This is a genomic window from Enterococcus sp. DIV0691, from assembly GCF_051711145.1.
Taxonomy (GTDB): domain Bacteria; phylum Bacillota; class Bacilli; order Lactobacillales; family Enterococcaceae; genus Enterococcus_B; species Enterococcus_B hirae.
In genome coordinates, this window is the sequence record NZ_JBIOLY010000001.1 from 2,692,501 (window position 1) to 2,865,000 (window position 172,500).

A 172,500-nucleotide genomic window follows, 5' to 3' on the forward strand; every position below is an offset into this window, starting at 1 on the left:
AATCGAATTTTCTTTCTCTTCCTGCAGGTACTTAGATGTTTCAGTTCTCTGCGTCTACCTCGAATGCGCTATGTATTCACGCAAACGTAACATCCTATAAAAGATGCTGGGTTCCCCCATTCGGAAATCTCTGGATCATAGCTTACGTACAGCTCCCCAAAGCATATCGGTGTTAGTCCCGTCCTTCATCGGCTCCTAGTGCCAAGGCATCCACCGTGCGCCCTTATTCACTTAACCTTATCAACCTTGCGGTTGGGTTTTGATCTTTCTTCTAGCGATAGAAGTCCGATCAAGAAAATAAGCAATTGAACTTATTAAAAAACTCATTCAACGCGGTGTTCTCGGTTTGTATTACTAATTTACTTCAAATATCCAGTTTTCAATGAACAAAATGTTTTAACAACTAATGTTGTTAATGGAGCCTAGCGGGATCGAACCGCTGACCTCCTGCGTGCAAAGCAGGCGCTCTCCCAGCTGAGCTAAGGCCCCGATTAAATTTTGAGAGTAGACCTCTCAAAACTGAACAAAGTGAAAAACAAACAGTGTAGTCTCCGTAATATTCCTTAGAAAGGAGGTGATCCAGCCGCACCTTCCGATACGGCTACCTTGTTACGACTTCACCCCAATCATCTATCCCACCTTAGGCGGCTGGCTCCAAAAGGTTACCTCACCGACTTCGGGTGTTACAAACTCTCGTGGTGTGACGGGCGGTGTGTACAAGGCCCGGGAACGTATTCACCGCGGCGTGCTGATCCGCGATTACTAGCGATTCCGGCTTCATGTAGGCGAGTTGCAGCCTACAATCCGAACTGAGAGAAGCTTTAAGAGATTAGCTTAGCCTCGCGACTTTGCGACTCGTTGTACTTCCCATTGTAGCACGTGTGTAGCCCAGGTCATAAGGGGCATGATGATTTGACGTCATCCCCACCTTCCTCCGGTTTGTCACCGGCAGTCTTGCTAGAGTGCCCAACTAAATGATGGCAACTAACAATAAGGGTTGCGCTCGTTGCGGGACTTAACCCAACATCTCACGACACGAGCTGACGACAACCATGCACCACCTGTCACTTTGCCCCCGAAGGGGAAGCTCTATCTCTAGAGTGGTCAAAGGATGTCAAGACCTGGTAAGGTTCTTCGCGTTGCTTCGAATTAAACCACATGCTCCACCGCTTGTGCGGGCCCCCGTCAATTCCTTTGAGTTTCAACCTTGCGGTCGTACTCCCCAGGCGGAGTGCTTAATGCGTTAGCTGCAGCACTGAAGGGCGGAAACCCTCCAACACTTAGCACTCATCGTTTACGGCGTGGACTACCAGGGTATCTAATCCTGTTTGCTCCCCACGCTTTCGAGCCTCAGCGTCAGTTACAGACCAGAGAGCCGCCTTCGCCACTGGTGTTCCTCCATATATCTACGCATTTCACCGCTACACATGGAATTCCACTCTCCTCTTCTGCACTCAAGTCTCCCAGTTTCCAATGACCCTCCCCGGTTGAGCCGGGGGCTTTCACATCAGACTTAAGAAACCGCCTGCGCTCGCTTTACGCCCAATAAATCCGGACAACGCTTGCCACCTACGTATTACCGCGGCTGCTGGCACGTAGTTAGCCGTGGCTTTCTGGTTAGATACCGTCAAGGGATGAACAGTTACTCTCATCCTTGTTCTTCTCTAACAACAGAGTTTTACGATCCGAAAACCTTCTTCACTCACGCGGCGTTGCTCGGTCAGACTTTCGTCCATTGCCGAAGATTCCCTACTGCTGCCTCCCGTAGGAGTTTGGGCCGTGTCTCAGTCCCAATGTGGCCGATCACCCTCTCAGGTCGGCTATGCATCGTCGCCTTGGTGAGCCGTTACCTCACCAACTAGCTAATGCACCGCGGGTCCATCCATCAGCGACACCCGAAAGCGCCTTTCAAATCAAAACCATGCGGTTTCGATTGTTATACGGTATTAGCACCTGTTTCCAAGTGTTATCCCCTTCTGATGGGCAGGTTACCCACGTGTTACTCACCCGTTCGCCACTCCTCTTTTTCCGGTGGAGCAAGCTCCGGTGGAAAAAGAAGCGTTCGACTTGCATGTATTAGGCACGCCGCCAGCGTTCGTCCTGAGCCAGGATCAAACTCTCATAAAAAGTTCGAACAATCTTGCGATTGTTAAGCTCAATTGTTTGCTAGCATATTGCTTGCTTGTTAAAAATGTTTGTTGTCTTGAATCAATCAAGACGCCCTACACATTTGGTTTGTCTTTGCTTTGTTCAGTTTTCAAAGGTCTACTTGATTAAATGCTAATCAGTTGAGATTGCCGTAGCAACTTTTATATCATATCAGAGTGACGTTTGTTTGTCAACTCTTTTTTAAAAGTTTTTTAACTTCATTTTTCAGAAGTGTTTCAGCAACTCATTTATCATAACTCATCGTTTGTTATTTGTCAACAACTTTTTTGAAGTTTTTTTCGATAGAATCAAGCTTCGTAAGCTATTGTTTTTTAACGACTCAGTTATCTTATCATGTGATCTCTCACACGTCAAGAACTTTTTGAAGTTATTTTTTATTTTTGTCAGAAGTTATTTAGTGATAACTTTTGAACAAATAATAATATACCAACTAAACCTTTAACGGTCAACGAATTTTTTGTATTTTTTCAAGTTTTTTTCATTAGACGATCATTTCTGTAACTTTAAAAATAATCATTCGTATTTTTATAGTTTTCCTGCGATATTACTCATCCCTTATTCTTTAATTTTCGTTATAAATGAGAAGATAGTTTAATCAATCTACTCAAACACAAGCAAGCAATTCCTTTATCTATGCCTCCACATAATAAATTTCTCGATTATCCTCGCCTTGCATTTTTTTACCGTACCTCATTATTTCAAAAAAGAAACTGACAAAAAGTGGTGTAAGTTTTACGCTATCTACTAGAAATAGAGTGATCCTTTGACTTCTCTCTTTTACTAGATTATAAAAAAAGAAGCCAACAGTTCTTGGCTTCTTTTTTATTCATATTCACCATATCTAACGCATCGTTGGGAATAGTAAAACATCACGGATCGACTGTGCATCCGTCAATAACATAACTAAACGGTCAATTCCGATACCTAGACCGCCAGTTGGTGGCATACCATATTCTAAAGCTTCCAAGAAGTCTTCATCGACACCGTGTGCTTCATCGTTTCCTAGCTCACGTTCTTTTTCTTGGGCTTCAAAACGTTCTCTTTGATCAATTGGATCATTTAATTCGGTAAAGGCATTCGCAAATTCCCGACCAACGATAAACAATTCAAAACGATCGGTAAAGCGTGGATCTTCTGGATTCTTTTTCGCCAATGGAGATACTTCTACTGGATGTCCGTAAACAAAAGTTGGTTGTGTCAATGTTTCTTCCACAAAAGTTTCAAAGAACTCATTGATGACATGTCCTACGCCCATTGCTTCGGTCACTTCTACGTGATGCTCTTCAGCAAGTGCTAATGCTTCTTCTAATGTCATTTCTTTCCAGAAATCGACACCTGTTTGCTCTTTGATCGCATCTACCATATGGATACGTTTAAAGTCACTTTCCAAATCAACTGCTTGGCCATCATAAGTGATTTCTGCTGTACCAAGAACTTTTTGGGCTGCATTACGAATGATTCCTTCAGTCAAGTTCATGACATCCTGGAAATCTGTATAAGCGGTGTAAGCTTCTAACATCGTAAATTCTGGATTATGAGTTGTATCGATTCCTTCATTACGGAAAACGCGACCGATTTCGTAAACTTTTTCCATTCCACCCACAATTAGGCGTTTTAAATGAAGTTCTAACGCAATACGTAAGTATAAATCAATATCTAGTGCGTTATGGTGTGTAATAAATGGACGAGCTGCAGCACCACCGGCTTCATTGTGTAAGACTGGTGTTTCTACTTCAATATAGCCATTACCATCTAAGTAACGACGGATTTCGCTAATAATTTGGCTACGTTTCATGAAGCGATCAAAACTTTCACGGTTACTGATCAAATCAAGATAACGTTGACGATAACGTTGTTCGATATTAGTCAATCCATGGTATTTATCTGGTAGCGGACGTAAAGCTTTTGATAAAATAGTGATTTCTGATGCCTTGATTGAAACTTCGCCAGTATCAGTCTTCATGATTTCACCTGTTACGCCAAAGAAGTCTCCTAAATCAGCATGTTTGAATACATCATAGGCTTCATCACCTACTTGATCTTTACGTACATAAATTTGGATTTGGCCTTCACGATCTTGTAAGTGAGCAAATCCAGCTTTTCCTTTACCACGACGAGTGATCATTCGACCGGCTACACTTGCAGTTAGCCCCATCTCTGCTAATTCTTCTTTTGTTCTTGGATCAAACAATTCATGTAATTCTTCTGAATTGTGCGTACGTTCAAATCGTTTACCAAAAGGATCAATCCCATTTTCTCTTAATTGCTCCATTTTTTGACGGCGAACAAGCATTTGATCGTTTAAATCTTCTACTTGATGTTGTTGTTCCTGTGTCACAAAAGTTCCTCCATTCTCATGTTATTCTCTTTCCTATAATGCCAATGAAACACAAAAAAAGCAAGCCGAACTTAAAGTTCGACTTGAAAATTCACGAAAAACTTAGAAAATCACTGGATTATTTCACAGATACTTTTTCTGTTTTCTCTAAAAAGCGGTCAAGCAGTTCATTGATTTCTACTTGTTTTTCTGCTTGATTGATTGCAACTTTTACTTTTGCTGCTCGAGAGATTCCTTTTAAATAATAGGAAGCATGTGTCCGAAATTCTCGGCACGCAACAACCTCTCCTTTTAAATCGACTAAACGTTTCAAATGTAATTTAGCGGTCTCGATTTTTTCTCTTGGTGTTGGTTCAGGGATTAACTCCCCGGTTTCTAAGTAATGCTGGGTGCGATGGATCATCCAAGGATTGCCTAACGCTGCACGCCCGATCATTACACCATCCGCTCCTACGTATTCTAACATTCTTTTAGCATCTTCCGGAGTTTTGACATCTCCATTGCCCATAAATGGGATCTTGAGCTGACTTTTAACTTCTTTCAATACTTCCCAGTTTGCTTTACCTTCATACATTTGTACTCTCGTACGTCCGTGCATGGCGATTGCACTGGCGCCAGCTGCTTCAGCCGCTAAAGCATTTTGCACAGCAAAGACATGTTGTTCATCCCAACCGATTCTCATTTTCACAGTAACTGGTACATCAACAGCAGAAGAGACAGCTTGTACCATCTCATAAACTTTATCTGGATCCAATAACCATTTAGCGCCTGCTTCTGCTTTGATGATTTTGTTCACTGGGCAACCCATATTGATATCAATGATGTCAGCCGCTGTATTTTCTTGAACGAATTGGGCAGCCTCGACCAAAGTCTCTTTGTTTCCACCAAAAATTTGCAAACTTAGTGGATGTTCTGTTTCTTCGATATGCAGCATCTCTAATGTTTTCTTGTTTCTAAAATGGATTCCTTGGTCACTGATCATCTCACAGACGACTAATCCAGCACCGAACTCTTTGACGGTCACACGAAAAGCTGAATTAGTGATTCCAGCCATCGGTGCGACAACTACTCGATTGGGAATTTCAACATGTCCGATTTTCCATGTATGTTCCACTTATTTTCCTCCCAGCGCTTCTGCTTTTAGCTTGGATAATTCTGCTTCACTGTATTCATACTTGTTGTTGCAGAATGAACAAACGGCTTCTGCTCCGTGATCTTCATCAATCATCGCTTGGATTTCTTCTGCCCCTAAAGCAATAATTGCTTCCCCAAATTTTTCTTTTGAGCAATCACATTTGAATTGTACCGGCATTTTCTCTAAAATATTCAACTCACTAGTTCCTAGTAAACCTTCAAGAATTTTTTCAGGTGTTAATCCTTCGTCTAATAAAGTAGAAATACGTGGTGTCGTTTTTAATTGTTCTTCAATTTTACTGATAGTTTCTTCATCTGCACCAGGCATGATTTGGATCATAAATCCACCAGCTGTTTTGATACTGTCATCCGTGTTAACTAATACGCTCAATCCAACTGCTGAAGGAATCTGTTCTGAGATTGCAAGATAATAGGTAAAGTCTTCCGCAATTTCTCCAGAAACAATAGGTGTTTGTCCCGAAAATGGTTCTTTCAAACCGAGGTCTTTAGTAACACTGAACATCCCTTGCGTTCCCACAGCACCACGCACATCAATTTTTCCTGCTTCATTCAAAGGTAGGCTCAAATGAGGGTTTTGGATATAGCCTTTGACTTCTCCTTTACCATTCGCATCTACCACAATCCCATTAGCCGGACCATTCCCTTGAATCCGCACAGTTAACTTGTCTTCGCCTTTTAGCGTCGAACCTAGTAAAAGTCCGCCAACAAGCGTACGACCTAATGCAGCCGATGATGTATGCCAAGTGTCGTGTCGTTTTTGGGCTTCTGCAACAGTATTTGTTGCTTGAACTGCATAAGCACGTACATAGCCATCATAGGCCAGTGCCTTGATCAAATAATCTTCCATTTATTTATGTACCTCTTTTCCGATTTTTAAATTCATAGTGAATCATACTAGTTACGCTGATAATTTTCAACTTATGAATGTTATCTTTTCTTTTATTTGCCTATTCTATAATAAAAAATAAAACAACTACTAAAATGAGAGCCACGACTTTTGTCGTAGCTCTCATTTTTTTAGCGATTATTTCGGTTGATCATCCGAATCATCTGTTGAAGAAGTTTGATGTTCTTCTTCATTTAATTCTTTTTTCTCTTCTTCAAATTCTTTCTTATCGTGCTCAAAATCTTGCTTTTCTTCCGCTTGTTTTTCTGCGTCTTTTTCTTCCAAAGCACGTTTTGCTTCTTCAAAAGTTTGCGCTTCTTTTTCACTAGGATAGTTAGCAGATTCTGAACCTTCAGGCATAACACCTTTTTCAAATAAAGATTTGATTGCTTTCGCATCGAGTGTTTCAAATTCTAACAGTTTTTCAGCGATCAATTTATGTTGTGCTCGATGTGCTTCGATGATCTCATGCGCTTTTTGATGAGCTTCCATCAAAATCTTACGCACTTCTTGGTCAATTTCAAAGGCCACTTGTTCAGAGTAAGCTTTCGTTTGACCATAGTCACGACCAACGAATACTTGATGATTTCCTTCATATTGAACTGGACCTAAACGATCACTCATTCCATATTCAGTTACCATGCTTCGTGCTAAAGCTGTTGCTTGTTCAAAGTCATTAGAAGCCCCAGTTGATTGAACGTTGAAGATGATTTCTTCTGCTGTTCGACCACCAAGCAAACCAACGATTTGTTCAAACATATCTTCTTTTGTCATCAAGAATTGATCTTCTTTTGGTAAGGCGATCATATAACCACCTGCACGTCCACGTGGAATAATGGTTACTTTATGAACCACACGTGCCCGACTCAAGACTAAACCAACGATCGTATGACCTGCTTCGTGATAAGCCACCATTTCTCGTTCTTTTTTGCTGATTACGCGATCTTTCTTAGCTGGACCTGCAATCACGCGATCTTCTGCTTCATCAATATCTGAAGCATCGATTTTCTTCTTGTTACGACGAGCCGCAACTAAAGCTGCTTCGTTTAAGACATTTTCTAAATCTGCACCAGCAAAACCTGGTGTTTGTTGTGCCACGACTTTCAAATCAACGTCATCTGCCATCGGTTTGTTTCGTGCGTGAACACGTAAGATTGCTTCACGGCCTTTCACATCTGGACGACCAACTAAAATTTGACGGTCAAAACGTCCTGGACGTAAAAGTGCAGGGTCAAGTACATCTGAACGGTTTGTTGCAGCAATGACGATGACACCTTCATTCCCATCAAATCCGTCCATTTCAACTAGCAATTGGTTCAGTGTTTGTTCACGTTCATCATGTCCACCGCCCATGCCTGCGCCACGTTGACGACCAACAGCATCAATTTCATCGATGAAGATGATTGCTGGAGCATTTTTCTTCGCTGTTTCAAATAAGTCACGAACACGACTTGCCCCAACACCCACAAACATTTCTACAAAGTCAGAACCTGAAATAGAGTAAAACGGTACACCCGCTTCTCCAGCTACAGCTTTTGCTAACAATGTTTTACCAGTTCCTGGAGGTCCTTCTAAAAGAACACCAGCTGGGATACGTGCGCCTAACTCAACAAAACGTCGCGGATCTCTTAAGAATTCAACAACTTCAACCAACTCTTGTTTCTCTTCTTCTGCACCAGCGACATCCGAGAAGCGTACACGGTTAGCTTTTTTGTCTGCTTCTTTGGCTTTTGATTTACCAAAGTTCATGACACGGCCACCGCCGCCTCCGCCACCACCTTGTTGCCCCATCATCATATAGAAGAAGAACACAAGGATGATAATTGGTAAGAAGCTTAGCAATAAGGATACCCATACGCCACTGCTTGATTCTTCTTTGACTGTTGTAGCTACGTTATGTTCTTTCGCTAAATCAGTCACTTGGCTAAGTGTGGTATCGTTTGGCAAAATAATCGTTGTAAAGTGTGTCGTTTTTGTATCTGTCGATCCTAAGATAGCAAGTCCACCACTGTTAGAGACGGTTTGCTGTTCTTTATACTCTCCAGAAATTTTATATACACCATTTGCAGGTTGCACTTCAAATTCTTTGATTTTCCCTGCTTGTAATTGTTCTGTAAATTTTGTGTACTCGATATCTGACGATCGTTGGCCGTTATTACCAAAGATAAAATATACGACCATAACCATCGCTAAGATTACGAGGACATAATACAAGGCATTTTTCATCATGCCATTGTTTTTTTTGTTCATAGTTGCCCTCCCTATGCGTTATTTTAATTTAGCATTTTTTTTATCAATCCTGACCATTCTATTGTAACACAATTTATAGTAGATACAGCACTAATTTGATTGATAAACGCTAGGCTTCAATACACCGATGTATGGTAAATTACGGTAAGCTTCTGCATAATCTAATCCGTAACCCACTACAAATTCATTAGGAACATTGAATCCAACATAGTCTGCTTCAATATCAACTACTCTACCTTCTGGTTTATCAAGCAATGTGACAATTTTCACTGATTTTGCTTTACGGTATTTAAATAGATCAACCAAATAAGCGAGTGTTCTTCCACTATCGATGATATCTTCAACGATCAGTAAGTCACGGCCTTCAACATTGGTATCTAAATCTTTGACGATTTTGACTTCTCCTGATGAAACCGTTGCATTTCCATAACTTGAAACATCCATAAAGTCTATTTCCAAGTGAGCATCAATCGAACGTATGATATCTGCCATGAATGGAACAGCGCCTTTTAGAACACCAACAACGAGTGGATTATTATGCTTATAAGTTTCTGCCAATTCTTTGCCTAGTTCTTCACAACGAACTTGTATTTCTTCTCTTGTAATCAAAACTTTTTCAATATCCTTTTCTAACATCAGGTTCTCCTTCCAATTGCTTCTTTGTGATATTTGTAAAGAAGTATGTAGTGTATTTTATCAGTTTCTACACCAATACTCAAATAGGAATAGGTAAATGGGACCAAACTATAAATATTTTCATTTTGATCCCTCACGACCCATGCCTCTTTTCTTTGTGAATCAGGTACTTTGTTATCAATCAAATATCTGGATATTTTCTTTTTTAGTTTGCTATTTAGCTGGATACGCTCTCCTGCTTGTCTCTTTCCTACAAACAGTTCTTGATGTGAAGATAGCCAAAGATCATGAGAAAACTCGTCCCAATCATCTGCTTTTCTAGCTTCTTCGGCTGCTTCAGGTGTAAACAAGCCGATCCAGCAGCTTTCATCTAACCTGATGCGTTGATTCAACTCCAACTTATACGCCTCTGTTCGTTCTTGTATTGTTTTTGAGGGATCAGCTTTCTCTTGGATAAGATAGATTTTTTCATAGCTACGTTGCAGAACCCACCCTCGTTCAAGAGTAATTTTCCATTGGCCTTTTTTCTGTTGACACTGTTGTAAAATCAGTTGGATTTGTTTTTCTTTGATCACGATCGCTGTTTTTTCAAAAAAATGATCAAAGAATGCGTATAAGAAATAATAGCTTTCTTCTTCTGGCATCTCCGCTAATAGTTTCCAAGGAAAATGCACCCATTCGTTTTCTTCTACGACATTTTCCATCAAGACTTTCTTCATGTGTGTTTGAATCAATCGATCTGCCCATTGGATCTGCTGCGAAAAACGTTGAAAATGAACCATTGCTTGTGGATTTTCTTGTTTTAGTTGAGGCAGAACCAAATGACGAAGGCGATTACGTTGAACATCCAACTCTTGATTCGTATGGTCTTCAAAATAAACCAGCTCTCGCTCTGAAGCATATTGATATAATTGCGCCTTACTAAATCCTAGTAACGGACGAATCAATCGACCATTGGAGAAGGGTTGGGCTTCTTTGATCCCAGCATAGGTACTAAGTTGCCCCCCACGCAACAACTTCATTAAAACCGTTTCCATTTGGTCATCCCCATGATGTGCCGTCATTAGGCAGTCATAGCTGCCGCTTTGCATCTGCTTCGCAAACACTTGATAACGAAACTCTCGAGCCGCTGTTTCAATGCCCTTTTTTGTTGGCTTTTCCCAAACTTCCACTTGTAATGGGAGTTGATGTTGTTGACAATACTTCTTTAAATACGCAACTTCATGAACAGATTCTTCTCTTAATTGATGATTGATATGGGTCACTGCCAAAAAGAAACCCCATTTTTTTTGCGCTTCCATCATTAAATCCAGAAGAACCATAGAATCTACTCCCCCAGAAACCGCCAGTAGCGCTCTTGTTTTTTCATTCAAATAACCATTGATTTCACAATTTGTCAAAAAACGTTGTCTGATCTTCCTTGCGTCTTGTTCTTCTTCCATCGAATCACTTCCTTGTTCCTTCTCGGCTTCGATCAACCTACCATCAAAGATTCCAATGAAAAAAAGAGCGGACAAAAGTCTGCGACAATTGCCTGCTCTTAAGTTTTTGGTTAGCTGCGACGTCCGCCGCGTCCGCCACGTTTACCTTCTGTATTGCGCTTCAAGGAAGTCAATCGATCATCACTATCCTTTAAAAATGAACTCATTAATGAATCGAAGTCTTCTTTATGGTTATTAGAAGATTGACTGCGAGAAAAAGGTTTTTTCTGTGTTGAACGACCTCGATTATCGCGAGGATCTCTTTGTTGGTATTTTTTTGGACGCTTATCATCATCTGATTCTGTTGATTCCGCTGGTCTTGGTTGTGTTTGACGGATTGATAATCCAATTTTACCATCATCATTAACTGAGATAACTTTAACAGTTACTTCATCACTGACACTTAAAACATCATGAATATCTTTGATATAGCCATTTGAGACTTCACTGATATGAACTAGACCAGTTTTTCCAGCTCCTAAATCAATAAACGCGCCAAAATTTGTAATTCCTGATACTTTTCCTTGCAGTTTTGCTCCTACCTCGATTGACATAAAAAAAATGTTCCTCCTAATTATTAACCTATTTATAATACTGCTTATTTTGCAGTTGTTGAACTAGTTGTTTGGTCTGTGTCATCCGTATTTGATTCTAATACTGGATAAACCTGCTCGCCTTCTTTTGAATAAAAGTATTTGCTTCTCGCAAGTTTCGCCACATAGTCATCATCTTTCAATAATGAGACATCCTGTGTTAGCTGATCCACATCAGCATTGACTTGGCTTAATTCCGTATTTGCTTCAACTTTCAATTCGTTTAATTGATTCATTCTTTGCATATCACGAAAAATTTGAAAACCTAAAATTGCGAAAATGACCAAAGCACCTATAAAAATAACTGCTAATCGACGTCTACGAAAAATCAACTGGCGTTGTTGTTCTTGAAATTCGACATATTTTTTCTTTGCATACTCTGTATCTAAAGCAGCAATTTTGTTGCTTTTTTTTGTCACTTCTCTTCGCTCCAATCTTTTTTGATTGTCGTTTTCATTATACCAATATCATTGAGGGTTGTCTAATCTATTTCGTCAGTGTTTTGCTTGCGAATCTCCGAAATGATCTCATACATTTTTTGAGCATCTTCTTTTTTCGTTGACTCATGTAATTCATTGACTTTTACTTCCATTGTTTTGTTTCCAAATTGGATCTTCAATTGATCGCCTACCTTGACATCACTAGAAGATTTAGCCAATTTTCCGTTGATTTGAATTCTTCCTTTATCTGCCACTTCTTTTGCTACAGAGCGGCGTTTGATAATTCGGGAAATTTTAAGAAATTTATCTAATCGCATTAGGATTCCTCACTTTTATTTTTTATAAGTTTATTAAATCGTAAAATCTTTTTTCCAAACGGTAACATCAACCATTCTCTAACCGTAAATAATTTTGTCCAGATCACTGCATTCACAAAGACGAACGCCCCGATTCCTACACCTGCTAAACTGGCAAAGAACGCAGAAGACCGATGAGCAACCGGTCCAAAAATCATCGTCAGTCCGCCATAATAAATCAGTAAGGCTAAGATCATCCATCCCAAACATTGAAGCAATTTACTTCCAAAGCGACGTTCTTTCCAGAACTGATTGATTTCACTAGTCTCCGTGTGGACAAAATACCATAGAGTGACAGCCAATCCTAGCAAGGTCGACAAACTAGCACCTACTGTCCCTAGATAACCAGTTAGAAACGGGGTTGCCAAAGCTTTGGCTAACAGCCCCCAGCCTGCACCTTTCAAAGAGGGACGAAAAGAATTTTTACTTTGGGCAATACTTTGATAGGTTTGGATGATTGCTGTTAAAGCAATTGCAAAGACGAATAGCACCAACGCTGCATTCCCAGCGTAATCTTTAAATAGCGCATAGTTGATATACGGTAAAAGCATAGCTAGACCTACAGAAGCAGCTAATGCTAAAGTCGTTGTTAACCGTAAATAGATTTTGGCAGTCTTTAGAAATTGACTATGCACAGCCGTTATCAAGTATTTCGTCAATGCAGGTAAGAAAGTCGCACTTAATGCAGTTGCAATCACTAGTCCTAATTGAACTAACGGTTGCCCACGATCATAGACCCCTTTTGCAATTTTTGCACTTTGTTCAGATAGTCCATAAACTTGAAGCGCATTTTTTACAAAAAATGAGTCGATCAGCTGAAAGAAAATCAGCAGACCACTATAGATTGACACTAAGCCCCCTTCAACTAAAAAACGCCGGATCAATCGTTTGTCAGGTCGTTTCGTGACCGAAAAATGTCGAAAACTTAACGCCCCACCATGGATCTTTTGTTCATAATAGCGCAACACACCATAGGCACAAAGTCCCCCGATGACTGCACCACTCATAGCAGCAGTTCCTGTTTGGTAAACTGACCAGCCAAATAGTCGAAAAGCAAAGGCACTGAAAACGATGATCGCCACTCTCACAAATTGTTCAACGACTTGTGAAACAGCTGTCGGTTCCATCAAAAATCTGCCTTGGAAATTCCCTCGATAAAAAGATAGTCCTGGCATCAGTAAGAAAGTAAATGAAACGATTTGGATCAGCGGTCGTAATTGCTGATCCCCCATCATCCAAGCAATCCAACGGCTAAAGAGAAAAGTAAACAGCCACAGAACAATCCCTGTCCAAAAAACTAATGGATAAAGCCGTTGCAGTGCTTCTTTTCGCTGAATTGGATCTTTTCGTTCAGCGACATATTTTGAAATGAATTGCGGTAAACCAGACAACGCTAAAGTCATGGCAATCCCATAGATTGGGTATACTTGTTGGTATACATAAAATCCTTCATCACCAACTAAGTTTTGGAGCGGAATGCGGTACAGCGCACTTAGGACTTTTGCTATGAAAGAAGCAATCGTCAATATAAATGCGCCATGCATCACGCGACGCATCTCTTTATGGTCCAAAGTATTCGCTCCTTCCTAAGCAGACAGATATTTTTGTTCACGTAAAGCTTTGACAAAACGTTGGATTTCTTGCAACCAAACTGCTTCATCGGTCTTGTTAGGAACCGTTAGTCGAATCACCATTTTTTCTTTTTCTACACCTAAACTTGCTTTTAGTTTTGTTGCAGTCAAAGCTTCAAATAACTGTTCTACAGTGTAGCGTTTTGTTCCTGCTTTACTTAGATTAAAGACGATAGTCTGCTGTTGCTTGCGAATTGTTTCAATCAAGGCGCGATCGCCATCCATTTTGATTTGGCCAATCGTTAAGAGATGTGCCACCTCTTCAGGGTATTCCCCAAAACGGTCTAAAAGATCATCTTCTAATTCATCAAGCATTTCTTGTGAATCAAGTTCCCTGATCCGTTTATAAATTTCAATTTTCTGTCTTTGGTCCGAAACATATTCTTCTGGCAAGTAAGCATCGACCCCAAGATCGATTTCAACTGCTGTTTTTTCCACTTGGTTGTTCTTTCCTTGTTTACGTAAAACAGCATCACTTAACATTTGCGAATACATGTCGAATCCGACAGCATCAATAAAGCCGTGCTGCTGCGCACCTAGCAGATTTCCTGCTCCTCGGATCGATAAATCCCGCATAGCGATTTTAAAACCAGAGCCTAGTTCGGTGAAATCTTTAATGGCTTGAAGACGTTTTTCGCTGACTTCATTCAAGATTTTTTGTTGTTCATACATGAAGTAGGCGTACGCCACTCGGTTGCTTCGTCCCACACGACCTCGTAATTGATAAAGAGTCGATAGCCCCATGTAATCAGCATTTTCAACAAAGAGCGTATTCGCATTTGGAATATCGACACCCGTTTCAATGATCGTCGTTGTGACTAACACATCATATTGTCCTTCAATAAAATCAAACAATGTATTTTCTAATTGTGCTTCAGTCATTTGACCATGCGCATAACCGATTCGTGCTTCTGGTACAAGTTCTTGGATTTCTTCCACTTTTTGTTCGATCGTCTCTACTCGATTATAGAGATAGAACACTTGACCGCCACGCCCCATTTCTCGATGGATAGCTTCACGAATCGCTCCAGGATTTTTTTCCATCACGTAAGTTTGAATCGGATAACGATTGGCAGGCGGTGTTTCGATCACTGATAAATCACGAACCCCGAGCATTGACATGTGGAGTGTCCGTGGGATCGGTGTCGCTGTCAACGTCAAGACATCCACTTGGGCACGTAGTTGTTTCAAACGTTCTTTATGTTTTACACCAAAACGCTGTTCTTCGTCAACGATCAATAACCCTAAGTCACTAAATTCAATGTCTTTAGATAAGATACGATGCGTTCCGACTACGATATCGATTTGTCCAGTACGTAATTGTTCAATCGTTTCTTTTTGTTGTTTTTTCGTTCGGAAACGACTCAATAGACCTACATTTACTGGAAATCCTTCAAAACGTTCCAACATCGTTTCATAATGTTGTTGGGCGAGAATGGTCGTAGGAACTAAAAAGGCAACTTGTTTACTTTCCTTGACGGCTTTAAAAGCAGCTCGTAAAGCCACTTCCGTTTTACCGTAGCCAACATCACCAACGAGCAAACGATCCATCGGTTTTTCTTTTTCCATATCTCGTTTGATCTCTGCGGCACTCCGTAATTGGTCATCCGTTTCAGAGTATGGGAAGGCATTTTCAAATTCTTTTTGATACCCATCATCCGGTCCAAACGCATACCCTTTTTCTGATTCTCTGGCAGCATATAGTTTGATCAGATCATCTGCGATATCTTCAATTTTAGACGAAACCTTTCTTTTGGTTTTCGTCCATTCACTACTGCCTAATTTATTGATACGAGGTGCTTTTGATTCAGAAGCAACATATTTTTGGATCAAATTCAGCTGGGTAACCGGAATAAATAATTTATCGTCATTTTGATAAAGGATCGTCATATAGTCTTGATGGACACCATCCACTTCTAACGTTTCCATCCCAATATATTTACCGATCCCGTGATTTGCGTGAACGACATAGTCGCCTGCTTTTAGTTCATTATAGCTTTTTAAACGTTCCGCATTCGTTACGGTTTGTCGCCGTGTTTGTTTCTTCGTCGTTTTTTGGAAAATTTCTTTTTCCGTAATTGCGACTATTTTCTCTTGAGGAAGTTCGAACCCTGTTTGCAGCGCCCCTTCCACTAGTTGCACTTGTCCTCTGATCAGTTTTTCTTTTTCGGTTTCCACGACTAGGATCTCTTCATCACGTAACATCTGCTCCGCTTTTCTAATCCGTTCTTTCGTAGGAATAAAGATGACTACTGTTTGTTCTTGCTTACGCCATCGGTCCATTTCTGTTTTCAATAATGGCATTTGACCGAAAAATTGTTGCATCGTACGATATTGAAAATTGTGAATCGCTTGAAAACGTAAATTCCCCATACCCTTTTGAAAAAGCGCAAAAAAAGTCGTCACAAATTTTTCTTTTTGAACTAATTTATGCACATCATTGACAAAGACTTGCTCTGAGAAGACACGTAATTCACTAATTTTTTGTGTTTGCCATTCAGCTGCTTCTCTTTCGATCTCCCGATTTGTTTCCATGATTCGTTGATAATCATCCACAATGAATAAACTACTTGTTGGAAAATAATCAAGGATCGTCGTTTCTTCTTGATAAAGAAGATCAGCATAAAGTTTCGCGTCTTCTGTCGGATTTCCTGCTTGCCATTGCGCGATCACTTGTCCAAAATAATCCTGCACGAATTGGCGGTCTGTTTCTTCTGAAATCGTCGCTAGTTTCTTTTCTAACAACTTTTCCAGTCGGTCGATCCCATGAAGTAAATCAGCTTGGTCGTAGACCTGTTCACTTGTTGGTGCGATCCAAATTTCTGTTACTTTTTCGATCGAGCGTTGAGTTTCTACTTCAAAATATCGCATGGAGTCAATCTCTACATCAAATAATTCGATACGTACGGGATGTTCGAGATTGATCGGATAGATATCAATGATGCTGCCACGAATACTATACTCTCCTGTTTTTGCCACCATCTCAACTCGTTCGTAGCCTAATAAAGTCAATAGACGAGGCAGATCGTCAACGGCTATTTCCTCTCCCGTTCGCCAAGTCAATTGGGCTTGTTTCCAAACTTTTGGACTGGGTAATCGTTTATGCAATGCTGCTACTGGTAATAAATAGACCCCTGGTTGTTTTTGTTGCAGGGCATTTAGTGTAGCAACTCGTTCTCTTCTTGCTTCTGGAGAAGAAAAAGCCATTTCCGCAGAAAGAACTTCATCTACTGGAAAAGAATGTATTTGTTCTGCTGGCAAAACATGTTGCAAATCTTCTGCTAGTTGATTCGCATAATACAGATTAGGCATTAATACGACTAAGTTTTTCTTTGTTTTTTTGAACGCTCGAGCAAAGAGAAGAGTTTTGGCTGAACCAGCTAAACCAGTGATCAATTGTCTTGGTGATTTTTCTTCTATCTGGTTGAGCCATTCCTTTACCTGTGGATCTTTACCAATTAATTGAACGATATCCATTTTTTTCCTCCTTCGCTAATTGAATTTGTTCATCGTATCGATAAACGAATGACCATCCAGCATAAACTCGAGTGCTGCCACTGACTGATCGATACTTGCTTCAATCAATGGTTGAACTTCTTTACTAAATGGGCTTAGCACGTGTTGAACAACAGTTTTGTTTCCTTCTGGTCGACCAATGCCTACTTTGATACGGTCAAATACATTTGTATTCAAGTGAGAAATGATACTTTTTATTCCATTATGCCCTCCAGCACTCCCTTTTTGGCGCAAGCGGATCTTGCCAGTTACAAGATCTAAATCATCATAAACAACAACTAATTCTTCCGGATAAATACCGAAATAAGTCATTAATGGTCCTACAGCACGACCAGATTCGTTCATAAAAGTTTGCGGCTTCACTAATAAGATTTTTTCTCCTTGATAGAAAAACTCTGCAACTTCCGCTTCAAATGTATTTTTTTTAAACACAGCTTGTTGCTTTTCAGCCATGCGATCAACGACCATAAAGCCGATATTATGTTTGGTTTGTGCATATTTGGTTCCTGGGTTTCCAAGCCCTACGATCATTTTCATTTGTTCTACCACCTAATTGAAAAAAGCAGCACAAAAGGCTGGAGCGCCCTAAAGCAATCCAGTCTTTGACTCATTTTTTCATTTTTTTACTTTCTACTATATAAGTATAACACACAAGTACCTGTTTCAACAAAAAGAGAATGTTTAACAAATGATAAAGAAATTAAAATTTTCTTCAAAGTCTAATAAATTAATAACCTTTTAAAAATAGTGAAATCACGCACATGTAAGCTTTTACATATAATACAACCTTGTTATCTGTTATATTTTATAGCCAAATAGCGTGACAGCGGGCTTGATAAATGTTAGCATAGGCATGGGAAAAAACAAAATCAATGGAAGGATTGATATATAATGACTGCAGCTGCAGAAAAAAAAGATCATCAAAAAGTAATTCTTGTTGGAGATGGCGCCGTAGGTTCTAGCTATGCCTTTGCTCTAGTTACTCAAAACATTGCACAAGAAGTAGGTATCGTAGATATCAACACAGCAAAAACTGAAGGAGATGCTATTGATTTATCACATGCTCTAGCATTTACTTCACCTAAAAAAATCTACTCTGCTACTTATGCAGATGCACATGATGCTGACTTAGTAGTTATCACTGCTGGTGCACCACAAAAACCAGGTGAAACTCGTTTAGACTTAGTAAATAAAAACTTAAAAATCAACCGCGATGTAGTAACACAAATTGTTGAATCAGGATTCAATGGTATTTTCTTAGTTGCTGCTAACCCAGTAGATATTTTAACTTACTCAACTTGGAAATTCTCAGGCTTCCCTAAAGAACGCGTAATCGGTTCAGGTACTTCACTTGACTCAGCTCGCTTCCGTCAAGCACTTGCAGAATTAGTTGATGTTGATGCACGTAACGTCCATGCTTATATCTTAGGTGAACACGGTGACTCAGAATTTCCTGTTTGGTCACATGCTAACGTTGCTGGTTTACAAATTTATGAATGGGTTAAAAACAATCCAGACGTTGATGAAGAAGCAATGGTTAACTTATTCTTTGGTGTACGTGATGCTGCTTACACAATCATTGAAAAGAAAGGCGCTACTTTCTATGGTATCGCTGTAGCCTTAGCACGTATCACTCGTGCCATCTTAGATGATGAAAATGCTGTACTTCCACTATCTGTATTTATGAATGGTGAATACGGCTTGAACGATATCTACATTGGTGCCCCTGCAGTAATCAACCGTCAAGGTATCCAAAAAGTTATCGAAATCCCTCTAAGTGACAGCGAACAAGATCGTATGGCTGCTTCAGCTAAACAATTAAAAGAAATCTTAGATGAAGCTTTTTCTAAATTAGACGCTGAATAATTAGAACAAATTTAACCACTTAATCAAGCAGAATGTCAGCATTCTGCTTGTTTTTTTTACTTAACGATCGTTAAATTTTTGCTAAATCATTTGTCCCTTTCGTCTTTTTTCTCAAAATATGCTATGATTAGTTCGTTATACGCTAAACTATCAAATAAGGAGCTGCCCGCATGACAAGATCTTCTCATCATAAAAAATCGAAATCGCTACACATTGGTCTATTAACTACGCTAGGCGTATTCCTCGCATTAATCGGCTTTTACGCTTACCGCAGTACATATTACACCAATCATTTTTTACCTAACACGGAAATTAATTCCATCAATGTAAGTAACCTGACCGTGCAACAGGCAAATGACAAATTAAAAGACACCTTTTCCAATAAAAAGCTGACGATTGAAGAAAATGGGAAAGTTTGGGAAGAGATCGCAAAATCTGAGCTTGGTTATAAAGATGACTTTTCAGCAGATTTATCTCGATTGTTAAACCAACAAAATGCTTGGTCATGGGGCATGAACTATGTTTCCGCTAGTGAAAAACAAGAAATTGATCCACAAGATACTGATCATCAAAAACTAGATGAAACGCTGGCTTCCACGACGAATAAGCTAACCGAATTAAATAAAGATCGGACACAGACACAAGATGCGACGATTGAAAAATCTGGTGACTCTTTCAAAATAAAACCAGAAGTAACTGGCGATACGATTGATGTGACAGCAGCTATCAACGCGCTGAAAACCAGTGTGAAGGATGGCAAAAACAAAATTGATTTAACTAAATTTCAAACAAAACCAAAAGTGACAGCGACCGATAAAAATTTAACAAAACAAGTCGATGAAATGAATGCCATTGCTAATATCAAAGGAACCTATAGTATCAACGGCAATACTTTCCAGATACCTCGTTCTGAAATTGCTAACTGGCTAACTTACACAGATGGTAAAGTTGATTTAGATACAACACAAGTTAAAAACTATGTAACAGGTTTAGGAGAAAAATATAACACGAGTACGAATGACACGAAATTTAAAAGTACAAAACGTGGTGAAGTAACGGTTCCTGTGGGTACCTATAGTTGGTCAATCAAAACTGATGCAGAAACAGAAGCTTTAAAGTCAGCCATTTTGGCAGGTAAAGACTTTACCCGATCACCAATTGTTCAAGGTGCCACAACAGCTGATCATCCTTTAATAGAAGATACCTATATCGAAGTTGATTTAAAAAACCAGCATATGTGGTATTACAAAGATGGTAAAGTTGCGCTAGAAACTGACATCGTGTCTGGAAAACCTAAAACCCCTACTCCAGCTGGTGTTTTCTATGTTTGGAACAAAGAGGAAAATGCTACATTAAAAGGAACGAATGATGATGGAACCCCTTATGCAAGTCCTGTAAACTACTGGATGCCAGTTGACTGGACCGGTGTTGGTATCCATGATTCCGACTGGCAACCTGAATATGGTGGCGATCTTTGGAAAACTCGTGGATCTCATGGATGTGTCAATACGCCGCCAAGTGTCATGAAAGAATTGTTTGGCATGGTAGAAAAAGGTACACCAGTAATCATTTTCTGATAGCTTCAATAAAAAATGAATTCGTAAAAAAACTGGTTTCTCAACAAAGTTTATCTTCAACTTTAGAGAGACCAGTTTTTTTACGTCTATCACTATCAAAGGGGGAATAAAATGGACGATAAGTTACAAGCTAAAAAAACTTATTATCAACAGTTTCTTGATTACACTGAGCAACAGATCTTAGAATTATCCGCCAGTATCGCAGACTAGCAAAAACTACTCGTCAAACCAGAGAATAATGAATTTGAACAAAAGATTTTAGTCAAAAAACTAGCTAGTGACAAGAGAAAAATGCAATCATTTTTAAATGGTAAGGGCCTCCTCTGTTCAATCCTTCAGCAACTGGATAATATTCATACTACGATCGCGAATCAAGATCAAAATAATTCGCTATGGAATAGGTTTTTTCGCTCATCATCAAATGAGTTGGCTAATCACCAGAAATTATTACATACATATGAACTTCTGTTTGAAGAAATAATGAAAGGATTATACAGCGATACACAAAAGGCGTCACCGTATAAAAAACTAGTGCCCAAAGAGAGGTACAGATAATGATTCAAGGATAAAATCAACTACTCCTAAAATAAATTCCAATCCAATCTATCAATAAATAAACAACAGCTGGCTTTGAACCACAAGTTCTATTTTATAAAAATGAATCACAAGTATACTACGAAATGAAGGGACTGGGACAAAAGTTGTCTCAGTTTCTTCTAGTATCTCAAAAAACGAATAAACGGTGAGACAAAAGTAGCATCTTCGGAAATAAGCCGAAATTTACCAAAAATTTGAGAAGCAATTTTCGGAAATTCCTTCTTATTTCTTGATGCTGAACACTTTTGTCTCAACCTCTTCATACTCAATTTTAATTACTTCTATAACTCATTTTTTCATGTACACTAATTGATACTTCTACCTAAAATTTTTTTCTCACAAAACCAACGATCAAGCATAAGACAATCGCTGTCAATGCCCCCATTGAATCGAGCATGACATCTTGGAAAGACGGTGTTCGATCCCCTGTAAGCATCTGATGAAATTCATCTAACCCAGCATAACCGGTCGCCGATAACCAAGCTAAGACACTTGTTAACCACCAGATTTTCATTTTAGGAAAGACCCCTAAAAACAAACTACCACCTAAAATAAAATAAGACCCAAAATGAGCACCTTTTCGTAAGAAAAATTCAACGAATTTACCATAACCTAAATGATCTACACTCACTACACCATCGCCATAAGTAAAACGAATATTATCAAATACTTGTTTAAACGGATGATTGGGAAACCACTCTTCGATCCTGGAGACTTGGGATTGTTGTCCGTAAGTTTGCGATGAACTGTAAAATAAGAGAGCCATGATGAGTACTGCAATAACTAAATAAAAGTTGCCATTTTTCATTTGTTTTTTTATTGAATTCATAAGTCACCTCTGCCATTTATAATAGCTCTTTTTTTGCGAAACAACAAACTTTTCTTAGAGACTTAAATAAGAAAATAATGCTATACTAATTGTATTATAAATTGAAGGGAGCTTTTTCATGACATATTCACTAAATTGGGATCTTGATTCAATTTTTTCAGGTGGAAGTGATTCCCCAGCCTTAAATGAACGCTTAGAACAATTAGAAAAACAAATCAATACCTATTATCAATCCGTTAATCAATGGGATCATTCAATCAGTACAAATGATGAACTTACGACACTGATCAAACAACAAGAAACAATTACAGAAGGTTTTTCTCAATGTAATAGTTATATTACGGCTTTGTTATCTGCGAATGTCAAAGATACCCAAGCAAAGCTTTTATCAGGAAAATTATATGCATTATTACCACGTTGGCAATCAGCCGATACGATTTTATCGAAAAAATTTGCAGAAATATCTGACAATAATTGGCAAACATTGCTCCAAACAGATGAATTTTCTTTGATTGCTTTTCGTATGAATGAGATTCGCAGAGACGGTCATCGTTTATTGTCCGAAGCAGAAGAAAACATCATCAATACACTCTCATTAGACGGGCTGAATGCGTGGAGCAGTCATTACGACACAATTGTGGGAACAATCGTGATTCCATTTGAAGAAAATGGCAAGGTAACTGACTTGTCAGCAGGTCAAGCCTTCAATAAAATGATGGGTGATCCAGATCCACTCGTACGTGAAAAGTTATTTATTGCCTGGGAAAAAGCTTGGCAAGAAAAAACGTCTTTACTATCGGACACATTAAATCACTTAGATGGTTTCCGTTTATCAACCTATAAACTACATGGTATGAACGACTATTTACAAAAACCATTAGAATACAATCGTTTGAAAAAAGAAACACTTGATGTGATGTGGGCAACTATCCAAAAAAATAAACAACCGTTAGTTGATTACTTAACAAGAAAAGCCAATCTTTTCGGTAAAGAAAAAATGGAGTGGCAAGATCAAGATGCACCAATTATTTTAGGAGATCTAAAGGAAAAGACGTTTACCTTTGACGAAGCTGCCTCTTTTATCATTGAGAATTTCCAAAAATTCAGTCCCAAAATGGCAACCTTTGCACAATCTGCATTTGAAAAAAGTTGGATTGAAGCAGAGGATCGTCCGGGAAAACGACCTGGCGGGTATTGTACTGAGCTGCCAGAAACCCAAGAATCCAGAATTTTTATGACCTATAGTAACTCAGTCAATGAAGTAGCTACGCTAGCCCACGAATTAGGTCATGCCTTTCATAGTAGTGTCATGTGGGATCTGCCAGCATTGAACCGTGATTACGCAATGAATGTTGCAGAAACTGCTAGCACGTTTGCTGAATTGATTGTCGCTGATGCTACCTTAAAAGCAGCCAAAACGAAAGAAGAAAAAATCAATTTATTAGATACTAAATTACAAAATGCTTTGGCCATGTTTATGAATATCCATTCTCGTTTCATTTTCGAAAATCGTTTCTATTCTGCGCGACAAGAAGGACTTGTTTCAGAAGAAGAAATCACTCAAATGATGGTTGAAGCTCAAAAAGAAGGTTATCATGATGCCTTAGCTACTTACCACCCACACTTCTGGGCAGCTAAATTACATTTCTTTATTGATGATGTTCCTTTTTATAACTTCCCTTACACGTTTGGCTATTTGTTTAGTTTAGGTATTTATGCTTATGCAAACAAAAAAGGGACAAGTTTTGAGCAAGAATACATTGAGTTATTAAGAGATACAGCTTCAATGACGACCGAAGAACTTGCTCAAAAACATTTAGGTGTTGACTTAACGAAACCAGATTTCTGGCAAGCTGGCATCGATATGGTTTTAGAGGATATCAATAGTTTCATGACACTTTCTGAAGAATATGTACATTAATTGATCAAGCTAAATCATTACTAGATAAAATGATCGATTCATAAACAGTAAAAATAGCAGTTTTTTCATTCATTGGAAATCCTATTTTGACTAATAAGTCCAAATGAGCTAGAAAGAATAGCGGTTGGTTTACACCAACCTCCTTCACTCTAGCTCATTTATTTTGGTTGCTTCGTCTCTCATTCCAAACATCCATGATCATTTTTTGTGAAAATCACCAATGTCTTCTATTATTTTATAGCTACATATAAACTTCATTCTTTACTCACTGATTGCATTACAGACTAAAAAAAGACACGTTGTCAAAGGATATTGGTAAAAAGAAATCTTAGAATCATAGGATGTCATTTTTATACTTTTTAAACCATAAAAAAGATGTTGGTGAATTTCACCAACATCAAAAAGAATAGAGCCACAAAAAAATGAACAGGAAGATTTCTCCTCCTGTTCATTCTATTTATTATTACATACTTACTGCAAAATCAGGTGTGTACCATTGAACTGAACCAACTTTAACATTTTCACCTGGTTGAGGTGCATGGATATATTGTCCGCCACCTAATGAAATAGCTACGTGATAAGTTCCGCCAGCAGAACCCCAGAATAACAAGTCTCCAGCTTTTGCTTGAGAAACTGGAATTTTTGTTCCAGCTGATTCTTGAGGTACTGTCCAACCACCGATGTCACGGCCAGTTACTTGTAAATATACATAGCGTGTAAATCCAGAACAGTCAAAGCCACTTGGATCTTTACCACCCCATACATATGGAGTACCAATATATTTGTAAGCTTCTGCTACAATCGCAGCGCCGTTCACACTACCAGAAGGATTTGGTGCTGGTGTTGGAGCAGGCGTTGGTGTAGGTGTTGGAGCTGGTGTTACAGTATTATTGTTATTGTTGTTATTTGTTGTACTGTTATTAGTGCTATTATTAGTGCTGTTATTAGTACTATTGTTTGTATTATTATTTACATTTGTATTAGAGCTGCTTGAACTGCTTTCTGTATTCGCAGGTGTTGACTCTTGTGTAGAAGATTCAGGAACTGTTGATTCTTCTGTTGAAGATGATTCAGTAGAAGAAGAGCCAGTTGATGAATTTTCTGTTGTTGTAGAAGATTCAGTAGATGTTGATTCTTCTGTTGTTGAAGACTCAGGAGCTTTTGATTCTTCACTTGAAGATTGTGCAGCTGATGAGCTTTCTGTTGTAGTTGATGCTGATGATGAAGCTTGTGTTTGTGCAGCTTGTGCAGCAGCTTGTTCACGTGCTTCTTTTTCAGCTTTTTCTTGAGCTGCTTGTTGACGAGCTTGTTCTGCTAAGCGAGCTTGTTCACGGATACGTGCTTGCTCTGCTTCAGCTTCAGCTTTCTTACGGTTCAAGTCAGCTTTCTTATCTTCTGCTGTTGCTTGTTCAGCAGCCAATGAAGTTTTCAAGACATTTAAGTCAGCTTGTTTTGCTAATAAATCGCCTTTTTGTGACTCTAAAGCAGCTTGGTTGTCAGCAAGTTCTTTTTGTTTTGCTTCATTTTCAGCTTTTTTCGCTTCTACTGCTTGTTTGTCTTCTTTTTGTTGTTGTACTAAGTCTTGGTTTGCTTTAACGATTGTAGACATTGCTTGGATACGACCAACAGCATCTGCTAATGAATCTGCATTTAACACAGCGTCAATATAGTTTGAACTAGTATTTTTTACTTGTGTTTCACGTGCTTGTTTTTGGATTGTTGCTTCACGTTTTTCAATACGTTCTTGTAAATCTTTGATTTCTTGTTTTAATTGAGCAGATTCTTTACGCAATGTATCTTGTTTAGTTAATAAATCTTGCGCTTTTGTGTTAATAGCAGAAACTTGACCTTCTAATGCTTCAATTTGTGATTGTGCACTTGCTTGTTGGTTTTGTAAGTCTGCAATTTTTTTGTCTTGTTGTTGTATCTGAGAATCAAAATCGTCCGCCGCGGCAGCGATCGGTGATCCTACGGCAGTTAAAGCGATTGAACTTAGCATTACCGCTGATAATAAACTCTTTTTCACTCTTCATTCCTCCGACTGGCTTAATTTAATAAATATCTAAATATATTTAAGTCTTTCTTAACGATATAAAAATTGTACCATAGCAGTATGTCAACGATATAATAGTTATGTTACAAAAACATTTCAAAATAAAATCTTAAAATGACAAACATGTAAGTTTCAATGATTATTCACAAAATATGACATTTATTTCAGAAATCAGTACAAAAAAAAGAAATTATTCATCACTGAATAATTTCTTGAATGGAAAAACAAAAACTGCGAATAGAATCATCGTTAATAATAAAGTTGGCCCAAGATATCTAGTAATAAAGTAAGTGTTATTTACAGATACTAATTTGAAAATCAATTGTACAGCTAAAGTGAACAACTCATACCCCGTAACAAAAATAATCATACTAAAAAATTCTGTAAAGATATTAAAGTGGATATAAGAACTCATCGAATACATAATAAAGACCATCAGTGGTAATGCCACCGCATAGATCCCGATTACACCGATATAGTAGGTATCAAAGATTGCTCCAAGGACGACCGTTGTAATCAATAAATACCTTTTAGGAAATTTCATACTGCAAAACAGCAAAGCCAAAATGAGAAAATGGGCACTAGCCATGTATTGCCCATTTGACCACTCGACAAACATTCTAGTCAAATGCCCATCGATCAACATCAATAAGAACAATACAACTGGCAAGTAATATTTCATTGTATCTTTTTTCAGCATAGGTTAATCCTCCACCAGTCGTTGCACGATCGTCACAACTGGCAGATCATACATTCCAGCGTAAGGCTTCACATATACTTCACGATCCAAGCCATAACTATCTGGTTTGGTCTTGATGACTGTTCCGATCGGCAGATCTGCTGGTGAGTTCCCACCTAAGCCAGAAGTTTGAACGACGTCGCCTTCTTTGATATTCGTATCTCCAGTTAATTGTGTCACGACTAACGCTTGCAGTTTTTCGTCATAGTTTTTCAATAATCCAAACGCTTCTCCACTAGAAGAAGATACCCGAACTGGGAAATGATTCGAACTTTCATTTGACGAAGTCAGCAGCTCGATCTTAGAAGAAGTGCGATTGACTTCAACTACTCGACCAATTAATCCTTTTTGTGCCATTACCGCCATGTTCACTTCAATGCCATCTTTTGATCCTTTATCAACGATCAACATATCTTGCCAAGTATCTGGTGAGCGTGTAATCACATTCGCCGTTACTTTTTCATAGTTAGTCAATGTTTGATTTAAGTTAAGTTCTTTCTTTAATGCTTCGATTTCTTTTTGGTCATTTTTATTTTTTAATGCTAATTCATCATAACTATCGATTTTCTCTTTTAATCGCTCATTTTCAGAATAAGTCGTGAAAAGATTATGGACTGAATCCACTCCATTTTCGACCCATCTTACGGGCGCAGAGATTGCACGGTCAACAAATGAAACACTGTCATTGACAAAAGACTGGAAGAAATTAGGTTTTCCTTCATTCGCTCGTTGCGCGGCAGTCACACTTAAGATTGTCACCACAATGATAACAATGATTAAGGTAATAATAATATTTTTATTAGGATTGAACTTCTTCACAAAGACACCTCGAATTAATTAGACTCTTATGGTCAATTTTATCACTAATTGAGGCGAAACAAAAGGTATGACACCTCTCTTAAGCTTTTTTTTAGTAAATAATTTGACTTGTCATTTTTAACTATTTCTGTTGTATTTACTCGGTTAGAGCAAACTTAATCTTTACTTTGAATCACTGCGACCATCCCAGTTGAAAAGGAAAAATCAGCCGTATCTGAAACAAATTCATTGCTTGCATAAGAAGTTGCTTGGCTCACATCAGTTGTTTCCAGTTCATACTTGCTCTTTTGGATGGACAGCTCTGTTACAGGCGTCAAACAACAATAGGCCAAATAACGCATTTTATCTATTTTGGTAATCACATGTTTGCCAGGTAAATAGTAGGTGACATGATTTTGACGATCCCAAATAATGATCTTTTGAGCATGTGGTTTAAATCTTGGTTCTAACGGTAGCCAAAGGTTAGCAAGCAGGTGATCCAATCGACCACCAGTTGCGCCAATGATCGTGATTGTTGCTTCTGGATATCGTTCAATGGCTTGACACAACCCCAACTGCGTATCTGTATCATCTTTTTCTGCTGGTGCTTGGATCAGTTCATTCGTTGCTTGTTCAACTTGTTTTTTTTCATCTACCGATAACGAATCAAAGTCACCGATTGCTAAATCCAAGGGGAAATTGTTTTGAAGAAGATACCATGCACCACGATCAATGCCTACATAACAGTCATAACTGTTTTGTAGTTCTGGCCAATTTTCAGGAGAACCTCCTGCCACTAATAAAACCTGCATTTATTTCAATGCCTCTTTTAACTGGTTGATTTGACCCACTGGATCTTCTGAGTTATAGATATAAGAACCGGCAACGAAAACATCTGCTCCAGCTTTTTGACAAATTTGTGCGGTTTCAGGAACGATACCGCCATCTACTTCAATGGAATAATGCCAATTATTTTGCTCGCGTAATTCTGATAATTCAGCAATTTTCTCTACCGTTTCTTCAATGAAACTTTGTCCGCCAAATCCTGGGTTAACAGTCATCACTAAGACCTGATCTGCTATCGGTAAAACATGTTTGATCATCGTTATAGGTGTTCCTGGATTAATCACGACTCCTGATTTCACGCCTAGATCTTTCATCATTTGCAATGCTCGATGAATGTGTGGAGTGGCTTCCACATGCACCGTGATGATATCTGCTCCAGCCTTCGCAAACGCCGGAATATATTTTTCCGGGTCAACAATCATCAAATGCACGTCTAGTGGTAACTTAGTAATTGGTCGAATAGCTTGTACGATATTGGGACCAAATGTAATATTTGGAACAAATTGTCCATCCATTACATCTACATGGATGTAATCTGCCCCTCCTTTTTCTACTAGTTCGATGTCTCTTTGTAAATTAGAAAAATCTGCGCTTAAGATAGATGGTGCTATTTTCATTAATGCTTCCTCCTATTTTCGTTTACCTTCTTTTTTAGAATAGATTGGTTTTCGATTTTCGACTTCCTGTAAAAATTGCAAATAGTTCTCATAACGTGTTTGGGCAATCTTACCTGTTTCGACCTGGCGTTTCACCTCGCACCCAGGCTCTTTAGCATGCATGCATTCTCTAAAACGGCAATGGTTCGATGCACTGACAAATTCAGGAAATTGTTTTGGTAATTCAGTCGTTTCGATCGTCAAAAAATCGATCGAGCTGAATCCTGGTGTATCTGCTACTAAACCATCATACAATGGGAGTAATTCCACATGTCTAGTTGTATGTCTCCCACGTCCTAAAGAATCAGAGATTTCCCCCGTTTCTAAGTTTAGATCAGGCGAAATTTGGTTTAAGAGTGTAGATTTTCCAGCACCAGATTGGCCCATAAAAACGGTCAATCGTTCTGGGAAGTAACGAATTAATTCTGCAGTATCTCCAGGATATTTCGGAACAATCACTGGATAACCGATCGTTTCATACGTTTGCTTGATCTCATCGATTTGCTGTTCGTTTGAAGCAAGATCTGTTTTTGTCAAAAATATGACAGGTTCAATGGATTCATATTCTAAAGTCACTAGAAAGCGATCCAATAAATTATAAGAAAAATTTGGTTCTACCAAGCTTGTAACTACGACACCTAAATCGACATTTGCTACCGGTGGACGCACCAGTTGATTTTTACGAGGCATCACTTCTAACAAATAACCGTCCGTCTTGTTTTCGCTTTCAAATAGTACTTGGTCACCCACTAACGGAGTGATTTTTCGATTACGAAAGTTTCCTCGTCCTCTCGTTTGATAGGTCTCACCGTCTGAGTGTACATAATAAAACCCACTAATTGCTTTTCTGATTTGTCCTTTGATGTATGCCACCTCCAGTTTTCCTTATTTTACCACAGGAAAGAAAAATCATGTGGCGTTCCTGACAAGAAACTTAGCGAAACTCAATAAAAAATAGCAGAGCACGTTTAGAAACGCTCTGCTATTTTTTATTGTTATTACTATTTGGATGAAGACGACGTGCTTTCTTCTTTAGACGTAGTAGTACTTGAACTTTCTTTGCTGCTTGACGATTCTTTGGTTGAACTTGATGATTCTTCTGATTCTTTGGTTGGTTCTGGTCCTTTTGAATAAATGACATTGACGATCGTTCCTGGAGTGATCGATGCCCCCACGCCAGGAGCTGTTCGGATCACTTTATCTTTTTCTACGGTATCAGAATATTCATAAGACTCATGTCCGATGTATTCTGCGCCAATACTTGATAAATAACTTTGTGCATCACTTTTCGTATAGCCTGAAATATCATTTAATGTTTTCGCATTTGGTCCTTGACTAACGACAAAACTGATATAGCTATTTTCAGTCAATGGTTCACCGTAACTAGGTAATTGGCTAATGATTGAACCAGCTGGAACCGTATCGCTGTAATCATACGTCTCACTGATCCTTTTATAACCATTTGAGCTCAATATCCCACGAACGGTGTCATAATTTTGACCAGTATAATCCCCCATCGTTGGTTGCGCACCTTGGCTCACAACAAATGTGATCTTATCTGTCGTTGGATCGACTTCCGTTCCTTCTTCATCCGACTGGGAAATGATTCGTCCATTTTCTACTTCATCACTGAACTCGTCTTTTTTCTCGATACTATCAGCTGGAAAACCAAGCTTCTTCAATCGGCTACTTACTTCGTCAAAATTCATCCCAGTATAATCATCTAACTTGACTTTTTTCTTACCTGTGCTGACGTAAAGGGTAACTTCACGGTTTTGTTTCACTGTAGTTCCCGCTGCTGGGTCCGTTTTGACAACGTCTCCTTCTTCGATTTGTTCATCAGGGATCTCTTCGGTTTTTGTTGCTACTTCTAATTTAGCTTTTGCTAAAGTATCTCTGGCAGACGCTTCTGATAATCCCGAAACGTCAGGAATTTCGACTTCTCCACGACCTCCAGAAGCAAAAAAGACGGCTGTTCCGATTCCTAATAAGGCTAAGATCACCAATAAAATAATCCACCATTTTTTATGCTTTTTACTCTTTGGATCAGGAACTGTCTCTTCTGCCATCACAGGAGTTTCTTCTGATTTTTCTTTAGGTAATGGCATGGATTTAAATGACTCTGGCATTGGTGTATCTTCTTCTAATGGTGTGATCACTTGAGTTTCTTTGGTCATTGCTTGTGGCACCCATTTGGCTTCATTTGCCCGAGCAGGAGACAGCGCTGTTGCTAAGTCTTCTGACATTTCTTCTGCTGTTTTATATCGATCTGCCGGTTCTTTTGCAGTAGCTTTCAATACCACATTTTCTAAAGCTTGCGGCGTTGTTGGGTCTAGATCCTTGATTGAAGGTAACTCATCTTGGAAATGCTTCAAGGCAATCGTTACTGCAGACTCACCATCAAAAGGAACACTGCCAGTTAATAATTCGTAAAGAATGATCCCTAAGGCATAGATATCTGATTGTTTCGTAGCCATACTTCCTCTAGCTTGTTCAGGAGATAAGTAATGGACAGAGCCTAACATCGTATTCGTTTGTGTGATCGATGTTTCAGATAATGCGATTGCTATACCAAAATCAGTGATTTTGACCACGCCCTCATTATCGATCAAGACATTTTGTGGTTTCAAATCACGATGAATGATTTGGTGCGTATGTGCTAAAGAAATAGCTGATAAAATTTGTTGCATAATATTGACTGCTGTATCATAAGGAACAGGATAATGGGTTTGAATATAGCGTTTCAGGTCCATTCCTTTTACATATTCCATCACGAGATACTGCATGTTGTCTTCTTCTCCAACATCATACACACTAACAATATTAGGATGAACTAGTTCAGTCGCAGCTAGTGCTTCTCGTTGGAATCGTCTAATTGCCGTTTGATCATTTTGGAAATCGAATCGTAACACTTTGACTGCGACATCACGATCTAAAATAAGGTCATGGGCTAGAAAAACATTTGCCATGCCCCCACTACCAATATTTCCAGTGATTTGATAACGACCATTCAACTTTTTGCCTAACTCAATCATGCTACGTCCTCCTTGTATTCGATCAGAAGAACGGTAATATTATCTGCTCCGCCTGCTTCATTTGCACGTTCGATTAATTCTGTTACCTTGTCGAACAAAGCCCCTTCTTGATTGATAATCGTTCCAATCGTTTCTTCAGATAACATGTTCGTTAACCCATCCGAACACAACAACAAACGATCTTTTAATTGCCAAATATAAGTCGATACATCGACTTCTACAGATCCTGGCATTCCTACAGAACGAGTTAAAATATTTTTTCGTGGGTGGTTCGCTGCCATTTCTTCACTGATTTCTCCAGATTTTACTAGTTCATTCACTAAAGAATGATCTTCTGTCAGTTGAATGATTTTATCTTCACGGATCAAGTAGGCACGGCTATCCCCCACATGAGCAATAGTAAACTGATCTTCTGATAAAGCTGCTGCTACGATCGTCGTTCCCATCCCATTGTATTCTGGTTGCTCTTGGCCACGTTGATAAATACGAGTATTTTCTTCTTGGATCGTTTGGATGAACCATTGCGCTACTTTTTCGTCATCACTTAAACTTAGATTTTCCCAAGCAGTTCCTAAGTTTGTCACTGCCATCTGGCTCGCGATATCACCTGCACGATGACCGCCCATTCCATCTGCCAATACTGCTAGTTTAATTCCAGCTTGATTCGTAAAAACACTCGCATAGTCTTGATTTGTATTACGTCGTCTTCCTACATCTGATTGATATTCAATCTGCATTCTTTCACCTCATTACTTTTTACGCAAACAACAAATGAAAAACCCATCTGTATAGAACTGATGTGGGTATAAAGTCAACATTTTATCTTCGATTGATGATTGTAGCACAGGATCAACTAAAACATCAATCCTTTCAAAATCAGTATGTCGCTGTAAAAATGTTTCAATGACTTCTTGGTTTTCCTCTTTAAGAATCGTACAAGTACTATAAGTTAATATTCCAGAAGATTTTAACACAGATGCACAACTTTCCAAAATCGCCAATTGGATCGCTGGTAAATTAGCTAACTCGCTGGCATTTTTTTTATAACGAATATCCGGTTTTCTTCTCAATAGTCCTAATCCTGAGCAAGGGGCATCAACTAAGATACGATCAAATGTTTCAGCTGAAAATTCCTCTTTCACTTCACGTGCATCCATTTTTTGTGCATAAACAGTTGTAAAAACACCTAAGCGTTCCGCATTTTCTTCGATGAGTTTTACTTTATGTTCATGAACATCCAGTGCTGTAACTTCGCCACCACATGTTGGATCTAAAAACGTGGCAATATGCGTTGTTTTTCCTCCTGGTGCCGCACAAGCATCTAAAACATGATGTTCTGGCTCGATTTGCATAGCGGGTGCGACCAGCATCGAACTTTCATCTTGGATCGTCATGACCCCGTCATGGAATAAGGAACTAGATGCTAAATGTCCTTTTTCAGCAATTACCCCATAAGGACTAAGTTTACTTGCTGTCGCTGAAATTTCTTCTGCTTGGAGTGTCTCGATTGCTTGTTCTCTGGAGTATTTTCTGATATCTACTCGACCACTGACGTGACTTGGCTGGTAGAGGGAAAGTCCTAATTTTTCCGTTTCTTCATAACCGATTTGATCAGTCAATCGCTTGGTTAACCAGATCGGTAAACTGATTTTTACGGATAAGCGTTCAATCGGATCACTGATTTGTTCAACATCTGGTTTACCTTGTCGTTGATAATTTCTTAAAACACCATTTACAAATTTCCCAGTACCAGGATTTCCCTTGATCTTAGCAATTTCGACCGCTTCATTTAAAATCGCATGAGCTGGAACTTTATCTAGAAATTCCAACTGATAAACTGACAAATAAAGTAATGTTTTAACCCAATCATCCACTTTTTTTGCTTTTGCTATCAATGGAGCGACATAAAATTCCAGTAAAAGTTGACGACTGATCGTTCCATAGACCAATTCAGTAAACAAGCCAACATCTTTTTGATTTAAATCCCCTTGATTGATCATTTCGTTCAATAATAAATTAGAATAAGCACCGCCCTTGTTTACTCTTTCAAGGGTGATCAGTGCCATATAACGAACAGATTTTTTCATTTTTTTTGGTATTTTTGCCATTATTTCACCTGCTGCCCAATCATTACCTGTTGTCCACTACCATTCAAAAACTCATTGATCGCTTGTTTTCCTTTACCTGCTGGCTGTAGTTCTTTGATTGCCAACACCGTTTGTTTACCACAAGCAATCCACAGATTTTTCTTATCTTTTTTGATGATGGTCCCTGGCTCAGCCGTAGTTTTCTCAGCTAACGCTTCTACATTTAAAAGTTTCCAACGGGTTTGTTCGTATGTCGTAAATGCAATCGGCCATGGTCGCATCCCACGGACTTGGTTGTCGATCTCTTCTGCTGTCTTGTTCCAATCAATTGCTTCTTGCTCCCGTGTGATATTTGGCGAAAAAGTTACCTTTGATTCATCTTGTGGACGTGGACTCAAATTTCCATTCAAAATATCAGGTAATGTTTTAAGTAATAGTTGTTTCCCTAATGCACTTAACTTTTCAAACATGGTTCCCACATCGTCTTGTTTAGTGATTGGTAAACTTTCTTGAGCATAAATGCCCCCTGCATCCATCTTTTTGATCATTTCCATGATCGTTACACCGGTTTCTTTTTCCCCGTTGATAATCGAGTAATGAACTGGCGCCCCTCCTCGATATTTTGGCAATAAAGATGCATGTACATTTATAGCTCCGTGAACAGGTGCCTGTAATAATTTTTCTGGTAAAAATTGACCAAATGCAGCTGTGATAATCACATCTGGTTGTAGGGCAATGATTTTTTCCATTTCTTCTGAACCAGAGATTTTTTCAGGTTGTAAAACCAATAAACCGTGTTTCACGGCTGCTTCTTTTACTGGGGTAGGGGTGATGATTTTTTTACGTCCCACAGGGCGATCAGGTTGTGTCACGACTGCGACTACTTCATACCCTTCTTCTAACAAGCCTTCAAGGATCGGTACTGAAAAAGCTGGCGTTCCCATAAATACTAATTTAGTCATCAAGATGTTCCTCCATATACTCTTCTAATTCGGCTTCTGGAATTTGCTCAATCATTTTTTCAACGAATAATATACCGTCTAAATGGTCGATCTCATGCTGAAAGGCACGAGCTAAGTAACCAAAGGCTACTACTTCGATTTCTTCACCTTCACGATCATAATAGCGAACCGTTACTTCGTCAAACCGTTTGACGGTCCCATAAACATGAGGGATGCTTAAGCAACCTTCTACATCAATGCTTTCTCCCTTTGCATCAATAATTTCTGGATTGATTAATTCAAACTTTTCACCTTCATCTACTTCTACGATTGCAACTCGCTTGTTTTGACCAACTTGTGGAGCGGCAATGCCAATACCGTCGTTAGCAACCATCGTTTCATATAGGTTATCTAGTAAAGTAATTGTTTCATCTGTGATCACATCGATTGGTTGTGCGACACGTTTCAATTTATCATTGGGGTGGATCAATATAGGATAGCGCATGTAAATTCCCTTCTTAAATAAAGTGTAATGGTTCATTATCAATCGCGACAAATAATCCTTGTCGTTGTTCTTTTTGGCTCTGGTCTAAAATATTTTTTAAGATATTCGCTAAATTAGGCTCCTGTTTATATTTAATGATCAACTGGTAATAGTACCGATTTTTCACCCGATTCACTGTACTAGGGGTCGGTCCTAATAACAAGCTTTGATTTCCTAACACTTGCCGTAACTGATTCGCAACCTCAAAAATCTTCTTAGCAGCAACCTGTTCTTCCTCATGGCTGGTCGTGATTTTGACAGTAAAATAATAAGGTGGGTATCCACTACGATGTCGGACGGCCATTTCTTGTTGATAGAATCGCTCATAATTTTGTTCTTTTGCTAATTCAATTGCATAATGTTTCGGATTAAAGGTTTGGATAATCACTTCGCCTGCTTTTTCGGCTCGGCCTGCCCTTCCCGAAACTTGCGTAAGCAATTGGAACGTATGCTCGCTTGAACGAAAATCAGGCAAGTTAAGGGAAGTATCAGCATTCAAAACGCCGACCAACGTCACATCAGGAAAATCCAACCCTTTGGCAATCATTTGCGTCCCCAGTAAGATATTCGCCTTTTTTTGACCGAATTGTTGCAAGATACGTTCATGCGCACCTTTCTTTCTGGTCGTATCAACATCCATACGTAAAACACCAGCTTCTGGGAAAAGGGTCTTTAATTCTTCTTCGACTTTTTGGGTCCCTGTTCCATAGTAACGAATTTTATTCCCTCCACAGTTAGGACAACGGTGTGGGATTGGTTCTTCATGTCCACAGTAATGACAACGCATGGAGTGGGTGTCCATATGAAGGGTCAGAGAAATATCACAATTGGGACAAGGTAAAACAAAACCACAATCCCGACACATCACAAAGGAAGAATATCCTCGCCGATTTAGTAACAGCACAATCTGTTCTTTTTTCGCCAAACGGTCTTGGATTTTTGCTTGTAACTGTTTGGAAAATGTGGACGTATTATGTTGTTGCAATTCTTGTCGCATGTCAACAACTTCAATTGTTGGAAGTTGAGCAGACAAGTTGGCTCTTTGACTCAAATGGAGTAATTCATACAGCCCTTTTTGTGCTCGAGCACGTGATTCAAGTGATGGTGTCGCACTTCCTAGTACTACTGGACAATGATGATAATTTCCACGCCAAATCGCTAGATCTCTAGCATGATAACGTGGCGTTTCATCTTGTTTATAGCTTGATTCATGTTCTTCATCAATGATGATCAATCCGATATTTTCTAAAGGGGCAAAAATTGCCGAGCGGGCGCCAACAACAACCTGGGCTTCATTTCTTTCGATTTTACGCCACTCATCGTATTTTTCTCCCTGAGATAGCCCGCTATGTAAGACAGCTACCGCCTCTCCAAAACGCCCTTTAAAACGCTCTACCATTTGTGGTGTCAAAGCAATTTCCGGAACAAGCATAATCGCTGTTTTATTTTGAGCTAATACCTCAGCAATGGCCTGTAGATAAACTTCTGTTTTTCCACTTCCAGTAATTCCTTCTAATAAAAAAGTGTGACTCTTCTCTTGTTGCCCTGCTTCAACGATACGTTCTACTGCATGTTGTTGTTCTTTATTTAGCTGGAATGCTTGTGTTTGTTCAAACGTGCGATTTTTATAAGGATCACGATAACTTTCTACTTCTTCAAAAGTTAACCAGCCTTTGTCTTTTCCTTGATTCAAAGTTGCCGTGCTGATACCTTTTTCTTTGTAATAGCTAATTGGTTCAGCCTTTTTTTGCTCAGATAAGCAAAGCAGAAGTTCTTTTTGTTTCTTCGCATTCGCTCTTAACTTTCCCCACTCTTCCTCAAGCTGGACACTATTCAAATTTGAGCGGATCAAACGAATCGTTTTGACTTTGTTCTTCGTGTGTACTTCATATCTGATATCTACTAACTTGTCCTGACGCCAACGGATCAATTGGGATAAAATGCCCTCTTCTTGCGCTTCTTTCCAGGAGATTTCTGTTCGTCCTTTAAAGAATGCCTGGACGTCCGCCGCTTCACTTACAGGATAGATTTGTTTGTCATAGGATGCTTTCATGACAGCAGGAAGCATCGTTTGTAAGCAAGTGATCTTAAACGCATAAGTGATCGTCTTCATATAATCAGCCAATTGAAGTAGTTCTTGATTAACCACAGGTGCTAAATCTAATACTTGGACAATCGCTTTTAAATTTTTTTGTTCGATGCTATCTTGTACTCGCAAACCTACAACGAACCCTTGAACATGACGGTTGCCGTTACCAAAAGGAACTTCTACCCGCATCCCGACTTGAATCGCCGTTTCTACTTCAGAAGGAACCAGATAGGTGAAAGGCTGATCGGTTTGCATAGTGGGTACATCGACGATAACATCAGCTGTGATTGGCATGGTTTCCTTCCTCCTTTAGTTACTCTATCAAATAGACAAAATCGTTCTTGCCTATTTTACTAGAGATTGCTTGGTTTGTCTTATTTTCTGATGAATCCTTACAAAAAATTAACGGCGCAGCAGCATTCCGCAGAAAAGTCATTCTTATATGCTAAAACGTGATCCTAAAAAGAAGCCGAAATTCCACAAAAATTTGAGAATACAAATTTCGGAAATTTCGGCTTATCCAAAGAATCTAGCACTTTTTATTGGTTTTGCTCTTCACGGATACGTGACTCTAACTCTTGTTGTTCACGATCTTTTTTGGCTTTACGCTCTTCATCTTCCATTCTCAAGCGTTCCCGTTTTAATTCAGGATGAGGATCATTGATCACATTTCCTGCTTCGATTTCTTCTAATGCCTGTCCAACACTTTTTACTGATTCAAATGAATCCATCGTAGGTTGTGCTTTTGCATCTAGCTCGTGTGCACGTTTGCTTGCTAAGATAACTAGAGAATATTTTGAATTTACGCGATCTAACAATGAGTCGATTGAAGGTTTTAACATCATAAGACTACATCTCCTTTAACATTTTGATATATTTGCCGATCACACGGTCGACACGAAAGTGTTCACTGGCAATGATATTTTTGATTCGTTCTACCGCCAGGGGTACCTGGTCATTGACTACGGCATAATCATATAGTGCCATCATTTCAATTTCTTCTTTGGCAACTTTCATTCGTTCTTCGATTACTTCATCTGCATCTGTCCCACGGCCAACGATTCTTGATTTTAATTCGGCTAAATCGGGAGGAGTTAGGAAGATAAATACGCCATCTGGTACTTTTTCTTTGACTTGTTGAGCACCTTGGACTTCGATTTCTAAAAATACATCTTTTCCTTCGTCCAATGTTTTATTGACATAAGACAAAGGTGTTCCATAATAATTCCCTACATATTCAGCATATTCCAGCATTTCTCCGGCTTCGATCATTGCTTCGAATTCTTCTTTGCTTCTAAAGTAGTAATCGACTCCTTCGACTTCTCCTTCACGCATCTTACGAGTAGTCATTGAAATCGAATATTGGAAATCATTATCCTCACTCTCAAAAATTGCTTTTCGCACTGTGCCTTTTCCTACACCTGATGGTCCAGACAACACGATTAATAATCCACGCTCTGACATGACGACGTCCTTTCAACTAGTCTTTTTATACTAACGTTTATTTTGCACTTTTTTTCGACAACTTTCAAGGGCATCTTTGATTATAGCAAAAAAAAGCGCCTTTGACTGGCAAAACCTTTGCTTTTCACTCGGGCTTTTGATGATAGTGATTAACTATCAAGTTCATCCTTCGTTCAAAAGTTCAAAAAAAGGTCCCTCTCACCTTACAGGTTCTAACTGAGCAGCATTCTTTTTCAAAAAAATAGTGAGAAGCGCAACATATGGTTGCAGCTCTTCTCACTAACATGCCGATTACCGTCGTTTTTAAAAACCCATGTTTGACAAGGTATTGACAACACCCATGATCTCATCTTTTCGAGAGAGTGCTTTTTCAGTTGGGTCTTTCACTTCTTCTGCATCGATTCTCACAATAAATTGACGATTCATCGTCACATAAGTCCCATCGTTAACTAACAATTGGATTTCTTTCTCCGTCACTTGCGCACAGGCATCTTGCCAAGCTTCAAATCCTGCTTTTTCAGAAGGAACATTTCTTTTGATGACCGTTTTCCCACTTAATTCATGAAACGTGATATCATAATAGTTCATTTTTTTCGTCTCCTTGCTATTCAATATTTTGGATCTGTTCTCGGATTTTTTCTAAAATCGTTTTTAACTGGATCACTTGGTTTTTGATTTCAATCGCACTTGATTTTGAACCAATCGTATTGATTTCTCGATTCATTTCTTGGATCAAAAAGTCAAGTTCTCTGCCAACTGGCTGTTTTACTTGAAGTAATTCATCCAATTTGCCGATATGGATCACTAAGCGATCCAATTCTTCATGAATATCTCCTCGCTCTAATAAAATAGCGAGTTCAGTCAGCAATCTTTGTTGATCGACCGTTGCTCCCAAGTAATCTTCTAGTTTCTTTTGATATTTTTCCTGATACTCTTGTTCGTATAACTCAACAAATTGTTGTAAGTCATTTAATACTTGTTTCAGTTCATCACTGTTTTTCTGAATGATCGCCTCTAAGGCTGTCCCTTCTTTTTGGCGACTTTTTTCAATTTCAGCTAGTGCTTCATGGACCGTTTCTAAAACCAAAGCTGTCAGTTCATCCATATTGTTTTCATTTTTTTCTTCAATCACGACAAAAGATTCATTCGTTGTCAAAGTTTCTAATAGACGTCCAATCTGTAATTGCTGTTTCTCTCCATAACGTTGGGTTATTCCTTCAGTTAAGTTCGTCATCAGCTCGTCAATCAAATTCCAATCAACAAAAACTTGTTTTTGATTTTGTCCCAAATACGTCAGATTGATAAAAACTTCGACTCGACCTCGACTTAAATGTTGTTTCATCAATTGGCGAATATCATTTTCAAGATAATTTAACAATTTAGGACTACGTATTTGCATATCTAAAAAGCGTTGATTGACACTTTTGATCTCAACTTCTATTTGATACTCTGCGGTTTCACGGGTGGCTTTACCAAAACCAGTCATACTTTTCATTCAACAGGGTCCTTTCTGTTACATATTTTCGATAGCTTTTTGTAATGCCTCAAATTCTTCATTGGTTAGAGTAAGCCCTTTACCCATTTTCTCATGTTCGGGCGCCCAGTCACGAAGATCGAATTTAGGTGGGCGGCCATTCCAGCTGACTAGGTTCAGTTCTTTTCGCCATCCTTTATTATTTTCGGATAAAACAGCGATCTCTTCTATGATTTCGTAGGAAAATTCTTGTGCCATGGTTGTTCCTCCTTTAGATAAAGTAAATATAAATTCAATAGGGTGTCAAATAACTGCGTATGAAGCTTAGATTGAAGTTGCTCGTTCTTTTTTTGTTTAACTAAATGAGCAATTTCATTGATTTGTTCCTGTTCACTCTTTTGCTTTTTTTGGTATTTTTGGACTCTGCGCCACTCATTACTATTTAATTGTCCGACCTCTCGAATCATTTGATCGAAAAATGAACTTGATTCTTTTTGAATGATCTGTTCGATCAATTCATCTACATCATAAACTTTATTCGGTAAAACGAGCTTTTTTTTGGCTAATAGTTCAAGCATCGCCACCCCGCATGTTTCAATTACTACCCTGTCTTTATATATATTACGCAGAGTTTGCCAAAATTTTGGTTGTTGAACAAAAGTTGTTTCTAGCTGAAGATCATTCACTAGATAGCTTAAAAATTTACGCCAATATTGTTCTGCAAGTTTCGTTGAATAGAACGTATACCAATTCCCCTCAAAATCACCTAACTTTTTTTTCATTTCCAGATAGCCTAATTGGAGATTGAATTGGTTTCTCTGCCGATCAAAAATTAAGAAGGTTCCCAATGACCAATTAGAGCGGCAGAGCCATGGAACAGTCTCTTCTGGTAACGTAATCTTCTTAGTCACTCCGGGACCATCCACATCTACTATTAAGCACTCCGTTGCCCCTTCTTTAATTGCTACATCCACAGGCAAATTATTTCGATAACCACCATCAATATATTTTTGTCCAGCAATGTTTCGATAACTCATAGCGGGATAAAACGAGGCCGAAGCTAGGATCCAATCAGCAATTTCATTGCTTGCCAATTGCTGGATCGGTGTCACCACTTCTTTAAAATCAGGAAGTCGAGTCGAAACGGTAAATAAACGAGGACTTTTCATTTTTAAAATCTTCTCAGCATCTAATTTACTTTTGAGTAACTTTTCCAAAGGGGTGATTGAGGCTCCCCCCTTGATAATTGCTGCTCTCGTCATTTGCCGTGTTTCTTGGATAAACCTTTTCCGTAGATCTTCTGATAATGCAGTTTCTGGTAGCTGTAATACTTGATTCGTTGCGAGGGATTGCCATAAAGAAAGAGCTTGCGATAAATCATCTTGCAAGATCAATACACCGTTTAACGCACCAACTGAAGTTCCCGTAATTACTTCAAAATGAATCTGATGTTCTTTTAACGTTTGCCAAACACCGATTTGATAGGCACCATGAGCGCCACCGCCACCTAATACTAAACCAATATGATAGGTCAGTTTTTTTTGCCAGATTGTCTGAGCCAACTGATTGTCTTGCGTATAACCATGATGAGATAGGAGTGTCTGCCAATATGTCGACAGTGGTTCAATCCATTGAAAAGAACAATATTTTTTGAAATAAAAACGGGAACACCACTCTATCTCTTTAAAAAAAAGCGTCCAACCAGGCATGTCACCCACCACTAGCACATTTTTAATCAGCCATTGTTCACTGGTTCGTTCGGCAATAAAATAAAGGGTATGTTTGTTACCGATCATCCGCCAAGCTTGCCTTTTCTTTGTTGCCAACCAAAAGGCATCACGGCTTTCCTGATGGGTAGCATAAAAGGGTAGCAATTGTTTGGCTCGTTGAAGTGTAGAGTAGAGGACTGTTTTTTCTGAACCGTACACTTGTTGAATCAGCATAATCTTCTCCTTTTTTATTATAACAAGACAAATATATTCTTTTAAAGTATACTATTTTTTTGAGAAATACTAAAATGAATACATTGTTCTTGTAAAAGCTATAACAAAATCCATTCCATCCATTTATACAAAAACAATGAAAATGTCCATGTTTATCACAAAAAAAGTGATTTTGTAATGGAATTTTAAAATAAAAGAAACAAGCTTTTTTTTAATAAATGTTGTAAAATGAAAGTGATAATGAGTGAGAGGAGGAGCATGATGTCTGAGTCAGTTTATGTACATATTGATACTACTAGCAATGCGGTTGTGACTAAGGGGCTGACTATTAGTGATTTTTCAAACAACATCGTGCATTTCCCACAAAATTTATTGTTATTAGATCCTTCAGAAAATGCTGGTGAATACGAATCCCATACTGGGTTGAAAGTGATTCGTGGAACAGAAAATATCCAACGCTTTTTCTCTTCTGCACGTAATCGTAATCATTCGAGTGATTTAAAATGGATCGATTTTAACGACTTAACGATGCTGAAAGAATTAACGCCATTAGAAATTTCAGAATTGTTATATTTTGGACACATGAAGACCCATCTTCACTCACCATTTTTTTATAAATTACAAAATAATTTCGTCTACTTCGATCTTAACGATCAATTAGAACGAATCTATTACCGCTATTTAGATGAATTTTATCGGATCTTTGCCAATAAACTAAGTATCATCTTGTCAAAAAAAATCAATGAGAAAAAATCGTTTTTCAAACGAGATATTCCGGTCGAAAAAATTAGTGTGGAATTACTGAAGAATATGCGTAATTTGATGCAAGAAGGAATCATTTTTTCTTTTGAACAAGGTGGATTGATCGATAACGATTATCATATCCCGATCTATGTCATTGAAGATTATATTTGGAAGCTAAAAGGAACAAGATACCTTGATGAAGAAGCAATTGGCACCTTAGTTTATCATGCAGAAGAAAAACGCTGGGAGCTTGTAGGAGAAGCTGCGGAACTCAACTATACTCCTTTAAGCTGATGCTTGGATGTTCCATCATTTTATACTTATAAAAAAAGAGCCTAGACACTTTTATAGTGACTGAGGCTCTTTTCGTTTATTTTTTCCCGATGAACAAAGCTGGAACTGTCCGACCGATCCCAAGCAAAACAACCATTGTAACAATTCCTGTAGCCAAGGCACTTGCACCATTCATGACTAAAGAAAAGAGCCATGGATTCATTCCCCACAAAGCATAACTTCCCCAAAAAACGACGCCTGCGACAAAATGCCAGAAATATCTAGCACCAACACCAACTAAAGTTCCTAATATAATAGTGGTTGTCATCCCTTTTTTATTGCCCATCGTTAGACTGTTTTGCAGCCTTTTAGCGAACACTCCTGCAAATCCTGCAAAGGTAAAAGCAATCGGATACTCGATCAATACTTGAATGACACTGAGATAATACACTTGTCCTGTTGGAAAATGTAAAATCCCCCAAATAAATCCTGATAAAATCCCTGCCTTCCAGCCTCTTCTTAACGCAAACAATGTCAGTGGAATCTGTCCTAATGAAATCTCAAAGCTACTACCTATTTGAAGAGGAATAAAGGATAACACCATCGCTAGTGCAGCTACAAGTGTCCCCTCAATCCATACTTTATATTTTTTCTCCATAAAAAAACTTCCTCCGTTCATTTGAAATCACAAAGGAGGAAGTAAATACAACATACTTCTACAACCAACGTTACATGACTAACGTCAATTGATCGTCACAATTCCTACGCTCGCATAACCGATACAGGTACGAAGGGTTTAGAAAAACTTCAATCTCAGCCTCATAAGGCTCCCCTTTGTGATACTATTCAATTTTTTAATTCTTATTTTTTTGTTTCAAACAATGGACTAACAGGTTTGTTTTCGTGGATACGTTTAATTGCATCACCCATCAAACCACCGACACTTACTTCATCGATTTTTTCGATCTTACGGTCATCTGGCAGATAGATCGAATCTGTTACAACTAAGCGTTCAATCGCAGAATCTTCAATACGCTGTAAAGCTGGTCCAGATAATACTGGATGTGTACATGATGCATAGACACTTACTGCGCCTGCTTCTTTTAGTGCATTAGCCGCTAAGGTAATCGTCCCTGCTGTATCGATCATATCATCAATCAATACACAAGTTTTTCCTTCTACTTGCCCAATAATATTCATTACTTCTGCTACGTTTGCTTTTGGACGGCGTTTATCAATGATCGCAATTGGTGCTTTTAAAAATTCAGCCAATTTACGCGCACGAGTTACACCACCATGGTCAGGTGATACAACTACTACATCGTCCCCTTTAATCCCTTTTTCTAAGAAATAATTTGCAATCAATGGTGCACCCATCAAGTGATCAACAGGAATATCAAAGAATCCTTGGATTTGGACAGCATGCAAATCAAGCGTCAACATTCTAGTTGCTCCAGCTTTTTGAATCATGTTCGCCACAAGTTTTGCAGTGATTGGTTCTCTGGCACGAGCTTTACGATCTTGACGTGCATATCCATAGTAAGGCATTACTACGTTAATCGTTTTTGCACTGGCACGTTTCAAGGCATCAATCATGATCAGCAATTCCATTAAATTATCATTTACAGGACTACTCGTTGACTGAATAACATAAACATGTGATCCGCGAATACTTTCTTCAATATTCACTTGGATTTCTCCATCACTAAATTGAGTAACCGATGATTTACCCAATTCGACACCGACAGCTGCAGCAATTTTTTCTGCTAACGGGCGATTTGAATTTAACGCAAAAATTTTTAATCTTGGGTCAAAGTAATGTTTTGACATGGGGACCTCCACTTTCTTTTTCACAACTCTAGAATTCTACCTATTAAATACTAGTCATATTTTCTGAATAAATCAAGGGGTTTTACAAAAGTCTTAGTTTAAATAAGGGAGTTTTTTAGCATACTCTTCTTTATTGACCTGTCTTGCACGGGCAATTGCCATAGCATATTCAGGGATATCCTCTGTGATTGTTGACCCTGCAGCTACTGATGTATTTTTAGCAATTTCCACTGGGGCAATGATATTTGCATTAGAACCGATAAAACTATGATCCCCAATTGTTGTGCGGTGCTTGTTTTTCCCATCGTAATTCACAAAGACCACGCCACAACCAACATTGATTTCTTCACCTAATGTAGCATCACCGACATAAGTCAAATGACCAACTTTGGTATTTTTACCAATTTCAGCATTTTTGACTTCCACAAAATTACCAATATGGACACCTTCACCAATTTCTGCTTTTGGTCGTAAATGAGCAAATGGTCCCACGTCCGCATGACTTTTCACAAGACTTTTTTCGATCACAGAATGTTCAACTACCACATGATCTTCAATCACACTATCTACGATTCGAGAATGGGCACCGATCACGCAATCTGATCCAATGACGGTTTTACCTTGAAGTTGGACGCCTGCTTCGATCACTGTATCAGAACCAATCTCTACCCCGGCATCAATATAAGTCGTTGCTGGATCAACAAAACTTACACCATTGACCATATGCATTTTGTTGATTCTTTGGCGCATCAATTCATTAGCTTTAGCTAATGCAATACGATCATTGACTCCCATTGATTCGTCAAAGTCTTCTGTCTGATAAGCTGCTACTGTTTTTCCAGCATCTTTGAGGATTTCAATGATATCGGTCAAGTAGTACTCCCCTTGTGCATTGTCTGTTCCTACTTTGTTCAATGCTTCAAACAGAGCTTGATTGTCAAAACAATAAGTTCCTGTATTGATTTCTTGGACCAATGCTTCTTCTGGTGTAGTATCTTTTTGCTCAACGATTTTTTCAACGATCCCAATATGGTCACGAATGATACGGCCATATCCAGTTGGATCTTCGGCTTGTGCGGTTAGAATTGTGGCACTCGCATTTTTTCCTTGGTGATACTCAAATAAATTGTTCAATGTTTCAGTGGTTAAAAGCGGTGTGTCGCCACTGATCACCAGTGTCGTGCCTTCTTTCCCTTGTAAAAAAGATGCGGCTTGTAATACTGCATGACCTGTACCAAGTTGTTCTGCTTGCAGAGCGTATTCACTACGTTCACCCAACTGTGCCTTTACTTGCTCAGCGCCATGCCCGACGATCGTGATGATTTGATCTGGGTTGGTTTCACTTACTCGATTGATAATATGTTCCACCATCGGCTGTCCTGAAACTGGATGTAAAACTTTATATAATTTTGACTTCATGCGAGTTCCTTTTCCCGCTGCCAAAATGATTGCATAACGTGCGTCCAACTGCGTCACTCCTAATTGTATTTGATGGTTTTAAGTTTAGCCCACTCTACTCAATTTTTCAACCAAGCAGACTATATTTGTAACTAGACCATTTTTATCTTTGGGGTTAAAAAATCAATTAGTCAATCAACAATAGTGAGAGAAAAATAGGGTTATATGAAAAAGGAGAACGAATTTCTCTCATCTGACAGATAACAGCTGGATATCTGATTTGTTGTTGCTGGTTGCTGTAGTGTTTCTATCGAAAATAAGCCAAAGAATTCCCAAAATAGGTGAAACTATTTTCGGATTCTCCGGCTTATTTCTCAGAGCTGGACACTTCTGTCACAATCTCTTCCAGCTATTATTGATCGGCAAATAAATAAATTTTCAATCTCTAATCTTTGAAATAATTTCCTGGTACAACTGTAATGTTTTTGGTCTTCGTGTCGACATCTTTCACGTATAGTAATGAAGTATAATCGTCAATTGCACGATGACCATTAAATTTGGATTCTGCAAAAACGGTGATTCCTACAAGTTCAGATTCAAACTCTTCGATCAAGCTCTTCATTCCATTGACTGTGCCGCCGCCTTTCATAAAATCATCAACGACTAGGACACGAGAACCCCGTTTAAGACTTCTTTTTGACAATTCCATCTTTTCGATTCGTTCAGAAGAACCAGAAACATAATTCACACTAACTGTCGATCCTTCTGTGATCTTTGAATCACGGCGTACGATAACAAACGGTGCATTTAAATAATAGGACACAGCTTGCGCGATCGGCACGCCTTTCGTAGCAACTGTCATCACTGCATCGATTTTTTCACCTAAATACTTAGAAGCAATGATTTTTCCAACTTGGCGCAATAATTCGGGCTCACCTAGTAAATCGGATAGATAAACATAACCTCCAGGCAACAAACGATCTTGTTCAGACAATCGTTCAGCTAACGACTCAATGTATTTTTTGGCTTCTTCGTAAGAAATCTCTGGTATAAATAAAACCCCACCAGCGGCACCTGGAATTGTTTCTAGGGTACCATACCCTCGTTCCTTAAATGTTTTTTTGATAATTGCCAAGTCTTCACTGATCGAAGATTTAGCAGATTCATAACGTTCGGCAAAACTTGTCAATGAAATTAATTCGTGAGGATGATCTAATAAATACTGAGTCATATCAACAAGACGTTCACTGCGACGTACTTTCACATATTTCAGCTCCTTTTAAGAAATTATATCGTTTTACATTATATAAGTTTTCATTTAAAAATTCGAGCATTTTGTAAGAAAATAAGTTAAATAGTTCGGTATTTATCTAAATATAAGAAAAAGCAATGAAAATTTTTCGTTTTCATCACTTTTCTTTTTGATTTTTTATTTATTTTTTCGCTTAATGGAAACAAGCACCCGCTTGAACAAATTGACCACAAGAAACAACACGATAAAGACTAGCGTGATCGTCGCACCCGGTGGCGTATCTAGATAAAAGGAACTTGTTAGTCCCGATAACATGCCGATAAAGCCAACACCGATACTAATGGCAATCACCACATTGAAACTTTTGCCTAAGCGCATACCGATCGCTGCAGGCAGGACCATAATTGCTGAAATCAATAATGCCCCGGCAATTGGAATCATGACAGCAATCGCAACACCCGTGATCACGTTGAACAGCATTGACATACGGTGAACAGGCAGACCATCAACATGGGCGGTATCTTCATCAAAAGTCAGCACGTACATTGGTCGCTTGAACAAAAAGAATAAGAAACCAATAATAACAAATAATACACCCAAAAAGATAACTTGATCCCAAGTAATCGTCACAATCGAGCCAAAGAGGTACGATTGGATACTTGTGGCTGAGTTTCCACCACTAAGATTCATCAAAACTAATGCCAGCGCCAGTCCGCCAGCCATTAAGATCGCAATTGAAATTTCTGAGTAAGTACGATAAATCGTACGTAAATATTCTAAAATCACCGCAGCTAATATTACTACGAACATCGTAGTCAACGTTGGATTGATATTCAAAAAGAAACCAAATGCCACCCCTGCCAGCGAAACGTGTGACAATGTATCTGCCATCAATGATTGTCTTCGGATCACTAAAAAGACACCTAACATTGGAGCAATCCCCGCAATAAAAATGGCTGCTAAAAAAGCTCGTCTCATGAATTCATATGAAAGCAACGCCATGGAGAATCCTCCTTTCTTACCAAACGAATTTGTCGATCTGCATATTGCTTGATATCCTCATGATCATGAGTAATCATCAAAATTGCCTTGCCATGTTCATGGGCACTATGACGCAATAGTCGATAAAATTCATTACGAGATTCTTCATCCATTCCCGTTGTCGGTTCATCCAATATAAATAAATCTGGGTCAGTCGCAAAAATACGGGCTAAGCTAATCCGTTGTTTCTGTCCACCGGATAATTCTCCGATCCGTCGATGACGCATCTCCCACATTCCAACAGATTCTAAAGCTCGTTTAACATGCTGATGATCTTTTTCAGAAAGTCGTTTGAACCAACGTCCTCTCGGATAGCGACCGGAACGAACCAATTCTAAGACTGTACTTGGAAAGCCAGCATTAAAAGATGCCACTTGTTGGGGAATGTAACCAATACTTAATTTTTGTCCTTCTTGATTTTTGGGGGCGATTTTCACTGTTCCCTTAGAAGGTTTTAACAAGCCTAAGGAAGCTTTGATCAATGTTGATTTTGCTGCACCGTTTTCTCCTGTTAGAATAACGAACTCTCCTGCATCAACGTGATAAGACACATCTTCTAATACAGGTTCTTCATCATAATAAAAAGTCAAATCGGATATTTCGATATAATGCACGCGAAATGCCTCCGTTCTTAATTAATACTTTCTTTTAACGCTTTTAAGTTCTCTTCCATTACCGAAATATAATTTTCGCCGGCTTTGATTTGTTCACTTGTCAGACTCTCTAATGGATTCAATACTTCTAATTTAACACCCGTTTCTTTCGACAATGTTTCCGCCACTTTGGATGATGCATTTTCTTCAAAGTAAATCACTTTGATCTTATTTTTGTTCACAAAATCTTTTAGTTCAGCTAAGCGGCTTGGTGTGGGTTCTTGATCAGGCGTTACCCCTGCAATCGCTTGTTGGTGTAAATCATACTGATTCGCTAAATACGCAAATGCGGCATGTTGCGTCACAAACGTGCGGTTTTTGGCATCTTTGAGTGCATCCGTATATTTTTGGTTCAGGTTTTCTAATTTTTTGATATAAGCATCCGCATTTTTATCAAAAGTTGCCTTTTTATCAGGATACTTTTTCCCAAGCTCTGAAGCAATTGTTTTGACCTCTTTGATTGCTAACACAGGATCTAACCAAATATGTGGATCATACTCATGCGAATGACTTTCAGAAGAAGCTTCTTCATGTTCATGATCATGGTCATGGTCTTCTTCTGCTGATTTCAGACGATCAATTCCTTTAGCTGCTTCAATCATCAATGTTTTATTCGTATCGACAGAATCTTTCAATGAGTCAACAAAAAATTCCATATCTGGACTATTATAAACAAACACATCCGCATCAGCGATTTCTGCTTGTTGTTTTGCACTAGGTTCAAAATCATGCGGTTCAGTCCCAGACGGGATCAACAACTTGACGTTTCCTTCATTTCCAACTACTTCTTTCGTAAATTCATACATCGGATAAAAGGTCGTAACAATCGTTAACTCATTTTTCTTTGAATCCTTTTGGTTCGTACCACCACAAGCCGCTAATAAAAACATCCCTACAGCTAGTGTTATACCAATCATATATTTTTTCATAAGACTCTCCTTTCGAACAAATCGTAAAATTACGATTTATCAACGGAACTTAATGTATCAGAATAAAAAAATAGAGTCAATAGAAATCCTTCAATTTCTGATTTATACGAACAAATTCAATGTAAACCGTAAAATGAATGATAGTTTGTTCATGTTACTGAGAGCAAAACAAGCTTTCTAGTCCATTTTTTCCAATTTCTAAATAGAATAAATAACGTTTAGAGTAGCTAAGCTGCAACCAACTCAAAAAAATCTCAAAACAGCTTCTTCTGTTTTGAGATTTTTTATTCTTCATCTCTTAGCAACAACTAGTTCTGGCCTATTTTACAACGTGCGTACTAAATATACTTCATCACAGAAACCTTTCAGCCCGTTATAGACTCTTTGTGCTCTTGAATAATGTTGACATAAGGCAAAGACTGTCGGTCCGCTTCCGCTCATCAAAGCGGCATCTGCCCCATACTTTAACATGCGTTCTTTGATTTGATGGATAATTGGATGACGTTTGCCGGTAACATCTTCTAAACTATTTCCCATGTATTGAATCATCGTATGGTAATCTTGTTGCTGGATTGCCTCCACTAGTCTAGGAATGTTCTGATGCTGGATTTTTTGCGCATCTACTTCTTTGAAGACGGTCCTAGTCGAAACACTCATTTTAGGTTTCACCAAGATTACCCAACACTGAGGCATTGAAGGGAGAACTTGGACCACTTCTCCTTTGCCGCCAACAAACGCAGTATTACCATAAACACAATAAGGCACATCCGTACCAACTTCCAAACCAATCTCAGCTAATTCTTCCAGAGAACAACCGAGATTCCATAGTTGATTGATCCCTCTCAGTGCAGCTGCACAATCTGTGCTGCCCCCACCCAGTCCAGCTGCAACTGGAATATTTTTTTTCACAAATATTTTTACGCCTTTTTTGATATGATACTTATTCTTAAGCAATGTTGCTGCTTGATAAACGTTATTTCGTTGATCTACTGGCAAAAATGCCTTATTCGTTTCTACGATGATTCGATCCTCAGGTATCTCTTCAAAGAATAAGTGATCTGCTAAATCTACACTCGACATTACCATTTCCAGCTCGTGATACTCATCGGGACGCTTGTACAAGACATCTAATCCCAAATTGATCTTAGCTGGTGCTTTTTCTATCAGTTCCATCCTCTCACCCATTCAAAAAGTCTAAGTCGCAAGTATTCTATCACAGAGAAAAATAAAAGTATAGCTCATACGAGTGACGTGTTTACGATCTTAGCGGTTTTCTCAGACCTTTTCTGTCTACAGATAAAACAAACCATCCTTCGACCACATTCATTTTCTCTAGCTACCGTCAATCGCTTTTTCACGTTTTAAACTATAGGTAGCTAAAACACGTCACCAGTTATTCCTCTATTTACGCAATTTACAATTCCGTTAATACTTCTTCTGCAAAACTGATACTTTTTTCTTTTCCCTTCCCAATTAGTATAAACAACTGTAATGTGGCAAATGTAAAACTGCTTCCCTTCATGTAAGCAAAATAGCGACCTTCCCAGCGAGTGACATAGCGCAGTTTTTCTTCATAGGTCGATTGAAAGGAGTAAAAGAAACTACCATAATTATAAACAATATGCATGATGCGCTCTTGAAAGAATGCAAAGTCTGTTTCCCCTACATTTGCTAACGGAGCTAAACCAAGATTTGTCTCAAGATAGCCCTTTTCTTGGTAGACAACAAATAGATTGACTAATAAATAATCGGATAGTTCAGCAGGTTCATCTGGCAATACACGTAATAGATCATAGCCTGCTTGACTTTCAGATATTGGTTGCTCTGTAATAAATCCGACCACTTTTTGTTCTTTGCGTACCACTCCAACACCGCTGGCTAACAGATAAGATTTGTCAAAACGCCCAACAGAAAAATGCTTTTCTCTCGCACCATGTAACCACTGATCCGAAACCTCACTCACCGCAGCTAATAATTCCTCAGGTAATTGTTCGTACCAAGTGAAATGATAGCCTTCATTAGTTAGACGTTGGTACTCTAGCTGTTGATTGACCCAAGGCATTTCTTCTGTAGTCAAATCTGCCATTCCTACCTCGCCGACTTTTGTAAAATGAAAACCTAATTCATGCAACATTACCACATATTTTTCTGAGATCTTGTAAAAAGCAATTTGATACCCTAAGCAATCAGCTTTTTGCATAAATTCTGTAATAGCAGGACGAATCATTTTAGGGTTGCCAATCGGGTCTCCCAAAACAAAGCATTTATTTCCTTTGATCTGGTAACCAAAGACGACTTGATCCTCTCCATTTTGTTGATAGTAATAATATTTATATCCTGGTAAACGAAGATAATGACTAGCAGATGTCCCCTGATAGACGGTCAACATCTGTTTGAATCTTTCGATTTGTAAATCTGACCCTAACTCATTCGTTTCAGAAGCAAGGTACTGATACAATGCTACTAATGCCAACAGCGAGATCCCTAGACCAATCAAGCCTGAAAACCAAACTTCATCGGATGGGAACAGGAGAAAGCGATCAGCTGTCAATCGATTTACCCAAAAACGTCCACTATGATACCCTGCAATTGCATAGACGATAAATAGAAACCCAAACAAACATAGATCAAAAAGAATGGCACCCCATGAATAAACAAATTTCTTACGGTAAAATTCTTTCCGAGCTAGCCAGACAGCCAGAAGAATCAAGATATACACTAAAATCAATTGCCAAGATAATGTTCGGGTAACTGTATTAATGATTCCAAAAGCTAATAAAGCAATAGTTGGTAAAAAAGCCTTCTTCACTTTCATTGCTAACGCTCTTCCCAACCCAAGCAATAAGAAGCCAATCAATAGATTCAACGTTTGGTCTAAAAAATTAAACGAGAAAGGTAATAAAATCTGAAACAATCGACTGATCGCAGAAAGATTCGTAATCGTAGATAGTAACACCATCATGATCCCTGCAAAATAAACGGCTGTGACCAAAATAAAATGCGCGATTTTTTGAAAGAGCAGTCGTGGTATATTGTCTAAAAAACGATTCACTTTTACTCCAGTATGTGATAGAAATAAAAATAAGCCAACCGCAAAAGGAACCACATAATAAAACAAACGGTAATAAAGTAACCAAACCACTGCAATATCTTGTCGAACAGCTAACTGACTCATACCTAAGATCATCAACACATCAAATGTCCCGACACCCCCAGGAACCATTGTCAACATACCGATTAACGTAGCGATAATAAACATTGGATAAATCGAAAATAAGGAAATATCTACATCCATCAAATAACCAATCGCTAAAAAAACGACCAATGCTCCAGTCCATTGCCCCACAGAAGCTAACAGTAACCCGACTAGACCCTTAGGATAGAATTCCGCAAATAATGTTCTTCTTTTTAAATAAGCAAAGAAAAAAATAGCCGGTGCTATCACACTACCGCCAAGTAACCAAATCCAATAACTTCTAAAAATACTAGTAGTTTGTAGAAAAAAAACATCAATGAACGTTAGAAATGACCATAATGATAAACCAGTCAACATAAATAATGCAACTTTAGAAACGGTAGCAAGTACCATTTTCCGATTTGTTTCTTTTCCATAAAAATTTGCTCTAAGACTGGCTCCAACAATTCCTCCAAAGCCCGCTAAGTTGTTAATTGTATTCGTAATAAAAGCAGCTAAGATAAAATCGTGACGCTTCATTTTAGGCTTCCCTTGTTTTTCCAACACGCGAATCGTCACCCAGTCATACAACAACATTGGCAAAACACCGATCAACCCCACTAAAACCATTAAACACAGCGTAACATAACTTTGTTGTCGCATAGTTTGCCAAATATCTTGCCAACTCATTCCATTTGCAATATTTACGACTTGATTGGCAACGAAAACTATAATAGATCCAAAAAAAATCATTTTTAAAATCAAGCTATGATTTTTCAACCACTGAAATGCCGTATGACTTTTATTTTTCACACTTTACCATCCTTACTTGAAAACTTTCAATTTATAAATCAATGTTAGCTTATTTACCTTATTTTTACCACTTATGCACTAGTTTCACCTGTTTATGTATCTATCCACACGCTTTATTCTTTGCTTGCCCTTCATTGAAAAGAAAGCTATGCTAAAACAAAAGGAGAGGATAACATGAAAATTGGATTCATTGGAACAGGTAATATGGCGCAAGCAATCATTAACGGCTTGATTGAACACGAAACAGTGGCTAAAGAAGATATTTTTGTCTCAAGTGGTCATTTCGAAAATGCACAACGTTTTGCAGAAGCAACTGGTGTAACCGCCTGTCAAACAAATCAAGAAGTCGCAAAACAAGTAGATGTCATTTTACTGGCAGTCAAACCTAAAATCATTGACCAAGTACTGAAGGATTTAAGAAAATATAGTCAGAAATGTCTCTTTATTTCAATTGCTTCAGGAAAATCATTACATGATCTGGAAAAAGCCCTAAATGACCCCGAAGCGAAAATCATTCGTGTCATGCCAAACGTAAACGTTAGTGTGGGTGCAGGTGTCTCTGCTATCTGTAAAAATCATCATGTCACATATGAGGAATTCAAAGAAGCAACGCAAATCTTTGAAGCGATCGGCAGTGTCTATCCACTGGCAGAAGGTGATTTCAGTACGTTTATTGGGTTAGCCGGTAGTTCACCAGCATTTATTTATATGTTGATCGATGCCATGGGTCGTGCGGGTGTCTTTAATGGCTTACCTAAAAAAATGGCAACCGAGATCGCTGCCAAAGCTATTATGGGATCTTGTCAAAAATTCCTAGCAAGTGATGAAAACCCTTGGGAGCTAGTTGACCAGGTTTCTTCCCCTGGCGGAACAACGGTTGCAGGTGTTGTGGCTTTAGAAGAAGCTGGCTTCATTCCTGCTATTATCAAAGGGATCAATACAACGATCGAAAAAGATCGAGAAATGCTGGATAAGAAATAAAACGAATGAGTCTGAAGGAATCTTTTTACTAAAAAAAGTAGGACATTAATCAGATTTTTTCTGATTAATGTCCCAGATTCAGACTCTTCATTCTGAATTATTATTTTTCAATATTCACAATAAAACCTCTGAAACCTTTCATCCGTATATATTTTAGCAACAGCTAGATAAAGAGCCACAACCAAAACTACCACAACCAAGGCTACCCATTGTTCCGCAGATGGTATCTAGCGAAGCATTCAAACTATGTTCGTTGTTTAATACTGCTAATTCTTCAGAAACATTGCCTGCTTTCATTAATAGTCCTACTGCCATTTTCTTCACCTCCTTTCAAGTTGATCAATCATTTTTTATTGTCATCAACTGTTTGTTACACTTATCAATCTATTATTCAATCAGATCCTATCTCTTCATTCGTATTTTCGATTGAAGGATTTATCTATAAATCGAATAAAAGTATGTTTGGTATGTTAGGGTTCTCCAACGCTAACAATCCCAAAATCACCCCGGAAAGACCGGTCATCAAACCAACATCTAGAAACTCGTCTTCTAAACAACTTTCATTAATTGTTCGTTTGTCTAAGTATGCATTCCAATCATCGAGTAAGAACGCATATGACTTTATATTATGATGAATGAAGAAATGACGGTAAAGCCACATATTTCCTAAAAAGCCATGACATAAGCAACTATCTACACGTTCTTTGTTTAATTCTTCTTTTAATCGAGCAAAATATAATAGCTCCTCTGGGCTTTCTCCTTCCATAAGATATCGATGAGTAAGCATTCCTACAAGACCATTACAATAAAAAGTATTTTGCTCAATCCATTTTTCTCCTCTTGTATCAAACCACACACCGTTTTTACGATGTTGGTTTTCAAATAAGGTAACTGCGCCAATCGTTTCTTTTATTTTGGTTACCGAAAATAACTCTTCATAAATCGCTAAAGCATAAAGAATACCTGATGTTCCGTGAGAAAAACCTAAAATAAGTTTCTTTTCTACAGAGGATTCCCAATAACTTCCTTTTCCCTCTGATTCTATTAAATTATTTAATAAATTCTCCACACAAAGTCCAATTAATTTTTTTAATTCTTTATTAGGGCTCTTTTTATAAATATTACAAAAAAGTAGTAATAACCCCGCCGTACCACTCATAATATCCAGAATTTTGTCTTTTTTTATTTTTTGTCCCAGATATTGAAGGATATCTTGCTCAATTGCGATCAGTTTTGATGTTCGCAAGGATGGAGCAATCAAATTAAATAAATAGATATAACCACCTAATCCAGAAAAAACCCCTATATCATAATTTTTTTGATTAGATAAATCAAAATGATCAAGTAAATCATTCAATATTAATAGAAATCTGTTTTTGTAATCAAAATCATTTTTTGTTTTCCATAAATAATAGTAAGTGATTGCTACACCAATTTTCCCATTATACAAACTGTTATTCATTGGCTGCAGTTTTAAACGAATTTTAAAATCTTTGTCTTTTGTTAAATCTTCATAACCGGTATGAAGCCACGTCACCTGCTTATTGTGTACTATCCTTTTACTATGGATGTAAGATTCTAAAGTCTTAATCTCATCATTTTTTTCTCCAATTATAAAAAGATTTTCTAACGTAATATTTTTATCTCCAAAGCTTTTTTGCAAAATATTTAATTGGTAGTTTAAATCTTTCTCACTAAGAGAATGGATCTTTTTTTTCCATAGTGTTAAGAAATCTATACGACTGTTATTCGTAAATGTCATTTTTTTTGAAATGTTAAGTGTATTTGAGTTAAGTTTTGAAAAAACATAAGGGATATCCCCCTCTAGTATGTCCTCAATTTCATAGGTAAGAAATGGTGTAGAACCAAATCTTACCATTTGAGAATAGACAAATAACAAGCGATCAAACGGTGCTGTCAAGAACCTAGGATGATAACTTAAAGTCGCTATTTTACTGTAAGTTGCTGTTGGTTTTATTAAATGTCGGATAGTAATATCATTTTTATAGCGCTCAACAATATCAATCAGCTCTGATTTTTTATCCAAAAATAGGTGAAATGTTTCTGTAAATCCTTGATAGATCTGTTGCTTATAGTCTAAAAAACGATAATTTTGTCCATGATACATCGGAACATTAGAATATGAATATTTAAATTCATCAGAATTTTCAGTGAATTTAATTTCTAAATCATCTTCTGAAACAATCAATTGTGGTACTGAAAAACGTTGGAATAAGTTTTCATGGCTTCCTAAAGCCGAAATATCATCTTTAAAAAATTCGTTGTACATAGGTACAATTCCAGAATTAAGAACAGAATTAGTCAAAATTTCATGTATCTTATCATTTACAGATAATGCTTCCATACGATCTAAATTGTTAAACAAGCATTCTAAATCAATGAGCATGGGTGAACCACCACTTGCAATTAGATTTTCAAGATGAATATCCGAAGCATTTAAATAGAAAAGAATTGCAATAATTGCCCCCATTTTATAATAGAAATCTTGAACTTCTTCTTCTGATTGACAAGGATCACTTACAATAAATTCTGACCAAGAATACGTTTTACGATTCAATAATTTTATTTGTGCTAGTTGTTTGTTAAAATTATTTTTATTAAATAAAGCAACGCATTCTCCAAATAATAAATCATTGTAATTACTTCGTGGTTTATAAATAATTTTATTCTTTTTACCTGTTATCACGAGTGGAAATTTTCCTGACAGATGCGGATCACCCAAAGAAAATTCAACTCCTATTTCTTGATCAAGTTGAATACTAAACAATTCGTTAATTTCCTTTGAATCATACTCTACATGTTGGATAACTTCAGAAATGTAACAGATTGTTTCTTTGATTTTTTTATCTATTAAATTGAATAAAACAGGAAATCTTTGAAACAAACCTGTGACGTATTTCTCATTAGATAAATAATTTCTAATATAACTTTTCACAGAGAGTTTTTGTAACTGTGACTTTAATAGATTAAAGTCATAAACAATCGTTCGCAAAAGAATCTCATGAATATCTTTGCAAAGGTTTTTATTAATGTTATTGCTAACATTTTTGTATTTTATTAGATTTGGGTACTTCATAAAATATTGCTCAGTTAGCTTTATTGTTACTTGTTGCGAGAATTTTTCAATTGAATCAACTTGTCTCCATTCTTTTAGTTCATTCAACATCTCTTCGTTCTGATCTTTTAGCAGTTTTTTTGAATGAACATACTGTTCCTTAAATTCATTAATATTCTGAAAATGAAAAAATTGTAAAAATTCCTCTTGCATATCTGAAGTCATAAATTCTGCTAAATTGTATTCCAACAACTCATAATTATCCATCTGCTTACCCCACCTCATCTATATTTAGATCATATAGAATCAATTACTTGTGTTTTCAAGAACAAAAACTATATCTTTCTACCCAATAAATCCTAGTAAAAAATTGTACATAAAATTGATTTCAAACTCATAGATCAATATATTACTAGTTTATACAACTTTTATTTCTCGTTAACAAAATGTACACTAATGCAACAAATTTTATTTCCTAACTATTCTTCATCCTAGTTTGATTTTCTAGTAGTCATTAAGAATAATTTTGATCTACTTTAATGATAGAATAATCGTCTCTAGTTAGATTATGCCTACTTCTTATTAAGAAGCTAATTTAGAACTCAAAGTTAACACACCATGTTTATAGCTGCTCAACCTCTTATCAAAATAATGTTAAAACGATCAAGCTTGATTAAATAGTGGTTTAAAACAAAAAAGACGCTACGATTATCCTAACTAATCGTAACGTTCTTTTATTTTTTACTTAGCGTAGTCTGTCGCACGCGTTTCACGAATAACGATGACTTTGATATGCCCTGGATAATCTAATTCTTCTTCAATTCGTTTACGAATATCTCGTACTAAACGAACTGCATCTAAATCAGAGATCTCTTCTGGTTTTACCATAACCCGAACTTCTCGTCCAGCTTGAACAGCAAAACTAGATTCTACTCCGGCAAAGCTATTTGAAATGTTTTCTAAGCTTCTTAAGCGACGGATATAATTTTCCAAGGATTCACTTCTAGCTCCTGGTCGTGCAGCGGATAAGGCATCTGCAGCAGCTACCAAGACAGAAATAACTGACGTTGCTTCAACATCTCCATGATGAGATGCAATCGCATTGATCACTACAGGATTTTCTTTGTATTTAGCAGCTAACTCTGCGCCGATCTCTACGTGAGAACCTTCGATTTCATGATCTAATGCTTTCCCGATATCATGAAGCAAACCAGCTCGTTTAGCTAATTGGATATCTTCGCCTAACTCAGCGGCTAGTATACCTGACAATTTAGCAACCTCTACTGAATGTTTCAAAACATTTTGTCCATAGCTAGTTCTAAAATGAAGACGACCCATGATTTTGATCAAATCTGGATGAAGGGTATGCGCACCAACTTCAAACGCCGCTTCTTCCCCGTACTCACGGATTCGTTCATCCATTTCTTTACGCGATTTTTCGACCATTTCTTCGATTCGTGCAGGATGGATCCGTCCATCTTGGATCAGTTTTTCTAAAGTCATCCGAGCGATTTCTCTACGAATTGGATCAAAACCTGAAAGGACCACTGCTTCTGGTGTATCATCAATGATCAAGTCAATTCCAGTCAATGTTTCTAGTGTACGGATATTTCGTCCTTCTCGACCAATGATGCGTCCTTTCATTTCATCATTTGGTAAAGTTACTACGGATACAGTTGTTTCAGATACTTGGTCTGCCGCACAGCGCTGAATCGCTAACGATAAAAGATTTTTGGCTTTACGATCTGCTTCTTCTTTTGCACGTTGTTCCGATTCTTTGACCATTAACGTCAATTCATGATTCAATTCTTCTTCAGTTGATTTCATGATGACATCTTTTGCATCTTCTTTAGATAAACCAGCAATTTTTTCTAATTCTCTTTGTTGTTCTTCAATCAACTTTTCAACGTCTTTTTCTCGCTCTTCAATCAATTGCTGTTTTGAACTAAGTGCTTCTTCTTTGCTTTCAAGTGAGGTCTCACGTTTTTCCAATGAGTCATCCTTACGATTCAACGTTTGTTCACGCTGAATTAAACGATTTTCTTGAGATTTTAATTCTAACTTGCTTTCTCTCAACTCACTCTCCACTTCAGAACGATATTTCTGGTTTTCCTCCTTAGCTTCTAACAATGCTTCTTTTTTTAGAGTTTCTGCTTCTTTCTTTGCACTATCAATAATTCCAGCTGCTGATGATTGAGCACCTGCAATTTCTTTTTCATGACGTGACTTTGCAACCATAAACCCTAAACCAAGACCGACAATTAAACCGATGATAGCGAGGAGAATATTGAATACCATAAAATCCACCTCCATACTATCTTTTTCATTTTTATCATCTATATAACTTTTATGATAAAGTACTCTAAACTTGTTAATATGCTTTATGCATAGGTGTACAAAAACATGCACAAGTTTATTCTAATGTTTGTACCCCGTAGTGTCAACTTTAAATACATAAGAAACGGCTTTCTCGATTTTCATTTAAAGGTCATTTTATGAATAGAAGATAATATTAAATAATAACCAAAACATATTAAGAACAAATAATTTTGCATTAATGAAAATTAAGAACAAAAAATGACTTTTAAGTAACATGTTATCCTTTCATTTAAGTAGATTAGTCCCTTTCTGTCGATGTAGTCAGTCACTGCTTAAACATCCCCCATTTTCCATTATGTTTTAGGAGAAAGTATAGTCAAATGACTACTTAAAAGACAAAAAATAAGCCGAAATTTTAAAAAATTTCGGCTTATTAGATTCAATCGACAACATATCAAAGGAAAACACTTTCTCTGAACGACGCGAGTTCTCTCGATGCTCAAACATCCTTTGAATAGTTATTCGATTATTTCTATTCTTACTTCGTCTTATTCCTCTAAAGGAAGTTCTGCTTGCGTTTCTTCGGGTATTTCTACATCTTCACCGATCCCATAAGCCGCCCGGACTAAAGCAGAAACTTCTGCCATCATTTCAGGATGAGTGGACATGTAATTTTTTGCATTCTCACGACCTTGTCCAATACGATCTTCTTTGTAAGAATACCAAGCACCACTTTTATCAACGATATCTTTTTCAACCGCCATATCAAGTAATTCTCCTTCTTGAGAAATTCCTTGCCCATACATCACATCGACTTCAGCAATTTTGAATGGTGGCGCTACTTTATTTTTAACTACTTTGATCTTCGTACGGTTACCAACAATGTCTGTTCCTTGTTTCAATTGTTCCGCACGGCGCACTTCTAAACGAATCGTTGCATAGAATTTTAATGCACGTCCACCAGGTGTGATTTCAGGATTACCGAACATCACTCCAACTTTTTCACGAATTTGGTTAATGAAAATAGCGATCGTTTTTGTTTTATTGATCGACCCAGATAGTTTACGCAATGCTTGTGACATTAATCGAGCTTGTAACCCTACGTGAGAGTCACCCATTTCTCCATCGATTTCAGCACGTGGAACTAAAGCTGCAACCGAATCGACTACTACGATATCTACTGCACCACTTGATACAAGCGCATCAGCGATTTCTAGTCCTTGTTCCCCAGTATCTGGTTGTGAAAGAAGTAATTCGTCAATGTTTACCCCTAATTTTTGAGCATATTGTGGGTCTAAGGCATGCTCAGCATCGATAAAAGCGGCTGTTCCGCCATTTTTTTGTACTTCAGCGATTGCATGCAAGGCAACGGTTGTCTTACCTGAACTTTCAGGACCATATACTTCAATGATACGTCCTCGTGGGTAACCACCAACACCTAAAGCAACATCTAATGCAAGAGAACCACTTGGGATAGTCGAAACTTGTTGGTCGATTTTTTCGCCAAGTTTCATGATCGAGCCTTTCCCATAGTTCTTTTCAATTTTTTTCAACGCAGCATCTAAGGCTGCTTTACGATCATCTGCCAATACGATAATCCTCCTTATATTCACAAATCAGTGCGACATTTCATTGTACTAATCATATCGTTTTTAATGACAAAAAGCAAGAAAAAACCGAACAAATATTCGCATTTATTTTTTTCTTAATAGTTGTCTTCTAATGAGATCAAATCCTTGCATTACTGCGCTATTCCTTATATGAGAACGGTCTCTGGTAAATTGGTATTTCTGCGAAATGACCTCCCCTTCACTTGTTGCAACCGCGATCCAAACTGTTCCAGCTGGCTGTCCTTCTAAGGTATCTGGTCCAGCCACTCCAGTAAACGAAATCGCATAATCTGTTTTTGCTAAATTACGTGCTTGGATAGCCATTTGTTCTGCACATTCTTGGCTGACGGTTCCATGCTGCTTCAATAGTGCATCATCGATGTGTAAAAATTCTGCTTTAGTTTCTAAAGAATAGGTAATGAAGCCACCTGGGAAGACTTGAGAAACACCAGAGATCTCTCCCAAAGCTGATTGAAAGGCTCCAGCAGTCAAACTTTCTGCTGCAGTTATTGTTTGGTTTCTTTCCTTTAATAATTCTACGACCACTTTAGGCAATGAATTATCATCACCATATCCATAGAAGTACTCTCCTACTCTCGCCAATACTTTTTCTTCCAAAGCAAGTAAGGCTTGGTTTCCTGCATGTTTGTCTTTGGTCTTCACAGTTAATCGTAAAGTGACTTCGTTAGGTTTTGCGTAAGGGGCAATCGTTGGGTTGATCTGTGTTTCAATCAAGTCTTTTAATTCTGTGACTAGTTGGGATTCCCCGATACCGTAAAAACGTAAAACTTTTGAGATCAGCATTTCTTCAGATGGAAAGTTTTGCTCCAATAATGGGCGAGCTTGTTCAATGAACATTGGCTTTAATTCACTCGGTGGTCCAGGTAACAAGAGATAGACATGGTCCGCTGTTTGATAGAACGTACCTAATGCTAAGCCTGTGCGATTAGGTAAAGCAATCCCCCCATCGATGATTTGTGATTGTTGTAAATTGTTTTCAGTCATTTTACGCTTGGTCGTTTCAAAAAATGCTAACAATTTTTTATAGCCTTCGGTGTTTTGGATCAATTCTTCCCCTAGATGTTTCGCAGTAACTTCTTTCGTCAGGTCGTCTTCTGTCGGTCCCAACCCTCCACATAAAATGATCAAGTCACTTCTGGTTTCTGCTAATTGGAGTAATGATTCTAAGCGGTCGGGATTATCACCAACCACCGTTTGATAATACACATCAATCCCGAGGTCTGCTAACTGTTCGGATAAAAACGTGGCATTCGTGTTGACTACTTGTCCTAGTAAAAGTTCTGTCCCTACTGCTATGATTTCTGATTTCATTTTTTCGCTTCCTTCATTACAACAGACGAATTCTCGTTGGCCTGTTTTGGTCTCTTCTCAATCTCTTTTTATCTACTAATAGTATACGCCATTTGCTAAACGTTTCATTTATCATTTGCTCATTTTCTGATAAAGAGTTTCATCATTTTCATCTTCATCATAAGATAGCTATGCATCTAGCTAGTTTAGAAAAATGGCGATCAAATAAATGATTGAAACGTGAATCAGCATAAATAAATTCGTCTTACCCCAAAATATAAAATGTTATTTTGGGGTAAGACGAATTATCGAAATGGCACATCTTTGTAAAGAATCTTACATCGAACCTTTGAACACACCACTATTTTTCATAAAATAATCAACACCTGAATAAATCGTGAAGATCAAACAAGCGTACAACATAATTTGATCCATTGGTAAATTGATCAAATTAAATGGAATATTATTGATGAATAACAAAATAATCGCAACCATTTGCGTAGCCGTTTTTACTTTTCCTGGCCAAGCGGCTGCCATGACTTCCCCATCTTCGACTAACAATAGTCGCAGACCGGTAACAGCTAGTTCTCGACAAACGATGATCGCAACTACCCATCCTGGTGCCTTACCTTGCCCTACCAACATGATAAAAGCGGTCATCACTAACATTTTATCTGCTAACGGATCAGCAAACTTCCCAAAATTGGTGACTAATCCTCTGGCACGAGCAATTTTGCCATCGAGCCAATCGGTAATACTTGCTAAAGCAAAAATAATTGCTCCTACTAATTGTGTCACAGCAAGAGATGTTGCTCCTACAGTTACTTGTCCCCAATCTAATGGTAATCCGACAACTAAAATAAAAATCGGGATCATACAAATTCTAAGTACAGTTAATTTATTTGGTAAATTCACACTATCGACTCCTTTCTTCCCTATTCTACGTGACTCGTTCTAAACTTTCCACCGATAATGATCAGTTTTTATCAGCAGTCGTGAAAAAAGATAAGTACCTAAGATGAATCTGCCTTCCCAGGTACTTATCTTGTTTTCTTTTTTCACATCATTCTACTTATGAGCGATTTACTCTGCATACTGTAGTGTCAGCGTGACATTTTTAGGATTTTGATTGTTCGCTCCTGGATTAACAGGAATCTCTTCCCCATTTACTTTAACCGTTGCATTACTTGCAGCTCCTAATCGAATCGTTGCATTAGTTGCCGTTTCTGGTAATTGCGTGCTTTGTGTTTCATTGGCTGCTAATGTCCCTTGATAAACATAGGCATTATCCACTAATACACCGATCCAAATTCGGTTAGTCGCTGCAAATTCAAGTGTAACAGGTTTTTTCGCATCCGTAACATTCACTGCGATCGTACTACCTGTGTCTTCACCAGCCGTAATCGCCATCTTTTTCTCTTCTTGTGTTGTTGAAGTGGTTGTCGTACTTGTTGAAGAAGAGGATTCACGCTCTTTCTTAGTGCTAGATGTCGTTTGTGTAATTGCACCGTCAACCGAAACTGAAGTTGCCGTTGTATCAATAATCGGGTCAGATTTTCGATCCTGCCAAGTCATATAACCCACAACAGTAATAATTGCTAAAGCGACTAAACCAAGTAAAATAACCGGTAGACTTGTCCAAAACTTACTTGGATTGGCTTCTTCCTGATGCATCGCTTTTCTCGAACCACTCACTGTTTCTGGTTCAGGACGTGCGACAACTTCTCCAGCTGATAATTTGCTTTTCCCATCAAATACATCAACTAAATGATCGCCATCTTCACCGACAGCTTCTGCATATTGACGAATAAATGCCCGAACATAAAATTTTCCAGGTAGTTGATCAAAATCATCATTATCGATTGCTTCTAGATAACGTTTTTGAATTTTCGTAATCTGCTGTAATTCATCTAAAGATATTTTCTTATTTAGGCGAGCTTGCCTTAATGTTTCTCCGATGGTTTCAAAAGCCACTCGTTCATCTTCTCCAGTCTTTTTATTCTAACCAGCAATTGTATAAACGCTAGTCGTCTAATTGTTCCTTTTCGTTAAGAATGTAACACGCCATACACCAACGCCCATTTTTTATTCTTTATCTTCTTAAGAATACCATAAACGAAGTTATCTTAGGGTAACATTAAATGCACTCTATAACGAAATTTAAGAGTTTAACTACTTTCCCATTCGTCATCTCTACTTCTATATCAGACATTTGGCTGCATATAAAACTCACTGAACGCTTCTTCTTTGATAAAAGAACGACCTACTTTTAATACATCTGCTAATTGAATGGATTCAATAATTTCTGGTAAATCAAATAATGTTTGATCCCCAAATAGGCTTTGCGTGAATTGGTTTGCAATGTATTCCAGTGAATTTAATGTTTGGAAATATTGTCCTAACATCTTTTTCTTCAACAATGTTAGATTTTCTTCAGACAGTTCTTGATCCTCTTCAAAATGCAGAAGAATTTCTTTCACTTTTTCAGCTGCTTTTTCTGGCTGATCCGTGTCTCCGCTAAAGTCAGCAAAATGAAATTCTCGATCTAAACTAAATTCAAAACCGAAGCTGTCATCAATTAAACCATCATTGTACATTTTCAAATAATTTTGAGAAGTATTCCCTAATAACAATTGGAATAAAAGATTGAGAGCGGTCTTGTATCTCAATAATTCCTTCCCTTCTGCTGGTAAAACATCTAGCCCTTTGATCCCCAAGACAAACTTATCTCTAGTGATTGCTGAGCGCATTGAGCTTTTCGCAATAATATCACCATTATTGTCAGGGAAATAACGTTCGATTTTTTGAGCTGGTGGAAAATCCTTAGCATTTTGATTGGTTCGAATCAATTCCATCAACTTTTCCGGCTCTAATTTTCCTACTACGAACAAGACCATATTACTTGGCTGATAAAATGTCCGATAGCACGTGTATAAATCATCAGCAGTGATTGCTTCAATACTTTCAACTGTGCCAGCTATATCGATATGCAAAGGATGTTCAGGGTATAAATTATTCAAAATGCCAAAAAACATCCGCCAATTTGGATCATCTTCATACATTTGTATTTCTTGTCCAATGATCCCTTTTTCTTTATTAACAGTTTCTTCCGTAAAATAAGGTGCTTGGACAAAATCAAGTAAAGTCGTCAAATTTTTTTCAACTTGATCTGTCGTTGAAAATAAATAACTTGTTTTGGTAAAACTGGTAAACGCGTTAGCTGAGGCCCCTTGTTGTCCAAATAATTGAAAGACATCGCCATCCTCTTTTTCAAACAATTTATGTTCCAAGAAATGGGCAATACCATCTGGAACTTTTATCTTTTTATCTGAACCATATGGAATAAATTCATTATCGATCGAACCGTAATTTGTACTAAATAAACCATATGTCTTATGGTAATCATTTTTAGGTAATAAATAAACAGTCAAACCATTTGGTAATACTTCATGGTACAGTGTTTCGTTGATTTGATCATATTCTGTTTTATTCATTTGTTGTACCTCCGTCTAAAAAGAAAATTGCCTGCAACTCGATTTGTCGAGCTATTTTTTGGATGTCTTCGACCGTTACTTTTTCCATCCGTTTTAACCATTCGTCAGCTGTTAATTTCGTTTCTGGCAACCAATTCTCTAAATAGGCAGTCTCGACAGCTACTTGCGGGGCATCTAATGATAATAGATATTGGTTTCGTAACATGGCCTTAGTTTGTGTCAATTCAAGTTCTGTGACTTCCCCATTTCGTAGACTTTCTAATTGTTCATGGATCAGATGCAATACTTGGTTACGTTTACGTCCATCAATTCCTGTTTGTACACTTAGGAACCCACGAAAAGTATCAATGCTGCTGGAAGCATAGTAAGCTAGGCTCTCTTTTTCACGAACATTCATAAATAATTTAGAGTGTGGGAAACCGCCAAATAATCCATTGAAGACCATCAATGAAAAACGATCCGGTTGGTCATAATAGACATTGGTTTGATAAGCCAAATTTAATTTCGCCTGAGTCACTGGTTCTTCGATCTGTCGTTCTTTGATGATATTTTCTTGCGGTTGGCTATAAAAAATTTCCGGGTGTAATCTTTCTCGCTCTGGAAATGCCCATTCACTAAAAGCTGCTTGGACTTCTGCAGGAGAGACATCTCCCACTACGAAGATATCGATCTGATCTTCTGTGATCATCTGATGATAATAGTCAGCTAACACTTCAGCTGTGAGTTCATCTAGATCTTCGATTGTTCCAAAACTTGGTATTTTCTGCGCCTCCGACTGATCAAAATACAACTCTTGAAGCGCCAGTGAAGCCATCGTTTGCTTGTCTTCATTTAAGCTCTCTAAATAAAGTTTCAAATTGTTTTTTTCTAAAGCAAAAGTGGCTGGATCAAATTTTTCCCCCGTAATGTTTGGATAAAAGAGAACTTCTTTCAAAAAAGCAACAGCTTGGTTTAAAATGCTGGTATCATTGATATACTTGCCATTGACAAAGTTGATGCTAGCATCCAACCAGTGAAGATTGCCTTTTTTTCTCACGGACGTTCCAAAACTAGCACCATAAAGATCCGCCAATTTTGCACTTAACTGAGTCTGGTCAGGATAATTTAAACTGTTCGTTTCTAACAAGCTACTTAAAAGGGAACGTTTCGTGATGACTTCTTTTTTTAAACGCGTAGTAAAGCGAACAAAGATACGAACCGTTTTATATTGTTTTGTTTGCAAGACGTGGAGGTTTACACCCTCTGCCAGTTGATATGTCATAGTACATGCTCCTTTATTAGCAGTTCGTTCTCCGACATGGTTGATTTTATCTTGGAGGATAAAAGAATATGTGGCTACTATTTTTTACTGCTTTAATTCTCTCTTGCATCACTTAAGAGTCACCTTCTAGTATAGCATATAAGTACTTGAACGACAGACCTTAGCCATAAATGCATGTCGTTTTTATATTTTTTTATTCTTCGTTATACTAAGGATAAGTGAGAGGAGGAGAAAAATGATTAAAGAATTTAAAGAGTTTATTATGCGTGGCGACGTATTAGATTTAGCCGTTGGGGTTGTTATCGGGAGTGCATTTACTAGCATTGTCAATCAGATCGTTCAAGGTTTGATCACACCTCTTGTAGGCTGGGTTGTAGCGATGATTACTGGCACGTCTGATTTGGAAGGCGCCCTTTCTATCTTGGACTGGTCACCTACTAAAGGAGTTACGTTTGCTTTCGGCAATGTTATTAGTGCAATCATAACATTTATTATTACAGGGTTTGTCTTATTCTTAGTTGTGAAAGCAGCCAACCACGCTAAAAGATTACGTCCTGAAAAAGAAACAGAAGAAGCACCTGCCAAACCAACTGCTGAAGATTATTTGAGCGACATTCGTGATCTACTTGCACAACAAACAGCAGAAAACAACGGACGACCAACTACACAAGCAACCGTTGATCAGACAACTGAAAAATAAAGAAAACTAAATGATACAAAAAGGGACTGGGACAAAAGTTGTCTCAGTCTCTTCTAGTATCTCTAAAAACGAATAAACGGTGAGACAAAAGTAGCATCTTCGGAAATAAGCCGAAATTTACCAAAAATTTGAGAAGCAATTTTCGGAAATTCCTTCTTATTTCTTGATGCTGAACACTTTTGTCTCAACCTCTTTTTGTATTGCGCTACTTAATCTTCATGATCACTTTAGCTCGATTTTTTCATATCGATATGGGGAATGTCATCTTCTAAATAAACATCTGAAATGGCCTCGAATCCAAATGACTCATAAAAAGATTGAAGATAGACTTGCGCCCCAATGACGATCGGTCGTTGCGGGTAACTGGCTTCAATCACTTCCATCGTACGTTGCACGATCTTACGTCCCAGCCCTTCTTTACGATGCTCACTATTGACCAACACTCGTCCAAAATGAATCGTTCCATCCTCTTCAAAAATACGTGTATAAGCAGAAATTTTCCCTGCTTCATCTTTGAAATACGTATGCCAAGCTTGGCTATCAATTTCATCCACTTCTTGGTAGGGACAATTTTGTTCTACGACAAAAACAGCAATGCGTTCTTTGACAATCTCATAAAATTCTTGAGTGGTCAAATCTGCAAATTTTTTTACATAATGTTCCATTTGAAAGTGCCTCCAATTCTCTTTTTTTCAGCATACCTATTTCCAAACAAAAAAGCAAACGAACCTTATAAAAAACTAGGCTCGCTTGCTTTTTAAACTGCTTCAGTTAAAAATTCAATCTCGACTGTTCGAGTAAGTACATCTGAATAGCTATACGATACTCGTTCAAAAGAATTTTCTTCAGGATCCAAATCAACAACGAATACTGAAGGATAGGTTTCTGTTAAAACGCCTCGGCGTTCTGTTTGACGCTTTCTTCCTGTCTGAGCAACCAGCATGATTGGGCTGCCGATACGACCTTCTAAATCTTTTTTGATTGTAGCTAAAGTTGTTGGCATACAGTTCACCTCATTACCCAATATACCACACTTTCTAAAAATTTTCAAGTTTACCATATAAAAAAAAGAAATGCAATAAAAACAAATAAGAAAAACATTAATAATTTTATAAATTATTCCTCATGATAATTTTTGAGATGTTGTTTTATTTTAAATTTCACACGGCTATACGCACTCTTGACTTGTTTGACATCCATTGAAAGTTCCTCTGCCATCCTCTTGAAATCGGTTCCTTGCATATAATAATAAAATATTTTTGCTTCCTTTTTTGAAAATTTGATTTCACAATCTTCAATGGCTTCATTTAACAGTAATCGTTGCATCGCAAGTGGTTCTTGAGTAGTGATTTCTGCTAAAAAGTCCGGACCTTCTGTTTCAACCTTCTGATCAATCGATAATTCATCTTTTTGGTCTCTGCGTTTCAAGGCATTTTGTTTTCTTAATAATGAATAAATTTGATTACTGATAATGCTTTTATAATAGCTGCCAAAGCTAACGCCTTTGTTATTTTCATAAGTCTTTAAAGCCTGGTATAAGGCGATCCTTGCTTCTTGTTCCCAATCTTCATACACATAATTTCTTAGGTAGTACATATTTTTTAAACGTAATAAAAGTGGAAAATATTTTTGATATAGGATAGCGAATGCTTCTTCATCACCGTCACGTGCGGCGCGCAATAACTCCTCAGACATAAAATAATTCCTCCATCTCTTTCGATTATGGAGGAATCTTACCATCAATCATCCGATTGACTAATCATATAACTGTGTTATCTATCTTTTCGCATTAAATCGTCTAACTTTTGGGACAATTTTTCTAATTGTTCTTTACTCCAAGGCGAATTACGACGAAAATTATCAAATTGCATATTTATATTATCTTGTGCAATGTTTTTCTCTGTTTTCTGGATCGTTTTATATAATTCATAGGCAGAAGTCCGCAAAGCCCCTTGTGAAAAGATCATCCATTGCTCGGCTAAGTCACTCGTGGCAACAGTTACTTGCGTTAAACGATCATTCAATTGGCCAGCAATACGTTCAATATAACTATCTGCCGTTTCATCTTCTTTTGTAAAGACGACTTCTAATTGGTATTTCTTGTAGTTTTGCTGAATGCCTGGAACCAATTGTGCATCAAAAACAACTATCACTTCAATTCCTTCGTATTTGGCATAATTTGACAAACGATGCAACAAAGCTTCTCTAGCATCCGCCATCTTTTCTTGTTTTTTCAACAAAACGAGTTCTGGCCAAGAACCGATCATGTTATAACCATCAACAATTAGGAGCTGCTTTTTCATCTGATCACTCTCCTTGACGTTGAGAAAAAGCTTGATACATCAACAATCCAGCAGCAACACTCGCATTCAAACTTTGAACGTGACCGACCATTGGAATGGTCAAAAGTTCGTCCATTTCTTTTTTCAATCCAGGACTCATTCCTCGTCCTTCATTACCAATCACTAAAGCAATAGCGCCTTTTGCATTCCATTTTTGGAAATTTGTACCATCCATATCTGTCCCAAAAACCCAAAAACCGGCCTCTTTTAGTTGTTGGACTGCTTGAACAAGATTGGTCACTCGTGCTACAGGTACATGTTCGACTGCTCCAGTAGAGGTTTTTGTGACGATTGGCGTAATGCCTACCGCCCGATGCTTAGGAATGATTACGCCGTCTACCCCACTTGCATCCGCTGTTCGTAGGATCGAACCAAAATTGTGAGGATCTTCAATACTATCTAAAATGACAAAGAAAGGTGTTTCTGTTTTTTCTTTGGTTTGCTGAAGAAGCTGGTCTAAGGATAAATATTCATACGGGGTAATCGCTAAGACTACTCCTTGGTGTACACCATGATCACTTAATGTATCTAATTTTTGTTTTGGTACCCATTTAACTGGTACAGCTTGATCTCTAGCAATGTTCTTTAACTCTTCGGTTTTTTCTCCCCGTGAGTCCTCTTGTAAAAATAATTTATTCCCTCTACCTTGTTGTAAGGCTTCTACTGTTGCATGATGACCAAAGACAAAATTATCTTCGATTGCTTCCTCTTTTTTCTCCCCAACTACAGGTTCATAGGAAGTGTCATAATGGTTTCGCTTTTTTTGCGATTTTTTCTGTGATGAAGCGTTCATTGGCTGTTTCGTTGCTTTTTTACGTTTGTTATAATGACGTTCTTTTTGTTCTCTACCCATTTTTTTCACCGACTTTCTGGATACACCATTCAATTAATTCTTCTAACCGTTCTGTTTGTTTCGTCAAATGCAGATACCCCATCAAAGCTTCAAAACCTGTGGCAATTCGATAAGTTGTGACATCTGCATTTTTTGCACTTGTATGACTTTTGGCATTTCTACCACGACGATAAAAAGTTTCTTCTTCTGGTGTCATCAATTTTTCTTCTAGCATCTCTTTAATCAGATAAGCTTGTGCTTTTGCTGAAACATAATTCGTGGCTGCTTTATGAAGTTTATTCGGTTTAGTCGCCCCTTGTTCGATCAAATAGTCACGAATATAGATCTCATAGATGGCATCTCCTACATAAGCTAAAGCTAGTCCGTTTAATTGTGTATAGTCTTTCATGCTTCTCTTCTCCAACGAGTTCCTTGCGGTGTGTCATCAAGCAAGATCCCTTTTTCTTTTAATTGGTCACGGATTTCGTCACTACGGGCAAAATCACGATTTTTTCTTGCTTGCGTACGTTCTTCGATCAACTGCTCGATCTCTTCATCAAGTAATTCCTCAGATGTAAATAAAATACCAAAAATAGCCAACCATTGGGTAAATAATGCTTCCCCTTTTGCTAGAACATCCGCTGAAACAGTTGTTTTCTCCAAATACGTGTTTAACCATTTTGCCAATTCATAAACGACGGTAATTCCATTCGCAGCATTAAAATCGTCGTCCATTTCTTCAATAAAGCGTTGTTCGATTTGTTCAAGCTCAGCTAAATACTTTGTGTCATCTGCCAGAGATTTTTCTGCTGTTGCTAGGCGGAATTTAAGATTATCAAATGTATTTCTTAAGCGTTGCAAGTTTGTCGCTGCTTCCTTCATCGTTGCCTCACTATAACGAATCGGTCGGCGATATTGAGTTGTTGCCATGAAGAAGCGTAACACTTGTGGATCTACCGTTTGGATCATTTCATGGACAGTAATAAAGTTACCTAATGATTTACTCATTTTCTGATCATCATCGCCAATCGTGACGTAACCATTGTGCATCCAATAATTGGCAAATTTCTTTCCCGTTTTTGCTTCGCTTTGGGCAATCTCATTTTCATGGTGTGGAAACTCTAAATCTTGCCCACCACCATGGATATCAATTGTTTCCCCTAAATGTTTCGTTGCCATAACGGAACATTCGATGTGCCATCCTGGACGTCCGGGTCCCCATGGAGAATCCCAAGAGATCTCATTAGGTTTTGCTTTTTTCCATAGTGCAAAATCAAGCGGATCTTCTTTCTGACTTTGTTCTGCTCCCGTCCGTTGACTCGCGCCCACTTCTAACTCATCAATCGATTGATCACTAAGTTGTCCATAGGTTGAAAATTTTCTTGTACGGTAGTAGACATCGCCATTCGATTCATATCCATAACCTTTTTCGATCAATACTTGGATGAAAGAAATAATATCTGGCATATGATCCATCACACGAGGATGCGCTGTAGCTGGCTCCACATTCAACGCCTTGGTATCTTCTTCAAATGCTTGGATAAAACGGTTGGCTACTTCTGGCGCCGTGATCCCTAATTCATTAGCAGCACGAATGATTTTATCATCTACATCAGTGAAATTGGAAACATAATCGACTTGATATCCCCGATATTCAAAGTAGCGTCGAATCGTGTCAAAAGCAATCGTGCTGCGGGCATTTCCAATATGAATATAGTTATAAACAGTCGGACCACACACGTACATACCGACTTTTCCTGCTTGAATCGGTACAAATTCCTCTTTTTGTCTAGTCAATGTATTGTAAATTTTTATCATTCTGATTTCCTCACTTTTTCTCCATTAATCCGTACTACTTTTGCAGGAACCCCCACGGCTGTAGCATAATCTGGAATGTCTTTTAAAACGACTGCACCGGCACCAATCTTCGTATGTTTCCCAATCGTGACCGGTCCTAATATTTGAGCATTGGCAGAAAGCATTGCCCCTTGTTTCACTGTGGGATGCCTTTTGCCCGTTTCTTTACCTGTACCACCTAACGTAACTCCATGAAAAAGAACTACATCATCAGCGACCTCTGCGGTTTCTCCAATCACGATCCCCATCCCATGATCGATAAAAACACCTTGTCCGATCTGGGCTCCAGGATGTATCTCGATTCCTGTTATAAATCGCCAAAATTGTGCATTGATTTTTGCCAGCAAGTAAAGTTTATGCTGATATAAGTAATGTGACACCCGATGCCAAAATAAGGCATGAAACCCTGGATATGTCAAAACGATTTCTAATGTTGAACGAGCAGCCGGGTCATTTTTTTTAGCTGCCTCTACCGCTCGGGCAAACCACCCCATCGTCATCGCTCCTTCCTCTCAATAATTTATGTAGTTCTCTGACAAATAAAGAAGCGCCTTTAACAAGTTTCCTTATTAAAAGACGCTAATTGGCGTGGTTCCACTTTTATTTATAATCAGATATGATTACCTCTAGCTGTTAACGTAAGCTTATACGTTCTCGACTACCTGAAATTCGTCACAAAGAGATGTGTCTATTTCACTCGCCGAAACCACTCCCAGAGGCATTTCAGTAAACATCGATCAGTGACTTCCACCGCCCGTCACCTCTCTTGAGATCAATGATTACTTACTTCTTTCTGTTCATCGTGTTTAGTTGATGACTTGATTTAAATGTGCTAATGATTTTTCACGACCAAGCAATTCGATCGTATCTGGTAATTCTGGTCCGTGCATTTGTCCTGAAACAGCTACTCGGATTGGCATGAAAAGATTTTTACCTTTAACACCAGTTTCTTTTTGGACAGCTTTGATTGCTGCTTTTACGGTTGGGGCATCCACGACTTCCATTTGTTCTAGTTGTGCTTTAAACGCATTAAGAACAAGTGGGACAGTTTCGCCTGCTAATACTTCTTTAGCCGCATCGTTCAATACAGGATGTTCATTGAAGAATAAGGAAGAAGCTTCTACGATTTCAGCTGCGTAACTCATTTGTGGTTGATACAGACTAACGATTCTTTTGACCCATTCGATCGTTTTTTCATCAGGATTTTCTTGTACTCGACCATCAGCGATCAAGTAAGGCAAGCACATGTCTGTTAACTTATCTAAATCCATTTCTTTCATGTAATGGTTATTCACCCATTGTAATTTCTTCGCATCGAAGGCTGCAGGTGATTTACTCAAACGATTTGGATCAAACATGTTGATCAATTCTTCTTGGTTGAAAATTTCGTCTTCGCCTACTGGTGACCAACCTAATAATGCAATAAAGTTGAACATTGCTTCTGGTAAGTAACCTAATTCACGATACTGTTCGATAAATTGTAAAATCGATTCATCACGTTTACTTAGTTTTTTCCCAGTTTCTGTATTGATGATCAATGTCATGTGACCGAATGTTGGTGGTGTCCAACCAAAAGCTTCATAGATCATCAATTGTTTAGGTGTATTTGCAATATGGTCATCCCCACGTAAGACATGAGTAATCTTCATCATATGATCATCTACAGCTACAGCAAAGTTATATGTTGGCATACCATCACGTTTTTGAATGACATAGTCGCCACCAATATTATCTGATTCAAAGGTGATATCCCCTTTGACCATATCTTTGAACGCATATTCCGTATTACGTGGTACACGGAATCGGATCACTGGTTCAATCCCTTGTGCTTCTTTTTCTGCTTGTTCTTCTGGTGTTAGATTTGCACAAGTACCCGCATAATGAGGCATTTCTCCACGTGCACGTTGTTCTTCACGAGTTGCTTCTAACTCTTCTTCTGTACAGTAACATTTGTATGCCCGATTACTTGCAAGAAGTTGATCAATCAAAGGCTGATAAATTTCTTTTCTTTCAGATTGACGATAAGGACCATATTCTCCAGGATTTTCAGGAGATTCATCCCAATCGATACCTAACCAAGCCAAATTTTCCAATTGGCTCTTTTCACCATCTTCAATGTTTCGTTTTTGGTCTGTGTCCTCAATACGAATAATAAAGTCTCCATCGTTGTGGCGAGCAAATAGATAATTGAACAATGCTGTTCGAGCATTCCCAATATGTAAGTGCCCAGTTGGACTTGGTGCATAGCGTACGCGTACTTTCGTCATTTTCTTCCTCTTCTTTCAAACTAGACTTTAAAATATGAGACAAAACACGAAAAACATGTTCTGTTTTACATCCTCATATTTCTTAAAGGCTTTTCCATTAAAATGAAAGCCACTCAGCACAAATTTTACCTTTAATATGGGAAATAGTAAAGCCAACTGGTTGAATTTCCTTACCAGTTGGCTACTTTTTATACTCATATTCCGATTTTTCTTTCGTTAAGCATGTTTACTTTTTTCAGTTTCTTTTTTATTGTCTTTATTATCGATCCCACGACCTGCATGGGCTGGTTTTGCAAAAATCATCCGCCCGGCAGCTGTTTGTAAGGCACTTGTAACAACCACTTCGATATGTTCGTTCATATAATGCTGTCCATCTTCCACGACCACCATGGTGCCATCATCGAGATAAGCAACCCCTTGTTGACGTTCTGTTCCTGCTTTTACGACTAAAACATTCATGTTTTCACCTGGAATAACTACCGGTTTTACTGCATTCGCTAAAGCATTGATATTCAACACTGGTACATTTTGAAACTCTGAGACTTTATTTAAGTTATAATCATTTGTCACGATGACACCATCTAAAAGTTTCGCTAATTTGATCAATTTGCTGTCCACTTCAGTGATATCTTCAAAATCACCGTCATACATTTCAACAGAGATTCCTTCTTCTTTTTGCAAAGCATTGAGGATATCCAGCCCGCGGCGTCCGCGAACACGTTTTAGGCTATCGCCAGAATCAGCAATATACTGTAATTCATAAAGCACAAAATTCGGAATCATCAGTGTGCCTTCTAAAAAACCAGTTTTGGTGATGTCATAGATTCGTCCGTCAATGATCACGCTAGTATCTAAGATTTTGTATTTATGAAAGTTCTCGCCTAATTTTCGTTCCAGTATTTGGCTCTCCACTTGACTAGGTGTTTCTTGTTCCACTTTCTTGTTTCTTGAACCAAAGATTTTTTTCCATTCATCGATTCGAGTGGTTCCCATCCTGAATCCTAAATAGCCTAAAATAACCATTAATAAGATGGGAAGAACACTATTTACAAACGGAATTTTCAAATTATATAGTGGCGTTGAAATAATTACACCTAAAGTTAGCCCGATAATCCCACCAATTGCACCAAACAATAGGTAAGTTAAACTAACCTCACTTAATTTTTCCTCAATTTGCTTGATAACAGCTGAGATATGTTTTGCCAATAGCAAAGACAATAAAAAGAAAATAAGTGCACCTAACAGGCTATTGGTAAATGTATTATTCAGCCATCCATTTGTTTGCTGACCAATTGTCTGCCAAGCCATTGGTAAAAAAGAAATACCTAAGCTGGCACCGACAATAATCATCAGCAAGGTGATGACACGTTTTTGCATACTCTTTCCTCCATTTCTTTAATTTTACTATTTTTAACGAAAGACACGTTTTAACGTTTCCGCCAAGGTAGCGACACCTACGACTTCAATGCCAGTCGGAGGATTCCACCCCCCTAGATTGTTCTTTGGCAAATAAACTTTTGTGAAACCCAGCTTTTGTACTTCTTTGACACGCTGTTCAATATGACTGACACGGCGAATTTCGCCCGTCAACCCGATTTCGCCAATAAAACATTCTGTCGGTTGTGTCCCTTTTTCTTTGTAACTGGAAGCAATACTCACAGCAATCGCTAAATCAATGGCTGGTTCATTTAATTTTACCCCACCTGCTGCTTTTAAGTAAGCATCTTGATTCTGCAACAGTAAGCCTGCTCGTTTTTCGAGAACTGCCATGATCAATGATACTCGGTTAAAATCTAAGCCAGTAGTGGTTCGTTTAGCATTTCCATACATTGTTGGTGTTACCAGTGCTTGGATTTCCACTAAAATTGGGCGGGTACCTTCCATCGCCACAACAATCGCTGAGCCTGTTGCTCCTTCTAATCGTTCTTCCAAAAAGATTTGGGAAGGATTCGCAACTTCTTCTAATCCATGTTCATGCATTTCAAATATACCAATTTCATTTGTTGAACCAAATCGATTCTTTACTGCTCTCAAAATTCGAAAACTATGATGCTGTTCTCCTTCAAAATACAAAACAGTATCAACCATATGTTCAAGCATACGTGGACCCGCAATCGATCCCTCTTTCGTTACATGTCCTACGATAAAAATCGCAATCCCATTTGTTTTCGCTATTTTCAACAACTCAGCAGTCGTTTCTCTCACTTGACTGACACTCCCTGCTACACTCGTAATATCAGGTTGTGTCATCGTTTGAATCGAATCAATGATCACATAATCTGGTGAAATCTGTTCGATGGCACGGCTAATTTCATTCATATCAGTTTCAGCATATAAGTAAAATTCTGTATTGATTGAGCCCAAACGCTCGGCACGTAATTTAATTTGTTCTGCACTTTCTTCTCCAGAAACATATAATACTTTTCCGCCGATATCAGCTAATTGTTGGGATACTTGTAAAAGTAATGTGGATTTACCGATGCCTGGATCGCCACCAATCAAAATCATTGACCCCGGAACTACGCCCCCACCCAAAACACGATTCAATTCATCTAATTTTGTTTTGACTCGTGGTTCCTTTTTAGGAATCACTTCTGCAATTTTCGTTGGTTTGGCTTTTTCTCCAGTCAAACTTGTTCGTGTTCTACGGTCAGTCGTATCTTGTTCGATTTCCTCGACCATCGTGTTCCATTTCCCGCAATTTGGGCAACGCCCTAAGAATTTAGGCGAAACATAGCCACAATTTTGGCAAACAAACTGGACTTTCGCTTTTTTTGCCATTGTCCCGCCTCCTTTAAATAATTATTTTTGAATTAAATAAACCTTGAATGGTTATACATCTGATGAACCAAAGCCGCCTTTACGGGCCTGTTCTGTTTGGTCTTGATCTGCTTTTAAGAATGGCAAGAAAATTCCCTGTCCAATTCGCTCACCTTTTTTGATGACAACATCCTTCAAACCAAAATTAGTAAATTGGAACATGATATGCCCTTCATTTGCATCATTATTATAGTAATCACTATCAATGACACCTACTCCATTACTTAAAACTAAAAAACGCTTCAACGGATTGCTTGAACGATTGGCTAATTGTAAAAATTCATCTTCTCCCATATAGGCTTTGATCCCAGTAGGAACAAGAACTGGTTTTAATGTTTTCTCGTCGACTGTTGTTTCTTCATTTTTCAATACCTCTGAAAGAGCTGTTATCCCTTGTTTTAATCCAGCTTTCCAAATACTTGGAATAACAATATCTTCTGCCGCTTCAAAATCATATCCAGCAGCATGATGAGTTGCTCGTTGAGGTAATTGTATCTTTTGTTGTGCATATGTTGAAATAACTTCAAATCCTCTTTTTCTCACCGAATTTCCTCCCAAAATAGACTATATTTATTTTACCATATTCATGATACCAAAAGGACGACTTAAAAAATTCTTCATTAATTTATGTTAAGATGAATAAAATACTGCTGTCATAAAAAAATAAATTTTATACATGACTTTATGGTGTAAAACAAGTAGAATAGAACGAAATCAAAACGTGTATTTAGTTAGAGGTGTCACATGCGAAAAGAAGTTACAAAAGCCAAACGAATTGTTATTAAAGTGGGAACGAGTACTTTAATCTATCCCAATGGAAACATCAACCTCGCTGCGATTGATCAGCTTGCCTTTGTCTTGTCTGATCTTCGGAATCAAGGGAAAGAAGTCGTATTAGTTTCATCCGGCGCTGTTGGTGTCGGGATGCACAAAATGAATCAAGCTACACGCCCCACAACGATCCCGGAACAACAAGCAATCGCTGCGATCGGACAGGCAGAATTGATGAACATTTATAATCAACGTTTCAGTGTTTACAATCAGCAAACAGCTCAGATCCTCGTTACTCGGGATGTGATCGATTTTCCTCAAAGTCGAGTCAATGTGATCAACACACTTGAACAGTTATTAGCAATGGGAACCATCCCGATCGTTAATGAAAATGATACTGTAGCAGTCGATGAACTTGAACATACAACGAAATTTGGTGATAATGATCAACTATCTGCGATCGTTACAAAATTGATCACAGCAGATTTATTAATTGTTTTATCGGATATTGACGGATTTTATTCCGCCGATCCTTCAAAAAATCCAGATGCAAAGATGTATCAAACTGTTTCGGTCATTGACGAGTGTTTAATGGCACAAGCGGGTGGTGCTGGCAGCACCTTTGGAACAGGAGGAATGTCTAGTAAGTTACAAGCAGCATTACGTATTTTTGAAGCCAACAGTACAATGATCCTGGCAAACGGAAAAAATCCTACCATTATCTTCGATCTTTTAGCCGGTAAAGAACTTGGAACCTTATTTAAGGAGGAACACGTATGACTGATTTAAATCAACTTGGAAAAAATGCAAAACAAAGCGCCCAAACTCTTGCCTTGATGAGTACAGAACAGAAAAATGACCTTCTCAAACAGATGGCATTGATGCTCAAAAAAAATCAAGGAGCGATACTTGAAGCCAATCAGAAAGATTTAGAGCAAGCAACCGAAAATCAGATGAGCGAAACGATGCTTGACCGCTTACGCTTAACGCCTGAGCGTATCCATGATATGGCTGAAGAAATCAGTAAAATCGCTTCATTAGAGGATCCAATTGGAAAAGTAGACCAAATGTGGAAGAATGCTGATGGGTTACTGATTGGAAAAAAACGTGTCCCACTTGGTGTCATCGGAATCATTTATGAATCTAGACCGAATGTGACGACTGATGCAGCCAGCTTGGCTTTTAAATCAGGAAATGCCGTTATTCTTAGAGGCGGAAAGGAAGCTTTCTTTTCCAATCAATTATTAGTGAAGCTTCTGCAACAAACGTTAACTGATGCTGGCCTGTCTCCTTACGCTGTTCAATTTGTGGACGATACATCTCATGAAATGGCTGCTGAATTAATGAAATTAACAGAGTACTTAGATGTGTTGATTCCTCGAGGCGGCGCAAATTTGATCAGAAGAGTGAAGGAACAAGCCACAGTCCCAATCATTGAGACTGGCACTGGTAACAACCATATTTATATCGATAAAGATGCTCAGTTGACCATGGCAACGAATATCATCGTCAATGCAAAAGCTTCTCGTCCATCTGTTTGTAATGCTGCAGAAACATTGTTGATCCATTCAGAGATCGCCCCTTTCTTTTTACCTGTTATTGAAAAAGCATTAGTAGAACATGGGGTTTCTCTACGTGCAGATATGCGTGCCATGGAATATTTAGAAACTGCAACCCTTGCAGAAAAAGCTGATTGGGATACGGAATATCTAGACTATATTCTGGCTGTGAAAGTCGTTGATTCTTTAGATGAAGCGATCGACCATATCAATCGCCATAATACAAAACATTCTGAAGCCATCGTTACGGATAGTTACCAAGCAAGCCAACGTTTCTTGAACGAAGTGGACGCCGCTGCGGTTTATGTGAATGCCTCAACTCGTTTTACTGACGGAGCTGTTTTTGGTTTTGGTGCTGAAATCGGTATTTCTACTCAGAAATTACATGCTCGAGGTCCGATGGGATTGAATGAACTGACCTCTACGAAATATATCATTTACGGCGAAGGTCAAATCCGCTAAAATGTTTCACACGAAACATTTTAGTCTTCACAATAAAAATATGACAAAATTTTTCTTTATTTTTTGATTCTTGAAAAGTTTTTTAGTTAGAAAGGTTACTTTTATGTTCGAAATTTTCACGATATTTTTAGTATACTTGATTTCTTTAAACATCGCTGCCTTTATAGGAGTGATGATTTTAGCCACTTTTTTCCAAATAAAAAAAAGAAATTTTAATCCCACTCAGGAAAAATGGCAAGTTTATCTTCAAAAAATTGGTCCTAAAGGCATTGTTCAAAGGCTACATGTTAGTTATATGCTCGCTTTAGGCATTTTAGCTGTGATCAATTACAATCTAGCGTTCCACCATTCGATTGCTTATACGATCACTTTATTGATTGCCGGGATTTTCCATTTGTCTTTCAAATATCAATTAAACAAAAATAACTTACCCAAGCGCTTTAACTAGAATGCCTCATAACTACAATGATTGAAATAAGCTATTATCGACTAAAAGAAACGCATTTAGCGTAACTTTAAGTCGATAATAGCTTATTTTAGCCAAGATGATCTTCATTATCGTTAGAAAAAATAGCAAACCCATCGAATGTCTCACCATCATAATATCTTAACAATTCTTCTGTCGACAGATTCATTGTTTTTTCTTTTTCTATTTCCATATCTGTAAGTAGTTGTTCACGATAGGCTTGATACATACTCGCTAGTTTCTGGTGCATGATTTTTCGAGATTCTCCTGTCGCATTGATTACAGGCAGCTCTTTTAGATAACCACCATAAACGGGTCGATCATCCACCAACTCGATGGGAAGTTCAACCAACGTGATACCTACTTCTTTGAAATATTCTTCAATCATCGCTTTTCCTCACTTTTTACTGGCTGTGTCTTATTCTCATCATAACATGATTTATGACAAAAACAGTGTATTCATTGACCTTTTTCGTTGAAACACATGTTAAAAATAAACCCTCTCACGATACCAGTTACCAGAACTGTAGATCAAACGTCACAAATAACAGAAAAAAACCTTGAAACACAGTATGTGAAATTCAAGGTTTTATTGATTCATCATTAACTATTTTTTCGGTTTTTATTCTTTCTTTCAAAACCTCATTTTTATTGATCTTCATCTGTTACAAAATAATTTTGATGATGAATAATACAAAAGACACTAATTACGACAATGATCGCAGCAAAATAAAAAGCATAACTTTCACCTAGTTTTTCGCCAATGATCCCTGCAATAAATGGCGCTAATGCCCCACCAAAGAAACGAACAAAGCTATAACTTGAAGAAGCCACATTTCTTGGTAAACCTGGTATCTCCATAGCAATCGTTGTCAATAATGTATTGATGATCCCCTGGAAAAAACCTGAAAGTACAATGCTGATTGGCACTAAAATTTGGATAGTTGAACCGGCACCTAGTAACGCCAAACAAATAATAAAGAAAACAAAAGCTGCTAAAATCGTTCGGTAAGTAGTGAATTTTTGTTCTAGTACTGGTGCGACAAAAATCGAAGCAATTGCTAATAAAACGCCCCAACCAAAGAAAACAAAACCTACCTCTAACTCACTATACCCCACTAATAAGAATGGTGCATAGGCAAGTAACGTAAAGAAACCAAAATTATATAATAAAGCAATCAAACCAATTGAACGCAATTTGTGATTACTTAACGCCTTGACCCCTTCCCAAAAACCAACCTTCCTTTGTGGTTTTCCTGCCTCTGGAAGAAGGATCGCCAATGCTAAAAAGCCAATAAACATCAACGTAGCTACCCCATAAAAAGGATAACGCCACGAGCCACTTCCTAGTATGCCGCCAACTAATGGTCCAACAGCCATCCCACAGCCTAGTGCTGCTTCATACATCATAATAGCTTTTTCAGTGTTCCCCACTAAAATACTTACAATAGTCGCAAGTGCTGTTGAAACAAATAAAGCATTCCCTACACCCCAACCAGCACGCAATCCGATCAATGTACCAATATCATTGGACAATCCACCTAAGCCAGCAAATACAACAATAATGACCAAACCTGCCATCAATGTTTTTTTCAAACCAATTCGACTCGATAAAAAACCTGTAAACAACATCACTACTCCCGTTACCAACATGTAGCTCGTAAATAATAATGTCGTTTGGGCAGGTGTTGCATCTAATTGAGCAGCAATCGTTTTTAAAATGGGATCTACTAAGCCGACTCCCATAAATGCAAACATACAAGTCGCAGCGACTACTAACGCTGAATTCTTTCCTTTACTTTGTTCCTGTCCTTTCTCTGTTAGTTCTTCTTTGATTTCTATTTGATTCTCCAAATTCCCCATTCCTTTCTCTATCTAGCATCATACATGATTTATTTTACATGTCAATATGCACATGTAAAAACAAAAATAAAAAATATGCTATAATAAGAGAAAATCAGTCAGGAGGTATCGTATGAATACTTTAGCCTATATCTTATTATGCGTTCTTTTGTCTAAACCTCGTTCCGGTTATGAACTAAAACAATTAATCACCATTTTCTGGGAAGCTCACCACAGTCAGATTTACACGACACTGGCTAAATTAGACCAGAAAGGTTATATTTCTGTCCTGGAAATCGAAGAACATTCGCAGAAAAAAATTTATACCCTCACCAATGAAGGAAAAGCGATCGTAGAAGAATGGATCAAAGAAGAGACCCCTGCTCCTACTCAAAAAGATGAATTTTTAGCCAAACTGTACGCTTTTTCTACCTTAGATAAAACAACAGCGACAGGTCTTTTATTTACAAGAGAACAACAATTAAACAAAATCATGCAAAAAAACCAAGCAAAACTAGCAGATCTTTCAGTAAATAAAAAAGAGGAATTTGGACGTTATGTCGTTATTCAACGAAGAATTTTACTTTGTCAGCAAGAACTACAATGGTGTACACAGGTTCGTGAAATGATGCAAACATTTTTTGATTAATCGTTCTTAAAAAAAAAGAGCATGTGACTGAAGTAGCTCATTCAAAAAATAAACGAAACTTCCTAATAAGCGTGTACGCAATTTTAGGCAAGTTCTTTTATCTCTTGATGCTAAACAAGTCGCATCCTCTTTTTTTATAATCTAAAAGATCTTTTTAGTTTTGGATCGTGCTTAATACCAATCGAGAGATGGGACCTACGATTAGTAATTGCAAAGGCAATGCAACAATCACATTCATTTTCCATGCAGTAAGGTACGCTGAAAGTAATTGGTCAGGTATTCCCTGCTCAATCACAACACCAAACAACGACATACAGGTAACCATTCCTAAGACCATCAGACAAGAAATCGTTACGATCATTTGAAATTTACTTTCTGAATTTACTGGCAACTTGAAAGCTATTTTTTTCGCAATCACACCAACAATAAAGACATCTAGAATAAAAGCCACGATGAATCCTGGAACTAAACCAATCAATAGATTTGAAAAATATAAATCCCCATGAAGCCAGAGATTATACACACTCATTCCTAAGACCATGAGAAAACACATTAGTGATGTAAAAATAATTCCTTCTTTTTTGTTTGTAGGCAACTATACCACTCCTTTAAATTTGTCACGAAAAGTATCGTAGCATATTTCTCATTTTCTCGTAAGTGTTTTTTTTTATTACATTCAAAAAAGTCAATCTTCTACTTATCACTTAAATGCAAAAAAAAGAGCCTGATCCCAGACTCTTTAAATAGGTGTGAAAACGAATAAACAGTGTTCAACCAGCTACTCTTTGAAATAAGTCCGAATTTTTCAAAACAAAAAAACTGGTTCCAAAAAATCTTTCTTAAGGTTATCAGAGCTAAACGATGCTTCACGACCTTTTGTTCACGGTTTTCACTGACTAAATTTTCAGCAATAAACTCAATAAGAAACAGTAAGCAGGTAAGTTTCAACCGTAAAAACCTTATTTTATACTTCTTGTCACTTGCGAGAATTTACCCTTGTTTTATAAAATTAAAAACGTTCTCTCAACCGCTTTTTACAACTATTGATTCAACAATTCTTCTAGTCCATCTTTTAAAGAGACAAGTGGATGTCCCAAAGCTTGTTCAAAATCTTTTGAGGAAACATCGAGTTGATTATTCTTGATATCTTTTTGAATAGCTGCAAACATTTGTGCAGCAGATTCAGGATAACCAGCCTCCTCTAAATTTTTGATGAACTCATGGTCATTGGTAGCCACGATATCAATAGGTTTGCCTGTCACTTCTTTTAATTCTTTAGCTAGTTCTTTATACGTAATCGGTTGACCCGATAATTCAAGAACTTCTGGAAAGTTCAAGTTCGCTAGTGCTTTTGCTGCAACTTCGGCATATTCTCGTTTTAATGCCCAGCCAGTTTTACCTTCACCTGCTGAATAAATAAAGCGCCCATTCTTTAAGGCAAGTTCAATGAGTGGCCATTCATTTTCTAAGTACCAATTATTACGTAAAAAAGTATGTGCAATTCCAGAATCAGCAATTACTTTCTCTGTAAACTGATGATCTGGCGCTAGAATACTGGTCGAGTGATTGGCATCAGCAAAACTAGTATAAGCAATGTAAGAAACACCAGTTGCTTTTGCGGCCTTCACAACATTTTCATGCTCAGCTTGCCGATTACCAGGTGCACCAGACACAAACAACAAGCGATCAATTCCCTGTAAGGCATTTTTCATAGAAGAATAATCAGCATAATCTCCGAAACGGACATTCCAACCCTTTTCTTCAAGTGTTTTCCCCTTTACTTCATTCCGCGCCAACACATAGATATTTTCCTGAGGAACGAGCTGTTTTAAGTACTCCATAGCATAGTTACCAAAACCACCAGTTGCTCCAGTAATGAGATAATTCATTCTAACCACTCCTTTTTTCACATTGATAAATTTTTTAAATAAAACCTGTACATTTTTAAGTTACACCATTATCTTAAAGAGTATGTTAAAATAAGTCAAGAATAAACGTCGAAAGGAATGGGATAGTATGAAATATTCTTTACAATTGAGCGATGCGATCCACATCTTAGCCTACATAGCAATTTTTCAAGATAGCGATATGTTATCTAGTGAGATGATTGCGAAAAGTATTGAAACCAGTGCAGCTAATGTCCGTAAAATCATGAGCCGACTAAAAAAAGCGAATTTGATTATTACGCAAGTCGGAAAAGCTGCACCTTCTTTAGCTCGTTCTCCTGAAAAAATTTCACTTTTAGATATTTATAAAAGTATTGAAGGAAATACTAATCTCATTCAAGTGGATCCGAAAACAAACCCAAATTGTATCGTTGGTGCGAATATTCAAGAAACATTGACGGCAAGCTATACCCAACTCCAAGCAAAAGTAGAGGAAGAAATGTCACATATCACGTTAGACTCTTTGCTACACAAAATTGCTGTATTAGAAATTGAAAAACGCCCTCACAATCACGAAAGAATAAAAAAATTTCTTTAAACAACAATTGGTAATTATTTTACTATAAAAAATATACCTAAAAATAGCCATTTATATTAAAATTAAATAACTTACGTATCAACAAAAAAATACTGTTTTTCATTCATTTATCCGTTAAACTTATTAAGTAAGAATTAATATAAAGGAGGAGATTAGGTGAACAACTGGAAAGAATATTTTTTAGAAACTACAATAGATTTAGGATACTCCTATTTTATTGGGGAACAGGTAAAAAACTTTAAGGTTAAGCAAAAACAGATTACTGCCAACATTACTAGTAATGAAAACTATCATGCAATCATTGACCTCGTTGACCACTTTTATTTAGAAAAAATGGTTTGTAGCTGCCCCTGCTTATCGAATGATCATTGTCCCCATTTAGTAGCCGTTTTATTCGAATACAATAAATACTTACAAAAGAAAGATGCAAATAACAGCGCATATTTGGTTTCCTACGCGGAAGATTCACAAATCCGTCCTTTTTTAAAGATGATTTTAAAGGAAAATGACCACTTAGCAAAACGTTTTCAACAATATATTTATTCAGATGCTTCTTTTGATATCAATAAATATCAAGCATACTATGAGAAACAATCTGCTTCCTCGTTGAAGAAAGAACCCGCAGACAAAAAAAGAGGATTGAAAAAAAAGAAACAAATTTTATCTGTTAAACAAATGGAGTACTTAAACTATTCCAAGCAAAAAATTCAACATACTATCCAAGAAAACTGGCACTCCCCTACTATCAGGACACAATATGTTAATTACTTACTTAAAAACAGAATATACAAAGAAGCAGAAAAAGTATTACAGGAGAGTCTGCTTTTGGATCGTCAATCTCCTGATCTCGTTCAACTTCATCGTTATTCTCTAAAAAAACTCTATTATAAATTAGGAAAAAAAGAAGCATACATAAATCAAGTTTTTAAGTTATTGATTGAGAATGATGCATTAGATATGAATCTAGTTCACCAATTGAAAAAAACTTGTTCAAAAGACGAATGGATATCGTTGCGAAACCGTTTGTTCCAAGAATTACATAATCATCAAGACATTGGCTTACTTTATTCACAGGAAAAATGCTATGATCTATTATTGAATCGTGTGTTAGAGACCTCTGGAATCAAAGAAGCTAATCGTTATTTCAATATTTTAAAAAAACAGACTCCCGAAGCACTATTACAGAAATATGAATATGAATTGCGGAAAATAGCCCACACTATGACTACTCGGAATCATTATCATAAACTGGTGAGATATATTGAAGAAATGGCTACTTTACCAAACAGCATGATCTCGGTTCAATTGTTGATCAAAGAATTAAAAGAAAAATACCCGCGAAAAAAAGCAATGATCCAAGAATTAAAATTACTCGAAAAAAAAATGTAACTATTTATTATGCCAACGTTATTTACGAGTGATCCTGAGTTTTTTGCCAAAGACAGAAAAAAACGCTTTAAACTTCAATAATAAGAAGAAGTTTTCAAAAAAATTACCGTTAAGAGTCTGGGACAAAAAAGGACTTCCCAGACTCTTTTAGGTGTAAAAATGAATAAATGGTGAGCATACCTTCTTACCAAATAGACATTCCAGAATTAATTCCTCGAAATCGCATGAATTTTCGAACACTTGAGAAGCTATTACAAAAAATTCTTCCTTCTGTTGTTGGAGCTAACCCTTGCACCCGTGCCCTCTTGTTCGGGTACATTATTTTTAGTGCGGTATCATTTTTACCCTCACTCTTCTTCGACAGGAACTACTATGATTTCCAACTTTCCATCCTTTAAACTGTAAAAACTATTTTTATTATTTGGGTTATTTTCTCTCGTAAATGTAAAATCATCAACAAATCCTTGAGTTTGGAGACTCCCATCAAAAAGGATCTGAGAAACATTTTCTTTTACTATTTGAGTCATTCCACCATAAAAGTTGCCAGTTTTCGCTAACAGATCAATAAAAATGAATTGAAAACACGAATTTCCTCTATTTAATAACTTGCTTACTTCTCCCGAGAGTAACCCCATTTCTTCCACGAAATCATCCAGTCCATTAAGAACCACGATTTTTCTCGTTTTTGGCGTGAACCACAGTTCATCCCAGAAATGAGTAAATTTCTCACTTCGTTTTGCGACATCATGCAAGCTAAAATACGAAGTCACTTCGTTTTTTATTTGCTCCAATGTTCCAGAAACATCGATTAAAATAACATTTTCTTCCACATCCATCATTTGTGACAGCCACCATGAAAACATCCTCTGCAATTGTACATTGGAAGTAAAAAATAAACCTAGCTGCTTTCCAAGAAAAAATGCAAATGATTCCACCTCAACTGTTTGCTTATTCAAACCTAGATACACCAAGTCTTTTTCTTTATTGCGCACAAACTGACTGAAAATTTTTGGCGTTAACCGTTCGGGCACCATCAGGATTTTTTCAGGACGTTTTCCTACCCAGTTTTGATCTATATTTGTTATTTCTTCTGCCATTTTTTCGAATATTTCTGATTCATTTTGACCATTAGTGGGTAAATAAAATTGTAATATCGTTGGTCGGTCAAGCATCACTTGCCCTCTTCCTTTAATAGGTAACGCAACAATCGCTTCTCTTCCCAGCACTTGTTTGATTTCACTTTCATCATGTAAATACATAAACAGCTTTGTTGCAAATTGACTCATCATATTTAGGCGAATACTCCCGACACGATTGGCAGATAGAATAAGATAAATCCCTAAACTTGCACCATCTCTTAGTAAATGCACGATTGTTTCATCGATGGAATCTTTTCGTTTATCCTCTATCCCCAAACTCTCGTAGCTATCTAATATAATAAAAATGATCGGTAATTGGATGCTCGTTTTTTCTTGGTATTGGTAGAGATTTGTGGCACCCTTTTCTTTAAACAGTTGTTTTCTCTCCGCCAATGATCGATTGATTCTCACAAACATTTTTTGTCTTTTTTCTTCTTCTTCTAAAGTGACGATGTCAACGACATGTGGCAACTTCTTCAACGGTAAAAGGCCATTAGTACCAAAATCAACTAGATGAAACCATACTTGATTTGGAGTATTTTGTCTTGCAAGACTTAAAACAATTGTTTGTAATAACGTAGATTTTCCATATCCAGAACTAGCGAATACAACGGTATGACTACTTTTCTCGCAATCATAGTAATAATGACTTTGCTTTTGCTCATGAGGTACATCTAACAAGCCTATGGGAACCTTTAATGTATTCCGTTCATTTCCTTTAAAGACAGGCATTACTAACCATGTTGGTAATTCTGGTAACCAAGGTTGTGATGGTTGGCTGAATGTTGATTGTTGAAAAGTTTGTACAATCAACCTTCTGACTGCCTCATATTGCGTAACTATACTGCCCGCTGCTTTCCTCGAATCTTTTTCTGTAGGAGCAAAGAGGACTTCCTTTTGACCAAATTCATTCACAACAACGATCCGTTCATCTTCAAGAGATTGGTTTGGTGCGTAGGGTGCTTTTGTATAACCACTTTGGAACAATTCATAGACGTCATTTTCTCCTACCTTAAGATAACCCCTCCCTGGTCTTGACACATAAGCTGCATCTGTTGTTTGTAAAAGTTCCTTTGAGTCTTGAACACTTGCCATTTTCAATGCCACTTTACTTTTACTATTCGCCTCGATTTGGTCGTTGACTACTCCGGCTGGTTTTTGGGTAGCTAAAATTAAATGGACGCCAAGTGAACGACCAATCCGCGCTACTGAAGTCAGCTCCTCCAAAAATTCTGGCACATTGACTTTTAATTCGGCAAACTCATCGGATACTAGAAAAAGATGAGGCAGCGGCTGATCAGGGTACGCAGAAACGTTCCTTTGTTTTCGTTGTTTGTATAACTGCATATACTCATTGATGTTGTTTACTTCATAGGTCGCAAGTAACCTTTGTCGCTTTTCCAGCTCCGCTTTGATACTGATCAATGCACGGGACGTACCAACTCGGTCTAAATTAGTGATTGCACCCATAAAATGTGGCAACTTACTTACTGTTTGTGCGAGGCCACCACCTTTCCAATCAATCACTAGAATCCCTACATCTTCAGGAGAAAAATTGATGGCTAATCCCATTAAATAAGTACTCAGAAATTCTGACTTCCCTGAACCAGTCGTGCCACCAATTAAAGCATGAGGTCCATGTGCCTGTTCATGGAGATCCCAGTAGATCCCCTGATTTTTTCTCTGCCAGCCGATCAATGAACGCAATGTCTTACTTGGCTCTGCGTTCAACCAGCGCTTAGAAATCATTAACTCCTCAACAGTCTGAACTTGATATTGCTCTAATAAATTGATTTTTTCTGGCAGATTTTGATTTTCAATTTCTTCATGGAATAAGTTAGCTAAGCGAAAAATTGCTTGTTCAAGTGGATAACTAGTTGGTAAACGATTAGGTGTAAATGGTTGATTAATGTGTTGTTCTTTATGATTGATCAACATAGCAATATCTTGACTTTGATACGCTATTAACGTCGTTACAGTTTCAGGCAACTGATCGATAGATTCCTTCGCCCAAATAACTACGACACCATACCGATTTAATTCTTCCGTTAAAAACTCACTGATTTCATGCTCCCACAAGCCTTCTTCTGTAATAATTGAAAAAACATAAGTTGGTTTAAAAGCTATCTTCTGATAATCAGCATGTTGTAGTTGTTGCTTCCTTTTAGAAAGGATCTTATAAAATGCACTTAAAACCAACTCTCGATTTTTTAAATTGAATAGGAGCCCTCTTTGTTTAAGTGGAAAGGATCGCAACGTATGATGTGGTAACCAACGCCAATTTTTCCATGTTTTTTCATATTCTTTTTCTTGAAGAAGCGTGATAAACTCAACCTCTTGGTAAGAGTGCAAGACAGAAATTTGAAATAGTAAAGATTGAAGAGCTTCCTGCAAAACATTCGATGGACCGACAAGCCCCACTGACTGAGTTGCTAACGAAATCGCAATAGGTGCGTTCTTTAATTTCTGATAAGGACGAATAAAATCGGATAGAACTTCATCGTTCCATTGATCCTCATCCAAATAAGAACTAACAATTTTAAAACTGGATGGACGTTCGCCTATTCCTAAGCGAACGGTTAAAAAATCTTTATCCTTTGGTCGACGTTCATAGATTCTTGGATGACATTCCTTTGTCATTCGTGCTAATTGATCATTAGAAGGATACATGTACTGTAAAACTTCTTTTTGTCTTTGCTGTAACCTGTTTAATTCAAAAGCTTTTTTGATTCTATATTGTTGGATAGTTATTTTTTGTTCACTTTTTTTTCGTTTTATTTTCTTTTTATTTAATAAATAATTGATAGTAGAGATACTGGACGTCAATAAATTAAGTCCATACATACCTAGTATCAGAAACAGGTTTCGATTGCTAAAAAATAGAAACATTCCGCTTAAGATAAATATACCTAAAGACGGGAGAACCAATTTAAAAAAGGATTGTTTCTCCTGAGCTGCTTCGTGTCTCGGTAATCGAACCTCCACTTGTACTTTTGGCTCTTCCAGATAGATTCTAGGGCTTCTTCTAAAAAAGGGGAAGTGCTTAGGATATTCAGGTATATAAGGGACTTCAGAAAGTACCCATGGATTTAATTGGATCGCTTGACCTAAACCGATGATCTGCCACTGCTTTTCCCGCCTTTCGATAATCCACTGATCCACTACGATCTGATCACCTACTTGGAAAGTAAATACACCTTTTGTTACAAGTTGCTGGTTATAATAAACGGGTGCTTTACTAGGATATATACTCAATTGATAGTTATTATCCTGATAATCTATCGCAATCATTGCATCTGATTCAATCATCAAAGCAGAGGTCGTTGCACATGAAATATCAATCAATTGATTCGGTGGATCGATCCACTTTCTCTGCAATGTTTCATGCTTTAATATCAGAAACCTCGGATCATCTTTGATCGAAGAGTCTGAAAAATTTATATGCTGTTTGATATAACAGATTTTTTTGCCGGCGATCACCAGCTCTTTATCATTTTGAGTAAATACTTCATGAATAAACATCTCCCCAAAATAAAAGAGATCAAAAAGGATGGAAAGACTGATATTCATCTGATTTTCGGTGCATAGTGTCTTATTTTGTGGGATTTTCAGATTTATTCTCTCCTGGCTTTTTGCTATATTGACTAATTTTTTCTTGATAGTTTTTTAGTAATTTTTGCTTTTTTTCACCACTCATTTGATCGTTCATTTTTACTGTCAGATATAACTTAGTATAGACATGCAAAAGATACTGCTCATCTCCAATGTTTTGAGCGATATCCAATGCCTGTTGGAGATTATTTCTGTCAATGTAAATCCAATAAAGCAAACGATTCTCACTTGACTCTTGAGATAATTGATTTAAAATAGCTGTTTTTTCTAATGAAGTTAAATGATCTAATTGAATGACACTAACAGCCACTATATATTTGATACTTTGAGAAAACAAACTGGGGGATACATCTGCTAAAGCCGTTAAAACACCTGCATAATCCTTGGCTATATATTTTGCTTGTGCATCCACGCTCCGTTCTATCTGTGGTAATTGATAAAACGCATAATTTCCTGTTAATAAAGCAAAAAGGATGGTTGACAAGCTGAATAAAAGGCTACCCCATTTAAAAATAAAGTAATTTTTCCTACTGACCACACGTAATTCTGTCGTTCGAATCTCCTTTTGTGTTTCGATTTGGTCGCTAATAATCTGATTGATTTCTGTTACATTTTTTGCTCCATGGAGCAATTTCGACAAGTCATCTGTTAATCCTTCACTTCCTCCATTTAAACTCTCATAACTCAAATTAGGATATAAGATAGCCAACACCAGTGCCCGATATTGCTTCAGAAAATCATTTTCAGTGACCGTATATGGAGCGATAACTTGCATAAACCCTCGATGTGCAAGAAAAATCTCTTCTCCAAACAGAAACAAATTATCGGGATGAAACAATGGTTGGATCGGTCCATTCATAAAATCACACAATTGATTGACTTTTTGGGCAAGCAATAATCGTTGGTAAAAATCTAATTTAATCAAAACCTGTGAGAAACACTTCATTTGATTTGTTTTTTTGTATTGAATGATTAATTTTTCTGTAGATAAATGGCTAACGTCACCTGCCAGTAAATTTCTTTTAGGTTTTAAAAAAAATGTATATTGTTCGATCTGATCCAACGCATATTGATTCGCTTGTAGCTGAATTTCCACTCGTTCATCGGTTATTTTAATACCTTCTTTTTTAAATACATCCTTTTCGCTCTTCAATTACTTGTTGTCACCACCATTAAGGATACGTGGCTTGATTAACAGTTGGTCACCATGACTAATTGGATAATCTGATAAAAGAAATTCTTCATTCAATCGTATTGATTTATTTGTCACTTCTAAATCGAACGCAGCCGGTAGCACGATCGAAGAAACCTGAAGCGCGTTCACAAATAATTCCTTTAAGCGCCTAATGGTTATTTCCCTAGGTATTTGCAAGTCGATCGTTTGCTGTTCGATTTGCAAACAAATATCAATGTCTATTCCCTGTTTCATTGAGTTACCCCTTTTTTCATGTATGGCTTATTTTTTACATTCAAAGTCAAGGAATCAAAACAAAAACCAAATGAAAATAGCTAAAAAACAACTGACATTTGCTGCTTTAATGGGTACAAGTCAAACGAAGATTGGTTTTTACTGATAAACGCTATAGCAACCCAAAATTCCGAGCATCTTGACGATCCCGTTCTGAAACGGTATTCGCATAGTTGTTGAGTTGCTCATAAATACTTTCAAATAATTGTGTCATTTGTTTAACGCTACCTTCTAACTGGTGATACTGATCAAGATATGCTTGAAAAGCTTGTCCTTTCCAATTATGAGCAATTTGCTGGTTCATCGTATTTACTTTTCGGATAGCCTCTTGTATTTGGAGCGCTGATTGCTGATAGATCTTCGCTTGTGATTTTAATTGATCAGGCGTAACTGCAATTGGTCCCATTCTTCCATCCTCCTAGCATTTAGTTGGTAAAACTATTACCTTGGTCATGAATAATATACGACAAGTTCTAAAATATTCCGCTAAATCTTTATTTTTATCTGAAAATTTTTCTCGCATAGAAAGACCTATGTAACAAAACAGTGATAAAAAGCCCGACAACCTTTTTGGTCTCGGGCTCATTGCTTTCAATTTTTTCAACTAATAATCGTTTGAAAACAACAATATTGAATTTATATTCGGTTCTTTAATAATCAGACGGTTCAATAGCTTTTGAGATAACTTTTGACCTCTTTTAAAAGCTGTACTTTTCGATAATGACTAACTTTATTCTTATTATCAAATAAAGAATAATGCTGTTTTCTCACGATATTTAATTGCTCACGATAAATAAACGCAGCACTGGCAAGTGCTTGACGACAATCTTCTGTAATAAGAGGAAACATTTCAAATGATTCTTCATATAAGTTTTCAGCCTGCTGAGCCAGTGACTCCCATAAAGCGACTAATTGTGTTTGGGCTTGCTTTTCTTTTAACATGGTAGTTGCTACCCCAAATCTAGTCATGTCTTCTTTTGTCAGGTAGATTCGCCCCATTTGATAATCTTCTCCAACATCTCGTAAAATATTCGTTAACTGCATCGCTTCTCCTAATTTTTTAGCTGGTACAACGAGGTCAGCTGGGCGCTCAGTTAAAAGCGGAAGCAACATCAAACCTACACTACCTGCAACGTAATAACAATATTCTTCAAGATCTTTTCTTGTTTCTGGTTGCTTAAAATCAGCATCTTTTCGTTGACCAGTCAGCATATCAAAAAAAGGAGCGGTTACCATGGGGAAATTGTCAAAGACCACTGATAGCGCACGCCAGACTGGATCGTTGGGAACCTTTCCCTCATTAAAATCTAGCAATTGCCGTTCTAACTGTCTCAATCCCGCTTGATTGTTGTCGCGATCAATCAAATCATCTGCACGTCGGCAAAACGCATACACGGCATAGACACTTTGAGCTTTTCGTTTAGGCAACTGTGAGAAAGCCAGGTAAAACGATTTTGAATTTTTCTTGATGATTGATTCACAATAGGCAAAATCTTTTTGGTATTCTTGAAAAGGATCATTGTTAATGGTTATCATCTCTCAACAGCTCCTCTACCGCTAATTTTGCGCTTTGCATAACAATTGGTACCCCTGCGCCAGGATGGGTACTACTCCCACAAAAATATAAATTTTCTGCTGCAGAAAATTTGTTATGCGGGCGGTAATAATTACTTTGTATCAATGTCGGTTTTAAGCCAAAAGTCGCTCCATTATAAGCATTGAAACGTTCAGAAAAATCTTTGGGCGTGATCAATGTTTCGGATACGATATGCTCATCGATATCCTTAAAAATCGTCTTTTCTTTGAGCAATCGGATGATTTTTTGGCGATAGGCTTGCATCGTTTGTTCCGTCCACTTCTCATATTTTGACAATTCTGGCACTGGTACTAAGACATATAAGCCTTCCTGACCCTCAGGTGCAAGCGAATCATCCATCAATGACGGTCGGTACAAATAAAAAGATGGATCATCTGGTAACTTTCCTCGTTCAAAGAGATCATCAACATTTTGTTTAAAGTCTTCTGCAAAATAAATACTATGCAAGTGTTCCTCTGGGTATTTCTTGTCTAAGCCAAGATACATCAAAAAACAAGAACATGAATATTCAAATTTAGCGATTTTTTTATTTGTATACTTTCCCCGTTTTCTTTCATCAGGAATTAATTCCTTCATCGCATAAGGAAAATCAGCGCCACATACAATAGCATCAGCCATCACTTGTTCTGTCCCGATTCGGATCCCTTTAGCAATCTTATTGTCAATTAGGATTTCATCTACTGATGTTTCGTAAACGATCTTTCCACCTAATTCTTCAAACAATCGCGCCAATGAAGTCGCTAACGTATACATTCCACCTTCAATAAAATAAACACCATAAAATAATTCGATCATTGGAATAATCGTATATAAAGAGGGTCCTTGATAAGGCGATACCCCGATATAAAGTGTTTGAAAAGCCAATGATTTACGCAAACGGTCATCCTTCACAAATTTAGAAATAGACGTATACGCATCGCTGAATGTCCGCAAGCGGATCCCTGCCCATAATGATTTAGGATTATAAAAATCCCAAAAACCACGAAATGATTTCGTGATAAAGGCTTCTTTTGCGATCGTATATCGCTGATAGATATCTGCTAAAAATGCGAAATAACCTTGTGTATCTTCTGGCGAAATGTTTTCCAACGTCTTTGTCAATTCAATTAAATCATTGGAAAACTCGATTGGTTCCTCTTTGTTGAAATACAGTTTTAACATTGGATCAACTTTTTTCATTGGAATGTAGTCATCGGGGTCTTTCCCACAAAATTCAAATACTTCCCGATAAATTTCTGGCATCATCACAATCGTTGGTCCTAAATCAAAGGTAAATCCTGCCGTTTTGATTTGATTCATTTTCCCGCCAACTTGACGATCTTTTTCGTACAGTGTGACTTCATATCCTAGCTTTTGCAACCGAACTGCGGCACTTAATCCAGCTACTCCCGCCCCAATGACAATAATTTTTTTCATGGGATCACCTACTTACCTTTTTTATCACTTGATAAATTTAATGATAACGCAAAATTTATCAAGTGATAAACTAATATGCTCAAAGAGGTTGAGACAAAAGTGTTTAGCATCAAGAAATAAGAAGGAATTTCCGAAAATTGACAAGAAACACAAAAACTAGTTTTTGATGTTGATTGTTACCTACTTGGTGCTTCTCAAATTTTTGGTAAATTTCAGCTTATTTCCGAAGATGCTACTTTTGTCTCACCGTGAACAAGAGGTCGTGAAAAGAGTGTTTTGACCTGAGCGCTCACCAAGTAAAAACTGCGACGAGTAATCGCAGGAGTATTAAGGATGGAAATCTCGAAACAGCTTCCCATGTTTTGAGATTTTTTGACTTATCGCCGAAGGTCAGCTCTTTGAACACCGTGAATCAGAGGTCGTGAAAACATCGGGTAGCTCTGATGACAATAAGAAAGAATTTTTTGAAACAGCTCCTCATGTTTTGAAAAATTCAGGCTTATTTCAAGGAGCTGATGTTTGAACACCGTTTAGCAAGAGGCTGTGAAAGAAGCGTTTAGCCCCGAGCGAATAAGAGAGGATTTTTTTAAATAGCTCCTCATATTTTAGAAAATCATCGCTTATTCTTGAGGAGTTGCTTCTTGAACGCCGTTTATTCGTTTTTAGAGATACTAGAAGAGACTGTGACAAGTTTTGTCTCATTTGCCATTCAATTTTCTCATTAAATAACTACTTTTACAAAAAAAAGCCCAATGATCACGAAAATTCATTCGGATCATTCGGCGTTTTATCTACCTCTGATTTCTTTTATAAGATTCAAAAATACAAACAGAATACAGTATTCTTGAAATTTTCATCGGTTACTCTTGATTAGAAAAAGCATTTAAAAGCGCTCTGACTTCGTCGGTCGATTTAGTATTCATTAATTGAACACGTAAGTCACTTGCGCCCGGAAATCCTTTGACATAGATTTTAAAGAAACGATGTAGCCCAGTCATTGAACGGGGGATTTCTTTGGCATATTGGTCTTGGAGATCTAATTGCAGACGTAAAAGATCAATCAATTCAGTTGCTGAATGTTCCCTTGGTTCTTTTTCAAAAGCAAAAGGATTTTTAAAGATCCCACGACCGATCATAATCCCGTCTACACCATATTTTTCAACTAATTCCAAGCCCGTTTGCCGATCAGGAATGTCGCCATTGATCGTAAGCAACGTTTGTGGCGCAAGTTGATCTCTTAATGCTACGATTTGAGGGATAAACTCCCAATGAGCATCTACTTTACTCATTTCTTTTCTCGTACGTAAATGAACAGAAAGATTGGCGATATCTTGTTTCAATAAATGACTCAACCAACCTTCCAACTCTTCTTGTTCTGTATAGCCGATCCTTGTCTTGACGCTTACAGGTAATCCTCCTGCTTTCGCTGCTTCAATCAGTTCCGCTGCAACTTCCGGACGAAGAATCAAGCCACTCCCTTTCCCACGTTCAGCAACGTTAGGAACCGGACATCCCATATTCAAATCGATCCCTTTAAAACCCATTTCTGCTAGTTCGATACTCATTTGTCTAAAAAATTCTGGTTTATCCCCCCAGATATGAGCAACCATCGGCTGTTCATCTTCGGTAAATGTCAAGCGACCTCTGACACTTTCTTTACCATCAGGATGGCAGAAACTATCGGAATTTGTAAATTCTGTAAAAAACACATCGGGCGCTCCTGCCGCCTGCACAACATGTCGAAACACCACATCTGTGACATCCTCCATTGGTGCTAATATAAAAAAGGGCTTCGGTAATTCTGCCCAAAAATTTTCTTTCACTGATAACTCTCCATTTCATTGTAGTTTCGCCATGTAATACTCTTCGTTCACTATTCTAAAAAACAGAGTCATTATACTAGGAATCAACAAAAGAAGCAAAACCACTGCTTCCTTTACTAAAGCAATTTTTGATACGCCAATCGTTCATTGTCTATCTCATCGTCGACATAGACGATACCACGTAACTCAAACCCACAATGAGCCATGATACGTTGCATACTAGTATTCTTTTTGTGCGTATCAACTCTTACTTGTGCCATTCCTAAGGCCTTTGTTTCTGCTTCTGCATACTCAACGAGTCGGTAAGCCAGCTTTTGTCCGCGAAATGCATCAGCTAGTGCAATGCGATGGATTGTTGTATAGGGCGCATCAGCTTTTTCCCAACTTCCTTCAAAGATTTCTTGATAATTTTTATCAGGTGTTTTTTGTAAGGCTAATGTTCCAGCAATGATTCCATCGACTACCAAAACATAAGACCATGTTTTATCGATATCTTGCCTGATCGTTTCTTCATTTGGATAACCATTTTGCCATTGCGGACTATCAGCGGAAGCTAATAACCGTTTTGCTTCATTAATGATTTTCATGACGGCTGGCACATCAGTTAACGTCGTTTCGCGAAATTCAATTGTCATTCCATATCCCCTTTTTATTTTTCTATACTAAATAAAACACTAAAAACTAAAGTTTAGTTATCATTTTAACATATTATATTTAGTTAATTTAAGAGTAGATCGTCTAAATTTGTATGAGGAAGTCCTTTAATCGAACAAAAAAAGTCTAGGATAAGCATCTATCCTAGACTCAACTATTTCTTGTCTATTACCAAAAATTTGATCAAATCAATCCGTTTCTGTAGAAAATAGAATAAGTTTTTTTGATCATTCCACAAACTCTAGCTTCTTAACCCTCTACCTTTATTGATTAAATACCAGCATAGTGAATAAAGCACTAAACTAAATAACACAAGAATCGTGATCGAAACCATGATGGGTACATCTGTCGTTCCAAGGAACCCATAACGAAATCCTGAAATCATGTAAACGATCGGATTAACTTTAGAAATTGCCTGCCAGATTGGTGGCAACATAGAGATCGAATAAAAGACACCACCGAGGTATGTCAATGGCTGAAGGACAAAGGTCGGCACGATCGACACATCATCATACGACTGTGCGAAAATCCCATTGATCAAACCCGCTAGTGAAAATAAAATCGATGTCATCAGCAAAGTAACAATCACGATGCCCCAAGAGAAGACATTTAGCGGAACGAAGAATAGCGAAATCATCGTTACCAACGCCCCGACCAAGATACTACGTCCCAGTCCACCAATCACAAATCCCCAAATAATCACATGTGTGGGAACGGGCGCAACTAAAATTTCTTCAATATTTTTCTGGAATTTTTGAGAAAAAAATGAGGACGAAACATTGGAATAAGAACTAGTGATAACGGACATCATGATCAACCCTGGAACAATAAATTCCATGTAGGAAAATCCACCCATATCACCAATACGTCCGCCAATCATTTTCCCAAAGATCACAAAATAAAGTGAGGTGGTAATCACTGGTGGAACCAGTGTTTGGACCCAAATCCGCAAGTAGCGATTGGTTTCCTTGATGGCTAAACTTTTTAAAGCTGTAAAATAAAGACTAAACATTTTTTTCCTCCACATGACCATTTTCTTCCGTGATTTTCAAGAATAATTCTTCTAAGCGATTCGATTTATTTCTCATCGAAAGCACTTTTATCCCTTGTTCACTTAATTGATCAAAGATTCCGTTGACCCCTTGATCCCGTTCTACTTCAACAGCAAGGGTCCGCTCATCTTCAAACGTACTAGTGTACCCTTGTAGAACTGGCGCTTGTTCATACGGTGCTAAGTCAAAAATAAACGTTTCAAATTGTAATTTAGAAAGTAATGATTTCATACTTGTATTTTCAATCAATTCACCTGATTGGATAATCCCGATATTCCGACACAACATTTCGGCTTCTTCCAAATAATGAGTCGTTAGAATAATCGTGGTACCTTGTTCATTTAATTCTCGCAAGAACTCCCACATTTCACGTCTTAGTTCAATATCTACACCTGCAGTAGGTTCATCTAAAATCAATAGTTTCGGTTCATGCATCAATGCTCTAGCAATCATCAGTCGCCGTTTCATCCCACCAGAAAGCATGCGTGCACGAACATTTCTTTTTTCCCATAGATTGGATTGCTTAAGGTATTTTTCACTACGCTTGATTGCTTCTTGTCGTGAAACACCATAATATCCTGCTTGATTCACTACGATCTGTTGAACTGTTTCAAAAGGATTAAAATTGAATTCTTGCGGTACTAATCCGATTTGTTGTTTGGCACGAACCAAATCAGTATCCAAGTCATAACCAAACACTTTTACTTCACCAGAAGTTTTATTCACAAGTGAAGTGATGATCCCAATTGTCGTAGATTTCCCCGCACCATTAGGACCAAGCAAGGCATAAAAATCGCCCTCTTCCACCGTTAAATCAATTCCTCGCAACGCTTCAACTCCCGTTGCGTATACTTTTTTTAAATTCTTTATTTCAAGAGCCTGTGTCATTTTTTTAACGATCTCCTTTTTTCCATCTGATTCTCTATTGTAACATGGAATGATTGAAAGAAAATGAATAAAGTTTTCAAAATAAAAATAGAATTTTATGTATTCGAGCATCCAATATAAAATCAATCATTTCATCTTCTTTCGATCAGTTGTTCTACTAAAATAAATGAATCCTTTTATCCATGTCCAAAAAGGAAGAAAGCATGATTTCTCCATCAGGAAAAGGCACGCTTTCTTCCTTTTTTGATATAAATAAGTTTGCGACAAACCATTCAAGCCTGACATATTAAGTCCGTACGTTTTAGTCAAAAATCTCCCATTTTCGATGTTGATCAAAAAATGTTGCTGCTTCTTTTGCATCCGCAACTAGTTTTTCCGGATAATTTAAGACTTTCAATAATGCAATCGCATTTCTGGTTTTTGCTGGACCTTGCTTTAATTTAAAATCAAAACTGATTCCTTTTTCTGCTGTGACCTGTTCCTCAAAATGGACATTCTCACATTCATTTTTCAAGATCTCAGTCAATTCAATATCGTGAGTTGCCACAAAAGCTAGTGAAGGGTAATCTGCCAACCATCTTACTACTGCTGCAGAAGAAGCAATCCGTTCGATCGTATTGGTTCCCTTTAAAATCTCATCCACAAAACAATAACATCTTTCCCCTTTTTCCACTTGATCTAGTAGACGTTTAATTGATTTGATTTCTGAAACAAAATAACTATCTCCTGCAAACAAGTCATCTTCGATCGCCATAGAAGTCAGTACGTGACCGTGCTGCAAGGTGAATTTTTCTGCGAGGGCTGTTTGGATCGTCTGTGCTAAGATACAATTGATCGCAATACTTTTCACATAAGTAGATTTACCTGAAGCATTCGAGCCCGTCACTAAAATGTTCTGGTGCCAATCTACTGGGTTCACTACCGCTTCCTTCAAGAGAGGATGATAGAGATCTTCTGCCTCTACGCCATTATCCGTAAATTCTGGCTGACAGGTAATAGGCATGTAGGTACGGTAGTTGAGAACCGCAGCCGCTACTTCCATTTCTCCCAATAATTCCCAAACCTTCATTGCCTCTTTCGTTTTTTTCTCTAACCTACTAATAACAAAGTGATAAGAAATAAACGGCAACATGAACATCATATTGACATAATCAAATAAAATTTCTGCTTCCGACCCACTCTTAACTCGAAAAGAAAAACCAAATTTAGGAATATCTTTTAACGGTTTAACATTTTGCCGTAATTCATCTTGAACCGGTGTAGCAATCTTTGCTACTTGATTCGCTGTTGAGATCGTTGAGACTAGGTAACCCATACTATTAATCTCAGTTTCTAATGTCTGTTTCTTGACTTGATAATAAAGTGTGTTAAAAATCAAACTACCAATCGCTAGATAGATACCTAAGACTTGTCCAAATAATAATAAAATTAAACCAATGATCGGTAAGAGACCTAAAAAAGTATAAAAGCCGACATGTCCGATCTGTTTACTTTGGCCATCCGCTAAATATTGCTTTGTAAAATTACCATCTTTTTTCCCTAGTCGTGCAAATTGATATTGGATTTTTTCTCTTGTTTGAGGGTTTTCTTGGTAAAAAGCAATTAACTTTTCTAATCGTTGATCTTCCCCAAAGTTAAAGCTCCTCAGCCGTTGATATAAAGCTTCCGAACCAATACTAGAGTATGTCAGGTTGATGCCTTCAAAAACTTCAAACATATCCAAATCGTACCACGTCAAGTCATCCACTTCACTTGACCATGAACGAAATTCTTTTTCTGTGAGCCACGCTTCCTTTAAACTTTTTTCTTTATCAAATCGAGGTTGATAAGGCACTCTTCCCCACTTCTGATGGACACTTTCTTTTAATTTTCGACGCGCATTGAAATCTAGAGCAATGAGCAAAACGATCACGCCACAAATCAATAGCATAATAAATGTTTTTTGATCCATACATTTTTCTCCTATTCTGTTTTCCATTGGATAAAGTATAGCATTGTTTGACCCCTTTTATGAGCTGAATAATGAAAGTTCAACATAAAATAGCTGTTTATTCATATTTATTCAATTTATTCACTATGTAGCTATATGAAATGAAATTAAAAGAAAAAGCACACTTATTTCCACCAACTTAAAATAGCGCTTACAAAATAATTGTCGTATACTAGAGATAACGAATAGGTGAAACGAAAGGAAGAAAACAAATGGCTACTACTTCGATGAACAATCCTCAAAAACATGCGGAACAAAAAATGAAAACTATTGTCATTTTTGATCTGTCTTTTAATTTTATTTCTACCAATGGTAGTTTGCAAACCCAGTTCTTAGAAATGAAATTAGCGAAGTTTTTAAGAGAAAAAAATCAATCTTGGGCTCTTAAAATATATGAAGCAAGTCAGATAGACGAACACGCCTCGGAAGCAGATATTATTTTACTAACCCCAACGTTTGCCTATGCCAAAGAAGAAATTGAAAAGAAATTCCCTCAGATACCAGTGATAGCTATTTCTAAAGCAGAGTACGGAACAATGGATCTGGATCACTTATGGGAAAAAATAAAAACGGTTCTATAAATAAGGTTGGTCAACTTGCATAAACTTTTTACTCTCTTTCAATTTAATACAAATAAATAGTAAATCAGCTGATTTGAAAACAACCAGCTGATTTTTTGTGGTCTATTTACATGTTTGCTCGTCTAAAGCTCTGTTCCATTAGAGGTTGTTACCCGCTTATACCAATCATAGGAGTCTTTTTTATACCTTTCTAGCGTACCAGAACCATCATTGTTCCGATCAACATAGATAAAACCGTAACGCTTTTTCATCTCCCCTGTTGTAAATGACACGCAATCAATACAACCCCACGGCGTGTAACCCAAAAGCACGACACCATCTTCATTGATCGCCTTTTCCATCTCTTGGATATGACTACGTAAATATTCGATACGGTAAGGATCATGAATCGTGTGATCCGCCTCCAGAACATCAATGGCACCAAACCCATTTTCAACAATAAATAATGGGAGTTCATAACGCTCATAAAAAGCATTCAATGAATAGCGGAGACCTTCTGGATCGATCGCCCACCCCCAGTCAGATTCCTTAATAAATGGATTCGTTACGGAGTACGTACTTCCACCACTAACATTCGTTGAAACATCTTGATGGACTTGCGAATCGACCGTATTACTCATGTAGTATGAAAAACCGATATAATCCACTGTACCTTCAGCGAGTGCTTGTCGATCTGCTTCTGTTATATCGATCTGGTACCCTTTACGCTCAAACATTTTAAGGGCATAATTTGGATAGTGTCCACGAACTTGTACATCACAGAAAAACCAACGATTATGCATCATCTGTTGCGCTAAGATTTGATCCGCTGGTCGAGAAGAAAATGGATAAATAGGCACCATCGCAATCATATTCCCAATCTCGAAATCTGGATTGATTGATTTTCCTAGTTTAACCGCCTTAGCAGAAGCAACTAACGTATGATGGCCACAAATGTACATCGCCTCCTCTGGATTTTCATAATCGCCAAAATGAACACCTGAGTTGGTCCAACCAAAAATATCATTTGAATAGTTCATTTGGTTGTTGATCTCGTTGAATGTCATCCAGTATTTCACCTTATTTTGATAGCGCTCAAATACCACTTCTGCAAACTTAAGAAAGAAATCGATCGTTTGACGATTCATAAATCCACCATATTCTTTGGCAATATGATAGGGCATTTCAAAATGGGACAATGTAATAACCGGTTCGATTCCATATTTCAACAGCTCGTCAAAGACATCGTCATAAAATTGAAGACCTTCTTCATTAGGTTCCAGCTCATCTCCATTTGGAAAAATACGTGACCAAGCAATCGATGTACGAAAACATTTGAACCCAAGATCAGCAAACAGTGCAATATCTTCTTTATAGCGATGGTAAAAATCAATCCCTACATGATTGGGATAATAATTACCTTCCACAACTCCATCCGTGATCACTCGAGGTACACCATGTGAGCCAGCTGTCATCACGTCAGCCACCGAAAGCCCTTTTGACGTTCCAATTACACCACCTTCAAATTGATGGGCTGCTAATGCACCGCCCCATAAAAAATTCTCTGGAAAAGCCATCCTATCCGCTCCTTTTTCATCTCAAATTTATTTCAATTACTTTAGTAAACGAAGTTAGAACACCACCAAATGCACACTTGTCAGGAAAAACTTTAGTGACAAACGCATCAGGTATCATTTTCCAATCAATGATATCAACGAAAGTATACTCCAAGCATCTAAGAATCTTTCTTGAAGCAAAAATACAAACGCTTTCAATTGGTTGTAAGAGGAAAATGAATGAAACATGTCCGTCATTTATTATACCGTAGAACGTCTGATAAAAGTAATTTACGTGCCCCATGAATCACAAACTTCCAAAAAAAATCAGTTGGTTGCCAAGTAACAAAAGTCCTCCCCCACATCAAAATTAGCGAAATTTAATAGTAGATATAAGTGAAAAGAGTTTCCATAATGAACAATCAACAAGGTAGTTTAGCTTTTCTCCACTTCTTTAATTAATAATAACAACTTTTTGACTATTCAGTCAGCAGTCTACATTTCTGTGTTCTTTAGACATGACAATTGTCATGTCTAACTGATGACATCCATGACTGTTTTACAACTCAAAAAATAGCTAAGATAACATCAGTAGGAGGAAAGAATATGAATCCAATAATCGATGTACAAAACTTATCGAAGGTGTATAACCGGACAACCGTTTTAGATAATATCTCATTTCAGATTGCACCCGGAGAGACTGTCGCACTATTAGGAGAAAATGGTGCAGGAAAATCCACTCTGATCAATCTACTTAACCAATTGATTCAACCAAATTCAGGAACTACTTATGTGATGGGAACCCAAGATATCAGGAAAGTCCGTGACAAAGTCGGTGTAATGTTGCAACAAAACTTATCACTCGAACGAGTCACCGTCCACCTGGATCAGGTATCATAACGTATACACCACTGTACATAATACTCACCTCCGTCCTCTAATACATTCAGAATAAACAAAAATAAAAGACTTTGTTGATTATGTGAATAAATGTACCAAAATTAATGCTTACATTTCCTAATTGTTACTATCTGTTAGTCTAGCATAAACTGTTTTGCTTTTTATCAACATGCTTAGTGCTATTTATTCTCTATTACACTACTAAACATTCTTTATAGGCTGACACCGACAGATATTTAAAATAACACCTATTTCCCACCCATTAATAGAACACATTTGCTGATTACTTTTTATTTTTAAATAAATATTGATGATCAAACCAACTTACTAAAAAACACTTCTCGGGTGACCGAGAAGTGCCTGAAAAGTCATAATTACAGTAAATACTCAGTATACAATTCCCATAACTCGTAAATGCTAACGATACATGGAATGGTACTTGATTTATTGAGGAATCTCCGTCCTATACTGATCCAGTATAGGACGATTTGAAAACTAGGATGCTTCACGAGCTTTTTTAATACCTAAATAAACAAACTTCAATTGTAGTGTTTGAAAGAGGTGTAAAGCACGAGAAATCAATCTTTCCTTATTCATAAAGTTTTAACTATATAATATTATAAGCTGTCATCACATCAAAACGTACCACAACTTAACAAGTTGACTAAATCATTGTAGCTTATAATAATGGATCAAGCAGTTGATATATTGCTCCTACAGAAGCCACTAGCTCCGTACTCCACTTAAGTTTTTCTAGACTGTCTAGTGCAAATCTTAGCACCTTTTTTTTAGGTTTCTCTTTGGTCGCTTCGTCCTTAATAGTTTCGATGTATTCTTGAGCATCGGCGATCTCTCCTTCTGGTAAGGAATCCTTCAAATTATTCAAAAGCATATCAAGCTTTGATAATAATTCTGACATATCATTAGTTAAAACACTCATATTCATATTCTGTCCTTGCTGTATATTAGTATTGTAACTATTTCCATATATATTTACGCTATTCGATATTGAATTATTACTCATATAATCCTCCAGACGTACTGCTGCATTACTTGCGTCTTGTAATGTCACAAAAAAATCTCTCCCATGTTGATAAATTGATTCAGCAATCTTAACTTCTGAATTTTCATAGTCACGCCATTCGTATTCTTCTTTAAAGTACTTTCCGTAATTGAGGTTAAATTCAAAAGAATTTTTGCCAATTTTTTTCAGAAGTTTTACTTCTCTTTCAGAAATAAAATTACACTCAAATGCTGACTCTATTATCTGAAAATCACTGAGAAATGTTTTAAAACAAAAGATTGATTCATTAACAATTTGTTGAAAATTCCAAGGTATCTTATTCCAGAAACCACTCTTAACTAAAGCCTCTTTTTCTTCATTAATCTGTGAGGCTATATTTTCTGTGTATCTCTTCCAACACTTGACATCTTGTTGAATATCTGAAATCGATTGACCTTCATAAGATGTTCCTCCACCAAAAATACCTTGAACCATTGTATCTCATCCTCTCTACACTAATTATTTTTATTATAAGTTACATACTTACAATAAATAAAAATTCTTTATACTTATTTTTTTCTATTTAGTACGTTCATAAACTTCTGCAACTCTTCCTGCGCTTCATCCGTCGTCCCGCTCAATTCACCCAGCATTTCAAATAATTTGTTTGTTGATTCTTCGATTTCTTGCTTCACATCAGCCAATTCTTGTGCGAGTTGTGGTAACGGTGTTACTTCCTCTTCTTCAAACGTGTCTACATATCTTGGAATATTTAAGTTGTAATCATTCTCCTTGATTTCATCTAATGTCGCTACATGTGCATATTTCTCAACATCTTCACGTTTTTCATAGGTTTCAATAATTTTATCAATGTTTTCTGGTGATAATTTATTTTGATTTTTCCCCTTAACAAAATCACTAGAAGCATCAATAAATAGAATGTCCTTCGTTTTCCGAGCTTCTCTTCCTTTGAATACTAAAACCGTAGTCGGAATACTTGTCCCATAAAACAAATTTGCGGGTAACCCGATAACAGTGTCTAACAAGTTATTAGCAATGATATTTTTGCGGATTTTCCCTTCAGATGCTCCTCGGAATAATACACCATGAGGCAATACAATTGCCATCGTTCCAGATTTATCTAGATGATATAAACCATGTAGAACAAACGCATAGTCTGCTTTAGAAGCAGGTGCTACTCCATAACCTTTAAAACGTGTGTCTTTTTCTCGATCAATACCTTTTATATCCCACTTCGCAGAATAAGGAGGATTAGCGACTACGGCATCAAATTTTAATGGGATTTGCATGCCATCTTTTTCAGCGAATGGCCAATCTGCATCAAGGGTATCGCCACGTTTCAAATTCATATTTCGATAATTAATGCCGTGCATCATTAAATTCATGCGAGCTAAGTTATAGGTCGTCGTATTCAACTCTTGTCCATAGAAATCCACACTGCCTGATTTATCTCCATCGGGTAATTCATTTTTTACGGTCAATAACAATGAACCTGATCCCATTGCTGGGTCATACACTCGAAACTGAGTATCATCAGCTACGGCATCTTTGGTTACAATTTTTGACAAAACTTGACTCACTTCATGAGGAGTATAAAATTCTCCACCTTTTTTTCCAGCGTTAGCAGCAAATTGACCAATTAAGTATTCATAGACATCACCAAGAATATCGTGACCAGAATCATCTTTAAAATCAAAGTCATTCACCATCAAAACAACATCATTCAAGGCTCTTGCTCGCTCATTCGTATTTGATCCCAATCGGGTATCTCCAAGATTAATGTCCGAAAAAACATTTGCAAAATCATCTTCAGCGACTGGATTACGTTTCGCATTTAAATTGAACGAGTCAAGCATATCCTGAAAGTCACTTGCTTTAATTTGGTGGTTTTCAATTTTTGATACCAACTGGTGCCAAGTATATTCAGGTGCAATTGCATACCCAATCCCACGACTGATCTCTTCTAAGTAGTCTTCTTTTTCTTCAGAATCAGTGACTTCGTAGTACTCTTCTAACCCATTTTTCTTTAGATATTCATCTTGATTTTCTGACAAATAGCGGTAGAACATAAACGGCAAAATATAATTTTTATATTCACTTGCATCCATTGTCCCACGTAATTTATTGGCCATCGCCCATAATTTTGCTGTAATTTCATTTGCATTACTCATTTTATTTTCTCTCCTTTTAAGCAAACATTTTTTGTAGTAATGATTTTTTCATTTCTTTTAGTGAATCCAATTCACGCTGATGAAGAGCGATAGTGTCGTCGAGTTGTTTGAAGAATGCGCCGATTTTTTGTTGTTCTTCGAAGCTTGGCGTAGCAATTGGCATTTCTAAAAACGTATCGACATGAATTCTTTTAGCTCTCCTCGAACCGTTAGCTAAGTTTCCTTGATATTTATAAAAACGTTCTAATGAGACATACTCTAATAAAAATATTGGATTCATATTTTCCTCAATATCAAAAGCTGGGGAATCTAGAGTTGACTCATATCCATTTAACTCAAGTGGTACTAATCCAAATGCTTGGTTCAAAAAATCTAATTTACCATACATAAACTGTCCAGACTTACGGATGTAATACTGAGTTGCAGAACTTCCCGAATAAATTTCCTCTTTTGGAATTACACCTTTTCTCCAAAGTTTTACAGTCAGTTTTTTTGCGACGCTACCATCTGACCCCTTAATTTTACTCTCTTTTAGAAAACATCCCAACTTACGCTGTTCCCAAGCGTCAGTAAATCCAGCAAAACGAATTTCTGGTTTATCTTCACCTGTTTTAGGAAACATTTTTTGTAAATAAGTTTGTTTTAATTGCTCTAACAGATCAAGCTCACGCTGATGAAGATCGATAGCATTTGATAGAACCTCAAAAAATTGTCCTATTTTTTCTTGTTCTTCACGTGAAGGATAAGGAATTGGCATTTTAACAAATACAGAATCCCTTATAGCAAACCTATCCGCACGAGCACCTGAATCACCATTTAATTTCATAAATTTGTGCCAGTATGAAGTAGCAAAATAGGTTTCTAAATACTGATTGTCCATATTGTTTGTTGAAAAAACATAATAAAGTGGTGACATTACACCAGTTCTACCTAATTTATTTCTTTTAATTGGACCAACAGGAGCAAAATTGGAGATTCGTGGGTTATAAACAAAGTCATTTGGTTTGACCACATAATATCCATCAATATTATTCTTATTTGATATTTCTTTATCAAAAAAATCATTTTGGGATATAATTCCAAATTCTGCCGAGTTGGTTAGGGTTTCTGTAAATTCTCTATCTTTATTTTTGGTTTGTACTTTTGTCGATATATCACTTAACTCTCGCTCTTCCCAATCTCCCGCATATCCTTTAAATCGAATTTCAGGTTCATTTGTTATTTCATTACTCATTTTAGCTCTCCTTCAATCTTCATTATTTCCTTGTCAAAGTCGGAAATAATATGCTGATGCTTATTGAACTCCTTGTACTCATCAACTGCTTTTCTCTTAGCTGCTTTACTGCTAATTTTTCCGTTTCCATCAAGGATTTGATAGCGATTAAATGCTAGAAATTCATCTATACTTTTGGCAAAATCTTCCATACCTAGAAGTGTTTCATCTTCCAATAATCGCTCAACATAATCAAAATAAGAAGATACGTTCCGTTCAAGGCTGCGAATTTGTTTTTCAGACAAATAATTTTTAGCAACCGATACATCTGACTGTAAGATTCTTCCATCTGGAGAGTTTTTCCAAGTCGTCAGTCCCATGTTCTTTTTTGTTTTGTCTGCACCATTAAAAACAATCTCTGCTGCTGTTTTTCCAGTAATCGCGTAATGAAATTTATTTTGTACAGTTGCATAAAACTGCTTCGTAATTTCAGAATTTTTATCATAATCATAAGAGATTTCTGCAAAAACGTCGGTTATTTGTTGCCAAATTCTCCGTTCACTGGCACGAATCGAGCGAACTGTTTCTAGTAACTCTCGAAAGTAATCCTTTCCAAAAGCATTCTCACCTTGTTTCATTCGTTCTACATCAATTTTGAAACCCTTTTGAATATAGTCTTTCAAAATATCTGTTGCCCAAATTCGAAATTTCGTTGCTTTTTGAGAATTTACTCGATAACCAATAGAAATAATCGCATCGAGATTATAATATTTGACCTTATTTGTTTGTGTTTTCCCGTCTATCGCACCATGTTGAGTGGTATTTTCCAAAATGGAAACAACCACTTGTTCATCCAATTCGCCAGACTCAAATATATTTTTTAAATGCTTGCTGATTGCTGGCACTCCAACATCAAAAAGTTGTGAAATAGTCTTTTGCGTTGCCCAGATTGTCTCTTCTCGAATAAGCACTTCGACTTTGTCACTATCTTCATAAATTAAAAACTGAATTTCATTCAATGGATCTTACTCTCCCTTCTTAATTTCATCTGCCATCTGATAGAAGGCTTTCCGAAACTCAATTCGATACTTGACCCACGAAAGACTTGCAACTTCCACTGCTGCAATTTCTTTATAATCTGTTCGTGCCTCATTCATAATGGTTGTTAATTCTCCTTGCTTATCCATATCCTCTTGGCCAAGTCGATGCCGTGAAATTAACTTAGCTAAATCTTTCGGTTTTGCACTATTATCTAATCCCCACATACGAACAAACTCCGTCAATAATTTAATGTTGCTATCTTTTTGAGATTGTTCCATCGCCTGGTTCATTTCTTCAATATCTCTAGGAGCGGGATACTGATCAAAGATGAATTCTTTCGTGAAAATTTTAGAAACAAAATTACGGACTTTCGTAATTTCCTTATCACTATCCGATTTGGCAATTTCAACATCGATCTCATTTTTTGTCAGTACAGCTTGATCCATCTTGTCTTCATGAACCTCATCTGCCATTCGTGCAATCAATTCAATTAGATAATCATAATTGATAGTCACATCATGAATATGCACCATTTCTAAATTGACTTGTGAAATATCAATATCTTCAATTTGGGCTCGTCGCTCACGCAGTTCATTCGCAAGTACAGTTGTCAGCATCACTTCTTGATCCTCTGTAATTCCTAAGCGATCATAAAAAATTTCAGGTGCATCATAAACAGAAACAGGATTTTTTTCATCGTCTTCGGTGAATTGCTTCAACTGATTCAATAGTCGATTGTAATCCTTTAAACCTTTAAAAACTTCTTCTTGCGCTTTTTCACTTGGGGGCAACTGAATAAAGTTATCTGTTAATTCAGCTAATTTCTGAATGACTTCTTTTGTTTCTTCTTCAATTTTACTAAAGGATTTTGAAAGAATCCCTGATTCTTCATTGTCTTTTTTTAATTCATCTAGTGACAGTTGTTCCGCTGCGGAATCTCGATTTGAATAAATGGCAAAAGACTTGTTCATCTCGTATTCATTTTGGACTGGCCACCGATAATTAACAATATTTCCTTGAGGTTTTGCATCCCTATCATGAATCCGATTCGTACGGGAATAGGCCTGAATCAGGTTACCACCTTTCAGCGTGCGATCAATGTATAATGTATTCAGCTCAGGAGCATCAAAGCCCGTAAGCAATTGATCCACAACAATGACCAAATCCAAATAATTTCCATCATCAGCTGTTTTATTCAATCTTCTTGCTAAATCTTCTGTGTACGATTTAACCGTCGTCATATCAAATGTTGTACCAAATAGTGCATTATAGGATTGAATTGCTCGATGCAGGTTTTCATTTGTTTTTAACTGATGACTGCTATTTGAAGTATCCATCGAAAAACTAATGGCAACTTTTATCTGTTCTTCAACTGATCGCTTACTGTTTTCTTCCATGAATTTATCAAAATACTCCATCGCGCGAGGAGTGCTGGCACGATTTCCCCCTACATGTACAGTAAATAACGCATTGTATTTCCGATTATTGGAACGTTCTTTCCAGTTATTAAAAATATCTTCAACCACAAGTTCTACATGCTCAGGACTATGGTCATACACACTGCCACGAATAGTATCATCGATATCTTCTTCCGTAGGATCTTCCGGAGCTTCAATCGTTTCTTTAAACTCCACTTTAAATCCCAGAACATTTTTATCAGCAATAGCTTCTTTAATCGTATAGGCATGCAATAAATCACCAAAGATTTCTCGTGTTTCTGGAAATTTTGGCGTACCTGTATAACCAACCCAAGCAGAATTAGGAAGAGCATTCCGAATGGATTCCAACATTCCTTCATTCTTACTCCCATCTCCAGTTGAACGATGTGCTTCATCAACAATGAATAAAATATTTTCAGTTAGTGGTTTAAAGCCATCTCTTGTTACATAGCGAGACATTTTTTGAATACTCGTCACAATGATATTTTTATCACTTTTCTTTGTTAATTTACAGTGCAAATCAGAAATATTGGCCGTATCACTCACAACACCGGTTTTTCCTTCAAACCCAGCTATTGGATCATACGCTCTATACGCATCTGCTGTTTGGTTCGTCAATGCAATTCGATCTACCAAAAAAATTACTTTATCTATATTCGATAAACGACTTGCTAACCACGCTGTTTTAAAACTTGTAATCGTTTTTCCAGAACCTGTCGTGTGCCAAATGTAGCCTAGCTTGCCTTCATCATATTTAAAATCGAATTTTCTAATTTTATCAAGCACTCGCTTTGTTGCATAGACTTGATATGGACGCATGACTTTGATACTTTCTTTGTTTTTTGTCCCATCTAAAACCATATATCGAGTAGACAAATCGTGTGCCATAGGAATAGACAAAACTTTATCCGCAAATAATTTCCAAGAGCGCACAGGGTGTGCTGTTTCTTCATCTTGCCAATTGAAAGCAAAAGCACGATTAAAATTTTGCAGAGTAGTATTTGCCATATAGCGAATATCAAATGGTGTCATTGCAATGAGTATTTGTAAGGTAGAAAAAATCCCACTAAATTGTTTTTCAGCAATATATTGTTCCATTTGATTTAAAGCTTCTGTCGCATTATGTAACGCTTTTTTCAATTCAATTTGAATAATTGGTAGCCCGTTAATCAAGAGCGTAATATCAAATCGACGATTGGGTTTACCATCTACGACTTTAGGACGTTGAATTTGATTGACAATTTGATAAACTGTATTTCCACCACCGACTTGTGCTTGATCAAAAACAGTTAAAAACACATGTTTTCCGTCATCAAGATCAACTTCAATTTCTGATACACCATTTACTCCATATAAAAACTGTCCAGCTAGATAAGGAGAATTAATATTGGTAATGACTTTTTTTACTTGATTAAACTCCGTTGTAGATAGTGGTTCATCTAAGCGTGCTTGATTATTTTGTTCTAGAATTTTTTTGAAATTATCCCACAGTTGTTCTGTTGTTTTAATTTCTTCTTTGTATTCCCATTGTTTTACGCCACCAATTCTCGTTAAATAATCAACGACTTCTTGTTCGAACTTCAATTCAGACTGACTTTTGATTCCAGATTGGTTTGTCATTTCCCTATTCCTCCATATTTTTTTCTAGCATAGAACTTATAAATTGCTCTAACAAGAAAGTGTATATACTTAACTTACTTTGTAATTTTAGTGATTCAATATAAATATCCCCTATTTTTCTTTGTTCTTCTAACGGAACTACTGGAATAACCAGCTGCTCCAAAGACTGTTTTGTTAGCCTCAAAACAGGACCAGAGCCTTGAAGCTCTCGTTCTTTTTGACGTTGGATATCTTTATGGTTATTAAACAAGTAAAGAAAATATCGCTTGTCTAATAAATCACTTCTAAATTGTACCTTTGTAAAATTTAGAGACAGAACTTTACCAACATTCTGTTCACTGACCATTGTTGCTCGTTGAAGTGAGTTACTAATAACAACATCGCATTTATCTAACGATACATCTTGATCAAATAGATAGTTTTTCTTTCCATCTTGAGTTACTTCATTATAATGTTTATAATCTTCATCAAATGAAGCTTGGTCGTAATAATTAATCTCTTGATTGACAAACTGTTTTTCAGCTCTTGATTGATTGATTCCTTGAGTAAAACTCACAAATTCAGCCAATTTTCTCTTTTCCATTTAGATTGCCTCCTTAGATTTTAACTATTTTTTGAAATATATAAATATAACAGTGATTACACTTTATAATATTCCTTATAAAAAGATAAGTCAAGAAATATATTGATATTACAAAAAATTATCTATAGTGAGATTTCAAGAAGCACCATTTTAATTTAGAATACATGTGAATAATAATCACTAATAAGAATTCCTTTTTCAAACAAATACTTTTCCCTTTCATGCTCAATATCCCTCTTGATAATGTTAAGGCTTTATACTTTTTGATGTTGGTGAAATCATGACATCTTTTTTATGATTCAAAATGAAAAAAGACACTCTCCAAAAATAGAAAGTGTCTAAAACATTGATATAATAGTATTCTTAATATTTTGAGAACTGTGAAGCTTTAACCTGGTTCTGTGACGGAGATTTGGAAAGGGATGGATAACCCTTTAATAACAATTCCTCACCCATAAAATTTAAAGTCACTTTCTAATACACAATATGCTGTACTCACTTTGGCAACTTGCCCTCAAAGGGGGTATGCTTTATTGGAAAAAATAGTATCCTTGGTCATTGCGCCTATTTTTGTAGGTAACGTTATCAAACTTTTTTCTTACTGGTTAGATGAGACAGACAATGACTAATAGTAAGTTGCTTCTAGCCCACTCATTCGTAGTCGCAACGGATGAAAAAGAAAACCACTCTATTCGCAGTAGAGTGGTTTTTGTGCTTTATTGATAAAAATAGTATTGCTTCGCATAATTAACATATCAAAAAGAATGTAAAAAATCAAATTGTCTATATTAAAGGATTCGGTACTCATAAGTAGTAGCCTATTAACGCTTCAAAAAAAGATAATTTTTTTTACAGGGTTCAACTTGTATAATTATTGAAAGATCAAATAATACACCAGTCAATATAACTTGTCCTGGCGCTAAATTAGGAATACTCTCTTTGGAAACACGATCTAATGAAGACATTGTTTTATCCAATAAATGCAAATCATTGTCGTTCCCAAAAGTACAAAAAAAGACACCTTCCAAAAATGGAAAGTGTCTGAAACGTTGATATAATAGTAGTCTTAACGTTTTGAGAACTGTGAAGCTTTACGAGCTTTCTTAAGACCTGGTTTTTTACGTTCAACCATACGTGCGTCACGAGTAAGTAAGCCAGCACGTTTAAGAGCTAGACGGAAGTCAGGATCAACTTCTAGCAATGCACGAGCGATACCATGACGGATAGCTCCTGATTGTCCAGCGTAGCCTCCACCGTTTACGTTAACAAATACGTCATAAGCGCCTTTTGTTTCAGTAACAGCGAAAGGTTGATTGATTACTTCACGCAAGTCAGCATGTGGAATGTATTCTTCAACATCTTTTTTGTTTACAGTAATTTTACCAGTTCCTGGTACTAAACGTACACGAGCAACTGCATTTTTACGACGGCCTGTGCCGATATATTGAACTTGTGCCAATGAAATTCCCTCCTATTAGATTAAGTTTGTAATGTCTAAAACTTCTGGTTGTTGTGCTGCATGTGGATGCTCAGCTCCAGCGTATACATTCAATTTTGTAAATTGTTTGCGGCCTAAAGTATTTTTAGGAAGCATTCCTTTTACAGAAGTTTCGATCAAACGACGAGAATTTTTAGCACGCAATTCACCAGCAGTGATTGATTTCAATCCTCCTGGGTAGTTGCTGTGACGGTAATAAATTTTATCAGTCGCTTTTTTACCTGTTAATTTCACTTTATCTGCATTGATTACGATGACGAAATCGCCAGTGTCCAAATGAGGTGTGAAAGTTGGTTTATTTTTACCACGTAGTACAGATGCAACAACTGTTGAAAGACGTCCCAATGGAACATCAGTTGCGTCTACTACATACCATTTACGTTCTACTTCGCCTGGTTTGGCCATATATGTTGTACGCACGTTAGTTTCCTCCAATTTAAGTTCTGATGTTTGACATACACTTCGAGTTTCCGGGGCTCTTTGTGGGGCAAACAATACCATTTAACATATTACCTGCTAATCCCCTTAATGTCAACGTTTTTTCTTAGCAATCCAAAACTTTCGTTTTTATTGCCCGTATCCTTGTGATGCACTCATTCTTTTTTAGAACGAAGAACGTTTCTTTCTCTTCTAAAATAAAAACTGCAAGGAAAATAACTTCCCTCGCAGTTTTTCTACTATTATATAATATCATCAGCTGATGATCATTTTACGCATCGATTTCTGGAGCTTTTCCTAAATGAGCTTGAATCATCCAGATTCGTTTTTCAGTCGCTGTTTTAAATTCGATAAAAATATCTTGTGTTGGGTCGTCGCCTTCCTCGCCAGCTACTTCAATTCCTTTTTGGTAAAGGTCTGCCAAATAGCGGTAGCCTTTCACAAGAATTTCCAAGCGTTCTGGAATAGTCCGATCCCAATTGCCTACTTCGTCAGGAATATTGGTGTTGTCTGCAAATTCACGTAAGGTTGAATAAGGAGAACCATCTAGTGTGATCAAACGCTCTGAGATTTCATCTAATTGTTCATTCAAGTCATCCATAAATTCATCCATCATTGGGTGCAATGTCAAGAAACCTGGTCCACGCATATACCAATGTGTTTGGTGAACAACAACAGACATTTGACTCAAGTCTGCAACTAATTGATTTAATACTTCTTTTGTTTGTGGAAATTTCATTTTCTTTTCTCCTCCTAACTTTTGTCTACAATAAAAGCATAGTAAACTTTGAGACAAAAGTACAATAAAACCAATTAGTTGAGAACGATTTTCATCCTATCATTTCTTAGAAAAGACTTTCTATTGCTTTAGTCGTTTTTTCTAGTTCTTACACTATTCCTCTCTTATTCCGTCACTCTACTTTTTCATCCTATTTTTCATTCATAGTACTTAAAGTTTGACGTAAATGCGCTAAAGGCTGATAAGTCGCCGCTACTTGTTTTTGCGTTTCAACAAAAATGGGAAAGATTTTTTGATATGTCTCTTTGACCGTTTGTTGAACTGGTACTTGTGAAGCAAGCTGTACTTTTTCTATAGCTTCGCTTAAGTCAGCGATCTTCCCGATACTTTGCCACCCTAAGAAAACGGCTCCTAAAGCGGAGGCTTCAGACACCGCCGGGAAAATGAGCGGATACCCCAAAACGTCAGCCATTAATTGGCGAAAGACAGGCGATTGTGAGAATCCGCCTGTAGCTCTGATTTCTGTTAATTGATCTTCTGAACAAACTCCTGTCAAAATCCTTTTTAAATTGAAACAAATTCCTTCTAGAATAGCTCGCATCATTTCTTTTTCCGTGTGGTCTCTTTGCAAACCTAAAAAACTCCCAGAAGCTTCTGCCTCCCATAGAGGAGCTCGTTCTCCTAATAAATAGGGCTGAAAGAGTAATCCGTTCGCTCCTGGTGGGACAAACGTAATTGCTGAGAAAAGAGCATCGTAAGGATTTTCGCCTTGATCAATAGCCGCTTGAGTTACTTCTTGCATCAAAGTTTGACTTGCCCAATCAAAAATTCCCGCACCATTACTTGTTGCGCCACCGACCACCCAGTGTGTACGATCCAGTACATAACAGAAGGTTTCCATCTCGGGATGTAGTTGTGGTTTGTCTGTAATAAATCTTAATGCCCCACTGGTACCGACTGTTAACGCAGCTATCTTTTCGCCAAAAGCTCCCATCCCTAAATTAGATAGCGGGCCATCAGCACCACCTAAAACAAATGATATATCATTTTCTAATCCTAAAATTTCTTGTTTTTCTTTTGATAATCCATTGAGTATCGTGGTTGACGGCATCACTGCTGGTAGTTGTTCTTGAGTGATTGATAAGTAATTTAACGCTTCTTCTGCCCATTTGAATTGATGGATATCAAAATAACCTGTGCCTGAGGCTGTACTGTAGTCACAGACTAGTTGCCCAAACAAACGGTAAAAGATATATTCTTTTATGCTAACATAGTATGCCACTTGCTTCGTTAGTTCTGGTTGGGTTTCGTTTAACCAATGGATTTTAACTAGTGGCGTCATTGGGTGGATTGGCGTGCCTGTCTGTTGATAAAAGTGAAACCCTAGTTGGCTGTTTTTTAGTTTTTCAGCCTGTACCTTCGCACGATTATCTGCCCAAGTGATCATACGGGTCAAAGGGTGTTTATTATCATCTAACAGAATCAAACTGTGCATCGCTGATGAAAATGCAATCACTTCTATAGTTGTCGACTTCGGTAACTGTTTGACGACTTCTTTGATTACTGTACATACACCGTGGAAGACCAATTCTGGGTCTTGTTCTGCCATTCCTGGTGCTTCTTGGATCATCGGATTAAGGAAATAAGCTGAAGCGATGACTTCAGCTTGCTCGTTGAATGCCACTGCTTTTGTTTGTGTCGTACCGATATCGACTCCGATCGAAATCTTCATTTTGTCACCTCTACTAAAAATAAATAAAATGGTTGTTATTGGCGTATCTTTCTTTAAAAGGAGGCCCTCGCTATGTTTCTCTATTTTATCATTGGTTGTTGCATTGGTTCGTTCTTATGCTTAATGGCACAACGCCTGCCACAAGGACACTCTATTATTTACCCACGGTCTCATTGTGTCAACTGTCAGCATGTATTGGCTTGGTATGAACTGGTCCCATTGCTTTCCATCTGTTACCTACGTTTTCGTTGTCGAAACTGTCGTAGCAAGCTTTCACCGATTTATTTTATAGCAGAATGTATCGGTGGTTGTTTATCTGTTTGGCTATTTTATTTTTCACAGCGACCAGACTGGTTACTTATTTTTTGGTTTTTGTCAGCCTTTTTACTCTCGTTAATGGATAGTTTTTATTTGATGATCGAGGGAAGAACACTTTATTTTATCTGGTTTATCTTATGGATGACTTGGTTGATCAAAGGAGAGTTTCAATGGCTTAGTTTTGCTGTTTTATTCTTGATCAGTTTTTTCCTTACTCGTTACGGGAGTGAATTTTTAGGTTTAGGTGATGTTTTATTACTTTTAAGCTGGAGTGGCGGTCTAACTCTCAATCAACTGATGCAGCTCCTCTTTCTTGCTAGTTTATTGGGATTACTTTTTTTCTTTATTTTTCTCTCTCACGATAAAAAATCTAAAAGAGTACCTTTTGTGCCTTTTTTGAGTGTCGCACTTTTTCTCCTTCATGTGTGGTAAATTAGTTGTCTACTTATTGGTTAACAACAGTCTTGATGCAAGCCTTTTAACTGATGATGATTAATGATTTGACGGACTTCGCTTATTTGCCTCATTACGTACGCTTTTGATAGCTTAGTGTCTTTTCTGCTTGCTGTCATTCAACAAACGATAATGAACCTTGATTTATAAAAAAATGGATCAACCAGATGGCCGATCCATTGACACTTAGATAACTTTACCTAAAAATTATAAAAACCACTAAATTCACAGCAAGCCAAAGCATGACCAGCTTTTATCCCTAACTGAAATTCTTCAAAATGCATTGTGTCTTATTTTCCAGACCAATGTTTGCGTAAAAAACTCCCTCGTCCAGAGCCTTCTCGGTAAAGATTATAGTGGATTTTATTCTTCTTATAATAGTCTTGATGATACTCCTCAGCGGGATAAAACTCACTTCGGGGTTCGATTTTTGTGACAATCGGACGATCGAATCGACCACTTTCTTGTAGTTGTTTCTTTGATGCTTCAGCGATTTCACGTTCTTCTTCATTGCTATAATAAATGACCGGTCGATAAGAGTCTCCGCGATCAGCAAATTGACCGAAAGCATCCGTTGGGTCTGTTTGTTGCCAGTAGATTTCGACTAACTGTTCATAAGAAACCAGAGACGGATCATACTCGATTTCTACCGCTTCCGTATGACCTGTCGTTCCTGTGGTTACTTGTTCATAGGTAGGATTTGGGACATGTCCTCCCGTATAGCCAGAGGTTACTGCTATGATTCCTGGCTGTGTTTCAAAAGGTTTGACCATGCACCAAAAACAACCACCTGCAAAAACTGCTTTTTTCGTCATATAAAATCCCCCTTTGTCTTTCATCATACCTTGATTTATAAAAGGGTGATACTGTTTTGCTTACCTTCGAAACGAATAAACAAAGAATCGATACTCCTATACTTACCTGCTTGCTTTATTAAGATAGAGTATTGCAGCATTTTCTTTTTTACTAATCTTTTCATTGATTTGATTTTTTTATCCATCTATTTAAAAGTATATACAATACTCCTAAGACTTAAACCTAAACATCATTTATTGTTCTCACATTTTTTACATTTATTGAAAGAAATACTCATTTTACCCCCTCCCGGTATTTTTATCAATTTTTCCTATTTCCATTCTCTTTTGTGGATAACTTTCTTTTCCTTCTCAACTATTTTTTCCACAGGGGAGAATAAACGGTTTTTCTTTTTCCTTGTGGATAGTTCTTTTATGTTATACTTTTCCACAGCTTTTGAATTAACAACCGCTAAAATTTTTAACTTCAGAAGGACACGTTATGCCAAAAAAACTAATTTCACTGATAAAATTCAACAAATTTTACAAAGTAAGTCAGTAAAGAATTCAGATACGCTAGTAGATCAAGACAACCCAAAAAATCTACTTGAAAAATTGATTCTCAATACCACACATCCTTCGTCCTCACATTCCCAATTACAAGAAGAAGTTTTTATACTTCAAGCTCAACAAGCACTCGCATCACTTACTGAAACGTTTGGTTCAAACTCGATCATGTATCGTTTATTATCTGAAAAAATCTCAACCCATCCGCTCCTACATAGCAGTTTTACCTGAACGATGAACAAACCTGATCTAGCATAGCAACCTTTAGCAAGTTTTGCTAAGCAATTCAATGATTCATGGACCTATTTTTCTAAAAGTACAAAAATATGAAAAAATGCTCGTCTTTAATGAACAAATTCTCAATTTCGTTTGTTTCTATCAACTTTAGCACGACAAAAAAAACAGAGCTAAGATGTTCATCTTAGCTCTGTTTGGTGTCACATTATTTTGTTTGTTCATTCATTGCATCTTCTGCAGCCATTTGTGCTTCGATGTCTGAAATGCTATAAACATTTTCACTTGCAACACCGACTTCTTTTGGTTCCATGTTACGGTAACGAGCCATACCAGTACCAGCTGGGATGATTTTACCGATGATAACATTTTCTTTCAAACCAAGAAGAGGATCTTTTTTGCCTCGGATCGCAGCATCAGTCAAGACACGAGTTGTTTCTTGGAAGGATGCAGCAGATAAGAAGCTGTTTGTTTCTAATGATGCTTTTGTAATACCTAGTAGGACTGGGCGAGATGTTGCAGGTACGCCTCCAGCTACCAATGTATTGTAGTTTTGGTCTTTGAAGTCAGCAATATCCATCAATGTACCTGGTAAGATATCCGTATCACCTGGATCCATTACACGGACTTTACGTAACATTTGTCGAACCATTACTTCGATATGTTTATCGCCGATTTCTACCCCTTGCATACGGTATACACGTTGTACTTCACGCAGCAAGTAGTTTTCAACTGATAATACATCACGAACTTGTAACAATTGTTTAGGATCGATTGAACCTTCCGTTAATGGCGCACCACGGTGGATCATATCGCCTTCAGCGACTTTCATACGTGCTGTATAAGGAACAGTATACGTACGTGTGTCGGTTTTCCCTTTGATTGTTACTTCTTTTGTACGAGTTGAAGCATCTTCTGAGATATCGATGACGTCACCAGTTACTTCGGTGATCACTGCTTGCCCTTTAGGATTACGTGCTTCAAAAATTTCTTGGACACGAGGAAGACCTTGAGTGATATCGTCTCCGGCTACCCCACCGGTATGGAAGGTACGCATTGTCAACTGAGTACCTGGTTCTCCGATTGATTGAGCGGCGATCGTACCAACTGCTTCACCAACTTCAACGTCAGATCCAGTTGCCAAGTTACGTCCATAACAGTGTTTGCAGACACCATGTTTTGTGTTACATGTGAAGACAGAACGGATCGTTACAGTTTCCACACCTGCATCCACGATTTGTTTTGCAATATCTTCTGAAATCAATTGGTTACCAGCGATGATCAATTCGTTCGTTTCTGGATCACGTACCTCTTTACGTGTGTAACGACCGATCAAACGATCTTCTAATGATTCAATGATTTCGTTTCCTTCACGAATCGCTTGGATTTCAAGACCGCGGTCTGTTCCACAATCTTCTTCACGAATAATAACGTCTTGGGCAACGTCAACTAAACGACGAGTCAAGTAACCTGAATCGGCAGTCTTCAAGGCAGTATCGGTCATCCCTTTACGAGCCCCGTGAGTAGAGATAAACATTTCTAAGACAGAAAGTCCTTCACGGAAGTTTGAGATGATCGGTAATTCCATGATTCGACCATTCGGAGCAGCCATCAGTCCACGCATACCAGCAAGCTGAGTAAAGTTGGAGATGTTACCACGGGCTCCAGAGTCAGACATCATGAAGATTGGGTTTTTCGCTTCTAACCCTTCCATCAGTTTTTGTTGGATGCTATCTTTAGCAGCATTCCAAACAGCGATTACTCGTTCATAACGTTCGTCATCAGTAATCAATCCACGACGGAATTGTTTTGTAATTGTTTCAACTTGTTTATGGGCATTTTCAATGATTCCTTGTTTTTCATTCAGTACACTGATATCTGCGATACCTACTGTGATACCAGCATGTGTAGAATGTTTATACCCTAAGTCTTTCATTCGGTCAAGCATCTTAGAAGTTTCAGTTACTTTGAAACGTTTGAAGACTTCCGCAATGATATTTCCTAGATTTTTCTTCTTGAATGGTAAGACTAATTCTTGCTCTTTGATATGCGCAGGAATATCTGTACCTGCTTCAACAAAATATTTATCCGGTGTTTGTACCGTTAAGTTGAAGTCTGTTGGTTCATTCAAGTAAGGGAACTCTGGAGGCATGATCTCATTAAAGATGATCTTACCAACGGTTGTAATCATCGTACGTTCTTTTTGCCAGTCAGTAAATGGTTTTTCACCTAATGAATTAGGGTTCACACCGATACGTGAGTGTAAATGAACGTAGCCGTTACGCCATGCGATCACAGCTTCGTTTTGGTCACGGAAGACCATTCCTTCGCCTTCACGACCTTCTTCTTCCATTGTTAGGTAGTAGTTACCTAAAACCATATCTTGGGAAGGTGTTACAACTGGTTTACCGTCTTTTGGATTCAAGATGTTTTGAGCAGCTAGCATCAACATACGAGCTTCCGCTTGTGCTTCTTCGTTCAATGGTACGTGAACGGCCATTTGGTCTCCATCAAAGTCGGCATTATAAGCTTCACATACAAGTGGGTGCAAACGAATCGCACGACCTTGTACTAAAACAGGTTCAAATGCTTGGATACCAAGTCTGTGTAGCGTAGGTGCTCGGTTAAGTAGTACTGGGTGTTCTTTGATTACGTCTTCCAAGACATCCCAAACTTCGTCTTCTTGACGTTCGATTTTACGTTTCGCATTTTTGATGTTAGAAGCTAGTTCACGTTGAACCAATTCACGCATCACAAATGGTTTAAATAGTTCGATCGCCATTTCTTTTGGCAACCCACATTGATACATTTTCAAGAAAGGTCCTACAACGATAACGGAACGTCCTGAATAGTCAACACGTTTACCAAGTAAGTTTTGACGGAAACGACCTTGTTTCCCTTTCAACATGTGAGAAAGAGATTTCAATGGACGGTTACCTGGTCCAGTAACTGGACGGCCACGACGACCATTATCGATCAACGCATCAACAGCTTCTTGTAACATCCGTTTTTCGTTTTGGACGATGATTCCTGGAGCATTCAAATCTAACAAGCGTTTCAAACGATTATTACGGTTGATTACTCGACGATAAAGATCATTTAAGTCACTTGTTGCAAAACGTCCACCTTCTAATTGCACCATTGGTCGTAAATCTGGTGGAATAACTGGAATAACGTCCATAACCATCCAACTTGGTTCATTTCCTGAAGCACGGAAAGCTTCTAAAATGTCCAAACGGCGGATCGCACGAGTCCGTTTTTGCCCTTGAGCAGATTTCAATTCTTCTTTCAATTCAGCTGCTTCAGCATCTAAATCAACACTGTCTAGTAATTGTTTGATTGCTTCTGCACCCATTGCTGCTTGGAATTCTTGTCCATATTGTTCACGTTTTTCGCGGTATTCACGTTCTGTCAACAATTGTTTTTTCTCTAAGTTGGTGTTTCCTGGTTCGATAACCACATATGAAGCAAAATAAATGATTTCTTCTAAGGCACGAGGACTCATGTCTAAAACAAGTCCCATACGAGAAGGAATTCCTTTAAAGTACCAGATATGTGAAACAGGTGCTGCTAATTCAATGTGACCCATACGTTCACGACGAACTTTTGAACGTGTCACTTCAACACCGCATCGGTCACAAACGATTCCTTTATAACGGATACGTTTATATTTTCCGCAGGCACATTCCCAGTCTTTCGTAGGACCAAAAATCCGCTCACAGAACAACCCTTCGCGTTCAGGTTTTAAGGTACGATAGTTAATCGTCTCAGGTTTTTTTACTTCACCATAAGACCAGCTTCTGATTTTTTCGGGAGAAGCCAAACCTATTTGCATACTTTCGAATTTATTTACATCGATCAAAAGGGGTTCCCTCCATTTCGTTTAATGGCAAAACCGCAAGGCGGCTGATCATCGACCGCCTTACAGCTCATAGACCGGATTAGTCTAAGTTATCTTCTGCGGTTTCAAAGTTTTGGATGATATCTTGTCTTTCATCTTCCACTTGTTCAGCAGCTTTCTTTTCTAATTCTTTGGCTGTTTGCTGTTCAGCAAATTTTGTCAAAGCATCTACAGTGATCAAATCATCATCTTCGTCATCCATATCACGGAGTTCGATTTCAGAATCTTTGATATCCAAGACACGCATGTCTAATCCTAGTGATTGTAATTCTTTTACTAATACTCGGAATGATTCTGGTACACCTGGTTTTGGAATTGGTTCGCCTTTGACGATCGCTTCATAAGTTTTCACACGACCAACTACATCATCTGATTTGTATGTCAAGATTTCTTGTAAGGTATAAGCGGCACCGTAAGCTTCCAAAGCCCAAACTTCCATTTCACCAAAACGTTGTCCACCAAATTGTGCTTTACCACCCAATGGTTGTTGTGTAACCAATGAGTAAGGTCCGATTGAACGAGCATGCAATTTATCATCGACCATGTGAGCAAGTTTGATCATGTACATGACACCGACAGACACACGGCCGTCAAATGGTTCACCTGTACGTCCGTCATAAAGGATGGTTTTCGCATCGCTGGCCATACCAGCTTCACGAACCGTTTCCCAAACGTCCTCATCACTTGCACCATCAAATACTGGTGTTGCAACATGGATACCTAACTGACGAGCAGCCATCCCTAAATGCAATTCCAATACTTGTCCGATATTCATCCGTGATGGCACCCCTAAAGGATTCAACATGATATCGATTGGTGTTCCATCTGGTAAGAATGGCATATCTTCTTCCGGCATGATACGGGATACAACCCCTTTATTACCATGACGTCCGGCCATCTTATCTCCTTCATGGATTTTACGTTTTTGAACGATATACACACGTACAAGCATGTTTACGCCTGGTGATAATTCATCGCCGGCTTCACGAGTAAAGATTTTTACGTCGTGGACGATCCCGCCACCACCGTGTGGTACACGTAATGAAGTATCACGGACTTCACGAGCTTTTTCACCAAAGATCGCATGTAAAAGACGTTCTTCAGCTGATAATTCGGTTACCCCTTTTGGTGTTACTTTACCAACTAGTAAGTCACCATCTTGGACTTCCGCACCGATACGGATAATACCCATCTCGTCTAGATCTTTCAAAGCATCTTCCCCAACGTTAGGGATTTCACGAGTGATTTCTTCAGGTCCTAATTTTGTATCACGAGCTTCTGATTCATATTCTTCGATGTGGATTGAAGTATAGACATCGTCTTTCACAAGACGACGGCTCATGATGATCGCATCTTCATAGTTGTAACCTTCCCAAGTCATGAAACCTACTAAAACGTTTTGTCCTAGCGCCATTTCACCTTGTTCCATTGAAGGTCCATCTGCTAAAGTATCGCCTTTTTCAACTTTTTCGCCTAAATGAACGATTGGGCGTTGGTTGTAGCTTGTTCCTGAGTTTGAACGACGGAATTTTGTTACAGCGTATTTATCTAATGCACCGTTGTCACGACGAACACGAATCTCAGAGGCGTCCACAAATTCAACGACACCATCATGTTTACATAGCAAAGCAGCTCCTGAGTCATGAGCTGATTTATATTCCATACCAGTACCAACCCATGGTGCTTGTGGATTGATCAATGGCACTGCTTGACGCTGCATGTTGGCACCCATCAAGGCACGGTTGGAGTCATCGTTTTCCAAGAAAGGAATACATGCTGTCGCTACCGCAACTACTTGTTTAGGTGATACGTCCATATAATCGACTTTATCGATTGAAACTTCTAAGTTTTCACTTTGCGCACGAGCCATAACAACGTCTTGTGCAAAAGTACCATCTTCATTTAATGGGCTATTTGCTTGGGCAACGATGTAGTGGTCTTCGATGTCAGCTGTTAGATAGTCGATTTGATCCGTTACACGACCAGTTTCACGATCAACACGACGGTAAGGAGTTTCGATAAATCCAAATTTATTAACTTTCGCATAGCTAGATAAACTATTGATCAACCCGATATTTGGTCCTTCAGGCGTTTCAATCGGACACATACGGCCATAGTGAGAATAGTGAACGTCACGAACTTCATAACCAGCTCGGTCACGAGTCAAACCACCAGGTCCTAAGGCTGAAAGACGACGTTTGTGTGTCAATTCCCCAAGTGGGTTCGTTTGATCCATGAACTGAGACAACTGAGAAGAACCAAAGAATTCTTTGATACTTGCAACCACTGGACGGATGTTGATCAATTGTTGTGGTGTCAATGTTTCTGTATCTTGGATCGACATTCTTTCACGTACGACACGTTCCATCCGAGCTAAACCGATACGGAATTGGTTTTGCAGTAATTCACCGACTGAACGGATACGACGGTTTCCTAAGTGGTCGATATCGTCCACGTTGCCGATCCCTTCCATCAAGTTTAAGAAATAACTCATTGATGCGATGATGTCTGCCGGACGAACAGTTTTCACAGCTGATTCAGGATAACCGTTACCGATCACATTCACTTCACGTTCTGGATCTTTTGGTGAAAAGACTTTGATCACTTGAACAGTCATTGGATCAGTCACAACACCATCTTCTGATGGATAGTAAGTCACTGAATTCAATCCATTATCAATGAAAGGTGCTAATGTTTCCATCACTTGGTGAGTCAACACGGTTCCTTTTTCAACGATGATTTCACCAGTTTCTGGATCAACCAATGTTTCTGCTAATGTTAAGTTCAATAGACGTGTTTTCAAGTCTAATTTTTTATTTACTTTATAACGACCAACGTTGGCTAAGTCGTAGCGTTTTGGATCGAAGAAACGAGCATTCAATAAGTTCCGAGAACTATCGGCTGTCTTAGGCTCGCCTGGACGTAGACGTTCGTAAACGTCTTTTAATCCTTCTTCTGTTCTTGAATCACTTGCATTTTTGTGCAAGTCTTTTTCAACTGTATTGCGTAACGTTTCACTGTCACCAAAGATTTCAAAGATGGTATCATCTGATCCAAATCCTAGGGCACGAACTAACACAGTCAAAGGAATCTTACGAGTACGATCAATACGTACGTAAGAAATATCTTTTGCATCAGTTTCCATTTCTAACCATGCACCACGGTTCGGGATCACAGTTGAACCGAAACCTTCTTTTCCGTTTTTGTCTACTTTTCCATGGAAGTACACACCAGGTGAACGCACTAACTGAGAAACGATTACTCGTTCTGCTCCGTTGATAATGAATGTTCCTTGTTCAGTCATTAATGGGAAATCACCGAAGAAGACTTCTTGCGCTTTGATTTCACCTGTCTCACGGTTTGTTAGACGTAACGTTACATGTAATGGTGCAGAGTAATTTGCATCATGTGCACGTGCTTCTGCTACCGTATACTTAGGTTCTTTCAATTCATAATCCACAAATTCCAAAGATAGATTGCCATTGAAGTCATCAATTGGCAAAATGTCTTCAAACATTTCTCTTAGTCCTTCATCTAGGAACCATTGGTAAGAGTCTGTTTGAATTTCGATCAAATTTGGTAATTCCAACACTTCACTGATTCGTGCGAAACTTCTACGTTCGCGATGTTTTCCGTACTTTACTACGTGTCCAGCCAAGCTCTTCACCCCTCTAAAATGTCATTCAAAAAGACTACCCGATCAATTGTTACAATAATATTAAAAATATTATATTTAGATAACAATAGACATTTTTTGCGGCTTTTAGGCAAAAAAAAACCAAAAATAGAGCATTCTTTTGAAACCATTTCTTCATGCGCTTCTATTTTTGTTTCCTTATTATAAAGCCGAAACGGACAATATTTCGTTTCTGCCTTTACTTCATCAGATAGTTTTTGCAACTTCATATATTACACTCTTTTTTCATAAAAGTCAACACTTCCTGGCGTTTCCCTCCCCTTTTCATCATTTTTTCTTAAACTTTTCTTACTATAATATATCGAATAAACATTCACGGATTTTGAGAATTTTCTGAATGTTCGTCTTGACAATCCCCTTACATCTCCGCTATACTTAGGAAAATTTATTATTTGTGGAGGATTTATTTATGCAAAAACCGAATATACAACTTATCCCGACACAATTGAATAACTTTTACTTTAGCTACTTTAGATAGGTTTGTATTCATGAATTATGGATACAAACACCAAACAACTGGTTTGTATCTATGATGGCTAAAGAACTTTGTATTACGCAAAAGCCACGTAGACATTACGTTAAGTGGCTAAGCGAAAAGTACAAAGTAATCACGATTTCTTACTTACATACTCTTTCGATACTCAATCCATTTAGACGTTTTGTCTAAATGGATTTTTTGTTTTCAAAATTGAAGGAGGAAAAAGAAATGAAAAAAAATTTATTGATCGGATTAGGCGCAACATTATTACTAGTACTTGGTGGATGTGGAACTGCAAATAGTTCCTCAGCAAAATCGGATGACTCGAAAACAATCGGTGTTTTACAACTGGTTCAACACAATTCATTAGATGCTACATATAAAGGGTTCAAAGAAGGGCTAGCAGAAAATGGCTATAAAGAAGGCGACAATTTAACAATCAACTATCAAAATGCGCAAAACAATCAAGACAATCTAAAAAGCATGAGTGAAAAATTAGTGAAAGACCAACCCGACTTATTATTAGGGATTGCAACTCCAGCTGCGCAATCGCTCCTTAATGAAACAACCACGATTCCTATTACAGTGACAGCAGTTACCGACTTAGAAAAAGCACACTTAGTTTCTTCTAATGACAAACCTGGTGGAAATGTGACTGGTACAACGGATATGGTACCGATCGAAAAACAAATTGAGCTATTATTACAGATCGTGCCAAAAGCAAAAACGATCGGGATCATGTACAACAACGGGGAAGCAAATTCCAAAATCCAAGGAGACTTAGCCGAGAAAACATTGAAAAAAGCCGGAGTGAAAGTCAAAGTATTGACGGCAAACTCCACCAATGATGTTCAACAAGTGACAAAAAGTTTAGCCAAAGATGTCGACGGTATCTATATCCCAACGGATAATACATTCGCCAGTGCTGCTAGCGTTATCGGTGAAGTAGCCAAAGAAACAAAAACACCGATCGTTGCTGGTTCCGTGGATCAAGTCAAAGAAGGTGGCTTAGCGACTGTTGGGATTGATTATGAAGAATTAGGGCGACAAACAGGTGAAATGGCTGCCAAGATCTTAGCTGGCAAAAAACCGAGTGAATTACCGGTTGAATCAGCAGATGATCTTTCCTTATATGTCAATAAAGACATGGCAAAAGCCCTTGGGATCGATCCAACAACAATCAAAGAGACTGAATAATTTTACAGGAGGACAATCATGACTAATTTAATAAGTATCTTTTTATCTTCTGCTTCACAAGGCGTGCTTTGGGCACTGCTGGCAATCGGTGTCTTCCTGACTTTTCGTATCCTGGATATCGCTGATTTAACAGCTGAAGGCAGTTTCCCTTTAGGTGCTGGGATTGCTGCCGTCAGTATCACTAATGGACTTTCCCCAATCGTTGCTTGCCTCTTAGGATTTTTAGGAGGCGCAGCAGCTGGCTTAGTTTCAGGACTGCTCCATACCAAACTTAAAATTCCGGCACTTCTAGCTGGAATCATCACGATGACTGGCTTATATTCCGTTACCTCACGGATCATGGGCGCACCTAATCTTTCATTATTAGGACAAAAAACCGTCTTTACATGGGCAGAATCACTCGGTGTTTCAAAAGAAAATGCTGTATTGATTGCTGGCTTACTTGTCGCATTGATCGTTGTCACGTTGCTTGTTTTATTTTTACGGACAGAAACGGGGTTGGCGATTCGAGCGACTGGCGATAATTTAGCAATGAGTGAAGCAAATGGCATCAACACCGATACGATGAAAATCATTGGGTATATGATCTCAAATGGCTGTATTGCTCTATCTGGTTCGTTGCTTGCACAAAACAATGGCTTTGCTGATTTAAACTCTGGGATCGGTACGATCGTGATTGGCTTGGCTTCGATCATCATCGCTGAAGTCCTCTTTCGAAACCAACCATTGCTTCTTCGATTATTGACAATTATTTTAGGCGCCGTGATCTATCGTTTTATCTTAGCGTTAGTTTTTGAGTTGAACGTTCAACCAAGCGATTCAAAATTAGCTTCTGCACTTGTTCTGGTTATCTGTTTATCTTTTCCACAAATCCAACAAAAATTAAAGTTACCTAAGCGTACGAAAGCAAAAGGAGGATCTATCAATGACTGATGTTTTAACACTTCAATCTATCCACCATACGTTTGAAAAAGGAACCATCAATGAAAACCATGTGCTAAAAGGAGTCAATCTCTCGTTGAAACAAGGCGATTTCGTAACAATTATTGGCGGAAATGGTGCAGGTAAATCGACACTATTGAACAGTATTGCTGGTTCTTTTCCAGTGGATCAAGGGAAGATTTTATTGAATGGCAAAGATATCACCAAAAAGTCAGTGGTTGCTCGCTCCAAAGAAATCAGTCGTGTCTTTCAAGACCCTAAATTAGGCACTGCTGTCCGATTGACGGTTGAAGAAAATTTAGCACTAGCAATGAAACGTGGTAAAAAACGTGGCTTTTTCCGAGGAGTCAAGCCGCAAGATCGTTCCTTCTTCAAGGAACATCTCGCACGCTTGAATCTTGGGTTAGAAAATCGTTTGACCACTGAAATCGGCTTGCTTTCTGGAGGACAGCGTCAAGCGATCACTTTATTAATGGCTACTTTACAACGTCCTGAATTGATTTTATTAGACGAACATACTGCAGCCCTCGACCCGGCAACTTCAAAAACAGTGATGGAACTCACGGACAAATTAATTAACGAACAGCACTTGACGGCTTTCATGGTCACCCATGATATGGAAGATGCCATCCGCTACGGAAATCGATTGATCATGCTACACCAAGGGCAAATCGTCGTGGATATCCAACAGGCAGAAAAACAACATTTGACTGTCCCTCAGCTACTAGAAATGTTCAAACAAAATAGTGGCGCTGCATTGAAAGACGACCAAGTACTTTTAAGTTAGCAATCATCTGTTGTCACTTCCATAACAACTGACAAATTTCTCATTTGTTTTCTGCTTTCTTATTGATACAATACTACATGAAAGGAGTTGCAATGGATGACGACAAAAGATAAAGTACTCCAACTATTAAAAGAATCTCCTGATTTTTTATCAGGTGAAAAAATGGCCCAGCAATTACAAGTGTCACGTACCAGTATTTGGAAAGCAATCAAAGAATTAGAAAAAACAGGTTATCATTTTGAGCATCAAGCTAAGGGATACCGTTATCTTCCTTCTGATGTGTTAGATGCCCAAGAAATTCGCCAAGCATTAGAACCTTGGATACCAGATTTGATGGTGTCGGTACAAGAACGATCAGAATCTACGATGAAAGATGCTAAGCTTGCGGCAACCAAAGAAATCGGACCCGCTCTTTTTATCGCCGATACCCAAGAACAGGCACACGGCCGATTTGGACGTCCTTTTTTTGCAGCCCCTGGACAAGGCATCTATATGAGCTTATTGATCCATCCCAATCAACGATTTGATGAATTGCCCCAATATACAGTTATTGCAGCAAGTGCATGCGTGAAAGCCATTCAAGAATTGACTAAAAAAGATCCTTCGATCAAATGGGTCAATGATCTTTATTTAAATGGAAAAAAAATTAGCGGGATTTTATCTGAAGCAATCAGTGACATGGAAACTGGCGGGATCAGTTCGATCATTATTGGCATTGGTCTAAATTTTTCCATCCCGCAAAAACAGTTTCCTGAAGCCATTCAACAGAAAGCAACGTCTCTTTTCCCTGATGGTCAGAAATCCATCACACGGAATCAATTGATTAGTCAAATTTGGAAAAATTTCTTTCACTATCTTTCAGAACCCACAGACGAATACTTAACACTTTATCGTGAAAAGTCTTTCGTTCTTGGAAAAAAAGTACAATTTACCCAAAAAGGGCAGCATTATACTGGGATTGCTAAAGAAATCGGAGAACATGGAGAGTTGATCGTGCAAGTAGGGGATCAAGCCCTCACTCTTTTTTCTGGCGAAATTAGTTTAACCTCCATTGAGTAAGTCAAAAAGAAAGGGATGGGCAAAAATGCCCATCCCTTTCTTCATCAATGGTGGTTCCTTTTTTATGTGATCTCGCAGAATACTTCATAGCCCCTTCATTTAGCGAGTTGTAAAATGAAGTTGTTATTCTATGTGCTATTGCTGTTCATAACAAAAATGCTACACAATTTTTAAACCTCTATGTGCTTTTTTATACAACTGCAATATCATTGATCTGATGTATCGAATGCTTCAATCAAAAGCCACAGACAAACTTCCACCTATAAAAGGTCTGTTTTTCTGATGCTATTCTGTCATATAAGTATGACTTCTACTTACTATTTGTCGCTTCCCCAATATATAATGTTTCATTAAACGGATTTCCCCAAAATCTTGTTCAATCAAACATGCTACTTCTTGATCCATACACAACAACACTTTTTCTTTCCCAGCTCTCCTCCTTTTCTCTTTCTGGTTCTATCTTACCTTATTCTTTAAGGTCTGTGTTATTTTGTATGGTATTGCAACATTTTTGATTTTATTATGTACAAAAAGGACTTACAAACACGCTTCTTTGTTTACACGATAAAATTTTAACTGATTAGATGAAAGATATTCTACATTCAGCTTAAATTTTTTGACAACAAGTGTCCTAATTAGAAATTTATCCGCCGTGGTTAACGGTTTTTGACATTCTTTTTCAATATCTTCAAATGAGAAATGATTTTTTTTACTGATCATTCGGGTTAAAATCTTATTTACATCTACTCTGGTTAAATCCGTTGTTAATCGTTTTTTCACTCAACATCTTCCTTTCTAATTGTATTTCTTCACTAGTGAATATAACATATTTTTAGTCTTGGTCCAGAACAATTATTTTCAAAATTAGGAAAGATTGTTTCGCAAAATAGTTGTTTTAATGAATAATACACGTTAAAATTTCTTTTTTCCACTCTTATCTTTTGGATTTATCATCCAGTTATAAAAAAACCGATTTCCTAAATAGAAAACCGGCTGAATGTTATTTAAAATCTATTCGTCGTTTCCCCCAAAACTACGAATAGTCAGTTAAAGATTGTAACCTATAGTCTGATCCCTCCTTTTATACAGATAGCGACTTTCTGTGTATACAAAGTCTCACTTATAAGTACATGCCTAAAGTTAAGTAAATTTCAGACTGCAACAGCAAAGTCCTCTGATTTCACTGGCATCTATTATTAGCATACTTTCTTCTCAATACTCTTTGACAACTATTTTTTCTAAAAATAAAAAAAATTGGTAAAATTAAAGAATAAACTTTAGACCGATCTTCCAAATAAAGAAGTAAAGTGATTGAAATAGATCCAATATTTTTCTAAAATAAAAAAGAGACTGAGCCAAAACTTTCCTCAATCTCTTCTGGTATATCTAAAAACGAATAAACGGCGTTCAAGAAGCAACTCCTCAACAATAAGGTTCTCAAGTTCAACCATCACATGCCTACTCTTTTTACTTCTTGATTCTTGAAATAGAATATGCCATTGTAGCGGCTGATTTCCGATATTTTTCTTTAATTTTCCCTATCTAAAATCAACTCAGTAACTGACAAAAGAATCTCACGTGTATCAAAGGCTGTATCAGGGAGCTTACTAATTTCCTTTAAGGCTTTTTTTGTGTAATCTTCCGCTAATTTTTTGGCTTTTGTCACACCATTGACTTCTCTGACAATCTGACGAACACTTTCTGCTTCCTCTTGTGTCAACTCAGTTTTTTTATCCAAGTATGCAATCAATTCTGCTTTTTTATCTGTTTGTAATGCGTAAATCAATGGTAGAGAATACACGCCTTGACGCATATCTTCTAATACTGGTTTACCGATATCGACCGCATCTTTCGTGTAATCCAGGATATCGTCAATGATCTGAAACGCCATCCCGACAGCTAAACCGATTGAACCTGCTTTTCGAGCAAACCGTTCATTCATTCCACTTTCATAAGCTCCGACTGAACAACTTAATTGAAAGAGTTCGGCCGTTTTCCCTGAGATGTTTTCTAAATACTCCGGCACAGTTAAATGATAATTGTAACGGTCGTCCATTTGTCCAAGCTCACCATCTAATACTTTTTCCATACTCCGAGAATTAGATTGTAAGCTCTTTAGCGAATTAGAATAATTTGAAAGTAATTTGAAACAGCAAACAAATAAATAGTCTCCTGCATAAACAGCTACCGTATTCCCAAATCGACCACGTAAATTAGGCTGACCACGTCGAACATCTGCCTCATCAACGATATCATCATGGATCAATGTAGCGGTATGAAGCATTTCGATCGAAGAAGCTAGCGCAATCGCCTTTTCACGATCTTGTTCTGGACCAAATTGAGAAAAGAGCAATTGATAGGCAGGTCTTAGCAGTTTACCTCCCGCATGAATCGTCTCTTTGATTGCTTGTTCGACTGGCTTGTTCTTTAAGCGGACAACATCTTCCATCTTTTTCAACGTCTCGTTTAATTCGTTTTTCAAAGTTGGATACTCACTCCACATTGGATGTAGCTTCATAAAAAAACTCCTTGTATAACCATTATTTTTTCAAAAAAAGCGGTTGCCATTTCTCTTTTTGTTCTTTCTCATAGTCTCTTTGAAAAAGTTGTAATGTACGTACATGTTGCAACAAATAATTGGCTGCAATCCCGATCGCAATTCCAGACAGAATACCTAAGAAAGATAGAATCGGCAGATATAACATGACTGTCCATGATTGAGCAATGAACGAAGCCATCACTAGTTGTCCGACATTATGCATAAAGCCACCTGTTGCACTGATTCCAATAATGCTGACTCGCTTAGGACCTAACTGTTTCACTAACAGCATTCCTACATAGCTGAGTAACGCGCCGCTCATACTATAAAGAAAGGTAGAGATCGTCCCACCTAACAAAGTTGTTAAAAATAGGCGAAGCCATAACAATAAAAAACTATCCCGTTTTTTCATCGTAAAAATCGCTACAATGGTAATCAAATTAGCAAGTCCTAACTTTGCTCCAGGAGCAAATGAAAAAGGATATGGGATCATGTTCTCAATTAATCCAATGATGACTCCTTGCGCCACTAGTAAAGATATATAAATCATTTTTTGTAATTTTGTCATGGTGTGGATAGCCTAATAGATCAGGCCATCTTTGTCACTCCCATCTGTTGACCGAACCTCGATCACTAATTTATGAGGCAAGCAAACAATCGTTTCGCCATTCTTAGAAGCCCACCCTCGTCTCACACAAATCTGATCGCCACAATCTGCTTCTTTTATGCGTATCTTGTCGCCATCAACTTCGATTAAATTATAATCACCATGTGGATCTTCATAAGTATACGTATATTTTTTACTCCCAGCTACTAATGGGAAGGTTTTGATTTCATCACCATCAACGCGGAGTACAGCTTCTTTATCAGGAGCTACATTGTCTTGTTGATAACTAAATACGATGATGGGTAAAAAAGAAAGAGCAATCAAAAGAACGATAATGAAAATATCCCAAGGTTTAAGCAAACTTTTCTTGATAAATTCTTTCATCTTTTCGCACGCCTCCTCTTGCTGAACTGTTCTCCAATTTTAGCATGAAACAAAAGAAAGTCCTAGGTTTCCCTAGAACTTTCTTCAATCAGCCATTATTCTCAAATTGTTCAGTTTAAGCTCTAGGCTAATTTTTTATTTTGATCCATATCGGGATTTAGGTCTCCCATACCACCAATTGCCTAGTGTTTTTTGTAACCATGGAATCACCCAGCGATCAAGACCAATTGCACGACCTGAACCGTTCATCAATGCAAAAGCAACAAAGATAAACCAGATGTTTACCCAGTAGAACATTCCAGATAGACAGAAAGTAATCACTAAAACAATGGTCGTTGCACTACATAACCAGGTAAATAAACCAGCAATCAAAGCGAGTGCTAAAGCAATTTCAAAGAATACCATGAATTTTTGGAAAAACATTGCTACATCATTGTTTGGCATGATCACTTGCATCATTTTTGTGAACCAGTCTGGTGATTTTTCAATCACGGCCATAGGCTGTTCACCATAAGCATAACTTAGACCAAAGTGAGTAGCTTGTGTCGCTGCTTCTCCTGCACCACTTGTTGCTGCACCAGTAGCTGCTGTTGTTGCATCGCCAGCAGCGGAAGCCCCACTTGCTACATCGGTCACATTGTATTCCCAAGTCCAAGGGAACACGCTGTTACCTGTAAACCATGAACCTTCACCAAACCAAGTACCTGGTTTCAACACTTGCCCATCACCAACAATTTTTTTGAAGGCTTCGATAAACCAAACCAGACCATAGAACACTCGTAAAGGCACACTCCATAAGACATTTCCATAACGGGAAGAATGGCCACGTGTCACATTACGATCGTCTTTGATATGGAAGAATTCGTGCATCATGTATTGGAACATATAATAGCCAGAACGAATATCAAAGAAATATTTCAAATTGACGATGTGTTTCATCACAATTGCTAAGAAACCACTTAAATGGATCTTATCAAATAAATTGGCAACGCCCCATTTGGCACCGATCGATACCATGAAACCTTGATAGTTTCCTTTAAACTTATGCTTTTCGCCGCCTTTGATGGCAGCTACGATATTGGCTGCTGCTGTATGACCTGTTTGTTCAGCCGCTTGAACGATTTGTGGCGTTGGTGTTCCAGGAAATTCTTCATAGAAAACCAAGTCTCCGATAATATAGATGTTTTTATCTTCATATCCTTTTGCCTGCATATATTCATTCGCTACCAAACGTTGACCACGAGCGGACTCTAAGCCGAAATCAGCAGCATCAGAAGTTCCTTTGACACCAGCTGTCCAGATCAATGTGTGGGTAGGAATCTGACGACCATCTTTTAACTTGATATGGTCTTTCGCTACTTCCACGATTGGTGCATTCAATAGTAGTTCTACTTTATGTTTCTTTAAATAGCGCTCTGCTTTGGCTGCATCATTACGATCCAGCATATTTAAAATCGTCGGCATTGCTTCTACAACCATCAGTGTAATTTCACTTGGGTCTAATTTGTAGTCTTTTGCCAAACGGTTTTTCCAATCAATCAATTCACCAATCATTTCGATTCCGGTGAATCCTGAACCACAGACCACAAACGTCAGCATTGCTTTACGTAACGCATCGTTAGGTTCTAAAGCTGCTTTTGCCACGGTACGTTCAATGTGTTCACGTATTTTAACTGAATCTTCAAATGACCATAAGGTAAAGCCGTTTTCTTTTACTCCAGGAGTCCCAAAGTCATTTGGTTCTCCCCCCATTCCCAAGATCAACTGATCGAATGGGTAAGTGCCTAATTTTGTTTTCACAACTTTTTGTTCTTTATCGATACCAGTGACCGTATCTGTCACTAATTGAACATTTTTTTGTCGAGCAAACAAGTGCTGTAGATCATATTGGATTGCTTCTGGTTCAACCCGTCCACCTGCAACTTCGTGTAATTCTGTCATCATCGTGTGGTACGAATGACGATCAATCAAAGTGATTGTCACATCTTCTTTTTTAAGTTTTTTTGCCAAGTATTTTGTTGCTGATACCCCGGCATAACCTGCACCCACAACGACAATATTTTGCTTTGTCATTGTTCATCCGCTCCTTATTGGTAATCCTTTATTTGAAATGATTAACATTTGTATTAGTTTGCTACCTATTACACAATCTTTATACATTATATAGATGTTATTCCCTTTTGTCTAACTCATTTTCATTATTTTTAAAAATTTGTGGTTAAGCTCTTTTTCACGAAATTTACAGAAAGAAAACGGTTTAAAGATTACACTAGTTATTTGACGAAAACGGTTGACTTATGGCTGATTTTCATTAGAATGTATAATGAATCACAAAGAATATTGTGTACTAAAAAAGGAAACGGTGGGAGTAAAATGAAGAAAAAACGTTTTATTACTGGATTTGCTGTATTAGCTTTTTCAGCTTTAATGTTAGGTGCTTGTGGTGCGGATGATAACGGAAGCTCTAACAGCTCAACAGAAGCTTCAACTGCTAAGACATCAGAAACAAAAACAACTGAAAGCTCAGCACAAATCGTTGCTGGCGGCGAGTTACAAGATGGTACTTATAAATTAGAAGAAAAAAATTACTCTAACGGTTATCGTGCAGTCTTCGAAATGGTTGTCAAAGATGGCAAAATCACTGAATCTAAATATGACAACATCAACGAAAATGGCGAGTCTAAAACCAAAGATACAGAATACAACAAAAACATGGAAGCAAAAGCTGGTACTAGCCCAGAAAAATTCATTCCACAATTGAATGAACAATTAGTCGAAGCACAAAGCGCAAGTGGAGTTGAAGTTGTTACTGGTGCAACTCATTCTTCAGAAAGTTTCCAAAACTATGCACAACAATTGATCCAAGCTGCTCAAGCTGGTAATACTGATACAATTGAAATCAATAACGGTGCAGATCTTCAAGATGGCACATACAAATTAGAAGAGAAAAACTATTCTAATGGTTACCGTGTCCAATTTGAAATGACAGTCGCTGATGGTAAAGTATCTGAATCTAAATTTGACTATGTCGACAAAGACGGCAACTCAAAACAAGACGATGCAGACTACAACAAAAATATGAAAGCAAAAAGTGGTACTTCTCCAGAGACATACATCCCTGAATTGAACGATGAACTTGTCAAAGCGATGGGCGAAGAAGATGGTTCACCTGCAGATGTTGAAGTTGTCACTGGTGCGACTCACAGCTCACATTCATTTGTAATGTATGCACAACAATTAGTGAATGCTGCTGAAAAAGGCGACACTCAAACCATTCAAGTTGACAATATCGTAACAAAATAAATTTTCTATAATTATCCGTGGAAGAGACGATTGCACAAGTTGTTTCTTTGAGATCCAAGCCGAGATGTCCAAAATTTTTCTTTGAAAAATTTTTGTGATGTTTCGGCTTATTTCTCAAAGTACACTTTTTGATTTCTCAGCAACCGTCCCTTCCACTAATGAAATGAGGAAACACATGTTAAAGAAACGATTACTCTCTTTCGTAGCCTTTTTAAGTTTGTTCACGTTAGCAGCTTGCAGCACAGCGACGAAACAAACGACCTCTGAGAGCAAAACGACCACCAAAATTTTACAAGAACCTTATTCTGATGAACAGTTCTTATTAGGCACTTATGTTCGGATTCGAATCTATGATGAAGGCAAAGAAGCAGCATTAAAACCGGCCTTTGCTCGGGTCAAAGAACTAGGTGATAAAATCACGATCAATCAGGAGGGTTCCGAAATCGACGCAGTGAACCAACAAGCGGGTATCAAGCCAGTAAAGGTTTCTGATGATATCTACACGTTACTAAAACGTGCTTATGAATATAGTCAAGATTCACAAGGTGGTTTTGACATGGCAATCGGTGCTATTACTCAATTATGGCGTATTGGGTTTGACGATGCGAGAAAACCGGCCCAAGAAGAAATCGATCAAGCATTAAAGCTGGTTGATTACCATAAAATTGAGCTGAACGATAAAGACAAAACTGTTTATCTGAAAGAAAAAGGCATGATCATCGATCTTGGAGCCATTGCTAAAGGCTATATCACAGATGAAGTTGTCAAAGTGTTAAAACAGCAAGGTGTAACGACTGCTATCGTTGACTTAGGTGGAAATGTCTATGTTTTAGGTCATAGCCCACGTGGTGAAGATCAAGACTGGACAGTTGGTATCCAAGATCCGAATCTAGCACGTGGTTCTGTTTTGGGGACGATCAAAGAACGGAACAAAACATTAGTGACTTCTGGCATCTATGAGCGTTATTTAGAAGTAGATGGTAAAAAATATCATCATCTATTTGATCCAGATACTGGTTATCCTTTTGATAATGATATTGCTAGTGTTACAATCATCACAGATAAATCAATTGATGGTGATGGCTTGTCGACAGCTGTCTTCTCAATGGGTGTGAAAAAAGGATTGGAATACGTCGAAAGTGAACTGAATGACGGAACGGAAGCCATTTTTGTTACCAAAGAAAACAAAGTATACGTGACCGATCCGATCAAAGATACTTTCGTTTTGGACAAAGATTCTAAATATACGATGGGCGATCGTTCTGAATTGAAATAAGGAGTATGAACTATGACACTAAAGATCTTTTTAGAAGTAGTAGAACTACGAACAAAGGTGGCTAGTGTATTTCCTTTTGCGATAGGGGTTTTATTCTCTATCGCTTTTTTTCATGAAATACATTGGCTTAATACAGGGTTGTTTTTTATTGGTATGTTGGTTTTTGATTTAGCAACTACCGCAATCAACAACTATATGGACTACCAAAAAGCCCATTCGAAAACTTATAAATATCAAGAAAACGTAATTGGACGAACTGGCATCTCACCAAAACTGATCCAAAAAATGATCCTAGGAATGATTTTCTTTGTCTTACTGATTGGTGTAATCCTAACCGCTAGAACTGGGATTTTATTATTATTGATGGGCGCTACTTGTTGCTTCATTGGCATTTTTTATACCTTTGGGCCCATTCCCTTATCACGAATGCCTTTAGGGGAAATTTTCAGCGGTGTAACAATGGGGTTGGGAATTTTTGCCATGGTCATTTACATCAATACTTACAGTACGAAAGTATTTGATCTGATTCTTTCTTTTCAGACAGGAACCTTCCGTTTAGAAGGAAACATTTGGAGTATCCTGACGATCATCCTAGCTTCACTCCCCTTGGTTTTTACGATTGCCAATATCATGTTAGCTAATAACCTACGGGACTTAGAAAGAGATATCGAAAATCATCGCTATACTTTAGTTTTTTATATTGGGCGTCCCATTGGACAATTGTTGTTCCAGTTATTGATGTATGCTTGTTATCTGGTCGTCTTGATTGGACTATTGAGCCATGTCTACCAGTGGCCAATCTTGTTGACTTTTCTCACATTACCAACGATCTATCGTAACTTGCAACAATTCAAACAATCCTTGCCTCACCCCATCAGTTTTAGCTATGCCATCAAAAATATGATCTTGTTCAACAGTAGTTATGCATTGGGCTTACTTTGCAGTATTCTGTTGTCTTATGTTTAGAGATCCATTGATTTTTCAAATAAAAATAAGACCCATGAAGTCAATGAAAAGCTGTGACTTCATGGGTTAATTTTAAGTTATCTTAGAATGCTAATCTTTTACCTTACAGGTGCTTGCAAAAGCTGTCCCTGTAAACCTTTCGTTAGTGTATTGCCGCCGATTGTTCGTTGGTTTTCTGCAGTTAGTCTTGCAGCCTTTGGTATTGCATGTTTCGTAAGATCAGTAAGCTTACTTAGTTCTCCTTTACGAGACATGGTATTACCGACGTCAAGTGCGTTCACTCTCTTTTTAGCATTTTGAGCCTGTATCTTTGCATCTATTAAATTAGTTTTATACTTTACTCTTGCAACTGGATCAATCGAACTCTTGAATTTGATATGACTATTGACTCGATCTTCAATTACCTTAGTATCATCTCTAGTTATGAGGTCTTCTAATGCTAACTTATTAAATGTTTTTAGTGGTCGTTGGAGCAATTCTCTTTGCCTAGCTTCTGGCGTAATACCTCTCACTTTATCAATTATTCGCCCAAGCCAGCCTCTTTTTTTCGGACCGTTTAATTTAAGTAATGGTGAGTTTTGTTTTTCCAGTGCCTTTACTACCTCTGGATTCCCTGCACATAGTTGCGTAACGAAAGCTCTCTGATTAGTTGTATCTTTTAGAGTGGCTTGATAAACTTTTCTTGCATTTGGATCAATCGAACCCAAGAATCTGTTCTCACTTAGGACTTTATCGCGAATGACCTCATGATCATTCATGAGTGGTTTTAATAGGTTCTTATCAAATTTATGAAGTGGTTGTTGGAGTAGTTTATTCTTCCTATCTTCTGGGGTGATCCCTCTCCATTTATCAATCGTTCGTCCAATCAAACCTCTCTTTTCCGGTTCGATTAATTTAGCTAGTTTAGGATCTGCTTTTATTATTTTTTCTATTTCACTACCGTTTTTTCCTTCACATAGTTGAGTAAGAAAAGCTCGTTGTTGATTCTCTTTCCGTTTATTCCATAATTTTTTCCCAGCTCGACCTACGCGTATTAGCGTTCTTCCAATAAAAAGTGTCGCAGTAACAGCCCATCCTGGCATCTTTTTAAAGAGTCTTTCGGTATAATCTAGCTCTCTTTCCGTTCCCGGTTCCATCATATATTTTCACCTCCTTCTTATTTTTCATCTGAATCAGACATTCTTTTTCGTTGCTTCTTCACGTGTGGTCCCATCTTGAGTGGGAGATACCGCTTCGTATTCTTTCTCGTATATCGTAATCCAATTAAATGAACCAGGGTCGCCTCTTAGGGCATATTTCGAGCCTTTTTCTCCAATAGAGAAAGAAACTTCTTCTTTTCTACCGTTATCGTCGATTTTCGTGATGACAAATACTGCACCGTCTTGATCTGGGTTGACGGTGACCACACGATAATCATAAGTGAGCTCATTGACCGTTTTGTCTTCTTCGATTTTTTTCTGGATTAACTTACCGTCTTTAAATTCTAATGTAAATGCTCGATCGGTATTCGTATTTTCCCATGCGCCTTGTTGTAAGACGTCTAACCAAGCTTGTGAAATCACTTGTTGTGCTGCTTCTGCTTGTTCGGTGATTTCTTCTTCCATTTTGACTTTAACTTCTTCATTTGGATAGAAGTAGATTTCTTCTTTATCTTCTTTTAAATAAAAGATTGTACTTCCCATACGTGATTGTAATTTGAGTTTTTTCATGGTTCCTTCTTTGTCTTCTAGCACTAAATACCCGTTATCGACTAAGTAATATTTACCAGCTGCTAGCCAAGAAGAAGCACGATAGGTCCCGTCGGTTTTTAATTCTAGTACCATTTCGTCACTTCGATTGGAGTACCATTTACCACTATAAGTAGTGGCACTGTATTCTCCTAGTCGTTCCTTACTTTCCGCTGTTTCTTCTGTCTGACCTTTTTTGTTCGTCTCTTCCTGATTGGCTGTGTTTGAGAACAATGAATAGCTTGTCAAACCCAAGACCACAACGAAAAAAACTGTTACCCCTATTAAAAAATTTCTGCCTGTTTTGGTTTCTAAAAAATTTTTGATCATATTTTTTCCTAAAAATAAAGATTTTCGTTATTTTTAGGAATTACTCACCACCTTTACTTTTCACGAATTGACTGATGAATCATTAACTAGCTAGTCGAAAGATTAAGGCACCCCATATCCAGAGATTGCTGAATGATCGAGTGTATAGGTTCTTCTTCGAACCATATTTTCTGAATTACCTTCAATTACTTGAATCGTATTTCCACCTGTAAATTCGACGATCCCCACCTGGTCTTTCCCCGTTTTATTACCTTTCCAATCAAAGAAAATCAAATCCCCTGGTTGCGGGATATAGCCTATATCAGTGGCTTTGAATTTATTATTCTTTTTGTACCAATTGAACATATCTAACGGTCTTACAGTATTCGGTACACGACCTTGACTGAGATACCCTGCTTGTTCTGCTACCCAAGTAACAAAGATCGCAGACCATTCCATTCGGCTCTCATAGCCAGCCCACTCCCAATATTTATTGCCATTTAACGTACCGATTTCTTTAGTTGCTACCTCTACCAACTTTCCAGTAGAGTTTGAGAGGTTGTAAGAAATTAAGCGTGCATAGAACATATCACCAAATGCGTAACGCCAGTTATAGCCAAGATCTAAAGCCACGCCCTTATTATAAGAAACAACTTCCCCATTACTTCTTTCTTGCGCATAAGCTTTGCTATGCTCAAATGTATATTTACTATCTGTACGGATCAACTCGTCCAAATAGTCTTCCCCATAATTGTAAGCTTGGATCGCTGCTAAGTTACCTAATTGATACATTTGTGCTTTTCTTATTAAATTTGCAAAATAAGCTACACCTAATTCAATTGACTTTTCTGGGTTGATCGTTTGATTCAAATTTTGTGCTTTAGCAATTCCCATAATATCCGGAACGGTTTCACCATCCCCACCACTTTCTACCCAGATTATGGATAGTATGACATTGGTAAATGATTCAATGTTCTGTTTTTTTGCTTCTGTTACTACTTTTTCTCGCCATTGAACCACTTTTTCAGGTGGATAAATAAGCTCACCTTGCGATTGTTCTCGATCATACTGACTTAATTTCGTACGATTTCCATAAACCAAATTTTCAATAAAAATTGTCGGATTGATTTCTGGATTGCGGTAGAGGAAGATTCGTTTTTCTTTCATGATCATCAATAAATTACCGTCAAATTTGTCACTTGTGTAACCAATCAAATCTCCGCTTTCTAAAGAAGCTCCTTCACGTATGATCGGCGTCACATTAATATAATAAGCTTGGTATTTCCCTGTTTCCGTTTTGATACTTGTTGTCGTTTGCTTTTTCCCATTTAGATCTCGAGCCGTACGCGTACTGATCTCTGTTACCTTCTCGTTTGATGTGGCATAGACAGGCGTTTGTGGTTTCGCATCAATGATTATTTCATCATTCATATTGGCATCGTCCCGACCGCGATAACCATAATTACCAATAACAGAAGCATACGAAACTTTCCCTAAAGGATTATCCATAAAAATCTTATCCTGAAAACGATCGATTTCTAACACAGGATAATATTTATCGATTTCATCTTGTGAGAATGCTGAGATCGTTCCTATCACTTTATTGTTTGAATAGAGTTCGATTTGAGGATCTAAATCAAGAAATTCAGCAATCGTTTGTACTTTGACATTCAGCGTGACGCTGTCTTTGTCTTTTTCTTCTTTGTCTTCTTCTTCTTTGTCTTTGTCTTTGTCTTTAACTTTTTCTTCTGTATCTTTATCTTCTTCATATTCGACTTTGTATGTAAAAGTGCCATCATGGATTGCGCGAAGTTCATCTTCTACTTTTGCAATCTTAACTGGCTCTTCCTCCATTGGTGAATACTTATCTTTAAACTGGGCATAAAAAGACATATATAATGGAGGACTCATGGATGTTTGGTCTTTTAGTCGTTTCAGATAATTAGGAAGCGCACTATTTTTAATATTATAATTTTCATATTTGGCATTTAAGTAATAGATATAGTTATCCCCATTTGAAGCAAACGAAAATTGTTCCGGATCGGCAACCATTCCATTCACTTCAAAATAAACTTCATCATGTTCTTCAACTAATTGATTGTAACGATTATAAACATCTCTATTTTTAGAGGCATCCAAATAGGAAATATACTCAAATGCTTCAGCGATCGCCATATCTTCTGTTTTCAATGTGAACAAGGCGACAATAAAAGTCCAAATCGCTAAAACGACCGAGATTACCACGAGAATGATCGCCAGTATAACGATAACTATCGCGATGATCAATAGCGCCTTGATTGTAATCACTAAAAAAATCAGCGTAATGAGGATCCCGATAATCGTTAAATCTCCCTTTTCATCTCGCCCACCAAGCATTTTCATAGCCGCTTCTTTTGCTTGCCCTTTTGGTGACAGCTTTTGAGCCATATCTAAAAATTTTGACGCTGATTTTTTTTTACCTAGAAATTTCTTGAAGAACCCACCCTTTTTGCCGACGCCTTTTGTAGGATTTACATAGACAACTTTCGTGTTTTTACCCTTACCAAAAATATTGTACCATTTTTTTTTGGTGGATTTCACTGAATCTTGAGGTGCAAATCCTTTTTGATCTTTGTAAGCAGTGTAGCTGTAAGGGGTACTATCCTTAGAAGAACGAGCAACCAAATTGCCTTTTTTTGTTTCTTCTGCTACTTTTTTTAACTGTTCTTTTTTTAGCTGTTTCTTTTGCACATTCACTTTTGGTTGATCTGTCGACTGTTTTGTTCCCTGGATGTTATTCTGACTTTTTGAATCAGATCGTAATTCCTGTCGCACTTTTTTTTGATCATTTTTGCGTTTTAGGCCTAAAACTTTACGGAACCTATTTTTAGCTAATACGACGGTTTTATTACCAAATTCTTCAACGTCTCGTTTTATTTTTGAAATTTGTTTCTTAGTCAGTTTAATCTTTTGTTTCCCTTGTTTAATGACTCTTTTTAAACGAGATTTTTTTTTAATGATTGGTAGTTTATCATTTTTATGGACGATTATCGTTACTTTAATTGTCTGATTGTTTTTAAGGATCGCTTTTGTTAGTTCTGAACTTTTTTTTTGGTCTTTAATGAGACCTTTGGTTTTTTCTAATCCTGTGCTGATAATACTATTTTGTGATTCCTGCTGTTCGTTATTGGGTTCATTCAAATCGGGCACTGTGACGTATCCTTTCTGATTCCATTTTCGTTTTAGTCTTCACCAGGTTTGGTTGACATCATCTTATACAACTGCGTATCTTTCGGAAAATGATCATAAAAAGGTAAAGTTGTATCGCCAAATACCATCAGTCCATAACCTTCTGGTGAATTCACAACAAATTTTTCTTGTTCTTCTGAGATATCAAATAACCGGACTAATTGTGAACGGTCAGATTTTGCTTGATTGAGCATCATGACGAAATCACTATTTGAAAGCATCCGCCGTGCAAGGTCCGAAAGTAAAAGTGTCTCCACATTCTGTGTAATCCCAGTTGGAATTGCCCCCCACTTTCTGGCACGACTCCATAATTCAAAGAAATAATTTTCAGAATACTCATTTGTAAACAGTAATTGCATTTCGTCGATATACAACCAGGTCCGAACGCCTCTTTCCCGGTTGGTGGTGATCCGATTCCAGACTTGGTCCAACACGATCAACATCCCCATTGTTTTAAGCTGTTTCCCTAAATCTTTGATATCATAGACAACGAGCCGTTTGGTAATATCGACATTTGTTTCAGAGGAGAATACTGACAAACTTCCTTCGATATAAATTTCCAAGTCCGTCCTCAATTGGTGCGCTTCTTCTTCCTCTTGCTCTTGTAAGATGTGGTAGAAATCTACAAAAGTTGGCATCCGATCGCTAACTGTTTCATACGTTCGACGACATACACGGTCGATCAACGTTTTCTGGGTAGAGGTTAGCCCCAATGCACCGCCAATAATCAAGTCGAACAATGAAATCAAAAACTCCGACTTTAAAACAACCGGGTCACTGTCATCTCCATAGTTTTCGTTGATATCCATTGGATTGATCGTGGTAGCGGAATCACTAGCGATCTTGATAATCTCACCATTGAAATTTTTACCGATAACGGAATACTCACGTTCAGGATCAATGATGATGACTTCATCTTCGGCATCACGCAATAGTACATTTACGATCTCACGCTTCACCGAGAAACTTTTACCAGAACCAGGAGTTCCTAGAACAAATCCATTGGGTGCTTTTAATAATTTCCGGTCAAGAGATAAAATATTCTTTGAAATAGCATTTACGCCATAATATTTCCCATTTTCTTGAATTAGATCTGAAATAGTAAACGGCACAAATATCGCAGTGCTGGCAGTCGTTAGTGTTCGATCCAATGGCAATATATTATTTCCTAAAGGTAAGGTTGCGTTCAGCCCAGCCTCTTGCATAAATTCTAACTCGATGATCTTAAATCCAAATTGTCGACCAATAGAAGATACCTCGTCATGTACTTCTGTTAATTTTTCAACTGTTGGGGCATGGAAATGGATACTTCCAGTCATCGAATAAAGCTTTTGACCCTTGTTCTGTAAATCATCAACTAAATTTTTCGCTTCTGTTAACGAATAAGTCAAATCATAGGAAAGCATTTCAAAATCGTAGCCATTTTGTAGGGCTTTTTTCTGTTCATCCACTTTTTGTTGTTCCATAAAAGCTAATTTGGTCTTCACTAAGTCAAATGCTTCATCTTGTTCAAGTGGCTTAATATGTAATGTAATCACCAACTCTTGAGGGATTTCTAACAGTTCAAAAATAAAGGTATCTGCTAGTTCCGATGGATATTCTTGCAAATAAACGGTTTTGGCATAATGATCATCCATTTTCAAGTAGTTTTTGTTTTGTTTCAGTTCAATCACTTCTGGTAGGATATCCTCAATCTCTGGTTCTTCCTTATCGCTTTTTGTTAATAAGATATCAGACAAAATTGTCAACATCTGTTTTTTCTCAAGACGGTTGATCCCACTACCTAATCGACTCGCAAACATTGCAAAGCGATCTACAACCATTTCCAGCTCTTTATGAGCAAGTTTTTCTGTTTGATGTTGCTGGATGAAGGTAAACAAAATCCGTTTCTTATAGCCATTTTTTTCTTCATCCAGTTTTCTGGAAATAACATCATTCATTTCTACGCGATAAGGGTCTAAAAAATCATTCTTTTCTTGGTAGTAAAGAATTGATTGCAATTCACTCAACGGTCGTTTCTTTTTGTAGACAGTTAACTGTAGCTGGGTTTTACTACTTAAAGAATTAAGGAAATCACAATATTGCGAGAAAATCTCAATCTGATTCTCTTCTGATGAAAGCTGATAGTTGATATCTTCTAATTCGACTGTGATGGAGTACGTATTATCATCCAGTTGACAAACACCGCTGGGAAAAATTGTTTTAAAGTAAAAAGTATCGCGCAAAAAATCCACATCTTGTGGATTTTTTTTCTGTTGTTTCTTTATATTTTTAGAAGTCTTCTTTAAATTTTTATGATTATTCTTTATTTTTGACTTTAATTTCATCATCGTTCTTGTCCGCCTAATTCTTTACTTTCTGACATATCTTGTTGACCATCATTCTTTTTTCGTTTCTTTTTTCTAGTTCCTGTCGAAATATGGTATTTAAAAAATTGCTTAACATAAACTTCAAATGATAAGCCATTTCGTTTGAACCATCCAAAAGACACGATTGGAATAGAGGCAATGATCATCAACCAACTGATGATTTCGATTGGCATTTTTAACCATGCAATGAATATCAGTGCGATCGCGACATTTACCCCGCCAGCAATACAAAGACACAATAATTGTTTTAGATTCATTCCTGCTATTACTTTTTCTTTGTATTCTTTGATATCTTTTGGAACTTTTACTTCTATTGCCATATCTCCCCTCCTTATGATGCAGATATTAGTGTTTTGGCCCATCCTTTAGTTTTATTGATAGCTAGTAAGATTCCAATCATATAGATCGTTAATCCTAAAATAATCCCAAACATATGGGTGCCAACGTCTTCCATTATTCTCATGAATAGCATTGGATATGTAACTAAAACCAGGGCGATAAAGGTTGACTGCAACCCCGTAGCGGCAAAATTTTTAAAGAAGCCTTTGGTCATAGCAGAAAATTCTTGGCTTGGTAGAGCCCCCATCGGAATTGGTGCCATCGCGCTAAAAATATAAAGCTCCATAAATCGTAAATAAATTGTTACCTGAATCAACGTCCGTACAACAAGTGACACTAAAAATAGAATGAACATAATTAATAGCACAGCGATTTGTGACCAGAAATCTAGATCATTTACCGCCTGTTCTACTCTTGCTGCTACATTCGCTACAGTTTTTTCGTCACCTACTTGTAAAATTTTATACGTCAAATTAGAAGTAATCACTATGATTCCGTCTAACAAAACTTGGATTTTTAAAATAACCACATAACAAATCGCAAATTTAATAAATGATTTGATGATCATTTCAAACCCAAGCATTGGTGCTCCTCCAGCTCCCTCAACCTTAAGTGAAATTTTTTGAAATTCCAAAAGAATAAAGATGGCTAAAATAGACAATGAAAGCGGAATAACAACTAGTTCCTGTAAATCTACTACTAATTTATATGCATCATACATGTATCCTGATAGATTCTTACTCAGAGTGTATTTTAAATCATCTCCATTCAAATAAAACATGATTTGATTAAAGAGCCACATTATCGCTGATGTCATAAATTAAATCCTGCTTTCAGTGTATTATTGTAAAAGTGAAGAGAAATCAAATTGAGTTGCGAACCAGCCTGCAGCAACTAAAATCAATCCACCACCGACAATTTGCCAAATTCCTTGCTGTAATTGCGGACCATTTTTATCTTTTAATGCACCAGCTAAAATGACCGTTCCCCAAATTAGCCAAAGACCTCCACCTACTAAAGTGAAGTTTGATACTAAACTAAAAACTTTTTCTAATAAAGCTGCATCTTTCATTTAAACATTTCCCCTTTTTTGAGTTATTTATTATTTGTTACTACTTTTAGTATATGGTAATTTTTCAACCGATGTTTGCCAGTTATTTCTAAGTTGAGAAATTTTAGAAACTCCCTCTCTCAAATTTTATAATTGACTAATTTAGTCAATATATGTAAGAGGTCTTTATCAAAAAGCAGACTAGCTGAGAAGAATAGTTACTCTAAAAAATTTTAAAATTCGTTATTTTGGACACAATAAATTGATTCATCTATAAAACTTGGAACATCTATCCATTTTTTTCAAACAAATGCACAGCGCTTAAGAATTGATTCCTGAAAATAAGTCAAAAAATCAAAAATGCTCAAAATAACAAGAAGTCAATTTTGGATTTCCCATGATTTTCGAGTGCCAGACAGTCCTTATATCATCTTCTACTAGTTTCACTCAGCATCATTGACAAGGATTAAATTCCTATTACATATGTATGTTACGTAGTGGAAGGTGTAGAGAGATTACGTTCATACATATATGAGTCTGTCACATCCCCTAATTTTTTATAGTTTTTATGTTTGACAATGTCATATTTTTCAGACAGGAAAGGATTTGCTCCACGTATTTTTAAAATACATTGTTGCCCTTTCAAACTGGCTACTTCATCGGGGTCCATCAAATTACGCCCCAACTTTTGGAAACTTTCATTGAATGATCCATTTGAGCCTTTAGTGACACTGATATTTCTTTGTTCGATCGTTTCTTTACCTAAAAGTTTAGAAATATATTCATGCGTACTTTGTTCCATCCCACCTAAATATAAAAAGACGTCACTCGTACCGATGATGGTTTCCCAAGTGTCTTTATACAACGTTTTTAACTGACTAATATTTTGTAAGATCACATTTGTTGAGATTTCTCGACTTCGAATAACCGAAATAACTTTCTCAAAATCCGGAATTTGACCAATATTGGCAAATTCATCTAGAATACAGCGAACATGACATGGTAAGCGTCCTTTATAAATATTATCTGCTTTGTAGACCAGCATATCAAAGAGCTGTTGGTACATCATACTGGCTAAGAAGTTAAAACTGGTATCTGTATCTGGCAGTAAGATGTACAAAATCGTTTTCCGATCCCCAATGGTGTCCAATTCTAATGTATCTTTAGAGACCAAGTCTTTGATACTAGGAATATCAAACGGAGACAACCTTACCCCTAAACTAACTAAAATACTCTTGGTCGTCTTATCCCCTGATAGTTTGAAAATTTTATATTGCGCAACCGCGAAGTTTGTTGGATCTTTCTCTTCTAACTCATTGAACAGCACGTCTAAAGGACTGACGAATCCAGGAACATTTTCGTCAATATCTGCTAGACGTACCAATTCAATCACATTTCCTAATGTGCGATCTTCTTCAACGACTTCTTGGATCAAATAGCTAAAAATTGCCATTAATAAAGCAGTCTCTGCCTTTTCCCAGAAATCATCGCCACCTTTTTTATCAGGATTTGAAGTGTTTTTAATCAAATTATTTACGATTTTTAGAATATCGTCTTCCGTTCTTATGTATTTAAATGGATTGTAGTGATGGGTGTCACGCCGATTGATCAAATCAAAGACTTTGATATTGTAACCCGCTTCCTCAAACATTTTTCCTGTTTCCATCAATAACAATCCTTTGGAATCACTGACGACATAGGAAGAATGCATTTGCATCAGATTCGGTTTTACATAAAATCGCGTCTTACCACTACCGGCTCCTCCAACCACAACGACATTTTTGTTACGGTTAAAATTATCTTTACCAGTAATTTTCATTCGTCCTGACAGGGATAAACTCTCTGTTTTAGTCAATATGATATTAAAACTCTTTTTCTTCGCCAAAAATGGTTTGATATCTCGAAATTTCCCCCATTTTGCACTTCCATATTCTTCATTTGGGCGTACTTTTTTTTCATCAAACGTTTTGTATAATACTAGTAATCCATAAGAAAGAACAAAAGCGAGCCCTCCCAGTAATGACTTTACGTTAAATGAGAATTGGAAGGAAAAACTAGCTATTTCATCAACTGCGTGAAGAAAAGATCTAGCTATTTTTTCCACAAATGTTACGGTTGTATTTTGATCAATCGTAAATAAAAAAAATGTACGATTCCCTATATACATTAATGTACTCACCACAACTACGTGGACTACCCATAAAACATATTGAGACTTTTTCAAGTGGTTGTTCATCCCTTTCGTTACTTAATTTGAATATAGCGTTTATGTGATATTATCACTAACGTCCGTAGCCCTCCGAGCGCTGGTGATCATTTTTACTGCTCACTGATGCTCGTCCACTAGATTGTTTTTCATTAGTTGGATTATTCAGCACTCTACTAACAGAATCCCTTAATCTTACTTTGTCAGTTTCTGTCTGTTTATTCAAAGTAGAAATGGAAGATATACTCGTCCGATTTAATTCTTGTTCTTTCGTTTTTTGGCTCGTCTGCGTTTTCTGTTTTTCAGCTGTTTGCTTTTCATTGTCTATCTGAGCCACTCGTGCTACTCGCGTATTAAAATCAGGGGTAAGAGAGTGGTGCTGTCCTAGTTCTTGCACTTTAGCTGAGCGTTCGGTAAATAACTGTTCACGCTTCGCATTTTCTCGATTAGCTAATCGATTTTGCAGGGGTTTCAATAAGTATTTATCAGCAACCCACACACCTAGCAACGTAAAAAGGGCAGGAACTGCTATAGCTGCTACTGAAGCAATAAGTGTACCAGAAATCGCTGGAAGAGCTGCGGTTAACAGTAAAGGTAAGCCGAAAGTAGCTAACCCAACAAATAGGGCGACTCCAATTAACGTTTTCACTTTATTTCTCCATAAACGTTTGGCGAAATTGGTTGTCGTCATCAATGCCGCATTTTTTACTCGAGTAGCAAACGGCAACCGCTGTCCGTTAGCATCCAACCCTTTTTTCAGATTTTGGTTTTCTTCTGATGAACGCTTTTCAGAATGGGCAATATCGAATGTTTCTTTTATTTTCTTTCCGATTGGAACAAAGGTTTTAGCGTTAAGATTACTTAATTTTTCCTTACCAAATTTATATGGTATAGCCACTACTTTACCGACTGGTTTTAAAGGTCGACCAATTGTTCTAGCTGTCGAGCGCACAGATTTTCCGATGGATTTAAAAGGTCTAGCAATTGTTTTTGATCCTTTTTCTAGCGCTGCCACTGTCTTAGGAAATCTTTCCTTAGCAAATCGCTGAACTCTCTTGGAAGTACGTGGAATGATTTTAGGTACGGCATTTACTAAACGTTGACCGACATAACTACCAATAATCACGCCTCTTAACCAGTTGACTACAGCGGATCCGTGTAATATTTGTGTGCCAGTAGGCATTAGCGGAAGAGCGCCAGCCATCGCACTAAAAAACGCCATCGGTGCAACCCACAGTGCTTGTCTTGCTAAAAACAAATAAAATGAAGGGCGGGTCAGCACCTGATACCATTTCTTTTTAAGATCTTTATAGGTAACTTCTTTTAACTCTTCGGCTTTTTCTTTCAACTCTGCCGTATCTTGCTTAACATTTTCGAGTTCCTTAGCTAGCCCCTGAGGATCCTTTGGTTGTATCTCTTCTAAAAATTCAGCTAATTTTTTTTCATCGCCAAGAATTGTCTTTAAACCTTCACATAGTGTTTTATTTTTAGTAAGATCGATTTCTATCTTAGATCTTGCTGCTTTAGACTTCTTCGATTGATCAAGGAAAAAATTATTGTACGGTCCATATTTTTTTAATTCTTCATCGTGCTTTATCTTTTGTTCGACAAACGCGACCTGAGATCGTAATCTTTCTACATATGCTAACTTTAGATCCTCAACCGAAACTGATTTTTTCACACTATCTGTTTCATCTAATGTACTGTTGACGTTTTCCGGCATAGAAGTTTGGTTCATGTCACCTTCTGATACTGAACGTAAATCTGAAGAATCCTTTGGTAGTGGAACTTGATTTGTAAGATTATTTATTTCTGAATCGCTATTGGGTGTAGACGGTTGGTTTAAGGAATCTCCTGGTGTTAGAACTTGGTTTGTAAAACTGCTTAATTCTGGAAATTTATTGAGTTCAGCAGTTTGAGTTGTAAATTCCTTTGATAAACTAACTTGACCATTAACATAACGCAATTTAACTCTTGGTATAAGAATTCGGTCAAATTGGTCAAAACTGTGACTTGGTATAGACTGTTCCGTCATTACTCCGGGAGCCGAATTTCTACGAACTAACTTGTCATGAGTCTTTAAATCTTGAGTTGTAGATAATGATGATAGTACACGTTCTGAATTGGTTAAATTCCGTAACTTTCCAATGTAACGCAATGGAATATCATTTTCAAACCTTTGAAATTTGTCAAATTGTGTATCATCAAATGGTTTTTTCTCTGGATCTAACTCAAAATCTGATAATTTTAAATGCCGTTCATGAAGACTGTCATCATACATGGGTGAAGATGTTTCTCGATCTTCTGAACGTAATGGAGATTCAGATGGCATAGTGAGTTCTGGTGCACTATTTCGGCGACCTTTATCTGTTTGTTCTCTATGTACTTCATGTAATGTGTGACTAACTGATCTAGATCTTGCTATTCTATTTGGTCTACGCTCCTCTTGTTGGCTAAGTCCATGAATAAAATTTGCTTTAGGACCTTTCCGGAGCACGAGGGAGTCTTTTTCTTCTATATTAAATTTATTGATTAGATTTTTCACATGGCCAGGGACAGGTCTATCATTTGCCGAATCCTTTTCTGATACACTATTTGCGAGACTATTAGTAGCTTGAATTTCAGGCTTAGCTTGCTTTCGCAAATCGTCTTCTGATCGATTGAAAGAATTATTCGTTTGCTGCTTGTTTCCTTGTGGTAGATTACTTCCATTTTTATTAGGTGTTTTTACTGATACTGTTTGGTCGGGTTTTGACTCTCCATTCTTTTCAAACGTCGAAACTATTTCTGATACATTACTTAGGCGATTGATAGATTTAGATTTAGTTTCAGGTTTTGCTTGATCTCGCAAAACGACTTCTGATCGATTGAAAGAATTATTCGTTTGCTGCTTATTTCCGTTTGGGTTAGACACTTCTTGTTGGTCTTGTTGGCTATGTCCTTGATTGAATTTTATTCTAGGACCTTTCTGAAGCTCGTGAGAGTCTTTTTTTTCGCTATTAAATTTATCGATTAGCCCTCGCACATCGCCACTGTAAGGTCTAGCATTTGCCGAATCCTTTTCTGATGCACCATTTGGGAGACTATTAGTAGCTTGAATTTCAGGCTTAGCTTGTTTTCGCAAAACGACTTCTGATTCATCGAGAGAATGATTCGTTTGCTGCTTATTTCCGTTTGGTTTAGACACTTCTTGTTGGTCTTGTTGGCTATGTCCTTGATTGAATTTTATTCTAGGACCTTTCTGAAGCTCGTGAGAGTCTTTTTTTTCGCTATTAAATTTATCGATTAGCCCTCGCACATCGCCACTGTAAGGTCTAGCATTTGCCGAATCCTTTTCTGATGCACCATTTGGGAGACTATTAGTAGCTTGAATTTCAGGCTTAGCTTGTTTTCGCAAAACGACTTCTGATTCATCGAGAGAATGATTCGTTTGCTGCTCGTTCTCTTTTGAGAGATTACTATTACTTAGGCGATTGATAGGTTCAGTTTCAGGTTTTACTTGATCTCGCAAATCGTCTTCTGATCGATTGAAAGAATTATTCGTTTGCTGCTTGTTTCCTTTTGATAGATTACTTCCATTTTTATTAGGTGTTTTTACTGATACTGTTTGGTCGGGTTTTGACTCTCCATTCTTTTCAAACGCTGCAACCCTTTCTGATACATTCATTTGGTCTTGATTTTGTTCTAATACACTCCCCCTATCCTGTCTTTTTTTCCTCCTTATAGTGGCTGTCTCTACGAGAACTTTTTTCGCCTTGTCTTTTCTGTTCTCTACTTCCTCCCTCGTAATATCAACTGCAGTAGCTTTTGCATACCTCTCTTCCAAAGTATCCGTTTTTATTATTTCAAAATTCTCAGTTCTCATGAATTCTTTAACAAGCTTCTTAATTTTATCAACAATCTTAGCGTCTGTTATTGTTTGATCTGTTATTGTTTGGTCTCTTACCTTATCTGACGCATTTGGCGGATCTAGCGTATTTGACGTATTTGACATCTCTTGCATCATTTTTTTATTTTTCTGACTAACATTATTTAATTCATTTAATTTTTTGTTACAATCTGCTACTTCGTTTCGTTTGTGCTGCTTAAGCCCAGTAAGTTTTTGTTTCGATTGACTGATCTCACTAGCTAATATTTCGGCCAGATCTTTATTCTCAAAGTACTTCGTTTTTTCATCTTTTGCGATGGCTCCAAGATAATCATTACTTTCATGACTATTATTAGATAAAAAAACGTCCTTTGTTTCTAATTCTTCTATTGTGGCCTTATCCCTTTCATGCTTTACGATCTTCGTTTCTTGTTCCTTTTCTAATACATTAATTTTTTGTTGAAGTTGCTCCCCGCTGATTTTTCCCTCGGCGTGTTCGATTCTTGCTTCATACTCAGTTTTTTCACTTTGTAATTCAAACACTTTACGATCCCCAGCCATCCGTCGAAGTACTTCAAATTTAAAGTCATCTAACATATCTTGCACTTTTAAAAGTGCAGTCTTTTCTCCATGATTCTCTTGGATTGACTTTTCACAAAGAGTAAAGACATTTTCTTTTTTGACAGAAAACGACGATGCTTCTTTGATAAACTCGGACTTTAAATTAGATTTATTTTGCCATTCACCGGTTTCATTCTCCAATATATTCTTTCTTACCAAGTAGTTCATTCCTCCTTCATCCTTCTTGGATCATTCTACTAGATCTATACTAATTGCGTAATAGCGCAATTTGATTAAAGCTGATGTGCAATTGCACTATGACCGTTGTTTATTTGGAAACCACTTGTTAGACTATTTTTAGTATTTATACTGGTTCTTACTGCTCCCGTAGTGACATCTTTCATACTCTTTTTGTCATCTACTTGTTTAATTGGTACTGGTACTCTCTCAGGATTTTGTTGTTGCGCTACTACCCAAATTGGTTGTAATTTTGGAACTTGTTTATCAATTGGTTGTAATTCTGGAACTTGTTCATCTTTAAGTAATGGGACCTTATCTGTTTCTTGGCTTAGGTCTTGTTTTTCTTTGGCCAATGCCTTTCTTGCTTGCCGTTCATCCCATTTGTTCTTAAGAACTTTATATCCTTCTCGAAGTTTAACCCCAGTCCATTTTGCTCCGTTCCAAAGCTTAGCTCCAGTCCACTTCGCTACTTCCCAAATAACCTTTGAGATTTCCCAAGTCCATTTTAATAATTTCACAGTCAAAAATCCCAAGCCCCCAAATAGACAACATAAAAGAAACAACATACTACGATCTTCAGAATCCATCACTTTTTCCTCCTTTAAATTTTTTTATTTTTTTGTTTATTTTAATCATACCTGACTTTCTTGCTAGCTCTATCCTATTTTTTCCAAAAAATAAAAAAAGATGGCACTCGTAAAAGTTGTCCTTAGGAAGAATATAAACACGCCTCAAAATTCGACCAAAAAATTGGCGTTGGCACTTTTGAAATTTTTAAAATATTCGCATTGATTCGTTCAAAATTCAGGGAGAGATCTGTTAGTATCAAGTCATATTGATTCAACACCTGGTAATCAATTGAAAAGACATCTTGTTCATAAATATCAATCTGCTTAAAAAAAGGATACTTGTTTAAAATAATATTTTTATAAAGTAAAGCGACACCAATTTCCTGTGTACTTAAAACCAAAATTGACTTTTCTTTCACTTGTGGTTCGATCATATGTACTAATTGATTGGAAGAAATAAGTAATTCCAAAAATAAGTCTTTATGTAATAATTCACTTTTTTCAATAAAGCTCAGTTCTGCAACTTCTAGCGAATGATGATACGCTTGCCAAATCTTAGGATTGTTTTGCATCACTTTTTGATAAAATATATCCGCATAACTGACTTTAAAGATCATTAATTCTTTATAAAAATTGATAAAGTCAGATAAGTAGTCGATTGTCCTTTTACTGATCGATCCTTCAATATTAAGTAAATAATAAAAATGAGTAAGAAAAGTTTCAATTTTCTTAGGCATGATTGTCTGGCGATTAGTATCTGTTGTAAAGAGCAAACCGAAATAGGAACTTAAGACATTTGCTACATTATTTCTAGTTACATTAAACTTATATTTTTGACTCATCAACGTTGTAAAGACCGTATCTTTTTGAATTACTGTTAAAAGTTCAGTGACAACCATTTCTTTATTCTCCAACTCATCTTCCGGTACAAAGTGTTTGTGACCTATACGAATGATCGAAAGAAAAATGTAATACACCGAATAAATAATTTTAGGAGCACTAGCCGTTTTATTTTGTGCTTTGAGACACCTACGTATTAATTGATAGATAGAATCAAAATAAGCAAACTCTTGTATTCGATACATCTCTTTAAACATACATGCAAATAAACGTCTAATTTCCGTTTCATTGCCAACTACCATTAATTTTGCTTGTAAATCGATCTGAATATTTATGGTCTCTGTATAAAAATAATTGTTTATTTTTGACACAATCCTGCGAATACTTGTTTTACTCAAAAATAAAGATTGAGAAATTTCAGTTAGTGTTGGTTCGTATATGACTATGTATTTTAGTATTTTGACATTAATTGAATTATTCAGTATTTTTACAAAAATATCATCTAAATTGACATTGTTAGGTATCGTCAAACTCACTTCTTTGTGATTATTTACCTCAATATGAACAGGAAAATAGGAATCATTGAAGTGTTCAATATCAGCAATTAGTGTTTTATCGGTAATTGTCAGCTTCCTTGCTAGTTTGTTAAGATTGGAAGACCTAGTATTTAACAAATAAAGTAAGGTAACTTGCCTTTCTAATTGCTTTTCAAGTAACCCCATAAGTACAAAACTCCCTTCTATTAAACATCATGTAAGAGTATCGTACAGTCAATTCCTTTAATTTCCCGTATATTTTTTTCTAGTTTTAGAAATTTAAGTTCTCAAAAATATTTGAATTGTGTTAAAATATAAAATTTAAAAATCCAATCATATAGAATATATCTATTCCATTTTTTAAATAACAATAGCTAAATACAATAATAACCAATGTAACAAATAACCATTAACGATTTACTATAAAGTTAATAAAAAACAAGTATAGAAATTTATAAAAAAAACACTAACATAACAAAAATATATGATAAAATAATTTATATACCATAAGAGAAAGGTGGGAGGAAGCGATTTCTAAGATTTTGAAATCCAAAATGATGATGAAAGAACTTAATATACTGGAAAAAACTTCAGAAAGACAAGTCAAGTTAGCATTACTTCTGGGTATGTCATCAATTGAGTGCAACACGCTAACAAAGCAATTAAATGTGACAAAAAAAACATTATTAAGTGACATTGTTTTTTTTAACCACACCTATTCACCTGTTGTCGTTAAAATTGATCAGTATCAAATCATAACATTAAAAATGCCTAATGATATGAATCTGGAAGACTTAATCAAAAAAATACTAAATCATTCTACGAACGTTCAAATCTTAAAAACGATTTTTATCAATGAACCTGTTTTGTCAAAACTCGCTGAAACATTATTTTTAAGTGAAACCAGTATTCGGCGAATTATTTTTAAAATCAATGAATATTTTTCTGAAAGAAACTGGCCAATCATGATCAAAGTTGCTTCTCAGTTACAAATTACAGGTGACGAAAGTTTTATACGGCATTTTTTTTGTAGCATGTTTCGTGAAATTTATACCCCGCAGCAACTACCACATTTTGACTATATATTTGACTTGTTACAACGTTATCATAATAAAAACCATACGTTTTCTTCAGTAAGTACATATAAGTTAATTTTAAATAGTTACTATTTTTATACGTCCATTATTCGTATCGGACAACGACACATAATTGATTACCCTTTAAAAAAAGAAACCGAAAGTGAACGATTATTTTTTGACTTATTGACAAAAAGTACCGTTCTTTGTTCGATCATTGAAAAGAAATATAATTTTAGTATTACAAAGTCAAATGTCCATAACCTATTAAGTTCATATAGTCATTTATATTTTTTTAATTCAAAAAATGATGAATTAATGGAGCAAAAGAAATTACAAAATTTAGTTCATAGTTTTTATCGTTATATGGGCATAGATATTACCTTATCTCCTAATGACATACAAAGACTAAATGACTTTATCCATTTTAATGAACGATTGCAATCCTTTAAGACGACATACATAGATCTTTTATCACAAACATTTATCAAAGAATCAGAAAAACTATTATCAGCTTATGAAAAGTCAATCGAACAAGCCGGTTTGACTGAAATCAAAGAAAACCAATTGCTTTATGAAGAATTATTTTTAGAACTGATTACATTATCTCCACAATTATTATCAACACTCCTTCCTTATAAAAAACATTTATCCATAGTCATTGTTTCTTATCAGGAAGAACGGATTTTGTCTTTCTATAAACAACTGCTGTTAAAAAAATTTCCGTCGTTATATAAAATTGATATGTATCAAGAAAATATTTTCTCTGTTGATTATGTGAAAATCAATCAATATGACCTAATTTTAACTGATATCGAGCTAAATCAAACGAAGATCTCGACTAATATGTTAAAAATATCAAAAATTCCCACTTCTGCTTTTTGGAGCAACCTAAAAGAACTTCTTTATGCATAAGGGAGTTACATCATTGCTCGTTTAACATCGGTATCACAGCATAAAACTATAGTGCGACCTGAAGTTAGTCTAAAAACTAACTTTGGACTCGCACTATAGTTATACTTTCTATCGCATAGTAACAAACTCTTCTGCACCAGTTGGATGGATAGCGACCGTATCATCAAAATCTGCTTTTGTCGCGCCCATTTTAATTGCAACAGCAAAACCTTGTAACATTTCATCGACACCAATACCAATTGCATGTAAGCCAATGATTTTTTCTTCTTCTCCTACGCAAATCAATTTCATCTCACATTTTTGACGATAGTCATTCAATGCAAAATACATAGGTGTAAATCGTGAACGATAAACTTTGATCTGATCACTTCCATAGGTAGCCAATGCTTCATCTTCTGTTACACCGATCGTTGCAATTGGTGGATGGGTAAATACAACTGTTGGTACTAAGTGATAGTCTAGATAAGAATTTTCTTTCCCATTAAATAGACGTTCAGATAAACGGCGACCTGCAGCAATTGCCACTGGGGTCAAATCAATTTTACCGATCACATCTCCCACCGCAAAAATATGTGGATCTGTGGTATTTTGATATTTATCAACTTTTATAAAACCACGTTCATCTAATTTTACTTGGGTATTTTCTAATCCTAATTGATCGGTATTAGGCACTCGACCTCCTGCAAACAATACACAATCACCAGAGAGTCGTTCACCATTTTCAAATACAACTGTATACTCATTGTCGTTTTTGATGATTTCTTTAGCTATATGTCCAGCGTAAGTTTTGATCCCAGCTTCTTGATACATCTCAACTAAGTTATCAGATAGCATTTTGTCAAAAGTTCGTAATGGACGTTCTTTTCGATACGCCCACATTACCTCACTACCTAGCCCGTGTAAAACACCAGAAAGTTCTGCGGCAATATAACCTGCTCCTAAAACAATTGTCCGTTTTGGCAATTCTGTCATCTCAAAGAAGCCATTTGAATCAATTGCATATTCGCCACCAGGGATCGTCATTTTGCTAGGCTTACCACCAGTTGCAATCAGAATTTTTGTTGCTTGATAGGTTTCCCCATTTACTTCCACGGTTTGACTGTCTATAAAGGTAGCATATCCTTTAATTGCATCCACTTGATTACTATCCAAGCCACGTTGATACGCACCATGTAAAAAGTCAATATATTTCTCACGCTTTTCAACTAACTCTTTAAAATCTACTTTTTTTACATCTGCTTGGATCCCATAACTTGAAGCATCTCGTTCCATTGTTTCTAGGATCGTGCTGGCTTGCCACATTACCTTTTTGGGTACACAACCAACATTCACACAAGTCCCACCAAGTTCATTTCCTTCAATTAATAAAACTTTTGCACCGTGCATTCCGGCACGATTCGCAGAGGCGATCCCTCCAGAACCACCACCGACAACTATATAATCATACGTTTTCATGCTATGCCTCCTAATTTAAGAAGATGCTTGCTTTTCTTCTTACTTTGGATAAATTTTCAAGAAAAATATCTTCTCTACTCTTTTTATCCTTACAAAAAATAAGTTTAACACGTTTAAACAGATAATATAACTTTGATGCTTTATTTTTATTCGATTGATTAGCGTATGCTTTTATTTTCTTTTCCGAATCATATCTCCTGGTTTTACAGGTTGTGTCACTGGCATAGTTAAAATCATCATCGGATTTGGTGCCCGATCAATGGATTCATCTTCTTCATTGTACATTACCTCAACCGTTTGGCTAAAATGAGTGAATCCTGGACCATAAAATTCGATCTCATCTCCCACAGAAAATAGATTTCGTTGACGGATCGTTGCAATTTTGGTTTTTTCATCATAAGACATTACTTCACCTACAAATTTATAAACAGGGATCTTACGACGTTCCCCAAATAATTGTTCATTTTCTGTTGGTGTATTGTAATAAAATCCTGTAGCAAGTTCCCGTTGTGCCACTTTCCATAACTCATCAATCCACTCTTGCTTGCAGACATAATTCTCAGGGTCTTCCATATAACTGTCGACCGCAGCTTTATAAACATTAGAAACTGTAGAGACATAGTGGATTGATTTCATTCTTCCTTCAATCTTAAAGCTATCTACCCCATTTTCAATCAATTCCGGGATATGCTCGATCATCGACATATCTACTGCACTCATTGAAAATTCTTCTTCTATTTCGCCGTTTTCTGTCAGATGATTTCTTTCTTGGCCAAAAGGCATATCAAATAATCCATATTTCCAACGACAAGATTGTGAACAGCCCCCACGATTAGCATCACGCATTGACATGTGATTAGATAAGGTACAACGGCCAGAATAAGAAATACACATCGCACCATGGATAAAGGCTTCAATTTCCACATCCGTATTTTTACGAATCTCAGCCACTTCTTCCATAGAAACTTCACGAGCTAAAACGACACGCTCTAATCCTTCTTCTTTCCAAAATTCAAGAGTTTCAAAGTTAGTGGCAGATGCTTGTGTCGATAAATGGATCGGTAAGCCCGGTGCTTCTGTCGCACATATTTCAATCAGCGCTGGATCTGAAACAATTACGGCAGAAATTCCGACATCACGTAATTGACGGAAAAATTCTCCAGCACCTTCTTCATTTCCTTCATGTGTCACCATATTTGCAGCAACATATACTTTTGCGTTATGTGCTTTTGCAAAAGCTACGCCTTCAGCCATCTCTTCATAGGTAAAGTTACCTGCGCGACTTCTTAGACCATAAGCATTTCCGCCAATATAGACTGCATCTGCGCCATAATGAATCGCTGTCTTTAATTTTTCAAGTGTCCCAGCTGGAGCTAAGACTTCGGGTCGTTTCAATTTTCTTTTTGTTGTCATTTTTTCTCGTCATACTCCTTACTTGATGGCTTCAGGATCAATATAGAAGAAGCCAGTATCTAATTCACGATTTTGAGGATGTAATTCACTTATCTTTTTGCTTAATATTTCAGCACTTTCTTCATTCCAAGTACCTGCAAGGATTTGTTCTTTCGCTTCCACAAATGCTTTGGTAATTTTTACAAAATTTTCTCCTGGGGTAAATAAACCATCAAGTTTCCATGTACGGAACTGATGTTGATACAATAACCCTAATTCTTTTGACAGGTTGATGTCATTGCTGGCAAAAATATGGGTCCCATGAGTGTCTTCATAGATGGAATAATGTGTGTCGTCTTTCTTAGGTTCTGAAATAAACAATCCCCGATCACGATCTACTCGCTCTTCTTGTTTGGTAAAATGATAATAATTTTGCAATAAAGGACGTTTTGATTGATGAATGCAAGTAGCACCATACACTAGAATTTCTACAGGAACATTTAGTTTTTCTTCCATCGCTTTCATTTCTTCAAAAGGAACTTCTCTAGCCAAAACGGCTCCAACAGCTCCTCTTTTCGCCCAAAAATTGATTTGTCTAGCACTAGTAACTAACGTTTCTGCATCAAAAATGTAGGGAATACGCCATTCTGGATGTTTCTTCATGGTGTATATGATACCTGTATCACCTACTGTCAGTTGATCTACCCCAATTTCTTTCAGGAATTGTAGATATTCAGGTACTTTTTTCATTTTTTCAGGATGAATAATCCCATTCATCGCAATATTTACTTTTTTACCATATGTGTGCGCCAATTCAACTAATTGATGTTGTTCTTCTCTTGTAAACGACGCAGGTAATCGCAAACCAAATAGTTCCTCGCCAAAATACAAAGTATCTGTTCCTGCTTCAAGTAATTCTTTTGCTTGTTCAAAAGTTTCTACCGTAGTTATGATTTCGATCATCATTTCCTCCTCCTACAACTCCATAATAGTAGCATAGCTTAAAAAAGTTGCCAACACTTCTTACATTTATTGGTGGATTTTTGAATTTAAATTCACAAGAAAAAAAGTAAAAAAAATAAAAAAGTGAGAGCCTTTTGCCCATAACCTTCAATCGTTATGTGGAACAAAATTCTCTCACTTCTTTTTTAACTCCTATGATTCAACTACATACTTTTTTGGAAGACGTACATTCAAAGTGATTTTTCCTTTGGAGGCTCCCACTGTCACTTGATCGCCTAAATGGATTTCTCCACCTAATAATGCTTCACTTAAGCGATCTTCTATTTCTTTTTGCAACGCTCTTCGTATTGGACGAGCGCCATATTCAGGATCAAAACCAGCTTTTCCGATCACATCTATTGCTGCCGGAGTAATCTTCACTTGGATATCCTGTTCTTTCAAACGTTTGACGATTGCTCGACTCATAATTTGAACAATGGAGTGGATTTCATCCTTGCTTAATGAATGGAAGACAACTGTTTCATCTATCCGGTTCAAGAACTCTGGACGGAATGTTTTCTTTAATTCTTCTAAAATACGCTTTTGCATGGCTTTATGATCTTTGGTAATGTCTTGGACATTGAAGCCAACGTTTTTTTCTTCTCGAATTTGGGTTGCACCAATATTGGAAGTCATAATCATGATCGTATTTCTAAAATCAACTTTCCGACCTTTAGAGTCTGTTAAATGGCCATCGTCTAGTACTTGTAATAACAGATTAAATACATCTGGATGGGCTTTTTCTACTTCATCTAATAAGATGACAGAGTAGGGCTTTTGTCGAATTTTTTCTGTTAATTGTCCACCTTCATCATACCCAACATAGCCCGGAGGTGACCCAATCAACCGACTCGTGCTGTATTTTTCCATAAATTCAGACATATCAACCCGAATCAAGGAATTCTCGTCCCCAAACATCACTTCCGATAAAGCTTTGGCAAGTTCCGTTTTACCAACTCCTGTAGGTCCTAAGAACATAAAGGAGCCAATTGGTCGATTTGGATCTTTTAACCCACTACGAGCCCGACGAATTGCTCTTGATACTGCTTTGACTGCTTCATCTTGTCCAACAACACGTTCATGTAAAAGTGCTTCTAATTCCAATAAACGCTGACTTTCTTTCTTTTCCAGTTGTTGTAATGGAACACCTGTCCATTCAGAAACGACTGTGGCTACATCTTCTTCAGTCACACGATCAGCATAACCATTTTCCTGCTTTTCTTCTAGTATCAATAGTTTTACTAATTTTTTGTGTAATGCTTTTTCTTGTCTTCGCAATTGTGCTGCTATTTCAAAGTCTTGTTTTTGGATTGCTCGTTCTTTTTCTTTGACTAATTGTTCGATTTCCAACTTAATTACTGTAGATTCCGAAAGATCATCTGTTTGATCTAAGCGTACCTTAGCAGCTGACTCATCAATCAAATCGATTGCTTTGTCAGGTAATTGACGAGAAGTGATATAGCGTACAGAAAGATGAACCGCAGCTCTTATCGCATCATCAGTGATTTCTACACCATGATGCTCTTCATATCTTGAACGAAGACCACGTAAAATCTCTTCTGCTTCTTCAGGTGTCGGTTCATCTACTTGAATTCGAGCAAAGCGTCGTTCAAGGGCAGAATCTTTTTCAATATACTTTTGATATTCATCTAACGTTGTAGCACCAATTGTCTGTAATTCTCCACGAGCTAAAGCAGGTTTCAAAATATTAGATGCATCAATTGCCCCTTCTGCACCACCGGCACCGATCAAGGTATGCAACTCATCAATAAATAAAATGACTTGACCGTCGTTATAGATTTCGTCAATCACCTTTTTCATACGGTCTTCAAATTCTCCACGGTATTTTGTTCCCGCTACTAAAGACCCCATGTCTAACATCATCAAGCGTTTTTCTTGCATCTCTTCAGGAACTTCACCCATCACGATTTTTTGGGCTAAACCTTCAGCAATCGCTGTCTTACCAACACCAGGTTCCCCTACTAATACAGGATTGTTTTTAGTTCGGCGACTAAGTATTTGAATCAAGCGTTTTACTTCTCTTGAACGCCCAACAACTGGGTCAAGTTTTCCGTCTCTCGCTAACTTCGTCAAATCTCTTGCTAAAGAATCTAACGTTGGAGTACCTTTTACCATTTGACGCTTTTCTTGTGGGTTTTTACGACGGATACTATTATTACGACTATCATTTTTTATGCCCATTTTTTGTTTCAAAGATTGTCGGACTTTCGTTAAACTGATTCCCAAATTGATCATCATCCGAGTAGCCATGATACTTTCATCTCTTAGCATACTCAACAAGATATGTTCCGTTCCCACTTTTTGAGCACCCATTTTTCTTACTTCACTATTTGCCAATGCAAAAATTTGTTTCATGCGTGGCGAATAAGGTAAAAAGGTTCCTTGAGGATATGAAGTCATTGTACCGTAGCCAATCAAATGCTCAATCTCTTCGTAGATGTCTGTTTCAGTTAATCCAACTTCACGTAGTACTTTCCCAGCAATTCCATTCGGTTCAATAACCAATGACAACAAAATATGCTCAGAACTAACAGACTGATGCTTAAACTTTTTTGCTTCATCTTGTGCAATTTCTAATACTAATTGTGCTCTTTGCGTAAAAAGTTCTTCCATTCATCTTCACTTCCCATCTTCATAGCTTAATCGTTCAAGAAATGCTCGAAGAATTCGAGCACGAACATAATCTTCTAGCCCACCATCTACATTCAGTGTATTTTTGGCAATTGCGCTCAGCATTAAATTGCCTTCTTTTTTAGTAACAATTTGATCCTCATATAATTTTTGGATGATTGCAAAAGCATTTTTTTCACTAATCGTTTCATTGAATAGCTGATTCACTTGTTCCAACATATGCCTTTTATCAGAAATTCTTACTTTGGCAATCCGTATGTAGCCACCACCGCCACGTTTACTCTCAACCAAATAACCTCGCTGAATCGTAAAACGAGTATTAATCACATAATTAATTTGAGAAGGTACACAATTAAAGAGGTCGGCCAGTTCAATCCTGCGAATCTCAATCATTTCATTCTTTTCTAAAAACTTTTTTATATATGATTCAATTAAATCCGAGGTATTCTGATGCGCCATCTTACTCATTCCTTTGACTAATATTGACCTTAATTATAGCGAATTTAATATCAGAAAGAAAGAAGAAAGACTTTTCCCTTAGAAATCATTAAAAATATAAAAAAATACGGAATGCAGGATTCCGTATTAACGCGCCCAAGAGGAGTCGAACCCCTAACCTTTTGATCCGTAGTCAAACACTCTATCCAGTTGAGCTATGGGCGCATATTCAGTTCATTTAAATTATAAAATACATTTCTAGAAAAATCAATAAAAATAAAAAATCGGGAAGACAGGATTCGAACCTGCGACCCCTTGGTCCCAAACCAAGTGCTCTACCAAGCTGAGCTACTTCCCGAAAATATAAAAAAGACTACGCGCCCAAGAGGAGTCGAACCCCTAACCTTTTGATCCGTAGTCAAACACTCTATCCAGTTGAGCTATGGGCGCATATTTGTAATGCCGAGGACCGGAATCGAACCGGTACGGTGATCACTCACCGCAGGATTTTAAGTCCTGTGCGTCTGCCAGTTCCGCCACCCCGGCGTTGTTACTTTGGCAA

The 172,500-nt window shown here is 37.3% G+C and carries 137 protein-coding genes, 5 tRNA genes, 2 rRNA genes, 1 riboswitch and 1 other annotated feature (1 of these 146 only partly in view); of the genes, 25 read left to right on the top strand and 119 right to left on the bottom strand.

The features are described 5' to 3' along the window. The 15 genes from IGJ11_RS12340 to pth form a co-directional block, all read right to left on the bottom strand. A 23S ribosomal RNA gene (locus tag IGJ11_RS12340) occupies positions 1-237 on the bottom strand; it reaches 2,677 nt to the left of the window's first position. A 179-nt stretch (positions 238-416) separates the two neighbouring features. Next, positions 417-489, bottom strand: a tRNA-Ala gene (locus IGJ11_RS12345). Between the two features lie 78 nt (positions 490-567). Continuing rightward, positions 568-2,127: ribosomal RNA gene (locus IGJ11_RS12350) — 16S ribosomal RNA — on the bottom strand. Together the 16S and 23S rRNA genes with 1 tRNA gene alongside form the textbook arrangement of a ribosomal RNA operon. A gap of 883 nt (positions 2,128-3,010) precedes the next feature. Further along, complete coding sequence (gene lysS, locus IGJ11_RS12355; protein WP_010720573.1) at positions 3,011-4,507, bottom strand: lysine--tRNA ligase; 1,497 nt, start codon at positions 4,505-4,507, stop codon at positions 3,011-3,013. Between the two features lie 118 nt (positions 4,508-4,625). Further along, entirely contained in the window at positions 4,626-5,621 is a 996-nt protein-coding gene (gene dusB / locus IGJ11_RS12360) for a tRNA dihydrouridine synthase DusB (protein WP_207433414.1), read from the bottom strand. Continuing rightward, positions 5,622-6,509: an Hsp33 family molecular chaperone HslO gene (hslO, locus tag IGJ11_RS12365; RefSeq protein ID WP_207433416.1), complete on the bottom strand. Its 888-nt coding sequence runs from the start codon at positions 6,507-6,509 to the stop codon at positions 5,622-5,624. A gap of 177 nt (positions 6,510-6,686) precedes the next feature. Beyond that, entirely contained in the window at positions 6,687-8,798 is a 2,112-nt protein-coding gene (ftsH, locus tag IGJ11_RS12370) for an ATP-dependent zinc metalloprotease FtsH (protein WP_010720576.1), read from the bottom strand. A 90-nt stretch (positions 8,799-8,888) separates the two neighbouring features. Further along, positions 8,889-9,434, bottom strand: coding sequence for a hypoxanthine phosphoribosyltransferase (gene hpt / locus IGJ11_RS12375; RefSeq protein ID WP_010737292.1), 546 nt, complete (start codon positions 9,432-9,434; stop codon positions 8,889-8,891). Beyond that, entirely contained in the window at positions 9,434-10,876 is a 1,443-nt protein-coding gene (gene tilS, locus IGJ11_RS12380; protein WP_063627631.1) for a tRNA lysidine(34) synthetase TilS, read from the bottom strand. Before tilS ends, hpt begins: the two co-directional genes overlap by 1 nt. A gap of 110 nt (positions 10,877-10,986) precedes the next feature. After that, entirely contained in the window at positions 10,987-11,469 is a 483-nt protein-coding gene (locus tag IGJ11_RS12385; RefSeq protein ID WP_207433418.1) for a S1 domain-containing RNA-binding protein, read from the bottom strand. A 44-nt stretch (positions 11,470-11,513) separates the two neighbouring features. Continuing rightward, positions 11,514-11,927 (bottom strand): FtsB family cell division protein, encoded by a 414-nt coding sequence (locus IGJ11_RS12390; protein WP_010737290.1) that lies wholly within the window; start codon positions 11,925-11,927, stop codon positions 11,514-11,516. Positions 11,928-11,989: 62 nt separating this feature from the next. Continuing rightward, complete coding sequence (locus IGJ11_RS12395) at positions 11,990-12,265, bottom strand: RNA-binding S4 domain-containing protein (protein WP_010720581.1); 276 nt, start codon at positions 12,263-12,265, stop codon at positions 11,990-11,992. Beyond that, positions 12,265-13,875, bottom strand: a complete 1,611-nt coding sequence (locus IGJ11_RS12400; protein ID WP_010737289.1) for a putative polysaccharide biosynthesis protein — start codon at positions 13,873-13,875, stop codon at positions 12,265-12,267. The genes IGJ11_RS12395 and IGJ11_RS12400 overlap by 1 nt, the downstream gene beginning before the upstream one ends. 15 nt (positions 13,876-13,890) lie before the next feature. Beyond that, positions 13,891-17,412: a transcription-repair coupling factor gene (gene mfd / locus IGJ11_RS12405; protein ID WP_010720583.1), complete on the bottom strand. Its 3,522-nt coding sequence runs from the start codon at positions 17,410-17,412 to the stop codon at positions 13,891-13,893. A gap of 15 nt (positions 17,413-17,427) precedes the next feature. After that, positions 17,428-17,988 (bottom strand): aminoacyl-tRNA hydrolase, encoded by a 561-nt coding sequence (gene pth / locus IGJ11_RS12410; RefSeq protein WP_010720584.1) that lies wholly within the window; start codon positions 17,986-17,988, stop codon positions 17,428-17,430. Positions 17,989-18,342: 354 nt separating this feature from the next. On the opposite strand from pth, the gene IGJ11_RS12415 reads away from it, so the two are divergent. Both IGJ11_RS12415 and IGJ11_RS12420 read left to right on the top strand, forming a co-directional pair. Continuing rightward, on the top strand, positions 18,343-19,317 hold the full coding sequence (locus IGJ11_RS12415; protein ID WP_005875171.1) for an L-lactate dehydrogenase: 975 nt from the start codon (positions 18,343-18,345) through the stop codon (positions 19,315-19,317). Between the two features lie 170 nt (positions 19,318-19,487). Next, positions 19,488-20,894 carry a L,D-transpeptidase family protein gene (locus IGJ11_RS12420; protein WP_010720585.1) on the top strand — a complete coding sequence of 469 codons (1,407 nt, stop codon included), beginning with the start codon at positions 19,488-19,490 and terminating at the stop codon, positions 20,892-20,894. Between the two features lie 919 nt (positions 20,895-21,813). Here IGJ11_RS12420 and IGJ11_RS12425 read toward each other — a convergent pair. Further along, entirely contained in the window at positions 21,814-22,320 is a 507-nt protein-coding gene (locus IGJ11_RS12425) for a VanZ family protein (RefSeq protein WP_010720587.1), read from the bottom strand. A gap of 118 nt (positions 22,321-22,438) precedes the next feature. Here IGJ11_RS12425 and IGJ11_RS12430 point away from each other — a divergent pair, with 118 nt between their 5' ends. Next, entirely contained in the window at positions 22,439-24,241 is a 1,803-nt protein-coding gene (locus IGJ11_RS12430) for a M3 family oligoendopeptidase (protein ID WP_081128914.1), read from the top strand. A gap of 463 nt (positions 24,242-24,704) precedes the next feature. On the opposite strand, the gene IGJ11_RS12435 is transcribed toward IGJ11_RS12430, so the two are convergent. From IGJ11_RS12435 to IGJ11_RS12520, 18 genes are all read right to left on the bottom strand, one after another. After that, on the bottom strand, positions 24,705-26,267 hold the full coding sequence (locus tag IGJ11_RS12435) for a C40 family peptidase (RefSeq protein WP_161652234.1): 1,563 nt from the start codon (positions 26,265-26,267) through the stop codon (positions 24,705-24,707). A 217-nt stretch (positions 26,268-26,484) separates the two neighbouring features. Beyond that, positions 26,485-26,994, bottom strand: coding sequence for a rod shape-determining protein MreD (gene mreD / locus IGJ11_RS12440; RefSeq protein WP_010737284.1), 510 nt, complete (start codon positions 26,992-26,994; stop codon positions 26,485-26,487). A gap of 3 nt (positions 26,995-26,997) precedes the next feature. Beyond that, complete coding sequence (mreC, locus tag IGJ11_RS12445; protein WP_010720591.1) at positions 26,998-27,852, bottom strand: rod shape-determining protein MreC; 855 nt, start codon at positions 27,850-27,852, stop codon at positions 26,998-27,000. Between the two features lie 155 nt (positions 27,853-28,007). After that, positions 28,008-28,643 carry a thiamine diphosphokinase gene (locus IGJ11_RS12450; protein ID WP_207426781.1) on the bottom strand — a complete coding sequence of 212 codons (636 nt, stop codon included), beginning with the start codon at positions 28,641-28,643 and terminating at the stop codon, positions 28,008-28,010. After that, positions 28,644-29,294: a ribulose-phosphate 3-epimerase gene (gene rpe, locus IGJ11_RS12455; protein WP_010720593.1), complete on the bottom strand. Its 651-nt coding sequence runs from the start codon at positions 29,292-29,294 to the stop codon at positions 28,644-28,646. Between the two features lie 12 nt (positions 29,295-29,306). Next, on the bottom strand, positions 29,307-30,206 hold the full coding sequence (gene rsgA, locus IGJ11_RS12460) for a ribosome small subunit-dependent GTPase A (RefSeq protein WP_207433425.1): 900 nt from the start codon (positions 30,204-30,206) through the stop codon (positions 29,307-29,309). A gap of 128 nt (positions 30,207-30,334) precedes the next feature. Then, positions 30,335-32,368 carry a Stk1 family PASTA domain-containing Ser/Thr kinase gene (gene pknB / locus IGJ11_RS12465; RefSeq protein ID WP_251849754.1) on the bottom strand — a complete coding sequence of 678 codons (2,034 nt, stop codon included), beginning with the start codon at positions 32,366-32,368 and terminating at the stop codon, positions 30,335-30,337. Then, positions 32,365-33,105: a Stp1/IreP family PP2C-type Ser/Thr phosphatase gene (locus tag IGJ11_RS12470; protein ID WP_010720596.1), complete on the bottom strand. Its 741-nt coding sequence runs from the start codon at positions 33,103-33,105 to the stop codon at positions 32,365-32,367. The genes pknB and IGJ11_RS12470 overlap by 4 nt, the downstream gene beginning before the upstream one ends. Positions 33,106-33,117: 12 nt before the next feature. Beyond that, entirely contained in the window at positions 33,118-34,476 is a 1,359-nt protein-coding gene (gene rsmB, locus IGJ11_RS12475) for a 16S rRNA (cytosine(967)-C(5))-methyltransferase RsmB (protein ID WP_178287060.1), read from the bottom strand. Then, positions 34,476-35,417, bottom strand: coding sequence for a methionyl-tRNA formyltransferase (gene fmt, locus IGJ11_RS12480; protein ID WP_010737278.1), 942 nt, complete (start codon positions 35,415-35,417; stop codon positions 34,476-34,478). The genes rsmB and fmt overlap by 1 nt, the downstream gene beginning before the upstream one ends. Beyond that, positions 35,410-35,901, bottom strand: coding sequence for a peptide deformylase (gene def, locus IGJ11_RS12485; protein ID WP_010720599.1), 492 nt, complete (start codon positions 35,899-35,901; stop codon positions 35,410-35,412). The genes fmt and def overlap by 8 nt, the downstream gene beginning before the upstream one ends. 13 nt (positions 35,902-35,914) lie before the next feature. Then, complete coding sequence (priA, locus tag IGJ11_RS12490) at positions 35,915-38,323, bottom strand: primosomal protein N' (RefSeq protein WP_207433429.1); 2,409 nt, start codon at positions 38,321-38,323, stop codon at positions 35,915-35,917. A 245-nt stretch (positions 38,324-38,568) separates the two neighbouring features. Next, complete coding sequence (rpoZ, locus tag IGJ11_RS12495) at positions 38,569-38,874, bottom strand: DNA-directed RNA polymerase subunit omega (protein WP_010720601.1); 306 nt, start codon at positions 38,872-38,874, stop codon at positions 38,569-38,571. 4 nt (positions 38,875-38,878) lie between these two features. Continuing rightward, positions 38,879-39,493: a guanylate kinase gene (gene gmk, locus IGJ11_RS12500; protein ID WP_010720602.1), complete on the bottom strand. Its 615-nt coding sequence runs from the start codon at positions 39,491-39,493 to the stop codon at positions 38,879-38,881. A gap of 303 nt (positions 39,494-39,796) precedes the next feature. Beyond that, complete coding sequence (locus IGJ11_RS12505; RefSeq protein ID WP_010720603.1) at positions 39,797-40,081, bottom strand: hypothetical protein; 285 nt, start codon at positions 40,079-40,081, stop codon at positions 39,797-39,799. 16 nt (positions 40,082-40,097) lie between these two features. Then, positions 40,098-40,988 (bottom strand): YicC/YloC family endoribonuclease, encoded by an 891-nt coding sequence (locus tag IGJ11_RS12510; protein WP_063627638.1) that lies wholly within the window; start codon positions 40,986-40,988, stop codon positions 40,098-40,100. Positions 40,989-41,006: 18 nt separating this feature from the next. Beyond that, a complete protein-coding gene (locus IGJ11_RS12515; protein WP_010720605.1) occupies positions 41,007-41,225 on the bottom strand; it encodes a YdbC family protein in 219 nt (72 codons plus the stop codon). After that, positions 41,195-42,910 carry a patatin-like phospholipase family protein gene (locus IGJ11_RS12520; RefSeq protein WP_207433431.1) on the bottom strand — a complete coding sequence of 572 codons (1,716 nt, stop codon included), beginning with the start codon at positions 42,908-42,910 and terminating at the stop codon, positions 41,195-41,197. Before IGJ11_RS12520 ends, IGJ11_RS12515 begins: the two co-directional genes overlap by 31 nt. 261 nt (positions 42,911-43,171) lie before the next feature. Between IGJ11_RS12520 and IGJ11_RS12525 the strand changes: the two genes are divergently transcribed. After that, positions 43,172-43,948 carry a hypothetical protein gene (locus tag IGJ11_RS12525; RefSeq protein ID WP_010720607.1) on the top strand — a complete coding sequence of 259 codons (777 nt, stop codon included), beginning with the start codon at positions 43,172-43,174 and terminating at the stop codon, positions 43,946-43,948. A gap of 76 nt (positions 43,949-44,024) precedes the next feature. Here the strand turns inward: IGJ11_RS12525 and thiT are convergent, their stop codons facing one another. The 9 genes from thiT to mprF all read right to left on the bottom strand — a co-directional run bounded on the left by thiT (position 44,025) and on the right by mprF (position 54,958). Continuing rightward, entirely contained in the window at positions 44,025-44,585 is a 561-nt protein-coding gene (thiT, locus tag IGJ11_RS12530; protein ID WP_010720608.1) for an energy-coupled thiamine transporter ThiT, read from the bottom strand. A gap of 84 nt (positions 44,586-44,669) precedes the next feature. Continuing rightward, positions 44,670-44,771, bottom strand: a riboswitch (TPP riboswitch). Between the two features lie 17 nt (positions 44,772-44,788). Further along, positions 44,789-45,757, bottom strand: coding sequence for a ribose-phosphate diphosphokinase (locus IGJ11_RS12535; protein WP_010737274.1), 969 nt, complete (start codon positions 45,755-45,757; stop codon positions 44,789-44,791). Between the two features lie 93 nt (positions 45,758-45,850). Beyond that, on the bottom strand, positions 45,851-47,224 hold the full coding sequence (gene glmU / locus IGJ11_RS12540; RefSeq protein ID WP_010737273.1) for a bifunctional UDP-N-acetylglucosamine diphosphorylase/glucosamine-1-phosphate N-acetyltransferase GlmU: 1,374 nt from the start codon (positions 47,222-47,224) through the stop codon (positions 45,851-45,853). 376 nt (positions 47,225-47,600) lie between these two features. Beyond that, positions 47,601-48,419: a pur operon repressor gene (gene purR, locus IGJ11_RS12545; RefSeq protein WP_010720611.1), complete on the bottom strand. Its 819-nt coding sequence runs from the start codon at positions 48,417-48,419 to the stop codon at positions 47,601-47,603. Between the two features lie 165 nt (positions 48,420-48,584). Continuing rightward, positions 48,585-49,409, bottom strand: coding sequence for a metal ABC transporter permease (locus IGJ11_RS12550; protein WP_207433434.1), 825 nt, complete (start codon positions 49,407-49,409; stop codon positions 48,585-48,587). Further along, on the bottom strand, positions 49,382-50,062 hold the full coding sequence (locus IGJ11_RS12555) for a metal ABC transporter ATP-binding protein (protein ID WP_010737272.1): 681 nt from the start codon (positions 50,060-50,062) through the stop codon (positions 49,382-49,384). The genes IGJ11_RS12550 and IGJ11_RS12555 overlap by 28 nt, the downstream gene beginning before the upstream one ends. 17 nt (positions 50,063-50,079) lie before the next feature. Then, entirely contained in the window at positions 50,080-51,030 is a 951-nt protein-coding gene (locus IGJ11_RS12560) for a metal ABC transporter substrate-binding protein (protein ID WP_034700042.1), read from the bottom strand. Between the two features lie 324 nt (positions 51,031-51,354). After that, the gene (gene ispE / locus IGJ11_RS12565; protein ID WP_014834412.1) at positions 51,355-52,203 is read right to left on the bottom strand and encodes a 4-(cytidine 5'-diphospho)-2-C-methyl-D-erythritol kinase; all 849 of its coding nucleotides are present in this window, start codon (positions 52,201-52,203) and stop codon (positions 51,355-51,357) included. 241 nt (positions 52,204-52,444) lie between these two features. Further along, entirely contained in the window at positions 52,445-54,958 is a 2,514-nt protein-coding gene (gene mprF / locus IGJ11_RS12570) for a bifunctional lysylphosphatidylglycerol flippase/synthetase MprF (RefSeq protein ID WP_242697209.1), read from the bottom strand. 234 nt (positions 54,959-55,192) lie between these two features. Here mprF and proC point away from each other — a divergent pair, with 234 nt between their 5' ends. Next, positions 55,193-55,999, top strand: coding sequence for a pyrroline-5-carboxylate reductase (gene proC, locus IGJ11_RS12575; RefSeq protein WP_010720617.1), 807 nt, complete (start codon positions 55,193-55,195; stop codon positions 55,997-55,999). A 153-nt stretch (positions 56,000-56,152) separates the two neighbouring features. Here the strand turns inward: proC and IGJ11_RS12580 are convergent, their stop codons facing one another. The 9 genes from IGJ11_RS12580 to yfmF form a co-directional block, all read right to left on the bottom strand. Further along, entirely contained in the window at positions 56,153-56,314 is a 162-nt protein-coding gene (locus IGJ11_RS12580; RefSeq protein ID WP_010720618.1) for a hypothetical protein, read from the bottom strand. A 124-nt stretch (positions 56,315-56,438) separates the two neighbouring features. Further along, positions 56,439-59,342, bottom strand: a complete 2,904-nt coding sequence (gene lanM / locus IGJ11_RS12585) for a type 2 lanthipeptide synthetase LanM (protein WP_438772567.1) — start codon at positions 59,340-59,342, stop codon at positions 56,439-56,441. 474 nt (positions 59,343-59,816) lie between these two features. Further along, positions 59,817-61,373 carry a ribonuclease Y gene (gene rny / locus IGJ11_RS12590; RefSeq protein ID WP_010720620.1) on the bottom strand — a complete coding sequence of 519 codons (1,557 nt, stop codon included), beginning with the start codon at positions 61,371-61,373 and terminating at the stop codon, positions 59,817-59,819. A 569-nt stretch (positions 61,374-61,942) separates the two neighbouring features. After that, complete coding sequence (recA, locus tag IGJ11_RS12595; RefSeq protein WP_010720621.1) at positions 61,943-62,983, bottom strand: recombinase RecA; 1,041 nt, start codon at positions 62,981-62,983, stop codon at positions 61,943-61,945. 105 nt (positions 62,984-63,088) lie between these two features. Then, a complete protein-coding gene (locus IGJ11_RS12600; protein ID WP_081204242.1) occupies positions 63,089-64,336 on the bottom strand; it encodes a competence/damage-inducible protein A in 1,248 nt (415 codons plus the stop codon). 315 nt (positions 64,337-64,651) lie between these two features. Beyond that, positions 64,652-65,230: a CDP-diacylglycerol--glycerol-3-phosphate 3-phosphatidyltransferase gene (gene pgsA, locus IGJ11_RS12605; protein WP_207433440.1), complete on the bottom strand. Its 579-nt coding sequence runs from the start codon at positions 65,228-65,230 to the stop codon at positions 64,652-64,654. A 168-nt stretch (positions 65,231-65,398) separates the two neighbouring features. Beyond that, a complete protein-coding gene (locus IGJ11_RS12610) occupies positions 65,399-66,289 on the bottom strand; it encodes a RodZ domain-containing protein (RefSeq protein WP_207433442.1) in 891 nt (296 codons plus the stop codon). Between the two features lie 230 nt (positions 66,290-66,519). Further along, complete coding sequence (yfmH, locus tag IGJ11_RS12615) at positions 66,520-67,809, bottom strand: EF-P 5-aminopentanol modification-associated protein YfmH (RefSeq protein ID WP_034867280.1); 1,290 nt, start codon at positions 67,807-67,809, stop codon at positions 66,520-66,522. Next, entirely contained in the window at positions 67,802-69,070 is a 1,269-nt protein-coding gene (gene yfmF / locus IGJ11_RS12620; protein WP_010737266.1) for an EF-P 5-aminopentanol modification-associated protein YfmF, read from the bottom strand. Before yfmF ends, yfmH begins: the two co-directional genes overlap by 8 nt. A 235-nt stretch (positions 69,071-69,305) precedes the next feature. Between yfmF and mscL the strand changes: the two genes are divergently transcribed. Further along, complete coding sequence (gene mscL, locus IGJ11_RS12625; RefSeq protein WP_010720627.1) at positions 69,306-69,770, top strand: large conductance mechanosensitive channel protein MscL; 465 nt, start codon at positions 69,306-69,308, stop codon at positions 69,768-69,770. 227 nt (positions 69,771-69,997) lie between these two features. On the opposite strand, the gene IGJ11_RS12630 is transcribed toward mscL, so the two are convergent. From IGJ11_RS12630 to IGJ11_RS12685, 12 genes are all read right to left on the bottom strand, one after another. Beyond that, positions 69,998-70,435 (bottom strand): GNAT family N-acetyltransferase, encoded by a 438-nt coding sequence (locus IGJ11_RS12630; protein ID WP_207433445.1) that lies wholly within the window; start codon positions 70,433-70,435, stop codon positions 69,998-70,000. A gap of 92 nt (positions 70,436-70,527) precedes the next feature. After that, a complete protein-coding gene (locus IGJ11_RS12635) occupies positions 70,528-70,773 on the bottom strand; it encodes a Veg family protein (protein WP_005875105.1) in 246 nt (81 codons plus the stop codon). A 113-nt stretch (positions 70,774-70,886) separates the two neighbouring features. After that, entirely contained in the window at positions 70,887-71,465 is a 579-nt protein-coding gene (locus IGJ11_RS12640; protein WP_034700053.1) for a sigma-70 family RNA polymerase sigma factor, read from the bottom strand. Between the two features lie 77 nt (positions 71,466-71,542). Continuing rightward, complete coding sequence (locus tag IGJ11_RS12645) at positions 71,543-72,073, bottom strand: NYN domain-containing protein (protein ID WP_034700055.1); 531 nt, start codon at positions 72,071-72,073, stop codon at positions 71,543-71,545. Between the two features lie 4 nt (positions 72,074-72,077). Beyond that, complete coding sequence (gene rlmB, locus IGJ11_RS12650; protein WP_178306310.1) at positions 72,078-72,965, bottom strand: 23S rRNA (guanosine(2251)-2'-O)-methyltransferase RlmB; 888 nt, start codon at positions 72,963-72,965, stop codon at positions 72,078-72,080. Next, positions 72,958-73,353 (bottom strand): Mini-ribonuclease 3, encoded by a 396-nt coding sequence (locus IGJ11_RS12655; protein WP_010720633.1) that lies wholly within the window; start codon positions 73,351-73,353, stop codon positions 72,958-72,960. Before IGJ11_RS12655 ends, rlmB begins: the two co-directional genes overlap by 8 nt. Then, positions 73,350-74,762 carry a cysteine--tRNA ligase gene (gene cysS / locus IGJ11_RS12660; protein ID WP_207433446.1) on the bottom strand — a complete coding sequence of 471 codons (1,413 nt, stop codon included), beginning with the start codon at positions 74,760-74,762 and terminating at the stop codon, positions 73,350-73,352. Before cysS ends, IGJ11_RS12655 begins: the two co-directional genes overlap by 4 nt. Then, positions 74,759-75,295: a serine O-acetyltransferase EpsC gene (gene epsC / locus IGJ11_RS12665; RefSeq protein ID WP_207433449.1), complete on the bottom strand. Its 537-nt coding sequence runs from the start codon at positions 75,293-75,295 to the stop codon at positions 74,759-74,761. Before epsC ends, cysS begins: the two co-directional genes overlap by 4 nt. A gap of 75 nt (positions 75,296-75,370) precedes the next feature. Next, positions 75,371-75,611 (bottom strand) — a binding site (T-box leader). Next, positions 75,608-77,068 (bottom strand): glutamate--tRNA ligase, encoded by a 1,461-nt coding sequence (gltX, locus tag IGJ11_RS12670; protein WP_010720636.1) that lies wholly within the window; start codon positions 77,066-77,068, stop codon positions 75,608-75,610. (Overlaps the previous feature by 4 nt.) Positions 77,069-77,284: 216 nt before the next feature. Next, complete coding sequence (locus IGJ11_RS12675) at positions 77,285-78,445, bottom strand: PIN/TRAM domain-containing protein (RefSeq protein WP_010720637.1); 1,161 nt, start codon at positions 78,443-78,445, stop codon at positions 77,285-77,287. Between the two features lie 33 nt (positions 78,446-78,478). Then, positions 78,479-79,849: a DNA repair protein RadA gene (gene radA, locus IGJ11_RS12680; RefSeq protein ID WP_010720638.1), complete on the bottom strand. Its 1,371-nt coding sequence runs from the start codon at positions 79,847-79,849 to the stop codon at positions 78,479-78,481. Between the two features lie 51 nt (positions 79,850-79,900). Beyond that, positions 79,901-80,431 carry a dUTP diphosphatase gene (locus IGJ11_RS12685; RefSeq protein WP_053765952.1) on the bottom strand — a complete coding sequence of 177 codons (531 nt, stop codon included), beginning with the start codon at positions 80,429-80,431 and terminating at the stop codon, positions 79,901-79,903. Between the two features lie 201 nt (positions 80,432-80,632). Here IGJ11_RS12685 and proB point away from each other — a divergent pair, with 201 nt between their 5' ends. The 3 genes from proB to IGJ11_RS12700 all read left to right on the top strand — a co-directional run bounded on the left by proB (position 80,633) and on the right by IGJ11_RS12700 (position 83,128). Next, positions 80,633-81,439 (top strand): glutamate 5-kinase, encoded by an 807-nt coding sequence (gene proB / locus IGJ11_RS12690; protein WP_010720640.1) that lies wholly within the window; start codon positions 80,633-80,635, stop codon positions 81,437-81,439. Then, positions 81,436-82,680: a glutamate-5-semialdehyde dehydrogenase gene (locus IGJ11_RS12695; RefSeq protein ID WP_207433451.1), complete on the top strand. Its 1,245-nt coding sequence runs from the start codon at positions 81,436-81,438 to the stop codon at positions 82,678-82,680. The genes proB and IGJ11_RS12695 overlap by 4 nt, the downstream gene beginning before the upstream one ends. A gap of 103 nt (positions 82,681-82,783) precedes the next feature. Then, entirely contained in the window at positions 82,784-83,128 is a 345-nt protein-coding gene (locus IGJ11_RS12700; protein WP_010720642.1) for a hypothetical protein, read from the top strand. Between the two features lie 88 nt (positions 83,129-83,216). Here the strand turns inward: IGJ11_RS12700 and IGJ11_RS12705 are convergent, their stop codons facing one another. After that, positions 83,217-83,534, bottom strand: a complete 318-nt coding sequence (locus IGJ11_RS12705) for a hypothetical protein (protein WP_010737260.1) — start codon at positions 83,532-83,534, stop codon at positions 83,217-83,219. A gap of 260 nt (positions 83,535-83,794) precedes the next feature. Continuing rightward, complete coding sequence (locus tag IGJ11_RS12710; protein ID WP_053765955.1) at positions 83,795-85,009, bottom strand: MFS transporter; 1,215 nt, start codon at positions 85,007-85,009, stop codon at positions 83,795-83,797. Positions 85,010-85,121: 112 nt separating this feature from the next. Between IGJ11_RS12710 and IGJ11_RS12715 the strand changes: the two genes are divergently transcribed. Further along, on the top strand, positions 85,122-85,637 hold the full coding sequence (locus IGJ11_RS12715; RefSeq protein WP_010720645.1) for a PadR family transcriptional regulator: 516 nt from the start codon (positions 85,122-85,124) through the stop codon (positions 85,635-85,637). Between the two features lie 154 nt (positions 85,638-85,791). Here the strand turns inward: IGJ11_RS12715 and IGJ11_RS12720 are convergent, their stop codons facing one another. Together IGJ11_RS12720 and IGJ11_RS12725 are read right to left on the bottom strand one after the other, a co-directional pair. After that, positions 85,792-86,232, bottom strand: coding sequence for a DUF2798 domain-containing protein (locus IGJ11_RS12720; protein ID WP_010720646.1), 441 nt, complete (start codon positions 86,230-86,232; stop codon positions 85,792-85,794). A 445-nt stretch (positions 86,233-86,677) separates the two neighbouring features. After that, the gene (locus IGJ11_RS12725; protein WP_207433453.1) at positions 86,678-87,526 is read right to left on the bottom strand and encodes an SDR family oxidoreductase; all 849 of its coding nucleotides are present in this window, start codon (positions 87,524-87,526) and stop codon (positions 86,678-86,680) included. A 127-nt stretch (positions 87,527-87,653) separates the two neighbouring features. Here IGJ11_RS12725 and IGJ11_RS12730 point away from each other — a divergent pair, with 127 nt between their 5' ends. Both IGJ11_RS12730 and IGJ11_RS12735 read left to right on the top strand, forming a co-directional pair. Continuing rightward, positions 87,654-88,121 (top strand): Rrf2 family transcriptional regulator, encoded by a 468-nt coding sequence (locus tag IGJ11_RS12730; RefSeq protein ID WP_010737255.1) that lies wholly within the window; start codon positions 87,654-87,656, stop codon positions 88,119-88,121. A 156-nt stretch (positions 88,122-88,277) separates the two neighbouring features. Continuing rightward, positions 88,278-89,510, top strand: a complete 1,233-nt coding sequence (locus IGJ11_RS12735) for an SWIM zinc finger family protein (protein WP_034700067.1) — start codon at positions 88,278-88,280, stop codon at positions 89,508-89,510. Positions 89,511-89,857: 347 nt separating this feature from the next. Here IGJ11_RS12735 and essC read toward each other — a convergent pair whose 3' ends face one another. The 11 genes from essC to IGJ11_RS12790 form a co-directional block, all read right to left on the bottom strand. Then, a complete protein-coding gene (essC, locus tag IGJ11_RS12740; protein WP_341352332.1) occupies positions 89,858-94,171 on the bottom strand; it encodes a type VII secretion protein EssC in 4,314 nt (1,437 codons plus the stop codon). A 70-nt stretch (positions 94,172-94,241) separates the two neighbouring features. Then, positions 94,242-95,414 carry a type VII secretion protein EssB gene (essB, locus tag IGJ11_RS12745; RefSeq protein WP_126342854.1) on the bottom strand — a complete coding sequence of 391 codons (1,173 nt, stop codon included), beginning with the start codon at positions 95,412-95,414 and terminating at the stop codon, positions 94,242-94,244. Then, entirely contained in the window at positions 95,415-95,690 is a 276-nt protein-coding gene (locus tag IGJ11_RS12750; RefSeq protein WP_126342850.1) for an EsaB/YukD family protein, read from the bottom strand. It abuts the gene before it with no gap. A 151-nt stretch (positions 95,691-95,841) separates the two neighbouring features. Then, positions 95,842-96,135, bottom strand: coding sequence for a WXG100 family type VII secretion target (locus tag IGJ11_RS12755; RefSeq protein ID WP_010720654.1), 294 nt, complete (start codon positions 96,133-96,135; stop codon positions 95,842-95,844). A 260-nt stretch (positions 96,136-96,395) separates the two neighbouring features. Then, positions 96,396-97,265 carry a phytoene/squalene synthase family protein gene (locus tag IGJ11_RS12760; RefSeq protein WP_207433457.1) on the bottom strand — a complete coding sequence of 290 codons (870 nt, stop codon included), beginning with the start codon at positions 97,263-97,265 and terminating at the stop codon, positions 96,396-96,398. After that, on the bottom strand, positions 97,252-98,742 hold the full coding sequence (locus tag IGJ11_RS12765; protein ID WP_207433459.1) for a phytoene desaturase family protein: 1,491 nt from the start codon (positions 98,740-98,742) through the stop codon (positions 97,252-97,254). The genes IGJ11_RS12760 and IGJ11_RS12765 overlap by 14 nt, the downstream gene beginning before the upstream one ends. An 860-nt stretch (positions 98,743-99,602) precedes the next feature. Then, positions 99,603-100,565 (bottom strand): tRNA dihydrouridine synthase, encoded by a 963-nt coding sequence (locus IGJ11_RS12770; RefSeq protein ID WP_207433461.1) that lies wholly within the window; start codon positions 100,563-100,565, stop codon positions 99,603-99,605. A 116-nt stretch (positions 100,566-100,681) separates the two neighbouring features. Next, the gene (locus IGJ11_RS12775; protein WP_034700089.1) at positions 100,682-101,200 is read right to left on the bottom strand and encodes a GNAT family N-acetyltransferase; all 519 of its coding nucleotides are present in this window, start codon (positions 101,198-101,200) and stop codon (positions 100,682-100,684) included. A 260-nt stretch (positions 101,201-101,460) separates the two neighbouring features. After that, positions 101,461-102,231 carry an ABC transporter permease gene (locus IGJ11_RS12780; RefSeq protein WP_010720659.1) on the bottom strand — a complete coding sequence of 257 codons (771 nt, stop codon included), beginning with the start codon at positions 102,229-102,231 and terminating at the stop codon, positions 101,461-101,463. After that, on the bottom strand, positions 102,224-103,159 hold the full coding sequence (locus tag IGJ11_RS12785; RefSeq protein ID WP_010720660.1) for an ABC transporter ATP-binding protein: 936 nt from the start codon (positions 103,157-103,159) through the stop codon (positions 102,224-102,226). Before IGJ11_RS12785 ends, IGJ11_RS12780 begins: the two co-directional genes overlap by 8 nt. Before the next feature lie 301 nt (positions 103,160-103,460). Next, positions 103,461-105,110: a MutS-related protein gene (locus IGJ11_RS12790; RefSeq protein WP_251849747.1), complete on the bottom strand. Its 1,650-nt coding sequence runs from the start codon at positions 105,108-105,110 to the stop codon at positions 103,461-103,463. 251 nt (positions 105,111-105,361) lie between these two features. Between IGJ11_RS12790 and IGJ11_RS12795 the strand changes: the two genes are divergently transcribed. After that, positions 105,362-105,730, top strand: coding sequence for a hypothetical protein (locus IGJ11_RS12795; protein WP_010737245.1), 369 nt, complete (start codon positions 105,362-105,364; stop codon positions 105,728-105,730). Positions 105,731-105,852: 122 nt separating this feature from the next. Here IGJ11_RS12795 and IGJ11_RS12800 read toward each other — a convergent pair whose 3' ends face one another. Continuing rightward, positions 105,853-107,286, bottom strand: coding sequence for a 6-phospho-beta-glucosidase (locus tag IGJ11_RS12800; protein ID WP_207433465.1), 1,434 nt, complete (start codon positions 107,284-107,286; stop codon positions 105,853-105,855). A 585-nt stretch (positions 107,287-107,871) separates the two neighbouring features. On the opposite strand from IGJ11_RS12800, the gene IGJ11_RS12805 reads away from it, so the two are divergent. Next, entirely contained in the window at positions 107,872-108,165 is a 294-nt protein-coding gene (locus IGJ11_RS12805; protein ID WP_278250477.1) for an ATP-binding cassette domain-containing protein, read from the top strand. 679 nt (positions 108,166-108,844) lie between these two features. Here IGJ11_RS12805 and IGJ11_RS12810 read toward each other — a convergent pair. From IGJ11_RS12810 to IGJ11_RS12835, 6 genes are all read right to left on the bottom strand, one after another. After that, a complete protein-coding gene (locus IGJ11_RS12810; protein WP_207433467.1) occupies positions 108,845-109,663 on the bottom strand; it encodes a hypothetical protein in 819 nt (272 codons plus the stop codon). Positions 109,664-109,737: 74 nt separating this feature from the next. Then, on the bottom strand, positions 109,738-111,360 hold the full coding sequence (locus IGJ11_RS12815) for a type I restriction-modification system subunit M (protein ID WP_207433469.1): 1,623 nt from the start codon (positions 111,358-111,360) through the stop codon (positions 109,738-109,740). A gap of 16 nt (positions 111,361-111,376) precedes the next feature. Continuing rightward, positions 111,377-112,594 (bottom strand): restriction endonuclease subunit S, encoded by a 1,218-nt coding sequence (locus tag IGJ11_RS12820; protein ID WP_207433471.1) that lies wholly within the window; start codon positions 112,592-112,594, stop codon positions 111,377-111,379. Then, positions 112,591-113,592 carry a RhuM family protein gene (rhuM, locus tag IGJ11_RS12825; protein ID WP_207433473.1) on the bottom strand — a complete coding sequence of 334 codons (1,002 nt, stop codon included), beginning with the start codon at positions 113,590-113,592 and terminating at the stop codon, positions 112,591-112,593. The genes IGJ11_RS12820 and rhuM overlap by 4 nt, the downstream gene beginning before the upstream one ends. A 6-nt stretch (positions 113,593-113,598) precedes the next feature. After that, positions 113,599-116,673: a type I restriction endonuclease subunit R gene (locus IGJ11_RS12830; protein ID WP_207433475.1), complete on the bottom strand. Its 3,075-nt coding sequence runs from the start codon at positions 116,671-116,673 to the stop codon at positions 113,599-113,601. 4 nt (positions 116,674-116,677) lie between these two features. Beyond that, the gene (locus IGJ11_RS12835) at positions 116,678-117,256 is read right to left on the bottom strand and encodes a restriction endonuclease subunit S (RefSeq protein ID WP_207433477.1); all 579 of its coding nucleotides are present in this window, start codon (positions 117,254-117,256) and stop codon (positions 116,678-116,680) included. 551 nt (positions 117,257-117,807) lie between these two features. On the opposite strand from IGJ11_RS12835, the gene IGJ11_RS12840 reads away from it, so the two are divergent. Next, positions 117,808-117,885: a type I toxin-antitoxin system Fst family toxin gene (locus IGJ11_RS12840; protein WP_341352333.1), complete on the top strand. Its 78-nt coding sequence runs from the start codon at positions 117,808-117,810 to the stop codon at positions 117,883-117,885. 437 nt (positions 117,886-118,322) lie between these two features. Here IGJ11_RS12840 and rpsI read toward each other — a convergent pair whose 3' ends face one another. From rpsI to IGJ11_RS12860, 4 genes are all read right to left on the bottom strand, one after another. Beyond that, on the bottom strand, positions 118,323-118,715 hold the full coding sequence (gene rpsI / locus IGJ11_RS12845) for a 30S ribosomal protein S9 (RefSeq protein ID WP_002287505.1): 393 nt from the start codon (positions 118,713-118,715) through the stop codon (positions 118,323-118,325). Positions 118,716-118,730: 15 nt separating this feature from the next. Continuing rightward, on the bottom strand, positions 118,731-119,159 hold the full coding sequence (gene rplM / locus IGJ11_RS12850) for a 50S ribosomal protein L13 (protein WP_034686358.1): 429 nt from the start codon (positions 119,157-119,159) through the stop codon (positions 118,731-118,733). A 304-nt stretch (positions 119,160-119,463) separates the two neighbouring features. Further along, a complete protein-coding gene (locus IGJ11_RS12855) occupies positions 119,464-119,931 on the bottom strand; it encodes a Dps family protein (RefSeq protein ID WP_010720679.1) in 468 nt (155 codons plus the stop codon). 190 nt (positions 119,932-120,121) lie between these two features. Continuing rightward, a complete protein-coding gene (locus IGJ11_RS12860) occupies positions 120,122-121,663 on the bottom strand; it encodes a gluconokinase (protein WP_207433482.1) in 1,542 nt (513 codons plus the stop codon). Positions 121,664-121,735: 72 nt separating this feature from the next. Here IGJ11_RS12860 and IGJ11_RS12865 point away from each other — a divergent pair, with 72 nt between their 5' ends. Next, complete coding sequence (locus tag IGJ11_RS12865) at positions 121,736-122,413, top strand: prepilin peptidase (protein WP_207433484.1); 678 nt, start codon at positions 121,736-121,738, stop codon at positions 122,411-122,413. 311 nt (positions 122,414-122,724) lie between these two features. Here IGJ11_RS12865 and msrA read toward each other — a convergent pair whose 3' ends face one another. Further along, positions 122,725-123,249: a peptide-methionine (S)-S-oxide reductase MsrA gene (gene msrA / locus IGJ11_RS12870; RefSeq protein ID WP_010720682.1), complete on the bottom strand. Its 525-nt coding sequence runs from the start codon at positions 123,247-123,249 to the stop codon at positions 122,725-122,727. A gap of 261 nt (positions 123,250-123,510) precedes the next feature. On the opposite strand from msrA, the gene IGJ11_RS12875 reads away from it, so the two are divergent. Continuing rightward, positions 123,511-124,026: a hypothetical protein gene (locus tag IGJ11_RS12875; RefSeq protein ID WP_438772572.1), complete on the top strand. Its 516-nt coding sequence runs from the start codon at positions 123,511-123,513 to the stop codon at positions 124,024-124,026. A gap of 211 nt (positions 124,027-124,237) precedes the next feature. Here IGJ11_RS12875 and rpoC read toward each other — a convergent pair whose 3' ends face one another. The 3 genes from rpoC to IGJ11_RS12890 all read right to left on the bottom strand — a co-directional run bounded on the left by rpoC (position 124,238) and on the right by IGJ11_RS12890 (position 131,836). After that, on the bottom strand, positions 124,238-127,891 hold the full coding sequence (rpoC, locus tag IGJ11_RS12880; protein WP_010720683.1) for a DNA-directed RNA polymerase subunit beta': 3,654 nt from the start codon (positions 127,889-127,891) through the stop codon (positions 124,238-124,240). Positions 127,892-127,970: 79 nt separating this feature from the next. Further along, positions 127,971-131,588, bottom strand: coding sequence for a DNA-directed RNA polymerase subunit beta (gene rpoB, locus IGJ11_RS12885; protein ID WP_010720684.1), 3,618 nt, complete (start codon positions 131,586-131,588; stop codon positions 127,971-127,973). A gap of 5 nt (positions 131,589-131,593) precedes the next feature. Next, positions 131,594-131,836, bottom strand: coding sequence for a hypothetical protein (locus IGJ11_RS12890; protein WP_010720685.1), 243 nt, complete (start codon positions 131,834-131,836; stop codon positions 131,594-131,596). A gap of 497 nt (positions 131,837-132,333) precedes the next feature. On the opposite strand from IGJ11_RS12890, the gene IGJ11_RS12895 reads away from it, so the two are divergent. The 4 genes from IGJ11_RS12895 to birA all read left to right on the top strand — a co-directional run bounded on the left by IGJ11_RS12895 (position 132,334) and on the right by birA (position 136,090). Further along, entirely contained in the window at positions 132,334-133,302 is a 969-nt protein-coding gene (locus IGJ11_RS12895) for an ABC transporter substrate-binding protein (protein WP_207433494.1), read from the top strand. Positions 133,303-133,320: 18 nt separating this feature from the next. Beyond that, positions 133,321-134,235: an ABC transporter permease gene (locus IGJ11_RS12900; RefSeq protein WP_010720687.1), complete on the top strand. Its 915-nt coding sequence runs from the start codon at positions 133,321-133,323 to the stop codon at positions 134,233-134,235. Then, the gene (locus IGJ11_RS12905) at positions 134,228-135,031 is read left to right on the top strand and encodes an ABC transporter ATP-binding protein (RefSeq protein ID WP_094940706.1); all 804 of its coding nucleotides are present in this window, start codon (positions 134,228-134,230) and stop codon (positions 135,029-135,031) included. Before IGJ11_RS12900 ends, IGJ11_RS12905 begins: the two co-directional genes overlap by 8 nt. A gap of 96 nt (positions 135,032-135,127) precedes the next feature. After that, positions 135,128-136,090: a bifunctional biotin--[acetyl-CoA-carboxylase] ligase/biotin operon repressor BirA gene (gene birA / locus IGJ11_RS12910; protein WP_207433496.1), complete on the top strand. Its 963-nt coding sequence runs from the start codon at positions 135,128-135,130 to the stop codon at positions 136,088-136,090. Positions 136,091-136,627: 537 nt separating this feature from the next. On the opposite strand, the gene IGJ11_RS12915 is transcribed toward birA, so the two are convergent. The 5 genes from IGJ11_RS12915 to IGJ11_RS12935 all read right to left on the bottom strand — a co-directional run bounded on the left by IGJ11_RS12915 (position 136,628) and on the right by IGJ11_RS12935 (position 141,693). Continuing rightward, entirely contained in the window at positions 136,628-136,870 is a 243-nt protein-coding gene (locus tag IGJ11_RS12915; protein WP_010737226.1) for a hypothetical protein, read from the bottom strand. 748 nt (positions 136,871-137,618) lie between these two features. Next, complete coding sequence (locus IGJ11_RS12920) at positions 137,619-138,608, bottom strand: polyprenyl synthetase family protein (RefSeq protein ID WP_251849745.1); 990 nt, start codon at positions 138,606-138,608, stop codon at positions 137,619-137,621. A 22-nt stretch (positions 138,609-138,630) separates the two neighbouring features. Next, a complete protein-coding gene (locus IGJ11_RS12925) occupies positions 138,631-139,197 on the bottom strand; it encodes a Gx transporter family protein (protein WP_010720692.1) in 567 nt (188 codons plus the stop codon). Between the two features lie 12 nt (positions 139,198-139,209). Continuing rightward, the gene (locus IGJ11_RS12930; RefSeq protein ID WP_010737224.1) at positions 139,210-139,620 is read right to left on the bottom strand and encodes a NusG domain II-containing protein; all 411 of its coding nucleotides are present in this window, start codon (positions 139,618-139,620) and stop codon (positions 139,210-139,212) included. A gap of 135 nt (positions 139,621-139,755) precedes the next feature. Then, complete coding sequence (locus IGJ11_RS12935; RefSeq protein WP_053765979.1) at positions 139,756-141,693, bottom strand: NAD(P)/FAD-dependent oxidoreductase; 1,938 nt, start codon at positions 141,691-141,693, stop codon at positions 139,756-139,758. Positions 141,694-141,993: 300 nt separating this feature from the next. On the opposite strand from IGJ11_RS12935, the gene pplA reads away from it, so the two are divergent. From pplA to menA, 3 genes are all read left to right on the top strand, one after another. Further along, positions 141,994-142,923 carry an extracellular electron transfer flavoprotein PplA gene (gene pplA / locus IGJ11_RS12940; protein WP_010720695.1) on the top strand — a complete coding sequence of 310 codons (930 nt, stop codon included), beginning with the start codon at positions 141,994-141,996 and terminating at the stop codon, positions 142,921-142,923. 175 nt (positions 142,924-143,098) lie between these two features. Further along, entirely contained in the window at positions 143,099-144,199 is a 1,101-nt protein-coding gene (locus tag IGJ11_RS12945; RefSeq protein WP_010720696.1) for an FAD:protein FMN transferase, read from the top strand. A 12-nt stretch (positions 144,200-144,211) separates the two neighbouring features. Then, on the top strand, positions 144,212-145,165 hold the full coding sequence (gene menA / locus IGJ11_RS12950; RefSeq protein WP_010737221.1) for a 1,4-dihydroxy-2-naphthoate polyprenyltransferase: 954 nt from the start codon (positions 144,212-144,214) through the stop codon (positions 145,163-145,165). A gap of 98 nt (positions 145,166-145,263) precedes the next feature. Here menA and IGJ11_RS12955 read toward each other — a convergent pair whose 3' ends face one another. The 11 genes from IGJ11_RS12955 to IGJ11_RS13005 form a co-directional block, all read right to left on the bottom strand. After that, on the bottom strand, positions 145,264-146,304 hold the full coding sequence (locus IGJ11_RS12955; protein ID WP_242694129.1) for a hypothetical protein: 1,041 nt from the start codon (positions 146,302-146,304) through the stop codon (positions 145,264-145,266). 33 nt (positions 146,305-146,337) lie between these two features. Then, the gene (locus IGJ11_RS12960) at positions 146,338-147,222 is read right to left on the bottom strand and encodes a hypothetical protein (protein WP_207433498.1); all 885 of its coding nucleotides are present in this window, start codon (positions 147,220-147,222) and stop codon (positions 146,338-146,340) included. Positions 147,223-147,324: 102 nt separating this feature from the next. Next, complete coding sequence (locus IGJ11_RS12965) at positions 147,325-150,390, bottom strand: lysozyme family protein (RefSeq protein WP_251849743.1); 3,066 nt, start codon at positions 150,388-150,390, stop codon at positions 147,325-147,327. A 32-nt stretch (positions 150,391-150,422) separates the two neighbouring features. After that, a complete protein-coding gene (locus tag IGJ11_RS12970) occupies positions 150,423-152,759 on the bottom strand; it encodes a VirB4-like conjugal transfer ATPase, CD1110 family (RefSeq protein WP_053765982.1) in 2,337 nt (778 codons plus the stop codon). Further along, positions 152,756-153,118 (bottom strand): PrgI family protein, encoded by a 363-nt coding sequence (locus IGJ11_RS12975; protein ID WP_010737216.1) that lies wholly within the window; start codon positions 153,116-153,118, stop codon positions 152,756-152,758. Before IGJ11_RS12975 ends, IGJ11_RS12970 begins: the two co-directional genes overlap by 4 nt. Before the next feature lie 11 nt (positions 153,119-153,129). Next, positions 153,130-153,954, bottom strand: coding sequence for a hypothetical protein (locus IGJ11_RS12980; RefSeq protein WP_010737215.1), 825 nt, complete (start codon positions 153,952-153,954; stop codon positions 153,130-153,132). A gap of 24 nt (positions 153,955-153,978) precedes the next feature. Beyond that, the gene (locus IGJ11_RS12985) at positions 153,979-154,209 is read right to left on the bottom strand and encodes a hypothetical protein (RefSeq protein ID WP_010720705.1); all 231 of its coding nucleotides are present in this window, start codon (positions 154,207-154,209) and stop codon (positions 153,979-153,981) included. Positions 154,210-154,678: 469 nt separating this feature from the next. Continuing rightward, on the bottom strand, positions 154,679-156,424 hold the full coding sequence (locus tag IGJ11_RS12990; RefSeq protein ID WP_370566299.1) for a VirD4-like conjugal transfer protein, CD1115 family: 1,746 nt from the start codon (positions 156,422-156,424) through the stop codon (positions 154,679-154,681). A gap of 46 nt (positions 156,425-156,470) precedes the next feature. Continuing rightward, on the bottom strand, positions 156,471-161,051 hold the full coding sequence (locus IGJ11_RS12995) for a hypothetical protein (protein WP_438772573.1): 4,581 nt from the start codon (positions 161,049-161,051) through the stop codon (positions 156,471-156,473). 65 nt (positions 161,052-161,116) lie between these two features. Beyond that, positions 161,117-161,650, bottom strand: a complete 534-nt coding sequence (locus tag IGJ11_RS13000) for a hypothetical protein (protein WP_063627676.1) — start codon at positions 161,648-161,650, stop codon at positions 161,117-161,119. A 122-nt stretch (positions 161,651-161,772) separates the two neighbouring features. Continuing rightward, positions 161,773-163,194 carry a helix-turn-helix domain-containing protein gene (locus IGJ11_RS13005; protein ID WP_207433572.1) on the bottom strand — a complete coding sequence of 474 codons (1,422 nt, stop codon included), beginning with the start codon at positions 163,192-163,194 and terminating at the stop codon, positions 161,773-161,775. Positions 163,195-163,565: 371 nt separating this feature from the next. Between IGJ11_RS13005 and IGJ11_RS13010 the strand changes: the two genes are divergently transcribed. Beyond that, complete coding sequence (locus IGJ11_RS13010) at positions 163,566-164,999, top strand: helix-turn-helix domain-containing protein (protein WP_242697219.1); 1,434 nt, start codon at positions 163,566-163,568, stop codon at positions 164,997-164,999. A gap of 108 nt (positions 165,000-165,107) precedes the next feature. On the opposite strand, the gene gor is transcribed toward IGJ11_RS13010, so the two are convergent. The 9 genes from gor to IGJ11_RS13055 form a co-directional block, all read right to left on the bottom strand. Next, a complete protein-coding gene (gor, locus tag IGJ11_RS13015) occupies positions 165,108-166,454 on the bottom strand; it encodes a glutathione-disulfide reductase (protein ID WP_063627678.1) in 1,347 nt (448 codons plus the stop codon). A 171-nt stretch (positions 166,455-166,625) separates the two neighbouring features. Beyond that, the gene (locus IGJ11_RS13020) at positions 166,626-167,867 is read right to left on the bottom strand and encodes a peptidase U32 family protein (protein WP_010720714.1); all 1,242 of its coding nucleotides are present in this window, start codon (positions 167,865-167,867) and stop codon (positions 166,626-166,628) included. A gap of 18 nt (positions 167,868-167,885) precedes the next feature. Then, positions 167,886-168,809 carry a peptidase U32 family protein gene (locus IGJ11_RS13025; RefSeq protein WP_207433570.1) on the bottom strand — a complete coding sequence of 308 codons (924 nt, stop codon included), beginning with the start codon at positions 168,807-168,809 and terminating at the stop codon, positions 167,886-167,888. A 192-nt stretch (positions 168,810-169,001) separates the two neighbouring features. Beyond that, positions 169,002-171,482: an ATP-dependent Clp protease ATP-binding subunit gene (locus tag IGJ11_RS13030; protein WP_010720716.1), complete on the bottom strand. Its 2,481-nt coding sequence runs from the start codon at positions 171,480-171,482 to the stop codon at positions 169,002-169,004. Between the two features lie 6 nt (positions 171,483-171,488). Continuing rightward, positions 171,489-171,959 (bottom strand): CtsR family transcriptional regulator, encoded by a 471-nt coding sequence (locus IGJ11_RS13035; protein ID WP_034700167.1) that lies wholly within the window; start codon positions 171,957-171,959, stop codon positions 171,489-171,491. A 130-nt stretch (positions 171,960-172,089) separates the two neighbouring features. Continuing rightward, a tRNA-Arg gene (locus IGJ11_RS13040) sits at positions 172,090-172,163 on the bottom strand. 59 nt (positions 172,164-172,222) lie between these two features. After that, a tRNA-Pro gene (locus IGJ11_RS13045) sits at positions 172,223-172,296 on the bottom strand. A gap of 18 nt (positions 172,297-172,314) precedes the next feature. Next, positions 172,315-172,388, bottom strand: a tRNA-Arg gene (locus IGJ11_RS13050). 10 nt (positions 172,389-172,398) lie between these two features. Next, positions 172,399-172,484 (bottom strand) — tRNA-Leu (locus IGJ11_RS13055). Between the last annotated feature and the right edge of the window lie 16 nt (positions 172,485-172,500).

What these genes read in the sequence shown, in the direction of transcription:
- hslO (WP_207433416.1), bottom strand. Translation starts at nt 6,509, where the DNA reads ATGGAAGATTATTTGATCAAGGCACTGGCCTATGATGGCTATGTACGT.
- ftsH (WP_010720576.1), bottom strand. Translation starts at nt 8,798, where the DNA reads ATGAACAAAAAAAACAATGGCATGATGAAAAATGCCTTGTATTATGTC.
- hpt (WP_010737292.1), bottom strand. Translation starts at nt 9,434, where the DNA reads ATGTTAGAAAAGGATATTGAAAAAGTTTTGATTACAAGAGAAGAAATA.
- tilS (WP_063627631.1), bottom strand. Translation starts at nt 10,876, where the DNA reads ATGGAAGAAGAACAAGACGCAAGGAAGATCAGACAACGTTTTTTGACA.
- IGJ11_RS12385 (WP_207433418.1), bottom strand. Translation starts at nt 11,469, where the DNA reads ATGTCAATCGAGGTAGGAGCAAAACTGCAAGGAAAAGTATCAGGAATT.
- IGJ11_RS12395 (WP_010720581.1), bottom strand. Translation starts at nt 12,265, where the DNA reads ATGCGATTAGATAAATTTCTTAAAATTTCCCGAATTATCAAACGCCGC.
- mfd (WP_010720583.1), bottom strand. Translation starts at nt 17,412, where the DNA reads ATGGATATCGTTCAATTAATTGGTAAAGATCCACAGGTAAAGGAATGG.
- pth (WP_010720584.1), bottom strand. Translation starts at nt 17,988, where the DNA reads ATGAAAATGATCGTAGGGCTTGGAAACCCAGGAACCAAATATGCACAA.
- IGJ11_RS12415 (WP_005875171.1), top strand. Translation starts at nt 18,343, where the DNA reads ATGACTGCAGCTGCAGAAAAAAAAGATCATCAAAAAGTAATTCTTGTT.
- IGJ11_RS12420 (WP_010720585.1), top strand. Translation starts at nt 19,488, where the DNA reads ATGACAAGATCTTCTCATCATAAAAAATCGAAATCGCTACACATTGGT.
- IGJ11_RS12425 (WP_010720587.1), bottom strand. Translation starts at nt 22,320, where the DNA reads ATGAATTCAATAAAAAAACAAATGAAAAATGGCAACTTTTATTTAGTT.
- IGJ11_RS12430 (WP_081128914.1), top strand. Translation starts at nt 22,439, where the DNA reads ATGACATATTCACTAAATTGGGATCTTGATTCAATTTTTTCAGGTGGA.
- mreD (WP_010737284.1), bottom strand. Translation starts at nt 26,994, where the DNA reads ATGCTGAAAAAAGATACAATGAAATATTACTTGCCAGTTGTATTGTTC.
- IGJ11_RS12450 (WP_207426781.1), bottom strand. Translation starts at nt 28,643, where the DNA reads ATGCAGGTTTTATTAGTGGCAGGAGGTTCTCCTGAAAATTGGCCAGAA.
- rpe (WP_010720593.1), bottom strand. Translation starts at nt 29,294, where the DNA reads ATGAAAATAGCACCATCTATCTTAAGCGCAGATTTTTCTAATTTACAA.
- pknB (WP_251849754.1), bottom strand. Translation starts at nt 32,368, where the DNA reads ATGATTGAGTTAGGCAAAAAGTTGAATGGTCGTTATCAAATCACTGGA.
- IGJ11_RS12470 (WP_010720596.1), bottom strand. Translation starts at nt 33,105, where the DNA reads ATGCAGATTGAATATCAATCAGATGTAGGAAGACGACGTAATACAAAT.
- rsmB (WP_178287060.1), bottom strand. Translation starts at nt 34,476, where the DNA reads ATGGCAAAAATACCAAAAAAAATGAAAAAATCTGTTCGTTATATGGCA.
- fmt (WP_010737278.1), bottom strand. Translation starts at nt 35,417, where the DNA reads ATGACTAAATTAGTATTTATGGGAACGCCAGCTTTTTCAGTACCGATC.
- def (WP_010720599.1), bottom strand. Translation starts at nt 35,901, where the DNA reads ATGCGCTATCCTATATTGATCCACCCCAATGATAAATTGAAACGTGTC.
- priA (WP_207433429.1), bottom strand. Translation starts at nt 38,323, where the DNA reads ATGCCAATCACAGCTGATGTTATCGTCGATGTACCCACTATGCAAACC.
- rpoZ (WP_010720601.1), bottom strand. Translation starts at nt 38,874, where the DNA reads ATGATGTTAAAACCTTCAATCGACTCATTGTTAGATCGCGTAAATTCA.
- gmk (WP_010720602.1), bottom strand. Translation starts at nt 39,493, where the DNA reads ATGTCAGAGCGTGGATTATTAATCGTGTTGTCTGGACCATCAGGTGTA.
- IGJ11_RS12505 (WP_010720603.1), bottom strand. Translation starts at nt 40,081, where the DNA reads ATGAACTATTATGATATCACGTTTCATGAATTAAGTGGGAAAACGGTC.
- IGJ11_RS12510 (WP_063627638.1), bottom strand. Translation starts at nt 40,988, where the DNA reads ATGAAAAGTATGACTGGTTTTGGTAAAGCCACCCGTGAAACCGCAGAG.
- IGJ11_RS12515 (WP_010720605.1), bottom strand. Translation starts at nt 41,225, where the DNA reads ATGGCACAAGAATTTTCCTACGAAATCATAGAAGAGATCGCTGTTTTA.
- IGJ11_RS12520 (WP_207433431.1), bottom strand. Translation starts at nt 42,910, where the DNA reads ATGCTGATTCAACAAGTGTACGGTTCAGAAAAAACAGTCCTCTACTCT.
- IGJ11_RS12525 (WP_010720607.1), top strand. Translation starts at nt 43,172, where the DNA reads ATGTCTGAGTCAGTTTATGTACATATTGATACTACTAGCAATGCGGTT.
- thiT (WP_010720608.1), bottom strand. Translation starts at nt 44,585, where the DNA reads ATGGAGAAAAAATATAAAGTATGGATTGAGGGGACACTTGTAGCTGCA.
- IGJ11_RS12535 (WP_010737274.1), bottom strand. Translation starts at nt 45,757, where the DNA reads ATGTCAAAACATTACTTTGACCCAAGATTAAAAATTTTTGCGTTAAAT.
- IGJ11_RS12550 (WP_207433434.1), bottom strand. Translation starts at nt 49,409, where the DNA reads ATGGCGTTGCTTTCATATGAATTCATGAGACGAGCTTTTTTAGCAGCC.
- IGJ11_RS12560 (WP_034700042.1), bottom strand. Translation starts at nt 51,030, where the DNA reads ATGAAAAAATATATGATTGGTATAACACTAGCTGTAGGGATGTTTTTA.
- ispE (WP_014834412.1), bottom strand. Translation starts at nt 52,203, where the DNA reads ATGGAACTGATAGAAAAAGCACCAGCTAAGATCAATTTGGGATTAGAT.
- mprF (WP_242697209.1), bottom strand. Translation starts at nt 54,958, where the DNA reads ATGATTTTTTTTGGATCTATTATAGTTTTCGTTGCCAATCAAGTCGTA.
- proC (WP_010720617.1), top strand. Translation starts at nt 55,193, where the DNA reads ATGAAAATTGGATTCATTGGAACAGGTAATATGGCGCAAGCAATCATT.
- IGJ11_RS12580 (WP_010720618.1), bottom strand. Translation starts at nt 56,314, where the DNA reads ATGGCAGTAGGACTATTAATGAAAGCAGGCAATGTTTCTGAAGAATTA.
- lanM (WP_438772567.1), bottom strand. Translation starts at nt 59,342, where the DNA reads ATGGATAATTATGAGTTGTTGGAATACAATTTAGCAGAATTTATGACT.
- rny (WP_010720620.1), bottom strand. Translation starts at nt 61,373, where the DNA reads ATGGTATTCAATATTCTCCTCGCTATCATCGGTTTAATTGTCGGTCTT.
- IGJ11_RS12600 (WP_081204242.1), bottom strand. Translation starts at nt 64,336, where the DNA reads ATGAAATCAGAAATCATAGCAGTAGGGACAGAACTTTTACTAGGACAA.
- yfmH (WP_034867280.1), bottom strand. Translation starts at nt 67,809, where the DNA reads ATGAATAAAACAGAATATGATCAAATCAACGAAACACTGTACCATGAA.
- yfmF (WP_010737266.1), bottom strand. Translation starts at nt 69,070, where the DNA reads ATGACATATCAACTGGCAGAGGGTGTAAACCTCCACGTCTTGCAAACA.
- mscL (WP_010720627.1), top strand. Translation starts at nt 69,306, where the DNA reads ATGATTAAAGAATTTAAAGAGTTTATTATGCGTGGCGACGTATTAGAT.
- IGJ11_RS12630 (WP_207433445.1), bottom strand. Translation starts at nt 70,435, where the DNA reads ATGGAACATTATGTAAAAAAATTTGCAGATTTGACCACTCAAGAATTT.
- IGJ11_RS12635 (WP_005875105.1), bottom strand. Translation starts at nt 70,773, where the DNA reads ATGCCAACAACTTTAGCTACAATCAAAAAAGATTTAGAAGGTCGTATC.
- IGJ11_RS12640 (WP_034700053.1), bottom strand. Translation starts at nt 71,465, where the DNA reads ATGTCTGAGGAGTTATTGCGCGCCGCACGTGACGGTGATGAAGAAGCA.
- IGJ11_RS12645 (WP_034700055.1), bottom strand. Translation starts at nt 72,073, where the DNA reads ATGAAAAAGCAGCTCCTAATTGTTGATGGTTATAACATGATCGGTTCT.
- rlmB (WP_178306310.1), bottom strand. Translation starts at nt 72,965, where the DNA reads ATGGGTAGAGAACAAAAAGAACGTCATTATAACAAACGTAAAAAAGCA.
- IGJ11_RS12655 (WP_010720633.1), bottom strand. Translation starts at nt 73,353, where the DNA reads ATGAAAGACTATACACAATTAAACGGACTAGCTTTAGCTTATGTAGGA.
- cysS (WP_207433446.1), bottom strand. Translation starts at nt 74,762, where the DNA reads ATGATAAAAATTTACAATACATTGACTAGACAAAAAGAGGAATTTGTA.
- epsC (WP_207433449.1), bottom strand. Translation starts at nt 75,295, where the DNA reads ATGGGGTGGTTTGCCCGAGCGGTAGAGGCAGCTAAAAAAAATGACCCG.
- gltX (WP_010720636.1), bottom strand. Translation starts at nt 77,068, where the DNA reads ATGACGAAAGTACGCGTACGCTATGCACCAAGTCCAACTGGGCACTTA.
- IGJ11_RS12675 (WP_010720637.1), bottom strand. Translation starts at nt 78,445, where the DNA reads ATGCAAAAACGTGTCATCACCTTGCTGATGATTATTGTCGGTGCCAGC.
- radA (WP_010720638.1), bottom strand. Translation starts at nt 79,849, where the DNA reads ATGGCAAAAAAAGCGAAAGTCCAGTTTGTTTGCCAAAATTGTGGCTAT.
- proB (WP_010720640.1), top strand. Translation starts at nt 80,633, where the DNA reads ATGCGAAAAGAAGTTACAAAAGCCAAACGAATTGTTATTAAAGTGGGA.
- IGJ11_RS12695 (WP_207433451.1), top strand. Translation starts at nt 81,436, where the DNA reads ATGACTGATTTAAATCAACTTGGAAAAAATGCAAAACAAAGCGCCCAA.
- IGJ11_RS12700 (WP_010720642.1), top strand. Translation starts at nt 82,784, where the DNA reads ATGTTCGAAATTTTCACGATATTTTTAGTATACTTGATTTCTTTAAAC.
- IGJ11_RS12705 (WP_010737260.1), bottom strand. Translation starts at nt 83,534, where the DNA reads ATGATTGAAGAATATTTCAAAGAAGTAGGTATCACGTTGGTTGAACTT.
- IGJ11_RS12710 (WP_053765955.1), bottom strand. Translation starts at nt 85,009, where the DNA reads ATGGGGAATTTGGAGAATCAAATAGAAATCAAAGAAGAACTAACAGAG.
- IGJ11_RS12715 (WP_010720645.1), top strand. Translation starts at nt 85,122, where the DNA reads ATGAATACTTTAGCCTATATCTTATTATGCGTTCTTTTGTCTAAACCT.
- IGJ11_RS12725 (WP_207433453.1), bottom strand. Translation starts at nt 87,526, where the DNA reads ATGAATTATCTCATTACTGGAGCAACTGGTGGTTTTGGTAACTATGCT.
- IGJ11_RS12730 (WP_010737255.1), top strand. Translation starts at nt 87,654, where the DNA reads ATGAAATATTCTTTACAATTGAGCGATGCGATCCACATCTTAGCCTAC.
- essC (WP_341352332.1), bottom strand. Translation starts at nt 94,171, where the DNA reads ATGTTTATTCATGAAGTATTTACTCAAAATGATAAAGAGCTGGTGATC.
- IGJ11_RS12750 (WP_126342850.1), bottom strand. Translation starts at nt 95,690, where the DNA reads ATGAAACAGGGAATAGACATTGATATTTGTTTGCAAATCGAACAGCAA.
- IGJ11_RS12755 (WP_010720654.1), bottom strand. Translation starts at nt 96,135, where the DNA reads ATGGGACCAATTGCAGTTACGCCTGATCAATTAAAATCACAAGCGAAG.
- IGJ11_RS12760 (WP_207433457.1), bottom strand. Translation starts at nt 97,265, where the DNA reads ATGATAACCATTAACAATGATCCTTTTCAAGAATACCAAAAAGATTTT.
- IGJ11_RS12765 (WP_207433459.1), bottom strand. Translation starts at nt 98,742, where the DNA reads ATGAAAAAAATTATTGTCATTGGGGCGGGAGTAGCTGGATTAAGTGCC.
- IGJ11_RS12775 (WP_034700089.1), bottom strand. Translation starts at nt 101,200, where the DNA reads ATGACAATTGAATTTCGCGAAACGACGTTAACTGATGTGCCAGCCGTC.
- IGJ11_RS12780 (WP_010720659.1), bottom strand. Translation starts at nt 102,231, where the DNA reads ATGTTTAGTCTTTATTTTACAGCTTTAAAAAGTTTAGCCATCAAGGAA.
- IGJ11_RS12785 (WP_010720660.1), bottom strand. Translation starts at nt 103,159, where the DNA reads ATGACACAGGCTCTTGAAATAAAGAATTTAAAAAAAGTATACGCAACG.
- IGJ11_RS12790 (WP_251849747.1), bottom strand. Translation starts at nt 105,110, where the DNA reads ATGGATCAAAAAACATTTATTATGCTATTGATTTGTGGCGTGATCGTT.
- IGJ11_RS12795 (WP_010737245.1), top strand. Translation starts at nt 105,362, where the DNA reads ATGGCTACTACTTCGATGAACAATCCTCAAAAACATGCGGAACAAAAA.
- IGJ11_RS12800 (WP_207433465.1), bottom strand. Translation starts at nt 107,286, where the DNA reads ATGGCTTTTCCAGAGAATTTTTTATGGGGCGGTGCATTAGCAGCCCAT.
- IGJ11_RS12805 (WP_278250477.1), top strand. Translation starts at nt 107,872, where the DNA reads ATGAATCCAATAATCGATGTACAAAACTTATCGAAGGTGTATAACCGG.
- IGJ11_RS12810 (WP_207433467.1), bottom strand. Translation starts at nt 109,663, where the DNA reads ATGGTTCAAGGTATTTTTGGTGGAGGAACATCTTATGAAGGTCAATCG.
- IGJ11_RS12815 (WP_207433469.1), bottom strand. Translation starts at nt 111,360, where the DNA reads ATGAGTAATGCAAATGAAATTACAGCAAAATTATGGGCGATGGCCAAT.
- IGJ11_RS12820 (WP_207433471.1), bottom strand. Translation starts at nt 112,594, where the DNA reads ATGAGTAATGAAATAACAAATGAACCTGAAATTCGATTTAAAGGATAT.
- IGJ11_RS12830 (WP_207433475.1), bottom strand. Translation starts at nt 116,673, where the DNA reads ATGACAAACCAATCTGGAATCAAAAGTCAGTCTGAATTGAAGTTCGAA.
- IGJ11_RS12835 (WP_207433477.1), bottom strand. Translation starts at nt 117,256, where the DNA reads ATGGAAAAGAGAAAATTGGCTGAATTTGTGAGTTTTACTCAAGGAATC.
- rplM (WP_034686358.1), bottom strand. Translation starts at nt 119,159, where the DNA reads ATGGCCAAACCAGGCGAAGTAGAACGTAAATGGTATGTAGTAGACGCA.
- IGJ11_RS12855 (WP_010720679.1), bottom strand. Translation starts at nt 119,931, where the DNA reads ATGAAATTTCCACAAACAAAAGAAGTATTAAATCAATTAGTTGCAGAC.
- IGJ11_RS12860 (WP_207433482.1), bottom strand. Translation starts at nt 121,663, where the DNA reads ATGAAGATTTCGATCGGAGTCGATATCGGTACGACACAAACAAAAGCA.
- IGJ11_RS12865 (WP_207433484.1), top strand. Translation starts at nt 121,736, where the DNA reads ATGTTTCTCTATTTTATCATTGGTTGTTGCATTGGTTCGTTCTTATGC.
- msrA (WP_010720682.1), bottom strand. Translation starts at nt 123,249, where the DNA reads ATGACGAAAAAAGCAGTTTTTGCAGGTGGTTGTTTTTGGTGCATGGTC.
- IGJ11_RS12890 (WP_010720685.1), bottom strand. Translation starts at nt 131,836, where the DNA reads ATGAAGTTGCAAAAACTATCTGATGAAGTAAAGGCAGAAACGAAATAT.
- IGJ11_RS12895 (WP_207433494.1), top strand. Translation starts at nt 132,334, where the DNA reads ATGAAAAAAAATTTATTGATCGGATTAGGCGCAACATTATTACTAGTA.
- IGJ11_RS12900 (WP_010720687.1), top strand. Translation starts at nt 133,321, where the DNA reads ATGACTAATTTAATAAGTATCTTTTTATCTTCTGCTTCACAAGGCGTG.
- IGJ11_RS12905 (WP_094940706.1), top strand. Translation starts at nt 134,228, where the DNA reads ATGACTGATGTTTTAACACTTCAATCTATCCACCATACGTTTGAAAAA.
- birA (WP_207433496.1), top strand. Translation starts at nt 135,128, where the DNA reads ATGACGACAAAAGATAAAGTACTCCAACTATTAAAAGAATCTCCTGAT.
- IGJ11_RS12920 (WP_251849745.1), bottom strand. Translation starts at nt 138,608, where the DNA reads ATGAAGCTACATCCAATGTGGAGTGAGTATCCAACTTTGAAAAACGAA.
- IGJ11_RS12925 (WP_010720692.1), bottom strand. Translation starts at nt 139,197, where the DNA reads ATGACAAAATTACAAAAAATGATTTATATATCTTTACTAGTGGCGCAA.
- IGJ11_RS12930 (WP_010737224.1), bottom strand. Translation starts at nt 139,620, where the DNA reads ATGAAAGAATTTATCAAGAAAAGTTTGCTTAAACCTTGGGATATTTTC.
- IGJ11_RS12935 (WP_053765979.1), bottom strand. Translation starts at nt 141,693, where the DNA reads ATGACAAAGCAAAATATTGTCGTTGTGGGTGCAGGTTATGCCGGGGTA.
- pplA (WP_010720695.1), top strand. Translation starts at nt 141,994, where the DNA reads ATGAAGAAAAAACGTTTTATTACTGGATTTGCTGTATTAGCTTTTTCA.
- IGJ11_RS12945 (WP_010720696.1), top strand. Translation starts at nt 143,099, where the DNA reads ATGTTAAAGAAACGATTACTCTCTTTCGTAGCCTTTTTAAGTTTGTTC.
- menA (WP_010737221.1), top strand. Translation starts at nt 144,212, where the DNA reads ATGACACTAAAGATCTTTTTAGAAGTAGTAGAACTACGAACAAAGGTG.
- IGJ11_RS12955 (WP_242694129.1), bottom strand. Translation starts at nt 146,304, where the DNA reads ATGATGGAACCGGGAACGGAAAGAGAGCTAGATTATACCGAAAGACTC.
- IGJ11_RS12960 (WP_207433498.1), bottom strand. Translation starts at nt 147,222, where the DNA reads ATGATCAAAAATTTTTTAGAAACCAAAACAGGCAGAAATTTTTTAATA.
- IGJ11_RS12970 (WP_053765982.1), bottom strand. Translation starts at nt 152,759, where the DNA reads ATGATGAAATTAAAGTCAAAAATAAAGAATAATCATAAAAATTTAAAG.
- IGJ11_RS12975 (WP_010737216.1), bottom strand. Translation starts at nt 153,118, where the DNA reads ATGGCAATAGAAGTAAAAGTTCCAAAAGATATCAAAGAATACAAAGAA.
- IGJ11_RS12980 (WP_010737215.1), bottom strand. Translation starts at nt 153,954, where the DNA reads ATGACATCAGCGATAATGTGGCTCTTTAATCAAATCATGTTTTATTTG.
- IGJ11_RS12985 (WP_010720705.1), bottom strand. Translation starts at nt 154,209, where the DNA reads ATGAAAGATGCAGCTTTATTAGAAAAAGTTTTTAGTTTAGTATCAAAC.
- IGJ11_RS12990 (WP_370566299.1), bottom strand. Translation starts at nt 156,424, where the DNA reads ATGAACAACCACTTGAAAAAGTCTCAATATGTTTTATGGGTAGTCCAC.
- IGJ11_RS12995 (WP_438772573.1), bottom strand. Translation starts at nt 161,051, where the DNA reads ATGAACTACTTGGTAAGAAAGAATATATTGGAGAATGAAACCGGTGAA.
- IGJ11_RS13000 (WP_063627676.1), bottom strand. Translation starts at nt 161,650, where the DNA reads ATGGATTCTGAAGATCGTAGTATGTTGTTTCTTTTATGTTGTCTATTT.
- IGJ11_RS13005 (WP_207433572.1), bottom strand. Translation starts at nt 163,194, where the DNA reads ATGGGGTTACTTGAAAAGCAATTAGAAAGGCAAGTTACCTTACTTTAT.
- IGJ11_RS13010 (WP_242697219.1), top strand. Translation starts at nt 163,566, where the DNA reads ATGATGAAAGAACTTAATATACTGGAAAAAACTTCAGAAAGACAAGTC.
- gor (WP_063627678.1), bottom strand. Translation starts at nt 166,454, where the DNA reads ATGAAAACGTATGATTATATAGTTGTCGGTGGTGGTTCTGGAGGGATC.
- IGJ11_RS13020 (WP_010720714.1), bottom strand. Translation starts at nt 167,867, where the DNA reads ATGACAACAAAAAGAAAATTGAAACGACCCGAAGTCTTAGCTCCAGCT.
- IGJ11_RS13025 (WP_207433570.1), bottom strand. Translation starts at nt 168,809, where the DNA reads ATGATCGAAATCATAACTACGGTAGAAACTTTTGAACAAGCAAAAGAA.
- IGJ11_RS13030 (WP_010720716.1), bottom strand. Translation starts at nt 171,482, where the DNA reads ATGGAAGAACTTTTTACGCAAAGAGCACAATTAGTATTAGAAATTGCA.
- IGJ11_RS13035 (WP_034700167.1), bottom strand. Translation starts at nt 171,959, where the DNA reads ATGGCGCATCAGAATACCTCGGATTTAATTGAATCATATATAAAAAAG.